Source organism: Corynebacterium halotolerans YIM 70093 = DSM 44683, from assembly GCF_000341345.1.
In the GTDB taxonomy this organism is placed as follows: Bacteria; Actinomycetota; Actinomycetes; order Mycobacteriales; family Mycobacteriaceae; genus Corynebacterium; species Corynebacterium halotolerans.
Genome location: NC_020302.1, coordinates 2,056,667 through 2,287,352, shown reverse-complemented (window position 1 = coordinate 2,287,352; position 230,686 = coordinate 2,056,667). Strand labels below are relative to the sequence as shown.

The window sequence follows — 230,686 nt, the reverse complement described above, 5'->3', positions numbered from 1 at the left end:
GGTGGTCTCGCGCCTGTCCCTGGAGGACCTGGGCAAGCACGTCCACGACCACCTGGACACCGACCTCGAGTTCACCGAGGAGATCCAGGACCAGGTGGACACCGTCGCCGGCCTCATCGCCTACGAGATGGGGCGCGTTCCCCTGCCCGGCACCGCCGTGGAGTCCTGCGGGCTGAAACTCGTGGCCGAGGGCGGCAACGACCGCCGCGGCCGCATCCGCGTGCGCTCCGTGCTGGTGGAGGTCCTCGACCCCGCGCTGGCCGAGGGCGAGGAACTGGTCGGGGAGTTCACGGACTAGGTTTCCGAGGATCCGGTGGGGTTTTGGGGCCTGCCGAGGGGAAGTGTATTTTCCCACAGTGGTTGACACTTCATCAACTTCTGACCTCGGGAAACGCAGACCGGCGCGCCGGAAAATGCACCTGCCGCCCAGCGCGGAGGACGCGCGCCGGCACCAGGAGCCGGAATGGGGGAGGAGATCCCGCATCCGCCCCGTTCCCAGCAACCACCTACCCCAGACGATCCCCCCCACCCCCGGATTGAATGAATTTCTGCCCGGAATTTTTTCCCGCGCCGGTGGAACAAGCACTATGGAGACCGTGAACATCCTCTCCATCCAGTCCTCCGTCGCCTACGGCCACGTCGGTAACTCCGCCGCGGTATTCCCCCTCCAGCGTCTGGGTCACGAGGTGTGGCCCGTCTACACCGTCAACTACTCCAACCACACCGGCTACGGCTCCTGGCGCGGCCCAATGATTCCGGCCGAGGACGTCGCGGACATCATCCGCGGCATCGAGGAGCGCGGCATGCTCGGCGAGGTCGACGCCGTGCTCTCCGGCTACCAGGGCGGATCCGATATCGCGGATGTGATCATCGACGCCGTCGCCCGCGTCAAGGCCGCCAACCCGAAGGCCGTGTACTCCTGCGACCCGGTGATGGGCAACGCGAAGTCCGGCTGCCACGTCGCCGACGCCATCCCGCCGCTGCTGCGCGACCGCGTCGTCCCGGTGGCCGACATCATCAGCCCGAACCAGTTCGAGCTGGGCTACCTCACCGGCATGGAGGCCACCGACCTGGACTCCACGCTCAAGGCCGTGGAGGCCGCCCGGCGGATGGGTCCGTCCACCGTGCTGGTCACCTCCGTGGAGCGCCCCGACCGCCCCGAGGGCACGATCGAGATGCTCGCCGTCAACGACTCCGGTGCCTGGCTCGTCCAGACCCCGCACCTGCCGTTCAAGCGCAACGGCTCCGGCGACGTCACCACCGCACTGTTCACCGGCCACTACGTCTCCACGGGTGATGCCGCCGACGCCCTGGCGCGCACCGCCTCGAGCGTGTTCGACCTGGTGGAGAACACCTACCGGGCCGATTCCCGTGAGCTGCGGCTGATCGAGTCCCAGGAGGCGTACGCGAACCCGCGGATGCAGTTCCAGGTCAACAAGCTCTGAGATGAACATCCTGTCCATCCAGTCCGCGGTGGCCTACGGGCACGTGGGCAACGCTGGCGCGGTGTTCCCCCTGCAGCGACTGGGGCATGAGGTGTGGCCGGTCCACACGGTCAACTTCTCCAACCACACCGCCTACGACACGGTCCGGGGCCGGGAATTCTCGGCCGCCCAGGTCGCCGACGTCATCCTCGGCATCGAGGAACTCGGCGTGTTCGGCGAGATCGACGTCGTGCTCTCCGGCTACCAGGGCGGCCACGAGATCGCCGAGGTCATCACGGACACCGTCGCCCGGGTCAGGCAGGTCAACCCGAACGCCGTGTACTCCTGTGATCCGGTGATGGGCAACGCCGTCTTCGGTCGCTTCGTCGCCGAGGAGATCCCGGAGCTCATGCGCTCCCTGGTGGTGCCGGCCGCGGACATCCTCACCCCCAACCAGTGGGAACTCGGGGTGCTCACCGGCCGGCAGGGCACCGATCTGGCGACCACCCTCGCGGCCGTGGAGTCGTTGCGGCAGGCCGGCCCGCGGGCCGTGCTGGTTACCTCGGTGCAGCGGCCCGATCGCCCGGCGGGCACCGTGGAGATGCTGGCCGTCGACGACCGCGGGGCCTGGATCGTGCGCACCCCGCACGTGCCGCGCAAGTTCGTGGGCACCGGGGACGTGGCCGCCGCCCTGTTCACCGGCCACTACGTGTCGAACGGCGACGCCGCCGACGCCCTGGCCCGCACCGCCTCCAGCATGTTCGACCTCATCACGGCCACCGACGAGGCGGGCTCCGAGGAGCTGAAGCTGGTGGAGAGCCAGGAATACTACGTGCGGCCCCGGATGCAGTTCGAGGTCGAGCGGGTGTAGGGGTGCGGGTTTCCTGTTCGTCGAGTTCACGTCGTCGAAAGGGGATCTCCTTTCGACCAACCAGGTCGAAACCACATCCCCTTTCGACGACGTGAACTCGGGGTTGTGCTCCAGCCGGGCCGCAACCGCACCGCAGGCGGCCAACCGCCGGTCCGGCCAGCCACCCAACAGCCCCACCCAACAGCCCCATCAAGCGCCCCACCAAGCCACGGTGCCGGCCCACGCACCCCACCGGGTAAACTCCAGGGCATACCGCCCTAGACCGTAAAGGAGTCAGGTGAGCTTCACCAACACCCCGGAGGGCTTCCGCTCCGGCTTCGTCAGCTTCGTCGGCCGCCCCAACACGGGCAAGTCGACCCTCACCAACGCGCTGGTGGGGGAGAAGATCGCCATCACGGCGAATCAGCCGGAGACCACCCGCCGCCCCATCCGCGGCATCGTCCACCGCCCGGACGCCCAGATCATCGTCGTCGACACCCCGGGCCTGCACCGCCCGCGCACCCTGCTGGGTGAACGCCTCAACGACGTCGTCCAGGAGACCTTCGCCGACGTCGACGTCATCGGCCTGACCATCCCGGCGGACGAGAAGATCGGCCCCGGCGACCGCTGGATCCTGGAGAACGTGCGCAAGGTCGCGCCGAAGACCCCGATCGTCGGCATCGTCACCAAGCTGGACAAGGCCAGCAAGGACCAGGTCGGTGCGCAGCTGCTGGCCCTGCACGAGATGCTCGGCGGCGAGTCCGAGGTCGTGCCGGTCTCCGCGACGGAGAACACGCAGATCGACGTCCTGCTGGACGTGCTCACGCAGCAGCTGCCGGAGGGCCCGAAGTTCTACCCGGACGACCACATCACCGACGAGGACACCGAGTCCCGCATCTCGGAGCTCATCCGCGAGGCCGCGCTGTCCGGCCTGAAGGACGAGCTGCCGCACTCGGTGGCCGTGGAGGTCGACGAGATCCTCGCCGACGAGAACTCCGACAAGCTGGTCATCCACGCCATCATCTACGTCGAGCGCCCGGGGCAGAAGTCCATCATCCAGGGCCGCGACGGCCGCCGCATGGGGCGCATCATCCACAACTCGCGGCAGGAGATCATCCGGCTGCTGGGCCGGAACGTCTACCTGGACCTGCGCATCAAGGTGCTCAAGAACTGGCAGACCGACCCGAAGTCCCTGGGACGTCTGGGGTTCTAGCGCCGTGCGCCGGGAGTCCTACCGCGACCGGGCCGTGGTGGTGCGCACCCACGATTTCGGGGAGGCCGACCGCATCATCGTCCTGCTCACGCGCGAACACGGCCTGGTGCGCGGCGTCGCCAAGGGGGTGCGGCGCTCGAAGTCCCGCTTCGGCTCCCGCCTGCAGCACTTCGTGGATCTCGACGTCCAGCTCTACCCGGGCCGCAACCTCGAGACCGTCACCGGCGCGGACACCGTCGCCTACTACGGCTCCGGCATCATCGACGACTACGAGCGCTACACCGCCGCCTGCGCCGCCCTGGAGACCGCCGAGCGGCTGGCCGTGGCCGACGCCGACCGGGAGCCCTGGCTCTACGACCACGTCACCGAGACCCTGGCCCGGATGCAGACCACCGAACACCCCACCCTGGTGCTGGACGCCTTCCTGCTGCAGGCCATGGCGCACGCCGGCTGGGCGCCCAGCCTCTTCGACTGCGCCCAGTGCGGGGCGTCCGGCCCGCACCACGCCTTCCACCCGGCCGTCGGCGGCGCCGCGTGCACGCAGTGCCGCCCCTCGGGCTCGGCGGAGGTGCCGGAGGAGGCCCTCCACCTGATGTGGCTGCTGAGCAAATCCCACTGGCCGGCCGCCCTGGAGATCGCCCGCGCCGGGGGCGGGCGCCACCTGGCGGACACCGCGCACCGGCTCACGCGCGCGCATCTGCAGTGGCATCTGGAGCAGAAGGTCACCAGCCTGACGGTCATGGATCAGAGTTGAGCCGCCGGGTGGCACAATGGTGCGCGTGAGCGTAGACCTGACACCCCCGGACATCCCCGCCAAGTTCCTTCCCCGCCACATCGCCCTGGTGATGGACGGGAACGGCCGCTGGGCCGAGCAGCGCGGTCTGAAGCGCACCGAGGGCCACAAGCGCGGCGAGGCCGTGCTCATGGAGGCCGTCGACGCCTGCCTGGCCATGGGGGTGGACTACCTGTCCGCCTACGCCTTCTCCACGGAGAACTGGCGGCGTTCCGCCGACGAGGTCCGTTTCCTCATGGGCTTCAACCGGGACGTGCTGCACCGCCAGCGCGATATCCTCCACGAGAAGGGCGTGCGGGTGCGCTGGGTGGGCCGCCGCCCGCGCCTGTGGCGCTCGGTCATCCGCGAGCTGGAGGTCGCGGAGGAGCTGACCAGGGACAACACGAGGATGACGCTGGCGATGTGCGTCAATTACGGGGGCCGCGCCGAGATCATCGACGCCGCCCGCGAGATTGCCGCGCAGGCCGCCCGCGGGGAGCTGCGCCCCGAGCAGATCAGCGAGAAGAACTTCTCCCGGTGGCTGGACGAGCCGGACATGCCGGATGTGGATCTGTTCCTGCGGCCCTCGGGGGAGAAGCGGACGTCGAATTTCCTGCTCTGGCAGTCGGCGTACGCGGAGATGGTCTACCAGGACAAGCTGTTCCCGGACTTCTCCGCGCAGGACCTCTTCGCGGCCGTCGAGGAGTACGCTCGTCGTGACCGCCGGTTCGGCGGAACCAAGAGCAAGTAAGAGGAGAAGAAAGCGTGGTCGAGCGCGACACGACGCCGTCCGCACACCCCGGTACCCACCGTGCCGACGCCGCCGGGCAGCCGGAGCAGGTCCCCGCACCGGAGGCGGGCCCCGAGCCGGCGCCCTCGCGCAGCCAGATCCGGCGCTGGCGCCGCTACCTGGCCAACGAACGGGCCGAGGCCGCCGTGTACCGCGAGCTCGCCCGCAACCGCCGGGGCGAGGAGCGTGATATCCTGCTCCACCTGGCCGATTCGGAGGCCCGCCACGAACGGTTCTGGCGCGAGAAGCTGGGTGAGTACGTGGGCATGCCGCGCCGTCCGGATCTGCGTACCCGCTTCATGGGCCTGCTGGCCAAGCGTTTCGGCTCGGTGTTCGCGCTCGCGCTGATGCAGACCGCCGAGGCACGTAACCCCTACGTCCACGACGATGACGCCCCGGAGCAGATCGCGGCCGACGAGCGAATCCACGCCGAGGTCGTGCGTGGTCTGGCCACCCGCGGCCGGGAGAAGATGTCGGGCAGTTTCCGCGCCGCCGTCTTCGGCGCCAACGACGGGCTGGTGTCCAACCTGGCCCTGGTCATCGGCGTCATGGGCTCCGGGGTGAGTTCCAGCTACATCCTGCTGGCGGGTGTGTCCGGCCTGCTGGCGGGCGCGTTGTCGATGGCGGCGGGGGAGTACGTCTCCGTGAAATCGCAGGGCGAGCTGCTGGAGGCGTCGACCCCGCACCCGAAGGCGCACACCCTGCTGCCGCAGCTCGACGTCGACGCCAACGAACTCGCCCTGGTCTACCGGGCGCGCGGCATGTCTCTCGAGGAGGCCGAGGCCAAGGCGGAGGAGGAGTTCACCCGCCTGGGGCTCGGACAGGCCAGCGGCTCCGACCACTGGGGCACCGGGGGGACCGAGCGGCGCCCGAACGAGGTCGTCGGCAGCGGGCTCGCGGCGGGCGCCTCGAGTTTCCTGTTCTTCGCCACCGGTGCGCTCATCCCGATCATCCCGTTCCTCTTCGGGGCCTCGCCCGCGGCGGGCGCGGTCGTCGCGCTGGTGCTGGTGTCCGTCGCGCTGATGTTCACCGGCGGCATTGTGGGCGTGCTCTCGGGCAAACCGCCCCTGAGCCGGGCGCTGCGCCAGCTGGCCATCGGCCTGGGCGCCGCCGGCATCACCTATCTGCTGGGGCTGGCCTTCGGGCAGGTGCTGGGCTAGTCCTCGCGTTCACCCCGGCACTCGGCGCACAGCCCGAAGACCTCGGCGTCGTGGCCGGTCAGGGAGAAGCCGTGGGCCTCGGCGACGGTGCGGGCCCACGCCTCGACGGGGCCGCCGTCGATCTCCTCGGTGCGGCCGCACTCGGTGCACACCAGGTGATGGTGGTGGTGTTCGGACAGGCAGTGGCGGTAGAGGGATTCGCCGGCGGTGGTGTGCAGCACGTCGACGGCCTTGATCTCCGCCAGCGACTGGAGGGTGCGGTAGACCGTGGTCAGGCCGACCTTGATCTCGCGTTCCTGCAGGGCCTGGTGGATGGTCTTCGCGGAGGCGAAGGTGTCGAGCTCCTGCAGCACGTTGACGATCGCCGTGCGCTGGCGGGTGTTGCGTGCCCCGAGCTTCGGCACGCCGGACTGGACGGTGGACATCGGGTTCCTTCTTGAAATGCCGCTGGTTCTTTTCCCCATTGTCTCACCCGGGGCGCGACACCCGAAAGACCCGGAGGGCCCGGGAAAGGATCAGCCCGGGTCGGAGGGGGACTGCGGTTTCGGCGGGGCGGGGGAGGGGTCCGGGATGGGCTCCTGCGGCTCCAGGTCCGGGGCTACCGCCGCGGCCGGGGTGTGGGCCACGGCCTGCCTCTGGATCTGCTCCTCGGGCGGAGCCGGGACGTCGATGCGGGTGACCGTCGTGAGCTGCCCGGGCCGGTCCACGCCCGTGTGCGCGGCGAGTTCGATGATTTCGGGGGCCACGGGCTGGATGAGCCGGTAGACCATCTCGCGGCCGCGGCGCCGGGAGTCGACGAGGCCGGACTTCTTGAGCACCCGCAGGTGCTGGCTGATCAGGGGCTGGGACTTGCCGAGCTCGACGACCAGCTCGTGGACGTAGTGCTCCCGGTCCGAGAGCCGGAGGACGATCTCCATCCGGAGCCGGGAATCGAGCGCGCCGATGACTTTGGTTGCGGTGTCGAGGTCCGGAAGGGGGTCCATGGCTGCTCAGTTCCTGGGTTTTTCGGGGCTCACTCCTTGCGGCGCAGCACCGGAGACCGCTCCGGTCCGGGCGTGCGGGGGTTCGGCGGGGCCAGCGAACCATGTGCTGTTTTCTCTCCCAACTATAACCCGGCGACCGATAAAAGCTAGACATTTCAAACACCGTGGCGGAGCCGTCACCGGCCACCCCCGGGTAACCGGCCGCCCGTGCCGTCACCGTTGCCCCACGGACGCTACACTGGTCACGTTGCGTGGCCCGGCAGGAAACACCGGCCGTCGTCACGGCCCCACCGCAGGCCCGCACCCGTCACACATGTCCGAGCAAGTCAGAGCCGACTGTCCCCTACCAGAGGAGTCTGAAGCCCCATGGCGCAAGCGTCCGTCATCGATACCGTCGTCAACCTGTGCAAGCGACGAGGTCTGGTCTTCCCGGCGGGTGAGATCTACGGCGGTACCCGCTCGGCCTGGGACTACGGTCCGCTGGGTGTGGAGCTCAAGGAGAACATCAAGCGCCAGTGGTGGCGCCACATGGTGCAGTCGCGGGACGACGTCGTCGGCGTCGACACCTCCATCATCCTGCCGCGCCAGGTGTGGGTGACCTCCGGCCACGTCGAGGTCTTCACCGACCCGCTGGTGGAGTCCCTGCACACCCACAAGCGCTACCGCGCCGACCACCTGCTCGAGGCCTACGAGGAGAAGCACGGCCACCCGCCGGTCAACGGCCTGGCCGACATCAACGATCCGGAGACCGGCCAGCCCGGCTCCTGGACCGAGCCGCGCGCCTTCTCCGGTCTGCTGAAGACCTTCCTGGGTCCGGTGGACGACGAGGAGGGCCTGCACTACCTGCGCCCGGAGACCGCCCAGGGCATCTTCGTCAACTTCAAGAACGTCATGACCTCCGCGCGGATGAAGCCGCCGTTCGGCATCGCCAACATCGGCAAGTCCTTCCGCAACGAGATCACCCCGGGCAACTTCATCTTCCGCACCCGCGAGTTCGAGCAGATGGAGATGGAGTTCTTCGTCAAGCCGGGCGAGGACGAGGACTGGCACCAGCGCTGGATCGACGACCGTTACAACTGGTACGTCAACCTGGGCATCAGGCCCGAGAACCTGCGTCTCTACGAGCACCCGGAGGAGAAGCTGTCGCACTACTCCAAGCGCACCGTCGACGTGGAGTACGCCTACAACTTCAAGGGCACCAAGTGGGGCGAGCTCGAGGGCATCGCCAACCGGACCGACTACGACCTGCGCGTGCACTCCGAGGGCTCCGGCGAGGATCTGTCCTACTTCGACCAGGAGTCGAACGAGCGCTGGATCCCGTACGTCATCGAGCCGGCCGCCGGCCTGGGCCGCGCCGTGATGGCCTTCCTCATCGACGCCTACCACGAGGACGAGGCACCGAACTCCAAGGGCGGGGTGGACAAGCGCGTCGTGCTCAAGCTGGACCGCCGCCTGGCCCCGGTCAAGGTGGCCGTGCTGCCGCTGTCCAAGAAGCCCGAGCTGTCCGAGCCGGCGCAGAAGCTGGCCAACGGCCTGCGCGAGTTCTGGAACGTCGACTACGACACCTCCGGTGCGATCGGGCGCCGCTACCGCCGCCAGGACGAGATCGGCACCCCGTTCTGCGTCACCGTCGACTTCGACACCCTTGAGGACAACGCCGTGACCGTGCGCGAGCGCGACACCATGGAACAGGTCCGCGTGCCGCTCAACGAGCTGCAGGGCTACCTGGCCCAGCGGCTGATCGGCTGCTAGGGGATTAACGCGCTGATGCACTACACCAGCTGGGGTGAGCGGAAGAAGACCGACGGGCACCGGGAGATCCCGCTGTTCGTCGAGGACGGCCCGGAGGAGCTCGGACGCTTCGTCGTCGACGGCGGCGAGTCCGCCGCCACCGCGGTCGTCGAGGGCGTGGAGTGGCGGACCGCGTTCGACAGGGACACCGGAGCCACGGCGACGCTGCCGGACGGCACCGTCTACCAGGCCAGCGGCGACTTCGCCCGGGGCAAGGAGATCGACGTCCGCTTGGGCGACCGCCGGCTGAAGCTGATCAACGAGAACCGCAACGACTGGATCGTCGATGACGAGAACTCCGTCAAGCTCGCGCAGTTCTCGGGTGCCGCCCACGGCGTGCGCCGCTCCATCCTCGAGTTCGAGGACGACGTCGCGGCCGCCGGGCTCTCCCGTTCCGAGGCGGCCGCACTGAGCTGGTTCGTCCGCCTGGTGCTCGAATCCCGCCTGGGGGTGTCCTCGGCGGTGCTCATCCTGACGCTGGTGCTGTTCACCATCGTCGGAATTCTGGCGTTCATCCTCTAGGGGGACTGTGTAGGCGATGGCGGAGAAGGCGGGCTTCTTCAGCGAGCAGGGCCGCGGCCGGTGGACCTGGGAGGGCAACGAGCTTGTCGACGCCCGCGGCGACGTCATCGCCGCCGTCCGCTCCGACGTGATCATCCTGGGCAGCGAACGCCTGCTCATCGAGTCCACGCCCGGGCCCCTCCAGTTCCGGGCCCGCGCCACCACCGGCGACGGGGCGATCTTCACTCTCAGCCAGGCCGGCATGACGGTCGGCACCCTGACCGCCAACTGCGACGGCCGCGACTACCTGCTCAAACGCACCAGCCTCTGGCGTAAGGAGCGGGCCATCATCGGCTCGGACGGCGTCACGGCGACGGTGCGCCCGCTGATCAGCGGCAAGGTCGAGGTCTACGACGGGCCGCACACCGCCTCCATGCCGGCCATCGACGCCGTGTTCCTCACCTGGGGCTGCGTGCTCGTCGACTCCCCGGTGCGGCGGCCGCGGGTATAGGCCCGGAGCGGCTGGATTGGTTGTGGTGGGCCGATCCTGCCGGGTTCTGCTGGGTCCTGTTGGAACCTGCTGGATCGACCCAATGAGTTCGGCCCAGTGAGAGCCACCAAACGACGGCCCCCTCGGTGCGCATCTGCATCGAGGGGGCTGCCTTATGCTCGCGGGCGGTGGCCGCTAGAACGACCCGCCCCGGAAGCCACCACCGCCGCCTCCACCGAACCCGCCGCCGCCTCCGAATCCTCCGCCGAAGCCGCCCCCGAAACCACCGCGGCCGCCGCCGGAGAGCAGCGAGTTGATGACCATGCCGGTGACGAATGCGCCGGTGGCGGATCCGCCGCCGCGGCCCCCGAAGTCGTGGCGGCGGCGGTAGTCGTCCACGTCCGACTGGGCCTGCCGGGAGGCCCGCTGGGCGGACTGGGTGGCCTGACGTGCCAGGTCGGTGGCCCCGCGGGTGTCGGCGGTGCGCTGGTTCAGGGCGTGGGCGTGCAGGCGCTGCGCGTCCGCCAGGTGGGTGCGGGCCCTGGCCCCGACCACGCGCCCGCGGGCAGAGATCAGGTCTTCGGCGGCCTGGATGGTGGCCTGCGCGGAGCGCAGCTGCTGGTCGAGGAGCTGCAGGCGGCGGGCCTGATCGGCGGTGGTCTCACGGACGCGGTCGAGTTGCTCGTCGAGCTCGGCGTCCACGTCAGTCAGGGCGGTGTAGGCGCCCAGGGGATCGGAGGAGGCGATGTCCTTTGAGCGGGTGACGGTGTTGATCGCCCGGCCGACCACCTCGTCCAGGGTCTCCCAGTCGGCCGACGCGCCCTGGGAGGTGCCCTGGCGCTTCAGCTCGCCGGCCTCCCGGATCTCGTCCTCGACCTCGGCGATGAGCTCGTCGAGGCCGGCTTTGGCGGCGCGGATGTTCTGGTCGGCGTGCTCGACGGCCACCAGCAGCCGGTCGGCCATCTCGACGGCGTGCTCGGAGTCGCGGATGGCGCCGACCAGGCCGCCCTGCTGGCCGGCGGGCTTCGCCTCGAGTTCGCGGGCGGTGTCGAGGGTCTTCTCCGCCTCGTCCAGGGACTTCTCGGCCATGGCCACGTTGTCCTCGATGGTGGTGAGCACCTCGGTGGAGTACTGGGACTCCAGGGACCTCAGCTGGTCGGCGGCCAGGGGCAGCCGGGCCCGCAGGTCGATGGTGCGCTGGGTCAGCTCGTCCAGCCTGGTGGAGGCGGTGAGCAGGAGGTTGCGCATCTCGGCGAAGTCGGCGGCTTCGGCGTCGAGGGCGTCGTCGGCCTGCCCGCAGGTGGAGATGATCTCCACGAGCATGGCGCGGCGCTCGGTGTCGGACTCCGGGATGGAGTCGTTGAGCCGCTGCTGGAGCTGGAAGGCCCTCTGCAGGGTGGTGGTGGAGTGGTTCATCGCGCGGGTGAAGCTGCGGGTGCGCTCGGGCCCGAACTCGGCGACGGCCAGGTCGAGCTCCTCCCGGCCGCGGCGGATGGATTCGTCGGTGGAGACGAGTTCCTCCTGGGCGAGCTGCTCGAGGGTCTCCATGGGCAGGCCCGTGAGCCGCCGGGTGTCGCCCGGGTCGATGCCGCGGGAGTCCTCGAGGATCTCCCGGCTGGTCTGCTTCCGCTTCCGCCGCGAGTAGGCCCAGATGCCGCCGCCGGCCACCGCGATCGCGGCCGCGCCACCACCGAGCCAGGCCACCGACGCGCCGGACATCTCGCCGGAGGAGGCGGCGGCGTCGATCGTCGCCTCGGCGGTGCCGGCCCAGTCGGTCTCGAGCAGCTCGGAGTAGGCGGCGTCGTACATGTCGTCGAGCTCGGCGTCGGACCACTGGTTGCCGCCGTAGATGCCGAACTGGCGGTCCTCGGTGGCCACGGCGAGCACGGCGGTGTTGCCGCCGCCGTTGGCCTGTACGGCCGCCTCGGTCCACGCCTCCGGCGTCATCCCGCCGAAGCTGGACAGGTAGACCACGAAGATGGACTTCTGGTTGTCCATCTTGAACTGCTGGATCTTGTCCTCGATGGCGGAGCGTTCATTCGCGTTGAGCACCCCGGAGTGGTCGGTGACCGGGTCGGTGAGCAGCCCGGGTGCGATGGTCCCGCCCACGGCCGTGCCCTGCGCCACCACCGCGTCCGGCTCCACGGCGAGCGCGGCGGGCGCGAGTCCGGCGGCCCCCGCGACGGCGAGGAAAGCCGGGGCGGCCAGGGTGGCGGGACGGGGAAAAAAGCGCAGCATGGCACCAGGTTACCGACTCAGCTGGCAGACTGTCGGGAATGAGGATCCCTTTTCCCTTGTCCGTACCCGCCGTACCGGTGGCGCTGGCGCTGGGCCCCGGGCGCGTGATCGCCCACGCGTGGCGACGCCGCCCCCTCCCGCCCGCGGGCGCGGCCGAGGCGATCGTCGTGCTCGGCACCGCACAGTACGACGGGCGTCCCTCGAAGCAGCTGACCGGACGGCTGGAGCACGCGCTGCGGCTGTGGCGGGGCGGGGTCGCGGGTCACATCTATACCCTCGGCGGCAATCTGCCCGGCGACCGCTTCACGGAGGCCGGGGTGGCGAAGTCCTGGCTGGTCGAGCGCGGGGTGCCCGCGGCGGCGGTCACGGCGGTGACCGAGGGCAATGACACCCGCGAGTCCTACCGGGCGCTGCTGGCGGCGCACGACCCGGGGCGGGCGGTGATCGTCACCGACCCCAACCACGCCCTGCGCGCAGAATTGCTGGCCCGGCGGGCGGGGATGGACGCCACCGCCTCGCCGACGCGGACGTCGCCGACGCGCTTTCCGTCGCGGGCCTGGTGGCTGTCGCTGATGCACGAGGTCGGCGGCCTGGTGGTCGTCGATGTGTCCCGGCTGGCCGGCCGGGGAGTGGGCGATAGGGTGGAGGAACTGCTGCGCCGGCTCCAGGGGTGGCTGCGGCCCTCGCGGCGCAACCGCCACCGCCAGCTGCGCGCGCAGAAGAACAGCCAGCAGAACCGTTGAGCGACGCCGAAAGAACCCTCCATGTACCCCTACACCTCCGCTGACGCCGCCCGGCTCCACGACGAGGCGCCCAAGGGCAGCGAGTTCGACCACTCCCGGCCCGACGACCGCGGGGCGTTCTCCCGCGACCGGGCCCGGGTGCTGCATTCGGCGGCGCTGCGGCGGCTGGCGGACAAGACCCAGGTGGTCGGCCCCCGCGACGGCGACACCCCACGCACCCGGCTGACGCACTCGCTCGAGGTCGCGCAGATCTCCCGCAGCATCGGCACCGGACTGGGGCTGGACCCGGACCTGTCGGAGCTGGCCGGCCTGACCCATGACATCGGGCACCCGCCCTACGGGCACAACGGGGAGCGCGCGCTCGACGAGGTGGCCGCCGACTGCGGCGGCTTCGAGGGCAACGCCCAGACCCTGCGGATCCTCACCCGTCTGGAACCGAAGATCATCGGCGAGGGCGACAGGAGCTTCGGACTCAACCTCACCCGCGCGGCCCTCGACGCCGCGTGCAAGTACCCGCGCACCAGGACCAACGCCGACGGCAGCGTCAACCACAAGTACGGCGCCTACGACGCCGACGCCCACCTGCTGGAGTGGATCCGGCGCGGGCACGACGACGCGGCACCCGCCATGGAGGCGCAGACCATGGACTGGTCGGACGACATCGCCTACTCCGTCCACGACGTCGAGGACGGCATCGTCTCCGGGCGCGTGACCCTCGACGTGCTGTGGGACCTGGTGGAACTGGCCGCGCTCGCGGAGAAGGGCGCACGCGCCTTCGGCGGCACCCCGGAGGAACTCATCGACGCCGCCGCCGGCCTGCGCCAGCTCGAGGTGGTCAGCCAGGCGGCGGACTTCGACGCCTCCCTGCGCGGCTACGCCGCCCTGAAGCGGATGACCTCGGAACTGGTGGGCCGCTACGTCGGGGTGACCGTGGACGCCACCGTCGGCGCCGCCGAGAGCGCCGGGACCCCGTTGGGCCGGGCGAACGGCCGGCTGGTCGTCCCCGCCCAGGCACAGGCGGAGGTCAAGCTGCTCAAGACCATTGCGGTGCTCTACGTGATGGACGATCCCGGGCACAAGGCCCGCCAGGACCGGCAGCGCGACCGGATCTTCCGCGTCTTCGAGTACCTGACCGCCGGTGCACCGGGCACCCTCGATCCGGTCTTCCGCCAGTGGTGGCACGAGGCGGAGGACGACGCCGCGCGCCAGCGGGTGGTCGTCGACCAGATCGCGTCGATGACCGAGTCCCGGCTGGAGCGGCTGGCGAAGCGCTCGGCGGACATCGCCGCCTTCATGGGTTAGTGCAGCCCCGCCGGCCCCGCCGGCCCCGGCTCCCCGGCCAGCGCCGGTGGGGGAGGTCCGGCAGTGCCGGGTCGAGAGCACGTGGTCGAAAGGGGATCTGGTTTCGACCTCACCAGTCGAAAGGACATGCCCTTTCGACCATGCCCTTTCGACCCACCAGAATGACGGCCTCCGCCGTGACGCCCGTGACGCCCGCGCCTCAGCGCTGCAGCGTCACCCCCAGATCGCGGAAGACATCCAGGATGGCCACCTCGTCGTCGTAGACCAGCTGCCAGTCGGCGCAGACCACCCGGTCCACCCCGTTGTCGCGCAGCAGATCCGCCATCTCGTCGAGACAGTTCGGGGCCGGGAAGCCCTTCGGGTTGAGGATGCACCCGAGCGCCTTGTACAGGTCGAAACGGCTGCGCATGGGGGAGGTGATCAGGATCGGGTTACGCGTCTTAATCTTCAGCATCGGGAATCTCGCAGAAACTTTCGTAGTGATCATCGCTGTAGTACCAGACCTCCGGGTCGGCCTCGGTGCCCCCGCCGGTGACGATGCGGCGCTCACCGCGGTGCGACAGCCCCGGGGTGTCCACCGTGTACTCGCGGTAGAAACCCAGCTGTTCATCGGGCAGCACACCCTCATAGTTGCCGAAGCGGGTGCCGTCCTTCTCCGGATAGGTGAACGGCCCGCCGGTGAGAATGTCATCCACGACGAGGTCGGTCTGATCGGGCAGGGAATCCAACTCGCAGGCGGGGTAGGCCCCGACCACGGGAGCAGGAGGCGTATCGACGCCGCCGGCCACCGGTGCGGTCTGGTGGGGGTCGCCGTCAGTGTCGAGCCCGAACCACGCGGCGACACCCGCGAGGAGGATGCCACCGAGGATCGCGGCGAGCGATCTCTTCCTCGGGGCCGACGACTGCGACATGCTGGTATCTTCACACGAACTATCACGAATCGAAAACCAGGGAGACGACAGGTACTACCGATGAACCGCTCCCGCGCAGGATACGGGCTGGTTTGGGCCCCGAAATTTAAATAACGGCGGAAGGAACCACCCCACTTCCGCCACCCCGCCCCGGTTTGACCGGCCCGGTACCCTGGATGCATGGCAAAGGGACGGATTCCGGAAAGCGACATCCAGGCGATCCGGGAACGTGCCCCGATCGAGGAGATCGTGGGCGAGTACGTTCAGCTCAAACCCGCCGGCGCGGACTCCATGAAGGGACTCTCACCCTTCAAAGACGAGAAGACGCCCTCCTTCCACGTGCGCCCCAACCGCGGCTACTACCACTGCTTCTCCACGGGCAAGGGCGGCGACGTCTACTCCTTCCTCATGGAGATGGAGCACATCTCCTTCCCCGAGGCCGTCGAGGCCGTCGCCGAGACCATCGGCTACACGATCAACTACCAGGGCGGATCCACCGGCGCGCGCCGGGAGGAGCCGGGCACCCGGGCACGGCTGATCGCCGCGAACAAGGCCGCGCACCAGTTCTACCGGGAGCAGCTGGAGACCCCGCAGGCCCAGACCGCCCGCGAGTTCCTGCTCGACCGGGGCTTCTCCCAGGAGCACATCTACACCTTCGAGTGCGGCTACGCCCCCGAGGGCTGGGACACGATGACCAAGGTGCTGCTGCGCAAGGGCTTCGACTTCAAGGAGCTGGAGGCCGCGGGCCTGTCGAAGATGGGCAAGCGCGGTCCCATCGACCGCTTCCACCGCCGTCTGTTGTGGCCCATCAAGGACCTGTCCGGCAACGTCATCGGCTTCGGCGCCCGCAAGCTCTTCGACGACGACAACCTGGGCAAGTACATGAACACCTCGGACACGATGCTCTACAACAAGTCCAAGGTGCTCTTCGGGCTCGACCAGGCGAAAAAGCACATCGCCGCGGGCCACCAGGCCGTGGTGGTCGAGGGCTACACCGACGTCATGGCCATGCACGCCGCCGGCGTGACGACGGCCGTGGCCGCCTGCGGCACCGCCTTCGGCGCCGAGCACATGCGGATCCTGCGCCGCCTGATGCTCGACGACAACTACTTCCGCGGCGAGCTGATCTACACCTTCGACGGCGATGAGGCCGGGCAGAAGGCCGCCATGCGCGCCTTCGAGGGCGAGCAGAAGTTCACCGGCCAGTCCTTCGTGGCCGTGGCGCCCGAGGGCATGGATCCCTGCGACATGCGTCTGGCGCGCGGCGACGCCGCCGTGCGCGACCTGGTGGCCGGTCGCATCCCGATGTTCGAGTTCGTCATCCAGTCCATGCTCTCCGACTACCGGCTCGACACCGTGGAGGGCCGTCTGCAGGCGCTGCGCCGCACCGTGCCCGTGGTGGCCGACATCCGCGACAAGGTCCTGCAGAACGAGTACGCCCGCCTGCTCGCCGGCTGGGTCGGCTGGCCCGACCCGGACGAGGTGCTCCAGCAGGTCCGCGAGGAGGCCCGCAAGCCGAAGAGGGCGGACAGGCAGCAGCGCCGCGCCCGCCGCTTCGACGACGCCGAGCAGGCCCCCGCGGAGCGGCCGGCGCTCGTGCCGCCGAACCCGCGGGACCCGCGCCTGTGGCCCGAGCGCGAGTCGCTGAAGCTGGCGCTGCAGTACCCGGAGCTGACGGGCAGCTACTTCGACGGACTGAGTCCGGACACGTTCACCAGCGACGCCTACCGGCAGGTCCGCGACGCCATCGCCGGCGCCGGCGGCTGCACCGCCGCGCCCGCGGGCGTGGACTGGATCGCCAATGTGGCTGGCGAGATGGCCGACCTGGCGGGCCGTTCGCTGGTCTCCGAGCTGGCGGTCGAGGACATCCGCGTGGAGTCCGGGGAGCTGTCCGGCTACACCGACTCGGTGCTCTCCCGGCTGCAGGAGGCGCGCGTGGGCAACCAGATCGCCCAGCTCAAGGGGCAGCTGCAGCGCATGCGCCCCTCCGATGACGAGCAGGCCTACAACTCACTGTTCGCCGACCTGGTGGCACTGGAGCAGGCCCGCCGTGAGCTCAACGACCGGGCGTTCCGCGGGGCGTAAGGAAAGGGCGGGTGGTAATCCAATCGACGTACGTGTTTGCAAGGTCTTCTTAGTTAATTTTCTGAAGTCTGAAAGGCTGAGTAAGTGAGCTTTTTCCGAAACCCAATCTATCTTGACCGTGACACCTTGGTGCCGCTTTCCAACTTTCATGGCATTGACGTCTCCACTGATATCGAACTCACTGTCCGTGATCAATCGTCCAAGAACGGAAGCATGGAGGGGAAAGCCCAAATCCCATGGGTAAGTGGGCGGGGCGAGCGGGGAACCGGAGAAGAGACCGAGGTGACGGAATCTCGCAGAATCGAAAGCCACCCAGTCAGCGCCTTCAACAAGCTGGTTGACGAGCTAGAGAAGAAGGATGAGGTTCTCAATCACTTTGATTTCGGGACAGGGATATCGAAACGACAGCTGGTCGAAGTAGAGCGCGAGTGGGAATTATCACCTTCGAACGAAGTCGGCGGTCTTCTAAGCCGACTCATTGAGCTGTTCATTGCAGATCCTTCATTGCTGAATGAAGAACGACCTAATAATGAGGTGATAGCGAGCATGTTGTCTCCGCAAACAGCGAAAAAGGGCCAAATAGTGCTTCAAGCTGTACTCGAAGATGAGGACGCCCCGCAGGTATTAGCTCTTTTGAACGCTGGTCATATGGTAGCGGGTAACGACATCGATAATCTAGAAAATGAACTTGCCATCTTTGGGCAAGTTGAACGAGTTGTTGGGGAAAACCGCTCCTTCTCGCTAGAGAAGTTCTACTTGTCGGGCCTCAACCGAACCATGAGAAGAGCGATTTCGAGTGACCAACTTTTGGCAGGGGTCGCTAAAATGACCGGGCGGAACGTTGATAGGTCTGATCTTGAGATGACGGGACCTTTGATTGTCGTGAAAGCGATGGCGGCGTATTAGTAGCCGACTAGCGGCTGCACATGCGGAGAAATCTGTGGTGTGCAGTTAGTCCTTGGCAGGTTAGTCCTCGTCCGGCTCCAGCACCGCGGAGCCGTCCTCGCGCCTGAGGTTCTTGACTTCCTTCATCCGCGGCTGCGGGTCCAGCCGGTCGGCCAGGGCCTTGCGGCCGGCGCGGACGGCGGACTTGGTGACGGGGGAGTTGACGGCCGTTTCGTAGCCCTTCTTGATCTGCTCAAACCGCTTGCGTCCGGCCTTGGTGCCGAAGACGTAGCCTGCGGCGGCGCCGATGACGAACTGGATCATGGTCGCTACGAACTCCCTCTCTGTGATCGGTACGTCGACCACTCTACCGCAGCGTTCGCCGCAGGCACGGGAGCGTGCCGGGCCTGTGCCGGGCCCTTGCCGGACCACCAAAACAAAGTGTTATCCAACGTTCATGCGGATTTCATGTTGCTGCGCTATGTTCACATCGCACGACAACCGGTGTGATTCTGACGAGGAAGTGGTCCTGTGGCTGGTCAGAAGAAGAAACTCTCGGCGACGGCCTCGGCGGCGCTCGCGTTCACCGCGCTGTTCACCGCCAGCCTGGGGCAGTCGGGTGCCCGCGGCCCCGACGGGGAGGCGGATATGGTCGCCGCCCCCACCTCCTCCGGCGAGGCGGGCGACCGGCACCGGCCCTGATCCGTCTCAGCCCTGCACCTTGTGCGGGTGGTTGATCGCGTAGGCCGCGCGGATGAGGCCCAGGTGGGAGAACGCCTGCGGATAGTTGCCGGCCAGCCGGCGGTGGCCGGTGGAGTACTCCTCGGCGAGCAGTCCCAGGTCGCTCTGCACGGCCAGGGCCCGTTCCATCATCTCCCGCGCGTCGTCGAGACGGCCGGAGTGGGCGTACTGCTCGATCAACCAGAAGGTGCACAGCAGGAAGGGGTACTCGTCGCCGGCGAGGCCGTCGGTGCCGGACTGGGTGCGGTAGCGGTGGACGAAACCCTCCCGGTCGAGCAGCTGCTGCTCGATGCGCTCGACGGTGCCGAGCATGCGCGGATCGTCGTAGTCCACGAAGCGGATCTGGGCCAGCTGCAGCAGGGAGGCGTCGACCTCGTTGTTGTCGTAGGTCTGGGTGAAGGAGTTCAGCTGCTCGTCGAAGCCGTGGGTGAGGATCTCCTCGCGCAGGGTCTCGCGCAGCTCCCGCCAGCGTTCGACGGGGCCGTCGTAGCCGTGGCGCTCCACGGCCTGGATGCCGCGGTCGAAGGCGGCCCACATCATCGCCCGGCCGTGGGTGAAGTGGTGGGCCTCGTCGCGCATCTCCCAGATGCCCTGGTCCTTGTCGTGGAAGCGAGACTCCTGGAAACCGAGGATGGCCTTCTGCAGCGTCCAGGAGATCTCGCCGTCTCCGACTCCCGCCTGGCGCAGCCGTTCCAGGGCCACCATGACCTCGCCGACGACGTCGGCCTGGTACTGATCCGCCGCGCCGTTGCCGATGCGTACCGGCGCGGAGTTCTCGTAGCCGGGCAGGTGCTCGAGCTCGAACTCCGGCAGGTGGCGCTCACCGCTCAGGCCGTACATGATGCGCAGCTGGTCCGGGTCGCCGGCGATGGCGCGCAGCAGCCAGTCCCGCCACGCCAGCGCCCGGCGCTCGAAGCCGTTTTCCACCAGCACCTCAATGACCATGGCGGAGTCCCGTAGCCAGGTGTAGCGGTAGTCCCAGTTGCGCACGCCCCCGAACTCCTCCGGCAGGGAGGTGGTCGGCGCGGCGACGATCCCGCCGGTGGAGGAGTGCGTCAGTGCGCGCAGCACCAGCAGGGAGCGGCGCACCGCGTCGGTGTACTCGCCCTGGCCGTCAAAGCGCCCGATCCACTCCTGCCAGAACTCCCGGGTGTTCGCCAGCGCGTTGGTGTGATCCGGTAACGGGGGATGCTCGAGGTAGGACGGCGTCCACGTGAGCACCCAGCGGGTGGTGTCGCCGGCCTGGAGGCGTTCCTGGCCGACGTGGCAGCCCTTCTCCGGATCGTGCTGGAGCAGCGGGCCGCGGACGTAGACGGCGTTCGGCCCGGCGATCGCCCGCAGCTCTTGGGTTCCCTCGACCCTCCGGCAGCTCACGTACGGGGTGGAGGCGCCGTAGTCGAAGCGCAGCCGCACCACGTTGCGGATCTCCACCTCACCCTCCAGGCACTCGACGATGCGCATCAGGTCGGTGACCACGTGCTGGCGCGCCTGGTCGCCGGTGACGTCCATCGGCATGAAGTCGGTGACCTTCGCCTTACCCGTCGGCGACTCCCAGATCGTCTCCGTGATGAAGGTGTCCTTGATATAGCGGCGCTCAATGACCTCCCCGTCGGGCACCTCCAGCAGCCAGTGGCCGTCGCGGTCGTCGCCGAGCAGCGCGGAGAAGGCCGCCTGGGAGTCGAACCGCGGCAGGCACAGCCAGTCGATGCTGCCGTACCGGGAGATCAGGGCCGCGGTGTGGGTGTCGGACAACAGTGCGTAATCTTCGAGTTGGACGGACATGGCTTCCTCCGCAGGTCGGGGAATATCTTCTCACCCCACCCTAGGGAAGAACGAGGCCTCCGGCGCGGGGCCGGTGACGTTGCTAGCGTGGGGCCATGAACGCCACGAATCCCGACCACCCGAAGTCCGTGACCTTTTACATTCTCGGCGGCGCCGGCGACCTCGTGCGCCGCCTGCTCCTCCCCGGCATGGCCGGCTACCTGAGTGAATACGACGACACGCGCATCGACCTGGTGGGTTCCGGCCGCTCCGAGCGCGACGACTACCCGCAGCTGGTGCGCGACTCGCTCGCCGAGGCCGACATGGACGTCGACGACGCCGTGGTCGAGCGGCTGGCCGAGCGCGCCACCTACGTGGTGGCCGATGCCACCGACCCCGGTGACCTGCGGAAGCTTTTCGACGCCCGCGAGCCCGGCGAACGCAGCGTGCTCTACTTCGCGCTCTCCCCGTCCGTGACGGCCGCCGCCGTCGACGCCCTGGCCGAGGTCGACCTGCCCGACGGCCTGATCCTGGCCATGGAGAAGCCCTTCGGCGAGGACGCGGCCACCGCCGAGGAACTCAACGGCAAACTGCTGAACGTCACCGATGAGGACCACATCTTCCGCGTCGACCACTTCAACTACGAGACCGCCCTGTCGAACCTGACCGGGCTGGTCGGCGCCAACGCGCTGTTCGCCGCCGGCTGGGACAACACGGACATCGAGACGGTCGAGATCATCTACGACGAGTCCCTCGGGCTGGAGGGCCGCGCCGAGTTCTACGACAGCAACGGCGCGATGCGCGACATGCTCCAGTCCCACCTGCTGCAGGTCATGGCGCACGCCCTGGCGGCCGGTTCCCCCGACACCGCCACCGACATCCTCGCCGCCACCACCATCGACCCGGACTCCGTGCGCCGCGCCCGCTACACGGCAGGCGAGATCGACGGTCGCCGCCTGCCCGCCTACGCCGAGGAGGAGGGGGTGGACCCCGAACGCGGCACCGAAACCCTCTTCCAGGTCACCGCCGACGTGGACACCGACCGCTGGCGCGGGGTGCCCGTGGTCCTGCGCTCCGGCAAGGCGATCGGGAACCCGCGCCAGGAGATCGCGGTGACCTACCGCCGCCGCGGGCACGAGGACGAGCTGGAGATCAACCCGGGAACCCGGCTGATCTTCCCCTTCACCGACGAGGTGGCCGTGGAGGTCAACGTCTCCGACCACGGCTACCGGCAGAACCTGCAGCGGGTGACCCTGCGCACCGAACTGGTGCCCTCGCGCCTGACCCCCTACGGCCGGGTGGTGCGCGCCATCCTCGCCGCCGACCGCACCACCGAGGTCCCGGCGGACGCCCCGCGGCGGTCCTGGGAGATCATCGAACCGGTGCTGGCGGCCTTCGCCGACGGCAGCGTCCCGTTGGAGGAGTACCCGGCTGGCTCCCAGGGCCCGGAGGGCTGGTAGGCGAGGTCAGCCGGTCGCGCTGAAATGGGGGATACCGGAGGTGTCGACGGTGGCCCGGGCCTCCGCGAGGTCGTAATTCTGCTGGAGGTTCAGCCAGAATTCAGCGCTGTCGCCGAAGTAGGCGGACAGCCGTAGCGCCAGACCGGCGGTGATGCGCGCGTGGCCGGTCATGAGTCGGGACACGAGTGACTGCGAGACCCCCAGATCCTGGGCGAGCCGGTACTGCGTGAGCCCGCTCGGCTCCACCATCTCGGCCCTGAGCCACGCTCCGGGGTGCGGGCGGCGGTGAGTGGTGGTCGGTGAAGTCGACACCTGTTGCTCCTCGGTGGTTGATTTTACGGCGGTTGCCGGGGCTTATCGACGCCTGCGTGCGACTCACCCTCGGGCGGCCAAAGGCGGACGCAGCGGCGCAGCGGCGGGCGAATGGTCCGAAAGTGGCCCCGGGAGCGCAGCAGGCGGCTTCGTCAGTGAACGGGCGTGACGAGGGGTGGTGGCGGTTGGAAGAGGGGAGCCTGGGAGCGCTGACAACCGAACTTTCTGACGAAAGCTGAAAAAGTGCTGATAGAAAAGCGATTTTCCGCAGGAAGGTTGGGAAAACAGTTATAAAACGGGGGTGAGGGGTACATGGTTTTGACAGTTAATTAGCGGGATTCTATTGACGCAGTTTTACTGGAACAAGAGTAAGCACGCCCGAAGTGCCGCTGAATTCTTGTCCGTCAACGCCTCAGTCAGGAGACTAATGTCCGTCCCGAAGATCATGACCATCTACGGCACCCGTCCGGAGGCCATCAAGGTGGTTCCGGTCATCGCCGCCCTGCAGCGCGACGAGCGCTTCATCTCCGTCCCGGTCTCCACCGGACAGCACCGCGAGATGCTGGACCAGGTCAACACGATGTTCGGCGTGACCCCCTCCTACGATCTGGGCCTGATGAAGGCCGGGCAGGGCCTCAACGAGATCGTCTCCCGCGCGATGGTGGGCCTGGACGGGATCATCGAGGAGGAGAAACCGGATGTCATCATCTCCCAGGGTGACACCTCCACCGCCATGACCGCTGCCCTCGCCGGCTTCCACCGCGGCGTCCAGATCGTCCACCTCGAGGCCGGCCTGCGCACCGGCAACATCCAGTCCCCGTTCCCGGAGGAGGCCAACCGCCGCATCATCGGCCAGGTCGCCTCGCTGCACCTCGCCCCGACCGCCGCCTCCCGGGAGAACCTGCTGCGCGAGAGCTTCGACTCCTCGCGCATCGTGGTCACCGGCAACACCGTCATCGACTCCCTGCTCAAGGCCGCCAGCTGGGACACCCCCTTCGCCGACCCGGCGCTGGCCGACGCGGCCGCCACCGACCGGGACATGGTGCTGGTGACCACCCACCGCCGGGAGAACCTGCACGCCATGGAGGAGATCGGCGGCGCCGTCCAGGAGCTGGCCCAGGCCTACCCGGACATGGTCTTCGTCCTCCCGCTCCACCTCAACCCCAAGGTGCGCCTGGCCATCCTGCCGAAGGTGGAGAACCTGGACAACGTGATCATCACCGATCCGCTGCCCTACGACCAGTTCACCAAGCTCATGGACCGCTCCAAGCTCGTGCTCACTGACTCGGGCGGAGTCCAGGAGGAGGCCCCCGCGCTGGGCAAGCCGGTGCTGGTCATGCGTGAGAACACCGAGCGTCCGGAGGCCGTGGCCGCCGGCACCGTCAAGCTGGTCGGCACCGACCGCAACCGCATCACCACCGAGGCCCGCCGACTGCTGGACGACGCGGACTCCTACGCGGAGATGGCCAACGCCGTCAATCCCTACGGCGACGGCCAGGGCGCGGCCCGTTCCATCGCGGCCATCTCCCAGCTGCTCGGCATCGGCACCCGCCTGCCGGAGTTCACCGCGGAGCTCGCGGCCTAAGAAAAGACGAGCCGGGCGCCGGGCGATCAGGGCGCCGGAATCCAGCTCCCGTACTGAGCCGGGGCAGTGGTCCGTCACTGCCCCGGCTTCTTCCGTTCCCGCGGTGGCCGGAAGCGCTTCCGGCCCGGATGAGTACCGCCCTCGCGGACACCACCGGACGCGCCGGATCCCTCAGCCTCCTGCGTCGCTGCGTCGGCGTCAAGCGGCGGGTGTCTGCGGCTGTGGAGAACCCACGGTTGTCCACAGATCCGCCCGAGGGGGTTGCGGTGGCGCTGGCCGCCCGCCAGTTCGCCGTGGGAGCCTGCCCACGGGGGCACCGTACTCAGGGATCGGTGCCGGATGCTCAGGAGAGAACAAGGGGGAAGTTCTGGCATGGGGCAGGCACGCCGCAGAATCGGGGAACTCGGTCCGATCAACGTGGACAAGGTGGGACCGAAGAAATGGGTCGCGCGCACCTCGGTGCGCAATCTCGCCGGCCGATGGCTCAAGGTTCAGGCCACCGCGGACACCCGGCTCAAGGCCGAGGAACTCGTCCGCGACCGGGCGCACGACCGGGCGTACTCGGGTTCCATCGGACACATCGACGCCGACACCACGCTGCTGGAGCTGGTGGACAAGACCCTGCAGGCGCTGCGCAGCGGGCAGGCCGGGCAGAACAGCCGGGTGCAGACGATCAACCTCTATGAGCGCCACGTCGGCTTTCTCACGGGGGAGAAGGGGGACCCGGACATCGGCAGGCTGCGGCTGGGGGAGTGCTCGGTCACGGTCATCCAGGCCTGGCTGGACTCGGTGTCGCGCCGCGTGCCGACGTCCGCCCGGATGCTGAAGATTCTGCTCACCCACGCCTTCGATCTGGCGCTGCGCCACGGCGTGGACCTCTGGTCGATGAACCCGGCCCGCACCGCCCGGCTGCGCCCTCCCAAACGCGAGGAGCCGGTTGTGCTCACCCAGGAGGAAATAGATGGACTCTGGGAGCACGTCGAAGCCTGGGAGGCCCAGGGAAAGCGGACGGACCTCACCGGCATCGTGGCCACTCTCCTGGCCACCGGTGTGCGCCCCGCCGAGGCACTGGCCATCCGGTGGGAGGACGTCAACCTGACGACCACGCCCGCGCAACTGACCGTCTCCGGGACGATCGTGCGCCAGGACGGGGTTCTGATCCGTCAGGAGATGGCGAAGAGCGAGGCCGGCTACCGGATGCTCGTCCTGCCCGCCTGGTACGCCGAGATGCTCCGGGAACGGCGCCGCGACGCCGACAACGAACTGGTCTTCCCGAACTGGAACGGCGGCATCCTCGATCCCCACAACGTGGGCAACCGCTTCCGGGACGCCCGCGGCGAGGAGTTCGCTCACATCCAGATGAAGCACTTCCGCTCGACAGTGGCCACCCTCATCGAGCGTGCCTACGGGGTGGAGGAGGCCGCCCGGCACCTGGGGCACGCCTCTCCCGCGGTGACGGGCCGCTACTACATTCGCCGACCCAAGCAGGCCGGCGACCACACGAGCGCGCTCGAGCGTCTGGAACCGGGGAGTGAGGGGAGCGGGGCGGGCGGCGACGACGAGGCGGCGTGAGAGGGTGGCAGGGGCGCCGTGGGACAGGCGACCAATGCAAGCGTGTCAGTCACCGTCAGCTGGGTCATTTGTGTGGCTGCCTTCGAGCCTCCCGGCGATCTCTTCGAGGAGCTGCTTGTCGGTCGCATTCTGAAGGGTGCCACCGAGGGCTGGGTCCCCGGTTTCGGTGGCGGTGAGGTAGCCGGTCTCCACCAGCCCAGAGACGGGGGGATGTCCGTATGCCCGGCAGATGGCGATGACGTTCTCGGCCGAGATGCCGTCCTTTTTGACCTGCCTGAACAGGGTCGCCGGAGAAATATCAGCGTTCACAGCTACCGCGTTGACCGCGTCGCCGTCTGTGACCCGGTTCAACCACCCTTGCGCATTCATGACGGAAATTGTGTCACCTCGCACTTGGTGTTGCTCCAACCGGAGAAGAAAATACTGAAAGCCATTGCACTATGAAGTGCCATATGTCAGAATGAGGAGTGTAAGGGATTGGAAAGGCAAAAGAAATGCGGACAGGCTGGGGCCGTTTGGCTGGGAGAGGGAAGATGGTTCGCCGAGTACTAGAATACGAAAAAACCGGCCCTTGCGGACCGGCTTTCGGATTTGCTCCCCCAACTGGGCTCGAACCAGTGACCCTTCGATTAACAGTCGAATGCTCTGCCAACTGAGCTATGGGGGATTAAGTTGTGCTCGCGGCTTTGCTCTCGCTCTGCCGTGCAACGAGACATAACTATATAAGCGGACATCCTCGAAGGGCAAATCTGCTGGTGTAGAGCCTTTTGGGCGGTTGCTGAGAGACTGTTGCGCTATGAAATGTTGGGCCGCACTGACTCGTCCATGGTCGAATGTGGGCACCTATTTCATCATTCGGGACGCTTCTGCAAGATTTTTCGTATCTCGGCTAGGTTCTTGTTGAGGTCATGAACGGTTCCGATGGATATTCGAGTAGCGCCTTCCAGGGATCCCATATCGAGGACAAACTCATCGGTAAAGCTTTTCCCGGTTACGGAACTATAGGAAATCCGGACAACGCCATAATTGACAAGCGTCTTGTCTTTTGCCCTGTCGATGGCAAAATCGGCCGTGGTTTTTAAATCTTGGCCGGGGCCCAGAACTGAGATGCCGTTTTTGGCGAATGAAGCTTCCCAGAACGGACGCTCAACTCCATATCCGGAGAGGTCAGGCTTCTCAATAAAATCGAGTTTGATGCCGTAGGCTGGCCCAAGTCCAACATTCCGGATATGGAAATTCATGAATTGGAAGACCTCAGGAACAGGCTCAATCGTAGCGATCACTACTGGTCGTAAGCTGTCCTCCTGTTGCTCAGCGGCCATTCGATTTTGCTTAGCTGCTTGATGCACTTGAAATGCAGCAACGGCTACTGCCGGTACAGCAAAAATTGCTGCTATCCAAGAGGGGACGTTTCCCCAATCGAGGTTGCTGAAATCCAATTTCTTCCCTTGCGCGCGGTTATTGCTGGTTAAGTCCCTGCAACCTGTCAGTCACAGGAAGCTTACTCGGGGGCCCTCCCCCAGCCCGCCACACCAACCCCACAGCCTCCCTCACCGCCGCCCCCTGCACTTCCACGTCATCCACCCGCAGCCAGTGCATCTGCACCTCGTCCCGCCGCACGCGCGCGATCGAGTAGCCGTGTGAGTCCAGGTCCACGTGGCGCACGTGCGGGTTGGCGTCGCGCACCAGCTGCTCCGCCAGGTGGGAGACAGCGTTGTCGGCCGGCAGTCCGAGCTGCTCGTCCACATTTGGTGCGGACACGGAACTGCATACCAGCTCCACACCGATCTCCCGGCCGCCGTGCCACAGCGAATTGGCCCATTCCGTGTGGATATCGCCGCTCAAGAACAGCACGTTTGAGCCGTGCGCCTCGAGCACGTCCAACAGTCGCACACGGTCAGCCGTGTACCCGTCCCACTGATCGGGGTTCAAGGGGACTCCCGATGCGTGCGAACCGAGGAAGTCCGCCACCGAACTCGTCTGCTCGTTCTGCTGCAGGGTGATCAGGTTCAGGGGCGCAACCATCACCGAGCTACCCATCACATTCCAATGAGCGGAAGAGGTCTCGATCTTGCGCCGCAGCCACTCGAACTGCTCGGAGCCCATCATCGTCCGCCCCTCGTCACCAATAGCGCCCACCGCCCACCTCGCCTGCTGATCACGGTAGGTGCGCAGATCCATCATGGTCAGCTCGACCAGGTCGCCGAAGCGCAGCGAACGGTAGATGTGCCCCTCCTCGGACGGGGAGGTCGCGCGGACGGGCAGCCACTCGAAGTAGGCCCGCAGGGCCGCATTACGGCGCGTCAGCCAGTCGCCCTCGGCGGGGGAGTGGTTCTGCGCGCCCCCGCGCCAGGAGTTGTCGGCGGTCTCGTGGTCGTCCCACACCACCACCCAGGGCAGGGCGGTGTGCGCGGCCTGCAGCTCGGGGTCGGTACGGTAGCGACCGTGGCGCATCCGGTAGTCCTGCAGGGTGACGGTCTCCCAGGCGGGCTCATGGATGCGGAAGGGGCCGTGTGGTCCCGCGGCCTCGCCGGTACCATACTCGTAGATGTAGTCGCCGAGGAAGACCAGCAGGTCCAGGTCGCCGGCCTGCGCCCGATTGGCGATGTCCGTGTACGCGGAAAAGAACCCCGACTCCCAGTTGGCACAGGAGGCGACCGCGAGGTTCAGCTGCTCGGGCGAGGCGTCGAAGTCCGGGGCCGTTCTCGTGCGGCCGGTGGGGGAGACATGGCCTGCGAACTCCCCGTCGACGACCGCGAAGCGGTAGAAGTACACGGTGTCCGCCGCCAGATCCCACGGGTCGACGTGAACAGTATGGTCACGGTCGGCGGAAGCGACGGCCTCACCCTGCTTGACGACGTCCCGGAAGCCCGCGTCCAGCGCCACCTCCCACTTGATGGTGGTCGCCGCACCCAGACCGGATCCCGGAACCGCGTCCGCCGAAGGGGTCACCCGGGTCCACAGCACCACCGAATTCGGTAGGGGATCCCCGGACGCGACGCCGTGGAGGAACGGCAGGGTGCCGGCCGGCGGCTCGACCGGGACGGCGGCGGGCGCACTGCTCGAGCTTTGCGCCTGAGCAACGTCGCCCCTCCCGAACGCGGAAGCAGCGGCGGCACCACCGACGAGGGAGGACTGCAAAAGACGACGGCGAGAGACGGCACTGCTTGAAAAGGAAGGGAACATATTCCTCCACTCAAACGGAAACAGACGGTTCTCGCCATCGCAACGGCCGGGAGATGAAGCTTCCCTCAGAAGTCTCCAGCCGGTGGCACAAGACTGAAACAGCTGCAACGGCAGGTGATTCAAAGGGCAGGGAGGAAGCCGGATATACTGAACAAGTTGTCGTGGCTGTGGTCATTGGCAACGCAGAAGGGGCTATAGCTCAGTCGGTTAGAGCCGCGGACTCATAATCCGCTGGTCGCGGGTTCGAGCCCCGCTGGCCCCACAGATAAGTTGCACCGTAGAAAAGGCTAAAATGCCACTGAGCAGGGGATATGCTCCCGCATTTGTGGATTCTCTCGTGCTACCGTTTTTCAGCGTTAAGGTTTGCGGTTCCTTCCTCCGTACGGTCCGCTGCGAAAATACTCTGAAGGTGGCGCTGACCCGGTGAAGATACTGATTCTCTCCCAGTACTGGCACCCCGAGAACGGGGTGCCGCAGCGTCGGTGGACATGGTTGTCCAGGATTCTCGTGGACGCGGGACACGAAGTGACTGTGATTGCGCCTCCTCCGCACTACCAGCGCAAGGTGGAGCTGCGGCAGTGGTGGAGCGAGCGCCAGTACTCATCGTCCTTCGAGTCCGATCCGGGACCCTCGGGCGAGCGGATCATCCGCAGTGGTTTCGTTCCCTCGGGGGCCTCTCTGACCCAGCGGATAATGAACCAGGCGACGGTTGCACTGGGAGCACTGTGGGTTGTTCTCAAGCGTCCCGGGGTACTGAAGGGCTACCGGCCAGATCTGGTTATCGGAACAGTGCCTGCCCTTCCCACCGCTGTGGTTGCGGGTCTTTCCGCCCGCATTCTGAAGTGCCCCTACGTGATTGATCTTCGTGACGCCTGGCCCGATCTGCTTGATCAGTCCGAGGAGTGGAACAAAAGCACCGGCAAACGTTCCCTCCGGGAGCGGATTCTGACGAAGGGACCATTCCAGGTGCTGAGCGCGGGGACCCGTCTGGCGCTGCACAAGGTGTTGAAGGGCGCCGCAGGCCTGTCGGTAACGTCCAGCCACCTCCAGTGCGACCTCTGTGAGCGCCCCGAAATTCAGACCCGCGGCAACGCGCCGAAGATCGTCACCGTCCGCAACGTTTTTCCGCCCGAGACGGACTACAGGGCCGAACAGGTGGATGAAGGGCCCTGCGGGGAGCTGAAGGTTCTTTACGCCGGGACTCTGGGGCGTGCGCAGAATCTGGCCAACGCCGTGGAAGCTGCCCGCCTGGCTGAGGAGGCCGGTGTGCGGATTCATCTGCGCCTGGTTGGCGCCGGTGCGGCCCGGGAAGCTCTCACAGAGACCGCCAGAGCCACAGACACTAACGTCTCCATCGAGGGGCGCCAGCCCGCCGACAAGCTCGACGACTACTACGAGTGGGCGGACACCGCGCTGGTTCACCTGACGGACTGGGAACCCCTGAAGCGCGCGGTTCCCTCCAAGACCTATGAGCTGATGGTGGCCCGGCTGCACATCTCGGGGGTCGTGAAGGGCGAGGCCGCGGACATCATCCGCTCCCGGCGGGCCGGCGATGTCGTCCCTCCGGACGATCCCCGGGCACTCGCGGACCTGTGGATTGCACTGGCCCGGGATCGGTCGCGGTTGACCATCACCGGTGACGGTCCCGAATGGGTCAAGCAAGAACGGGAAGAGATTGCGCCGCCCCGCCTGCTCGAACTGGTGGAGGAAGTGGGCGGGCGCTGATGAATCCGCTCTTTACACTCCGCATTCTGTCGCTTCTCGTCACGGCTTCCGCCCGACTCGTCACGGAAGACCTGTCAGGGTTTCTGGCCAAGCTCAGCGAGCGGATCCGCACCTCTGACAATCCGGTGCTGTCACGGATTCCGTCCGCACCGCTGTCCAGAATTGCTCCGGCTCAGACCCCTGCCCGCGAGATCACCAACCGGGGCGAGCTCAGTGAGGGCATTGCGCTTATCGACGCCCAGGGCGGCAAGGCATCCAGATCCGATCGGCACCTCGCCCAGCGCACCAGGGAGCGGCTGGAACAACTCCGCGTGCAACCGCCGGCACCGGTCGCGCAGAGTTCGACCGCCGCCCCACCCGAGCACCGCGTGCTCCACGTACTGACCAACAGCCTGCCGTACACCCACTCCGGCTACACCCTGCGCTCACATAACGTGCTGAAAGCAATTCAGCAGACGGGCATACCGGTGCACGCAGTAACCCGCCTCGCATACCCGGTCCTGGTCGGAAAGTTTCCGGACACGGAGACACAAACCATTGGGGGGATCTCCTATGAACGACTCCTGCCCTGGTCCTATCCCCTCAGCCTCCAGGACCGGGACGACCTGGCCGTGGAGATGATCGTCGAACGCGCACGGGCCTTTGGGGCAACTGTGCTGCACACGACGACAGACTTCAAGAACGCGATTGTCACCTCCCGGGCAGCCGAACACCTCGGAATTCCGTGGGTCTATGAAGTCCGTGGCGAGCTCGAGAGCACCTGGCTTTCGCGGCAGCCCGCGGAGCTGCAGGAGCGGGCCCAACAGTCGGAGTTCTATCAACTCGCCCGCAGTCAGGAGACCCGCTACGCGCAGGCGGCGAATGCCGTGGTCACGTTGAGCGAGATCTCCAAGCAACAGCTGATTGATAGGGGAATCGAAGCTGGAAAGATCCATGTTGTGCCCAATGCGGTCGATGAGCAGTTCATCGGCAGGAAGTTTGACCGCTCCGCCATCCGCCGCGAGCTTGGACTTCCTGATGTCCCGCTGGTGGGCTCGGTGACCGCGGTTGTCGACTACGAAGGCCTGGACACACTGATCCAGTCACTTCAGTACCTGCCCGCGGGATCGAAGGTGCTCATCGTGGGGGAGGGGACTGCTCGCCCCGCCCTGGAAGAGCTGACCGCGTCTCTGGGACTCGATGACCGGGTCATTTTTGCCGGCCGTAAGCCGCAGAACGAGATCTGGAAGTGGTACGCCGCGCTCGACCTCTTCGTCGTGCCGCGCAAAGATACCCAGGTGTGCAGGACCGTCACCCCGATCAAACCACTCATGGCTCAATCCCTCGGTATTCCCGTGGTCGCCTCTGAATTGCCTGCACTTCGGGAAGTAACCGGGGGATTCGCGGAGTATGTGGCACCAGAGAATGCGGAGACGCTGGCGAAGGGGATCAGTACCGCTCTGCACCGGAAGGACTTGTCCTCAGAGACGAACCAGTGGATCCGCTCCCGTACCTGGCGGATGAACGGCACCAGGTACAGGGAGCTCTACGGATCCTTCTGACCTGATATTTCACGCCACCGCCCGACGGCAGGCAGCGGGTTACTCAGTCGACGTTGACGTGACTGAGGTTGCAGCCGAAGGACTCCACGACCCCGTTGGCCAGGAATTCAGCGTCCGTGGCGGACCAGGTGTGGGTCCCATGGCCGCGTCCCTGTATGAAATTGAAGCGGTCTGAAGAATAGATGCGCATGCCGGACTCGAGCACATCAGACAGGAACTGACTGTCTTCCCCGCGCGTCACATCAGCGAAGGGCACGGTTTCGAAAACCCGGCGGTGGCCCATCAACGTCGGGCCGGCGACGAAGTGCGTCCACCGGTGCTCGCGCTCAGGCCGGCGCAGAAGTAGAACCTCGCTGCTCTCCAGATAGGCGTAGGCGGCTTCCTTACCTACGACGTCAGCACCCGAGTACCGCAGGGCGTTCAACTGATCCAGCAGGTAATGCGGACCATAAAGATCATCGTCATCGAATTTTGCGATCACCTCGCCACTGGATTCGGCGACGAGAGTGTTGAGACATCTGCCCAGACTCCACTCCGCGGCACCCGAGAAATGACGGACATTGTCCAGCCCCCGATTCGAACACTCCCGATCCAGCTCCTCGCTGTCGATCTCGAAGCCGTGGGAGAGAATCAGCAACTCCACCTGGACTTCCCCTTGCTGTGCCACCTGATCGAGAATGTGGGGAAGCTGCGCCGGTCGGTTGGTCGAGACGATCACGGAAACAGTCGGAGAGTACAGCGGGATGTGCTCGACTCCGGCGGCCTCCAGTACCTGCTCTGCGCGGTGACTGTAAGTGTGGTTCGCCCAGATTCGCCGCTGTGCCTTGTGGACCATACGGTCGCGGAGCTGGGGTGAATTCACCAGCGCCCGCAGCATCCACTCCGCCTCCTGCTGCGTGGAGGCGGCGGGTACCTCGTCAGCCGGGAAAAACTCGCGGACTGCGGCACTGGGGGTGCTGACAACGGGAGTGCCGCTGGCCGTGATCTCGAAGATCCTCCGGGCACACATGCTCGGACTATCGACGACCGAGTTGACGTTCAGGAAGACCTTGAAGTCGCGGTAGGCGGTCAGCATCTTCTGATAGGGCAGTGAGCCGACCACGTGACTGTCGAAGGGCTCGGGGAACTGGTACTTTTCGTCCCCGCCGACGAACCGGGAGAAGATCGTCAGCCCGTGTTCCATCCTCGGGGAAACGGCCGAGGCGGCTGAGAGCAGCAGGTCCATCTGTTCCCGGCGTTCCGGGAATTTGTGCGCGAAGTACATGCCCGCGAATGCGATGTCTCCCCGCTGATGGATTCCCGGCGTGCGGACAGGGTTATGAATCGCGGGCTGTGCCGCGAAACTCATGACGTGTACCCGGTCGTGGCCCAGTTCCTTCCGGTACTCGGCCACCTTGTTCACGTCGGTGGTGAAGACCACGTCGAATAACCGGGCCGTGTCGAGGAAATCCTCGAAGTGCGGTGGGTCCTCCTTGTTCCAGAAGACAGTGGGGATGCCCCTCGCGCGGCAATGCTCGACGAACTCCTGCAACGTATTACTCGGCGCTGAGGTACCGGTCAGCTGGTACTGCCAGGCTCCGCTGTTGCCATTCCAGGCTGACTCCACCAGCAGCAGGTCAACGTCGTCGCTTATCTGCTGAGGCCAGCTATCCGGCATGACAGCAATGGTGGTGAACTCGTAGCTCCACGCCTCCATAGAGAAGTCATCGAGAATGACCGCGACTTTCACATCCCCGTAGGATTTCGGCCGAGGCAAAGGCGAATAGTCCTCGACCTCGATCGGATCCCAGGCTCGGCCTTCACTGGAGTTGGGCATCTCCTGCTGGAAATGCCGTCGGGATAGCCACTTCCGGAACTGAGGAATTCCGCCCTGGCGAAGATGCCAGAAGCCTTTTCGGGCCTCCAGGGCCGATTTCCTGATGTTCACGGGTAGTCCGCGCCTTTCTGAATAGAGAATTCGAGATGGTTACTACGCTGCCAGGGATCACCCTGTGATCCCGGACCATGCGCCGAGCTGGCGGTAAATGCTGCGCTTGAGCCGATCTTTCAATGGAAGCGAAAGCATGGCGTGAATGAGACGGCGCGAGTTGAGGGGCAGCACAACGGTAGGGCCGAAGTCCGCCTCGGAGTAGCCATAGGCTGCCCAACTGGACATTCGGTGTTCCCAGTAGAAGAGATCGAAGAGATCGTATCCGGCGGAGTTTTCTTCGGTGAGTTGGGTGTAGTCCATGTACTCGGCCATTGTCTCGACGAGCCGTGGATCCTTCCGGAAATCCGATTGTGTGAATTTGCTGGCCAGCACCTCGGGTGTCACCTGATCGTATTCGCGGTCCCTGTAGAAGACGGTGCCGATTTCTCCACCAATTCCGATGATGAGCGATTCATCTGCTCCGAGTTCCTCGTAATAAGTCCGGGAAAGCGAGGGAAACCTGGCCCAGGTGGGAAAAGTCTTGTGGTACATCTTCGCGAATGATGACGTCGCATCCCAGCCCGACGCGTCAAGCACGCGGTGGGTGAGGTTGCTGAGATGAGCGAGCCGATTAGCGCCGAGCAGATCCTTCCGAGAATGATCCGCATTGCGGGCGAAAAAATGATAGGTCATCGCCGAGGTGCCGGCATCGTGTAACAGGTCGAGCGTGCCAGTGAGCATCGCCCGGGAGTCGGAGCCGGCTGTCAGCGCCAGGACTGATCGAGGCTGGGCATTCAAAGCCGCGTCCATCTGGAAGCGCAATTCCGCCAGGTAGCGTTCAGTGGCTTCGGTGACGCTCAGTTTCTCCGGCGGAGTGAAGAAGAACCTGTTGTGCCTGGCTTCAGTGTTGTCGATCGTCAATGCGCAATTGGCGATGACCAGTTTTGCCACATCGTGTGGGGTGACCATCCCGGGCAGGTACTTTCCGGCCGGATTGTCGTAGTCGGGATGGGAGAGCACCCATTTACAACCCGTCGCTGCGGCATCCCCGAGTGTGTCGGCGATCAGAGCCGAGTGCGAAGCCAGGACGACGTCACCGTCTTTCGAGCCCCAGTAGCAAGAACGTGAGGCCATTGCGTCCACGTGCACACGCATTGCGGAAGCTCGACGAGCGATGGCTACGAAACGTCCACCCAGCCAGGTGACGGCCTCGTCGAACTGTTCCCAACCTTGGGAGCCTGTAACCGATCTCAGTAACTCAGGGGCGGTTTTCTCAGAAGAGTGAAGTCTCTTATGGGAGTCGGCGGCGTGGCCGATCAGGAGTACTTCGCCGGGCTCCAGCGAGGAGGCGCAATGGTGTACTTCAAGATCCGGATCATGCCGGAACTCCCAGTCCCCGAATGCAAGGCATTGCCAATGCTCCGGGGATGGGAGAGTTCTAGCGCTATTCTTCCTAGTCAGAATCCATCCCTGCGCGAAAGGATTCCGGTAACGCCGGATGTCCACGGCAGAATGCATTTCTTTCTCGCGCTGTGAGAAGGTATCCCAGACACCAGTAAGGGAAGGATAATGACGTGACAACCCAGCTTGTGGAAGAACACTGCGTTTCTTAATACCCGGGGTATCTGCGAGACGGTTGTAGTTCCACCGTCTCAGCTGTTGCGGGCCGCCTTTTCTCAGATGCCATATCGCTTTTCGGAGATCGTCGAATTGTTCTTTCATTCTGCTCGACGTTCCCTGACGAATTCATCGATGCGGTTTCGGAACATTTCGTAAGCATCGGGAGTGTAGTGGAATGGAGCACGACCCCAGCGGTGATTCAGGTCTGAGACAAGTCCCCCAAAGCGAGCGACCGTCAGTCCGAGGGCCTCAAGATGATTGATGTAGGGGGCGAAAGCCTCTGTGGCATCCTGAGGGTGGAGCGTTCCGACTTTTCGCGTGGGTTCACCGTCTGTGTCCGTCAGCGCCCACTCCGGAGCCAGGACCAGGGTGTGCGCCTTGAGACCGAAAACATGGAGGGCATCCACGAATAGACTCGCCGCGCCCTGCCAGCGCAGGAGGTGTTCTTCGCTTCCGAAATCGATCTTGCGCGCGTTGCTTAATGCCTGCTTGAGCTCTGGTACCCGGCGGAGATCAGGACTGTTGGTGACGATCGTGCCGTCAGGAAACTGCCAGCAGCCCGACCGCTCAACGTTGAGGTCCCAGAGTAAGACATCTACCGCGCCGAGTTCGGAGACGTCTTTTATCAATGCACCCCTGATATCGAACTCAATTATCCGCTGCTGGAACTTGCTGGACACCTCGAACTCCGGGAAGTTCAGCGAAGCGTCTGTGCCAGCGGAAAGGAGCGAGTGACGAGCGATGTACCGGGAAAGCGGGTACTCTTTATCGCCGGCAAACGCCAAAGTGTCCCGACTGACGCATCCACCGAAAATAGCGGTGTTCGTCGGGGGTGTGGGATCGTCTGCGTCCACGGACACATCCTCTCTACTTCAGTTTAACGGTATTAAGGCAGTACAGTTAAGTCGGTAATCCTGTGAGCTTACTTTACCGAGGGGAGGTGGCTAATGAGTCAGGCCAGTCGTTATCGAGGTAACGCTGAGGCAGGAGACATATCATTGGTGGTGGATGATCCCAATCTGGAGCTGGTCAACGATGATCATCTCCTGAGGCTCAATGTGCGCCCCAAATTCTTCAAGTATCTTCGACAACTCTGGGGGCGGAGGTACTTCATTGCTGCGGAGGCTAATGGGAAATCCTTCGATTCCCAGCGAGATATGTTCCTCGGACGCGCGTGGGTTATCCTGTCACCGCTTCTCGATGCGGCCTTGTACGGAGTTCTCTTTGGCCTCTTGCTGAGAACTTCCCGCGGTATTGAGAATTTCATCGGCTACCTAATCATCGGCATCATCTTCTTCGGCTATATGCAGATGGGGCTTATTGGTGGGACTACTCTGATCAAAAGTTCCCAGAATATGATTGCCGCTTTCACGTTTCCGCGTGCGGCTCTGGTGTTTTCGCAGACAGTCCGAAACTTCATCGCGGGTTTGGCTCCCGCCCTAGTCGCCATCGTAGGGGCCTTAGCTTTCCAATGGGGAAATCCGCCTACCTGGCGTATATTTCTCATTATTCCGCTGTATATCCTGATTCATGTTTTTGCGACCGGTACCATGTTCATCGTGGCTCGCCTGTGCGCATTTGTGCCCGATCTACGAACACTGGTCCGAGTAGCCGGGCGCGCCTGGTTCTTTACCTCGGGAGTATTCTTCTCGATCGAGAGGTACGCCACCGTTCCGATCATCCAGGAGATTATGGTCGCCAACCCTGCGTACCAATTCCTTCAGGCGGTACGAGGAGTGGTTATGTATGCCGATGTTCCTGGTCTTCAAACCTGGGTGTATCTCACCGCCTGGGCTTTCGGTACTTTTGGGGTTGGGCTGATCTTTTTCTGGAGAGCTGAGGAGAGATATGGCACCCTCCACTGAGCATCCGACTGTGGTCGTCCGCGATTTATATAAGGATTACCGAATTACAGGAGAAAGGCGTAGGCAGAAGGTCCGCGCCTTGAACGGAATTTCATTCGTGACCTATTCGGGTGAATCCATCGGCGTGCTGGGTCGGAATGGCTCCGGAAAATCTACCCTTCTCAGGTTAATTGCCGGCGGAGAGGCTCCATCTTCTGGAGAGATACGGGTAGCCTCGCAGCCAACCCTGCTCGGCGTGTCCGCTGCGCTTCAACCGAGGTTAACGGGAACTCAAAACATCAGGTTGGGCTTGCTCGCAATGGGCCTCAGTCCCGAGGAAGTTGAAGAGAAGGTCGATGACGTGCGTGAATTCGCGGACATCGGTGACGCGATCAACCGGCCAATGAACACCTATTCTTCTGGAATGGGGGCGCGTCTGAAGTTCGCTATTTCAACCAGTGTTCATCCGGAAATTCTGCTCGTGGACGAAGCTCTCTCTACGGGCGACGCCTCATTCACGAATCGAGCGCGCGAACGTATGAGTCGTATGCTTGAATCCTCTGGTACGGTTTTCCTCGTTTCTCACGGAGCCGCCACTATCCAGGAGAACTGCACTCGAGCGATTTGGTTACACAATGGTCGGATCATCGCGGATGGGCAGGCGGAGAGCGTAACCAAGTCCTACCGCGTATGGGGAAACCGGAAAGCCACCGGTAAAGACGATGAAGCCGAGGAAATCATCAAGAAGATGGAGGGGTACTATACTCCGCCTATTATTACCTTGAAAAGCGAGCGGCCAGAATTGTTCAGCAGCGAGAAGCAAATGAGCGGAAGTACGAGCACTGCTTCTGCACGGAGGAGCTAAAGAATATGTCCTACTCCACACGTTGGCTGATGTGCGGGTTTCTCGTTGTTGGTGGCATTCTGGCAATAGTTGCGGGCTTTTTTACGCTACCATCCGATGCCCGCATCGGAGTGGGGGCAATCTTGGTCGGTATTGGATTACTAGCTCCCGCTGCCTGGTGGCTTCGCCACGCGAGTAGGGGCAAGCGTGTTCCGCGTACCCGATCTATCTCTTCTATTGGAGTGTTGGCTGTGGCAACAGGGCTGGTACTTTTCCCGTGGAGCAATTTGTCTCTGGCTGATAACGGTGAAACCGATCCGAAACTCCAGCAAGCTGGGGAGAGGACACGTACCTCCGTGCCACGTGAATCTCGAGGATTTCACTCTTCTACCTCAAGCAGTGCAACTTCCGAGGAATCGGCCACGCTAGTCCCTTCGACACCGCGTCACACCTCGCCGTTGACTGGGCAGGAACCCTTACCAATGGAGCCCGAGGTCCCGATAGTCCCTGAATCGGATGTTGCCCCTTCGCCAGCTAATTTTCCTACTCCTGTACCGCCTCAACCCCTCCCGCAATTAACTGCGCAGACTTCCGAGCAACGGTTGCCGCAGCTCGTTGTGCCTTCGCCATCCCAGCCTGCGACATCATCTCCATCCGAATCCGTCTCCCCTTCGCCATCCGAATCTCCGCAGACATTGATGGATGAGTCAAGCCCGAGCGAAAGCACAGAAGCAGATCAAAGCACCCCCGCTTCTACAGAGTCCGAACAACCGAATGACGTCAACGAGCAACGAGCGGAAGAGTCAGAGGAAAATGGGGGGCCTGTTGAAGGAGGCGACTGGCGGTTCGATCCGCCGCATTTGATTCCCTGGCTTCCGTAAAATCACTTGGGATTAGGAGCAGAGGGCTGTAGGAACAGGCACGAATGTAAAAAGTGTCAAACCCAAGGTTTGTGAGATTAGTTGGTCTGTATTGGTGATTTCGGTTTAGGTTACAGAGGCAGTGGTGGTTGTGAGATTGTCCGATACCACCCGACTTGGCTCAATTTAGTACGGTCTTGCGGCGGATAGTCGGGTGATCAGTTCGGTGACATCGTCGGGCAGGGGTGAAGCGGTATGGATGGTTTGGCCGGGGACCTCTAGCTCGAAGGTGCGGTACTTCTTCAAGGTGCGGACCAGTCGCTTCAGTGACAGGCCAGAGCGTTCCTCGAGGAGGTGGCCGACGGCCATCGCGGCCATCACCACGGTCAGGTGGGCATCGATGGACTCGCGTGTGCGGTGGTAGATCGGGCGGGCTTTGAGATCGGATTTCGACATTCGGAAGGCCTTCTCGATTTTCAACAATCGGCCGTAGGCGCCGATGACCTCCTCAGGTTCCAGGTCGGTGCGGGAGGTCTCAAAGCCTTTGATGCCGGCCAGGGATTTGTTCTTGTTCACCAACGCCCAGTTGACCTGCTTGTTCGGGGCCTTCAGGTCCACAAAGCGGTTGCGTTTGACCGCGATCTTGCCGGCGATGGCTTTCTCTGCCTTGGCGACCTGTTCGTCAATGCCCTTCAGGGTGCGCCTGGCCCGGTCCCAGGAGTACCGGTAGTAGGTCACCCGGTGTGGGGTGCCCTCGGGTCCGCGTCCGGTGCGATCAGCCTCGACCCAAATTTGTTTGTCCTCGTAGTCCTGGTCCGGGTGGTCGCGGCGCCACTGGGCGATGACGTAGGGAAGGTCCTTGAACTTCGTGCCGATGATGTAGTGCAGTCCGGCATCCACGATGGCCTTCTTGTTGCCTGAAGAAAACATGCCCGCGTCCGCGACGACGGTGATGTCATCGACATCGAACGATTCCTGGAATCTTCGGATCATCGGCAGCATCGTCCTCGTTTCGGCCATGTTGCCTTCGAACGCACCCACCGACAACGGGAAGCCGTGGGCGTCGGACAGCAGCCCGACGGTGATCTGCGGCTCCAGCCGGCGCTCCTTGGAAAAGCCGGGCTTATGGAAGTCGTCGGCTTCCTCCGTCTCGAAGTACAAGGTGGTCACGTCGTACAGGACCAGGACCCCGGGCCCGGTGCCGGCATGCCTCGCGCATGCCTGGGTGATCTGGTCTCGGAAGTCTGTGGTGGCGTAGGCCGGCAGGCGGCGTTTGATCGTGGCGTAGCTGGCGGACCGCACGCCGACCTCGGCCAACGTTTCGACCGAGTCTAGTTTCGATCCGGGCTGGACGATCCGGGCCATCACCAGGTGTTCAAATACCTGGTCGTGATCGGTGGCCTCCTTAAGCCCCAGCAACCGAAAAGCGCCGGTAATCGCGTCGATCAGGTGGCTGGCCCGCTCACCGGTCACCGGTACCGGGGCATCCACGCTCCCGGTGCCAGCCGGGGTGGTGTCCACGCCCAGATCCAGGCTCATCTGCTCGCCGTCGATCAGGCGTTGGGCCTTCGCCTTCAACACGGCGAGGTCTTCCGGGGTGTGGGCGGAACCGAGGTGCTGAAGATCGGGTTTTCCCTGCTTCCACCCCCAGATCACCTGTACAGCGGTGGCGCCGGAACCGGTCCGGACGGTGCGGATGCTGGGAGACACACATCAAAATCTACCCACCACCCCCGCCTGCCACCCTCTTAGTACGGTATTTCCGACCCTTGCTCACCATCGTCCCTAATCAGCACGTCAATATGAAATACACCACATACAAATGAGTCAAGTCGGGTTACAGAGGCAGCGGTGGTTGTGAGATTGTCCGATACCGACCCTCGGAATTCTTGGGTGTTCTTTCTGCTTAACTGTTTACTGTACTTAGACAGGGGGAGACTACGCATTAAGCGACCCGCCCGCCAAGGCGCATTACTGTAATCTATTGATACTTCCACGTAGCAGCTCTATCAGGAGACGTAGTTGAAAGCATACTGGTACCAGAATAAAAAATATCCCAACCTTGGAGATGAATTTACGGGTCTCCTTCTGAAGCGAAAGTACGGCATCAATGCAGAATGGTCAGAGTTCGCACAATCGGAACTTGCTGCTACAGGAAGCATTCTAGGTTCACCTTGGGCAGGTCTCGACAAAGGTAGGAAGCAAACCCTCCATGTGGTGGGGTCCGGTCTAATGACGCCCGCGACACGCATTATTCCCAAAGAGAACCTTCGGATTCATTCAGTGAGAGGTTTTCTTTCCAAGGAAAAGCTAGGTGTGTTAGATGATGAAGGTATAGACGTCGGAGATCCAGGTCTGCTGGTACCGGAAGTTGCTATTGCAAAAGAAGTGTCGCGACGCAGTGAGATCGGAGTGATTCTTCACCACACGAGCGTTGGCAACGATGCACTGAAGAAGAAGTTTGCCCATCTTCCAGTGACGTTCCTCGATATCCGAACGCTAGATATCGATTCATTTGTAGCTCAGATGCGAGAATGCGACGTGATTTTAAGTCAGTCGCTCCACGGCCTGATTTTCGCGGACGCTTTGGGGATTCCAAATGCATGGTTAGTCCTGAACAGGATTCATACCGGAGGTCATTTCAAGTTCTACGATTACTTCTCTTCAGTGGGCCGAAACTTTTACCAGCGTGTGACCGGTGTTCCGCGCACCAAGAAGGCTATTAATGAGGCTGTCGTTTTTCCTGATTCCGATAGGATTTCGGAGGTAGCCGAGGGGATTAATTCGTCTTTCTTGCAAGCATTCGATGAAATCGAAAAGGGAAGGAAACCGATTGAGGAACTTTCAATGGGCGATCCATCTACCCCATCCGAGATATCACTCAATGTAAACAGCGAGAGCAGAAATATACGTTTTGATTTCTCTGCTGAATTGGACGATAGAATCAAATTCCGTGACGTGTTAATTTCTTTGGATTTGGTAGACCGAGACGGAAATGAAGTGAAGGGTGCCCGCAAGATTGAGGGTTTGACTTGGTCAAATTCCGCTCGAGTGAATCACTACCGATATATCCGAGTGGTTCCCGGTTCGTGGACTTACTCGGAGGAATTTCATTTACCGAGCGACGTGAGGTGCACGAGAGCGAAAGTACTGATCTGGGCTAATCCGGACCGGTCGGCAGTGTTTAAGAATTTAGTGTTGAGAAACGTAAGTGTCTGATGGGCTATCGCTCTGGATAATTAATCAAACTGAAAACCGCAGTTTTGACGTAGCTACGTTAGTATGACAGGCGTCGAAGCAGCGAGTGCATTCTTGTTAGATCCATTTGCCCCTTCAATTTTTCTAATTCTCGGCAGGAGATCGCTATGCCAGAAACCGTAGCCCTAATCAGGTGCACAGAACCTACCCCGAGAGTTGAGGAGCTTTCTATGCAGCTTCTCGACCAAGGAATAACAGTGGTCGCCGTGCCAGATCTGATGAATGTTTCAGAGTCTGAACATGAAAGAGTGCTCGCTGGCTTTTCTATGGAGACCGAACCGCTCACTGAAAAGTTTGTCGAAGAAAGCGGGCTGACATTTTGGAATGATCGACGACGTACTGGTTGGGCATGTGGAGACTATGTTTTCTACCGAGCCCTTGGTCGTGCCTGGGATTATGCTTGGATTATTGAGCCCGACGTATATTTCCTCAATGGAACGCCTTCGCTCCTGCCTTCCCTTGCAGAACTTGACACTGATCTGATTACGACAAATTTCTGGCAAGCATCGGAGAACTGGTACTGGCGAAAGCCTCTAGCAGACATACTTCCGAGTACCGATGTGCATGCTATGGCTTTTCCACTGGCTCGGGTTTCTCGTCGTCTTGCGGAGAGCGCTTTCGAACTGCGGAAGCGTCTCGTTAGCGAAGCTAAGCCCGGCAGTCGGATTCCCAACGACGAATCGGTGCTTGCTACTGCAGCTCACATGAGCGATTTTACAGCTCTCGATTTGAAGAAAAAGTTTCCGTCGGAATTTAGATATTGGTCGACAGTACTCAAATATCCGATCAACGATCTTCGTGCGCATGAGAACCAACCTTTGGTGATCCACTCGGGCTTGGAAGACGAAGACTTCATGTCCTATGCAATGGCCTTGTGGGAGTCTCTTAAGGGAGGAAGCGTTCGGGAGCGTGATCGTCTGCTGAAAGTTCTGAATGTCACTTCCGTGGATAGTATGAGAAGAATATTCGCTCAGATAAGCGCTCAGCAGGTCCATAAAGATGCGAGTTCGGGAGAGTAATCTACTCATGGCGAATAGGGCTTGATGGTACTGGTGTTCCGGGTAGGTGGTACCGCGATTCTGGGGTGTGAAGTATCAGCACCGCGGATCACCATCGACCTGCACGCCGAGGACATCTTCGTGAACAAGAAGACGGTGGCCAAGGCGATGCGCCGGCTCGGGATCGAAGGCATCAGCCCACGGTCCTGGGTGCCTGTGACCACCATCCCCGGCAGACCCACGCATTCGATCCCTGACCGGGTCAAACGGCTCTTTGACACCGGCGAACTCAACCGCGTGTGGATGTCGGACATCACCTACCTGCGTACCGGGGAGGGCTGGTTATACCTGTGCGCGGTCTGCGACGGCTGCTCACGCCGTGTGCTCGGCTGGGCGATGGATTCCACTCAGACCACGGACCTGGTGGAGCGTGCCCTGCGGATGGCTCACATGCTGCGCGGTGAGGTGCCCGACGGCCTGGTGTTCCACGCTGATTATGCCGAGGTTTGTGTTAAGCCGAGGAATTGTGTTCTGGCCTGTGCTGGCACGGATCGGTGAGGGATTCCTCGGCTTAACGTTTCGGTCGTCGTAGTGTTCGCCGTATCCATCCGTCTATGGAAAGGAAACGGTCATGGATACGACCGTCACCCAGCTCGGCGTGGTCGTCACCGCAGCGTTGCGGGCAGCCGGGTACAAGGAATCAACGATCGGCCAGTACCTGAAGACCATCAGGCTCCTCGAAGACTTCATCGACGCCCGTGGCGGGATCTATACATCCGCGTTGGGTGCCGAGTTCGCGGCGCTGACGACAAGCCCGCGCACCGGCAGGTTCAGCGCCCAGAGGCGGTTCGCCTACAGCCGGGCTGTCAATGTGTGCGACTCTTACCTGCGCACCGGCGAAGTGGATTTATCCCCGCGTCAGCGCGGTGGGGGTGGCCGGCAGCCGGAAGCAGACGCCTTCACCATGCTCAACGCCATGTGGGAAGCCGACATGTCCGGTCGTGGGCTGGCGCCCGCGACCCGGGAAGCCTATGGACGAATCACCCGCAGCTATCTCGGGTATCTCGAAGACTGCGGGATTTCCTGTCTTGACGACGCGACCCCGGCTACCGTTCCCGGGTTCTTCGCATCCCTGCTCGATCACGGGTGGGCTCCGTCGTCCTTGTTCTGGCAGGTGGCGAACTTCCGCCCCTTCGTGAAGTTCACCGGCCGTGGGGACCTCGTCGACGCGATCGGTCTCGTCGGCGCCCGCCGCTCACACACGATTATTCCCGTCCTGTCCGATGACGATGCACAACGGCTTGTCACCGCATGCGCGTCTGCGGACACGGTCAGCCGCCGGGATGCGGCGATCACGCTGCTGGCGCTGATGACCGGGCTGCGGGCCTGCGACATCATCAACCTGCGCTTGACCGATATTGATTGGCGGGCCCAGACCATCTCGCTCGTTCAGCAGAAGACGAGCAACCCTGTGACTCTGCCGTTGCCGGGACTGCTGGTTAACCCGCTGGCCGACTACCTACTGACGCAGCGGCCCGACTCGAATGATGATCACGTGTTCCTGCGCAGTCTGGCCCCACACACCCAGCTCGCCGATCATGCATCCGTCTACAGAATCACCGCCGAAACGTTCCGGAAGGCCGGAATCACCGATGTGAAAGCCGGAACACGGTTTCTGCGGCACAACGCCGCCTCACGACTGCTGCGGGCGTCGGTCCCGCTGCCGACGATCGCCGCCGTGCTCGGCCACGCCAGCCAGGAATCGACGAACGTGTACATGAGTGTTGATCAGCAGCGTCTCCTCGACTGCGTGCTGCCAGTTCCGGCAGGAGCCCGGCCATGACCGCCGAACACGAGTTCACCAGCGCCTTCGCCGCCGATCTCGACGGGTACCTGGCATTCAAGGAGAAGATGGGATTCTACGGAGCCTCCCGGATCGTGTACCTGCGGCGGTTCGACGCCTACTGCACCCGGCTGGGCCGGACCGTTTTCGACCGTGCCACCGTCGAAGGATGGGTCATCGACGAGCTGCAACGCTCCAGCACGTACCGGTCGTGGATGTCCTATATCCGCGACTTCGGACGGTGGCTGCACACCCACACCCAACCGGGTGCCTACATCTTGTCCGATCAGTGGAAATCCTCGTTCACCCGTGCCCATCCCTACCTGCTCACGCAGGATGAGATCGACCGGTTCTTCATCGCCGCGGCCCGTCTCGAAGCCGCCTCGCCCTGGGCGTGGCAGGCAGCCGCGTTCTTCACGCTCATGCACTCGGCCGGACTCCGGACGATCGAAGCCCGCCACCTGCTGACCGACCAGGTCGACCTGGCCGGCGGTCACATCGACATCATCGGATCCAAGGGCCACCGCAGCCGCCGACTGCCCCTGACCGCCGACGTCATCGACGTCCTGACCGCCTGCGATACGACCTCGCGGGCCCACCTCGGCCCACGAACCCCGTTCTTCGTCTCGTCGACCGGTAAATCGGTCACCCCAGCAACCGTAGGGGTGATATTCAACCGGATCTGGGACCACGCCGGACTGGCCAGGCCCACCGACGGCAGACAGCCCCGGCCCTACGACTTTCGCCACCACTTCGCCTACGCCAACCTCGAACGCTGGATGACCAACGGCACCGACATCACCGCGATGCTGCCGTACCTGGCCCGCTACATGGGACACGCGACCTTCGATTCGACCTACTACTACGTCCACACCTCCCCGGACTTCATGAACGCTTACGCCGACATCACGGCCAGCCAGAGTCAGTCACTGCTGCCGGAGGTCGGTTTCGAATGAAACGCGACCCCGCCACCGATCAGGCGAACGTGTGGGTCTTCGCCCGGGACTTCCTTCACGCCTATCTGCCCAACGTCCGAGGGCTGTCGGTGAAGACGATCGAAGCCTACCGGATCAGCCTCGAGTGCTTCCTCGTCTTCCTGACCGACCACGAACATGTTGAACGCGCCCACGTCACCTTCGACCACTTCGATCGATCACACCTGAAAGCCTGGCTGACCTGGATGAACACCGATCGTGGCTACGCTCCACGCACGATCACGCTCCGCCTATCCGCGATCAAGGCGTTCTTGTCCTACGCCGCGGCCGAGGACCTCACCCTCATCGCCGTTCACCAGGCCGCGCAGACGCTGAAGACCCCACCCACCGCCAAGGCACCGATCGAGTACCTCACCGACGACGAAACACGAGCAGTTCTTGCCGCGCACACCGGGAAAACCAGCAAATCTCGCCGGAACCGGATGCTGCTCATCCTCCTCTACGACACCGCCGCCCGCGTCGGAGAAATCACCGCCCTGACCCTGCAGAATCTGTCCCTGACCACCCCCGGACACGTCACACTGACCGGCAAACGCAACAAGACCCGCGTGGTGCCCCTGAGCGAGAAAACGATCGAGCACCTGCACGTCTATCTCGCCGAGTTCCACCCGAACCCGGCACAGCTGCCAGCAACCAGACCCCTCTTCTACAGCCTGCACCACGGGCAGCCGACCCGCCTATCGACAGACACCGTATCCGCCGTCCTGAAGAAGGCCGCCGAATCCGCACGCGACCACTGCCCCTCCGTGCCAACGAACATCCACTGCCACATGCTGCGCAAGACCAAGGCCATGGACCTCTACCAACAGGGCATTCCCCTGCCGATCATCATGCGTCTGCTCGGACACGAGAACGCCTCGACCACCCAAGCGTTCTACGCATTCGCGACCCTGGACATGATGCGCGACGCCATCACCGCCGCCACACCCACCACCGATGCCCCGGCCCGCCTCACCGAGGACACGCTCACAGCCCTCTACAGCCTCCGATAACCCGGCAACGTTAAGCCGAGGAATCCCTCACCGATCCGTGCCAGCACAGGCCAGAACACAATTCCTCGGCTTAACACAAACCTCGGCATAATCCGCGTTAAGCCGAATTCGGCTTAACTCCGACCGGGGAACCCAGTTCACCAGTGACCAGCTCTACCAGGTGTGTCAGGAACTGGGGATCGATCAGTCGATGGGGCGCACGGGCGTGTGCTTCGACAATGCGATGGCCGAATCCTTCTGGTCGACGTTGAAGACCGAGTTCTACGACCGCAGGAAATGGAAGACCCGGGATGAAGCCCGCCAGGCCGTCGCCCGGTGGATCGAGGTCTTCTACAACCGCCGGCGCCGGCACTCCTCGATCGGCAACCAACCCCCAGTCGACTTCGAGAACGTCTACCACCAGGCAGCAACCGCTGCCGATGAGAATGCAGCTTAACTAACTGTCCACGATTTGCGGCAACCCCAACACCCAGTCCGAGGTACTGGGTGGTAGCGGGTCGGGCAGATGGCACAGTGTCAACCGGCCCGGAACCGATTCAGGCGGGCAATGTCGTGTCGGGGTGGCGCTGAAAGGTCCGGATGGTTGATAATCATGGTGCGGTCGCCGTTTCATCTGCTTTCTTGTGTAGTAACAAAAAGCAACGACGGCCGCTTTTCTATGCTTGACACGCCGGACCAGCGAAAATCGAGAACAAACCGTAACCCCAAAGGTTAAACGACAAGCTAAGCCTCTTCCTCAAACGGGGAGCGACAGGTCTGAGAAAAATTTGGGTTGACTCCCCCTTTACTCCAGGCGTGGCATGGGCTTCCGGTCGGCTTCGATCTCCTGTGCCGTGCCGAGAGCCGAATCAAAGGACTGCACGACTTCTTGCAAAGTATTCAAGATCGCCGCAGAATTCGCCACCGGTGATTTGAAGTCAAGCGGTTGCTTCGACAAAGGGGAGCCCTCATCAACCAGGCCCCAAATTTTCGCTCCCGAGCCCCGATAATCTGAGATCTTTGACGGGAGGAAGGGGTTGAGATCTTGTTCAACACCTTTCGCCACATCGTTGACGAGCAAAACATCAAACTTCGTAGAAGCGTTAAGAAACTCCATATAAGGCAAATAGGGGTTGATCTTGATCACGTCTTGGAGTCCCCATTGCAGAACTTGCTTGCGTGCTTCCTCAACGGTGTTGCAAAAAATGTGGAGCGTAATCCTTCTTCGATCCTCTAGCTTCATATTCATGATGCTTGTGAAAACATCGCCTAATCCTCGGTTGACGTAGAAGGACCCAAAGTAACCAATGTTAACCCGCTCAGGGTTAACGCAGTAGTTAGTAGGGACAGCAGTATAGGCGGCGGAGCTAGGAACAGGGTGGGGACGCACAATGGCCTTGTTTTCGACAAGAGTCCGGAAGTCGTTTCGATAGGCCGACAGCATATAAGTCATTTGGTTCTGGTTAGTGAAGATCACTTCATCGGCAAGAACCATTGTGGCAGCTTCAACTAGGTCGAACAAGGACTTGATCTCCAAGTCTTGAAATCCGCGGTTGGAAATGATGCGGCGTAATGTCTTAGCGACTTCGTTATCGACGAGATCGCCCTGCCGGGGCTCACCCTCTACGCCAAACCTAAGAGGATCGGAGAATTCCGCCGTCCAAAAAGTTTCCGGGTGTCGGTTCTTAAAGAGCGCGCCAGCGACATGAGAGCCGACCCACAGGGCTCGCGAGTACATAGTGTCATACCCGCCTTTTTGCTCTGCTTGAGCCTCGGCTGCACGCAGTGCTTCCTCCGCAAAGTCAGAAATAGGTTCCCAGCCAGCAAAAGAAGGAGGGGTGTCGATCAAAATTCGTTTATCAACCCACCTAGACGAAAGGAAAGACAGAGATTCGTCCGTATGGCGGACTTTCGACATATTGTTAGAGATTACGTCTACGGTTCTACGACGCTCAGCAATGGCTTTTTCCGCCACGACAGCAGAAGTGTCGGAAAAGGGAGAAAAGCAATAAGAAATAGCTAGATCTTTCGCTTTTCCCGCCGTCAATATATTCCACGGGAAGGATATAAAACCGGTTCTGCCAACGTAACTTTCCAGGTGGTCAATCTCCTCAGGGTGAGATTCGAGATACCTCCTGATGAAACCTAGTTGTGCATTCTCTAAAAAGGTGCGAGCGCCAAGTTGTTCTTCGCCTACGCTAATCTCGCGCAGCGCGAGGATGCAGTCGACTCGCTGCTTTACGTTAAAGTCGAAAGATTCCTTCTGACGAGAAACTGAATCGTCACGAAGATTCCGCAGGTATGCAGCATCAGTCTGATTATTAGGGAATACCACACGCAATCCCGAAATCCTCAGAAGATTTGAAAAGAACACGAGGTCTTCGCCGCTGCGGAGTTCTGAGTTGTACTCAACCTGTGTCAAATGCCGAGCCGCTACCATTTTACAGGCGTTGAAACCTAGCATCCATGGAACCTCTTCGAGAGGTACCGTGGTTCCTGCGGCGTTGATAATACGTTGGTTGAGTGTATTCTCTTCATCGCGAGAATTGTCGGCCGAACAATTGACAATAGGGCTAGCTACGATTTTGTCTTCCGCCGCATGAATAAAAGCGTTCTCCAGATACCGCGGCTCAATTTGATCATCCGCATCGACAAAAGAGACATATTCATTTCGTACAAGCGACAGCCCTAGATTGCGGGCAGCACCTGCATTTGCGACGTCTGAGTGAAAAGTGCGCAAATTGAGCTCCGGAAACTCATTTCGCACTTCATGTAGGACAGCCTCGGTCCCATCGTCTTCTCCATTACAAACCACTAGCACTTCAAAACTCGAGGTAGGCATTGTTTGTTTTGCGAGAGATTGAATCGTGTCCCGGATAGTGTCCACTGCTTTATGCGCGGGGATGATAACCGAAACTCCGGGGTCAAAATGACGGTTAATATTCGGTTCGATCCAGTCTCGGTTCTGTAATTTCTTTATCCATTCGCGCTCAGCATCGCGAGCACGTTGGTCGTGGAGAAGGTCGAAAGCTCGAACGTCGGTCTGCATATTTGCCATTGGAGCTACTTTCTGCGTCTTTCCCAATACTTGAGTGTTAAAGAACCGAGTTTGGAACTGGAGAGAGCGTCATATTGATTTTGCAGGGAGGACAGCGAACGCTTCAGATCTAGAACCTCTTGGAGTAGGTTCGCATTTTTCGTCTCCAGCTCCTTGCTCACTGCCTTTTCTGACTCGAATTTAGCTGTTGCAGTTTTAGCCGCGTCGTTTGCGGTCCGCGCTTGAGACAATTGCTGAGTAAGGCCGTCAATTTTATTAGAGAGGCTGCTGATTTGCTCTAGGAGGTAGGCGTGGCGCCACAGTAATTGCTTCAGAACTTCAGGCGGAACGGAAGCATTTTCATTTACAGTTTCTTCGAGCAGGGTGATTACGTCGGGAGTGAGGTCGGTTGGTGGGAGTGTCGAAGCAAGTTGAGTGTTGCTCGAAAGTACTAAATGTGCAGTTGAATTTATCTTTCGGAAGTTAGAATAGGGTGAGTCCTTGGCAAGCTTAAGTAATGCGTAAGCAAAGTCAGGATCTTTTCTATAATTCCAGAGGATTTCGACAGTTGTTTGTTGGTTCTGTAACCACGCAGTTGTCACCTCCGCTACGAGTTGAGAGTTGCCAGAAGCAATCACAAGTCGGCAAGGCATGGGAATGCTGTCAGGTTTTGGAACGTCAGTGACGAACCGTGTCCCAGAGGGGAGGAAGCTTAAATCGACTTGCCTCTTGATGAGCGGATCGATGTGGGCAAGTACTTGTGCTTTCTGAAGTGATCCGCCTGAGAGATCTCCGGAGGACATAGCTATCCCGTCCATTTCTGTATTTTGAACGGTCACTGCCAGAGCCCCTTGGTGTCGATTACTTCTTTACCCTTAAGGCTCGCCGCAGGCACATTCTTGAATTCGTCATGATCGACAAGAAGTATGATTACGCCTGCTTGTTCAATTGCCTCTCGTTCGCTGCATAGGGTTACATTCGAGAAACCCTGAAGGCTTTGAGGGAGGTTTTCCACATTCGGTTCAACTGTCAAAATCTCGAGGTTCGGGAACTTCTTGGCAATTTCCTCGGTAATTTCTAGCGCGGGTGATTCGCGTAGATCATCAATATTTGCTTTGAAAGACAGCCCCAAAGCGGCGATCGATGTTGCTTGTGCCCGCTTTACTGCCTCTTCTACTTGGTTGGCAACCCATTCCGGTTTGGCGTCATTGACTTCGCGGGCTGTCCGGAGCAGCCGTGAGTTCTCGGGATCAGCTGAGATGATGAACCACGGATCGACTGCGATGCAATGGCCACCCACGCCAGGTCCAGGCTGGAGAATGTTAACGCGAGGATGGTGGTTTGCCAGGTTGATTAGCTCCCAAACGTTAATGCCAAGCTTGCCACAGATCACAGAAAGTTCATTGGCGAAAGCGATATTGACGTCCCGGAACGAGTTCTCGGTCAGTTTCGCCATTTCAGCTGTCACGGCTTTCGTCGGCAGAAGTTCGCCCTGGCAGAAGGATCGGTAAATTTCGGTCGCTCGTCGAGTAGCTTCATCGGTCTCGCCACCAATGATTCGGTCATTGCTGACCAACTCTTCCAGTGCATTGCCCGGCAGAATTCGTTCGGGGCAGTGGGCGAAATAGACAACAGGCTTCTCATCTGGGTTTTCTTCGCCGTCAGCGATTAGATCGGGGCGGAGTTCAAGGATTCGCTCAGCCATTTTGTGGGTAGTCATAGGTGGCGACGTTGACTCGAGGACAACAAGTTCACCGCCTTCCAAAAGGGGTGCAATCGACTCCGCAACGGAGTAGATGTACTTCATATCGATGCTGTATTCGGCAGTAAAAGGGGTGGGCACGGCCACAATGTAGGCATTCGCATGCACCATGTCGGTTGTTGCTCGGAAATTTCCAGATTGAAGGGCGGATTTCAGGGCTTCTTCTAGCCCTGGTTCCACTATTGTGATCTCACCTTGGTTAATACGCTTAACGTTCTCTGTTTTGACGTCAATACCTACGACGTTCAGACCGCTGTTAGCCATGATCACGGCGGTAGGCAAGCCGATATAACCTAGTCCTACAAAAGCTACGGTCTGTTGCGTCATCTAAAGTCCTGACTTTCTTCGGGTCGTACGAATTGAAGCACAGCGCACTGCGGATCTTAGGGGGCTACGACTAAGGTCCTATGGAGGCCGGTCAATCTTATCATCGAGATCGGTGATTTGCTGTGAGAGCGATTGTGGAAGGTGGCAATCGAACTTTGCTGGCCGGAAAGTAGACGTTAAATCCTCGGAAGGGGCTTTTCCTCATCACGCCTCCCAAAGGGGCGTCTTTAGGGAAGTTTTTCTTTTGAGATCGAAAAAAGGAAGACGTTTATTTACAGGGGTGGCAGGTAGGGTACGTTGCATGAACATGTCGAGTGACGAGACGCCCTCCGGGGTGAAGACGGTTGTTGTTCCCGCTGCCGGTATGGGGACGAGGTTTCTGCCCGCGACCAAGACGGTGCCGAAGGAACTGCTGCCGGTGGTCGACACCCCGGGTATCGAGCTGATCGCGGAGGAGGCCTCCGTGCTGGGTGCCTCGCGGCTGGCGATCATCACCGCGCCGAACAAGCCGGAGCTGCTGCGTCATTTCGGACAGTTCCCCAATCTGGTGGACACCCTGACCGAGCGCGGCAAGGACGAGCAGGTCGCGAAGGTCCGCCGGGCCGGGGATCTGATCGAGCCGGTGGCCGTGGAGCAGGCCAAGCCGTTGGGGCTGGGGCATGCGGTGGGGTTGGCGGAGTCGGTGCTGGATGCCGATGAGGATGCCTTTGCGGTCATGCTGCCGGATGATCTGGTGCTGCCGATGGGGGTGATGGAGAAGATGGCGAAGGTGCGTGCCGAGCTGGGTGGTTCGGTGCTGTGTGCCTTCGAGGTCGATCCGGAGGAGGTCTACAACTACGGGGTCTTCGATGTCGTGGAGATCGAGGAGGGGGCGGATCTGCCGGCCGATCAGGTCAAGCGGGTCAAGGGCATGGTGGAGAAGCCGGATCCGGCGGATGCCCCGTCGAATTTCGTGGCTGCGGGCCGTTACCTGCTGGATCGGGCGGTGTTCGACGCGCTGGGCCGGATTGAGCCGGGCAAGGGCGGGGAGCTGCAGCTGACGGATGCGATTGAACTGATGATCAAGGAGGGGCATCCGGTCCACGTCGTGGTTCACGACGGTAAGCGTCATGATCTGGGTAATCCAGCCGGTTATATCCCGGCGTGCGTGGATTTCGGTCTGTCGCACCCGAAGTACGGCCCGGGTCTGAAGAAGGCGATCACCGCCATCCTCGCCGAGCACGAGGCCGCCGAGTCCGCCGAGGCCGTAACCGTTTTCGCCTGACGGTCATCATCAGCCTTTCACCCGCCTGCGTAATCCGGGTGCGTAATCCGGGTACGGTGATTCCACCCTCTTCAATGCTGCTGTCGGTCGATAGGATTGACTCCATGACGGACGGGCGGCAGGAGACTCTCGAGCGGTTGCACCGGCGCGTCGAGCAGCTCGGGCGGGAGCTGGCCGAGGTGCGCCGGGAACTGGCGGAGCTGCAGTCCGCGGGCGGTGGGGACGACGCGGGCGTCGCGAAGGGGGAGGCGTCGGCAAGCGAGGTCTCGGCGCTGTCGGATCCGCGGGCGAAGATCGAGCTGTTCCTCAAGCGGTTCGTCGGGCGGCGGGACGTCTACGCCCAGCGGTGGACGAGCAGGAAGACAGGCAAGAGCGGCTGGTCGCCTGGGGTGCGCGGAGGGTTTTACTCGAAGGACACGCCATCGCGTGATCACCTGCCGCTGACCCCCGAGGTGATCGACGCCCACTTGCGGATGGGCGGTCCTCATGCCGGTCTGTACGTGATGCTGCCAGGCGATATGTGCCAGGTGCTGGTCTGCGATTTCGACGACGGCTCTTGGCGCGAGGACGCCGCGGCGTATGCGGCCGCGTGCCGCGAGCACCGGGTGGATGCCCTCGCCGAGATCTCGCGGTCGGGCGAGGGTGCGCACGTGTGGATCTTCTTCGATACCCCGGTTCCGGCGGCCACGGCGCGGGCCATGGGCTTTCGCCTGCTTCGGGAGGCGATGAGCCGGCGTCCGGCGATGGGCCTGGAGTCCTACGACCGCTTCTTCCCTGCGCAGGACACGCTGTCCACCGGGGCGCGGGGCCAGGCGCGGTTGGGCAACCTCATCGCGCTGCCGCTGAACGGGGACTGTCGGAAGCAGGGGACCACCGTGTTCGCCGATGTGGACACGTGGGAGCCGTTGGACGACCAGTTCGCGGCGCTGGCGGGCGTCGAACTGGTGAGTAGGGAGAAGGTGGAGGCGCTGGCCGAGGCACCTGGGCGGGGGTTCGGGCCACGACCGGAACGCATCCGGCGTCCCACCCGGGCCGAGGTGAAGAGCCACCGGGCGGCTGCGAAGGGCAGGACAGTGACGCTGAGCGTGGACAATATGGTCCACCTGCCGGTGGCGGGGCTGCCGGGTGTGGTGATCTCCGAACTCAAGCACCGGGCCTCGCTGCCCAACCCGGAGTTCTACCGTCGGCAGGCCCAGCGGTTCTCCACCTTCGGGGTGCCCCGGGTGGTGATCCGCTTCGAACACGACGAGTCGGAATTGCGGCTCCCGCGTGGGCTGCTGGATGAGGCGCAGGACGTGCTCGAGGACGCCGGCTACACGGTGGAGGTGTCGTGGCTGCCCCGTGCGGCGTCGGATATTGCGGTGGCGTTCCGGGGTGAGCTGCGGGCCTCGCAGTCGTCCGTGGTGGAGGCGGCCGTCAGTCACCGCACCGGGGTGATCGTCGCCCCGCCGGGGACCGGCAAGACTGTGATGGCGTGCGCACTCATCGCGGAGCGGAAGACACCCACGGCCGTGATCGTCAACCGCGCCGAGCTGGCCATCCAGTGGCGGGAGCGGCTGACGACGTTCCTCGATGTGGGTGACGATGAGATCGGGCAGTTGGGATCGGGACGCCGGAAACTGACCGGGAAGATCGACGTGATCATGCTGCAGTCGATCAGCCGGAAGGACTCGGATCCGCTGATCCTGGAGGACTACGGGCAGATCATCGTCGACGAGTGCCACAATATCGCCGCCCCGGCGGCCGAGGGAGCGCTCAACCAGGTGGCCGCTCCATACTGGCTCGGGTTGACCGCCACGCCCTTCCGCTCGGACAAGATGGACGAGATCATCACCATGCAGTGCGGACCCATTCGTCACCGCATGGACGTGGACGTGGCGGCCGAGCAGCGGTACGTGAAGATTCACCACACGGAGTTCGTCAGTGAGGCGGATACCGGGGACCGCGGGGCGATCCAGGACGTCTACAACGAACTGGCGGAGGACTCGGCACGGAACCGGTTGATCGTGGAGCAGGTGCGCTGGCCGTGGGGGAGGGGCGGCGCTGTCTGGTGCTGGTCAACCGGCTGACGGCGATGGATGCGTTGGTGGAGTTGCTCCGGGAGGCCGTTGAGGTGCCGATCCTGAAGATGCACGGCGGACAGAAGCGCGGGGGAGCGGTCGTTGCTGCGGGGTGGACTGGAGGAACTGGAGCAGGAGGACAAGTCGTACGTGCTCGTGGCCATGGGACGCGTGGCCGGCGAGGGCTTCGACATGCCGGGCCTGAACACGTTGTTCCTCGCGGCGCCGATTTCCTTCAAGGGCGTGGTGATCCAGCAGACCGGGCGGATCACGCGTCATGCGGGTGGAGAGCTCGATGGGGAGGAAGCGGTGGTGCCGGCCATGGTCCACGACTTCGTGGACGACCGGGTGCCGGTGCTCGCGCGGATGCACGGGCGCCGGTTGAGGCAGATGAAGAAGGAGGGGTTTGAGGTGGTGGGGTAGGGGTGGCGCGTTGATAAACTGCGGTCTTCTTTTGCGTTCGCTGGCTTGGGTAATGGGGCAAGGAGGAACGTGAATACCAGGAGCGAGTTCACCGCTTCAGAGCCGATCAAGAAGACGATGGTTGTCCGGCTCGAGTCGACGGGGAGCAAACCGGTTCAGCTGTCGTGAGCGTGGGTATCACGAGGATGTGCCTGCAGGTTGAGTGTTCCATCAGTGCGGGGCAAAGGAGAGCGTGCCGCGGCGGACGATATCCGGCTCTTCTTGGGCGGGGTGGGGGTGGGATGGGGGCCCAAGGGGAGGGGAGAAAATTTCACGAGGTCGGCAATGAATAAAAGCTGCCATACCTCTCACGATTGTCTACGTGTTAGCCGTGAGGGCTGAGTTCGTCCTCTGTCTTGCGGGGCGACTGCAGAGCTTCCGCATACGCCTGTGGTTTATGTCATATGATTACCCCGGCAATATTCCAAGTCACCTATCCGCTGAAGGGCACAGGTAGTATGACCGTGAACGTAGAAGCGCAGAAAACTGCAGGCGGAGAGGACGCTGCCCCGCAGAGAGTCCGCTGGACGCTTGTGGGACCGGGACTGGTGGCTGCCGCAACCGCCGTGGGAGCCGGCGACATGGTGGCCACGATGATCGCGGGACAGCGATACGGATACGCACTGCTGTGGGCCTGTATCGCAGGCACAATCATGAAGATCGTCCTCGTGGAGGGGGCCGGCCGTTACACCCTCGCCACGGGCAACACGATCTTCCACGGGTGGAGCAAGCTGGGCCGCTGGACCTCCTGGTACTTTGCCCCCTACATCGTGATCTGGGGCGTCGTCTACGGTGCTGCCGGTATGTCCGGCGCCGGACTCGCCATGCAGGCTCTCTTCCCGGGCACCAGCCTGACCATGTGGGCGATCCTGACGGGTCTCCTCTGCTTCGGGCTCATGTGGCTCGGCAAATACCGGATGTTCGAGAAGATCATCGCAGTTCTCGTTGGTGTTATGTTCGTGACCGTCGTGGGCATCGCCACGCTGTCTCTGCGGAATTTGCCGGAGATCCTGACAGGTCTCGTCCCCACCGTCCCGGACGGATCTTTTGTCTATGTCCTCTCGCTCGCCGGTGGTGTCGGCGGCACGATCACCTTGGCCGCCTACGGGTACTGGCTGCGTGAGAAGGGCTGGTACACGCCGAAGTGGATGAAGGTCATGCGACTGGACAACGCCGTCGCCTACATCATCACCGGTGTCTTCGTCATGGCCATGCTGATCCTGGGCGCGGACATGCTCTACAGCGCGAATCTGACGGTCGCGGATAACGACCAAGGGCTTGTCGACCTGTCCAACGTGTTGGCGGACCGTTACGGCGAGACCATGTCCGTCATTTTCCTGATCGGCTTCCTGGCAGCGGCAGTTTCCTCCGTCCTCGGCGTGTGGAACGGTGTGTCCCTGATGTTCGCGGATTACGTCGGGCACCTGAAGAAGCTGCCGGCTGATCATCCCCACATCCAGGCTGGCGGTCGTTATTACCGTATTTACCTGGCATGGCTGACGTTCCCTCCGATGCTGCTCCTGCTCCTCGGGCAGCCGACCGCGCTGATCATCGCCTATGGCGTCCTGGGCGCGCTCTTCATGCCGTTCCTCGGACTGACCCTGCTGATCCTGCTCAACACGAAACTGACGCCGAAGAACTGGCGCAACGGCTGGCTCACCAACACGTTGATGGCCATTATCTCCGTCGCTTTCGTGTATCTGTGCGCCACGCAGCTCGTCGGGCTGTTCAACTAGCACGGCCGGCGGACCGGCACCACAAGACAGCGGACCTCGTTCGCATCGACCAGTATCGGGCCGATGGGGACGAGGTCGAACTTCCCCCACTCACTCAAGGAATTTAGGCCGAGCCCGTGCTGTATCTCGCCTTGTTGTTCTTAATCCTCATCATCGGCTCGTGCCTTCAACGGGTCTCCGGGATGGGGCTAGGCCTCGTCGCCGGACCGTTCCTGGCCGTGTTTTTCGGGCCGGTGGAGGGGATCCTCGTCATCAACGTGTTGGCGTTCATCAACGCCGCGATGACGACGTTAACGGTCCGGAAGTACGTGGACTGGTGCAAAGTGGCGCTGATTTCATCCGTCCTCATCTTCGGCTCGGTGCCTGCCGCTCTGCTTATCCGGGTAGTTTCTCCGGGCGTGCTGCAGGTGCTGGTCGGTGGCCTGCTCCTGGTCGCGTTGGCCGTGGTGACATTTGGCCAGTCCCGAATTCCCAGGGCTAGCGGCAGGATCCCGGCAGTAACCGCGGGGGTGGTCGGCGGCTTCATGAACACCCTCGCGGGTATCGCGGGCCCGGCGATTACCGTTTATGCGCAGATGGCACGGTGGGATCAGCGCACTTATGCGGCCACACTGCAACCGATTTTCATGGTGGCCGGCGCTATCTCGTTCATCATCAAGCTGCTGATGGCGGCAGCGACATTGCACGTGGACTGGCGAATTTGGCCTGTCGGTGTAGCGGCGATGCTCATCGGCATCGGATCCGGAATCATCGTGAGCAAATACGTGGCCAAGAAGCAGGCCCGCCGCATCGCACTGGCGCTGGCGGCAGGCGGCGGGCTTATCGCCGTGGTCCGTGGAGCGATGAGTCTGGTATAGCAGCATCTGGCGTGCCGCGGGGAGAGGAACTGCCTCGTTCGCGGCTCCCGCAGTCTGCGCCCGGCACTTCTCGAGGGGTTCCGAGCCCGTTGGAGGGATCAGCCTTCGTGAATATAACCGCGTCACTCATCGCGCGTCCCAAGGGAGACCGTGATGTGTTGGCACTCGCGAAGTTGCAGCAGGAAGACTCGCTGAGCGAACTGCATCGTGGACGCCGAGCAGTGGACCGACTGCAGGCGTTGACATCGCGGGTTCCGTCCATGCAGATGAGCGGTTCCCCGACAAGATCGGCTGCATGATCGTCGCCAATGCGTAACTGATCAGTGGGCCGGGCCGGGGGACGTCTCGTGAAGAAGAGTGACAGGATAGTGTCTCCCTGGCATACTGCGCCCATGTTGCTTCAGCGCTTGCGCCGATCACGGCTACGCGCCACGCCATTCCTGAGTGTTCCAGCTCTTGGGTTTTTCCGGCTGAATGCCCATCAACGCATCCTGTTGCGCGATCTGCTCACGGTGGCGTCGATCGGTGTCGGGCTCGTAGCCATCAATATCACCGCGCACTTCACCACCGCCGCCTCCTGGTTCCTCACCATGCCGGCCGGTGTGCTGGTTCTCGTCGGCATCGCGAAGGTGTTGGGCCTGTCGTGGCATGATCTCGGGCTCTCCCAGCGGACGCTGCGCAAGGGCCTAATCTACGGCGGTGCGGCGGCCGCGAGCGTCGCCACGCTGGTCGGCCTCGGCCTGGTGCTGCCGACCACCCGCGAGTTCTTCCTCAATGACGCCTACAGCTCCATGCGGACCGCGCTGCTCGCAGCGTTTATCCTCATTCCCTTGCAGACTGTGATTCCAGAGGAGTTGGCCTTCCGTGGAGCGCTGCATGGATCGCTGGCCCGTCTTGGTGGCGCTCGTGCTGTCTTCATCGGCGGTTCGGTGCTGTTCGGCCTGTGGCATGTGGCCAGCTCGCTGAACCTGACGGCCTCCAATTCCGGGCTGACCGCCTTGCTGGGGTCCGGGACGGTCGCACAGTGGGCGGGCGTGGGCCTGGCGGTGGTCGCGACGTCGGTAGCCGGTGCCGGCTTCACCTGGCTGCGGCACCACACGGGCAGCGTCATCGCACCCATAGCCCTGCACTGGGCGTTGAACGCGGTGGGCGCGCTCGCCGCCGCGGCCGCCTGGCAGTTCGCGTAGGCGTCGCGGCGTCGGTAAGCGACGGGGAGACTGCGGTGCCGGGCCATGCCGGGCACCACCGCTCCGGTCGTCGAGGGGTTGGAGTTGGCGGTCAGCAGCACGTTCAGCGCCGTCAGCAGCACCAAGCCGCCGCCGAAAATGCAGCTCAACCAACTGTCCACGGTCTGTGGGCAACCCCGCTCTCGTGGGGAGCTGGATCTCGGTACACTCCGTGCCCATGGACCTTCTGGATGTGGGACGGATCATTGGCGGACTGGTGCTGTTGATCCTGGGCGGGGAGTTCCTGGTGCGGGGTGCTTCAGCGCTGGCCCGTCGCGTGGGAATCTCCTCGCTGGTGGTCGGACTTACCGTGGTTTCAGCGGCCACGTCCGCACCGGAACTGGCGATCACCATCGGTGCCGTACTGAGTGACGAGCCCGGACTGGCCGTCGGAAACGTGGTCGGCAGTAACATCGTCAACATCCTGTTCATCCTCGGGATCTCCGCCCTGGTCCTCCCCTTGGCCGTCACGCGCGGACTGGTGCGGTTCGATGTGCCCCTGATGGTCGCCATGTCGGTGGGACTGCTCCTCATGTCTCTCGACGGAGTGGTCAGCGCGGTCGACGGGTTGATCCTGTTCTGCGTGGTGGTCGCGCACACGGTGCTGACGATCGTCATCAGCCGGCGCAGCGCACGATCATCCGTCGGCGTCGGGGGGTCCGCCGGTGATTCGTCTGACGCAGACGTCGCTGGGGAGGACGAAAAACCACCTGTCGCGTCGGCCGGCAAGTCCCTCCTGCTCGTGGTATTCGGGATCGCCCTCCTGGTGGGCGGGGCCAACCTGCTCGTCGAAGGGGCAGTCAACATCGCCACCACGCTGGGCATCAGTAGCCTCGTGGTCGGATTGACCGTCGTCGCCATCGGCACGTCCCTGCCCGAACTGGTGACCTCCATCACCGCGGTGCGCCGCGGCGAACGCGACATCGCCGTGGGCAACATCGTGGGCAGCAACATCTTCAACATCGGAGTGGTGCTCGGGCTGCCCGCCCTGATTTCCCTCGAGGGCATCCCGGTCTCCGGTGCCGCAGTGGCCCTCGACATTCCGGTGATGCTGGCCACCTCGATCGCCCTGCTGCCCATCGCCTTCACAGGCTTTGTGATAGCGCGCTGGGAGGGTGCCATCTTCCTCGGCCTCTACCTCGCGTATACCGGTTATCTCATCCTCGCTGCCACCGAGCATGACGCGCTGGAGGGGTTCACGGCCGTCATGGCATGGTTTGTCCTCCCACTGGTGGCCGTCACCCTGATCGCCTTCACCTCCTACGAAATCGGGTTGAGGAAGGGGCAAAGAAACCTCACCAGTACGAACTGACGGGTTCGATGTCTCCCGGGAGGGGGTCCACTACTCGGGGGACACCCCCGTCGACAGCGGCCCCTTCCCAAGCGCTTGTGGCAGCAGGAGAGCCTGCCGGCACGACGCCAATATGCACCCTCTCGAAGACGTGCAATTTCCGCGTATCGGGGGAAGGCCCTCGCCCTTGCCCGACAGGGGTGGGGTACACGACGTCCATGTTGTCGAGGGTGGGTCTGCAGGCGCAGCGAGAACGGATAAGGGGTGAGAACATGCTCATCAAGTGGTGGATGTCCGCGGGGGCTGCTCCCGCGCCGGGTGCGGTGGCGGTGCGGTAGTCGCGGCGTCGATAAGCGCCCACGCCTACACTCTCTTCCATGCCAGACGTCGATCCCGAGATCCTCGCGCTCTACCGGATATTCGACCTGATCGGGGTGGTCCTCAACGGGATCATCGGCGGCACGATCGCCCGCCAGCGCAACTACGACATCATCGGTTTCCTGTTCCTCGCGCTGTTCTCCGCGCTGGGCGGCGGCATGGTGCGCGACACCCTGATGCAGCAGGGAACCGTCGCCGCACTCGCCGAGCCGACGTACCTGCCGCTGGCCTTCGGCGGTGCGCTGGTGGCGCTGCTGGTCAACTTCCGGGGTAAGGGCTGGGAGCTGTTCAAGGTGCACGCCGATGCGGTGATCCTGGGCGTGTGGGCCGTGACCGGCTGCGTCAAGGCACTCAGCTACGACATGCCGCTGCTCTCTGCGGTGTTTCTGGGGGTGGTCACCGCGGTCGGTGGCGGCATGATCCGGGACGTGTTCAGCGGTGGGGTGCCCAGTGTCTTCGGCGGGGTGCCGCTCTACGCCATCCCGGCGGTGCTGTCGGCGGTGTCGATGGTGGTGTTCGACAGCCTCGGACACGATGCCCTCGGCATGATCATCTCGCCGCTGCTCGGCATCGGCCTGGCGGTGCTGAGCTACTGGCGGGGGTGGGTGCTGCCGCGCAACACCGAGTGGGCGCCGGTGAACATGACCGCAGCCCAGCTGGTCCAGGCGCTCAAACGGTCCGAGGCCAAGGTGAAGGAGCTGGAGGGTCGGGTGGGGCGGCGGCGCACCAGGAATGCGGAGCCGCGCCGGCGCGACGACATCGGGGATGAGGAGGGCAGTGCCGGAGACGCAGGGTGATGGGGGCGGACCCGGCTGCCGGCTCTCGTCCCGCTCAGCGCGGGGCGTCCTCGCGCTCGAGGACGAAGATGAAGGGGGAGTCCAGGCTGCGCAGATCCATGGCCCCGAGCACCGTGTCCCGATCGATCCGGCGGAAGTGGTCGTGGATGGGCAGGGCGTCGTAGACCATCGTCGCGGTGGGGACACCCCGGTACTCGATGGTCCGCAGCCGTGCCGCCGGCTTCTTCGTGGCGAATAGGGGCAGGAGGACGCGCGCCAACCGGCCGAGCGCGGGATTCTTGAGCAGTCGGTGGAGGCGCACGACGGTGTTGATGGGGACCATCGCCGGGTTGAGGGAGAACGTGCCCCGGCGCCCGTCCATCACCAGGGGGTGGGCGTCCTCGGGGTCGTCGAAGCTCTTGCCGTGCCAACCGTAGAGTCCGAGCAGGCCGTCCAGCGGGTTGCCGGTGGGTAGCTCGCGGCCCTTCCAGGTGCCGCGCAGCTCATGGGTGGCGGCCGGCGGGAGGGAGTCGAAGAACTCGAGGACCTCATTGAGGCGGGCGGGGCGCTGCGCCAGGAGGTCGCGGAGCCTGGAATTCGCGTCCTCGGCCGGGATAGGAGGGGTGGTCATCGGGGGCATCGTCCTCGAGGTGGAGACGTCGCAGTGGGAAGTGTGCGGCTGACGCTATCAGGGGTACAGGGGAGTCGGGTGGGGGGCTTCGTCGGCGGAAGTCGCCCTCGGGTGCTGTAGGGGGAGGCACCAGGGCCGCCGGCCCCTGTTTCGCACCAGGGACAATTTCTTCTCTGAATTTAATCCCCTGAAACCGGCACGTGGAACACATTTCATGGTTTATGGTGAACCACATCTCTAATATCCACAAACCTGTTAAGGGTCACGTTTCGCTGTTTGCAAACGCACTGACCCGGTCAAACCATGGAAAGGCGCATCAGGGTGAGGCACAAAGAAGGAGGCGGGGCGGTGACCGCCCCTCCGCAGAAACGCGGACGGCAGGCTGTCATCGCGGTGGTGGCCGTCGTAGTGACGGTGTTGGCGTCATTTTTCTCTGTGCAGGCGGCATCGGGCGGCGACGACATCCGCTCCAATCTGACGCTTGTCGCTCCTGCTGCGGCCGGCGGCGGTTGGGACACGTTCCAGCGCGAGCAGCAGCAGGCCATGCGGGCGAACAGCCTGGTCAATAACGTCCAGGTGGTCAACATTCCCGGTGCCGGCGGCACCATCGGGCTGGGAAAGCTCTCCACCATGACGGCACCCAACACGCTGATGGTGGGCGGCACCGGGCATATCGCCGCCCAGATCCAGTTCGACACTCCGGCGAAGATCTCTCATGTCACTCCCATCGCCCGCGTGGTGGAGGAGTACGACATCATCACCGTCCCCACGGATTCCCCCTATGAGACGCTCGACGATCTCGTGGAGGCATGGCGGGCCAATCCCCAGGGAATCGCCTGGACCGGCGGCGGTTCCTTCGACCAGCTGGTGATGACCGAACTGGCGCTGGCCGCAGACATCGCTCCCAGCGATACCACCTACATCCCTTCCGACGGTGGCGGTGAGGCAATCCAGGCCCTGCTGAATGGAACCGCCCAGGCCTCCAGCGGTGGATTCGCCGACATGTACCCCCAGGTCGAATCCGGTCGCCTACGGGTCCTGGGCATCGCCGCACCCGAACGACTCCCCGGCATCGAGGTCCCCACGCTGACGGAACAGGGCTACGACGTGACGCTCACGAATTGGCGGGCAATGTTCGCTCCTCCCGGCCTCTCCGAGGAGGAGGTGTCCACGCTGCGGGAACTCGTGGCGGAAACGGTGGAGACACCGGAATGGCAGGCCGCGGTCGAACGCAACTACTGGCAGAGCGTGCCTCTGGACGGCCCCGAACTGCAGCAGTTCGTGGACGACGAAACCGAACGAATCGATCAACTATTCAAGGAGATGGGTCAGTGACGATAGTAGAGCGCCCCACGACCGTCAGGGGTGAAGCGGATATCAGCCAGGAGATGATGCCTCCGCCACCTGGCCCACGGCTGGTCGGCCAGGGCACCTTCTGGGAGGGCCGCTCGGCTCTCGTGATGCCGGGAGTGATCGCCGCCTTCAGCCTCTACCTGCTGGTCGGGGTAGTGACCATGGACGCCGGCGACGCAGAATTCCCCGGCCCAGGTTTCTTCCCCCTCCTCCTGGCCATCGCTGGACTCACCCTCTCGGCGCTCCTGGCCCTGCAGGTACTTCGAACCCCGGAAAAGGTGGAGGACAATTCAGAGCGCAGCTGGCGGTTCCACTCGGATTTCTCCTCCCTCGGCTGGTGTTTCGGCGGCTTTCTCGCTTTCGCGGTCCTGCTGCCCTGGCTCGGCTGGATCCTGGCCGGAGCACTGCTGTTCTGGGCCATGACCCGAGCCTTCGGTTCTCCCCGACCGAAGTTCGACATCCTGGTCGCACTGCTCATGAGTTCCGTCGCCTACCTGGCCTTCGACGTTGGCCTCGGCCTTAATCTGCCGTCGGGCATCCTGGGAGGTGGCTTCTGATGGAAGCACTGTCCATGCTGGCAGAGGGCTTCGCGGGAGCCCTCACCCCCATGAACCTGCTGTGGGTGGTGCTCGGCTGTCTGCTGGGTACCGCCGTCGGCGTCCTGCCCGGCCTGGGTTCCTCCATGGCCGTCGCCCTGCTCCTGCCCATGACCTTTGCACTGGAGCCCACCGCTGCCTTCATCATGTTTGCCGGCGTCTACTTCGGCGGCTTGTTCGGCGACTCGACCATGGCAATCCTCATGAACACCCCGGGGCAGGCCTCCGCCATCGCCTCCACTTTCGAGGGGCACAAGATGGCGGTGAACGGCCGGGCGCCCCAGGCGCTCGCGACAGCCGCCATCGGCGCCTTCATCGGCGGTATCGTGGCCTCCACTTTCGTGGTCTTCCTGGCCCCCACACTCGCCGAGCTGTCCACGGTCTTCGGACCGGCCGAGTACTTCGCTCTGGCTCTGTTCGCCTTCATCGCCACCTCCTCGGTCGTCGCTGATTCCGTGCTCAAGGGCCTGGCCTCCCTGGTGCTGGGACTGGGTATCGCCGTCGTCGGCATCGACGCTGTGACGGGCACCGAGCGTTTCACCTTGGGTGCGCCCCAGCTGTTCGACGGCATCTCCCTGGTCACCGTGACCGTCGCTGTCCTGGCACTCGGCGAGGTCTTCTACGTCGCCTCCCGGGTGCGGCGGGATCCGACGAACCTGAAGACCCGGGCAGCGGGCCGTCCTTGGCTGAGCCGGAAGGAGCTCAAGGAGGCTGCGCCCGCCTGGGCCCGCGGTACCGCCATCGGGTTGCCGTTCGGCGTGATCCCGGCTGGCGGCTCCGAGGTCCCCACCTTCCTCGCCTACGACGTGGAGCGGCGCCTGGACCGCCGGCGGAAGAACCCTTTCTTCGGCAAGGGGGCCATCCGCGGCCTGGCCGCCCCGGAAGCCGCCGGCAACTCCACGACCGGTATGTCCATGGGGGCGCTACTGGCCCTCGGCCTTCCGATCTCGGCCACCGCGGCGATCATGTTGGCGGCGTTCCGCCAGTATGGTCTGCAGCCCGGACCACTGCTCTTCGACCGGAACCCCGACCTGGTGTGGGCGCTGCTGGCCAGCTTCTTCATCGCCATGGTCGTGCTTCTGGCGATCAACCTGCCCTTCGCCCAGCTGTGGGCCAAACTGCTGCTGATCCCCAAGCACTATCTGTACGCGGGCATCACCCTGTTCTGTGGACTGGGTATCTTCGCCACCTCCGGCGCCGTCTTCGACCTGCTGCTGCTCCTGGGCATCGGCGCCATTGCCTTCCTGATGCGCCGTTACGGCTATCCGGTGGCCCCGTTGATGATCGGAATGGTGCTCGGCCCCCTGGCCGAAACCTCCCTGCGGGACGCCCTGTTGTCCTCGGTGGGTGACTTCTCCATCCTGGTCTCGAGCCCGATCACCTGGGCCATCTACGGCCTGCTGTTCGTGGTCATCGCCTTCGCCATCCGAAAGGCGATCATCAGCCGCAAGATCAAGGATGTGCAGGAAGAGCCCACGCTGGAGCCTGCCACATAGTGGAAGAATACGGAGCGGGCCTTCACGGTCCCGCCCCCAACCCTCTCAGCCCTCTCAGCGACGGCAGGTCCCGTAAGTCACCTGCGGGGCCTGGGATATGAGCTCACCCCGAGGTCCGGGGTGGGTTCCCTGACTGAGGGGGTATTCCTCAATGCGCAGGCACTTACCGTGTATTCGGGGAGCTCCTCATCCCGAATCAGGCTACGACTTCTGTCCGGGTGCACGGCATCAGTGAGGGCATCCGGGTAGCCCTGACTGAGATCTTTCCGCTCAGGGGGAGCGGCGAGGCTCTCAGTCCCGCTTCCTCGGCCACCAGCGCCATCTCCGCCGCGGGCGGTTGGGGCGCGCCGGGCTGTCCGCACGATCGACCGGCACCAGGCCGGTGCGCTCGGCCCGGACCAGCTGCCCGGTGTAGTACGCGCGTTCCCAGCCCAGTGCCGGCAGCGGCCGGTATGCCTCGGCGTCCCTGGCCGGGTCAAGGTGGCGGTCCAGGCCCAGCCCGGCGAGGACCACTTCACCGGTCTCACCCCACCGCACCGGCTTCCCCTGCGGGTCGATCACGCAGAGCTGCGAGCCCGGAATCGGGCGGCCGGCGCTCAGCGGGGGCGGGGGCACGGACGCTCCGCCCGCGATGCGCAGGACGGTTCCGGTGGCGCGGTAACCGGTCCAGATCTCCAGATCCAGGTGGCGAAGTTGCTCGATCAGCCCCCGCGGGGTGTCCTCGCCCGCGAGGATCAGCAGCCGTACGTTGTGCAGGGTCTGTTGCGGCCAGGCCTCGACCAGGCTGGGGAGGGTCGCCAGCACGGTGATCCGGCGGTCGACGATCCATTCCCGTAAGGCCTCGCTCGAGTCCAGGACAGCGCAGGGCGTCGGCACCAGGGTCGCTGCCTGGCACCACGACAGCCACATCTCCTTGGTCGAGGGGATCGAGGCGATCGATTGGCGGGTCATGACCCGGTCTCCGGGGCGGAGCGGGGCGTCCGCCAGGTACGCCATCGCCTGAGCGTCCGCCACGCCAGCCGCAGAGCGGTGGGTGGTGACCACGCCCGCCAGCTTGTCCGCCGGCCCCGAGAAGAAGAGCCAGGCGTCATCCTCCGGGCCGGGTGCGGAGGCGTCCGGCGCCCCGGTCTTCTGGCGGAGGACCGTCAGCTCGAGATCCGCGCCGTAGACGACGTCGACCTCGCCGGCCTTCCAGATGGCCTCGGCCCGGTCCTCGGTGTCCCCCCAGTCCACGGGCACGTAGGCGGCACCGGCGAACAGCGTGGCCAGCACCGCCACATACGACTGCATGGTGCCCGGCGGAACGCGGATGCCCACGCGGTCGCCGCGGCCGATGCCGTGGTCGTGCAGGCGTTTGACCTGCTCCTCGAGGATGACGGAGAACTCCCCGTAGGTCAGTCGGTCCCCGTCACAGTCGATGGCCACCGCATCGGGGAAACGATCCATCGTCGTGCGGGCGATGTCGATCAACGTACGCGGGCGAGGCCCGCCGTCCAGTCCGAAGATGGCCAACTCCGGGTGGTCGGTCGAGGGCGGGACCAGCCGGTTTTCGGGATACATATTAAAAGCTGTCCTAGAAAGTGTGTGGTGGGGTCGGGTCAAGGGCAGCCGGGATCCCCGGGCTCGGGTAGGCCGGACAAGCTGGCAGATTCGACGTCCGTCGACAGCTGTCCTCCGGGGAAGTAAGCCGGCGGTTCCGCATTTCTGCCGGGGTCTTCGACATGTCTCTCTCCGTCAGTGCTATCCGAAGGTGGATGTGTGGGCGCAGCGGCGACGGTCGAATCCTGAACGGTGCAACTATATCCGCCGTGATCGAATTTTGCGCGCTATACGCAAAATTATTTTTCACAGCATCCGCTCACTGGCTCTTCACCGGCCGGCGGCAGGCAGACGACGGGTGGCTTGGGACAGAAGCGCTCTGCGCTTTACGCTCGTATGGCCTGATATCACGTGCTCAAATAAGGGGTGTTCCCGCCCGTGGTGGCAGGCTGGGCATGCGGCCAGCCAGTGCCTGCCGCCGATAATGTGCCCGGCGCCCCCCCGGCTGCGACCATGGGGATGACACCGCAGTCAGCGGCGTGACGATCAGAAACAGGAGCATGGACATGACAACCGCCGTACCCGGAACCGATTTCCTGCTACCTGCCCAGCGGTACCCGCGATGACCACCGGTGGAAACCACGGGGGCCGACGCAGCCCCCTACGATTGCTGGTGGGCCTTGTCCTGCTCGCGATGCTCGTGGGATCGCTGGTGATCTTCGGGCCCGGCCTGCTCCGCACCCTGCAGGAAGGGGGCAACCCGCTGCGCTGGGGCCCGGAGTGCACGGTCGAGACCGCGGACGGGGAGATCGGGCTCGACCGTGACGAGGCGAAGCTGGCCACCACGGCGGTGGCGCTGACGGCCCGCGGGGCGCCGGCACCGGACACCTCCGGCATCGACGACGCGGCGCTGCAGCGGCTGGCCGAGGGGCCACCCGGGGATGCCGGCCCGAGTCTGACCTGCCGGGGTTCGGCCGCCGGTGAGCTGCCGGAACAGCAGATGACCGACACCGGCCTGACACCACGCGCCGAGCAGCTCCGCGCGGCGATGACCGAGGTATTCGGCGACCGGCCCGTGGGCGGGTTCGCGCCGGGCGGCATCGACCAGGGGCACGGAGAGGATTCGACGCACTATGACGGCCGCGCCATCGACATCTTCTTCCGTCCGGTGACCGAGGAGAACCGGCGTGAGGGGTGGCTGCTGGCCCACTGGCTGATCGCCCACGCCGAGGACCTGCACATCCAGTACGTCATCTTCGATGACCGGATCTGGAGCGCACAGCTCACGAGGGCAGTGGCGGGACTATGACGCACCGGACCCCGCCAACGAGATCCTGCGCCACCTCGACCATGTGCACGTGGACGTGCTGCGCGGGGACCCGGCCTGAGGGCCCCGGTTACCGGAAGGGTGGGGCCGTCGTCAGATGATCGGATGCCTGCGCGCAGGTGCGGGCGCCACAGCCTGGCTACCATGGCGGGCATGAGTGCTCTGGAGAAGGTAACGAAGTGGCCGGTGGACAACGCGGCGGCGGCGCTGATCGCCGACGGTGAGGTGAGCACGGTCGGGGACGCGGACCGCGTGTACGAGCTGGCCAGCGTGACCAAGCTGCTGGCCGCCTACGGGGTGCTGCTCGCGGTCGAGGAGGGTGTGTTCGAGCTGGATTCTGCTCTGGGCCCGGAGGGATCGACGGTCCGGCACCTGCTCGCGCACGCCTCCGGGATGGCCTTCGACAGCCGCGAGTCGCAGAAGGACGTGGGGGAGCGGCGAATCTACTCCTCCGCGGGATTCGAGTGGCTGGCCGAGACCGTGGCGGAGGAGACCGGGATACCCTTCGCCGAGTACCTCGCCCAAGGTGTGTTCGCCCCACTGGGGATGGAGAGCACGGAGCTGTACGGATCCGCCGGGCACGAGGCCCGTTCGACCGTGGCCGACATGACGGCCTTCGCGAAGGAGCTGTTGGATCCCACGCTGCTGCACGAGACGACCGTGGCGGAGGCGTTCACGGTACAGTTCCCGGAGCTGGAGGGCGTGGTGCCCGGCTTCGGCCCGCAGAAACCCAACGAGTGGGGCCTGGGCTTCGAGATCCGGGGCACGAAGGATCCGCACTGGACCGGGCAGTCCATGCCCGCCGAGCTCGTCGGCCACTTCGGGGTGGCCGGCACCTACCTGTGGGCGGTGCCCGGGACTGGGCGGGCCATGGTTGCGCTGACCGACCGGGACTTCGGGAACTGGGCGAAGCCGCTGTGGGCGGAGACGAACGACGAGATCTGGCAGGAGCTGGAGGGGTAGCTCCCACGCCCGGCAGGGGCGGGCGTCGATAAGCAATGATTGCCTGCGGTCGCTGCGGGTAGCGGCCTGTACAGACACGACGGCGCCGCCGGGAAGTCTCCCGGCGGCGCCGTCGCTGTCAGTGAGGGTGAAGCACTGCGCTTTTTAGAGGGCGCCGTTCTGCCACGGGCCGGTGATGGCGTAGGTGATGCCCGGGGTCTGGACGTTGAAGAACAGGATCTTGCCGTCCGGGCTGAAGGTGGCACCGGCGAACTCGCTAGTGTTGTCGGAGTTCAGCTCCGCCAGGTCGAAGATCCGGCCGTCGGTGGTCACGCCGCGCAGCAGGTCCTTGCCGCTGCCGTCCTCGCACAGCACCAGGCCGCCGGTGTTCGGGGAGACGCAGAGGTTGTCCGGGCTCTCCAGGACCTCCGGGTCGGTGGACTCGTAGACCAGCTCGAGCTTGCCGCCGGCGTCCTGACGGGCGTTGGACGACCTGGACGAGGACATCGAGGACAGCGAGGACTTGCCGTTACCGTTGTTGCCGCCCGGGGTGTAGCGCCAGACCTGGCCCAGACCGGCGTCGCCACCGCTGGTGGAGTTGATGTAGACGGAGCCGTCGCCGTACCAGGCGCCCTCGAGGCGGTCGAAGAGGGCGCCGCCCTGCTCGTGGCCCTGCTTGAACACGGCCAGGGTGTCGGTGCTGTCCGGATCCGGATCGTTGATGTCGACCCACTCAACCGGCAGCGGCTGGCCGGCCTGCTGGCTGAAGCGGGTGTCGTACTTCGGCTGGCCCTTGATGGCCATCATCTGCAGGCGGCCGCCGGCGGTGAGGTTGTCGCGGTCGTTCGGGATGAAGCGGTAGAAGCCGGAGGTTCCGCGGTCCTCGGTCTGGTAGACGATGCCGGTGGCCGGGTCGACGGCGACGGCCTCGTGGGTGAACCGGCCCATCTCCTTGATCGGGACGGCGTCGACCGGGGAGGTGGCGTCGGCGGGGACCTCGAAGACGTAGCCGTGCGGGGTGTCGGTGTCCAGGCCGGAGAAGGTCTCCTCGCAGGTCAGCCAGGTGCCGTTGGGGGTCGGTCCGCCGGCGCAGTTGCGGATGGTGCCGGTCAGCGACGGGTAGGCGGCCACCAGCTCCATCTTGTTCGGATCGAAGACCAGGTTGGTGGTGCCACCGGCCGCGTTCGGGTCATAGGGGTTCTCGCCGAAGGCCGCACCCTGGGAGTTCTCGTGGTTGCGGACCAGGTTGATCATGCCGTTCGCACCGGCGAACGCGGCCATGCCGTCGTGCATGGCCGGGGTCGGGGTGCCGTCGCTCAGCGGGGTGCCGGTCTGGCCGAAGGCCACGTAGGAGAAGCCGGCGGGCAGGAGCAGCTCGCCGCCCGGGGCCGGCTGCAGCGGACCATAGCCACCGTTGTTCGGCGCCTGCATGGTGTCCACACCGTTGCGGCGGCCCTCGGCGGCCATGGCGGTCTGGCCCATGAGCGCGGAGAGTGCGGCGGCAGCACCGGCCACGCCGGTGGCCTTCAGGAAACCGCGGCGCCCGAAGGCGGTGTTCATCTTGGGCTGGGATGACGTCATCTCGTTTTTCCTCACTGGTTCGCGCCGGGAGTGGTCTGGACACCCGGCGTGTTTCTACTGGTTGCTCAATAGTTATCGGGCGATCGGATGTACAGGTCTTTCGACGAATCTCCCGACGTTTGCCCATGATTGCCACGCACCTCGGGCCCGTTAGGACGCTCCCATCCGGGCGGGCGGTGTGGGCGCAGAAGGGAACACTAATGCAGGTTCGCGAAGTTCGCAGTGCGAGCTAAATTTCTGCTCAGAGTTGCGGGATCGGTGCAGGGGGAGATGAGTGGCGTCAGGGAGGGCTGGTGCTCTTGGGTGGCCCGCTGGAGAGAGGGCGACTGGTTAGCATGGCGGGCATGAGTGCTCTGGACTGGTTGGCCGACGGGCAGGTGGATGGTGGCGGGTGACGTGAGCCGGAGGGGCGGGACCGTGCGCAGGGTGCCGCTGGCCGTGACCACGGGATGGAACGGGCCCTCGTTTCGCGCGGGGACGGTGCGGTACTTGACGGGTGGCTACGGTGCCTCGGTGCGGCGCTGGCGCTTGCACGTGGCGAACCGGCACCCGCGGTACGGCTATTCCGATGGACCGTTCGAGCTGGAGTCAGTGTCTGTGGGCCCTGGGGAAGATGGGGCCTGGCGCGCCGGGGAATTTTCCGGGGAACCGGTGCGGTTGGTGGATTCGTCGGTTTCGGTCGGGGACGGCGGCGAGTGGGTCTCCGAGTGGTTGATGCTCGATCTGCGTGCGCCGCTGCTGGTTCAGGTGGAGTTCGCGGCGGAGGAGACCTCCGCGATGCTGGCGCCGTGCTGGGTCTGGGACAGGGGCGGACGGTGGCGAGTTTCCGATTCCGGGCCGCTGTGGATCTGGCTCGAGGCGGAGGTTTCGGATTCGGTGCCGGTGGTCGCGGTGCTGGGGGACTCCACCGGTGCCGGCCAGGGTGCGGACCTGCCCTTATTCGAATCTTCGCTTGCGGTTGCAGGGCGGCGACTGGGATTCCTGCCGGTGTTCTACGCGCACAGCGGTGACACCCTGGGAGAGAACATGCGGGTGGACGCCTTCAACTACCGGCGGTGGGCGGACTTCTCGCGCGCGGATGCCGCGCTGGTCCAGGCGGGATCGAATGACCTGCACTCAGGGGCTTCGTTGGAGTCGCTGCAGAAGAGGTTCGCCGGCGTGGTGGAGGCGGTGCGTTCGCGGGTCTCGGGTCGGGTGCTGGCCTGCACGATCAAGCCGCGATTCCCGGACTCGGATGTGTTTGAGGGCGTCCGGGCGGCCTACAACGAGTGGCTTCTCGGCCTGCCCCACGGGATTGAGGGGGTGGTGGATACCGCGGCGCGGATCGGGGACTCGAAGACGCCGGTGGAGTTCGCGGCGGATGCGGGGCATCTGACTACGGCGGGGCATGCGGCGATGGCGGGGGCGTTTGTGGAGGCAGGGGAGCTGAGGAGCGTGCTCAGGAGAGATGAAAACCGCCGGCGCTGAGGTGCGCCGGCGGTTTCCGTGGATCGGGTACGGCTAACGGGGGTCGTTCTCGCAGCCCACGCCGTCGCTGTTGCCGTCAAGACGCCGCGGACCGTGGGTGTACCCCGGCTCACCTGCATAGATAGGACGGCCGAGCTTGTTCCACACGTCGGTGCAGTTCTTGTACGTCGGCTGCATCGTCCGTACCGGGGCCGGTGCCGGTGCCGGTGCCGGAGCGGGCGCGGGGGCAGGAGCCGGAGCGGGCGCGGGGGCAGGAGCCGGCGCAGGAGCAGGGGTAGGAGCGGGAGCAGGAGCCGGGCCGGGAATGATGCCGGGCAGCGGGTTCGGGATGAGGCGGGTCTGGATTGCCCAGTTCACCCCGGCGGCGATGGCGCCCCCGACAGCGAGAACCGCGATCAGGACGCCGACCTCACTGTCGGAGGAACCGGAGTTGGTGGCCTCTTCGCCCGCGCCCGGCTCCAGGGCGGCATTCGACTCCTCGGAGGACAGTTCACTGCTGGTGGAGGAGAGGGCGCTGCTGGCCGAGTCGGCATCCTCAGTGGAGTCCGGGTTTGCGGCCACTTCGCTGCTTGTTGCCGAGGACAGATCGACAGCGCTGCTCAGGAGGGCGGATTGGGCGGAGACGGGTTGCGCCACGCCGATGACCAGAGCAGCGGCGGTGGCGAGACTGACGATGGTTTTACGCATCTGCCGATTATGTATTCAGGCTGTGCATGAACTGAAATTACCCTGTCAGAGATTACCCCCGCCGGCATCCGGCACTCATCGCTCGCAGGCGACTCCGTCGCCGTCGCGATCCAGCTTCGTGCTGTAGCCGGGCTGGCCAGCGTAGATCGGTGCCGCACCGGCGGCGCGGACGGCCGAGCAGTTGGCGTATGAGGTGGCCACAGGTGCTGCAGGCGCTGCGGGCTCCGGAGCCCGTGCGGGAGAAACCGGCGGGGGAGCCACGGCGCCCATTCGCTGCCGGTTATCCACGTCCGCTCCGGCACCTGCGCCCGCCCCCGCCCCGACACCGGCTGCGTCAGTCTCGGTCTCCGTGGGCTCAGAGGGCTGAGGCTCCGCTTCGGCTTCCTCGGTGACGGTGGTGGTGACCGTCGTCGTGTCGCGCTCGGCTTCCTCGGTGACCGTCACGGTCGTGGTTGGGCCGGGAACCTCGACCTCGGTGGGCTCGGAGGTGCAGGAGCCGATCAGGCCGATCACGGCCAGGAAGGCGAAGATGATCGCGCCCCACTTCAGGCAACCACTGCCTGTGGAGCGCTGCGGCTCGCCAGGCGATGACGTGGAGGTGTCGAAAGGGGAGGTGTTGTAGTCGCCGGAATTTCCGCCGGTGTTGAAGGAGCCCATATTGAAGGGTCCGTTGGAAGAAGGCATGGCCAAGTCCAATCTATGAAATTCTCAAAGGCACTCGCGGCGAGCGCCGTCCTTGTGGGCATCGCGGCGTGTAGGTGGGACGTTTCGCAAGGCATGAATGGGGGTGGTCACCAACTACCCCCTGTCAGAGTGCTCACGCTGATCGCGACGCGACGTCGCCAATCAATTAGTTCCCTGCAAGTCATAACCTTTGTTTGATGCCACCTCCCTACGGGGAGGGGCCGGAAAAGCCGCGCGTCATATCCTTCTGTGGAATGTCGGCAAGCGGATCAAGAAAATCAGTTCAACGAGGGGACAGCTCCACTGGGGATATTGCCCTGCGGGGGCGGGGGTGTGGCGGATATGGTGCCGAGGATTGGTTTGGTGCCGCCGGTAGGGCTCGCTGCGGGCGCCAGGGGCCCGACCACCGGGGGCGTCCGGCGATGGTGGGGGGCGTTTGAGGAGGTGGAGGTGAGATATGGGGCAACGAGCGGAGAGGGCTGGGCAGGGGGGTGTAGGTCCGGGCGTAAGAATTGCGGCAGGTCAGAGACGTCTTCTGCTGTTGCGGATTTTTCGAATTAGGGGGATGGTGTGGGCATGAGCACGAAGGTAAGGGATTTCAAACATCGCACGACGGTGCTGCCGCCCGACAATCTTGACGACATGTTGGATCTCTCGCGGTTCCTCGATCAGCACGACGCTCCCGCCGCGCTGCTGGGACCCGACGGCGAGCAGATTCAGCTCCCACTCGAGGTGCATGAGCTCCTGACCCGGATTGTCGCTGCGATGGCCAGGAAACGGGCCATCACGATTTCTCCGGTGGACAGGAAGCTGACCACCCAGGAGGCGGCTGATCATCTCGGCATCAGCCGACCTACACTGATCAAGCTGATCGATAAGGGGGAGATCGCCTGTGAAAAGCCGACGGGCAGCCGTCACCGCCGCATTCTGTTGGCTGATGTGCTTGATTACCAGAAGTCGCTCAATGAGAAGCGGGACCAGGTCTTTGAGGAGATGGTGAATGACGCTGAGGATGACGGACTGTATGACGTCGACGAGTCCACCTTCTACTCCGCGGTGAAAGAGGCACGTTCGCAGCCGGAGGGGCGAGAATAGTGGCGGGGTTTCGGGCATTGCACCCTCGTTCCGATCGTCAAAGCGGATCTGCTGCTGGAGCTCGCGCGTCGTGATGCCTTCGTTCCTCTCTGGAGCGGGCGGATCCTCGACGAGGTGTCGCGGGCGATAGTCAAAGTCACGGACACTCCATTGGAACGGGCGAGGGTGCGGGGACAGCGGATGGATGAGGCTTTTCCTGATGCCCGCGTCGAGAACTGGGAGAGCCTCGTCGACTCGATCAGGGGAGTCCCCGACTCCGATGACAGACACGTCATCGCCGCAGCCATTGAGGGAAATGCCTCTGTCATCGTCACCGATAACCTCCGGGACTTTCCTGATTCGGCTCTCGAGCAGCATAGTCTGCATGCGGTGAGCTCGGATGAGTTCCTCTTGGATGTGCTCGATCTCAATCAGGTGCGGGTGGTGAAGGCCCTGGAGGCCATGGTGGAGAAGCGGCGGCGACCGCCGGTGACCATGGATGAACTGCTGTACCGGTTGGAGCGGTCGATGGCACCGCGGTTCGCCGACGAAATGCGCGGGATCGTGGACGAACTGTAGAGCTCTCGCTTCCGCCAGGCCTCCGCGCGGCGTCGATAAGCAATCGTTTCCCCGCAGGTCATAACCTTTGTTTGGCCCCACCTCGCACGGGGGAGGACAATGAGGGCACCTTTATTGCTTCGGCCGACGGGGCCTGCGACAACGTGGACAGGACTCGAGGCCCCGTCCCACTGAGGTGGTCCTGCATGTCCCATGTCGTAGAAGCCCGTCGCGCCCCCATGTCGGAGGTGATCCCTCTTGTCCTGGCGCTGCTGGTCGCGGTCTTCGCCTTCCAGCTCAACGCCTCCATGCTCTCCCCGGCCCTGGCCACGATGGAGCGGGAGCTGGGCGCCACCGCGGCCCAGATCGGCCTGACCCAGACCGCGTTCTTCACCGCGGCCGCGCTGTTCTCCCTGTTCCTGCCGCGCTGGGGTGATCTGGTGGGGCGTCGCAAGATTCTCGTCGGCATGATGGCGCTCACGGCGATCGGCTGCGTCGTCTCCGCGCTCGCGCCCAACGTCACCGTGCTGTTCATCGGCCGCGTCATCCAGGGTGTGGCCGGCCCGACCGTGCCGCTGTGCCTGATCATGCTGCGCCAGCAGGTCCCCAACGAGCGGCAGTACGCCCTGCTGCTGGGCATCCTCACCTCCGTCAACGGCGGTATCGCGGGCGTCGATGCACTGGCCGGTGGCTGGCTGGCCGGCACCTTCGGCTTCCGCTCCATCTTCTGGGTCATGGCCGTGGTATGTGTCCTCGCCGTTGTCGGTGTGCGCCTGTTCGCCCGCGAGTCCACCGCCGAGGTCACCCCGCCGATGGACTGGAAGGGCGTGGTGCCGCTGGCCATCGCCATCGGCGCGCTGCTGACCGCCTTCAATGAGGCGGGCAAGCTGGCCGGCGCGAATTGGCTGCTGTTCGCCGTGCTCGTGGTCGTCGGCGCCGCGGGGATCATCGCCTTCTGGAATATCGAGAAGCGCCAGGAGCACCCGCTGGTGACCGTCGAGTACCTGAAGCAGCGCCGCACCTGGGCCCTGCTGCTGACCACCCTGCTGACCATGACCGGCGTGTTCGCGGTGATGAACGGCCTGATCCCGAACCTCGGACAGGACGCCGAGAACGGCGCCGGCATGGCCGCCGAGACGGTCTCCTGGTGGACCCTGACCCCGTACGCGCTGGCTGGCCTGGTGATGGGTCCGATCGCCGGTGCCCTGGCCTCCCGCTTCGGCTACAAGCTCGTCATGCAGGTCGGCCTGATCGGCACCCTCGTGGGCCTGGTGGCCGCGATCTTCATCACCGCGGCCCCCGCCGGCTGGATGCTGCTGATCATCTCCCTGTTCATCGGCGTGACCTACGCGGGCATCGCCAACATCATGCTCAACGGCCTGGGCGTGGTGCTCAGCCCCGCCGACAACCAGGGCTACCTGCCGGGCATGAACGCCGGCGCCTTCAACCTCGGCGCGGGCGTCAGCTTCGCCATCCTCTTCGCCGTGTCCACGATGTTCGCTGACAACGGTGGCGGGTACGCGGCGGGCATCACGGCCGGTGCGGTTATCGTGGGGCTGGCGTTTGTGACCTCGTTCCTGATTCCCAACCCGGAGACCATCACCGACACCCTGGCGGCCAAGGAGAAGGCCGACGCCGCCGCCGCTGACGTCGCTTCCACCGCCTCTATCAAGGAGTAATCCCCACATGGCACGAAAGATCATCCTCGACTGCGATCCCGGCCACGACGACGCCGTCGCCATCCTGCTCGCCGCCGGCAACCCCGGGATCGAGCTGCTCGGCATCACGACCATCGGCGGCAACCAGACCCTGGAAAAGGTCACCTACAACGCCCGCCAGGTGTGCACCGTTGCCGGGCTGACCGACGTGCCAATGTACGCCGGCTGCACCCGCCCGCTGGTGCGGCCGGTGGAGGTCGCCGAGGACATCCACGGCGACACCGGCATGGAGATCCACGGCTATGAGCTGCCCGAGCCGACCGTGGAGCTGGCCGAGGGACACGCGGTGGACTTCATCATCGACACCGTGATGAACTCCGAGCCCGGCACCGTGACGCTGGTGCCGACCGGCCCGCTGACCAATATCGCCCTGGCCGCCCGCAAGGAGCCGCGCATCGTCGAGCGCGTGGCCGAGGTCGTGCTCATGGGCGGCGGCTACCACGTGGGCAACTGGTCCGCCGTGGCCGAGTTCAACATCAAGGTCGACCCCGAGGCCGCCCACATCGTGTTCAACGAGCCGTGGCCGCTGACCATGGTCGGCCTCGACCTGACCCACCAGGCCCTCGCCACCGACGAGGTCGAGGCCGAGATCAAGGCACTGGGCACCGACGTGGCCGACTTCGTCGTCGGGCTTTTCGACGCCTTCCGGAAGAACTACCAGGACGCCCAGGGCTTCGAGCACCCGCCGGTCCACGACCCGTGCGCCGTGGCCTACCTGATCGACCCCTCCGTGGTCTCCGTGGTGAAGGTGCCGCTGGACGTGGAGATCGACGGCAGGCTGACCACCGGCATGACCGTCGCCGACTTCCGTGCGCCGGCACCCGAGGACTGCACCACGCAGGCGGCCGTGGACCTCGACCACGAGAAGTTCTGGGGCCTCGTGGTGGACGCGATCAAGGCCGTGTCCAAGTAGTCCCAGTAATCCAAGTAGTAGTGCCGTGAGCCGGTGAGGGCCGGGCGGGCGTCGATGAGCGTCCGCCCGGCCTTTTGCGCTCATCCGAGGCCAGGATCGTGCCCCGACACATGTTGTGAGGCGCGCATATACTCGGCTCGGTTGTGTCCACAGCAACAGGATTCGAACCCGATGCAGAGTAAGGAACGAGGTGCCGCATGACTGTCACCGTCCGTCCCCGACAGGCGGATCCGCAGGAACTCGCGGATCTGTACACGACCACCCGGGCGCTGACCGATCGGCTGGTGTCGCGGCTGAGCCCGGAGGACCAGGTGCCCCAGTCGATGACCTCGGCCAGCCCGGTAGCCTGGCACCGGGCCCACACCACCTGGTTCTTCGAGGAGATGGTGCTCGGGCGGGTCGAGAATCCCGGGCACCGGTTTTTGTTCAACTCCTATTACGAGGCCATCGGCGACCGCCAGCCCCGCCCGCAGCGCGGGATGATCACCCGGCCGTCGGTGGCGGAGATCGCCGGGTACCGCGCGGACGTCGACAAGCGGGTGACGGCGGCGCTTGAGGGCGGCGACCTCGACGGGCGCGCCCTCGAGCTGCTCGAGATGGGCTGCCACCACGAGCAGCAGCACCAGGAACTGCTGCTGATGGACTTCAAGCACCTGCTCTCGCTCAACCCCACGGATCCCGTCTACCTGGAGCGGCCGGCGGATACGCTTGTCGACGTCCCGGAGTGCGGCTGGGTGCCCGTCGCCGAGGGTGTCGCCGAGCTCGGTGCCGAGGACTCGTGGGGCTTCTCCTACGACAACGAACGCCCGCGCCACAGGACCTATCTGCCGGAGGGGGCCATCGCCGACCGGCAGGTCACCGTGGGGGAGTGGAAGGAGTTCATGGCCGACGGCGGCTACCGGCGCCCTGAGCTGTGGCTGTCCGACGGTTGGGCGTCGGTCAAGCAGAACGGCTGGGAGGCACCCGGTTACTGGCGCCGGGAGGAGGACAGCACCTGGACCACGTTCACCCTGTCCGGTCGCCGACCGGTGGTGGACTCGGAGCCGGTCGTCCACATCTCCTTCTACGAGGCCCACGCCTTCGCCACCTGGGCCGGACACCGCCTGCCCACCGAGGCGGAGTGGGAGTCCGTCGCCGGGGACTGGGACTTCGGCGACGAGCTCGACCCGCAGCGCTGCCACCCCGGTAATGTGCGCCGCAACTCCATCGGCGGGGTGTGGGAGTGGACGCAGAGCGCCTACCTGCCCTACCCCGGCTTCCAGCCCGAGGAGGGGGTGGCCAGCGAGTACAACGGCAAGTTCATGTCCGACCAGTACGTGCTGCGCGGGGCCTCGGCGCTGACCCCGGCCGGGCACTCGCGGAAGACCTACCGCAATTTCTTCCCCGCCGAATCCCGCTGGGTGTGCGCGGGCCTGCGCCTGGCGACGGGGCCGATCCGGTGAGCGAGCAACACGTCCTCGAGGAGGACCTGCGCAAGGGGCTCTGGGAGGAACCGGCGACGCTCCCGCCGCGCTGGTTCTACGACGAGCGGGGAAGCCGGCTCTTCGACGAGATCACCCGGTTGCCCGAGTACTACCAGACCCGCGCCGAGGCGGCGATCCTCGGCGAGTGCGCCGCCGAGCTGATCGCGGCCTGCCGTCCCGTGACGGTACTGGAACTCGGGTCCGGGACCTCCACCAAGACACGGATCCTCCTCGACGCCTGGCTGGCCGGAGGTGCTGCCGGTGACGCGGGTGGCAGGGAGTTCATCCCGATCGACGTCAGCGCCGAGATCACGGAGGAGGCCGCCGGGCAGCTCACGCAGGCCTACCCGGGCCTGCGGGTCAACCCGGTCATCGCGGACTTCCACCACCTGCCCGACCCGCTACCCGGGGTGGCCGGCCGCCGCCTGCTGCTGTTCCTCGGCGGGACCATCGGCAACTTCACCGAGGAGGAGCGCGCCCGGTTCCTGTCGAAGGTCCGGGCCCGGCTGGCACCGGGCGACCACCTGATCATCGGCCACGACCTGGTGAAGGACCCGGCCCGGCTGGAGACCGCCTACGACGACGCCGCCGGCGTGACCGCGGAATTCAACCTCAATGTCCTCGACGTGATCGCCCGGACGGTGCCCACGGCAGGCCTCGACCGGGGCGACTTCCGGCACGAGGCGCGCTGGAACGACCGGCAGCGGCGGATCGAGATGCACCTGGTCGCCGAGAAACCGGTGGACATCGCATTCCCCAGCCTGGGGAGGCGGCGCCGGTTCACGGAAGGCGAGTCCATCCTGACGGAGATCTCCCGGAAATTCGCCCCCGGCGAGCTGGCCGGGGACGCCGCCCGGGCCGGGTTCACGCGGGAGCGGACCTGCACCGACAGCCGGGGCGACTTCGCGCTCGACCTGTACCGGGTCTGAGGACCGGGGCGCGGCCACCGGGAACGGCCGGTGCCACGGGGTTTCCGCGACGGTGACGGAAGCTTCCCTTATAGGCTGAACCGGTGACCAACACCAGTGCTCTCAGTGTCAGCGACGGCAACTTCCGCCTCGTCGTCGGAAATGATCTGGACGTCTCCGCGGAGGAGATCTCGGCGGCCGGACGCACCGTCCGGTTCGGCCCGCGCGAGCTCGTGGCACTGGCCCGGCTCGTCGGGGAGGCCGGGATCGGGAAGGCCTCGACGCACGGCCTGCTGGTGATCTCCGATGACCTGAACCCGGAGGCCGGCGGTGGCGTCCACGTGAGCGCCGGGGGAGGGGAGCTCGGGGGTCTGCTGCGGGCGGCGAGCGAGGAGAAGCTCGCGGTGGTGCTCACGGAGGCCGTGGCCCGGGGCTGGTTCCACACCCTGTCTCTGGCCGGTTCGGGCCCGCTGGCCTGGACGCGGGAGGACTCGGAGCACATCGGTCACCTGGGCATCCAGGGCCGCCCGCTGCTCAGCGAGTACCTGGCGGAGCGCCGCCGCGCGGTACGCGGCGGCGGCTACAGCGCCCAGGCGCCGGCGGCGATTCCGGCGGATGACGAGTCCGCCCGCGAGGTCCTGTGCAGCCTGCTGGAGGAGTCGGGCAGCCGGACGCAGTTCGGCGCCGCGGAACTGGCGGTGGCCGGCGACGGGGAGCTGCGGACGATCGTGCGGGCGGCGACCGCAGAAGGCGAGTGGCTGGACAACCTACGTCTGGCCTTGGCCGCGGAGGAGGCGCTGGCGGCGGATCTGCTCCTGGAGGTGCTGGCCGCCATGCGGCACAAGACCGGGCCCCTGGAACGGTGGACGCGGCTGCGGGCGGCGATCGCCGCCCGGGTGCTGGCCTGCCGGGGCCGGATCCCGATCTTCGAGGAGGTGCTCGACCGGCTGGAGCGCGCACCTGAGTCGGTGTGGGACCAGGTCTTCCGCCGCGGGAAGGTCAAGAGCACCCGCTACGTGGGCGAGGACGTCGCGGCCTACCTCAACACGTTCACCGAACCGGAGGGCGACGGGGCACCGGACGCGGCCGCCGCGAAGCGGCTGCTCGAGGAGCTGCGGGCCGCGGCGGGCGGCGACGGGCCCGGGGACGGCCAGGGGAAATCACTGGTCTGGGTGGACCCGGCGGACCTGGGAAGCGGGCAGACCGCCGGCTCCGACGACAGACCCACCCTGGAGGACCTGGCCAGGGCGCTGGGCGGACAGTTCGCCCGCCGCGTGCCGGCCGTCGAGGAGATGCTCCGCGGGCAGCGCGAGTTGTATCCGGACGAGGACGACGAGTCGCTGACCGCGCGCCTGCGCAGGGCGACGCTGGCGCAGTTGGATCTGGTCGATGTGACCGAGGAGGACAGCCGGGAGACGGTCAGCGAGATCGTCATGGACCATGTCCTGGCCCTGAGCATGCTGCGCGGGGTTCCGGTGGCGACGGAAACGGACCTGGAGAAGCTGGGCGCCCGGCTGCTGACGGCGGCGGGCTGGACGATCGCCATGCGCAGGAGCGCGGAGTCTGCCGGGGCGGCGGCGGGGGTGGTCGTGGAGTACGGGTTGCCCCTGGTCCAGGAGGTGGTGGTGGAGTTCCTCTTCCACCAGATGACGAAGGTCAAGCCGGCGAAACCCGGTACCTACCGCAACGCCTATAAATTCGCCCGCTCCAAACTCGGGCGGGCGCGCCGGGATCCCCGGGTCCGCGATGCCGCGGCGGGTGGTGCGATGGCGGGGATGCGGATGACGTTGGACCGGGTCCCGAACCGTCTGCTCCTGTGGAGCATCGACCGCGAGATCGGCAAGGCCGGGCGCTGAGGTGGGACCGCGGTGCGCGGCGGCGAATGCGTGCGATCCCCTGTGCGACTGGTGCGGGTGGATGTCGGGGCGTCGTCGTATCATCAGTCGACCCTGCGAAAGGACCTGATATGGCACACCACCCCTACGATCACGATCCCCGGTTTCCTCAGTCAGCTGCGGCGCGGGGCAACCCGTGGGAACTCGCCGAGGGCTGGATCGCCGACACCCGGCCCGCCGCCCAGCGGCGGGAGGCGGTCGACCGGATGGCGCGGTACCGGCCGAACGCCCTCAAGCGGATTCTGGCATGGGCCAGCGCCGGATTCGGTGGCCTGTGGATGGCGATGGGGCTTCTCCTGGGTGTCGTTGACGACCTGGGCGGCTGGGATGCCGTAGCGTTCGTGGGCATCGCCTCCCTGTTCGGGCTGCCCGGCCTGTACTGGCTGCTGCGCACCCGGGAGGACCGGCGGACCATCGCGCGGTGGACCGCCCGCGTACAGGAGCAGCAGCAGATGCGCCGGTTCCTCACCGGGCCGGACCTGGAGCTGCTCGGCGAGCCGGAGCCGGTGCCGCTGCTGCCGAAGCGGCGGTGGGCATGGGTGCTTGCGGGGCAGTTCGCGGCCTTCTGGGTGTTCGTGGTCGCGACGAACTTCGCCGTATAGCTCCTCTGTGCCGGGTGAAACGCCGACCCAGGAATAACTCTCAACCTCAGGTTTAACTTTAATAAACGGGGGTTGCAGTGGGGGTTCAGAGTTGCCCGGGGATGGTGAGCTGGCCGACAATCGCGGTTGTCACGTTGTGAAGCTGGTGCTTCATGAGGGACGCATGCGAGGCCGTTGGGGAAGACGACCCTCGTCTTGCACCATTGCTCTCGGGGGCGGTATTTCCATCTGCAGCCTTTGAGGGCATTGGTGTTCATGCTGCCGAAGGAACACCGACATGACGACCATTGCACCATCTCTCGCACGTTGGTTGAGCGCCGCCGATTCTTCGGCACGGCTCGATCCGTGGGAGAGCCCCGACGCGACCCCGCTCGACCTCGACCTCGACTTCGCTCTTGTTGCCGATGACCGCTCCGACGTCACCCGTACCGCCGTGCTGACGGTTTCCGGGATGCCGAAGACCCTGCGTCCGCGCATCGAGACCGCCATGGTGGTCTGCGTCCCCTCCGAGCCCGAGCTGTCGGCCCCCACGGAAGATCCGTTCACCGCGTCGTGGTTCACCTCCTGGTGGCGCGACCGGCCGGCCGAGCGTGCGCGGGAGGACGGCGTTCTCCTGGAATGCCGCCAGGTGCTGACCGGTTCCGCCGCGGAACTGGACCGTCTGCGGATCGTCGTCGAGGGGCTCGCGGACGAGTACTGCTTCTCGGGGGACCTGCGGATCGTGGACTGAGGCTCCCGTTCCGGCACGGGCTCTCGGGGAGGAGCCCGAGAAGATGAGGTGGAGGAGTCCTCCACCTCGGTTGAACGATGTCGGCCGGAAAGTGCCGCCGCCAGCCGGGGATACTAACGGGGGAGGGGGCTGAGTGCTCCGGGCAGGTCGCCTGGAAGCTCCGGGAGGAACGTGCGCGGTTCGGAGGGGAAACACTCTCGAACCGCGATGTTGTGCTGCCCGTTGTGAGGGCCAGGTGCTGTGTCCGAGGAGCCGTCTAATCTGCGATGTATGAAGACAGGTCCAGGGGAACACAGGGGAATTGCCCGCCTCCCGCGGTGGAGATACCGGGATCGGCAGGGAATTACGGGAGATCTCGCCGCCGAATCGATCAGCCTCTGGCACGAAGACGTTTATCAGCGGTGCGATCCCACTGCGTGCCGGGGGATTCTCAGGCAAGCGGACGCGAGGCATGCCGCGCGGGAGGGAACATGGAACTCGCCGATCTGATCATCCGGATCGTCACCCTCCTGGTGGCCATCGTCGGCGGTGGGGTCGGTATCGCGAGCCTGATCCAGAAGTGGAAGTCGGACCAGAGAAATGCCTGGTGGAATCGTTTTCAATGGTCGATGGACAAGATACTCAGCGCCTCGGAAGCTGATCAGGGTGTCGGATGGGCCACACTTCCCGCCATCGTTGATGCCGCACTCGAGTCCACCAATGATGAGCTGATGGCGCGGGCTGTCCTCGAGTTTCTCCAGGAGCAAAGCGAATATGGCGAGGTAGAGTTGAGGGAAGAAGGAGGCGATCGCGATGGCAAGCATCACTAGCGGGAAAGACGGTCGGACCATCAGCCCCAAAGTGCGCAGAATCGGACGAGTCAGCCGAGACCGCTCTCACTCGTCTCCGGACGAACAGTGGCACGCCCGGACCGAGGAGAACGCGCGTACCGGTCGGCGGGCCCCGGAATCCGAGTACCTCAGCCGGTTGCGCCGGGAGAGCATCCGCCGGACCAGGGAAGTGATCTACCGGCGGTACCCGGCGCTGAAGCCGACGCCCACCGCAGACCCACGCGGGCGTCGATAAGCGTCTACTCGCTCTCGAGGTAGTAGCCGTCGCCGAAGGGATCGAGGATGTTCTCCGCGACGTCGGCGATCGAATCGACGGTGCGGATGGGGCGGAAGGGGTACCTGGCGATCTCGGAGTCATCCGCGATGCCGGTGCGCACGAGAATGGTGCGCATGCCGGCCTCGAGGCCGGTCTTGATGTCGGTGTCCATGCGGTCGCCGATCATCACGGCGCGCTCGGAGTGGGCGCCGATGGTGTTCAGCGCCGAGCGCATCATCACCGGGTTGGGTTTGCCGATGAAATAGGGGGTCTTGCCCGTGGCCGCGGTGATCAGGGCGGCGACGGCGCCGGTGGCCGGCAGGATGCCCTGCGGGGCGGGGCCGGTGACGTCCGGGTTGGTGCAGATGAACCGTGCCCCGCGCGCGATGAGGTTGATCGCGGTGGTGATCGCCTCAAAGGAGTAGGTGCGGGTCTCGCCGAGCACCACGAACTCGGGATTCGTGTCGGTGAGGATCCAGCCGGCCGCGTGCAGCGCGGTGGTCAGGCCGGACTCGCCGACGACGTAGGCGGTGCCCTCCTTCTCCTGACGGGCCAGGAAGTGGGCGGTGGCGGTCGCCGAGGTCCAGATCCGGTCGGCCGGGATGTCGAGACCCGAGGAGGCCAGGCGGGCGGACAGGTCACGCGGGGTGTGGATCGAGTTGTTGGTCAGCACCATGAACTCGATGTCGTTCTCACGCAGTGCGTGGATGAAGCGGTCGGCCCCGGGGATCATCTCGCCCTCCTTGATGAGGACGCCGTCCATGTCGGTCAGGTACGAAATGCTCGCTGTCATGCCTGCCATTGTGCTCACTTATCCGCGGGCGCGCCCGCGGGCGGGGCGGGTTTCCGTTGTTTCCGGAACTTCGCGGGCCGTCCGGCGGTCAAACGGAGTATGACAGGTTTTCGGTTTGAGCTGAGTCGTGACAGCGCCGGTACCCAACAGCTATGTGGTGGCGACTTCAGTTCTTTGCGCAGATGCAAGTTCTCCCGTCTTCAGCTTCGAAAGGGTGAGACTTTAACGACATGCGGCCCCTCTGGGGCTTGGGGCATTGAAGGGACGGAAAGCGGATCTTCGGGCATGATCAAGCGCAATAATGGGGTAGAATTATTTGTCCATCGACATAGAGACTGCGTTAATCGGGAGGAAGGTGCATGAGCGATGAAGACGCCAGCTCGCGGAGCGAATCGCCGCGCCAGGATGAGGGGAGTCGATCTCATGGAGACCAATCCGCGTCCGCTCCGGACGAAACAGCGCATGCTCCAGAACAATCCGAGGGCAACCATTTACAAAGGTTGGACCGCGACTTTCAACGAGCTCGACAAGGCCATGAAGACGCTGAATCAGAAGTCCTAGACGCCGAGCCGGTGACCCGCGGCGAGCTGCGACATCTGTTCGCCGAGTTCTGGTCTGGCCCGACTCCGTCACCCCAGACCCTTGACGACTTCAAACAGGTGGATCCATCCTTTGCCGAACGAGCTTTCAGGATGTCTGAGGAGAGCGTCGCGGCATCCAACTATGAGAAGAGAAGGCTGGTTGACGGAGATGTCAGCGCGGTCCACCGCGGGCAGTGGATGAGCTTCGTGCTCACGGTTGTTTTCGTGGCAGCGGCATTAATTTCCTACCTGCTGAGCGAGAATGTGGCGCTGTCAGCGGCATTTCTCGCCCCACCCGCCTTCCAGTATCTCGGGAAGTTGATCCGCACCGTCCGCAACGAGGAGCGGGACCAGATCGAGTAGATGCCACGTCTGTCACCCTCTCAGCGGGCCGTCCCATGGGGCGAAGCGGATGTGTGCCTCGGCTGCCCGGCAATTGCTTCGATCGGCTCGGGAGCAGGTAGCCTCCGGGGATATCTACTACTGGAATGGCGTATCTACTTGTCCTCGTGGGTGACGATGTAGTCCAGCATCTCGCCGACGGTGGTGAAACCCAGCACGGTCGAGTCATCCAGGCGCACACCGAAGGTGTCCTCGGTGCGCACGGCGATCTCGATGAGCGAGAGCGAGTCGATGCCCAGTTCGCTGATCTTGGCCTCGGGCACAATCGCCTCGGACTCGATGCCGGAGGCCTCCTCGATGATCTGGGCCAGCTGGGGCAGGTGCTCGGCATGGGAGACGGGGGTACTCATGCCGGCCAGTTTAGCGGGGACGGGTGCCCGCGGCGGAGAGGAGCCCACGGGTACCGGGTGAACCGGGCTTCCCCGGTAATCTTGACCCATGCAGTTCGACGTCTCCTCTGTGCCGCGTGCCCTCCGCAGGTACTGGCTGGGGCTGGTCTCGCCCGCGCGGCGGAAACTCGCCCGCCAGCGCGGACAGTTCGGCCTCGATGGACGCGAACCAGGACTACGGAATCTGGATCGTGAGGGGATCGTCGAATCCGATGGGCTCCGTTTGAGGTACTACGAGGTCGGACCGCAGGACGCGGATCTGACGGTGGTGTTCGTCCACGGCTTCGGACTCGCCGCCAAATCCTTCTTCCAGCAGGTGGAGCACCTGCGGGAACGACATCCCGGGGTGCGCGGCGTGCTACTGGATTTCCGCGGCCACGGCCGCAGCGACACCGTCCCGCCGGAACGGTGCACGGTGACCGGGGTGGCGGACGATCTGCACGCGGTACTGGCCGAGCGGGTGCCGTCCGGCCGGCTCATCCTGGTGGGGCACTCCCTGGGCGGGCCGGTGATCTTCAACCTGCTGCGGCGGTGCCCGCCGAACCTGCACGAACGGATCGCGGGCCTGGTCATCGTGAGCTCGTCCTTCGATCCGTTCGCCGATCACGGCATCCCGCAGCTGCTCGGCACCTCCCTGGCCTCGCAGGCCCACGGGGTGGCCGAGGCAGCGCCGGACCTGGCCGAGCGGCTGCGCCGGGTAGTCACCCGGAACCTCGCGCCGGGCCTGGCCGTGGCCATCTACCGCCGGCCCACCGACTACGCGATCCTCGAGTTCCACGCGCAGATGTTCCACGAGACCCCGCTGGAGAGCTACCTGGGTTTCTTCGATGATCTGCGCGACCACGACGAGCTGGCGGCGGGGGAGAAGCTGGCGGGGATCCCTGGCTACGTGCTCCTCGGTGAGCTCGACGACGTGTCCCCGGAAAACCACTTCGAGCGGCTGAAGAAGGCGTGGCCTGAGGCCTGGCTGCAGGTCGGTGAGGCCGCCGGGCACATGCTGCCGCTGGAGGAACCGGAGATCGTCAACGCGGCGATCGACCGGTTGGTGGCCGCGGTTGGCGTCTGTAGAAGGTAGTCAGAACGCCAATTGCAGTAATAAGGGGTGAGGCGGGGGAAAGGCTACTTGGATCGCTTAGGTTCCCCGGCTTCGATGGGTGTTTACTAATACATTGCTGCGAAAATCCTGTATGCATTTTCGACGCTTTCTGTATTGGTTCGCCCCAGTTTCCGGGGCCTGTATTGAGGATCTGTATGTCTAAGTCGAAGTTTGTGGCCGGGCTGGCCTCGGCCGCGTTGTTGGGGACTGCCGTGGCGGTGGTTCCGACAGCCAGCGCAGTCGAACTTCACGTGGAGCAGCGCAATGGCCGGGATATTTGTGTTGCGACACTGAGTGATGCTGAAACGGAGTTTTCAAAGGAGTACTTTGCCACCCTGATTGAGAAGCACAAGGAGCTTGAGAACGAGCTCCGGGCTCAGTTTCCTGAGCTGAGCGATGAGTTCGCTGAGATCGACCAAATGTGGATTGAGAACCCGGATTGGGCTCGGGTTTATGGAACTCTGTCCATCCATGACGCTTTGGTTTCGAAGGGATTTTCACGGCTTGAGGCCGACTTCTTTGCCTTCACTAATTCCGATCTCGAGAACGAGTACCAGAGCTATGTCGACGACGGCTTCCCAGTGAACATCGAGATTCTCGCAGATTGGTCGAAGGCTGATATGGCCGACTACCCGTTCGGGACAGCACCGATCATCAACGTTGGTGCTGACTGGTCTTCGTCGGAGACTTCGTCCTCGATCCTCGACGCTTGGAGCGATGCGGAGTTTGTGAGCAGCAACCTCACGGGAGTTCCCTTCGGGTACAGCGATGCGCTGAAGCCGATTATCGCCCCGTACGGGTATCAGGTGCAGGAGGCGGAAGACCGCCTCACTGATTTCTACAGCCAAGCAGCGATTAGATCTGCAGTCGAAGACTGTGCGGCAGGGGTTTCGGAGGAGCTTACTCCGCCGGTCACTTCGCCGACCGTGACTGTTACAGCGTCTCCCGTCATCGTCACGGAGACACCGGAAGCGGTCACCACAACCGTGGCTCCCGAAACGATTGTGGTTGAGCCAACGCCGATCACTGAGACAGCCGAGCCGACCACGGTTACCGAGACTCCCGATCCGGTTACTGTTACCGCAGCTCCTACTACCGTGACCAAGCCTGGTGGAACCGTCACTGCGACTGCAGAGCCCATTACCGAGACTGCGACTCCCACAGTGACGGAGACTGCTGAGCCGTCGACGATCACGGAGACCCCGGAGCCGGTAACCGTCACCGCTGAGCCGTCGGTCATCACCGAGACTGCAGCCCCGACTACCGTGACCGAGCCCGGTGAAACGGTGACGGAAACGGCTGAGCCCACCATTGTCACGGTGACTCCGACGGTGACTGAGACAGCCGAGCCGACCAAGACGACCAAGCCTGCCGATGAAGAGAAGGAGGAGGGCTCCTCCGCTCTGCCGGTCTTCGGCATCTTCGCCGCGATTATCGCTGCCCTCGGCGGACTCCTGGCCTTCGCTGTCCCGCAGCTCGGTACGATCGCCTCGCTGCTGCCGTAGCAGGGGTTTAACCTCTCCGAACGTTGATAAGCCCGCTCCGTGAATCTGGAGCGGGCTTCGTGCATCCGCCCTACCGCACTCCACGCGGGCGTCGGTAAGCGCTACCAGCCCCCGCCCAAGAGTTTGCGCCAGACGGCGCCACGTTCGGTGAGCTGCTTCGTCTCCACCTTGATCTCCGAACCGCGGGCAGAGCCGGTGAGGATGACGCGCGGGGCACCGGGGGCGGGGGCGGTGACCTGGATGTCGGAGGACGACCAGGACTCCTTCATCCGGTTGTCCACGTGCACACCCGGCGGGACGATGACCTGGATGGTGGAGAAATTGGCGTTGATGTCGAAGGTGACCACCGGGGCGGCGGCGTGCGCCTGCCGCAGATCCAGGTGCAGGGAAGCGGCGTTGAGCTTGAACGTCGAGTGGGCGGGCACGGTCCACTCACCGCTGCGGCGGATGGCGCCCATATTCGAGGTCACCGGCTGATTGGGCGGTGCGACCGGCTGCGGGAAGTGCTGCGCTCCCGGCTGGGCCATCGGCTGGGGCTGGCCGTAGTGCGCCGGCGGCTGGGGCTGGCCGGGTTGCTGAGGATGACCCTGGTACGGCGGGTAACCCGGCTGCTGGTACTGGGCCGGCGGGTAACCCGGCTGCTGGGGCGGATACTGCGGGGCTTCCGGGCTCTGGTAGGTCAGGTAGCGGGCGCGGATGCGGTCGAGGACCGTCTTGTCATCGGTGGACCAGATGATGTCCATGAGCTCGTCGAACTCGGCGAACTGCAGCCGACCGGTGCCCACGAGGCGGGTCAGGTCGGCCTGGAGCTGCTCGCGGTCCTCGTCCCGGGGCTTGCCGGGGCGGTTGTCGTCGTTCACGGGGCGGGTCCTTACTCCTGCTTCTTCGCCGGGACGGTCATGGTCCACCCCTCGGACGCGTCCTCGCGGAGGCCGGATGGGTGGACCCTCGTTCTGTCATTGATGCCTCCGAGGGTACTCGCCGGCTGTGGCGCGGGGAACTGCGGCTCCGCGGGGTGGTGGGGCGGGGAGGAGGTGTATTTTCTCACGGGCGGGTTCGGAAAGATCCAGGCCAGAAATTAGTGACGTGTCAAGTATGGCAGGAAAATACACCTCTCCGGAAAACGCCCCTGCGCTCTCGGGCGCTGATCAGAGCCAGCGCCACCAGAAGGAGGGCTTGTCGTCCACTTCCTTGGTGGTGACCTTGACGTCACCCAGGATGCAGGTGCCGGTGAGCACCACCCGCGGCGCACCGGGCAGTGCTTCAGAGGTATCCACCTTGCTGTCCCCGAGGATGCTGTTGACCTGCACGTCCACGTACACCCCCGGCGGGACGACGATGCGGATGTCCCCGAGAAAGGTGTCCAGGTGGAGGGTGACCACCGGGCTGGCGGCGGTGGCCCGGCGCAGATCGAGGTAGGTGTCGCCGAGGATGGCGCGCACGCTCAGCCGCTCGGGCACGAGCCATTCGCCCTTGCGGGTCACATCGCCCAGGAAGGAGGACAGCTGCTGGCTGGCCTCGGGGACGACCGGATGCGGGGCGAAGGGGGTGGCGGCGGGCGTGCCGGCCAGGTGTTGCGTGGCCGGTGGCGGGGCCTGCGGGGTGGCCTCGGCGATGATGCGGTCGAGGGTGGTCTTGTCGTCGGTGGCCCAGACCACGCCCACCAGGTCGGTGAACTCACCGAGGTCGAGGCGGCCCTCGCCGACCGCCCTGGTCAAGGCCTCCTGGGCGCGCTCGCGGTCCTCGTTGAACTGCATCTGGCTCATGGCACCGAGGGTAGTGGGTCCGCGCCGGGCACGTGCGGTGTTGAGCCTGCCGCGGGCGTCGGCAAGCAACGTAAGAACCCCCTGCCGCGGGGCAGGGGGCTTCAGCGGGAACGGACAAACCTTAGGCCTTGGTCGGGTCGTCCAGGTTGTACTTCTCGGCGGCCTGCGCGGCGACCGACAGGTCGATCTTGTCCTCGCGGGCCAGGCCCATCAGCACGGCGACGACGATGGACTCGGCGTCGGTGTTGAAGTGGCGGCGGGCGGCCGGACGGGTGTCGGAGAAACCGAAGCCGTCGGTGCCCAGGACGAGGTACTGGCCCGGGACGTAGGCGCGGATCTGCTCCTGCAGGTCCGTGGCGAAGTCGGAGACCGCCACGTACGGGCCGGAGCCGGCCTGCTTGAGCTGCTTCGTGGCGAAGGGCTCCTCGGTTTCCTGATCCGGGTGGCGCAGCTGCTCCTGGTTCTTCGCCGCGCCGTCGCGGGCCAGCTCGACCCAGGAGGTCACGGAGAAGATGTTGGCGGCCACGCCGTAGTCCTCGCTCAGGATCTCCTGGGCGCGCAGGGCCTCCTGCATGCCGATGCCGGAGGCCAGGATGGAGGCCTCGTGGCCCGAGCCCTCGCCCTTGGAGTAGAGGTAGATGCCCTTGTGGAGGCCCTCGACGTCGAGATCCTCCGGCTCGGCCGGCTGGTGCGACGGCTCGTTGTACACGGTGAGGTAGTAGATGACGTTCTCGCCGCGGTCGGGGCCGTACATGCGGTCGATGCCCTCGCGGATGAGGTGCGCGACCTCGTAGGAGAAGGCCGGGTCATAGGTGACCACGCCCGGGTTCGTGGACGCCAGGATCGGGGAGTGGCCGTCCATGTGCTGGAGGCCCTCACCGGTCAGGGTGGTGCGGCCGGCGGTCGCGCCGATCAGGAAGCCACGCGCCATCTGGTCGGCGGCGGCCCAGATGCCGTCGCCGGTGCGCTGGAAGCCGAACATCGAGTAGAAGATGTACAGCGGGATCATCGGCTCGCCGTGGGTGGCGTACGAGGTGGCGGCGGCGGTGAAGGACGCCACGGAGCCGGCCTCGTTGATGCCCTCGTGCAGGATCTGGCCGTCGGTGGACTCGCGGTAGGACAGCATCAGGTCGTGGTCCACCGGCACGTAGTTCTGGCCGTGCGGGTTGTAGATCTTCAGCGTCGGGAACCAGGAGTCCATGCCGAAGGTGCGGGCCTCGTCCGGGATGATCGGGACGATACGCTTGCCCAGCTCCTTGTCGCGCATGAGCTCCTTGAAGGTGCGCACGAGCGCCATGGTGGTGGCGACCTCCTGCTTGCCCGAGCCCTTGCGCACGCTGCGCAGCTTGTCGATCGGCGGGACCTCCAGCGGGGTGTACTGCTCGCGGCGCTCCGGGAGGAAGCCACCGAGCTCCTTGCGGCGCTCGAGCATGTACCTGATCTCCTCGGAGTCCTCGCCGGGGTGGTAGTACGGCGGCAGGTAGGGGTCCTTCTCCAGCTCCTCGTCGGAGATCGGGATGCCCTGCTTGTCGCGGAAGAGCTTGAGGTCCTCGAGGGTCAGCTTCTTCATCTGGTGGGTGGCGTTGCGGCCCTCGAAGTTGTGGCCCAGGCCGTAGCCCTTGATGGTCAGCGCCAGGATCGCGGTCGGGCGGTCCTTGGTCTCCACGGCGCGCTTGTAGGCGGCGTGGACCTTGCGGTAGTCGTGGCCACCGCGGCGCAGGTTCCAGATCTCCTCGTCGGTCATGTCCTCGACGAGCTTGAGGGTGCGCTCGTCGCGGCCGAAGAAGTGCTCGCGGACGTAGGCGCCGTCATTGGCCTTGAAGGTCTGGTAGTCGCCGTCCGGGGTGGTGTTCATGATGTGGACGAGGGCGCCGTCCTTGTCCTTCTCCAGCAGCTCGTCCCACTCGCGGCCCCAGATGACCTTGATGACGTTCCAGCCGGCGCCGCGGAAGAAGGACTCCAGCTCCTGGACGATCTGCGAGTTGCCGCGGACCGGGCCGTCGAGACGCTGCAGGTTGCAGTTGACCACGAAGGTCAGGTTGTCCAGGTTGTACAGGGCGGCCTGCTGCAGCAGACCACGCGACTCCGGCTCGTCCATCTCGCCGTCGCCGAGGAAGGCCCACACGTGCTGCTCGGAGGTGTCCTTGATGCCGCGGTTGGTCAGGTACTTATTGAAGCGCGCCTGGTAGATCGCGTTCATCGGGCCCAGACCCATGGACACGGTCGGGAACTCCCAGAACTGCGGCATCCCGTGCGGGTGCGGGTAGGAGGGCAGCCCGCCCTGCGGGCGGGAGACCTCCTGGCGGAAGCCGTCGAGGTCGTCCTCGCTCAGCCGGCCCTCAAGGTAGGCACGGGCGTACATGCCCGGGGAGGCGTGGCCCTGGAAGAAGACGTGGTCACCGCCGCCCGGGTGGTCCTTGCCCCGGAAGAAGTGGTTGAAACCGACCTCATACAGCGGGGCGGCGCCCGCGTAGGTGGAGATGTGGCCGCCGACCGAGATCTCCGGGCGCTGGGCGCGGTGCACCATGATGGCGGCGTTCCAGCGCATCCAGCGGCGGTAACGCTTCTCCATCTCCTCATCACCCGGGAACTCCGGCTCCATGGTGGTGGGGATGGTGTTGACGAAGTCGGTGGAGGTAAGGGTCGGCAGCGGGACTCGCTTGGCCGTCGCACGCTCCAGCAGACGCAGCATCAGGTAACGGGCGCGCTCCGGCGACGTCTCGGAGAGAAGACCGTCGAGGGAGTCCATCCACTCGCGGGTCTCCTCCGGATCCGAGTCGTTGAGGTACGAGGCGACGCCGTCACGGATGAGCGGGAAGTTGGAGTCGTCCTTCTTATCCGTGGCGTCGAGGTTTTCAGCCATACCAATCCTCCTGTGATGGTGTTGTAGAGGCAATGCAGGCGCGCCAGTGGCGTGCTGCCCCACATGTGAGGTGGAACGGGACGGGACCGGGGGTGTGACCCTGCTACGCCTGCACTTCAGTAGACACAATACGTGGTTTGGGCCAGCGGAGACAGAGGGGACCGGCCAAAGCACGCCGGTGGGGGAAGGGGGCCGCACCGCCGGGGGCGGTGTGTTGACGCAGAAGACCGCTCCGGCTAACGCCGGGTGTTGATGTGGGGCGGGGTATGCGGCGGGGTGAAAATAATTCGGCGTCGGTGGCGGGCTGCCCCGGGGACCGTTGCGGGGGTGCTTCGCCGGTCGAAAGGACTTTTCGGCCCTTGCTGCCGGGCGGCGGTCGGTGGCGCGGGCCGGATCGTCGGTTCCGTCTGTGCCGGGTTGGCCGCCGTGGCCGGAATCACCCCCGCCGGGTAGCCGTCGGCGACGCCACGCGATCGGGGCGATCCACCTGAGTTGGGGGTGGCCCGGCCCCTGCCCGGGAGGGATGCGTCCGCGCGTGCGGGGCTTGAGGGGTGCGGGCGGGCGTCGTCACGCGTCCCGATCCCGGGAAGCGGGGGATGTTCTGACAGCGGAAAACAGGAAAAAGGGGCCGTCGCCTTGTATCCTGCGAAGAAGAAGATATTTCACTGCCCCGACTGTTACGGTCGGGGGTTATGACAAGGAGGAACAACACAGTGGTGGACGCTCCGGGCGTCGTCAATAAGACTGCCCAGGAATACGTACAACTTCTCGGTATTGAACCGGGAATGATCGTTCAGGAAGTCGGCTGGGACAGCGACTGTGACAGCGCCATCTCCGAGGCCGTCGAAGACGTCATCGGCGAAGAGCTCCTGGATGAAGACACTGACGAACTCTGTGACGTCGTCCTGCTGTGGTGGCGAGACGAGGACGGTGACCTCGTCGACGGACTGGTCGACAGCATCCGTCCGCTCGCCGAGAACGGCCGCATCTGGCTGCTGACCCCCGGCGCCGGCAGGTCCGGCACCGTGGCTCCGGGTGACATCAACGAGTCCGCGCAGCTGGCCGGCCTGGTGCAGACCTCGGCCGAGCGTCTCGGCCAGTGGCAGGGCTCCTGCCTGGTCCAGCGCGGCAACACCAAGAAGTAGGGCGTCCGCCGCCGGAGGTGAAAGCGCGGTTTCCGGCCGCGTCCCCGTCCGTGGTATCGTGGACGGGCTGATCACCCTCGACGGTGTGATGCTCTGCGCCTTTAGCTCAGCTGGAAGAGCAATTGGTTTACACCCAATAGGTCGGCGGTTCGAGCCCGTCAGGGCGCACAGGATAAGGGGCCCTGGTGGCCCCTTTTTTTCATGTCCGCAGCCCCGTGGGCGCTATGCCAGGGGCATGCGGACCTCGGCATAGTAGTAGTATTCCGCGTCCGAACCGACTGCCAGCCCGAGTCGCGTGTCTGCCTCATACGACGTCCCGAGGATGACCGCCTGCAGGTACGTGTCCTCGGCGTGGCGGATCATGGGCTCCATGTAGTCCCGTGGAATCCGGACCAGGGTGGTCTGCGTCCGCGATTCCGGGTCATATTCTTGCCTGGGGTAGCTCTCCAACGGGTCTTCCCCGTCAACGGCCGCCGCCACCACGGCCTCGGCCTGCTCCTCAGCTTCCTCATCGAGCGTGTATCCGCGGGCGGCGTACGCCCCCGTGGCGGTTTCGAGCAGCCTCTGCTCGGCTGTCTGCTGTTCCGGGCGCGCATCGCTGTCGACGAGTGCGCTCGAACCGGAGGACAGGGAGGACTGGGCGTGGGCGACGGTGGTGCCGGCGAAGGAAACTGCGAGTGCGAGGCCGGCCCCGGTGATCATGCGGGCAATTTTTCTCATCCATTCAAGATGACACAGCAAGTCTTTTCCTCCGATATCGACCGCTCCCGTCACCCTTAACAGGGGTGAGTTCAACGACGGTGGGGAGGTGCCACTCTCCGCTAACCGGTGGCCCGTCCCCAGTGCCGGTGCCGGTTCTCGGCGTGGATGTTCTCGACCAGGTGGTCGTCGGCATCCTGCGGCAGCCAGAGCGTCACGGGTTGCTGGCCCAGCCCCATCAGCAGGTCGACCACCCGGTGCCCGGCGGGGGCCACCGCCTCAATGATCGCGGCCTCCAGCTCCCGGTCACCGAAGTACGGGTCGATCCGGAAGGAGTGGCCGCGCACCTCCATTCTCAGGGTGTACTGCAGGATGCCGGTGTTGTCGCTGCCCGGGTCGGTCCTGAAGTGGATCTCACCCAGCTGGTCGGCGGTGCCCGCCCGGGCGGCGACCTCGCGGATGAAGTGCTTCATGTCCAGAACCGAGATGCGTCCCCACTCGTCGTCGACGAAGACGTGCGGGAACAACAGCTCGCCGGACCGCCCGCGCAGCATGAGCAGCGTGGTCAGCGGGCGGCGCCGGAACTCGACCACGCCGGTGACGGGCACGCTCAGCAGATCGTCGCGGGTGATCTCGCGGCGGGGGAGGAAATTGTAGGCGGCCAGCATCCGCAGGCATTCCTGCAGCAGCTCCCGGTCGGAGGACACGGGAACAGGCGCGGACCGCGTGGGTGCCGGGAAGCGCCCGGACCCGCGGGGTGAGGTGTCGTCGGAGCGGAAGACCTGCTTCCGGAGGCCCATGCGGGTCATCCCCTCCGCGGTGACGTGCCGGGGTGGCGGCGCCGCTGGTCGAGGGTGGCGGCCAGCCGGTTCCCCGCGGCGGTGTCCTCGGCCACGAAGACGCGCTCGACCGTGGCGGCGAGTTCCTCGGGCACCCACGCGTGGATGCTGAAGTCATTCGTGGCCACCCAGCGGTGCCCCGGGGGAGTGGCGTCCTTCAGCAGGGAGCGGATGACGTCCGGGTCCGCGAAATCGCCCTCGACGGCGATGCTGTGCTCGACCCTCTCCCCGTCACGCAGGTAGCTCAGCTCCCCGGTGGGGTGGTTCGCGAAGAAGGGGCCGAAGTGCAGGTCGCAGTACACCTCCTCGAAGCGTTCCCCGGTGCCGGCGGCCTCCGCCATCCACCGCAGCAGGTGGGCGTAGGCGTCATTGGAGTTGATGGACTCCGACTCGAAGGTGAACACCCGGGGGAACAGCGACCGGCCCTCCTCGTCCTCGAGACGGAGCAGGGCCGTGATCCGTTCGGCGGTGAACCCCTCGGCGCCGCCGTAGAAGGCGAAGTCGATGTCGTCGACGAGGATGTCGCGCACCGGTGTGAAACCCAGCTCCTCCGCGGCGGTCAGTGCCAGGTGCAGGGCCTGCGCGGCCTCCCGCGGGTCGCAGTTCAGCGCGGGATCGGCCCCGGAGCCCGAGTGGATCCGGCGGCCCGTGCGCGGCCCGGGTGTGCCCGCCGCGCGGGCGTCGATACGCCCGGCGTCGTCTGAGGTGCCGAGGAGGCGAGTCCAGAAGCCCATGATGAAACCTGCCAGGTAGAGGTGGGAATGAGTCTACCGCGTAGATTGGCGTCTGAACAGGGGTACGGGGCGAATCTGTGGGGCGAATCCGGGCAGCGGACGGGCGGTGGCCCAAGGTGCATCATCCCACGTTCGTTGTCTCGTCACCAATGGCACAAACAGGCATTATGCATCCCTCGCGCACGGAAAATACACCTCCTGACCAGCCCCGCCCCCGCAGTGACCCGGCCGACGGAACCCGATCAACCGAAACGGGGCCGGGCACTGACTCGACGGTCTCGACAGTGCCCGGCCCCGCGGCGGAAAACCCGGTTCAGAAGCGCTCCCGCTGCCGCTGGGCGAACTTCCGGTAGTGGTTGGGCTGGCTGTCGCCGTAGCGGTCGTGCAGCTTGCGGGAACGGGCGGTGGCCGCATTCTTCTGGGACCCGGCGTCGGCCAGGTCGTTCTCCGGGTGGGAGGCACGGTCGTCGGCACGCGGTTCGGTGTCGTCTTCTACGGTCTCAACCGCGCCCTCGGCGAGTTCCTCCTCCTCGCGGCGCACGCGGCGGCGCTCCTTGAGCTCGGCCCAGATGAAGTAGCCCAGGCCCAGCGGCGCCATGATGCCGAAGGCGATCCACTGGAAGCCGTAGGACAGGTGCGAGCCGCGGTCGAGCTTCGGCACCGGGATGGCGTTGAGCTCACCGGCCTCGCCCTCGGACAGCTGCACGTAGTCCTCGGCCAGGTCGGTGCCGGTGACCTCCGATATCTGGTCGGTGTTGATGCCGTGGACCTGGCGGTAGCCCTGGTCCTCGATCGGCTCGCTCGACGGCACGATCTCGTTGAGGCGGGCGTGTCCGACGATGGACTGCTCGCCGGACGGCGGGGCCTCGATGGGCGGCACCCCACCCTCCAGCGGCGGCTCGAAACCGCGGTTGACCAGGATGACCTCGCCCGAGTTCAACTGGAACGGAGTCAGCGAGTGGAACGCCGGGGAGGAGTCCACGGGGCGGTTGCGCAGCAGGACCTCATCCTGGGGCAGGTAACGGCCCTCGAGGATAACGCGCGTCCATTCCTCGCCCGCCTCGATGGAGCCGTGTGCGTCGAAGACCTCCCCGACGGCGACGGGAGCGAGGTCGAAGGCGGCGTCGATCTGCTCGTTGCGCTGGACGATGTCGTCGTCCTTGTTCAGCTGCCAGGGGGCGAGGAACGTGAAGGCGGCGTAGGAGAAGGCGATGATCGCGAGGACCGAGAACACCCAGCCGGGCCTGAGGAAGGTCCGCCAGCCCTTCTTCTGCGTGGTCCGGCCGTACCTGCGGTTGATCGTGCTGCTCACAGCAGTTGAGTCTACCGTCCCGTCGGGTGGGTAAGTCCAGCCCGCTCAGCGCCGCGCACCGGAGTACGCGGTCCCGGAGTATGCGACGCGGGAGTCCAGCCGCTCGCGCACCCAGGCGAGGATGCCGGGCACCGCCGCCTCGATCTGGTGGCGGGTCAGGGTGAAGCCCTCGGGGCCGCCGTAGTAGGGATCGGCCACGCTGGCCTCATCGGGGGCGTCCGGGTCGAAGCTGCGCAGCAGGCGGACCCTGTCCTCGTCCGCGCCGCGGGCGATGACCTCGGAGCGGTGGCCGGTGTCCAGGGCGATGAGCAGGTCGGCGGCCAGGTTGGCCGGGCCGAGCTGGGCGGCGGTGTGCTCGCTGCCGTCGTATCCGGCGGCGCGCAGCTCGGCGACGGCGCGCCGGTCCGCGCCCTGGCCGACGTGCCAGCCGCCGATGCCGGAGGAGCTCACGCGCACGTGCCCGCCCAGTCCCGCGTTCTCGAGGGCGTCGCGGACGATGATCTCCGCCATGGGGGAGCGGCAGATGTTTCCGGTGCAGATGAAGTCGAGGTGCAGACGGTCAGTCTCGGGCCGGGTTTCCGAGGACGCCGGCGTGCCAGTCATGGACGATCCCTTCCAGTTCTTCCGGGTCATGGGCGGTGAAACGGGCGGCGGCCCACTCCTCGGGAGTGCCGTACCCCCAGGTCACCGCCACGGTGTCGATGCCGAAGTGGGCGGCGCCCTCGATGTCGTGGGAGCGGTCGCCGACCATGAGGATATCGGAGGACCGCCCGGAAAGCCCAGTCTGTTCCAGCACGTGGTCGATCACGTCCTTTTTCGCACGTCGCGGCCCGTTTTCCTGGGCGGCGCCCAGGAAGTCGAGGTGGTCGATCATCCCCTCGCGCTCCAGGATGCGGCGGGCGAAGGCCTCGCCCTTCGACGTCGCCGTGCACAGGGTGTGGCCCTGCTCCTTCCACGTGCGCAGGAGATCGAGCATGCCCGGGAAGGCGGTGGCGTCCGCCCAGCCACCGCGGTGGGTGTGGTCGAGGTAGGCGGCGAAGGCGTCGTCCGCCTGCTCCTCGCTCATGCCCAGCGAGCGCAGCGTGACCTCCATCGGCGGGCCGGGGATACGCGCGATGGTCTCCTCGTCCGGGTGCGGCCAGCCGATGGAGTCCAGGGCGTGGAGGAAACCGGCGCGGATGCCGGGGAAGGAATCGATGAGGGTGCCGTCGACGTCGAGGAAGATGATGCTCACGCCCACCAGCATGGCAGAGCCCGTGTCCGGGTGCCCGTCTAGACTGGCGGGGACGCACAAGGGAGGAAAGCATTCAATGACGACCGTCGCCGATATCCGGGCCGTCCTCGAGACGGCCTATCCGCCGAAGCTCGCCGAAAGCTGGGACGCCGTGGGACTGATCTGCGGGGACCCGGACGAGGAGGTGGGCAAGGTCGCCTTCGCCCTCGACTGCACCCAGGCGGTGGCCGAGCGCGCCGTGGAATCCGGCGCCCAGATGCTGGTGGTCCACCACCCGCTGCTGCTGCGCGGGGTGACCTCCGTGGCCGCCGACACCCCGAAGGGCCAGGTCCTGCACACCCTCATCCGCGGCGGCGTGGCCCTGTTCGCCGCCCACACCAACGCCGACTCCGCCCGCCCCGGCGTCAACGACCGGCTGGCGGAGCTGGTCGGCATCACCCCGGGCCGGCCGATCCTGCCGAAGAGCCCGGCCGCCCGCGACCGCTGGGGCGTGCACGTCCCGCCCGCGGACGTCGAGAAGCTCAAGTCCGCGCTCTTCGACGCCGGCGCCGGACGCATCGGCGACTACGCCGAGTGCGCCTTCGACATCGAGGGCGTCGGCCAGTTCACCCCGCAGGAGGGCGCCGACCCCACCGACGGGAGGGTCGGCGAGAACTACCGCGACGTCGAACTGCGCGTGCAGTTCGTCGCCCCCGCGTCACGACGCCGCGCCATCATCGACGCCCTGCGCGCCCACCACCCCTACGAGGAACCGGCCTTCGACATCGTCGAGATGCAGCCCGACCAGGATCTCACCGAGGCCGTCGGGCTCGGCCGCGTCGGCGAACTGCCCGAGGCCATGCCGCTGCGCGAGTTCGTCCAGCAGGTCGCGGACCGCCTACCCGTGACCGAGTGGGGCGTGCGTGCCGCCGGTGATCCGGACAAACTGGTCAGGAAGGTCGCCGTGAGCTCCGGTTCCGGCGACGGCTTCCTCGACACCGTCCGCGGCCTGGGCGTGGACGTCTACGTCACCTCCGACCTGCGCCACCACCCCGTCGACGAGTACCTGCGCGCCGGAGGGCCGGCCGTGATCGACACCGCCCACTGGGCCAGCGAGTTCCCGTGGACCGGGCAGGCCGCCGGGATCATCGCCCGCGAGGCGGGCGTGGATACCGAGATCATCGACCTGCGCACCGATCCCTGGACCCTGGCCGCACGCTCCGCGCACGCGGGCGAGTAAGAAAGGACACTATGAAACTCGACCCCACCCAGCAGACCACCCTCCTCGAACTGGCGACCACCGAACGCGCCATCGCCGCCGCCGGCGACCGCGCCACCGAGACGCCGGAGCAGCAGGATCTCGACCGCCTGCTGGACGAGCAGCGCCGCATGCGCGACGCCGCCGCCTCCGCCCAGATGGCCGTTGACGACATGGAGGCCGAGATCCTGCGCATCCAGGAGGACGAGCGCAAGCTGCGCCGCCGCGAGCGCGACAACAAGGCCCAGCTCGGCGCCGAGACCGACCCCGAGCGCCGCCGCGACCTCGAGCACGACCGCTACTCCGCCAAGTCGCGCATCGCCGACCTCATGGCCGAGCTGCAGGAGGCGCACAACGAGATCCACGCCCTGCGCAACAACCGCGACGTCCACGGCGCGCAGCTCGACGACCTCGAGGTCAAGATCGGGACCGCCCGCCGTGCCGCCGACGCCGCCAACGAGGCCGCCGCCGCGCTCCAGGACCCGGCCGAGCACATCGCCGCCCTGCGCGCGCAGCTGCCCGAGGACGTCGTCGCCGAGTACGAGCGCCAGAAGATCGAGAACGAGGTCGGCGTCGCCGCCTTCAACGGCCGCGCCTGCGGCGGCTGCTTCATCGTCCTGCCGCCGGCCGATCGCTCCGCCATTGCCGGCGCGGCCGCCGATGAACTCCCGCAGTGCCCGAACTGCGGCTCCTACCTGGTGCGCCGGGGTCCGGAGGGCCAGTGAAACTGATCATCGAGGCCGACGGCGGCTCCCGCGGCAACCCCGGCGTCGCCGGCTCCGGCACCGTCGTCTACGACGCCGACCGCAACGTCCTCCGCGAGATCGCCTACGTGGTGGGCAAACGGGCGACCAACAACGTCGCCGAGTACCACGGCATGCTCCGCGGGCTGGAGGCCGCCCGCGAGTTGGGGGCGAGCGAGGTCGAGATCTACCTGGACTCCAAGCTCGTCGTCGAGCAGATGTCCGGGCGCTGGAAGATCAAGCACCCCGACATGCAGAAGCTCGCCATCGAGGCACGCAAGATCATGTCCACCTTCGACTCCGTGACCTTCACCTGGGTCCCGCGCGCGAAAAACAAGGCCGCCGACGCCCTGTCGAACGTCGCCATGGACGCCGCGGCCGCCGGCCACGCGCCGGGCGTGGTGGGGGATGAGTCCGTCGGTTCCGCCTCCGACCAGGACCCGACGGTCGTGCCGGCGGCCGCTGGTTCGGCGGCTTCGGCGGCTTCCGCGGCGCAGGACGACACGACCGGGATGGCCGCCGACCGCAGCCAGCCCGCCGCCAACAACCCCTCGCACTGGACCGGGGCGTCGCACCCACCGACGCGTTTCGTGCTGCTGCGCCACGGCCAGACCGCGATGTCGGTGGCCAAGCAGTACTCGGGCCGCTCCAACCCGCAGCTGACCGAACTCGGCCTGGCACAGGCCAAAGCGGCCGCGGAGGCGATCGGGGAGCGCGCCGGCATCGACGCCGTGATCACCTCCCCGCTGGACCGCTGCCGGCAGACCGCCGAGCTGGCCGCCGGGGTGCTCGGGCTGGAGGCGATCGTCCACGACGACCTCATCGAGCTCGACTTCGGTTCCTGGGAGGGCCGGACCTTCCAGCAGGCGCACGCGGCCGACCCCCTGATCCACGAGGCGTGGATCTCGGATCCGAGCGTCACCCCGCCGGGCGGGGAGTCGTTGAAGTCCCTGGACAAGCGCACCCGCCGCATCCGCCGTCGGCTCGAGGCCGACTACGCCGGCCGCACCGTGCTGGTGGTCAGCCACGTCACGCCCATCAAGTCCTTCATCCGCCAGGCCATGGGCGCGGGCCCGAAGATGTTCTCCCGGGTGTTCCTCGACCTGGCGAGCATCTCGGTCGTCGAGTTCTTCGCCGAGGACGCCCGCGTCGACGGCTGCGTGCGCGTGGTCAACGACACCGCGCACCTGCGTCGGCTCTGACCGGGGTGCCGGGGCTTTCCCCGGGGTCGGTGGGGGAGTAGGATCACCGGAAGCGAATGAGTCGGCCGGGTGATCGCGGCCCCCGAACCAGCCGTCCACGGCGAAGGCGGGTGTCGAGGAAAGTCCGGACTCCACAGAGCACGGTGGTTGCTAACGGCAACCCGGGGTGACCCGCGGGCACGTGCAACAGAAAGTAGACCGCCCGGTTTCGGCCGGGTAAGGGTGAAAGGGTGCGGTAAGAGCGCACCGGCGGGCCAGGTGACTGGTCCGGACAGGTAAACCCCACCGGGAGCAAGGCATTACGGCCTGTTCACAGAGCAGGCCGGTTCGGATGATTGAGGGCTGCTCGCCCGAGTCCGAAGGTAGCTGCTTGAGGCGGTCAGCGATGGCCGACCCAGATGGATGTTCACCGCCCCTCACGGGGTACAGAATCCGGCTTACAGGCCGGCTCATTCGCCCTTTTCTTTCTTCTCCTGCGTGTTTTCCGCTTCCGGGTTCCGCTCCCGTCCGGCCGATGTTGGTGAAGGGGCGGTTTGTGCCGGAAAACGAGGAAAACCGCGGGCGCGGGGAGCCAGACCGCCCTCCTGCAACGGCGCGCACAGTGCGCAGCTGCGCACTCACCGCTTGAATCCGCCGACACCGCCGACACCGCCGCACTACCGTCCCGCGAACCGCCCCGAAACTTCACACGTCCGCTTAAGATGTGCCCCAGAACACAACCCACGGTGATCGGAGCGGACATGTACCCGAACAACTTCTACTCCCCGGAAGTCCAGGGCCCCTACGAGATGATCGGCATCGGCCGGCTCGAGCTGGAACACGGCGGGGTCATCGAGAACTGCGAGCTGGCGGTGGCCACCCGCGGCGAGCTCAACCAGGCCAAGGACAACGCCATCCTGATCCCCACCTGGTTCTCGGGCACCCACCAGGCGTGGATCGACTCCTACATCGGTGCGGGCCACGCCCTGGATCCGGACAAGTACTTCATCGTCATCGTCAACCAGATCGGCAACGGGCTGTCGACCTCGCCGCACAACACCGACGACGAGTCCATCGCGATGTCGAAGTTCCCGTTCGTGACCATCGGTGACGACGTCGTGGCCCAGGAACGGCTCCTGCGCGAGCACTTCGGCATCACCGAGCTCTTCGCCGTCGTCGGCGGTTCCATGGGCGCCCAGCAGACCTACGAGTGGGCGGTGCGCTTCAACGAGAAGGTCAAGCGCGCCGCCCCGATCGCCGGTACCGCGCAGAACACCCCGCACGACTACCTGTTCACCCAGGTCCTGCTCGACGCGATCACCTCCGATCCCGGTTTCAACGGCGGTGAGTACGCCTCCCACGAGGACGTCGCCGAGGGCCTCAAGCGCCACGCCCGGGTGTGGGCGATCATGGGCCTGTCCACCGAATGGTGGAAGCAGGAATGCTGGCGCGGCCTCGACCTCGAGAGCCGTGACCAGGCGCTGACGCACTTCCTCGAGCCGACCTTCGGGGCGATGGATCCGAACGCGTTGCTGGTCATGGGGCGCAAGTGGCAGCACGGCGACGTCGCGCGCTTCGGCGGCGACGACCTGGCCACCGCGCTGGGACGCATCACCGCGAAGGTCTTCGTCATGCCCATCAGCGAGGACATGTTCTTCCCCGTCCGCGACTGCGCCGCCGAGGCCGACCTCATTCCGGGCGCCGAGCTGCGCGTCATCGACGACATCGCCGGGCACTTCGGACTGTTCAGCTTCGAGCCTTCCTACATGGAGCAGGTCGACCGTCACCTGGGCGAGCTGTTCGCCAGCTGAGAGCACGCACCTGGCGTCCCACCAGGCGCCACCTCCGGGGCGGAAGTGTGACCGAATGGTTTCATTCCTGAAACGAATGGTGGAAAACCTGTCTTACCTGCGGATTCGCTCCTAGCATGGGGCTCAGACCATCCGTACGTGATTGGAGCACCATGTACACGAACGACTTCTATTCCCCGGAGGTCCAGGGGCCCTACGAGAAGATCGGCATCGGCCGCCTCGAGCTGGAGAACGGCGGGGTGATCGAGAACTGTGAGCTGGCGGTGGCCACCCGCGGCACCCTGAACAAGAAGAAGGACAACGCCGTCCTCCTGCCGACGTGGTTCACCGGGACCCACAAGACCTGGATCGAGCACTACATCGGCTCCGGCCACACCCTGGATCCGGAGAAGTACTTCATCGTCATCGTCAACCAGATCGGCAACGGGTTGTCCACCTCCCCGCACAACACCGGTGATCCCTCGATCACCGGGCCGAAGTTCCCGTTCGTGTCCACCGGGGACGACGTCACCGCCCAGGAGCGCCTCCTGCGCGAGCACTTCGGCATCACCGAGCTCTTCGCGATCGTCGGCATCGCGATGGGCGGGCTGCAGGGCTACGAGTGGGCGGTGCGCTACCCTCAGCGGGTCCACCGGTTGGCCTCCATCGCCGCCGGCCCGCACAACACCCCGCACGACCACCTGTTCACCGAGGTCCTCATCGAGCAGATCACCTCCGACCCGGGTTTCAGCGGCGGCGAGTACGCCTCCCATGAGGACGTCGCCGAGGGGCTCAAGCGCCACGCCCACATCTGGGCGGTGCTCGGCCTGTCCACCGAGTGGTGGCGGTGGGAGGACTGGCGTGACCTCGGCGTCAATTCGCGGGAGGAGGCGGTCACCGAGTTCCTGGAACCGGCCTTCACCGCCCTCGATCCGAATTCGGTGGTGACCATGGCGCGCAAATGGCAGCTCAGCGACGTCACCCGGCACACCGGCGGGGATCTGGCCGCGGCCCTGGGCGGCATCACCGCGCGGGTGTTCGTCCTGCCGATCAACTTCGACATGTTCGTCACCCCGATGGACTGCGCCGAGGAGACCAAGCTCATCCCGCGCGGGCAGCTGCACGTGATCCGGGATGAGGCCGGCCACTTCGCCCTCTACAACATCAGCCGGACCTACATGGAGCAGATCGACCGCAACCTCCGCGAGCTGTTCGCCTCCCGGTGACCCCGGCTTCGGGCAGCGACACGGGCCCTCGCCTGTGCGAGAATATGGCTTCATGAAGCTTTATGCGGCACCCCTGAACTTCCGCGGCATCGCCGAGGAGTTCAGCGTGCCCACCGGCTTCACCCCGCGGCTGCACGCCGAGGCCGCCGCGGTGTGCGACCGGTACGCGGACGGGCGTCGCGACGCGCGCGGCATCCCCCTGGTCACCGTCGACCCGCCCGGCTCGAAGGACCTCGACCAGGCGGTGTTCATTGAGCGCACGGCAACCGGCTACCGCGTGTTCTACGCGATCGCCGACGCCGCCGCCTTCATCGAACCCGGTGGCGCGCTCGAGGCCGAGTCCCTCCGCCGCGGCCAGACCATCTACCTGCCCGACGAGCCCGCCCGCCTGCACCCGGAGGAACTCTCCGAGAACAACGGCTCCCTGCTGCCCGGGGTGGACCGGCCCGCCGTGCTGTGGACCATCGAACTCGACGGGCGCGGCGAGGTCGAGCGCTTCCACCTCGAGCGGGTCCTCGTGCGCTCCAACGCGCGCCTGAACTACGAGAAGGTCCACGCCGACCACCTCGCCGGCACCATGCACCCCTCGATCGAGCTGCTGCCCGAGGTCGGCCGCCTGCGCGAGGCGTCCGCCCTGCGACGCCACGCCATCAACCTGCGCCTGCCGGCCCAGCGCGTGGCGGTGCTCGCCGACGGCCGCTTCGAGCTGGTCATCGAGCCCCGGCACGGGGTCATGGACTGGAACTCCGAGATCTCCCTGCTCACCGGGATGTGCGCCGGTCAGCTGATGAAGGAGCACGGCACCGGGATCCTGCGCACCCTGCGCCCGGCCACGCCCGAGGCAGAGGTCGAGTTCCGCGCCGAGGCCCGGGCCCTGGGCCACCACCTTGACGACGACCGCGACATCGGCGAGTTCCTGCTCTCCGTCGACGCCACCGGGACCCGCGGCATGGCTGTGATGCGCGAGGCCCAGAAGCTGCTGCGCGGGGCCGGCTACGCCCGCGCCGACCCGGACAGGGCCGAGGTGCACGCCGGGATCGGCGGTTATTACGCGCACGTGACCGCCCCGCTGCGCCGGCTGGTCGACCGCTTCGCCACCGAGTACTGCCTCGCGCTGGTCGAGGGCAGGGAGGTGCCGGAGTGGGTGGTCGAGCGCACCGACGCGGTCATCCAGGCGATGAACCGGGCCTCGAACCTGGCCAACACCGTCGACCGGGCCTGCCTCAACCTCACCGAGGCAACCGTGCTGGCCCCCTGGGTGGGACACAATTTCGACGCCGTGGTGCTCACCTCCGACGCCGAGCGCGACCAGGCGCGAATCCTCGTCGCCGATCCGCCCGTGCTGGCCGAGTGCCTGGGCCACCCCGGACAGGGCACGCAGGCCAAGGTCTCGCTCATCCGGGCCGACGTGGCGGGCCGCGAGGTGGCCTTCGCCTGGCCGGCGGATTAGGCGGGGCGTCGCCGGGGCAGGGACTGGACTTCGCCATCCACCACCACCGTGACACCGGTCCGCGAACCCTGCGCGACGTCGACGGGGAGGGGGAGGTCTCCGAGACCGACGGGTGGGCACGCCTCATGCTGGTTCTTCCCTAATCGGAGGACGCATTCTAGGCTGCATTGTGTTCGGTATCACAGCTGGGTTGAAAAGGGGTCCGTCATGTCAGTCCCACCGCCGATTCGTCTGGAGCACCGCCAGATCTACGTCAACCTGCCGGCCGCCGACCTGCCGAAGCTGCGCGAGTTCTACCGCGCGCTCGGTTGGAGGCTCAACGAGACCTTCAGCGGTGAGCAGACGGCTTCCTTCGAGGTCAGCGACCACATTGTGGTGATGCTGCTGGAGCGCGGGTACTTCGACAGTTTTCATCAGCGCGAGTCGATCGAGCCGCGCGGACCACGGGAGATGTTGAACGCACTGAGCGCGTCCAGCGCCCGCGACGTCGATGAGTTGATTCGTCGCGCCCGTGAGGCCGGAGGCACCGTCTTCCGCGAGCCTGAGGGGCAGGGGCCGATGTACAGCGCCGCCTTCGACGATCCGGAAGGTCATGGCTGGGAGGTCGTCTACATGGACCCGGCGGTCCTGAGCTGACCCGTTCCGGATCGATGCCCCGGCGCGCCTGCTCCCGCAGGGCCCGGCCCAGCCGCCGGCGCGGATTCTCTTCGCCGATTCGCCCGTGGGCGGGCTCGTCGGTGGCGCGCAAGGGGACGCGATGTCCCGGGTGGGTCAGGGACCCCTCAAAGAAAGCGGGGGCGGCTCACCGCCGCGCTGCGGCCACCTCGCCGCCCCTCAGCGGCACGACGACCAGGCCGTCCTCGGCCAGGTCGGCGGAGAAATTCGCGGCGTGACCCGCGTCCACGTAGGCGATGACCGCGCCGGAGACCCCGGCCGCGGCGGCCCGGGCGGCCTTCGCCCCCCGCACCCGGCACAGCTCCACGAGCTCAGCCGCGCCGCTGAGCCCGTAGGGTCCGGTGAGCGCGGCCTGGGAGTCGGCCAGCAGCGGCCAGACGGCCTCGGCGCGCCGGGAGCGCAGCGCCCGGCTGAGCTGCTGGGCGCGGACGGTCTCGTTCTGGTTGAAGGCCAGCCACGCGGCGGCGTCCTTGACCGCCGGGGTGCCGTCGGTGCCGTGGACCTTGTGCACCGCCTCCAGCCACTCGACGACGCGCTGCGGGGCGTCGGGGAGCAGGCGCAGCGACTCCGCACCGAAGGCGTGGCAGGCGGAGTCGAGGAAGCGGCGGCGGGTGCGGATGGCCCCGGACTCGTCGGGGGCCGGCCCCGGGGCGAACACGGCGAAGGCCGCGGTGTCCCGGGTGACGGGGTGGGGGACCTGGGTGACGGAGCCGTCGGCGTAGTCGATGGCCGAGACCGTATCCCCGACCCCGCGCAGGGCGGCGGTGTGGCGGGCGCGCAGCGGGGGAGTGGCCGAGAACATCTCCGCCGACTGGGTGCACACCTCGGCCAGGCGGGCGCGCATGGGGGCGTCGTCGAGGTCGTCGGCGTCGGCCTGCAACGCCAGGGCGAACGCGGCCTCCAGTGCGGCACGGGCACCCAGGCCCGCCTCCGCGGGGATGTCGGTGACGACGGTGACGTCCGCGCCGGCGGTGTCGCGGGAGAGCAGCTGGCGGTGGATCAGCGTCCAGATGACCCCGCCCAGGCGCGCGGCGAGCCCGCCCTCCGGCGCCGGCGGGGTGAGGGTGCGGCCGCGGTCGTCGACGCCCGGCTGCTGGGCGGCCGCCCGCCGGGCAACGACGCCCGTGCTGATCTCATCGGTGGTGGTGACCACGCCGTCGGGTGTGGTCTGGAGGTGGGTCACGCGCACGAGATCGTCGCGGCGGGGGGTGTAGGCCACCGCGGCGCGCAGATCGGTCAGGGCCATGAGCACCACGCCCCCGGCGTGATCGACGTGTTCGCCGATCAGTGACCAAGTGGCCGGCGCCTCGGCGGCGTGCGCGGCGGGCGAGCCGGTCGCCTCCTCGTGGGCGGCGATGACCCGTTCGATCGCTGGGCGGTCGGCACCTGGCCACAGGGGCATGACGCGGGACTCCTTCACTCTCGTGGGGTGGGGCAGACCCCCTAGTCTACCGCCCGCCCCCGCCGGGCGGACACGAGTAGCCTGGGGCGCACCTGATCCACACCCGAAGGAGGAGCACATGTCCGTCGCAGATGATAAGTGGTACTTCAACCCGGGCACCGGCGACGTCGCCCAGGGGAAGACCGGCAGCTGGGACACCCGCATGGGGCCCTACGACACCCGGGAGGAGGCCGCCCGCGCGCTGGAGATCGCCCAGGCGCGCACCGCCGCGGCCGACGCCGCCGAGGCGAGCGAGGACGACTGGGGCGAGCCCGCCTCCTGGGAGAAGTGACCCGTCACTTCCGCTTGCGGGTCAGCCGCTCGTAGGCGGCGGTGATCTTCTCGACGGCGTCCGAGTAGTCGTCGAGCGCGTCGAGCCCGATATAGCGTTCGCGCTGGTAGAGCAGGCCGTAGCCGAAGGTGTCCTCACCGCGGCGGCGGGCCTGCTCCGCCATCTTGACCAGCCGGTCGCGGGAGGTCACCGAATCCTGGAAATCCCCCAGGATGGACTGCATCTGCTTGCACGCCTTGTACAGGCGCTTGGTCTTGAGGTCCGTGGCCGCCCCGACCGCCTCGGCCGCGTAGCGCAGCTTCTTGGCGGACTTGCGCATGTCGTGGAAGTACTCCTCGCGCTGGTGCAGCGTCAGCTCCCGGTTGTCCCGGTGGCGCACCGCCCTGCGGTGGCGCTTCATCAGCTTCGCGTAGGCCTCGTCGAGGTGGCGGGAGAGGATCTCCTCCACGTCCTCCACGGGGGCCGGCTCCTCCTCCGGTTCGGCCTCGGGCTCATCAGCGTCCTCGTCCCCGACGAGCGGCTCCCCGGCGGCGACCTCCGGGGCCTCCGTGGGGGTGGCCGACACCTCGTCCCCGCCGGTCTCCCCGGCGGCGACCTCCGGGGCCTCCGTGGGGGTGGCCGACACCTCGTCCCCGCTCACCCCGGCTCCCACGCCGGTCTCCTCTCCCGGGGCGTCCTCAATGACCTCCCCGCCCGCGCCGAGGACCGGCGGGTGGGCCAGCAGGCGGTCGATGGCGTCGAGCAGCTCCAGGTAGCGCCCGGAGTTCAGGGTGGCCACCACGCGGCGGTGGGCCTTGCGGTACTCCGTGCCCATGTCCTCGCGCAGGTGCTCCCGCGTCGTCTCGTCCAGGACGTCGGAATCCTCGGAGTCGAGCAGGGACAGGAAGCGTTCCTCGACGACCTCCGCGTCGCGGGCGGCGCCGAGCACCTGGGCGAGCAGTTTGAGCTCGGATTCGATGTGCTTGAGCTCGGCGCCGCCGAGGACGCCGTCGAAGGTCTCCAGGTGGCTGCGCAGCTCCCGGGTGGCCACACGCATCTGGTGCACCGAGTCCCACTCGTCGCGGCGGACCTTCGGGTCGTACTCGAGGAGCTTGTCGCGGTTGAGCTTCAACGCCTCGATCACCGCCGCGGCCGGGGAATCCTCCTCGAGGTCGGCCTCGACCTGGAAGAGCGGCAGCGGGGCGGCCGCCAGCGACTCGCCCAGGGCGGCGACCAGCTTGGAGGGCGAGGAGGACACCCGGGCACCGGCGCCGATGAGCAGCGGGGTGGCCGACTGCATCAGGGCGCCACCGGCCTCGGTGCCCGGCAGCTCCCCGGCCAGCTCGATCTCCCACTCGCGCCAGGAGGTCTGGTCCCCGCCGGGCAGCAGGGACCAGGCGGTGACGTGGTCGTCGCAGAACTCGGCGACGGGCGAGCCGTCCTCGGCGGCCAGGACCGACTCGGAACGCTCATTGTCCACCTGGGCGATCGGCACCAGCGGCGCCGTGCGGACCAGTGAGCGCACCTGCTCCTGCAGATCCTCCGGCACCTGGAACTGGCCGTCGACCGGCTCCCCGAGCGGGGCCTGGACCTCCAGCCGGGCGCTGGTGCCCGGTAACTTCAGGTGCCAGCCGTCGTCCTTGCCGCCGCTGCGGCGGCGCAGGGTGATCCTGGAACGGGTCAGGCGCAGATCCTCGGTGTCGTAGTAGATCGCCGAGAGATGGTGCGTCCTGGTCACCGCGATGGCGGAGACCCCGGTGACGTGGGTCAGATCGGGAACGGTGGCCTGCTCGGCCACGGCGAACTTGGCCTCGATCTCAAGGAAGGTGCGGGTGGACATGGCTTCTGCTACCAGCTTTCGTGTCGAAACATTGACCTGCTGAACTAGCCCTCAGCCTACCGGCGGCCCAGCCCACCCGGCCCCGGTGACGGGGGGAGTGGCCTGGGTGCGCGGAGGCACGGAATCAGGCGCTGCGGCGGTCCAGCCCCGCCCGGTCCCCACGCAGGTGCGACCGGCCGGCGGCCACGCGCCCGTCCCGGTGCCCGCGGGCGTGCCGGGAGGAAAACGAGATGCCGCGCAGCGCCGGGAACAGCTGCCGGGTGCGTTCCTCGGCGGCCGCGGACCGCTCGGCCAGCACCGGCAGGGCCCGGTCCGAGTCCTCCCGGTCCTCCGCGGCGTCGGCCCCGGCCTCCCGCAGCAGCGCGCCGATGCGGGAGGCGTAGGCCAGCAGGAAGGCGCGCCGGTACGCGGTGGTCTGCCCGGTGCGGGAGGCCTCATGGGCGCCCGCGGAAATCCGCATGAAGTGGGCGCACTGGCGGTTGAGACTGGCGAACAGGTCCACGGTGTGGCGCACGTCGCCGGCCTCGCCGATGACGGTGGCGATCCCGTGCGCGGACAGCAGCACCGCCGTGCAGGAGTTGGCTCCGGCGATCTGGGCCAGCAGCAGGAACTGGTGCCGGATCCAGGGCGCGGACATCCGCACCCGCAGGGCCAGCAGCTCCACGGAGGTGGCGGGGGAACCGGGTGGGGTCAAGGCGGTGTCGATCCGGTGGCGCTGGCGCAGCTGCTGGGCCTTGGCCACCAGCGTCTCGGCCTCGGCGTCGAAGGTGGTCGACTCCGCCTTGCGCAGCAGCCCCGCGATGCGGTGGGCGGCACGGCGCTGCTGCCCGTCCAGCCCGTCCGGCCCGTCCGGGTCCTCCTCGCGCTCGTGCAGCTGGTGCAGGTCGGTCAGGATCTCCTCGTCGGCCAGCAGCGGCAGCTCCCGCAGGGTGGTCAGCCAGTTCTCGAGCTCGGTCACGGCCCAGGGCAGGGGGTCGACGGCGTGGCACTGGCGCCGCCAGGCCCGGCGCACGGACTCGGTGGTGGCCGCGGCGGCGGTGACGCGGTGGTGGGCAAGGAAGAGCAGGTGGGCCACCCCGTTGCCGAGGACGTGCCGCAGGTCGTCGGGGGTCCAGCCGCGGCAGGCGGCGGTGGCGGTGGCGGCGAGGATCTGGTCGACCAGGGCCTGTTCGTGGTCGCGGCGCACGCGGTGCAGGTGCAGGTCGGCCGGGGCGGGGGAGAGGTGGTGCGTGGTCATGGCGGTGCTCCTTGGAATACGTGTTCGATTGACGGGGACGGCTACAGCTCAGCATCCGCCCCGGACACGCCACCCCCGACCGCACCACGCGAACCGCTTCCACCTGCACCGAACCGCCCCAGACGCCACCCCCGCCCGACAGCGGCGTCGGCAAGCGGCGCACCGCAGCCCGGGGCCCGGATCTCAGGCACCCGCTCTCGCCCCCGGCCGCCCGCTGGATAGAGTGGCAGGCATGAACAGCCAACAGGAATTCGTCCTGCGCGCCGTCGAGGAGCACGACATCCGGTTCATCCGGCTGTGGTTCACCGACATCCTCGGCTACCTGAAGTCCGTGATGATGAGCCCCTCGGAACTCGAGGGGGCCTTCGAGGAGGGCGTGGGCTTCGACGGCTCCTCCATCGAGGGCTTCTCCCGGATCTCGGAGTCGGACACCATCGCCCTACCGGATCCCTCGACCTTCCAGGTGCTGCCCTTCGACGCCGAGGAACCCTCGATCCGGGCGGCCCGGATGTTCTGCGACATCACGATGCCCGACGGGCAGCCCTCCTGGTCCGACCCGCGCCAGGTTCTGCGCCGGCAGGTCCAGGTCGCCGCGGAGGAGGGCTTCACCTGCATGATCTCCCCGGAAATCGAGTTCTACCTGCTCAAGCAGGGAGGTTCCCCGCAGGGGCTGGAGCCCACCGACAGCGGCGGCTACTTCGACCAGGCCTCCCACAACGTCGTGCCCCGGTTCCGCCGCGAGGCCATGAACGCGCTCGAGACGATGGGGATCGCCACGGAGTTCTCCCACCACGAGACCGCGCCGGGCCAGCAGGAGATCGACCTGCGGCATGCGGACGCGCTGAGCATGGCCGACAACATCATGACCTTCCGCTACCTGATCAAACAGGTGGCCTTCAGTTCCGGGGTGCAGGCGACCTTCATGCCCAAGCCCTTCACCGACTACGCCGGTTCAGCCATGCACTCGCACATGTCCCTGTTCGAGGGCGACACCAACGCCTTCCACGACCCGGACGACGAGTTCTCGCTGTCGGCCACCGCCAAGCAGTTCGTCGCCGGCATCCTCCGCCACGCCCGGGAGATCTCCGCGGTGACCAACCAGTGGCCGAACTCCTACAAGCGCATCGTCTTCGGCAACGAGGCGCCCACCTCGGCGACCTGGGGCGTGTCCAACCGTTCCGCGCTGGTGCGCGTGCCCACCTACCGCCTGGCCAAGGAGGAGTCCCGGCGCGTGGAGGTCCGCTCCCTGGACTCGGCGTGCAACCCCTACCTGGCCTACTCCGTACTGCTGGGCGCGGGGCTGAAGGGCATCCGGGAGGGCTATGAGCTGTCCGAACCGGCCGAGGACGACATCTCCAAGCTGACCCGCCGGGAGCGCCGCGCACTCGACTACGAGGACCTGCCGCGCTCACTCGACCAGGCGCTGCGCGACCTCGAGCGCTCCGAGCTCATGCCCGACATCCTCGGCGAGCACGTCTTCGAGTTCCTCCTGCGCAACAAGTGGGAGGAGTGGCACAACTACCAGCGCCAGGTCACCCCCTGGGAGCTGAAGACCACCCTGAACTACTGAGACACCGAGCACCACCTTCAGGAGATCCGCCCATGCCCCCCAGCCCCCGTTCCACCGTGCCCTCCCCGGCGGTCCTCGGACTCACCGGACCGCACGCCGCCGACGACCTCGCCGAGCTCGGCTGGAACAACGAGGACTCCCTCGACCTGCTGTGGACCCTGGCCGGCACCGGCAGTCCCAACCTCGCGCTGAACACGCTCACGCGCCTGATGCGCGCCCTCGGCGACCGGGGCGGGGAGCTCGACCGCGCCCTGCGCGCCGACGCCTCCCTACGCATCCGGCTGCTGGCCCTGCTCGGCGGTTCCACCGCCCTCGGCGACCTGCTGGTGGCCAACCCCTCCCTGTGGCGCGAGCTGACCGGCCCGCTGCCCACCGGGGCGGAGATGATGCGCGCCCTGCTCGGTGTAGTCGACGCCCGCCCCGCCACCGTCACCGTCAGCGACGACACGGTCGCCGACCGCGGCCCCGACACCGCCCGTGAGGACCTGTCCACGCCGGGCACCTACCGCGCCGGGATCCACGGTCCGGCGGCGGAGAAGGCGCTCAAGCTGACCTACCGCACCCTGCTCATGCGGATCGCCGCCCATGACCTGGCCGGCACCTTCGCGGGCACGCGCAACCCCGATGAGCCGCACATCCCCTTCACCACGGTCACCGGCCTGCTCACGGATCTGGCCGACGCCGCGCTGACCGCCGCGCTCGCCGTCGCCGTCGCGGGGGTCTACGGCGAGGCGGACGTCGACACGCGGCTGGCGGTGATGGCGATGGGCAAGTGCGGGGCGGGCGAGCTCAACTACATCTCCGACGTCGACGTCATCCACGTCGCCGAGCCACCGACGCAGAAGGCCACGCGCCTGGCGGGGGAGTGCATGCGCATCGGCACCCGCGCCTTCTTCGAGGTCGACGCCAACCTGCGCCCGGAGGGCAAGTCCGGCGCGGTGGTGCGCACCCTCGACAGCCACGTGGCCTACTACGAGCGCTGGGCCGCGACCTGGGAGTTCCAGGCCCTGCTCAAGGCGCGTGCGCAGACCGGCTACCTGCCGCTGGGGCAGGCCTACCTGGAGAAGATCTCGCCGATGGTGTGGACGGCGTCGCAACGCGACTCCTTCGTCGACGACGTGCAGGCGATGCGCCGCCGCGTGCTGGAAAACGTGCCCGAGGCCCTGCGCACCCGCGAGCTGAAACTCGGCGTCGGCGGCCTGCGCGACGTCGAGTTCGCCGTCCAGCTGCTCCAGCTCGTCCACGGCCGCTCCGACGAGAGCCTGCGGGTGCTGTCCACCGTCGATGCCCTGCAGGCGCTCGTGGCCGGCGGCTACATCGGCCGCGACGACGGCCACCAGCTCATCGACGCCTACGAGTTCCTCCGCCTGCTGGAGCACCGCCTCCAGCTCCACCGGCTGCGGCGCACCCACACCATGCCGCCCGACGAGGACGACGAACACCTCGCCTGCCTGGCGGCCACCAGCGGTTTCCACGCCGCCGGCAAGAAGTCCGGCGCGCAGGTGATGCAGGACCGGCTGCGCAGGATCCGCCTGCTGATCTCCGAGCTGCACTCCCGGCTGTTCTACCGGCCGCTGCTGCACTCCGTGGTGGCCATGTCCGTCGACGAGCTCAAGCTCTCGCCGGCGGCCGCGAAGCTGCAGCTGGCCGCGCTCGGCTACCGCCACCCCGGGCGCGCCTTCGAGCACCTCACGGCCCTGGCGGCGGGCGCGACGCGCAAGGCGAAGATCCAGGCGATGCTCATGCCCACCCTCATGGACTGGCTGTCGACGACCGCGGATCCCGACGCCGGGCTGCTCAACTACCGCAAGCTCTCCGACGCAGCCCACGACCGCGCCTGGTTCCTGCGGATGCTGCGCGACGAGGGCATCGTCGGCCAGCGCCTGATGAGGATCCTGGGCACCTCGCCGTTCACCGCCGACCTGATCATCGCCGCCCCCGACTTCGTCCGCCAGCTCGGCGACACCGCCACCGGCCCGCGCCTGAAGGAGGTCGCCCCCGACCAGCTCAACAAGGCGCTGGTGGCGGCCTCCAAGCGACACTCGGATCCGGACAGGGCCGTGGCCGTGGCCCGCTCGCTGCGCCGGGTGGAACTGGCCCGCATCGCCTCGGCGGACCTGCTCGACCTCATGGGCACCGCCCAGGTGTGCACCGAGCTGTCCTACGTGTGGGACGCGGTGCTCCAGGCCAGCCTGCTCGCCGAGGTGCGCTGGAGCCTGTGGCGCCACGGCCTGGAGGAGCCCCCGGCGCGGATCGCCATCATCGGCATGGGGCGGCTCGGCGGCGCCGAACTCGGCTTCGGCTCCGACGCGGACGTGCTGTTCGTCTGCGAACCCGCCCCCGGCGTCGACGACGGTGAGGCGGTGAAGTGGGCGACGGCCATCTGTGACGGCATGCGTGCCCGCCTGGCCCGACCCTCGGACGACCCGCCGCTCGAAGTCGATCTGGGCCTGCGCCCCGAGGGGCGTTCCGGGGCCACCGTGCGCACCCTCGGATCCTATGAGCGCTACTACCGGCAGTGGGGCGAGGTCTGGGAGATCCAGGCCCTGCTGCGCGCCACCCACGTCGCCGGCGACCCGGAGCTCGGCGAGCGCTTCCTGCGGATGATCGACGAGTTCCGTTACCCGGACCAGGGGGCCTCGGCCGCCGACATCCGCGAGATCCGCCGCATCAAGGCCCGCATCGACAACGAGCGCCTGCCGCGGGGGGCCGACCGCAACACCCACACCAAGCTCGGCCGCGGTGCGTTGACCGACATCGAGTGGACCGTGCAGCTGCTGACGATGATGCACGCCCACGAGTACCCGGGCCTGCACAACACCTCGACCCTCGAGACCCTCGAGGTGCTCGAGGCCGAGGGAATCCTCGACGCGTGGAAGGTCGCCGTCCTGCGCGACGCCTGGCTGATGGCCACCGACGCCCGCAACGCCCTGGTGCTGGTGCGCGGCAAGCGCATGGACCAGCTGCCCCAGCCCGGTCCGGCGCTCGCGCAGGTCGCCGGCGCGGCCGGGTGGGACCCCGAGGACTACCAGGGTTTCCTGGAGACCTACCTCAAGCTCACCCGCCGGGCCCGCAAGGTCGTCGACGAGGTCTTCTGGGGGGAGGGCACCCGCGAGCCCTGAGACCGGGCGACCGGGCAGGGGCAGGTGGGGTCAGTGGCCTCCCTTAGGGGTGGTGACTCAGCGTGCACCACCCGCCTAGGCTGGGCGGCGAGAAGCCCGCAGACCATCCTGCCCCAGAAAGGACCCACCCCATGTCCGTTCAGCTGTCCATCGACCTGTCCGACGCCACCTTCGCCGATCTGCGCGCGCTGGTCGACGCCGCCCGCACCGCCGGAGTCGACTCCCGTGCCCGCCTCGAGCTCGAGGACACCACCCTGATCGTCACCGCCGACGGCACCACCCGCCCCGAGCCCGAGCCCGAGATCCTCGACCGCGACCGGGACCGGGGCCGGGGGACGTCGACCGGCCGCAACCAGCGTCCCGCCTGGGATCCCACGATGGGGCACCAGCTCGGCGACGCCGCCATCCGCAGCGTCATCGACATCCTCACCGGGCGGCAGGAGCCGCCGCGCGGCAGCAACTGACGGGAACCCCGAATCTGAGGAAAACCTGTCAGAAAAATGAGGGGTTGCTAGGCTCCTCTGAACATGTTCCCACACATCATAGAGGTCACGGCGTTAGTATAAGCGGGAACTAACGGGCTGGAAATTCTCAGCCAGTCGTCCCGACTCGCCAGGAGGGCCTTGATGACCGTCGACCGTCCCCGACCCCGCGGCAACCGCGGCCGACTCGCCCTGGGCGCCGGCCTGGCCGTGGCCGCACTCGGCTGCGGCGGAGCCTTCGTCCACGCGCAGTCCACCGACGCCTCCGCCCCGCGGGCGCAGGCCGGGGAAGGGGCGCAGGCCCAGCGGCCCGAACGGTCGGAGATGGACGAGGAACTCGCCCACGAGCTGGCGGCGGCGCTCGATGTGACCCCCTCCGAGCTGCTCAGCGCCGTGGACTCCGTGCGCGCCGGGCAGATCCACTACGGCGGGGGCTGGGCCGAGACGGTCAACGTCCAGCACCGGGAACTCGCCCACGCGCTCGGCCTCGAGCCCGGGCAGCTGAGGCAGGCCTTCGGGGGCGTGCACGCCGATGACGACGATGACAGCGCACAACGCGCCCGCCTGGTGGAGTGCCTCGACGAGGCCGTGGCCGAGGGCGAGCTGTCCGCCGACGACCGCGGGCACGTGCTCAAGGCCCACGACCTGGGACTGCTCGGCACCGACTGACAGGCCCCCACCAGCCCGGTGGGAGACAACACCCAAGACGGGTACCTAGCCTGACGGCCATGACCTCGACCGGTGACCGAATGACAGAGCACGTGACCGACCGGGTAACCACGGGACGACCGCGCAGGTCGGTCTCCCACCTCGGCCGGGCCCTGGCCGCCGCCGGGCTGGCGGCCGTGCCGCTGGTGTTCGGGGTGGTGGCGGCCTACACCGCCGACGAGGCGTTCGGCCCCCACACCGCGTCCCGCACGGAGGCCGCGGCGCCGCCGGCCGAGGACGACTACTCCGGGGACGGGGGCGACCTCACGAAGCTGCAGACCCCGCCCGGGATGGGGCTGGGCTTCGAACTCGGTTCCCGACTGGCGCAGTGACGCCCCGCCGATAACCCGGGGCATGTTCCTCACCCCGGTGCGGCGCGACAGGTTCAACGACAGCTGCCGTTCCCGCCGCCTGTAGCGGGCCGGTGAACTGCCGTATCGGGGTCACTGCCGGGGCCGGGGGCCGAACCCCGCGATCAGAACCACGCATCCACCCACCGAATGCGGGATCCGCGCTCCCCGGAGGGGGTCCTTGCGTGGTTCTGATCGCGGAGAACGCGGGCCTGCCGCTGAATCGACTCCACCACGGCGATCCTGCGGGATCGAGCTAGCTCTCGGACTCGTCGACGACGCGGACGGTGCCGCTGGTCGGGCCCTCCACGTCGCGGGCGGCGCGTCGGCGGCGCTCGACCAGCGTGCGGAAGATGAACAGGAAGAGCAGGCCGATGGCCCAGGCGATGATCACGGAGATCCAGGCGAATCGGAAATCATCCCACGTGTAGGCCCGGCCGGCGGAGCTGAAGTCCAGCAGGAAGCCGACGGCCTGCGCGGTGATCATGCCGCCGAAGAACCCGCCCATGTTCGCCATGCCCGTGGCCGTGGCGACGATGCGGCGGTCCAGGCCCTCCCGGATGTCGTCGAAACCGAAGTTCGAGCTCGGGGTGAACAGCGCCATGATGACGTTGACCACGATGATCGCGGCGATCCCGCGGGGCTCCTCCGGGAGGAAGAAGATGATCCAGGCCAGACCGATGGCCCCGGACATCACGAACGTGGCGAGGATGCGGTTGGTGCCCAGCCGTGCGGAGATCGGGCCCAGGAGCGGACCCGCGCACACGGAGGCGATCACGTTCAGCGTGAGCACCATGCCGACGGTCGCGGCGGACAGGCCCATCCCGAGCGTCATCATCGGCACGCCCCACAACAGGGTGAACACGATCTGGAAGAGCATGCCCGAGTAGTGGTTGAAGAAGCCCTGCCAGCACAGCGGTTCCCGCAGGATGGTGGCCAGCAGCACGCCCACCGGGATGCGTTCGTTCTCCGTCCGGGACGCCTGCCCGTGGGCGTCGTCGGATTCTCCGCCGTCCCTGCCGGCCTGGTCCGCCGCCCAGGACTCGGGGGTGTCGGCCACGGCCACCCCGGCGGCGATGGCGATGAGCACCCCGACGGCACCCAGGCTCACGAACGCGGGCGTCCAGCCGGGGCCCTGCAGGACGGCCAGGAAGGGCACCGCGGAGAGGAACTGACCCAGCTGGCCCAGGGCCGAGGTCATCTGGGTGAACAGCGGCGTCTTCTTCAGCGGGAACCAGTAGGGCAGGATGCGCATCACCGACAGGAACGCGGTGGCGTCACCGGCGCCGATGAGCACACGGGCGCCGATGGCCACCCAGTAGGAACTGGTGAAACCCAGCAGAATCTGGCCGGCGGCCATGATGACCGCGCCGTAGACCAGCAGCTTGCGGGGGCCGAACCGGTCGATGAGCATGCCCATCGGGATCTGGGCGAGGGCGTACACGCCCACCTGCACGGCGGTGAACACGGCGATGCGCGAGGCGTCGACACCGAAGCGGTCGATGGCGTCGACGGAGGCCACGCCGAAGGAGGTGCGTCCGGTGATCGCCACGATGTACACGAGGACGGCGGCCACCCAGACGATCAGGGCCTTGCGGGTGATGACCTCACGGGGATGGGGGGAAAGTACGGTGGCGCTCACAGATGTTCACCTTAGACCTTGTGATCGAGGGGCGGGCGTCAGTCACCCAAAGCCGTGTCCGCCGGGACGCCCACCCCGGGGTGGGACCGGGCCCGCCGGCCGACGGGAACGAGGGGTCATGGCGGGGCGGAGGACGCGCGGCTACAGTGGCGCCCATCACAGCCTGTGTCCGACAGGGGCATCGCGCGTGACGCCACAACGGACCTGACCGCCAGCCCCCGGGAGGGACTATGGAGCACACCATCAACGTACGGATTGACGGGATCGACCACGAGGTGACGGTGGACACCCGCACCACCGTGCTCGACGCCCTGCGCGAACGGGTCGGCAACACCTCACCCAAGAAGGGGTGCGATCACGGTCAGTGCGGATCGTGCACCGTGCTTCTCGACGGACGCCGCCAACTGAGTTGTCTCGCGCTGGCCGTGGCCCAGGACGGTTCCGAGATCGTGACGGCCGCCGGACTCGCCGGCGACGGCGGGGACGGGGACCTCCACCCGGTCCAGCAGGCGTTCATCACCCACGACGGTTTCCAGTGCGGTTACTGCACACCGGGTCAGGTGTGCTCGGTGGTCGGGATGCTCGACGAGGCGGAAGACGGCCACCCCAGCCACGTGACCGAGGATCTCGGGGCCGACGTGGAACCCGGCGACCTGACCGACGAGGAAATCCGCGAACGAATGAGCGGCAACCTGTGCCGCTGCGGGGCCTACGTCGGCATTCTCGACGCGGTGAAGGAGGTGGCCCGGCGATGAGGCAGATGACCTACGAAGCCCCGACGAGCGCCGAGGAGGCGGTGGCCGCCGTCAGCGGTGACCCCTCGGCCCGCTTCCTGGGCGGCGGCACCAACCTGATCGACCACCTCAAACTCGGCGTCAGTACGCCGGAACGGCTGGTGGATGTCAGGAAGCTGCCCTTCGACGCGGTCGAACAGACCGATCAGGGACTACGGATCGGGACGAACGTCCGCAACAGTGACCTGGCCGCTCACCCGCTGCTGCGGAGTGGCTGGCCCGGGGTGAGCCGCGCCCTGCTGTCAGGGGCCAGCGGCCAGCTCCGGAACATGGCCACCACCGGCGGCAACCTGCTGCAGCGCACCCGGTGCGTGTACTTCCAGGACATCACCACCCCGTGCAACAAGCGGGAACCGGGCACCGGCTGCTCGGCGATCGAGGGGTACGGCCACTACAACGCGGTGCTCGGCGCCAGCGACGCCTGCGTCGCCACCCACCCCTCCGACCTGGCCGTCGCACTCACCGCGCTGGACGCGACCGTCGTCGTGCTCGGCCCGGACGGCGAGCGACGGGTCCCGATCGGGGAGCTGCACACCCTGCCCGGTCAGCACCCCGAGGTGGAGACCACGCTGGCCCACGGTGAGCTGATCACCGCCGTCGAGCTGCCGGCCACCCCGCTGGCCCGGCACTCGACCTACCTCAAGACCCGCGACCGCGCGTCGTACGCCTTCGCACTGGTCTCGGTCGCCGCCGCGCTCACCCTCGACGACGGGGTGGTCACCGACGTCGCCCTCGCCTGGGGTGGTGTCGCCCACAAGCCCTGGCGCGCCACCCGGGCCGAGGATGTCCTGCGCGGACAACGGCTCGACGAACAGACGATCGCCAAAGCCGTGGACGAGGAACTGCAGGAGGCCAGCTTCAGCGCCGACACCGCCTACAAGCGCCCGCTGCTGCGCGGGGCCACCACCGCCGCCCTGGACCGACTCGCCGGCGGGCTCGACCGGAAGGAGTCACGATGACCGCCACACCTGTCACCGCCGCGTCGATGGGCACGGCGCTCGAGCGTGTCGACGGCCGCGAGAAGGTCACCGGCCGCGCGACCTATGCCGTGGAGAAGGACCGGGAACTGGACCAGCCGCCGCTGCACGGCTGGCTGGTGACCTCCACGACAGCGAAAGGCCGGGTGCGGCAGGTCGACGCGACCGTCGCGCTCGGGCATCCGGGGGTGGTGAGCGTGCTCGACCACACCAACGCACCGAGACTGGCGAACACCGAGAACCGCGAACTGGCGGTGCTGCAGGACGACCGGATCGGCTTCCGCGGCCAGATCGTGGCCCTGGTCCTGGCCGAGACGCCAGAGGCCGCCCGCGAGGGTGCCCGTCTCGTGCGGGTCCACCAGCAGGAGGAGCCGGCCTCGGTGACCATGGAGGGCGCGCCGACCTACCGGCCGTCGGAAAAGGCCGTCGGCTCCCCGCCCGACACCGACCAGGGCGAGGTCGACGCAGCGCTGGCCCGCGCGCCGATCACCACGGACCACATCTACTCCACGCCCCACGAACAGAACAACGCCATGGAGCCGCACGCCGCCACCGCGGTCTGGCAGGACGGCGCGTTGACGATGTGGGACTCCACGCAGGGTGTCCACAAAGTCGCCGCGGCCCTGGCCCCGATGCTGGGAGTGGACCAGGACCGGGTGCGCGTGCAGGCGCCGTACGTCGGCGGCGGCTTCGGCAGCAAGGGCGTGCCCCACGGCCCGGAGATGGCGGTCGCGCTGGCCGCCCGGTGGGCCGACGGGCGGCCGGTGAAGCTGGCCGTGACCCGCCAGCAGCTGTTCTCCCTGACCGGGTACCGGACCCGGACCAGCTCGCGGATCCGGCTCGGCGCCGGAACCGACGGCCGCATCACCGCACTCGCCCACGAGGTCACGGTGCAGACCTCCACGGTCAAGGAGTTCGTCGAACATGCCGCGGTCCCGGCCCGGATGATGTACGCCGGTGACAACCGGCGGACCAGTCACCGGGTGGCGGAGCTCGACGTCGCCGTCCCGTCCTGGATGCGGGCGCCCGGAGAAATGCCCGGCGGGTACGCACTCGAGGTGGCCATGGACGACCTGGCCGTGGCCACCGGGATGGATCCCGTCGAACTGCGGGTCCGCAATGAGCCGGAGATCGACGCCGACACCGGCAAACCGTTCAGCAACCGCCGGCTGGTGGAGTGCCTGCACCGCGGTGCGGAGCTCTTCGGGTGGGCCGACCGGCCCGCCGAACCCCGGTCCACCCTCGAGGGCGACTGGTGGGTGGGCACCGGCGTGGCGTCGGCGACCTACCCCGCCAACTTCTTTCCGGGCAACACCGCCCGCGTCGTCGCCCTCGGCGGCGGCCGCTACACCGTCTCCATCGGGGCGGTCGACATCGGGACCGGCGCCCGGACCGCACTGCTGCAGATCGCCGCCGATGCGCTGGGGGTCCGGGTGACCGACGTGGATCTGGAGATCGGCGACACGGACCTGCCGACGGCGACCGTGGCCGGCGGATCGTCCGGCACCGGTTCCTGGGGCACGGCCATCGTCCAGACCGCGCAACAGTTCCGGGCCGACCACGGCGACCGGCCGGAGCCCGGGGCGGAGACCACGACGACCTCGAAGGCCTATCCCGACATGGAGAACCTGTCGATGCACTCCTTCGGCGCCGTGTTCGCCGAGACGCGGGTGCACCGGCTGACCGGGGAGGTGCGGGTGCCGCGGATGCTCGGCGTCTTCTCGGTCGGCCGGGTGATCAACCCGGTCACCGCACGCTCGCAGTTCCTCGGCGGACTCACGATGGGCCTGTCGGCCGCGCTGTTCGAGGAGGCGGTCCGCGATCCCAGGTACGGCCACTTCGTCACCCAGGATCTGGCCACCTACCACGTGGCCTCGCACGCGGATATCGGCGATCTCCGGGTGGAGTGGCTCGACGACGTCGACGAGCGGGCGACCCCCATGGGTTCGCGTGGAATCGGGGAGATCGGCATCGTCGGCAGCCCGGCCGCCGTCGTCAATGCCGCCTACCACGCGACCGGCATCCGCATCCGTGATCTGCCCGCCACGCCCGAGAAGTTCCTCTGACCTTGCCTGCCGAATACGTGGTCGGGGTGCTGCTCGCCGCCGGGGCGGGCCGTCGCCTGGGGCTCGGCCCGAAGGCGCTGTTGACGTTGGCTGGCGCCCCCGACGACGGGCCGCAGGTGGTCCGGATGGTCAACGCGCTGTGGCGCGGTGGCTGCGACGAAGTGGTCGTGGTCGTCGGTGCCGACGGCGCTCACGTCCGGCGGGTGCTGGGCCCCGGCCGGCACCGCGTCGTCGTCAACGAGGCCTGGGAGACGGGGATGGGATCATCCTTCCGGGCCGGCGTCGACGCCGCTGACGACCTCCTCACGGGGCGCCCCGACGGCTCGGTCATGGTGGCGCTGGCGGATCAGCCGGATGTTGACGCGGGCGTCGTGTCGTACCTCAGGGCGGTGGCCTCGCAGCGGCGGGTCACGGCGGCGGGGTTCCCGGATCCGCACGGGCGGCTCATCCGCGGGCATCCCATTGTCTTCCCGGTCGCCATGGCCCGGGAGGCGGCGGCCACCGCCGAGGGGGACGCCGGCGGCAGGGCGTGGCTGCGGGCGCACCCGACACTGGTCGAGGTGGTTGATACCGGGCACCTGGCGACCGGTCGGGACGTCGACACCCCGGCCGACCTCCACCGCTGGTTGAACGAGACAGGAGTTGCGGATGACACAGCATGATGACCTCTGGGGGCCACTGGCGCCGGTGCTGAATCGGACCTGGCGCCCCGGACAGGGTTTCGTCCTGGCCACGGTGGTGGCGACCTCGTCCAGCGCCCCACGGCCGGCGGGAACGCAGATGGCCGTCCTCGATGACGGGACGGTCATCGGCAGCCTGTCCGGCGGATGCATCGAGGCGGACGTCGTGGCTCGTGCGGAAGATGTCGCCGCCACGGGCGAACCCGTGCTCCAGGACTACGGTTACAGCGCTGACACGGCCTTCGGCGTCGGATTGACCTGCGGCGGTTCCATCCGCGTGCACCTCGAGCGGGTGAGCGGGCACGACCTCGACTTCTTCCGTTCCCTCGCAGCGCATGTGCAGGAAGGAAAGCCGGTGGCCACCGTCACGGCCCTGAACGGGCCGGACACGGGGTGGCGCACCATGGTCGTCCCCGGCGATTCCGTGGGGTGCCGCACGGTGCCGGTGGCCGGGCGGGGACTGGAACAGCGGGTCGAGGAGATGCTGCGGCAGCGCGAATCGGGGCTCGTGACCGCGCCGGACATCCCCGGGGCAGAGGTGGGGGAGGGCACCGAGTACTTCGTCCGCAGCTTCGGCGGACCGGACCACCTGGTGATCTTCGGATCCAACGCATTCGCGGCCGCCCTGGCACGGCTGGCCAAGACGGTCGGCTACCGCGTGACCGTCTGCGACGCCCGGCCGACGTTCACCACCCGCGAGCGGTTCCCCGCGGCCGACGAAATCGTGGTGCGCCAGCCGCACACGTATCTGTCGGAGCTGGACGTGGACCACCGGACGGTGCTGTGCGCCATGACGCATGACCCGAAGTTCGACGATCCGCTGCTGGCGGAGGCCCTCCGGTCGCCGGCGCAGTTCATCGGCGCCATGGGGTCGCGGCAAACGAGCGGGGAGCGGTACGAGCGCCTGCGCCGGCTCGGCTTCAGTGAGCGGGAACTGGCCCGCCTGCGCGCGCCCCTCGGCCTGGATCTGGGGGCCGGCAGCCCGGAGGAGACGGCGGTGTCCATGCTGGCCGAGATCATCTCCGCCCGTCAGGGAGGCTCGAACCTGCCCCTGACCCAGACCCGGGGAAGTATTCACGGTTCCGCCCGACCGGAGGCAGTGACGTCGGCGGCAGAAGCGGCAGGGTGAGCACAGCTCCGTCCAGGTGCGGAGGCATCCCGGCGGCGGAGACGCGGAAGGCCGGGACGACACGTCTCCGCGTCGTCCCGGCCTTCCCCGGGGGAGGTGAGGCTGCCGGTGCCTACTTCCTCCGGTTGCGTCCGCGTCGGCGACGCCCCGGCTCCGCGGACGGAGCGGACGGAGTGGACGAAGCGGGGGTGCTGGTGAGCTTCGCCCCGAGCTTCTTGGAGATCCGGTTCACCGGGGACTCCAGCGGGCCCCGGCCGACGGTCTGGTGCCAGACGGTGGCGAACAGCGCGGCGGCACCGATCTGGAGGATGAACCACAGGCCCAGCTGCGTCTGCTCCTCAGGGACGAGCACCGCGATGAAGATCTGGTGGGCGGTGTAGAGGGTCAGCGTCATCGACCCGGCGGCGATCAGCGGGGTGAGCATCTCCCGCCAGACCTGGCACAGCAGCAGGAACGCGCCGAGCGTGGCCAGGGCGATACCGAGGCTGACACCGATGGAGAACAGCGTGTTGTTGTGCGGACCCGTGATGGCCAGCCACCACCAGCTGCCGGTCTCCCGCGGCTGGAAGTCCACCGGGCCGTAGGTCAGGATCTTATCGACCAGCGAGGCGCCGCCATCCATCTCCGCGGCGTCGACGATCGCGTACCAGCCCCCCACGGTGTGGAGCAGGAAGTGGGAGGCGACGGTGGAGACGACCGCGAGGCCGGCGCCGGACGCCAGCAGCTGGATCTGGACCGGGATCCGGGCCAGGTCGATGCGGCCCAGCGCCATGCCGACGCAGACGAAGGCCAGCCAGGTCACCGCCGGGAAGGTACCGCCGACCAGCAGGCTGAGGACGGTCTCGACCGGGGAGAAATAGAGGGTCGTGAAGGTCGGGAAGTAGACGACCTCGTAGGTGAAGTTCGCGGCCACCAGGAAGGAGACCACCGGGCCGATGACGGCGAACAGGGCGCCGGTCAGCAGCAGGCGCAGCGGGCCCATCCGGAGGAAGGGGATGGCCAGCAGGAAGAACAGACCGTAGTAGGGGAGGATGTTGAACAGCTGCAGCGGCAGGTAGTTCAGCAGCAGTCCGAAGGAGAGGATCAGCAGCGCACGGACCACCAGCGAGTTGCGGCTGAGCTTCAGCCGACCGCGGCGGTGGGGGTTGCGCCCGCCCGTCAACAGGGCGAGGCTGATGCCGGCCAGCAGCGCGAACAGTGCGGACGCGTGCCCGGCGAACAGGGTCCACGACAGGGTGGGGGTGAACGTGTTCTCGAAGTAGGGCGGGATGGTGTGGACGGCGATCATGCCCAGGAGCGCGAAACCACGGGCGGCGTCGAGGCCGACGATGCGGGCGCGCTGGCCGACGGTGAGATCCTCCGAGGGTGTTTCGTCAGGGATACCGGTCCAGACGCTGCGCTCGGGGCGACGGCCGGGAACGGGGCGCACGCCCGGCGGGAGGTCACCCTCTGGCACCAGGTGGTGGGGGTTCTGGTCGAGGGTCATCGGACGCTCACCGCTTTCTCAGAGTCGTTGGGGTTGTGCGGGGGCACGGGGGTGTTCTGCCGGGGCCGGTTTTCCTTGACGCGGCGCACCGGGTTGCCCGCCCACACGGAGTCGGCGGGGATCTCGTCCTGGCGCAGCACCAGGGAGCCCGGTGCGACGGTGGAGCGGTCCCCGAGTGCGGAGCCCGGCAGGAGGAAGCTGTTGGTGCCGAGGGTGGCGCCGCGGCCGAGGGTGACGCGCTCCAGGGACATCACCCGGTCGTGGAAGAGGTGGGTCTGGACGACGGTGCCGCGGTTGACGGTGCACCGGTCCTGGAGGGTGATCAGGTCGAACTCGGGCAGCCACCAGGTCTCGCACCAGACGTCGCGGCCGATCCTGGTGCCCATCAGCCGGGCCCACATGTTGAACATGGGCGAGCCCAGGCTCATCCGGATGAGGCTCGGGACGGCCAGCGGCTCGACGAAGTTGTCGGCCAGCTCGCTGCGCCACACGAAGGTGCTGAACAGGGTGCGCTCGCCGGCGGTGAAGCGGCCGACGACCAGCCACTTGACGATGATCGGGATGACGCTGGCGATGATGCCGGCGGCCAGCACGATCGGGCCGGACAGGAGGGTGACGTAGAGCAGGCCGCGCCACGGATCCCCGGCGAGGAAGCCCTGCATGTAGATCATCGTCCCGACGTAGATGATCGCCAGGTCCAGCCAGGCGGCGAGCACGGCGGGGGTCAGGCGCAGGAACTCGACGAGCGCGCGGGCGACCTTGAGCTTCGCCCCCGGGTTGTAGGTGGCGTCTGCGTCGGCGTTGACCTTCTTGCGCGGGATCGCCACGGGCTTGCGGCCCAGCCAGGAGGAACCGCGCTCGGCGCGGTACGGGGTGGAGGAGAGCACGGCCACCAGCGACTCCGGTGGGAGATCGCGGTCGGGGCCGACGATGGCGGAATTGCCGACGAAGCTGCCCTCACCGATGACGGTGGTGCCGACGTGGACCCAGCCGGCACGGTAGCGCGCGCTGGAGGCCAGGGCGTGGTCGGCGAGGAAGGTGCGGTCCTCGATCCACGTGAGGTGGGGGATGGTGACCACGGTGGAGATCTCGGTGTCCCTGCCGACCTTGGCGCCCAGCAGGCGCATGAACACCGGGGTCAACCAGGAGGCGTAGATGAAGTAGGTCGAGGTCAGGGTGCGCTCCATCAGCGCGTGGGTCAGCCACACCGCCCAGCCGGTGCCGCTGCGGTCCGGATAGTAGCCGGGCTTGATCATCGTGGACAGCAGGCGGACCGTGAGGATGACCAGGCAGAGCCAGGTGACCACGGTCAGGAGCACGAACACCGGGATCCAGACCGCCAGGATCGGGAAGACGTACTCGTACATCTGGATGATGCGGACCTTCTCGAAGACGAGGACCGCGCCGGGCAGGATCGCGAGGATCGGCAGCAGGGTGATCCAGCCGAGTCCGAGCATGTGGAGGACGTGGTGGGTGAAGCCGTCGAGGCGGTGCACCGTCGGGGTGGTGCGGGGGTCCTCGGTGGGCCAGTTCTGGCCGGCGTCACCCCAGTGCTGCAGCGGGGACCCGCCCCAGAGCTGGTGGCCGCGCACGGAGCCTTCGACGTGGGAGCCGGGGAGGATCTCCGCGCCGGTGTTGATCGTGGCGTTCGGGGAGATGACCGAGCGGGTTCCCACCCGGACCCCGTCCTCGATGTCGATGGTGCCCACGCGGAACTGGTCGCCCTCGATCCAGTAGCCGTGGAGGTCGACCTCGCCCTCGATGGCGACGTTGTCACCGATGGTGACCAGGCCGGTCACGGAGGGGAAGCTGTGGAGGTGGGCGTGCGAGCCGACCTTGTTGCCCAGCATGCGGTAGAACGTCGGCATCAGCGGCGAGCCGAGCATGGCGTCGAAACGCTGGAAGGTGACCAGGCGTTCGGCCGCCCAGACCCGCAGGTGGGTGGTGCCGCCACGCAGATAGGTGCCGGGGCGCAGGCCCGCGGTGAGCACGCGCACGCCGACGGCGGTCATGAGCATCTTGCCCGCCGTGGAGAACAGCAGGATCCAGGCGATGAGCACCGGTACCAGCGGCGGTTGGGGCACCCACCCGGCGTCGAAGACCTCCTTGAGGATCCACAGGACGAGCAGCGCGCCGCTGACGTAGCGCAGGCCGTTGATGACGTAGAGCCCGGCCACCGTGGCGGCCTGGAACAGGCCGGTGTACCAGGGCAGGGGAGCCGGCATGCGGCGGGTGGACACCTCGGTGTCGAGGGTGTCCAGGTAGGCGGCCATGCGCTCCAGGGTGCGGTTGTTGTAGAGCTCCGCGATGTCCGCGCCGGCGTACTTCTTGCGCAGCTCGACGACCAGCTTGGCGATGGCCACCGAGCTGCCGCCGAGGTCGAAGAAATCGCTGTCGGCGGCCAGGGGCACCGGGCCGAGCTGGTCGGTCCAGCGCTCGGCGAGCCACTCCAGCTCAGCGGGGAGGTCGACCTCCGAGCCCGGGGTGCTGTCGGCCGGCAGCGGCCAGGGCAGGGCCTTGCGGTCGACCTTGCCCGAGGTCTTCATCGGCATCTCGGGCAGGACGCACAGGGTCGGCACGATGCCGCCCGGCAGGGACCTGCCCAGCAGCTCCCGGGCCATGGAGAAATCGATCCGGGCGTCCGGCTCGGCGACGAGGTAGCCGACGAGCACGTCGGAGCCGGCCGGGGTCTTGTGCATCGCGGCGGCGCCGACGCGGACGTCGGGAAGCCTGGTCAGGTGGTCGTCGATCTCCCCGAGCTCGAGGCGACGGCCGCCGAACTTGATCTGGTCGTCGGCGCGACCCTGGAAGATCAGGCCCTCCTGCTCGGCGCGGACGAGGTCACCGGTGCGGTAGGCGCGCTCCCAGCCCATCGACGGCAGCGGGGCGTAGACCTCCGCGTCCTTCTGCGGGTCGAGGTAGCGGCCCAGGCCCACACCGCCGACGATCAGCTCGCCGGACTCGCCCCACTTGACGGGCTGGCCCTCGGAGTCGACGACGACGGCCTCCCACCCGGGGATCGGGCGGCCGATGCGCACCGGTGGATCCGGGGTCATCAGCTGGCCGGTGACGATCACCGTGGTCTCGGTGGGGCCGTAGGTGTTCCAGATCTCCCGGCCCGGAGCCTGGAGGCGGAGCACCAGATCCAGGGGGCAGGCCTCCCCGCCGAAGATCAGCAGGCGGACGTTGTTGAGCGCCTCCTCCGGCCAGAAGGAGGCCAGGGTGGGCACCGTGGAGACGACGCTGATGCGGTGGTGGATAATCCACTCACCGAGGGAATCCCCGGACTTGACGACGTTGCGGTCCGCGGCGACGAGGGTGGCGCCGTAGCGCCAGGCCAGCCACATCTCCTCGCACGAGGCGTCGAAGGCCACCGAGAGGCCGGCCATGACGCGGTCGGCCGGACCGAGCGGGGCGTCGAGCAGGAACATCCGGGACTCGGCGTCGACCCAGGCGGCGGCCGAGCGGTGCTGGATGGCCACGCCCTTCGGCTTGCCCGTGGAGCCCGAGGTGAAGATGATCCAGGCGTCGTCGGTCAGGGTGGGGGTCTGCTCCGAGGGATCGACGGCCGGGCCTTCCTTCATCCTGGTCAGCGACAGATCCCTGCCGTAGACGACATCGACGCCGGCCTCCTCCCACACCGTGGTGGCGCGGGTGTCCGGATCGTCCCAGTCGACGGGTACGTAGGCGGCGCCGGCCCAGATGGTGGACAGGATGGCCACGTAGAGATACGTGGTTCCGGAGGGGACGCGGATGCCGACGCGGGACCCGCGCCCGACGCCGAGCTCGGCGAGACGCCGGGCCTGCTCGTCGAGGACGTGCTCGAGCTCGCCGTAGGTGATGGCGGACCGGCCGTTCTCGATCGCGACGGCGTCGGGGTGGGCCGCGATGGTGGTCTTGAGGATGTCAATCAGGGTTCTCGGAGGGGAGGGGCGCTCTACCCCGAAAATCGCCCGTTCACCGTGATCTTTTACGGGTGAATCAGCAGCGGGGTCAGCATCCGAGGTCTTGTCCCAGTGGTTCATGGCGATGGTGGCTCCTAAATCGGCACAGGGAGGCGGCAATGCCGGGCGGTTGAGACGCAGAGGTCCTCTCCGCGCGGGGCTCAATGTTCTTAGTTACGGCTCAGGTTTGAGGCAGGCTGGTTACGAAACATGCCCGAGCAAGTTGAAAGTATAAAAGTTTCCTGAGGAATGCAATGAGAAAAATATAAGAAAAAGGCTGGGGCAGGGTAGGCTCGCCTGACTCCGTGCGGAGCTTGCGGAGTGCAAAAAATGTAAAGATAATCACTTTTCGCCCCCGATTCACCCTGGAAAATGGGGAATGCATTGATTTCCGGCGGAAAGCCGTCCGAAAAGCGGGAAAAGGTCACCCCCTGAGTGGCGGCCCCGATTTCCTCAGCAAGTTCTTATTAATGAGAAAAATATATGTGAGGTTAGTCACGTTTCTTGGTGGGGATGGGATTGCGCGCCTGTCCACCCTGATTCGGGGGAGGGGTCGAGGGCCGTCGGCGGTCCCGGGGGGATCGCCTCACGGCCTCAGGAGGTCTGGGGTTCCGGGGAAACGGCGTCCACGGGGTGGGCCTCCGCCAGCACGTCGTGGAGCACGTCGACCTCGTCGAGGGTGAAGTGGTCGTCGTCGCGGGTGAAGTCCGTGGTCACATTCGCGAAGCCCTGATCGCGGTAGAACGCCGCGCCCTCGCGGGCGGCGCTGAGGGCGTCGAACTCGGCGGCGGGGTCGGCCCCGGTGTCGCGGGTGCCGGTGGTCCAGTACAGCGGCAGACGTTCCTTCTTCTCCTCGGGCACGGCGCTGAGCACTGCCGCGGGTGCGCCACCGCCGCCGGTCATGATCGCGCCGGCGGTGATCGTGTGCCCGGCGTACGGCAGCAGGCCGTAGCTGATCATCTCCGCGCCCCCGGAGTAGCCCATCCACCACGCGAGTTCGGGGTCGACATCGTCGAGGGTGGAAATCCGCTCCCGGTACAGGGCGTTCAGCCAGCGGGTGTTCTCCCCGAGGTTCGTCCACCAGGTCCGGTCGTCGGAGGGGGACAGCGGCTGCACCAGCACCATGTTGTAGGAGGTGGCCACGGCGGCCAGGCAGCTGGCCAGCTGATCCGAGCCCTCGTACTCGTAGGCGCCGTCACCGTGGAGGCGGACCACCACGCCCACCGGGCGACTGGTGTCGATGCCGTTGGTGAACACGCGGTAGGTGCTGGAGACACCGTCGTGGGTGAACTCCTCCTCGCGGTACCCGCGCTGTTCCGCGGTGAGCTCCCGGTCGCCGGTGTCGGTGACGCCGGACCGTGCGGCGGCGTCGCTGACGCACCCGCAGTCCTGCGCGGTCGTCGGCAAGCAGTAGTCCTCCGGCGGGCCCTGGGCGCCGAGGGGCTCGGTGACCAGGCGGGCGAGGGCGATGGTGGTGGCGAGGAAAATGATGGCGAGCACAAGTATCACCGGCGCGACGGAGGCGGACCGGTACTTCCGGCCACCCTGCCTGTCAGGGGAGGTCATGCTTTCCGGCCCCCCCCCGCCTGAACGGGCCCGCCCGCGTAGTAGTTCATCAAGTTGTCAGGTCTCACGTCCGGTTGGTCCGCAGTGCTCCGCCGCCGGAAAACGGTGGGCGCGTGCGGGAATGGCAGGAACGAAGCGGCGGGGATCCGCGCTTGAGGTGTGGTTTCCGTGCGTGCTCCGGGCATGCCCGGAACAGTCGGAGATTCTACTACACGACAGGGGGGCGGTTGTGTCCGGTCCGGGGCCTCGACCGCCCACGGTAGGGGGTGAGTGGGGGCGCGGGGGTCTGGGGCCCAACGTAGGGTGTGGGACGTGGATTACATTTCAACTCGAGACGCTTCCAGTACGCCCGCCAAGTTCGCCGACATCCTGCTCGGTGGTCTCGCCCCGGATGGTGGGCTCTATCTGCCTGCGGAGTATCCGCAGCTGGATGACGCCACGTTGACGCAGTGGCGGACCCTGCTGGCGGAGAAGGGCTATGCCGCGCTGGCCGCCGAGGTGCTCAAGCTTTTCATCGACGACATTCCGGCCGAGGACATCGAGGCGATGACGGCCCGCGCCTACACCTCGTCGAAGTTCGCGAGCGAGGAGATTGTCCCCGTGACCCGCCTGGAGGGGCAGCTGTACCTCGGCCACCTCTCGGAGGGGCCGACGGCCGCGTTCAAGGACATGGCCATGCAGCTGCTCGGTGAGCTGTTCGAGTACGAGCTCGGCCGCCGCGGTGAGACCATGAACATCCTCGGTGCGACGTCGGGGGACACGGGTTCCTCGGCGGAGTACGCCATGCGCGGGCGCACCGGTATCCGGGTGTTCATGCTGACCCCGGCGGGGCGGATGACGCCGTTCCAGCAGGCGCAGATGTTCGGGCTGGATGATCCGAATATCTTCAATATCGCCGTCGACGGTGTCTTCGACGACTGCCAGGACATCGTCAAGGCCGTGTCGGGCGATGCCGAGTTCAAGCGTGAGTACCGCATCGGGGCGGTGAACTCCATCAACTGGGCGCGGCTGGTTGCCCAGGTGGTCTACTACGTCTCCACCTGGTTGAAGATCACCGAGACCAATGACCAGCAGATTTCTTTCTCGGTGCCCACGGGCAATTTCGGCAATATCTGCGCCGGCCATGTCGCCCGCCAGATGGGCCTGCCCATCGACCGGTTGATCGTGGCCACCAACGAAAACGACGTGCTCGAGGAGTTCTTCCGCACCGGCTACTACCGCCCCCGCACCGCGGAGAAGACCGTGGCCACCTCCTCGCCTTCGATGGACATCTCCCGCGCGTCGAACTTCGAGCGTTTCCTCTATGACCTGCTTGAGGGCGACGCCGCCCGCGTGCGGTTCCTCCTGGACACCGCGCACACGCAGGGGGGCTTCTCCCTGGCCGAGGACAGGATCATGATGGACGTCATCGACGAGTTCGGGTTTGGTGCCGGCAAGTCCACCCACGCCGACCGGGTGGCCACGATCAAGGACACCTGGGAGCGGCTCGGCGTCATGATTGACCCGCACACCGCCGACGGTGTGTTCGTCGCCCGCGACTGGCGCAAGGACGTCGACACCCCGATCGTCTGCCTGGAGACCGCCCTGCCGGTGAAGTTCGCCGAAACCATCGTCGAGGCCACGGGCCAGGAGCCCGAGATCCCGGAGCGTTTCGCGGGCATCCTCGACGCCGAGCGTCACGTCACCGACCTGCCGAACGACGTCGAGAAGGTCAAGCAGTTCATCATCGACTCGATCGAGGGCACCGAGGTCCGCTAGCAACACCCTGCTCCCCGGGGCCGATGCGGTGCCCGGGGGAGCGCCGCGGGAAGGATGCGGGGGTGTCCACGTAAGGTGGTCGGCGTGCACTATATTTCGACCCGCGACGCCTCCCGCACCCCGGTCGGGTTCGCCGACATCCTGCTCGGTGGTCTCGCCCCGGATGGTGGGCTCTATCTGCCTGCGGAGTATCCGCAGCTGGATGACGCCACGTTGACGCAGTGGCGGACCCTGCTGGCGGAGAAGGGCTATGCCGCGCTGGCCGCCGAGGTGCTCAAGCTTTTCATCGACGACATTCCGGCCGAGGACATCGAGGCGATGACGGCCCGCGCCTACACCTCGTCGAAGTTCGCGAGCGAGGAGATTGTCCCCGTGACCCGCCTGGAGGGGCAGCTGTACCTCGGCCACCTCTCGGAGGGGCCGACGGCCGCGTTCAAGGACATGGCGATGCAGCTGCTCGGTGAGCTGTTCGAGTACGAGCTCGGCCGCCGCGGTGAGACCATGAACATCCTGGGTGCGACGTCGGGGGACACGGGTTCCTCGGCGGAGTACGCCATGCGCGGGCGCACCGGTATCCGGGTGTTCATGCTGACCCCGGCGGGGCGGATGACGCCGTTCCAGCAGGCGCAGATGTTCGGGCTGGATGATCCGAATATCTTCAATATCGCCGTCGACGGTGTCTTCGACGACTGCCAGGACATCGTCAAGGCCGTGTCGGGCGATGCCGAGTTCAAGCGTGAGTACCGCATCGGGGCGGTGAACTCCATCAACTGGGCGCGGCTGGTTGCCCAGGTGGTCTACTACGTCTCCACCTGGTTGAAGATCACCGAGACCAATGACCAGCAGATTTCTTTCTCGGTGCCCACGGGCAATTTCGGCAATATCTGCGCCGGCCATGTCGCCCGCCAGATGGGCCTGCCCATCGACCGGTTGATCGTGGCCACCAACGAAAACGACGTGCTCGACGACTTCTTCCGCACCGGCGCCTACCGGGTGCGCTCCGCCGCCGACACGCACAAGACGTCCTCGCCGTCGATGGACATCTCGCGTGCGTCGAACTTCGAACGCTTCATCTTCGACCTCCTCGGACGCGACGCCGGGCGCACCGCCGAGCTCTTCGGCACCCGGGTGCGCCAGGGCGGGTTCTCACTTGCCGACGACCCCGCCTTCGCCGCCGCGGTCGGCAGGTTCGGCTTCCTGTCCTCCCGGTCCACGCACTCCGACCGGCTCGAGACCATCCGCGACTGTCATGAGCGTCTCGGTGTGCTCATCGACCCGCACACCGCCGACGGCATCAAGGCCGCCCGCTCGTGGGCTGTCGACGTCGACACCCCGATCGTCTGCCTGGAGACCGCCCTGCCGGTGAAGTTCGCCGAGACCATCGACGCCGCGATCGGCCGCGAGCCGGCGGTTCCCGAACGTTTCGCGGGCATTCTGGAGGCGGATCGGCACGTCGCGGAGCTGCCGAACGACGTCGAGAAGGTCAAGCAGTTCATCATGGAATCGATCAACAACACCGAGGTGAGGTAGGACAACATGGGCCAGATGCACCACATGCCGCAGGAGTACTTCCAGGAGTTCGATCCGGAGAAGTTCGCCGAGCAGATCAAGGCGCAGGCGGCGGCCGAAGCCGCCGAGGCCGCTGAAAACGAGGCGGGGGAGAGCGCCACGGGCGAGGCACAGGACGGGCAGAACACCGACGACTAGGCCGCACCAGACGTGAAAACCTCAACCTGGGCGGGTGCCGGTGCGGTCCTGCTGGCCCTCGTCGCAGTCGTCATCCTGATCGGCGTCGACCAGAACGGCCGGCTGGCGCAGTCGGTGACCGCGGTATCCGGGGCCGTGCCGGACACCCCCACGCTCGTCGCCGAGCCAGGACAGGAGCCGCAGCCGGCGACCACGCTGCGCGTCCCCGAGGCCAGCCCCTGGGCACCGGGCACCTCCATCACCATCACCGACCACGCACCGGTGCCCGGTGAAGTGGTGCAGGTCGGGCACTGCACCGTCGCCTACAGCTTCACCACACCCGAGACCAGCTGGGCCGTCACGGCCGCGCACTGCGGCAGCCCCGGCGACCTGGTGTGGGCCACCAATGACGGGGCTGAGGTGGACTTCAGCGCCCCCGTCGGACACTTCACCTACTCCGGTCTCTACGGGGCGGAGTCCTCCGAACTCGACGTCGGCATCATCGAGATCACCGATCCCGCCCGTTGGATGAGCGCCCCGGATCCGGCCGCGCCCACCCTGCTCGCCGACCGCGTGGACGACCTGCCCGCGCAGGTCTGCAAGTACGGCACCACCACCGGACACACGTGCGGGGAGCCATTGCTGAGCCACACCCGGGAACTGCTGGTCAACGACGACGGCGTCGAGGTCACCGCGGTAGCCGGCACCGCCCGGGTGTGCGCCCGCGCCGGCGACTCCGGGGGACCGGTCTACGCGAACGTCGGTGAGCAGCGTGTGATCGTCGGCCTGGTGTCCGGCACCCGCGACGCCATCACCGGCACCGGATGCGAGGGACCCGACGCGGGAGAGATGACGATGTCGTACACGCCGATGCCCCGCATCCAGGACCTCGTGGACCGGGTCGTGCCCGGCGCACAGTTCGAGACGCGGATGCTCTGAGCCCGCCCCACGGCAGCAGGGTCATCCGGGGAATACTCCTCTGTCCCACTCCGGAAGGCACACGTCAACACCTCAGGGACGGGGGAGGGCGATCCTGCATTGTCGCTCTCGCTGTCACCGGGCCGGAGGTCGTGGAGGAAGAATTCCCTCCGGATAGACTGTGGCCGACCCGTGGAAGAAAGGACCCTACCCCCGCATGCCCATCCCAGACTTCATCCTCAAGCTGCGCTCCAAGATCGGCCACGACCCGCTGTGGCTGCCGGCGGTCACCGCGGTGGTCATCCGCGACGTCCCGGCCGACGCCCCACTGTGGGCCGTGCCGGAGGTGCTGATGGTCAGGCGGGTCGACAACGGGGAGTGGACCCCGGTGTGCGGCATCACCGAGCCCGGGGAGGAGCCGCACGTCACCGCCGTCCGCGAGGTCAAGGAGGAGACCGGCCTGGACGCGAAGGTGGAGGCGCTGCTCGGCGTCGGTGCGGTCGGCCCCGTCACCTACGGCAACGGGGACGTGTCCAGCTACATGGACACCGCCATGCGTCTGTCCGTGGTCGGGGACGACGTCCCGGTCGTCGGGGACGATGAGAACTCCGACGTCGGCTGGTTCTCGGTCGCCCGGCTGCCGGCGACGAACCCCCGGTTCCGCATGGTCATCGCCGACGCCGTCGCCCAGATGAAGCATCCGGGTGGTTTCCGCCCGCGGATGGGCTACACAAAACGCTCGCGCTGACGGGGGCGGGGGCCCACACAGCCGGATCGGTACGCTGCCGCGTCTCCGGTTTGGCAGTATCGTCGAGGCCATGAGCCCTCATTTCCCCCTCGGCAATCCGGCCAATCCCGACTGGTTCACCGGTGAGGTCCACATGGCCTCCATGGAGGAGCCCACGGAGCTGCAGGCCGCCAACGTCACCTTCGCCGCCGGTGCCCGCACCAACTGGCACACCCATCAGGTCGGCCAGCTCATCGTCGTGGTCGACGGCGTGGGAATCTTCCAGGAGGAGGGCCACCCCGCCCGCCTCATCGCCGCCGGTGATACCGCCTGGGCCGGCCCGGGCGTCAACCACTGGCACGGCGCGGTCGAGTCCGAGCCGATGACGCATGTGGTGGCCAATCTGAAGGACGACGAGGGGGGTTTCGTCGACTGGGGCCGTGCGGTCACCGACGAGGAGTACTCGCAGGCCAACGAGGACGTCCGCGTCTACTAGACGGCTACCGGGGCCCGTCCCAACCTCAGCCGAACGGGCCGTTGGCCCAGGACAGGAGTGAGACGGTGTCGAGGATGACCGCGAGGTCCCCGACGTCGACGACCACCGTCTCGATGAGTGAGGAACCCTGGTGGTTGAACTCGCCCGACGCACCTTGGTCATGGGCTACGGTGTTCACGTTGACCGAGTCATCTACGGGAACGGGTGCCGCCGAGGCGGCGGGTGCGACCGCGAGCGTCCCCGCCACCGTCGAAAAGGCGAGGACTCCCGCGGAAAAGCGTTTTGTCCGGACATGGTTCTCCTCCAGGGGGAGCGGTGGACATTTCCACCAGGATAGAGCGCGGTCGGAGGTTTCGGGGATGCCCGTTCGCCCCGTCGGTCACCAGCCCTCGTCCGTCGGCCACTCCGCCCGCGGCCCCCAGATCGTGCCCCGATCGAGGTGGGTGCTGCAAAACGGCTCCCACCTGCCGTGGAGCGCGCGGTGCAGCTCGTCCGCGGAGTCGACGAAGCAGACGACCTCCAGCCAGGGTGGGGCCGACTCGTCGTGGACCTCGTCCGGCTCGTGCGTACGTCCGCACACCACCAGGTGCGGCGGGCCGCCGTCCGGGGCGAGCACCAGGTTGCCCGCCACGGCCAGCTCGTAGATCAGCGCGCACTGCTGCTCGTTCAACGCCGCGTTGTAGATTTGCCCGTAGAACGAGCGCGCGCCTTCACCCAGCCAGGACGACTCAAACGCCAGCTCCTGCCCACCCATGCGCGGTGGGTTGCCCGCGGCGTCGACAAGCAGGGGAGTGCGGGTGCCGGAGGATAATCCGTGGGTGGCGAAGATGCGGCGGATCTCGTCGAGGTCCGGATCCTCCTCGACCGGCACGAGCGTCAGTGAACGTCCCATGGGGCCGAACCTAGCAGCGGGGGCTGCGGGAGACGCCTACATCCGCACGTACCGTGCGCGGGCGATGGAATATAGACCGTAGAGCCCCAGGCCGATGCCGACGGCGATGAGCGCCAGGGCACCGGCCGGTTGCGCACCGAGAGTGCGGAGGGCGACGTCGAGGCCGCCGGCCTTCTCCGGGTCGTTGGTCCACGCGCCCCACACGATCAGCCCACCCAGAATGGCGAACGCGATGCCGCGGGCGATGTAGCCGGCCATGCCCGCGCCGATGATCGCCGAACCGACGTGGCCCGCCCCGGCGCCGGCCTCAAGGTCCTTTTTGAATCCCTTGGTCGCGCCGCGGTAGATGTTGTGGAGGCCGACCCCGAGGACCACGAGACCGGCGATGATGACGAGGACCATCCCCGCCGGCTGCGCCAGCACCGTGGCGGTGATGTCGGAGGCGGTTTCGCCGTCGGAGGAGGAGCCGCCACGGGCGAAGGTCGAGGTGGTGAACGCCAGGGAGAGGTAGACCACGGCCATGATCGCGCCCTTGGCCTTGTCCTTCGCCTCCTCGCCGATGACCAGCTGGGTCAGCCGCCACAGGCCGAGGGCCACCAGCGCCACGACCGCGATCCACAGCAGCATCCGGCCACCGGGTGCTTCGGCGATGGTCTGCAGGGCACCGGAATTGGAGGCCTCCCCGCCGCCGCTGCCGGTGGCGATCCGGACCGCGATCCAGCCGATGATGAGGTGGAGGACTCCCAGGACGATGAAGCCGGCGCGGGCGAAGAACACCAGGGCGGGCTGGTCGGCCGCCCGCTGCGCCGTCCGGTCGGCCGATCGTCCGGCCTTGTTCTTCGCCTGGTGTAGGTCCATGCCTTCATTAAACCCCAGCGGAGTGCCCGCGACCGTAGGAATGATCGGAGTGCTCGTCGTCAGCCGCGGCGGGTTGTGCATCTGTCGCCCAGTCGGCATGGACGATCTGGACGGAGAAGACGAAGAGGCACGTCAGCACAGTTCCGGCCGGTCTACAGCGATCTGGTGGTCCCGCGACAGGGGAGGTGAGGAGGTCGTCCCCGTACGACGGGGAGCCCGGGGCAGCTGCCTCCGATCACGCCCAGGCGGCCCCCGGGGATCCTGCGTCAGCGCGCGGGCATTCCTGTCCAGCCAGGGCGGGGAGTCATCGGGTCCAGGAGCTCCGTCGTACCGGAGGACGAGGAGCGGGTGCCGGATTACTGGACGCTGTTCACGCCGTGCTGGGCCTGCTCCGGGGTGAATCCCTCGTAGATGAGCTGGTCGTAGAGGCCGGAAGCGGAGAACGCTGAGTATTCCACGTAGCTCTGGGCTGATTCCGCTGCCTCTGCGTACCAGTCGGCATTCACGTTGTCGAGGGCGTACTGTGCCTGCGCCGGGGTGAACTCCTCGTAGAGGAGCTGGTCATAGAGGCCGGTCGCTGAGAAACCGGAATAGTCCAGATAGTCTCCAGCCGAACCAAGTGCCTGTTCATTCCAGTCGGCAGCCACATTATCGACCCCGTACTGGGCATCTTCCGGGCTGAAGCCCTCATAGAGGAGTTGATCGTAGAGGCCGGTCGCCGAGAAGTTCGAGAAGTCGAGGTAACTCTGTGCCTGTCGCAGGGCATTCCGGCTACCGAACGGGACACCGTCCGTTGCAGGCTGTTCCGTTGCGGGCTGTTCCGTTGTCGGCTGTTTCGTGGTGGGCTGTGCTGCCGGGGCATCGGTCCGGCTGTTTGCCGTCGGCGGGGCTGGGGCCGTTGTCGCCTCGGAAGTCGGTGAGGGGCGGTCAGTCACCTCCTGCCTGCTGGTTGTGCTGCTCTCGGTGGCCGTCACCGTGACTGTTGCCCGTGCGGAAGTGCCGGATGTGGTCGTGGTTTCTGAGGCGCCTGGGTTGCAGCTGCCGATCAGGCCGATGAACAGGATCACCGCGATGATGGCGGCGATGGTCTTGCCCTGTTTGTACCAGGGCTTCTGCGGCGGCTGCGGTTCCCCGGGCCACTGGTGGAACTGATTGGAGTTCATCCCGTCAGGCAGGGGTGACCCGTAGCCGGGATTCGGGGTGTTTCCATACGGTGCCTGCCCGTGGTCGTGCGGGGGCGGTCCACCGGCAGGCTGCTGCCGATCTGTGTTTCTGCTCATTAGCTGCGCTTCCTCTTAAAACGATATAAATATTTCCTGGAGATTAACAGAAAGAGATAAAAGAAACCGCATTCATCCGGCGGGTTCATCAGGTGACGGCCCAGCGGCTGGGGAGGTGCCGGTACAGGTTATTCACTGGGACGCGGGGACAGCCGGTGCGCGGTCGCCGTTCGCCTGTTGTGGGACTGGGCGGTACGGACCCGGGGTAGGTGACGTGTCCCTGCCCGGACCGGCCGGCCTGAGCTCATCGGATGCGTGAAAAATCCCCACTCTTGGACCAGAGCGGGGATTCGTCTTGCCGGTGATGCCCGGCCTGAGGGCTCAGCAGTCGTAGTAGAGCTCGAACTCCTGCGTGGTCGGGCGCAGACGGGCCGGGATGATCTCCTCGTCGAATTTGTACTGGATGTGGGTCTCACTGAGGTCCTCGGTGAAGACATTGCCCTCGGTGAGGAAATCGTGGTCGTCGGCGAGTGCGTTGAGCGCCGCCTCAAGCGAGGTCGGCACGCTGGCGACGTCCGCGATCTCATCCGGCGGGAGCTCGTAGAGGTCCTTGTCCACAAGAGCGGGCGGTTCGATGCGGTTGCGCACGCCGTCGAGACCGGCCATCATCATCGCCGCGAAGGCGAAGTAGGGGTTGCCGGACGGATCCGGGGCGCGGAACTCGATGCGCTTGGCCTTGGGGTTGTTGCCCGTGATCGGGAGGCGGATGGCCGCGGAGCGGTTCTGCTGGGAGTAGACCAGGTTGACCGGCGCCTCGAAGCCGGGCGCCCGGCGGTGGTAGGAGTTCAGCGTCGGGTTGGTGAAGGCGAGCACCGCGCCCGCGTGCCGGAGGATGCCGCCGATGTAGTGCCGGGCCATGTCCGACAGTCCCGCGTAGCCGGACTCGTCGTGGAACAGCGGTTGGCCGTCCTTCCACAGCGACTGGTGGACGTGCATGCCGGAGCCGCCGTCATTGACCATCGGCTTGGGCATGAAGGTGGCCGACTTGCCGTTGCGCGTGGCGGTGTTCTTGACGATGTACTTGAAGGTCTGCAGGTCATCGGCCGCGTGCAGCATCGTGTTGAAGCGGTAGTTGATCTCCTGCTGCCCACCCGAGCCCATCTCGTGGTGGGCGCGCTCGACCACGAAGCCGACGTCGCTGAGGATCCCGCCCATCTCGTCGCGGAGATCCTGCAGGTGGTCGTAGGGGGCGACGGGGAAATAGCCGCCGGGTCCGCGGGACCCGGCGGTGGAACCGGCCGCGGCTGGGCATGGTGTCCAGTGTATGGATTTATGGATCTGGAACCTGCCGGGGTGCTGGCCCACCCGCGGCGGGAGGTGGGGCGGACCATAATGAACGGCATGAGCGCTGAGAAGAGCACCAGGAACGAAGCCGCGGAACTGCTGGAGTCGGTGGCCGAACTCGGCCTCCCGCAGCCGGAGGTGGTGCGGGTGCCGACACACGCGCGGCGTCGGCAGGCGTTCGAGCGCTTCGCCCGGGCCACCGCTGCGGGTGAGGTGACCGTCCCGCCGCAGCTGCTGCGCGGCCGTCAACGACGGCGGCACATCCGCGACACCGTCACCGAGGATCACGTGGTGCGCATGCATCTCGCGCCGTGGGCCGTGCGGGAGAAGTTCCGCGAGCTCGCCGCCGACCGGTTCACCTTCTTCCGGGGCACGGCCCTGCTGTACTACCGCGACCTCGCAGGCTCTGACGCGGGACTGCCCGTCGTGCCGACGGTCGGGGACGTGCATCCGGAGAACTACGGTGTGCTGCCCGGGGCGGACGGGCGGCCGGTGTTCTCCATCAACGACATGGACGAGGCGTGGATGGCGCCGTTCACCTGGGATCTGCACCGCGGGGCCGTGGGTTTCGCGCTCGCCGGGGAGCAGCTGGGCATGAAGCGGAAGAAGGCGATGAAGGTCGCGGGCCGGTTCATCGGCGGCTACTTCGACGGCATCGCCGACTGCCTGAACGAGCCGGAGGCCGTCACCCGTCGCATCACCACCGAAAACGCCCCGGGGGTGATCGAGCCCTTCCTGGCGAAGGCCTCCCGCTCACGGAAGAAGTTCCTGGCCAAACGCATCGACTTCGACACCTTGACCTTCCGGGAGGACGACCGGGTGCAGCGACGTCCCGAGCTGATCGACCGGCTGCGGGTGGCGGTCCAGGACTACGCGCGCACCGTGGACCACGGGGAAGACCGCGAACGGCCGAGGGACTTCTTCCGCATCCACGACGCCGCGATCCGCACCCGTTCCGGCACCGCCAGCCGCGGCCTGGCGAGGTTCTGGGTGCTCGTCCAGGGGTGGGGGAGTGCGCCGGAGGAGAAGGTCATCCTGGAGCTGAAGATGGCCCGGCACTCCTCTCTCGACGGGCTCTCGCCGGTGGACGGTGACGGGGACGTGGGGGCGGATGTCATCCTGGGGGAGAGCACGGCGGGGCGCATCGCCACCGCCTTCGAGGCCTTCGTCGCCGACGGCGATCCGCTCTACGGCTTCATCGAGATCGCCGGCATCAGCTTCGTCGTCCGCGAGCGCAGCCCCCAGAAGGTCAACGTCGACGTCGCCGATTTCGATCCCAAGGGGCTGAAGAAGTACGCGCGGCTGTGCGGGCGGATCCTCGCGCGTCAGCACGTGCGGGCGGAGCAGCGGCTGAGCGGATCCGAATCGGGTGTACCGGGGCAGATCCTCCGCGCCGGACACGTACATGTCTTCCACGCCGACGCCGAGGAGTTCGTCGCCGAGCTACTGGACCGGATCGACGCCGATTTCCGCCTGTTCAGTGAGGACGTCGAGCGCGGGGCCTACGAGGTGCTCTCCCTGTCCGAGTTATCCGATAAGGGGTAGACCCGCCAGAACCTGGATGAAGAAACTTTCATTCAGGCTTTCCCACGGTCACGATGTGCTCCGCCGAAGCGCCGGGCTGCTGCGGGAGCTGAACTCAGGCGGCCGCGGTATGTCGGGACCTGCGGGCCTCCTTCGCTGACCGGGTCGCGATCTCGCGTGCCACCCGCCGGGCGATCTTGCCGACGTAGCCGGTCAGGCCCGGACGGTAGACGTAACCCACGAACCGTAGGCCGGGAGCCACCTCACCGCCGGTGCAGTCGAGCGGCAGACCGCGCTCATCGAGCACGTCGAGCCCGGCGACAAGGTCGGGGAGGCCTGTGTCATAGCCGGTGGCGAGGATGACGGCGTCGGCGGTGACGTGCCGGCCGTCAGCGAGGACGACCGTGTCACCGTCCAGGGCGGTGACCGCGGGAACGCATTCGATGGCTCCGCCGCGAATGGCGTCGATCACCTCCCGGTCCACGACGGCGGGTCCGGCCCCGTTTTCCTTCTGCCGCGACATCATGCCCCGGGTGGGACGAGGTAGCCCGTACCCGCTCAGATCCCCCACGATGCGGCGCTGTACCGCGAAGACCAACCGGTCGGCGAGCGCGGTCGGCAGGTGGAAGAGCAGCGGGGCAGGCAGGTCACCCGGTAGGCCGTTGAGCTCCCGCAGCAGGATGTTCGGCGGGGTACGTACCGCGAGCCGGACCGCACGGGCACCGCCGGTGGCCAGCTGGTGGGCGATCTCCATGCCCGAGGAACCGGCGCCGACGACCACGACGGAGCGGCCCGCGAAGTCCGCGGCGTCCCGGTAGGCGGATGAGTGCAGGACTTCGCCGTCGAACCCCGGTTCTCTCGCCCACCCAGGGATGCGCGGCCGGTTGAACAGACCGGTGGCGATGACCACGTGGCGGGCCCGGCGCTCGCCGGCGGACGTGGTCAGCGCCCAGCCCTCGCGGATGCGGCGCACACCGGTGACCTCGACCCCGGTCTCCACCGGAATGCGGTGGTCGGCGGCATAGCGTTGCAGATAGGTGAGATACTGCTCGCGGGTGGGGAACTGACCGTACTCCCGTGGGAAGGGTGCGCCCGGCAACGCCGAGCTGCGTCGGGACGTGTTGAAGCGCAGGCCCTTGTACCGTGCGGCCCACGTGGCGGCCAGCTCGGATCCGCGTTCGAGGACGGTCGTCGGTACGTCGCGGGCCAGCAGTTCGGCGGCGGTCGACAACCCGGCCGGGCCGGCCCCGATGACAATGACGGTGTCGGTGGTGTCGGTGGTGTCCATTGTCTTCTCCCTACTCGATGCCGGGCCCGGAGATCAGGGCCGGGCCTGGAGGACCATGTTGAACGGGCTGTCCGCGATCCGGTGGACCGTGTCGAAGCCGGCCTCGGCGAGCACGTCGCGCAACCTGCGCTCTCCCGCTTGGCCGCCGAGCGCGAGACCCACCGGCTGGGACAGGGAGTTCGGGGTGCACATGAAGGTCGACGCAGCGTAACCGATGGGGGCCGCCGGATTGCTGAGATTCTCCGCGAGGTCGTCGGCCGCCTGCGGCTCGACGATGAGCAGGGAGCCGTCCGGGGCCAGGGCGTTGCGCGCGAAGGCGGCCGCACCCACGGGATCCCCCAGATCGTGGAGGGTGTCGAAGAAGGCGATCAGGTCGTAGTCCTGTCCCGGGTACCGGTGGCAGGGTGCGATCTCGAAGGTCACCCGGTCGTCCACGCCGGCGGCGGCCGCACGTTCCCGGGCAGTGAGGATCGACGGCCCGTGGGAGTCGAAGCCGAAGAAACGGGAGCTCGGGAAGGCCTGCGCGAGCATGATGAGTGCGGCGCCGTGCCCGGTGCCGATGTCGGCGACGGTGGCGCCGTCGGTGAGTTTCCCGGACAGCCCGTCGAGCGCCGGGATCCACTCGGAGAGGAGATGGTCGCGGTACTGGCCGGCCCAGAACCTCTCCGTGGTCTCGAACACCAGGGGATCGTGGTCGCCCCAGGGGATTCCCTCCCCGCTGCGGAAGGCCCGGAGCAAGGGGTCGAGGTCACGGAACATGCCGGCGGGGTTGAGGCACGCGCCCACCAACGCAGGATCGGTGAGGACGGCGGCCCAGGCCGGTGGCAGGGTGAAGCTTTCGTCCGCGGGGTCGAAGCGCAGGAACCCGGCAGCGGCCTGCTGGGCCAGCCATTCGCGGACGTAACGTTCCCGGGTGCCGGTGGACTCGGCGAGCCGCTGTGATGTCACCAGACCGCCGTCGGCCAGGGCCTGATAGAGGCCGAGGCGGTCACCGACGACGATCATCGCCGTGGTCGCAGCCCCGGTGATCAGGCCGAGCAGCTCCTGGGCGTGCTGTTGCACCTCAGCCTGGAGATCGTGGTTTGTGTGCATGTCTTGGGTGGTCATGACGGATTCCTCTGGCGTGTCCGGGTGGTGGATGGTGGGGGTGGGTGTCCGGTTCAGTTCCTACCCTGCGCGCACCCGCTTTCAGGGGGCTTTCATCGCTGCCTCAGAAAGCGGACAATGGAGTCATGGCAGGAGCGCCCGTCCAGATCGACGTCCTGGGGTCGCTTGAGATCCGGCGCGCCGGGGCGCGGGTGGAGCTGCGCGGTTCCCGGCCCCGGGCGGCGCTCGCCGCACTGCTCGTCCACGCCCCGTACCCCGTCTCCCCGGACGGGCTCGCCGCGGCGATCTGGGAGAAGGAGCTGCCGGCCCGACCGCGCGGCGCCGTGCAGACCGTCGTGTCCCGGCTGCGCTCGGTGCTCGGCGACGAGGTGGTCCGGCATGATCCGGTCGGCTACCACCTGGAGCTTCCCGCCGGGACGGTCGACGCCGACCGGTTCGAGGCGCTGTGCCGGCAGGCGGGGGAGCTGCCGACGTCCCGCGCCGCGGAGATGCTCGACTCTGCCCTGGGATTGTGGCGCGGTCCGGCCTACGCCGAGTTCGCAGACCGGGAGTTCGCCGTCACTGAGGCCGTCCGTCTCGGGGAGCTGCGGATGAAGGCGATGGAGGATCGCGCCGTGCTGGCACTGGAGCTCGACGACGCCGATGCTTCGGTGTCCGTCCTGCAGGGAGTGGTCGCCGAACAGCCGCTGCGGGAGCGCGCCCACGGCCTGCTCATGACGGCGCTCTACCGGGCGGGCAGGACGACCGAGGCACTCGAGCAGTACCAGGCGTTACGCCGCAGTCTTGTCGAGGAGCTGGGACTCGACCCGTCGCCCGCGCTGCGGGAGCTGCAGGTGCAGATTCTCGACCATGCGGTGCCGGAGAGCTCCGTGGCCCGCCCACCCCCGCGGCGGGTGCCGCCGTCCTGGGAACCCGCCACCGGTATCTTCATCGGCCGGGAGGACGACACCGGGGAACTGCTGCGCGCCGCAGCCGCCCACCGCCTCGTCAGCGTCACGGGGCCTGGCGGCGTCGGCAAGTCGCGGCTCGTCGCCGAGGTGCTGCCCGAGCTGACCCGCCGGCTCGACCGGCCCGCCGCCGTCGTCGAACTCGAGGATGCCCAACCGGAGCAGGTCGATGAGAAAGTCGCCGCCTCGCTGGGGCTGGGGTTCGCCGCCGAACCGCGGGCGGCGGTGCTCGAGTACCTCGCCGCCTCTTCCCTCATCCTCGTGCTCGACGCGTGCGAGCGGGTTCTCGACCGGACACGGTCTCTCGTCCGGGAGATCCTGTGGGTGGCGCCCCGGGTGAACCTCGTGGTGACGAGCCGACACCGGTTGGATATGGGTGCCGAGCAGGTTCTCCCGCTGTCACCGCTGACGCCCCCGGATCCCACGGACGGGCCGGACCGCGCGGTCCTCGCGCCGGCGATGCGGCTGTTCATCGAGCGGCTGCGCCGCGCCCGGCCCGCCACCGATCTCAGTGTCCCGTTGGTCCGTGACGCGGGCGAGGTGTGCCGCCGCCTCGACGGCCTGCCGCTGGCGCTGGAACTGGCCGCCACGCAGGCGGCCACCCTCGGCGTCCGCACGGTCCTGACCGGCTTCGGCACGGGGCTGCACCTTGCAGGGTCGGCCGGAACAACCGCTGCGCTCCGTCGTGGCCCGTTCCCATGACCTGCTGGGGGAGGCGGACCGTGCGCTGCTCGGACGGCTGTCGGCCTTCACCGGATCATTCGAGCTGGACGACGCCGGGACCCGACCGGCGTACTGGCGGTGGGCGGCGGAGAGCGCCGGACGCCGGGCCGACGAGGCGGCCGGGCCGGACGCGGCGAGGGCACTGCGCCGACTGGATCTCGCCTCGGCGGATCTGACCGCGGCGGCGGAACAGTCGCTCACCGCAGGCCGACTCGACCTGGCCGCGCGCACCGTCGGACACGTCGGACGGTGCATCCTCTGGATTCCGGGGATGGCCCTGGCCGAGGTGACCCTCGCGGTCGGTGATCATCCCCGGCTCCCCGGGGTCGCGGGGGAGTCGCTGGCCCGCGGGGCAGCGGCGATCGCGGCGGTGGAGCGCGGTGAGCTCGAACGGGCCGAACGACTCGGTCGGCTCGCCCGGGAGACGGCCACCGCCCCGGCCGAACGGTTCCTTGCCTCCGTGGCGCTGGGGGTCACCGCGGTGTACGCCGGAGACTGGGAGCTTGCAGTCCGGCGGTGGCGCCGGGTACTCACGATCGACGGTCTTCCCGCCGCCTACACGGCCGACGCGCACGCCGTCCTGGCCTTGCTCCTCGCGGCCACCGGCAGCCCCGGGGAGCCGGGGAAGCACGCCGCGGAACACGCGGCCGACGCGCGTAGGGCGGCCGAGCGCAGCGGGGCCCCGTCACGGACGGCGTTCGCGCTCTACGCCAGCGGGGAGGTGCTGCTCGCGACCGACCACGTTGCCGCCGTCGACGTCCTCCGCGAGGCCGCCCGCATGGCCGACACCGCGAACGCCGTGCAGGTGGCGGCGGTCGCACGGGTGGCGCTGCTCGCTGCGCTGACCCGCACGGGCCGGACGGCGGAGGCCGTCGACCTGTCGCTGACGCTGCTGGAGCTGCAGCAGCGCCGCAGTTACTGGGCCCAGCTGTGGAACATCATGCGGATCCTCGCTGAACTGTTCACCGCGGCGGGCCGGCTCGAGACGGCCGAACTGATTCTGGCCGCCGCCGAGGCCTCGGAGTCCGCGCCGGTACCGGCGGGCGTCGACATTGAGCGCCACCGGCTCCTGCGCCGGCGGGTGCACGAGGGGCTCGGCACCGAACGGGCCGACCGGATCGCGGCGATCGCGCGGCTGCTGCCGCGCACGGAGATCCTCAACCGTGCCCGTGACACCGCCCGGGCGCTGAGCCGCGGGGAACCGGAGCACCCGACGGATACCCGGTGAGTCTGCCCGCCGGCGGAAGCGGTCAGAGGACGAAGACCACGAGCACCGAGAGCATCATCACGATCACCGGCAGGATGAATACGCCGGCGACCACGAACGGGCTCCACTTCGCCATGGGATCCGGCGGGACCGGGGTATTCTGCAGCTCAATGGTCGCGCGGGAGTGTGCGATCTCCGCCTCGACGAGACGCCGGATGTACTCGTCTTGTTCGAGAGGGGACATGACGTGCTCCTTTCCACCCACACGATACTGCTGGATGATTATCGTAGCCCTCCCGGCGGACACGTCCGGCCTTTGCGTCGTCGCACGAACCCACGCGGTCTTCCCGCCGGCCCCGGCGCCTCAACGCCGGTCCCCGGCACCGCGCCCCGTTGACCGCTCGGCGGGTTCCGCCGCGGTGTGCTCCGGCGCCTGGACGGTCACCGGCCGCCGTTCCGGGAACAGCAGGTGGCTGCCGATGAGCACCAGCCACATCGCGAGCAGGAACGGCCAGGTGAACACGATCACCGGGGTCAGCTCCAGCACCGGCTGGAGGAGCAGGGTCAACCCTCCGACGACCGTGCCGAGCACCCGGGTCACCGCGCCGCGGTCGGCCCACAGCACGGCCCCGAGCCCGATGGCGACGAGCACCGCGGAATAGGCGTGCAGGCCCGAGGAGGCCTCGCCGATACCGTGGATCACCGCGGCGCCGCCGAGCGCCAGCGCGGCGCCGGCCAGTCCGAATCCGGCGGCCGTCGGGGAGTCGATGAGCAGTGCCGCGACGATCAGCGCCCCACACAGCAGACCGTCGGCCAGTAGGACCTCGGAGAAGCTGTTGAACAGGCCCAGCGCCACACCGGTGGGAAAGTCCGCGGCGGTGGTGGGCTCCCCGGGCCCGACGAGTTGTCCGACGGCCCCGAAGATCAGGCCCGCGACGATGCAGAACGGGGCCGTGGCCACGGGCAGGGAGAACCGCGCGAGCGCCGGGGTGGCGAACAACCACCGCACCAACTCGTGGACGGCCACGCAAGCGAAGGCACCGGTGACGGTCAACAGCACGGAGGCGTGGGTGTACCCGGCGTGCAGTCCCGCGGCGGCACCCACCAGAGCGCCGTTGTAGCCCAGCAGGCCGTGGCGGACGTCGTCCCGCAGGCCGACGGCCCACCCCACGAGGCTCTGGGCGGCCGAGCCGAGCAGGACCAGGGCCGCGAACCGCGGATCCATGACCGACAGGCCACACAGGATGAGCAGCCCGGACACGGCGTTCTCGAGGAAGATGATCTGTGATACCCCGCGCAGCACGTACCGGGCGGGGGACAGCACGGTGGACAGAGGCAGACGATGTCTGGGGCGCACGGCCGACCACCTCCTTTCCCTGCCGTCGCGCGGATCGACTCTGAGGATACGGTGGTGACGTCGCGACGGCTCCCGCTTCCGGGCGCCCTCGCTGCGCTGACTCGGTTATCGTGGGGCCGTGATCACACGCAGCCTGCAAGCCGGTTCCGTCGTCGTCCTCACCTGCCTGGCCCTGACGGCCTGCGGTACCGAATCCGGGATGTCCGACACCGCGGGGCAGACCACCACGGAGCAGACCACCGCGCCGGATCTGCCCCACGACTACGTCGCGCTCGGGGACTCCTACGCGGCCCTCGGCAGCCGGGACGCTGCCCTCAGCGGGCCTGCGTTCTGCCGGCGTTCCGCCGACAACTATCCCTCCCAGGTGCTTGCCGACGCCCGCGTTACCGGACAGGACGTCAGTTGCCAGGGCGCGGTCACCGACAACCTGCTCCGCCCCAGGAACACCGGCTCGGAGGAGATCCCCGCCCAGCTCGACTCGTTGACGGAGGGCACGGACCTGGTGACGCTGTCCATCGGCGGCAACGACATCGAGTTCGGGGGCATGGCCGGATGCTTCGGCCAGGCGATGCGCGCCGGCCTGCCCTCCGACTGCGCGGCCACGTGGGACGGGCCCGCCCGGGCCCAGCTGGCGGAACTGCCGGACGCCCTCGATCAGGTCCACCAGGCGATCACCGACCGTTCGCCCGACGCCCGGGTCATCGTCACCGGTTATATGCCGTTGATCGCCCCGGGGGATGACTGCACCGAGCTCGCGGCAATCAGCGAGGCGGACCGGGCATGGGCGGTTGCGCTGACCGACGAGCTCAACCAGGTGGTCGCGGACGCTGCGGAACGTCACGGGGCGGACATGGTCCTGCCGGCGGGTACCGGGGAGCACACCGGGTGCGCGGCCCCGGAGCAGCGCTGGGTGGCCTTCCACGGCAATGAGACCGGGGCGTATCCCATGCACCCGACCCCCGCGGGACAGGCGGCCATGGCGGAGACGGTCCTGGCCGAGCTGTAGCGGTCGAAGACAGGGCCGGCCCCCTGCCACGCGCGGCGGAAGGGAGCCGGTGGGACCTGTGTCAGGGCGTGCTACGAAAGTCGTTTCATCCATCGGTCGATGTTGGCGAACTGGACGGTGGCCTCGAACCGGACCGTGAGTTTGTCGTAGCCGGTGGCCACGCCCCAGTTGTGCTTGAGTGCGTTAAAGCACCGCTCCACGGTATTGTGTCCCTTGTACGCCTCAGCGTTGAACTTCGGGGACCGGTCACCACGGCGGCCACAGGCCTTACGATGTCTGAGCTGGTCGGGGCTTGTAGTCCCTGGTGTCCCGAGAGCGCGGGTGCTCCCGATTCGCCCGCGAGGAGTAGGTCTTGTCCGCCAGCACCCGATCAGGTCTCGTGCGTGGACTGTCCCGGCCCGGACACGCCACCCGGATCGGGTCGAGCATCGGGATAAGCTGTGGGCTATCATCGGCCTGACCAGTGGTGAGCACAAACGACACCGATTGTAGACGCCGGTCACAGACCAGGTTGGATCTTTGTCGAGAAGCCTCCCCGGGGCCAGCTCAGCCTGTGGCCAGCCGGATCACCGTCGATCCGTGAAGGCAAATCACGCCGGGCACCGGCGGCGTGAATGCGGGCACGGGTAGTGGGGGAATCCACTGAGACGTCCCACCTGAGTTCTCCTTGTTCATTGGCTTGGGACTGGAGTTCGGTACTGCTCAAGGTCATGGTCCAGGGTATCCGCTGTGTGGCCGCGGACGTCACCGGGCCGGTGAGGTCGTCGTCAACGGCGAGACCGGCTGGCTGGCGCTCACGGCGACGTCAATAAGCTCGTCGAAGTCATCGCACACGTCCTCGCGCCGGGCGACGAGCACCTGGTCCACGACGCCCGTGCACTGGTCAAGCGTAACTTCGACTTGCACCTGCAGGCGGCGGAACTGCGGGCGCTGCAGGGGTGGGAGAGATAGTAGGGAACACCTACTTCCTACGCCCCAGCTTCCCTCAAACACAGACGGTGCGAGCTTGACCGCTTATCTACCATGGCGGAGGCGGTGCACCGGGCTGGAGATTCTGGCATAAGAATCCGCGCAGCGGACGGGCAAAGGAGTCATGGAAGATAGGGCAGGCTGAAGTGAAGATTCAATCCGCTTCGAGTGTCCACCCGCTCGGTTCCGACCTGGTACACCGTCGAAACCGTTTCTTCTCTCAGCACGTCATCGGGCCAACCCTGCGCGACCACGTGCCCCCTCTCCAACAGGGCCAACCGGTCACAGTATCGGGCTGCCAAATTGAGGTCGTGGAGGACCACGACCACCGTCTTGTCCAACTCGTGGACGAGCTGCAGGACTTCATGCTGGTAGCGGATATCTAGGTGGTTGGTCGGCTCATCGAGGAAGATGTAGGGGGTTTCCTGGGCGAGAGCCCGGGCGATCAACACCCGTTTCCGCTCGCCTCCGGACAATTCGTTCAATGGCTGGCGTGCGAGGTCGAGGGCTCGCACCCGCTCCAGGGCCCAGACCGCGATGTCGCGGTCGATCTTGCGGTAGGACTGGAACCCACTGAGGTGGGGCGTTCGACCGAGCAGCACGAGCTCGGCGGCAGTGAGCCCGAGTGGGATCTCCGCGTCCTGGTCCACAACGGCGATCAACTGAGCGGTCGAGAGGTCGGAAATGTCGCGGCCGTCGATGCGCACGGATCCTCGGCGAGGGGACAGTGCGCCGCTGAGGAGGCGGAGCAGGGTGGTCTTCCCACTACCGTTCGGCCCGATCAAGCCGAGCACCTGGTCCGGTACACTGCTCAGGTTCACATCATGGACTGCGTCCGCCTCACAGTAGGCGAAACTGACATCTGTCGCGGTGATCATGAGTAGAACTTCTCCACTATATTCTCGAGGCCGGTCACCGTCAAGGGCGTGGCTGGCTCCGTGAAGTTCATCAGCTGTACCATCACGTCGTCGTTACGCAAGGCATCGAGATGGCCAGCACCGGGCAGCTGTTCCACCGCATTCTTCACCATCTCTGGGTCGCCGTCGGAGTGCAGCAGGATCAGCACATCAGGATTCCTGCCTATGAGCTCCTCATCGGTGATCTCGAAGACGCGGTTGTCGACGTCACCGAAGACGTTGGTAAACCCCGCGGCCTCCAGTTGAGGATGGGCCATGCTCTGAGTGCCGTAGGCGTAGGTTGTACCACCACCGACGGTGGGATAGAGCACGGCGGCGGTCCGCCCCGCTGCACCGGAAGCCGACACTTTCGCCTCCATGGATCTGACCCGATCCTGCAGGTTGGTGATCACTTCCTCCACCCGGTCGCCACGGTTGAAAACTTCACCGTAGACCCTCAGTTGTTCGTAGATACTGTCGAACGAGGGGTTGTCGAGCCCACCCGGACACATCGCGGGTTCCTCGATCGTCGGGATACCCGTCGGCGCGAGCGTTTGGCGGTTGAGGTTGTCCAGCTCTCCGAGCACGAGGTCCGGTTCCTGAGCAATCGCGACATCGGTGGACAGGAGGGTATGGCCTGTCTGATCGGTGTCCTTGGTGAGGTGTTCAATCTGCTCAAGCTCGGAGAGGGTCTCCTGGTCGTAGTAGTCCTCCGGGTAGGCACCGGCGCGGGCGACAGCTCGTTCGAGGACCTCAAGTTCGTGAAGAGCCGGCACTGCGGCGCTCTTGAGCAGCAGCAGTCGTTCCGGCTCCTGTTCGAAAGTCACCTGCGTGTCGCAGTTTTCGACCGTGACGGGGTAATGGGAATCACCAGCGACGGAACTGGTCTGGGACTCAGCGTCCGCACAGCCCGAGAGCAGGAGCGCGCCGGCTGCCATGATTGTGACAGCCGCGAACCTGATGGAGCCGGAATGGTGGAGATGGGCGCTGTGGAGCATGAACTTCCTTCTGAGATTCAGGCCGTTCGGGTACGGCGAATGAGGAGGATGAGAAAGGGGGTGCCGAGCAGAGCCGTGATGATGCCGATCGGTAGCTCCTGAGGTTGAAGTACAGTGCGGGCGGCAAGGTCGGCGAGGACGAGCAGCACGGCCCCCAATAGCGCGGCGACCGGGAGGTTGTGGCGATGCCCCGCACCCACGAGGGCACGTGCCAGATGGGGAACGACGAGACCGACGAATCCAATGCTTCCTGCTGCGGAAACCAGTACACCGATGCAGGCGGCAACAATGACGAGGAGGAGTGTGCGCTGACGTTCCGGGTTGACCCCAAGTGAGCGGGCGGCCCCGTCACCGATGCTCAGGGCGTCGATACGCCGCGCCTGAGCCCACAGCACAGTGAGGGCGCAGGCGGTGACCGTGACGACCGCGAGTAGGGGAGATCCCCAGGACGCTGACGACAGTGAACCCAGAAGCCAGAACATCACCGAGCGTGTCCCTTCGGCATCGCCGCTGAGGAACACCAGGAAACTGGTGAGGGCGTTAAGGGCGTACCCCACAGCGACCCCGGCGAGCAGCAATTTCAATGAGCTCATCGGACCTCCGGTCCGTGCGAGCCCGTAGACGGCCAGCGCGGCCACGAGCGCGCCGAGGAACGCCGTCAACTGCAGCGCATGGGCGGAAAGGCCCATCCCGAGGCCGAACAGGATTGCTGCGGCGGCACCACACGACGCCCCCGAATTGATTCCCAGCAGATGCGGGTCCGCCAACGGGTTGCGGACCATCGCCTGCAGCACGAGCCCGCAGACGGCCAGGCCTGCGCCGACAACGGCACCCAGGATCACCCGGGGCAGCCGCACCTCCCAGACGATGGCGTCTTCAGCCGTGGTCCACACCGGAGTAGTGAACAATTGCCCCATGCTCGCGTGGTGGGCGATAACCTGCACGATGACCCGGGGATCGATGCTGACGGCCCCGATCGCCACTCCGGCGATACAGGCGGTCAGGAGGGCGAAGATCAATCCGAGCACCCACAATGACACCCGGCGACGTTGGTGCTCCAGCCCCAGGGGATCATCAAGGCCATCACTGTCGCCTCCTGTTAAAGGCGCCGTCTGGACGTGGGTATTCACCGCGGTCACTGAGCATTCTCCGAGGTTGAGGCGGAGGACTGATCAGAGTCTCGCTCGATCGATCGGTCGGCAGGTTCCACGGAGGTTTGGTCAGGCGCCTCCGAAGTCACTGGCCGCCTCGCGGAGACCAGCAGGTGATCGCCGACGAGGACCAGCCACATCGCCAACAGGAATGGCCAGGTGAACACCGGCACCGGGGTCAGGGCCAGCAACGGCTGGATGAGCAGGGTCAGCACCACTCCGATGAAGGAACCGAGAACACGGACCGCCCAACTCCGGTCGGTCCACAGGAGGGCGCCGAGCGCGATGGTGACGAGAACCGCAGAATAGCCGTACAGACCTGAGGAGGTTTCATCGACACCGCCACGGACGACAGTGGCAACGGCAAGCGCCACCGCGGCCCCTCCCACGCCGAATCCGGCAGCCGCCGGAGAGCAGAGGAGCAGGGCGGCGACGATCAACAGCCCGCACACCAGACCGTCGGCCAGCAGTACCTCGGAGAAACTGTTGAACAGGCCCAGGGATACGCCGGCAGCGAGATCCGTGGAGGTGCTGAGTTCCCCTGGCTCGGCCAGTTGCCCGACAGCTCCAAAGGTCAGCCCCGCGACGATGCAGAACGGGGCCGTGGAGACAGGAAGCGAGAAGCGACTGAGAACTGACGAGGCGAACAACGCACGCGTCAGCTCATGGACGGCGACGCAGGCGAAAGACCCGACGATGGTCAGCAGCACGGAAACATGGGTGTATCCAGCATAGAGACCCGCGGCCGCACCCACCAGGGCGCCGTTGTAGCCCATCAGACCGTGACGGACCTCTTCGCGCAGGCCGAGGAACCAGCCACCGATGCTCTGGACCATCGAGCCGAGCATGACCAGGACCGCGAACCGCGGATCCATGAACGACAGCCCGACCAGGATGAGCAGTCCGGACACGGAGTTCTCGACGAAGAAGATCTGTGAGACTCCCCGCAGCACATATTGGACGGGGGACAGCGTTGTCGGCATGGTCGTCTACTTCCTGTTTCTAGTGTTTACGCAGATTCACGGCTGCGCGGCCACCGGTTACCCGGCGCAGCAGGGTGACCACGTCGTGGTGGAGGGCAGTGATCGAACCGGTGGTTTCGGCCAGGGAGCGGATGAACACGCATCTGGGGGCGTCACCGTCAGAGCGGGGAAGGCCGGCACAGGTAATACCGGAGTAGGTGTCCGAGGCGTCGACCAACTCCGAGAGTACGGAGATGACGCTGTCGTCGATGCGGGGATCCATCAGAATCAGCTGCCCGGTGTGGCTGTGACCCTCCATGAAGCCGACTCCGGAGATCACGGAGTCGGGGATGATCCGCAGCTGGTCCACGGCATGGATCCGGGATGATCCGGTGCTCTCATCGAGCAACCGCAGTTCCGTGCGCATCCGCAACTCATCGAAAGTGAAGTTCGCCCCTTCCGGGGACCACCCGGGTGTGATGACCTCGGCTAGGACGACAGTGGCGCTCGGGTGCGCCTCGATGACCGTCCTTTGCCGGTAGGAGCCGTCGCGGTAAACGATCAGCTGGTCGGGGAGGTACTCGAAGGTCGCGCCGGCGCCGACGACAACCCGCATGTCTTGGGTGGCGGGTCCTTTCGGCGCGCGGTAGACCTTCGTCGCCGACTGGGTCGTCAACAGCAACGAGGACTCCGGCGAGATCTCGATGTCGATCAGATACCGGTCCCCACTGAAGTACGCACCGCCCGGATTGATCAGGGTGTAGGTGACCTGCCCCGATCCATCCAAGTAGTGGGGCCGGAGGATGCGCAGGGCCCCACGGTGGAACTGCCTGCGCGCCCGGGAGACACCGTCGCGGTGGTCCACCATGAGCCGCAGTTCACCGGCCGGTTCGACGGTCGCTGTGGTCATACGAGGTCCATCATCAGCGCATCGTGTCGGATCCAGTCGAGAACGTCAGTGAGCCCCTCATCCGTGATGAGGTTCGTCATGGCGAAGGGCTTGTCCTTGCGGAAGACGCGGGAGTCCGCCTCCATCACCGACAGGTCAGCATGGACATGGGGCGCGAGATCGGTCTTGTTGATGATGAACAGGTCAGACTTGATCATTCCCTGGCCGGCCTTGCGCGGGATCTTCTCACCCTGTGCGACATCGATGATGTAGATCGAGAAATCGACCAGCTCGGGGCTGAAGGTCGCCGAGAGATTGTCACCGCCGGACTCGACGAAGATCAGCTGCACGTCGGGGATCCGCTTCTTGACCTCCTGGATAGCCGCCTCATTCATGGAGGTGTCCTCGCGAATCGCGGTGTGTGGGCAACCTCCGGTCTCGATGCCGATTATGCGCTCCTCCGGGAGCACCGAGTTGCGGGCGAGGATCTTGGCGTCCTCAATGGTGTAGATGTCGTTCGTGATGGCGGCCATCGAGATCTCGTTGCTCATCGCTCGGGTGACACGCTCAATGAGCTGGGTCTTGCCGGATCCGACGGGGCCGCCGATGCCGATGATCACTGGTTCCATGTTGTCCTCCTGGGGGATGGGTGGGGTTGGGGTGTGGTGGGGCTGAACGGTCAGCTCATGAACATGCGGGAGCGTTGCCGCTCATGACGCATCTGGGCGATCTCGAGTCCGGGAGCGATGGCCCCCAGGTCGTCGAGGGAGAGCGACCTCGAGTGCTCGACCGCCTGCAGGACGGTGTCGTGTGCGTGGCGGATGACGCGTTGCCCGGCGTTCTGGCCCAGGGGAACCGCGCGGACTGCGTTCTGGGTCAGGGAAATGGCGGTTGCGAGCAGGTGCTGGGCGACGGCGGTGTCCTCGTCCAGCCCGGTGGAACGGGCCAGCACCGCCCATACGCACGCTTGGTGGGCGTGCATCTCGCCCTCGTCCACGGCAGTCCGGTACCGCTTCTGCCACGGCCCCGGGAAGGACTCGGTACCGATGGTCAGCAACCGCTTGCCCATGGTTATCCCGGCCTGCCGGACCTGGCGGGGAAGTGCCTGGGCGGTCGTGAGGTTGTCGACGGCCACGATCTCATCGAAGTCCTCGGCGTGGTAGATCAGGCGGATCGCCAGAGCATCGGTGAAAGTCAGCTGCTGGTTGATGAACATGCCGATCCATTCCCTGAACGATTCCTCGTCATGGATGCGGCCGTCGTCCAGGTAAGTCTCGAAGCCGAGAGAATGGCTGAAGGCTCCGGTCGGTATAGCCGAATCGGTCAGCTGCATGGCTGCGAGAACAGACGTGAGGTGGAACGTCTTCTCCGCGGCGGTGGTGGTCATCTGTGCCTCTCAGTGCGAGTGGTCGGCGTGCCGGAATGGAACCGGCATGATTCGCCGCTGCCGCGCGTAGGGGATCTCCTGCTGTTCGAGGAAGTCCTCGACAGTGTGGTCGTACTGGACCACCATGACCTCCGCGCCGTAGTCGCTGTCCACGTCGAAGAACTGAGCCTGCAGGTGACGGTTACCCAGGCTGTGGGCGACGAACCCCATCCGGGTGATGGTTTCCGGGGCGATGACGAGCACGTCCGTGGGTAGGACGCTGACGATGATGGCGTTGACTACCTGCGAGTCCCTCCCAGGTAAGGCGAGGATGTCACCGTCGCGCAGATCCGGTGAGCGTGGAGGAAGACGCACGCCGATCTCGGTGTGATGGTTCGTGGTGACCCGTTGGATGCGCTTGACGAGCGCGTCGCCAGCAAGCACCACCTTCTCGATGTGGTGGTTTCCGAGCATCGCCCGACCGGCCGGGTCATTGATGTTCCCGAGGATCTCGGTGATGATCATGGGTGGTCCTTACATATGTTCGACACGGCCCCGGCAGCTCGACGGAGTGACTGGTGCCAGCGGCAGTGTTGGGCGGGGGTTAGAAGAGGAAGTACCTCTGGGCCATCGGCAGCACCTTGCTCGGTTCCGAGGTGATGATCTCGCCATTGACCCGGACTTCGTAGGTTTCGGGGTCGACCGACAGATTCGGGGTCTCCCCATTCAGTTTGAGGTCCGACTTCGTAAGAGAGCGGATGCCGTGGCACGGCCTGATGAGTTTCTGAAGGCCCAGCTGACGGGGGACCCCGGAGTTGAGGGCGGCTGCCGACAGGAACGTGATCGAGCTGGTGGACACGGCCGAGCCGTAGGCCCCGAACGAGTAACGGTAGACGCTGGGCTGCGGGGTGGGGATGGACGCGTTCGGATCTCCCATGGCGACGTTGACGACCTGTCCACCCTTGATCATCAGATCAGGCTTCACCCCGAAGAACTTCGGGTTCCAGAGCACGAGATCGGCGAACTTGCCCTCCTCGACGGAACCGATGCTGTCGGAGATGCCCTGGGCGATGGCCGGGTTGATGGTGTACTTCGCGATGTAGCGGCGGATCCGGAAGTTGTCGCCGACGATCCCTTCATCCTCCGGTAGCTTTCCCCGCTGCCGCTTCATGGCGTCCGCGACCTGCCAGGTGCGCAGGATTACTTCACCGACCCTGCCCATGGCCTGGGAATCGGAGGAGGTGATGGAGAATACGCCGAGATCATGGAGAACGTCCTCGGCGGCGATCGTCTCTGCACGGATACGTGAATCGGCGAATGCGACATCCTCCGGAATATCCGCATTGAGGTGGTGGCACACCATGAGCATGTCGAGGTGTTCCTCAATGGTGTTGCGCGTATAAGGCAGCGTGGGGTTCGTTGACGCCGGGAGGATGTTCGGCTCCGCGGCCAACTCGATGATGTCCGGTGCGTGGCCTCCGCCGGCGCCTTCGGTGTGGAAGGTATGGATCACCCGGCCGGCGATGGCGGCCTTGGTGTCCTCGACGAAGCCGGCTTCGTTGAGGGTGTCGGTGTGAATGGCCACCTGGACGTCGAACTCGTCGGCTACTTGGAGAGAGGTGTTGATCGACGACGGTGTGGAACCCCAGTCCTCGTGGACCTTCAGTCCGATCGCCCCGGCGCGGATCTGCTCGGCCAGAGGTGAGACGGAGGAACCGTGGCCTTTCCCCAGCAGGCCGAAGTTCATGGGGAAGCTCTCGAAGGAGCGGAGCATGTTGTGGATGTTCCACTCGCCGGGGGTGATAGTCGTGGCCTTGGTGGACTCCGACGGCCCGGTGCCACCACCGATCATGGTCGTGATGCCCGAGACCAGGGCGGTCTCGATCTGATCCGGACTGATGAAGTGGATGTGGGTGTCGATCCCACCGGCGGTGAGGATCTTGCCCTCGCCGGAGATGATGTCGGTTGCCACCCCGATAATGATGTCGACGCCCTCCATGGTGTGGGGGTTCCCGGCCTTGCCGATCTTGACGATGTGTCCGTCGCGGATTGCGACGTCGGCCTTGTAGACACCGGTCCAATCGATGACGATCACGTTCGTGATCACCAGGTCCGGGACCCCGACGTCGCGTACGAGCTGGCCATTCTGACCCATGCCGTCCCGCACGACCTTGCCACCTCCGAACACCGCCTCCTCACCGGGAGTGGTCAGGTCGCGCTCGATGGTGGCGAACAGCTCAGTGTCGGCGAGCCGGACCGAGTCCCCGACCGTGGGCCCGTAAAGGCTCGCGTATTGTTCTCTGCTGAGTTCAAAGCTCATTACTGTGCGTCCTCTCCACGGTTCTCGTGACTTTCATTGCCGTATCCGCGGCGGGTCTTCAGCGGCTTCGGCGCATCTCCGGCCGCGGACAAGTGACGGTCCGATGGCGCCTCGTCAAGATTGACGTCAACGGCGGAGCGGTCATCGAGCGAGCCGTCGACGAGATCGCGGAAGCCATGGACCTTGCGGTCACCACCGAGCGGGATGAGTCGGACCGTGGTGTGGTCACCGGGTTCCAGTCGAACGGCTGTGCCGGCAGGAATGTCGAGGCGATGCCCCAGGGCAGTCCGGCGGTCGAACTCGAGAGCCCGGTTCGACTCGGCGAAGTGGAAGTGGGAACCGACCTGGACAGGGCGGTCACCGCGGTTGAGAACGTCAAGCTCGATGGCTGTGCGGCCTTCATTGCAGACAACCGGGGGCTCGGCGAGGATGTACTCTCCTGGTTTCATGGTAGGCCTCTCAGCGGATCGGATTGTGGACGGTGACCAACTTGGTTCCGTCAGGGAATGTTGCCTCCACCTGGACGTCGTGGATCATCTCGGCGATGCCCTCCTGGACGTCGTCCCTCGACAGAATCGTGGTACCCCAACTCATGAGGTCGGCGACTGTTCTGCCGTCACGTGCGCCCTCCAGCAGTTCGTAGGTGATGACGGCGATCGCCTCGGGGTAGTTGAGCCTCAGGCCCCGGGCCTGTCGCCGACGGGCAAGGTCGGCTGCGACGACGACGAGCAGCTTCTCCGTCTCTCGTGGCTGTAGTTGCATGATTGGCTTCCTTCGCGCGGTTTCAAGAGAAATGGATGGGTCGGTGCGGGGCAGAGCGGGTGTACCGGAAAGTGTCTTGCATACTGGGTTTACTAACGGTCAATCGACAGTTAATTCAGGGCAGGCCAATGCTCCCGTTTTCCACGGAAGCAGGTGCTGTAACTCGGGGACCGGGAAAAGGAAGGGTGGCCCGCGTCATGCTCCACTGGCGATGGGAAGTGCGGACCACCCTCAAATCGCTGGGATGCAGGGGCAATCCCGGCGGCTCAGTGTCCGACTAGCAGTCGAAGTACATCTCGAACTCCTGCGGGGTCGGGCGCAGGCGGTTCGGGGTGATCTCGTTGTCGTACTTGAGCTTGATGTAGGTGTCGATGAGATCGTCGGTGAAGACATCGCCCTCGGTGAGGAACTCGTTGTCCTCCTGCAGCGCGGCCAGGGAGGCCTCCAGGGAGGTCGGGGCCTGCGGGATGGAGGCGGCCTCCTCCGGCGGGAGCTCGTAGAGGTCCTTGTCCACCGGGGCGTGCGGCTCGATGCGGTTCTTGATGCCGTCCAGACCGGCGAGCATCATCGCGGCGAAGCCGAAGTAGGGGTTGCCGGACGGATCCGGGGCGCGGAACTCGATGCGCTTGGCCTTCGGGTTGTTGCCGGTGATCGGGATGCGGATCGCGGCGGACCGGTTGCGCTGGGAGTACACCAGGTTGATCGGGGCCTCGAAGCCCGGGACCAGGCGGTGGTAGGAGTTCAGCGTCGGGTTGGTGAAGGCCAGGACCGCGCCGGCGTGGTGGAGGATGCCGCCGATGTAGTAGCGGGCGATGTCGGACAGGCCGCCGTAGCCGGACTCGTCGTGGAACAGCGGCTTGCCGTCCTTCCACAGGGACTGGTGGGCGTGCATGCCGGAGCCGTTGTCGCCGGCGATCGGCTTCGGCATGAAGGTCGCGGCCTTGCCGTGGGCGGCGGCGGTGTTCTTGACGATGTACTTGAAGGACTGCAGATCATCGGCGGCGTGCAGCAGGGTGTTGAAGCGGTAGTTGATCTCCTGCTGGCCACCGGTGCCCACCTCGTGGTGGAAGCGCTCGATGTGGAAGTCGGCGTCGGCCAGGTGGCGGACCATCTCGTCGCGGAGGTCCACGGTCTGGTCGTAGGGGGCGACGGGGAAGTAGCCGCCCTTGAGCCGGGTCTTGTAGCCGCTGTTCGGGGAGCCGTCGGTGTTGGTCTCCTTGTCGCGGTTCCACCAGCCCTCGTTGGAGTCGACCTCGTAGAAACCGGCGTTGACCCCGGCGGAGTAGCGCACGGAGTCGAAGAGGTAGAACTCCGCCTCGGCGCCGAAGTTGCAGGTGTCGGCAATCCCCGTGGAGGCGAGGTACTCCTCGGCCTTGCGGGCGATGTTGCGCGGGTCGCGGGTGAAGGGCTCGCGGGTGAACGGGTCGTGGACGAAGAACTTCATGTTCAGCGTCTTGGCCCGGCGGAACGGGTCGATCTTCGCGGTGGCCGGGTCCGGCAGCAGCATCATGTCGGACTCGTCGATGGTGGTGAATCCGCGGATGGAGGAACCGTCGAAGGCCATGCCCTCCTCCGCGGCGTCCTCGTCGAACTCCGAGGCGGGGATGGAGAAGTGGTGCTCGATGCCGGGAACATCGGTGAAACGGATGTCGACGAACTCGACGCCTTCATCCTTGATGTACTTGATGACGTCTTCGGTGGTGTTGAAGGCCACGATGGCTCCTAGTAGGTGTTTTGGCGCTCTGCTGGTGGGTCGCGGTTCGCTTGCTGCGGGCATTCTCCCATGTGGGAGTGCCTGCTGGAAATGCCCGGGGCCGAGTTTAATGGATTTTCTGTCGAACGATCAAAATAGGGGAGGGATATCACGGTTTTCCCTCACCCACACACCCCCGGCTAGATTGTTCAGTATGGCTGATCCTAAGCGTAGCTGGCTCGACGGACCTCAGATCCCCGCGGAGTATGACGACCCCGACGCCCCCGGCCGCTGGCCCGGCGAAAAACTCGGCCTCCCGCAGTCGGGGCCCGGCTCCCTGGCCTCGGTCGCCCGCCGCACCGGGGGAGTGGCCATCGACTGGGTGATCGCCTGGATCATCGCCTCCTTCGTCGGCACCTTCACCGACGTCCTCGGCGGCGTGTCCACCATGACGCTGATGTTCTGGGCCGTCCTCGGCATCATCTGCGGTTGGCTGTTCGCCCGCACCCCCGGTCAGGCGGTGCTCGGCATGGGCATCGCGCGTGTCGACGTCGGCGGGGCCAAGGTCGGCCTGTGGCGTGCGGTGGTGCGCACTCTGCTGACCGCGTTCATCCTCCCGGCCGCGTTGGTGGACTCCGACGGCCGCGGCATGCACGACCGCGCCACCGGCACCAGCGTCATCCAGGGCTAGTTCCCACCACCCCCGCAACGGCAGGACGCCCCGCTACCGAGGGGAGGTAACGGGGCGTCGACACGCGCGGACCCGGGGGTGGGTCAGCCCTTCTTCTTGCGCTCGCCGGCGCGGCGCATGCGGCGGTTCATACCACCCATGTTCGCGGACTTGGGCAGCGGACCCTTCGGCAGGCCGGCGCCGGGGCCGCCCTGGCCGACGTTGTCCATCGCCTCGATCTTCGCGGAGAGGGCGTAGACCTCGTTCTTCTTGTAGTTGCGCGGCAGCTTCGTCATCTCGCGCTGCAGCTTCTTCAGCGGCACCTGGCCCTCGCCCTCGCCCACGATGATCTCGTGGACGGGCACGCCGCCGACCAGGCGGTTGAGACGCTTCTTCTGCTGCTCGAACAGCGGCTTGAGGCGGTGCGGGGCACCCTCGCCGACGAGGACGATGCCCGGATTGCCGATGACGCGGTGGACGGAGTCCAGCTGGGTGTTGGCGGCCACGGCCGTCTTGGTCTGCCAGACGATGCCCACGGTGTTGCGCATGTTCTCCAGCGTCCAGCCGGCCGCGCCCGGGGTGTCACCGACCCGGTCGTACATCGAGTTCTGCAGGCGGCGGGAGAAGATGAACATCGCCAGCACGAAGCCGACGCCGATGCCGAGGATGAGCATCCACCACTGCCCACCCCACAGCAGGCCGATGAGGAAGAAGACCAGCGCCGCACCCAGGATGGCCAGCAGCATGAGCGGGATGAGCTTCTTGTCCTGCTTGCGCTGCAGGTTGAACGCCTGCCAGAACTGGGACCACGTCTGCTTGCGCTGGGCGCGCTTCGCCGCCCGCGCTTCCTTCTTCGCGGCCTTGTCCGCCGCCTTCTTCGCGTCTGCCATGGCCTCTACTCTAGGCGAAGGACCAGTGGAATCGGGAAACGGGGCCGGGGCCGCACCACCCAGGTGCGGCCCCGGCCCCGCCGGGTGGGAAACAGCCGTGGGAACTAGCGGGAGGAGCCGACCGGGACGTCCTGGGAGGGGCCGTACTTGTCCAGCAGGGTGGAGGCCTCCTGGGTGGTCGCGCCCTGGGAGGTCTGCTCCAGGTGCTTCAGGTTCTCCGGGACCTCGAGACCGCGGGCGTGCATGGCCTCGGTGTAGAGGCGGCCGGCGCGGTAGGAGGAGCGGACCAGCGGGCCGGACATGACCGCACCGAAGCCGAGCTCCTTGGCGTACTCGGCGTGTTCGACGAACTCCTCCGGCTTCACCCAGCGGTCGATGGGGTGGTACATCGGGCCGGGGCGCAGGTACTGGGTGATGGTGATGATGTCGGTGCCGGCGCTGTGCAGGTCGGCCAGCGCCTCGCGGATCTCCTCGGGGGTCTCACCCATGCCGAGGATGAGGTTCGACTTGGTGATCAGCCCGAAGTCCCGCGCCTGGCGGATGACGTCGAGGGAACGCTCGTAGCGGAAGGCCGGGCGGATGCGGCGGAAGATGCGCGGGACGGTCTCCACGTTGTGGGCGAAGACCTCCGGGCGGGACTCGAAGACCTCGGCGAGGAGATCCGGCTTGCCGGAGAAGTCCGGGACCAGGTTCTCCACGCCGGTGTGCGGGTTGAGCGCGTGGATCTGGCGCACGACCTCGGCGTAGAGCCAGGCGCCCTCGTCCTCGAGGTCATCACGGGTGACCCCGGTGATGGTGGAGTAGTTCAGGCCCATCTCGCGGACGTTCTCGGCCACGCGGCGCGGCTCGTCGCGGTCCAGGGGCTCCGGCTTCGCGGAGTTGATCTGGCAGAAGTCGCAGCGGCGCGAGCAGTTCGCGCCACCGATCAGGAAGGTGGCCTCGCGCGACTCCCAGCACTCGTGGATGTTCGGGCAGCCCGCCTCCTGGCACACGGTGTGCAGCGAGGCGCCGGAGACACGTTCCTTCATGTCCCGGTACTCCGGACCGGTCTTCACCGAGGTGCGGATCCAGCGGGGCTTGCTCTCGATCGGGGTCTGGGCGTTGCGGGCCTCGACCCGGAGCATCTTGCGTCCTTCAGGTGCGATAGTCACAAAATTCACCGTACTCTTTCGTCTGATAAGCGTCGAACAAGTGAAAACGGGGGTGGGGTCAGCTCCGGACCCGGTTGCGCGGCAGCCCCTTCGTGGGGTCCGGGGCCGAGCCGAAGGTGTGGTCGGCGACGGTCAGCCGGCCCGCCAGGGCATCGTCGAGCGCCGTGATCAGCGGGTCCGTCATCTCCTCGAGGGTGACCTGCCGGCCCAGCTCGAGGCTGAGGGTGGTCACGTCCGCGTCGTCGATGCCGCAGGCGACGATGTGGTCGTAGAACTCCAGGGTGTTGGAGCAGTTCAGGGCCAGACCGTGCATGGTCACGCCGCGGCTGATGCGGATGCCCAGCGCGGCGACCTTGCGGTCCCGGCGGGTGCCGTCGGCGGGCACCCACACCCCGGAGCGGCCGTCGATGCGCCCGGCGTCCGGGATCCCGGCCCGGCGCACGACCTGGATGACCGCCTCCTCGAGGCGGCGGACGTAGTCGACGACGTCGACGGGCTCGGCGAGCCGGATGATGGGGTAGGCCACCAGCTGGCCCTCGCCGTGCCAGGTGATGCGCCCGCCCCGGTCGACGTCGATGACGGGCTGGCCGTTGGTGGGGCGGTCCTCGGGCTGGGTGCGTTTGCCCGCGGTGTAGACCGAGGGGTGTTCCAGCAGCAGCAGCTGGTCGGGGATCCCGTCGGCGGCGCGCTGTCTCGCCAGGGAGGCCTGCAGCTCCCAGGCCTCCTGGTAGTCGACGGTGCCGAGGCGGCGGATCTCGACCGGTTCGGAGCTGGCGCGGATGGAACGGTCGGCGGGGAAGAAGGGATCGCGCGGTGCAGTCATGATGTATCCAGGGTACTAGGCAGGGGCGCCGTGGTGCCCCGAACGGGGCCGGTGAGCGCGGCGTCGGCAAGCGTTGCAGCCCAGGCGCCGCAACGACAAAACCCCCGGGCCGCACCGACGCCGGGGACGTCGGCACCACCCGGGGGAGAACCGCGCGTTCCGCGACTACACGCCGTTGGCCTCCGCGTACTCCGTGGCGGTCATCAGCGGACCGGCCTCGGTGACCTCGACCTCGAAGAGCCAGCCTTCGACGAAGGGGTCCTCGTTGATGATGCCGTAGTTGTCGTGCACGGCGTCGTTGACCTTGGTGACGGTGCCCGTGACCGGGGAGTACAGGTCGGAGACCGACTTGGTGGACTCCACCTCGCCGCAGGTCTCGCCGGCGGTCAGCGAGTCGCCCACCTCGGGCAGCTCGGCGAAGACGACCTCGCCGAGGCGCTCGGCGGCCACGGAGGTGATGCCGACCTTGACGGTGGAGCCGACGACGGCGTCGGCGGCGACGTCGATCCACTCGTGGTCCGCGGAGTAGGAGTAGTTCTCGGGCAGGGTGGCCATGGCGCGTGCCTTTCTGTCTTCAGATGATGTCGGTGAAATTCTAGCCTGCCCCGCCGGGGGCGGGGCTGCGTTGCGCGCTACTTTTCGCGCTGGTAAAAGGGGGTCTTCGCCACGGTGAAGGGGTGGCGCTTACCCCGGATGTCGACCTCGAGCTCCGTGCCCTCGCCCGTGGCGGTCGGGTCCAGCAGAGCCAGGGCGACCGGGTACCCGAGAGTGGGGGAGGGCTGGCCGGAGGTGACCACGCCGACCAGCCGGTCACCGAGGAACACCTCGGAACCGCCCCGCGCGGCGCGCCGGCCCTCGCCCACCAGCCCGGCGATCAGCCGCTCGGGCTGGCGGCCGCCGAGTGCCTCGCGGCCGACGAAATCGCCCTCCTTCTTCGCGAAGGCGCGGGCCATACCGGCCTCGACGGGGGTGATGTCGGTGCTCAGCTCGTTGCCGTAGAGCGGCATGCCGGCCTCCAGGCGCAGGGAGTCGCGCGCGGCCAGCCCGGCCGGCCGCACCCCGGCCTCACGCCCGGCCTCGAGCAGGGAGCGCCACAGTTCCACGGCGGAGTCGTTCGGCACGTAGAGCTCGAAGCCGTCCTCCCCGGTGTAGCCGGTGCGGGCCACCAGCGTCTCGACGCCCGCGACGGTCAGCGGGGCCGCGGCGTAGTATTTCATCTCCCGGATGACGTCGCGGTCGGACTCGGCGACGAGCCCGAGCAGGACGGCCTCCGACTCCGGGCCCTGGACGGCCACGAGCGCGGTGTCCAGCGACTCGTCGGCCAGCCGCACGTCGAAGCCGTCCGTGCGGGCCTGGAAGGCCTCCCGGACGACGTCGGTGTTGCCGGCGTTGGGGATGACCAGGTACTCGTCCTCGGCCAGCCGGTAGGAGATGAGGTCGTCGAGGATGCCACCCGCGGCGTCGACGAGCATGGAGTACTTCGCCTTGCCGACCTTGAGGGTCGACAGGGTGGAGATCAGGGCGTAGTCGAGGAACTCCCCGGCCCCGGGGCCGCTCACCCGGATTTCACCCATGTGGGACAGGTCGAACAGACCCGCGGACTCGCGGACGGCGCGGTGCTCGTCGAGCTCGTTGCCGTACTTCAGTGGCATGTTCCACGGTCCGAAGGGGGTGAAGCTGGCACCGAGCGCCTCGTGCTCGGCGTGCAGGGGGCTGTGACGCAGGTCGGTCATCTAGTTCTCCTCGTGGTCAGCGGTCTCGTCGGTCTCGTCGATGTCGAAGGCCTCCGGCGGCGGGCAGGCGCACACCAGGTTACGGTCGCCGTAGGCCTCGTCGAGGCGGCGCACCGGCGGGAAGTACTTCACCTTCCGCAGGCCCGGCACCGGCCAGGCGGCCTGCTCACGACTGAAGGCGTGGTCCCACTCCGAGTTGGACACCGACCAGGCGGTGAACGGCGCGTGCCGCAGCACGGAGTCCTCGTAGCCGACGCGGCCGTCGATGATCTCCTGGATCTCGGCGCGGATGGTCCGCATCGCCTCGATGAAGCGGTCCAGCTCGGCCAGGTCCTCGGACTCGGTCGGCTCGACCATCAGCGTGCCGGCGACCGGGAAGGCCAGGGTGGGGGCGTGGAAGCCGAAGTCGACCAGCCGCTTGGCGACGTCCGCGGCCGTCACCCCCGACTGGCTGGTCAGCTCGCGCAGGTCGAGGATGCACTCGTGGGCCACCAGGCCCTCGTTGCCGGTGTAGAGGATGGGGAAGGAGTCGGACAGCTCACGCGCCAGGTAGTTCGCGCCCAGGATGGCGTGCGCGGTAGCCTGCGCCAGCCCCTCCGCTCCCATCATCGCGATGTAGGCCCAGGAGATCTGCAGCACGCCGGCGGAACCGAAACGCGTCGAGGCGATCGGCACGCCCGCCTCCCCGCTGACCGGGGCCGACGCGTCGGCCGTCGCCGGGTCGGAGGGCAGGAACGGCACCAGGTGCTCGGCCACGGCCACCGGGCCGACGCCCGGGCCACCACCGCCGTGCGGGATGGTGAACGTCTTGTGCAGGTTCAGGTGGGAGACGTCGCCGCCGAACTCACCCGGCTTCGCCAGGCCCGTGAGGGCGTTCATGTTCGCCCCGTCGATGTAGACCTGCCCGCCCGCGGCGTGCACCTTCTCGCACACCGTGCGCACGGTGTTCTCGAAGACGCCGTGGGTCGACGGGTAGGTGATCATGATCGCCGCGACGTTCTTGCCGTGCTTCTCCAGCTTGGCGTCCAGATCCGCCAGGTCGATGGAGCCGTCGTCGGCGGTGGCCACGACCACCACGCGCAGGTTCGCCAGCGTCGCCGACGCCGCGTTGGTGCCGTGCGCCGAGGCCGGCACCAGGCAGATGTCGCGCTGGTCGTCACCCCGGGACAGGTGGTAGCGGCGGATGGCCAGCAGGCCGGCCAGCTCGCCCTGGGAACCGGCGTTCGGCTGCACGGAGACCCTGGCGTAACCGGTCAGCGCCGCCAGCCAGCCCTCCAGCTGCTCGATCAGCGCACGCCAGCCGACGGTCTGGGTGTCGGGGGCGTAGGGGTGGACGTTCGCGAACTCCGGCCAGGTGATCGCCTCCAGGCCGGCGGCCGGGTTGAGCTTCATCGTGCACGAACCCAGCGGAATCATGGTGCGGTCGAGCGCGAGATCCTTGTCGGACAGGGTGCGCAGGTAGCGCATCATCTGCGACTCGGAGTGGATGGAGCTGAAGATCGGGTGGGTCAGCGGCGTCCCGGCGCGGACCAGCCCCTCCGGCAGCGCGGACGCGCCCTCAACGGCCGCGGAGGCGCCGAAGGCCTTCGCCAGCTCCGCGACGTCGGCCGCCGTGGCGGACTCGCCGAAGGAGACGCCCACGGTGTCGGCGTCGATGGGCCGGACCAGGTAGCCGGCCTCGGCCAGCTGGTCGACGACCGCCTGCGCCCGGCCCGGGGTGCGCACCGCGACGGTGTCGAAGAAGTGCCCGTGGACGACCTCGGCGCCGGCCTCCCGCACGGTGGCGGCGAAGCTGGTGGCCAGGGAGTGGACGTGCTCGGCGATGTTCTTCAGGCCGGCGGGGCCGTGGTAGACGGCGTACATCGACGCCGTGACGGCCAGCAGCGCCTGGGCGGTGCAGATATTGGAGGTGGCGCGCTCACGCCGGATGTGCTGCTCACGGGTCTGCAGCGCCAGACGGTACGCGGGACGGCCGTCGGCGTCGACGGACACGCCCACCAGGCGGCCGGGCAGCTGGCGCTTCAGCTTGTCGCTGACGGCCATGTAGGCGGCGTGCGGACCGCCGAAGAACAGCGGCACGCCGAAACGCTGCGAGTTGCCCACCGCGATGTCCGCACCGAGCTCCCCGGGCGACTCCAGCAGCATCAGCGACAGCGGATCGGTGACCACGGTCGCCAGCCCGTCGCGGGAGTGGATCGCCTCGATCACCGCGCGCGGATCGGCGATATCGCCCTCCGTGCCCGGGTAGGCGATGACCACGCCGACGAGATCCTCGCCGACGAGCCCGGAGCTCAGATCGGTGATCTCCACCTCGAGGTCGATGGCGCGCGCCCGCTCGGCCGCCACCCCCAGGACCTGCGGGTGCAGGCGGGAATCCAGGATGACACGGCGGCCCTTCTTCTTCGCCCGCGACATCAGGCCCACGGCCTCGGCGACGGCGGAGGCCTCGTCCAACAGGGAGGCGTTCGCGACCGGCAGACCGGTCAGCTCGGAGACCATGGTCTGGAAGTTCAGCAGGGCTTCCAGGCGACCCTGGGAGATCTCCGGCTGGTAGGGGGTGTAGGCGGTGTACCAGCCCGGATCCTCCACCACGTTGCGGCGGATGACCGGTGGGGTGATCGTGTCCGAGAAACCCTGACCGTAGAAGGCCTTGAGCACGACGTTCCGGCCCGCGTAGTCACGCAGGACCGCCTGGGCGTCGTACTCGCTCAGCGCCTCGTCGAGCTGCGGGGCCGCACCGGCCCGGATGTCGGCGGGCAGGGCGGCGTCGAGAAGCGCATCCAGCGACGAATAACCGACACGCTCGAGCATCACCGCCCTCTCCTCGTCGTCAGGGCCGAGATGGCGCGCCGGGAAGGACGCGGGGTCGGTGACCGGGGTCAGAGTCATACGGAACAAGCTCCTTGAGACGGTGTGCTGTGTCGCCCTGATTATATGGTGCGCCGAACTGTTAACCGGACGACAGTCCGGCTGAAGGGCGACGAAAGGTATTCACTTATCGACACCCGCGGGGCGTGGTGGGCGATCAGCGCCGGTGAGAGTGCGCAGCCGCGCACTTTCCGCTGTCCGTGGGAGGGGCTGGACGGGGGAGGCGCGGACCGTGATCTCCTCACCGGGATCGGGGGGATCGGAAGCGCCACGCGGGTGGGCGGTGGCGGGCTTCCGCCCACCCCCGGAAGACACAGAAGACACGGAAGACACGGAAAACCGCCCGCTCCCGGGTGGGGAGCGGGCGGTTCCTACCGGCGCCGTGGGTTACAGCTGCAGGTCGGACTCGAAGTCGGCGGTCTCGAGACGGTCCTTGATGGTGGTGATGAACCGGCCTGCGTCGGCACCGTCGACCACCTGGTGGTCGTAGGTGAACGGCAGGTAGGCCATCTGGCGGATGGCGATGGAGTCCACGCCCTCGTCGGTGACGACGACCGGGCGCTTCTCGATCGCGGCGGTGCCCAGGATGCCGGCCTGCGGCGGGGTCAGCACCGGGGTGTCCAGCAGGGCGCCCTCGGAGCCGATGTTGGTCACCGTGAAGGTGCCGCCGGACAGGTCGTCGGGGCGCAGCTTCTTGTTGCGCGCACGCTCGGCCAGGTCGACGATCTCCTTGGCGATCTCCGGCAGGGACAGGTCCTGGGCCTTCTTGATGACCGGGACCAGCAGACCCTGCGGGGTGTCCACGGCGATGCCGATGTTGACATCAGCGTGGTAGGTCATCTCCTTGGTCTCGGCGTTGTAGGACGCGTTGACGTTCGGGTGGGAGACCAGAGCCTCGGCGACGGCCTTGACGATGAAGACCAGGTAGGTCGGGTTCGCGCCGTGCTTGTCCACGAAAGCCTGCTTGTTGGCCTTGCGCAGCTCCGCGACCCGGGTCATGTCGACCTCCTGGACGTGGGTCAGCTGCGCGGAGGTCTGCAGGGACTCGACCATCTTGGCGGCGGTGATCTCGCGGATGCGGTTGACCTTCTGGGTCGTACCGATCAGCTCGGCCTTGGCCGGGTCCACGGACTTGGTGGACCAGTTGGCGCGCTCGCCCTTCGGGGCGGCCTTCTCGTCCTTGCCCTCGGCGCCACCCTCGGCGGCGGCCAGGACGTCCTGCTTACGGATGCGGCCACCGACGCCCGTGCCCTCAACGGTGTTCAGGTCGACGCCGTGCTTGTCGGCCAGCTTGCGCACCAGCGGGGTGACGTACGGGACGTTGTCGTTGTTGACCTTCTTCCCGGACTCCTGCTTCGGGGCGCCCTTGCCCTCACTCTCGGAGGAGTCGCCGGGGCTCCGCCCGATGGGCTCAGCCTTCGGAGCCTCCTTCTTGGGCTCCTCCTTCTTCTCAGGCTTAGCTTCCTTCTTCGGCTCGGCCTTGGGCTCTTCCTTCTTCGGAGCCTCCTTCTTCTTCGGGGCTTCGCCGGAGCCGATGCGGGCGATGATGGCGCCGACGTCGACGGTGTCGTCCTCCTCGGCCAGGATCTCCTGGAGGGTACCGGCGACGGGGGAGGGGATCTCGGTGTCGACCTTGTCGGTGGAGACCTCGAGCAGCGGCTCGTCGACCTCGACGGTGTCGCCGACGGACTTCAGCCACTGGGTGATGGTGCCCTCGGTGACGGACTCGCCCAGCTCCGGCATCTCGACATCGGTGGCGTCGGCGGAGTCAGCGGAACCGGAGTCGTCGGACTCGGGCTCCTGGGCCTCCTCGACGGTGTCCTTCTCATCCTTGGATTCGGACTCCTGGATGGCTTCCTCGGACGGGACCTCGCGGTCCTCCTCCTTCTCCTCGGCCTGCGGGGCCTCGCCGGAGCCGATGCGCGCGATGATGGCACCGACGTCGACGGTGTCGTCCTCCTCGGCCAGGATCTCCTGGAGGGTACCGGCGACGGGGGAGGGGATCTCGGTGTCGACCTTGTCGGTGGAGACCTCGAGCAGCGGCTCGTCGACCTCGACGGTGTCGCCGACGGACTTCAGCCACTGGGTGATGGTGCCCTCGGTGACGGACTCGCCCAGCTCCGGCATCTCGACATCGGTGGAGGAGCCCTTGGCTTCGGTGGCCTTCTCGGAGGAGTCCTGTGCGGGGTCGACCTGCGCGACATCCTGGCCGCCGGAGGGATCGACCTGCTCGGCGTTCTCGTTGACCTCATCGTCGGAAGAATCGGAGTCACCGGCGGACTCACCCTCCTCGCCGATGGTCGCGATCACGGCGCCGACGTCGACGGTGTCGTCCTCCTCGGCCTTGATCTCCAGCAGCACGCCGGCGGCCGGGGAGGGGATCTCCGTGTCGACCTTGTCGGTGGAGACCTCGAGCAACGGCTCGTCGACCTCGACGGTGTCGCCGACGGACTTCAGCCACTGGGTGATAGTGCCTTCGGTGACGGATTCGCCCAGTTCGGGCATCTCTACGGAGAACGCCATGTTGTTCTGACTCCTCGGAAAGTCGTGTGTAAATCGGAAGCTAATAGTCCTCAGCGTACCGGTTCACTCCCGCTCCCGTGTCCACAGCCGGGGGTATGTGTCGACCGGTGGCCGTGGGATCGACGGAGGTGACCGCACTGGAGAAAACTTTGCCCCTACAATTGTAGGACGTGTTCAACATATTCGGTCGCAAGAAGCCCCGGGGAGGTCTGCGCCCGCCCCGCGGGCCCGGTGAGACCATCCGTCCCGAGGACCGCGACCACCTGAAGAACTGGGCGGCCGGGCGCGCCTTCATCGAGGCCTACATTGAGCCGGAAACGGTGGTCAACGAGATGTCCGTGGTGCTCGTCGACGAGAACGGCGAGTTCACCCGCCGCCGTATCGGCGGGCCGAAGGGCATTGACGCGGTGGCGAAGCTGCTCAACTGCCCGATCTACGACGTCGAAGACACCGGGTACCCCCAACGCATGCGCCGCCGCATCGAACGCGACCGGCTGCTGCGCAAGCGTGCGGAGCAGCGGGCCCGCCGCGCGCGATTCGAACGTGGCGAACTGCCCGACGCCTGAGCCGGCTCCGCCGAGGGGAGTGGCCGGCCGGAAAATACACTTCAGCCCAGTCCACGCGGAGTTGTGAACTGGGCTGATGCACTTCCGCGGATCCACGGAAGTGTATTTTCCCGCGCTGCGCTGTCCGTCGAGCGCCGGCTACTTCTGCTCGGCGAGCTCGCGCAGCAGGGTCACGAAGGTGCGCACCGGCACGCCGGTGGCGCGCTTGACGGTGTAGCCGCTGACCCCGCCGGTGTTGAAGGACGGGCCGGCGATGTCCACGTGGGCCCACTCGATGTCCTCGTGGATGAACTTCGACAGGTACAGGCCGGCGAACAGCATGCCCGCGTTGCGGGAGTTGTGGGAGTTGCGGATGTCGGCGACCGGGGACTTCAGCTCCTCGGCCTGCTCCTCGAGCAGCGGCATCGCCCACGCCGGCTCGCCGACGGAACGCCCCGTCCCGGCCACGCGGTCGCGGAACTCGTCGGTGCCCATGACACCGGCGGTCCTGGCTCCGAGGGCGACCATCTGCGCACCGGTCAGGGTGGCGGTCTCGACCAGGTAGTCGGGGTCGTCCTCGCTGGCGCGGGCCAGGGCGTCGGCGAGCACGAGGCGGCCCTCGGCGTCGGTGTTGATGATCTCGGAGGTCAGCCCCCCGTAATGGGTGATCACATCCCCCGGGCGGGTGGCGGTGCCGGACGGCATGTTCTCCGCCAGCGGCAGGGTGGCGGTGACCTTCACCGGCAGGTTCAGGCGTGCGGCGGCGATGATCGTGGCGGCCACGGCGGCGGAGCCACCCATGTCCGAGATCATGTCCTCCATCTTGGCGGCGGGCTTCAGGGAGATACCGCCGGTGTCGAAGGTGATGCCCTTGCCCACCAGTGCCACCGAGGTCTTCGCCTTGCGCGGCGACCAGCTCAGGCGCACCAGGCGCGGCGGACGGGCAGAGCCCCGGCCGACGGCCAGGATGCCGCCGAAGCCCTCCTTCTCCAGCGCGTCCTCGTCGAGCACCTCGACGTCGAGGCCCGCGTCCCTGCCCGCCGCGGCCAGGATGCCCGCGTAGGCCTCGGGGTAGAGGTGGGAGGCCGGGGTGTTGACCAGGTCGCGGGCCAGCAGCACCGACTCGGCGGTGATCTGGGCGGTGACGAACTCATCCTTGGCGGCCTTCGTGTCACCGAGGAAGATGACCTTCTCCACCGGCAGGGCGTCGGCGGTCGGCTCCTCGCTGCGGATGCCGCGGAACTGGTAGGCACCCAGTGCCACGCCCTCGACGGCCGGGCCGAGCCCGAAGTCGCCCACCGTCGTCACGGCGGTGCCCACGCCCGTCAGGGAGCGGGCGGCCGCACCGGCGGCGCGGCGCACGGTCTCGTGGGTCACGTCCTCGGAGTCGCCGAGGCCCACGGCCACGATGGAGTCGGCGGCGACCTTCTCCGGGGCGGGCACGCGGGTGATCTCGTCGGCCTTGCCGGTGGCGCCGACGGCGGTGAGGGTCTCCAGCACGGTGCGCAGGGCGGCGTCGTCAAGCAGTGCGGAGGCCGGCAGCTCGAGGCCCTCCTCACCCTTGAACACGGGGACGAGATAGACGTCCGCGTTCTTCGGGGCCTTCTTCGCCAGTTCCAGGTCAGGGGAGGCGCCGCGCGCCGGAAGCTGGAAGGTGGGTTTCGCCATGAGGGTTCCTCTCGGTCGGTCACTGAGTTGAATTGCGTATCGGCCCCAGCTTAACGACGACCGCGCCACGGCAGCCGGGAGTGCCCCGCCTCACGTCCGACCGGGGCAAACCCCCGGTGTAACGTTTCTGCCATGACGTCTCTCAACTTCACCGTGAACCGCACCGAGGCTCCGACGTCCCCGGAGGAGCGCGCGGACATCCTCGCGAATCCCAGGTTCGGCAAGAATTTCACCGACCACATGGTCACCATCGACTGGACCGAGGAGGACGGCTGGCACAACGCCCAGGTGGGCCCCTACCAGGCCATCCCGATGGACCCGGCGACCACCGTGTTCCACTACGGACAGGCCATCTTCGAGGGCATCAAGGCCTACCGCCAGCCGGACGGCGCCATCGCCACCTTCCGCCCGGAGGAGAACGCGCAGCGCATGCAGCGCTCCGCCGAGCGCATGGCCATGCCGCCGCTGCCGGTCGAGGACTTCATCGAGGCCATCCGCCTGCTCGTCGACATCGACTCCGAGTGGGTGCCCGCCGCCGGCGGCGAGGCCAGCCTCTACATCCGCCCGTTCATGATCTCCACCGAGGTCTCGCTGGGTGTCTCCCCGGCGAACGCCTACCGCTTCATCGTCATCGCCTCCCCGTCGGGCGCCTACTTCACCGGTGGCGTCAAGCCGGTCTCGGTGTGGCTGAGCGAGGACTACGTCCGCGCCGCCCCCGGTGGCACCGGCGCCGCGAAGTTCGCCGGCAACTACGCCGCCTCTCTGCTGGCCCAGGCCCAGGCGGAGGAGAAGGGCTGCGACCAGGTCGTGTGGCTGGACGCCATCGAGCACCGGTACATCGAGGAGATGGGCGGCATGAACCTCATGTTCGTCTACGGCTCCGGTGCGGACGCGAAGGTGGTCACCCCGGCGTTGTCCGGTTCCCTCCTGCCCGGCGTGACCCGCGACTCCCTGCTGCAGGTCGCCCGCGACCTCGGCCACGACGTCGAGGAACGCCGCATCTCCACCGACGAGTGGCGCGACGACGCCGCCTCCGGAGCGATGACCGAGGCCATGGCCTGCGGCACCGCCGCCGTGATCACCCCGGTCGGCCGCGTGCTGTCCAACGACGGCGAGTACCTGGTCAACAACAACGAGGCCGGCGCGGTGACCATGGCCATGCGCGAGCGCCTGACCGCCATCCAGCGCGGCGAGGCCGAGGACATCCACGGCTGGCTCCACACCCTGGTTCCGGCGAAGTAGGACACCCGACCGCACCGGCGCAGGTTTCCCACCCAGAGAGACACCCACGGCCCCGGCCCGCACCTGAGAACCAGGTGGCGGGCCGGGGCCGTTGCCGTTGAGGGGAGTCGTGGCCGCGGTCAGCCCTCGTAGCGGTGCGAGCCCGATTGGGCCCGTTCCTCCGCCCGCGCGGCGAATTCGTCGGCCACCAGCTCGACGGCCACCGAGAGCAGCGGAAGCGCGGCCAGCGCCCCGGTGCCCTGGCCGACCCGCATGTCGAGCGCGAGCAGCGGGGTCAGCTCGAGGGCCTGCAGGGCGATCAGGTGCGCCGGCTCCGGGGTCAGCTGGCCGGCGGCGAACCAGGCCCGCGCCCCGGGGGCGAGCTTCTCGGCGACGTAGGCCGCGGCGGTGACGGGCGCGCCGTCGAGAAGCACCGGGGTGCGGCGCACGGCCGCCTGCGCGATGAAGGCCACCAGCGCGGCGAAGTCGGGTGACGAGATCGTCTGCAGCACCTCCAGCGGGCGGCCGGTCATCGAACGCGCGCGGAACATCGCGTCGCGCAGGGCGGAGACCTTCACCTTCCAGACCTCGTCGGTGATGCCGGAACCGGGGCCGATGACCGCGACCGGCTCGGTGCGGGTGAAGGACCCGATGACGGCGGCGGCGACGGTGGTGTTGCCCACCCCCAGATCGCCCGGGACGAGCAGATCCGCCCCGGCGTCGATCTCCTGGTCGGCCACGGCCTTCCCGATCGCCAGGGCACGGTCCAGCTCCCCGCGGGTCATGGCGTCCTCGACGTCGATGGCACCGCAGGAACGGGAGACCCGCTCCTCGCCTGCGACGTCGTGGTCCAGGGAGACGTCGACCAACCGGACGGAGGCCCCCGCCGCGCGGGCGAAGACGTTGACCGCACCACCCCCGGCGGCGATGTCGGCGGCCTGGTGGACGGAGGAGGACGGGTCCAGCGCGGAGATGCCGCGCTTCGCGACGCCGTGGTCACCGGCGAAAACGACCACCCGCGGGCGTCGCAACGGGGCCGGCGGGGTCGCACCCTGGCAGGCGGCGACCCACGCGGCGACCTCCCCGAGCCGGCCCAGCGACGCCCCCGGGGTGGCGGCCCCGGCGAGTGTCTCCCGCACCGCCTGGCCCGCCTGCTCGTCGGGGACGGTGATGGGGGCGAACAGCGGCGGGGTCGTTTCCATGGATTCTCCTGGTCGGTGGGCGGGGGAGGGGATACTCACGTACCCCCCGAATCTAGCGAGTCCGGGGAGTCGGTTATCCGTCGGCTACACCTGGTCGCCGATCTTCACCCGCGGCTTCGGGGTACGCCACTTACGCGGCTGGGTGGCGCGGGAGTAGGCGTAGAAGCCCAGGGCGAAACCGGTTTCCGTGGTGCCCGGGAACTTCGCGCGCACGGACTTGTTGACGGAACGGCCCAGCCAGATGCCCTCGACGAGGAAGACGAGGATCAGGACCATGCCGGCCAACGAGGTGACGTTGGCCAGCGTGGGCAGCGCGGAACCGAGCAGCAGGACCAGGAGCAGGACCAGGGCGACCGGCATGACGGCGTTGCTGACGAAGCGGCGGGAGTCCACCCAGTCGCGGACGTAGCGGCGGACCTCACCCTTGTCGCGCGGCAGCAGGAACTTCTCCTCGCCGCGATCCATGGCCGCCTGGGCCTCACGCTGGCGGCGGCGGGTCTCCTCGCGCTCCTTGCGCTTGTAGTCCTTCCACTCCTCCTTGGACATGGACTTCTTCAGTTCCTTGCGCCTGGCGGCCGCCTCCGCCTGATTGCGCGGCACGCCGCTGGGATCGCGGATGACGCCGCGCTCGATCTCGACCTCGCGACGCTTCGGGGTGGGCCGGCCCTTCGGCGGGGTGTAGCCCTTGGGGCGCTTCTCCTGCGGAACGGCCTCGTCGGATGCCACAGCGCCCGTGTCATCGGCGCCGAGCGCGGAGGCGGCGGTCGAGGAGGCCTTGTTCGGGGAGGAATCGTCGGGTTTCTGCCAGGGGAGTTTCACGCTCATAAGGCTACAAGGCAAATGTGGCCGAGAGGGAATACGGGTCGGCCTCCAGGCGTTTATACCGAGTGAGCCCGTGAATTAAGATGGTGTTGTTCCGCCCCCGCGCCGGGGAGCGCACCATCGTCACCGGTCATCCCGTACTAACCCGTGGGGTACCGTTACCTTCTCATCCGGAGTAGGGTGGGCGACAACAAAGGCTTCCCCGCTGGCCGGGGAGTTCCTGGCGCACCACGAAGTAACACAGGCAAGGAGAACAATATGACTGCCCCGACCTCCAGCACCGGTGTGATCCTCACCGAATCCGCGGCTGCCAAGGCCAAGGCCCTGCTCGACCAGGAGGGTCGCGACGATCTGTCCCTGCGTATCGCTGTTCAGCCGGGCGGCTGCGCCGGTCTGCGCTACCAGCTCTACTTCGACGACCGTTCCCTCGACGGCGACAAGGTCGACGAGGTCGGCGGTGTGCGCCTGACCGTGGACAAGATGTCCGTGCCGTACCTGACCGGTGCACGCATCGACTTCTCCGACACCATCGAGGCACAGGGTTTCACCATCGACAACCCGAACGCCGGCGGCTCCTGCGCCTGCGGCGACTCTTTCAACTAGGCCTTCAGTTCGGATCTTCAGTTCGCAGAAATTGCGGCGCCCCTTCCCCGAGGTGGGGAGAGGGCGCCGTTTGCGTTCGCGGGGGAGCGTGGGACGGCCGACGTGCCCTGCGCGGGACGGCACCGCGGACCCGGGCGTCACAGTGACGGTACGGGAAACGGACCCCCGCCCAAGACGAGACCCCCGCCCACCCTCCGAGAGGAGGGTGAGCGGGGGCCGTCAAAACCCGACGGTCAGCTGTCGGCGGTCAGCCAGGATCAGAGGTCGACCGGGTAATCCTTCCGCTCGATCTTCGGATCGATGCGCTTCTCCATGAAGATGCCGTGCCAGACCATGAACGCCAGCACGGTCCACAGGCGGCGCGAGTGGTCGGTGACGCCGTCGCGGTGCTCCTTGAGCATCTCCAGGACCTGCCCGCGGTCGAAGATCTCATCAGTCTGGGACTCGGTGATGGTGTCCTGGGCCCAGCCGTACAGCTCGTCGCCGGCCAGCCAGTGGCGCATCGGCACCGGGAAACCCAGCTTCCTGCGGTGCAGCACGTGCGGCGGGACGATCTGCTCGAGCGCCTTGCGCAGCGCGTACTTGGTGGTGCCGTCAGCGATCTTCAGGTCGTGCGGGATGGTCTGGGCGACGTTGAAGACCTCCTTGTCCAGGAACGGCACGCGCAGCTCCAGGGAGTTGGCCATGTTGATCTTGTCGGCCTTGACCAGGATGTCGCCACGCATCCAGGTGAACAGATCCAGGTGCTGCATCCGGGCGACCGGGTCCATGTGTCTGTTGACCTCGTAGACCGGGGCAGTGACCTCGCGGTGGTCCCACTCGGGCTTCGCCCAGGGCAGCACGCGCTGCAGCTGCTCGAAATTGAAGGAGCGGGCGTTGCCGTAGTAGCGCTCCTCCATGGTCATGGTGCCGCGATCGAGCAGAGACTTGCCCTTCATGCCGTCGGGGAGCACCTGCCCGAGCTTCCGCAACCCCTTGCGCAGCGGGGAGGGGATTTTCTCGAAGGGCGCGAGCGACAGCGGCTCCTTGTAGATGGTGTAGCCGCCGAAGAGCTCGTCGGCGCCCTCGCCGGAGAGCACGACCTTGACATGCTTGCGGGCCTCGGCCGCGACGAAGTACAGCGGCACCAGCGACGGGTCGGCGACCGGGTCGTCGAGGTACCACATGATCTTCGGGATGGCATCGGCGTATTCCTCGGGGGAGACGACCTTGACGATGTGCTCGACGCCGATGGCCGCGGCGGATTCGGCGGCGACGTCGACCTCGGAGTAGCCCTCGCGCTCGAAGCCGGTGGTGAAGGTCAGCAGATCCGGGTTGTGGCGCTTGGCCAGGGCGGCGATGGCGGTGGAGTCGATGCCGCCGGAGAGGAAGGAGCCCACCGTGACGTCGGCGCGCATGTGCTTGGCGACGGAGTCCTCCAACGCGTGGGCGATCCGGTCGAACAGGTCCTGTTCACGGCCCTTGGGGACCGGGGTGACGTCGAAGTTCGGCTTGAAGTAGCGCCTGGCGACGACCTCCCCTCCCGGACGCAGGGTGGCGGTGCAGCCGGACTCGAGGCGGCGGATGCCGGTGTGCAGGCTCTCCGGCTCGGGGACGTACTGCAGGTCCACGTAATGCTCGATCGCGCGGCGGTCAAGGTCCAGATCTAGACCCAGCTCCGGGGCCATCTCCAGGAGGGACTTCTTCTCCGAGCTGAAGGCCGTGCCGGCGGCGGTCGTGGCGTAGTAGAGCGGCTTGATGCCGAACTGGTCGCGCGCCAGGAACAGCACCTTCTCCCGGGTGTCCCAGATGGCGATGCCGAACATGCCGCGCAGGTGCTCGACGACCTTCTCTCCCCAGTGGTGGTATCCGACGACGATCGTCTCGGAGTCGCCGGAGGTGTGGAAGGTGTACCCGAGGTCCTGGAGCTCCTCGCGCAGTTCCAGGTAGTTGTAGATCTCGCCGTTGAACGTCAGCGCGTAGCGCTCCGGCGACTCGGCCGGCCCCCACCGCAGCGGCTGGTGGGAGTGCTCCAGATCAATGATGGACAGACGGTTGAACCCGTAGACGACGTCCTCGTCGTGCCAGCTACCGGCCTCGTCGGGGCCGCGGTGGCGCATGCACGGCAGTGCCCTTTCCACGGCGTCGGTGAACTGTGCCGCATTCGCGTTGCTCGTCAGCATGCCAAGAAGCCCGCACATGGTGGTTGATGTTCTCCTCTATATATGGGACAGGCGAGAAGTGATGGTCCCACCTTACGGCCCGTCCGGTACAAGGTGTGAACGCGCCACGGACAGGGCGGCGTCTCAGGTGCTGACGGTGTGGCGGAGACAACCGGTAGAGGATACTCCCACTTCCCGTCGGTGGCCCCGGGGAGGACCGGAAAAGGGGGAGGGGGAGAAAAGAACCCCCCATGGGTGGGAACTTTCGGATGATGCCACCCATTTCCGCCTGTGAATTGTCTAACAGCCGGGTAGTGAGGGGGAAGGGGACATTCGCCGGTTCCTGCACATGGGCTGTAACATCCTGGGTGCTTCATAGGGACACCTCTGTGGGCGAATCCGGCTCGGCGGGAGACAACCGCGTGGATGAAGTCTGTCCATGAACTATCCTGCTTAGTTAGGAATACTTCACAAGTGTTCAAAGAATTTGTGTGGACAGGAAGGCAGACACACGTGGAACAGCGAAATAAGCGTGGCTTCGCCCGCAAGGCGGGTCTCGCCGGCGTTGTGGCCCTCGGCGGTTTGGCTCTGGCCGGCTGCGATATCGCCGCGCCGGAATCCGTGAGCCGGATTCTGGACATGGGCTGGCCGGACCCCATCACCCCTGAGGGTGAGGCGATGTACAACTTCTGGGTCTGGGTCTGGGTCGCCGCCTGGATTATCGGCGTGATCATGTGGGCCCTGTTCCTGTGGGCGATCTTCAAGTGGAGCGCCAGCAAGGCCGAGAAGCAGGGCAAGGGCGAGTTCCCGAAGCAGCTCCAGTACAACGTTCCACTTGAGCTGGCACTGACGATCATTCCGATCGTCATCGTCATGGTGATCTTCTTCTTCACCGTCCAGACGCAGCAGAAGGTCGTCGCCCTGGACAAGGATCCGGACGTGACAGTCGACGTCACGGCCTTCCAGTGGAACTGGAAGTTCGGTTACCAGAACATCGGCGCCGATCTGAGCCCGACGGGCTCCGAATACGATGGCATCGACGAAGAGCGTCAGGCCATCGCCGAGGAGACCAAGCATGACTCCGAGGAACTGCGCAACGCCAACCCGATCCACGGCACCTCCAAGGGTGACCTGTCCTACCTGAGGTACAACGAGGTCGAGACCCTCGGCACCACCGAGGAGGTCCCGGTTCTGGTTCTCCCGTCCAACACCACAATCCAGTTCGATCTGGCCTCCGGCGACGTGGTCCACTCCTTCTGGGTCCCGGAGTTCCTGTTCAAGCGTGACGTCATGGCCCACCCGGAGCAGAACCAGCAGCAGGGCTCCTTCCAGATCGAGGCCATCGAGGAAGAGGGTGCCTTCGTCGGCCGCTGCGCCGAGATGTGCGGCACCTACCATGCGATGATGAACTTCGAGCTCCGTGTTGTCTCCCCCGAGCAGTTCACCGACTACATGGCGTTCCGTCTCGACAACCCGGAGGCCCCGAACTCCGAGGCACTGGCGTCGATCGGTGAGGAGCCCTTCGCGGTGACCACCAGGCCGTTCAACTCTTCCCGTCAGACCAACGACGGCGAGAACTTCGACGTCCCCAACCAGAACGTTTAAGGCGAGGAGAACAACATGCGAGCTGGTTCAAAAGTCATTTACGCCATTGCGGCATTCCTGGGTGTTCTCGCCCTGATCTACATTCTCGCTACCACTTTCGTCGAGGACGACGCTAACTACGGAGGTTCAGAGTGGGCCGGCATCACCGCCCTGGTCCTCTCTTTCGGGCTGGCGATGATGCTCGCCGTCTACCTCAACATCACCGAGCGCCGCGCCGACGTGCTCCCGGAGGACTGGGAGGAGGCCGAGGTGGAGGACAAGGCCGGCATCCTCGGCTTCTTCTCCCCGGGCTCCATCTGGCCGGTGGTCATGTCCGCGAGCATCCTGGTTCTCGCCTACGGCATCGCCTTCTGGCACTACTGGATGATCGCTCTCGGCGCCGCGCTCCTCATCTGGGCCTGCACCATGCTCAATCTGCAGTACGGCATGCCGAGGGAGAAGCACTAGTCTTCGCCGCCTGAGAAGCACACGCCACACGAGCTCACGGCGTCCGCGTTCACCGCGGGCGCCGTTTTGTGGATCCCGCACCCGCGTGGTGGGGGAGAAGGGCACGGCGCCCGGGAGCCACGACCGGCCCATGCGGGGAGTGGGGCGCGGCCCGGCTGCACCGGGGCTTTCGCCCCTTCCCGCAACCCGAACGGGAAAGTGCTGGAAGCAGGGGTCATTCGAAAGTATGAAGTCGAGGCAAAACGGCCCGACCCGGTGTGATTTGTATCTCCGGGGCGCGGTGAGTCGATTCGATGCTGTCCGGCGTGTCGTGGGGTAGGATATCGACAATCAGTCGCCGCCCGGGGTGTGGTGGCCGAATCGGGAGAGGTGACCTGCGGGAACGCTGCGTCGGATGCCGGGGTCGAAAAGTTCCCGGGGGTGGCGAAATTTTTCAGAAACCGCGGAGCGGGGCCAAAACCGCAGGTTGACTCTCTCTTTTGCTCCCGAGAGCGGGGGGAGATGAAGTGACTTCTCGCCCCGGAACAGCCATACTGTTCTACGTGACGAGCGCAGTTTCAAACCAAGCAACGACAGCAACACCGCGTGTCGACGCACTGAACCGCCCCAACATGGTCAGTGTCGGCACGATCGTGTTCCTGTCTCAGGAATTGATGTTCTTCGCCGGACTGTTCGCGATGTACTTCACGTCGCGTGCCAACGGTCAGGCAGGTGACTGGTCGGAGCAGACGGCCCATCTCAACGTGGTGTACGGGGCAATCATCACCGCGATTCTGATCACCTCCTCCGTTACCTCGCAGTTCGGCGTTTTCGCGGCTGAAAGGGGTGATGTTTTCAAGCTGAGGCGCTGGCTCGGGGTCACCGTCGCCCTCGGTGTGATCTTCCTCGGTCTCGTGGCCTTCGAGTACTACGAGATGATCTCCCACGGTGTGACCATCCAGTCGAGTGTGTTCGGCTCCGTGTTCTACATCATCACGGGCTTCCACATGGCGCACGTGACCGCCGGCATCATCGCGTTCATCGTGGTGCTGCTCCGCATCACCAAGGCGAAGTTCACGCCGGCGCAGGCCACCGCCGCCATGGTGACCTCCTACTACTGGCACTTCGTCGACGTCATCTGGATCGGCGTCTTCATCGTCATCTACCTCATTCAGTAGGCCGTAGTCCGCCGAGATCCCTCGGCCTACAGCCCTTCACTTTCCGTTCACGAGTTTTCTAAAAGGAAAATGATGGAAACCAATTCGAACAACGCCGAGCAGTCCGAGAAGTCGACAGCTTCGGCCAAGAAGGCCCGGAACCGGCGCAAGCTGCGTCGGACCGGCGCCGGCGCCCTGGCATTGACTCTGGGCCTCACCGGCGCCGGTGTCCTGGCCACCGCCCTGACCCCGGACGCCCAGGTCGCCACCGCGCAGCGGGACGACCAGGCCGTGATCCAGGAGGGCAAGGACCTCTACGACGTCGCCTGCATCACCTGCCACGGCGCCAACCTGCAGGGCGTGCCCGACCGTGGCCCGTCCCTGATCGGCGTGGGCGAGGGCAGCGTCTACTTCCAGGTTCACTCCGGCCGCATGCCGATGATGTCGAACGACGCCCAGGCCGAGCGCAAGACCCCGCGCTACACCGAGGCGCAGGCCCTGGCCCTCGCGGCCTACGTCGCCGCCAACGGCGGTGGCCCCGAGCTCGTCTACAACGAGGACGGCACCATCGCCATGGAGTCGCTCCGCGGCTCCAACTACAACGGCCAGATCCAGCCCGAGGACGTCGCCCGCGGCTCCGAGCTGTTCCGCATGAACTGCGCCTCCTGCCACAACTTCACCGGCCAGGGCGGCTCACTGTCCTCCGGTAAGTACGCCCCGCCGCTGGATCCCGCCAATGAGCAGGAGATCTACCAGGCGATGCTCACCGGCCCGCAGAACATGCCGAAGTTCGCCGACCGCCAGCTCTCCGCTGAAGAGAAGAAGGACATCATCGCCTTCATCAAGAGCGCCGGTGAGACCCCGAGCCCGGGCGGCTGGTCCCTCGGCGGACTGGGCCCGGTCGCTGAAGGCATGTTCATCTGGATCGTCGGCATCACCGTGCTCGCCGGTGCAGCTATGTGGATTGGATCGCGCTCATGAGTAACGAAGTGAAGAAGAACTACACCGCTCAAGAACTCAACTCGATGAGCAACGACGACCTCGCGCGTCTGGGCACCGAGCTCGACGAAGTGACGGTCGCCTACCGCAAGGAGCGCTTCCCGGTCCCGAATGACCCGGCCGAGAAGCGTGCCGCCCGCGGCATCAGCATCTGGCTGGTCATCGGAATTGTCGCCGCCATCGCCTTCCTCGGCGTCTACCTGTTCTGGCCCTGGCAGTACCAGGGCCACGGCGACGAGAACCTGGGGATGTTCACCCTCTACACCCCGCTGCTGGGTCTGACCTCGGGTATCTCCATCCTCGCCCTCGGTTTCGCCTGCGTGCTCTACGTGCAGCGGATCATCCCGGAGGAGATCTCGGTGCAGCGCCGTCACGACGGCCCGTCCGACGAGGTCGACCGCCGCACCGTCACCGCACTGCTGAACGACGCGTGGACCACCTCCACCCTCGGCCGCCGCAAGGCCATGAAGGGCCTGCTCGGTGCGGCCGGTGTCCTCGCCGGTCTGGTCGTCATCGCCCCGCTGGGCGGCATGGTCAAGAACCCGTGGAAGCGCGGCGAGATGACTTACCACGGCGACGGCACCCTGTGGACCTCCGGCTGGACCCTGCATGAGAACGGCGTCAAGCTGTATCTGGCCCGGGACACCGGCGCCATCGCCGAGGAGCACAGCGGCCCGACCGGCACCCACTTCACCACCGCCGGCGTCTCCCGTCTCGTGCGCGTGCGCCCGGAGGATCTGGACGCCGGCGGCATGGACACCGTCTTCCCGCTCGCGGCGGAGGACGTCAACGACGGTGATCTCTACGATCCGCAGCGTGACGTCTACGAGAACCACATGCACTCCATCCACGGCCCGCGCAACGCCGTCATGCTGATCCGTCTGCGCACCGCCGACGCCGAGCGTGTCATCGAGCGCGAGGGCCAGGAGGACTTCCACTACGGCGACTACTACGCCTACTCGAAGATCTGCACGCACGTCGGCTGCCCCACGTCGCTGTACGAGCAGCAGACCAACCGCATCCTGTGCCCGTGCCACCAGTCGCAGTTCGACGCGCTGCAGTACGGCAAGCCGGTCTTCGGTCCGGCCGCCCGTGCTCTGCCGCAGCTGCCGATCACCGTTGATGAAGAGGGTTACCTCGTCGCCGGGGGCAACTTCATTGAGCCCCTCGGCCCGGCATTCTGGGAGCGTAGGTCCTAATGAGCAACAAACTCGCCCAAATGGGCAACAACATTGATTCCCGTTACACCGTTTCCGGTCTGCTGCGCCCGCAGCTGAACAAGGTCTTCCCGACGCACTGGTCCTTCCTGCTCGGTGAGATCGCGCTGTACAGCTTCATCATCCTGCTGCTGACCGGTGTCTACCTGGCACTGTTCTTCGACCCGTCGATCACCAAGGTGATCTACGACGGCGCCTACCTTCCGCTCAACGGCGTGGAGATGTCGCGCGCCTACGCCACCGCCCTGGACCTCTCTTTCGAGGTCCGTGGTGGACTGTTCATGCGTCAGATGCACCACTGGGCCGCCCTGATGTTCATGGCCTCCATGGTCGTGCACATGCTGCGCATCTTCTTCACCGGCGCCTTCCGGCGCCCGCGTGAGGCCAACTGGATCATCGGTGTCACCCTGATCCTGCTGGGCATGGTCGAGGGCTTCATGGGCTACTCCCTGCCGGACGACCTGCTCTCCGGCGTCGGCCTGCGCATCATGTCCGCCATCATCGTCGGCCTGCCGATCATCGGCACCTGGCTGCACTGGCTGATCTTCGGCGGCGACTTCCCGTCCGACCTGATGCTGGACCGCTTCTACATCGCCCACGTGCTGATCATCCCGGGCATCATCCTCGCCCTGATCGCCGCGCACCTGGCACTGGTCTGGTACCAGAAGCACACCCAGTTCCCGGGCGCCGGCCGCACCGAGAACAACGTCGTCGGCATCCGCATCATGCCGGTCTTCGCGGTCAAGTCCATCGGCTTCGGCCTGCTGACCGCCGGCGCCCTGGCGCTGATGTCCGGTGTGACCACCATCAACGCGATCTGGAACCTGGGCCCCTACAACCCGTCGGCGGTCTCCGCCGGTTCCCAGCCGGACTGGTACATGCTCTGGACGGACGGCGCCGCCCGTGTCATGCCGGCATGGGAGCTCTACCTGGGCAACTACACCATCCCGTCGGCTTTCTGGGTCGCCCTGCTGTGTGGCCTGCTGGTCGTGCTCCTGTTCGCCTACCCCTGGATCGAGAAGAAGCTCACCGGCGACGACGCCCACCACAACCTGCTGCAGCGCCCGCGTGACGTTCCGGTCCGTTCCGGCATCGGTGCCATGGGCATCGTGTTCTTCGTCCTGCTCACCGTCTCCGGCGGTAACGACCACGTCGCGCACTTCTTCCAGATCTCGCTGAACGCCATGACCTGGGTCGGCCGTATCGGCCTGCTGCTCCTGCCGCCGATCGCGTACTTCATCACCTACCGCATCTGCGTCGGTCTGCAGCGCTCCGACCGTGAGGTTCTCGAGCACGGTATCGAGACCGGCGTCATCAAGCAGATGCCGAACGGTGCCTTCGTGGAGATCCACCAGCCGCTGGGCCCGGTGGACGCACAGGGCAACGCGATCCCGCTGGAGTACGCCGGCGCCCACGTCCCGAAGCAGATGAACGAGCTCGGCTTCGCCGGCTCCCCGGGCCGCGGCGGCTTCTTCTCCCCGGACGACGCCACCATCGCCGAGCGTGCCGAGCAGATCGAGCACGACAACGAACGCGAGGAGAAGGCCATGCTGGAGAGCCTGCAGGCCGCCAACCGCGAGAACGACCGTGAACAGGGCCGGCTGGACTAACAAGGTCCGCCCCCTTTCCCGCACTGCGCTCACAGGCGCGACCCTCGCCACCCGGTACCACTCCGGGGCAGGCGGGGGTTTCGCCTTTCCTGGGACGCGGCGGTTTCAGGGACGTCGACAAGCGCTCCTTACTGTAAGGAACGGTTTCGCGGCGTTGCAGCCGCCCTGTCGACCGTGCTGCCGCCTCAGGCGGGGCTCCGGGCAGGAGAGCAGGGGAGGCGACGCCCAGTGCCCGGAGGAGGGGACCGCGGGGCCGAAAGGAGACCGTCCGAACTTTCGTCTCCCGCCGCTCTCCGGGTGCCGGTTTCTGTGTCCCCGCTCGCGCTCCTGCATTGCCTCCTGACGCTCTGGAACCGTCGCCCGGGGCCACTACCCGGCGCCGCCACCACAACTGTCCAGTGGGCGCCGGAGGCGCCACCTTCCCCGGGCCAATCCGGTGCCTGCCCACCCGTAGGGACTCACCTGGGAGTACTCAACCGCGGCATCACCGCGTTACTGAGTAACCGCACCCCGTCGCATCGCGGGGAACGGCGCTCCGGATCTGGTCGTCGTGATGAAACGAGAGTGAATAACGGGGCGGAAGGGGTGAAACGGTTTCCGTTGCGAGCAAGGTCACATATATCTGATCCAGTGAAAAACATCTCTTATCGGCGGTTTTTCTGCGGTGTACGGATGCGTGACGTGACCCCACTATTGGTGCAGGTCACCGTGGCGAAATGCTGGGGGCGCTCCTGTTCGGAGATCGCTTTTCTTTTGGCGGGGAAAGTTGATGAACGTCGCGCATCAGGTAAGTAACGGGTTGATAACAGCGACACGTTGAACGTCCCGTTGGACAATTTTCGTTGCGTTTTCGTAACCTGATCGAGACATTGCGAACAGCCCCCTGCGGGCCCGCATGATCCGAACTGAAAACTAAGCCGAATCTCCGCCCACGCCGTACCCACTCCGGGACGGCCGGGCGGGGAGCCGGGGAACCACCACAGACCATCTGGGGTGAATCCTCCGCGAGAGCGCCGCACGATCCTCACCGGTCCGTGCGGCGTGGGCCGGGGGAGGGAAGCTTCCGTACTCCCAACCCGCCAGCTAACCCGGTAGGCACACAGGAAGATTTGGAGAAACATTCGTGGCTAAGCACCGCCGTCAGGGCCTGACCACCCGCCGCATCGCGGCCGCCTCCGCCGTCGCCGTCGGAGCCACCGTCCTGACCCCGGGAGTCGCCGGCGCCGTCGAGGTCGCCATCCCGAACACCGACATCCGCGTCGAGGTCCCGGGCCTGGAGAACGTCCCGGGCTACCAGGAGGTCGCCCCGGCTCTGCAGGGCCTGTCCTCCCAGGCCACCACCTACACCGCCGACGTCCAGGTCCCGAACGCCGCCGCGGCCCCCGCTCCGGCACCTGCCGTCGCCCCGGCCAGCTCCTCCACCGGCCAGGCCATCGTCGACGCCGCCCGTTCGAAGATCGGTTCCCCCTACGGCTGGGGCGCCACCGGCCCGAACGCCTTCGACTGCTCCGGCCTGACCTCCTGGGCCTACCAGCAGGTCGGCAAGTCCATCCCGCGCACGTCCCAGGCGCAGGCCGCCCAGGGCACCCCGGTCTCCCTCGGCAACATGCAGCCGGGCGACATCATCTCCTACTACGGCGGTGCCTCCCACGTGGCCATCTACGCCGGCAACGGCATGATGATCGACGCGCTGAACTCCGGCTCCACCGTCCAGGAGCGTCCGATCAACTACATGCCGATCAACTCCGTGGTCCGCTTCTAGCCGATCACGCGCATCCGCGCAGTCTCCGTCCCACCGCCCGCCGGCCCCCGCCGGTCCGGGCGGTGCGTCGTTTCCGCGCCCGGGGACGGCGTAGGGCACCGCCGGTTCCCGGCCGGTGGCCCTATAGTTGATGTGTTCCATTCCTCCCGCCCGTGAGAAAGAAGAGAACGTGCGTTTCCCCCTCGGTTCGCCGGGTCGCCTGACCCGGGCGGGCGTCGCCGCCGCCCTCGGCGTCGCCCTGCTGACCACCTCCACGACGCTGACCCCCGCCCCGGTGGTCCACGCCCAGGAGATCGACACCCTCATCGCCACGATGGAGGAGGTCTCCCGTGAGGCCTCCGCCAAGAATGAGGAGGTCAAGCAACTCGAGCTCGACATCGAGGCCGGTCTGGCGGATCTCGCCGTCCTGCGTGACGACGCCGAGGCCGCCCGCGTCCGCGCGGAGGAGGTCCGTGCCGCCGAGCACGTCCACCAGGCCGAGGTCGACGACGTCGCCGGGGCGAAGTACCGCGGGCTGCTCGTCGATCCGGTGGTCAACGCGCTCGCCGCCGAGAACCCCCAGAACGCCATCGACCGGATCTCCTACCTGGAGACGCTGACGCGCAACACCGAACGGGCCGTGGTACAGCTGGCGGAGGCCACCGCCCTGGCCGGAAAGGCGCACACCGACGCCTCCCGCGCCGTCGCCGAGGCCGCCTTCCAGCAGTCCGAGCTGGAGCGCAAGCGCGCCGAACTCGACGCGGAGCGTGACGATCTGGAGGAGCGCATCCGGCAGATCGAGGAGCGGGTCAACGGTCTCAGCGAGGCGGACCAGCTGCGCTGGCTCGAGAAGAACGGCCCCCTGCCGGCCGACCTCGACGGGGTGACCGGCCCGGAATCCGGCATGGCCGCGGTCCGGGCGGCGCTGGGCAAGCTCGGCTCGCCGTACGGCTGGGGCGCGACCGGCCCACACACCTTCGACTGCTCGGGTCTGATGGTCTGGGCCTACCAGCAGCAGGGCAAGGCCATCCCGCGCACCTCCCAAGCGCAGCTGGCCGGCGGCACCCCGGTCTCGCGCGCCGAGCTCCAGCCCGGCGACATCGTCGGTTACTACCCGGGTGTGACGCACGTGGGCATGTACATCGGCAACGGCCAGCTCGTCCACGCCTCCGACTACGGCATCCCCGTCCAGGTGGTCTCCGTGGACTCGATGCCCTGGGCCGGAGCGGTCCGCTACTGACCCGCCCGGATACAGTGGTGACCATGCCCCGGACCCTGCTGGTGACCAACGACTTCCCGCCGACCCTCGGCGGGATTCAGTCGTATCTGCGTGATTTCCTGGGCACCCTCGACCCGTCCGAGGTGATCGTCTTCGCCTCCACCCAGGACGCCGACGCCGCGCGCGGCCACGATGCAGGCCTGCCCTACCGGGTCATCCGCTGGCCGCGGCGGGTCATGCTGCCCACCCCGGCGACCGCCCGGGCGGTCGCCGGCGTCGTCGCCGAGCACGGCGTCGACACCGTCTGGTTCGGCGCCGCCGCCCCGCTGGCGCTGCTCGCGCCCGCCGCACGGGGGGCCGGGGCCCGGAGGATCATCGCCACCACCCACGGCCACGAGGTCGGCTGGTCCATGCTGCCCGGCGCGCGTCAGCTGCTGCGGCGCATCGGCGACACCGCCGACACCGTCACCTACATCTCCGACTACACCCTGCGCCGGCTGCGGCCCGCCTTCGGCGACCACCCGGACTACGTCCATCTGCCCTCGGCGGTGGACACGCAGACCTTCCGTCCCGCGGGAGCGGGCGAGCGGGCGGCCACGCGTGCACGCTTCGGGCTGGGGGAGGAGCCGGTGATCGTCTGCATCTCCCGGCTGGTCCCGCGCAAGGGTCAGGACCAGCTCATCCGTGTCCTGCCGCACCTGCGCGAGAGGCACCCGGGCACCCGGCTCGTCCTCGTCGGGCGGGGCGGTCACGAACGCCGCCTGCGCGAGCTGGCGGCCGGGACCGGGGGGGTGGTCTTCACCGGTCCGCTCCCGCACGCGGACATGGTCGCCCTGCTCGCCGCGGCGGACATCTTCGCCATGCCGGCCCGCACCCGTGGCAAGGGGCTCGACGTCGAGGGCCTCGGCATCGTCTACCTGGAGGCCCAGGCGTGCGCAGTACCCGTCGTGGCCGGCGACTCGGGTGGTGCCCCCGAGACCGTCACCGCGGACACGGGCACCGTCGTCGACGGCCGCGACCGCGGGGAGCTCACCGCGGCGCTGGACCGGTTGCTCGCTGATCCGGACCTGCGGGCCCGGATGGGGGCGGCGGGTCGCGCGCACGTCGAGCAGCACTGGACGTGGGACATCATGGGCGCGCGGCTGCGCTCCCTGACCTCCGCCGTGTGAGCGTCCCGCAGCGGGCCGCTATACTCTCAAAGTTCATATCTTTCCCCCGTCCCCTCCCACGAAGGCAGCATCCATGTCAGCCATGTCCCGGACATCGCCCCCCGCGACGGTCGGTTTCGACATCGGCGGCACGAACCTGCGCGCGGGCGTCGTCACCCCTGAGGGCACGATCATCGACGCCCGGTCGGTGCCCACCCCTGACACGGCGGAGGAGCTGGAGGCGCGCATCGCCACGCTCGTCGACGAGCTGCGCCGCGAGCACGACGTCGCCGCCGTGGGTCTGGCCGTGGCCGGTTTCCTCGATCCGGAGTGCGAGCGCGTGCGCTTCGCCCCGCACCTGCCGTGGCGCGAGGCCCCCGTCCGCGCCCGGCTCGCCGGGCGTCTCGGCCTGCCGGTGCGTCTCGAGCACGACGCCAACTCGGCCGCCTGGGGTGAGTACCGCTTCGGCGCGGCACAGGACGCCGACACGTGGGTCTTCTTCGCCGTCGGCACCGGTATCGGCGCGACCCTGATGGTCGACGGGCAGATCTACCGCGGGGCGTACGGCACCGCGCCCGAGTTCGGGCATCTGACCGTCGTACCGGGCGGACGCGCCTGCCCCTGCGGTAAGCGGGGCTGCCTTGAGCGCTACGCCTCGGGCACCGCGCTCGTCGACACCGCCCGCGAGCTGGTCGACGCCCGCGGATTCGCCGACGCCGCGCTGACCCGCGCGCTGACCACGGCCCCCGGGTCGGTTACCGGCCGGGACGTCATGGCCGCCGCCCACGCCGGTGACGCCCTCGCGCTCGCGGTGATCGATGAGTTCGCCGGCTGGCTGGGGGAGGGGCTGGCGGTCGTCGCCGACGTGCTCGACCCCGAGCTGATCCTGCTGGGTGGGGGAGTCTCCCGCGATGCGGGCCTCTACCTGGGCACCACCCGGGCGCAGATGACCTCGCGGATGGTCGGTGCGGGGCACCGGCCCGTCCCGCGCGTCGGCACCGCGGAGCTGGGGGCCGACGCGGGTATGATTGGCGTGGCTGATCTGGCCCGCCGGAGCCCGCACCGCTGATCTTCCACTGCGCCGGGCGCGACCATCGACATCTACGAGACCGAGGACGAGACATGCAGAACAAGTGGTACTGGGCCTTCAAGCACATTCTGATCGGCCCGTTCCTGCATGTCTACAACCGCCCCGAGATCGAGGGCGTCGAGCACATCCCGGCCGAGGGGGCGGCGATGGTGGCCTCCTCCCACCAGTCCGTCATGGACTCCTTCTTCTTCCCGCTGATGTGCCCGCGCCAGATCACCTTCCCGGCGAAGAAGGAGTACTTCACCGCCCCGGGTGTCACGGGCGCGGTGAAGAAGTGGTTCTTCGGGGTCCTCGGACAGGTGCCCGTCGACCGTGGCGCGAAGGGGGCCGGGGACGCCACCCTCCACGCGGCGAAGGAGGTCTTCGCCCGGGGCGAGGTGTTCGGCATCTACCCGGAGGGCACCCGCTCGCCCGACGGCCGCGTGTACAAGGGGCGCACCGGCATGGCGCGCATCGCCCTGGCCACCGGGGAGAAGATCATCCCCGTGGCCATGATCGGTTCGCGCAACGCCAATCCGATCGGCACCGTCATTCCCCGTCCGGCGAAGGTGCGCATGAAGGTCGGTGAGCCCATTGACGGCCGCGCCTACGTCACCTCGCTGGGTATCGACCCCGACAGCCGGGAGGCGGCGCGCCCGCTGACCGACCACGTCATGCACGTCCTCGCCGATCTGGCCGGCCAGCCCTACATCGACGTCTACGCCTCCGAGGTCAAGGAATCCCTGGCCGCCGGGAACGGCTACCCGCCCGGGGCCGGGCCGCGCGCCTGATCCGCCCCGCGGTGGCCGGGCCGGTGGGCAACTTCCCGGCGGCGGGTGTACCCTCGACCGGATCCGGGGGTATTGGATCGGATCCGTCCGGGACGCTATAGTTACCGCCGTACAACTTCAGGCGGCGGAAGGCGGGGGCATGGCGACGACACGGGGATCTTCCGCGCGCACGCGTCTGGCCTGGCCGGACGTCGCCAAGGGGGTTTCCATCCTCGGCGTCGTCCTCCTCCATGTCAGCCTCGCGGTCCCGCAGGGCATGGAGACCGTCGCCGCGGGCGTCAACCACATCCTCGACCCGCTGCGGATGCCGCTGTTCTTCCTCGTCAGCGGATTCTTCTCCGTCAAGGTCCTCCGCTTCACGCTGGGTGAGCTGTTCGTCAAGCGCCTGTGGTTCTTCCTGGTTCCCTACGTGATCTGGGTGCCCATCGAACTGTGGTTCAAGTTCCGTGAGTACCGGATGTTCGACGGCACCCCCATGCCGGGCATCGGGACCTATCTCGAGCATCTGCTCGAGGCACGCAACATGTACTGGTTCCTCTTCGCCCTGACGGTGTTCAACCTGTTCCTGTGGGCCATCCGCCGCCTGCCCACCTGGGCCGGCATGCTCGCCAGTTTCGCCCCGGTGCTCCTCCTGCCGCTGCACAGCGACTACCACATGGTGGGCAAGGCGGTGCTCTACCTGCCGGTCTTCATCGCCGGGGCGTACCTGCGCGCGCAGATCGCCGAGCACGCCGAAAACGCCCTGTCGCCGCGGAAGTTCCTCCCGGCCGCAGCGGCCTACCTCGCCGGCTTCGCCCTGCTGACGGTCTGGACGGTCTTCGCGGACCGCTCCACCCCGGAGTTGCCGTGGCTGCTGCCGGGCGCCGAGACCGTGGGTTACGCCGAGCTGCGGCTGGTGGTCAACACGGCCGTCCAGCTGCTGATGATCCCCATCGCGATCGCCGGGGCGGTGGCGCTGGCGAGGATCCCGTATGTCTCGGGGGCCCTGCGTTTCCTCGGCCGCCACACCCTCGTCATCTACCTCGGCCACCCCATCGCGCTGACGGTGCTCTACCACTACAACATCCGCGCCACCGACCTGGAGATCTCCCGGAACGCGGACACCCTCCTGGGTGGCACCGCCTTCTGGATGGTCGTCGCCCTGGTCATCTCCGCGGTCGGTTCGCTCGTCCTCTGGGGCATCACGAAGATCCCGGGGCTGCGCTGGACGCTGATGCCCCCGCGCCTGCCGCTCGCCGTCGGCGCCGACCGTCGCGCACCTGCCGACGCCGCCGCCACCGGCCCGCAGCTGGACGCCGGCGCCCGCGACTACGTCGACCATCTGCGGTTGGGCTCCCACCCCGCCGTGAACCGCGGTCTCGAGCCGGGCACCGGGGACGTGACCCCGGAGGCGTAGGATTCTCCGTCAGCCCCACCCGACTGGAAGGACCCACCGCACCATGGACCGGATTGCCGTCACCAGGCTCGCCCTCGTCGCGCTGCTCATCGTCGCCTATGTCGTCGTCGCCGCCCTCGAGCTCAACCGCAGCGTGCTGGCCCCGATCATCGTGGCCGCGATCGCCCTGGTCCTGTTCCTGCCCGTGCGGCGGCGGAAGGACGAGAACGCCGAGACCACCGAGACCACCGGGACCGCGCCCGGCTCCGACGTCTGAGAAGTCCCCGTCCGTTCGCTCCTCCCACGGCGCGCGGGGAGGTCCGCACCTACAGTGGGGCACGAGACACCCGCCGACAACCGGTGCGGGGCGGCCACACCGAATCTCCGCACCGAGATGAGGAGGAACCATGGGCTCGAAGGACGACAATCTCGGACGTCCACGAGGGAACGCGCCAAGGCGATGATGACCGCCAAGAAGAGCGCGGAGTCGATCAAGAAGTCCGGCAAGACGGCCGAGGAACGCGACACGTCCACCGGCATCACTGAAGAGCAGGCGCTCGCCCAGCTGGAGAACTGGCCGGAGGCCCCGAAGAGCCTGGGTAGGACCATCATCGGGCACTACGGGCCGCCCCACGAGATGACGCCCACGAAGATGTTCTGGTACCGCGTGGAGCAGTGGGCGCAGATGGAACTGACCGCCGACGAGGTGGTCCACAACTTCCCGACCCCGCACACCGATTTCTTCGCCCAGTTCGTCGAGTATCCGGTGGACCCCGCCAAGGTGGCCGAGGTCGCCGCTTTCGACGGCAGCGTGATCATCAACCGCACGGCCGGGCAGATCGGTTCGCGCTGCGACACCGAGGGCGCGAACACGCTCACCCTCAACGTCCTGGTCGACCTCCTGGGGGGCAGGAAGTCCCTCGCCGAGGCACGCACGTTCCTGGCGGAGAACCTCGCCGCCTTCGGAATGGGCCGGGACGCCCCCTACGCCGAGAAGCTGCAGTTCACCCCGGTGCCGAGTTCCCCGGACCCGGACGAGGGTATCATGGGCCAGGCCGCTATGGACCAGATCGTGGAGAAGGTCAAGGACGTCGTCGGAGAGGGCAATCCCCCGAGCTGACGGGCAGGGGCGTTTTCGCTCAGGAGACCCCCGGACGTGGGGTAGCCGAACCAGAGAATCAGTGAGCCCGCGGCGAGCAGGACCGTGAGCACCAGCTGCACCACGGCCCAGCCGTGGGCCACCCGCGCCGTTGACGCCGTGCCCCCGCCCTGGACGGTGGGCACCAGGAGGCGCGGGACGAGCAGCACACTGAGCACCGCGAAGACGGCGATGATGAGATAGGTGTTGCCCAGCGGCTGCATCCACAGCGCCCAGTCCAGTTCCCGGTCATGCGTGTTCGGCAGGTTCCAGTGGGGCTGCAGCCATGCGGCAGCCACCGTCAGGGCGAACACCCCGCCGGCCAGCCGGGCCACGAGCCGATCCCCGCGGGATGTGGCGCCCCAGGCGGCGGCCCCCGTGACGGCCGCCAGGGGAACGAGCCACACCCAGTGGTGCGACCAGGAGACCGGCGAGCAGACCAGGGCCACCAGGGAGTTGAGCACCACGAGCCCGACCGCGGAGTCGACCGGTGTGGGCGCGGCCCGGTGCACCCGCACCATCGCGGCGATGATACCGGCGAGGGCCACCAGCACCAGCCCGAACCACACGGGATCCACCGCGTCCTCGGGCAGGATGCGGAAGAGCATGCCCTGGATGGACTGGTTGGCGGTGTAGGCCAGCCCGCCGATGCGGCCGGTGTTGCTGAGCGTGTCCAGCCAGTAGGTCCACGAGTTCGTCGGGCTGACCACGAAGGCGGCGAGCGTGAAGGCGACGGCCGAGCCCACCGTGGTGGCCGCGCCCTTCCAGTCGCGGCGGACCAGGAAGTAGAGGATGAACACCGCCGGGGTCAGCTTGATCGCGGCGGCCAGGCCGATGAACACGCCCCGCGGCAGCCAGGGGCGCCGGGTCAGCGTGTCCACCAGCACCAGCGTCATCAGCAGAACGTTGACCTGCCCGAACCCGAGGGTCTCGCGCACGGGCTCGAAGAGCAGCGCCACCGGCAGCACCCAGGTGGCCAGCACGCGGTGGTCGGCGGCGGCGAGGCCGGGCAGGCAGCGGCGCAGGACGATGACCAGGCACCACCACAACAGCACCGCGGTGATCACCGTCCACAGCGCGGCCGCGGCCGCCAGCGGCACCCACGCCAGCGGGGTGAACAGGATGGCGGCCAGCGGGGGATAGGTGAACGGCAGGTTCATGCCGCGGACCTGGTAGTCCCGGGTGTAGAGATTGTCGCCGGCCAGGAACGCGAGCCCGCCCTCGCGGTAGACGTCGAAGTCGATGTGGTAGCGCAGGATCCCGTCGTTCCCGGCGCTGAACAGTGCCGGGAGGTCGAACACCCACGGCACCAGGGCCGCGAGGGCGGCCACCACCGCGACGGCCGTGCCCACCCGGTGGCGGGGGCCGGCCAGGCGGGGCGGGGCGTCAGCGTGGGCGGTGTCAGGGGTGGGGGAGGTTGCGGGCACACGCCGACTATACCGGGGACCGGCTGGCCTTCCACCCTGCAGGGCGGGGGCGGGCGTCGGCAAGCATGGCGCCACGGGTTAGGCTGGACTGCGACCCTGCATCCCGCGGGGAGCGCCGGATTCGGGAAGGACGTGAGGCGCGTGCGCTATTTCTATGACACGGAGTTCATTGAGGACGGGCGCACCATCGAGCTGGTCTCCATCGGGATCGTGGCCGAGGACGGCCGGGAGTATTACGCGGTGTCCACCGACTTCGACTCCTCGAAGGCGAACGCCTGGGTCCGGGACAACGTCCTCGCCAAGCTGCCGAACCCGAATGACGCGGTCTGGAAGTCCCGGGACACGATCCGCTCGGAGGTGTACGAATTCCTCACCGCCGGCCGCCGCGCCCCGGAACTGTGGGCGTGGGTCGGGGCTTATGACCACGTGGTGCTGGCCCAGCTGTGGGGCGACATGGCGGGACTGCCCCGTGAGATGCCCCGCTACACCCGCGAACTCAAGCAGTACTGGGAGATGGCCGGGCGGCCGGGGCTGCCGAAGGCCCCGGAGGACAACCACGACGCGCTGGTCGACGCCCGCCACAACCTCACGAAGTTCCGCGCGTGCCACGAGGCGCTCCCCCTGGGGCGGTCCAACAAGGTCAACCGCTAGTTCAGCTGATGACCCCGCACCCCCCACGTGCTATGAATAGGGTGTGAGTTGGACCATTGACATCCCCCAAGAAGTACTTCCGGACCTTCCGCCGCTGCCACAGGGCCTGAACGAGCAGTTCCAGGACGCCGTCGCCCGCGACGCCAAGCAGCAGCCCTCCTGGGACCCCGCCCAGGCGGAGTACGTGCGCAAGCTCCTCGAGTCGGTGCCGCCGATCGTCGTCGCGCCCGAGATCATCGAGCTCAAGGCCAGGCTCGCCGATGTCGCCAACGGCCGGGCCTTCCTGCTGCAGGGCGGTGACTGCGCCGAGACCTTCGAGTCCAACACCGAGCCGCACATCCGCGCCAACATCAAGACCCTGCTCCAGATGGCCGTCGTGCTGACCTACGGCGCGTCGACCCCGGTGGTCAAGCTGGCGCGTATCGCCGGCCAGTACGCCAAGCCGCGCTCGGCCGATCTGGACGCCAACGGTCTGCCGAACTACCGCGGCGACATCGTCAACGGCGTGGCGGCCACCCCCGAGTCCCGCCGCCACGACCCGGCCCGCATGATCCGCGCCTACGCCAACTCCTCGGCCGCCATGAACCTCGTGCGCGCCCTGACCGCCTCGGGTACGGCCGACCTCAACCGGGTGCACGAGTGGAACCGCGAGTTCGTCGCCAACTCCCCGGCGGGCGCCCGCTACGAGGCGCTCGCGGGCGAGATCGAGCGCGGCCTGCGCTTCATGGACGCCTGCGGGGTCCACGACGATACCCTGCGCACCTCCGACATCTTCTCCTCCCACGAGGCGCTGCTGGTCGACTACGAGCGCGCCATGCTGCGTCTGGGGGAGGACGAGAACGGCGAGCTCAAGCTCTACGACCAGTCCGCCCACCAACTGTGGATCGGTGAGCGCACCCGCGGCATGGACGACTTCCACGTCAACTTCGCCGCCCTGATCGCCAACCCGGTCGGCATCAAGATCGGCCCGACGATCACCCCGGAGGAGGCCGTGGCCTACGCCGGGAAGCTCGACCCGAACCGTGAGCCGGGCCGCCTGACCATGGTCGCGCGCATGGGCCACGACAAGGTCCGCACCGTCCTGCCGGCGGTCGTCCAGGCCGTCGAGGAGGCCGGCCACAAGGTGATCTGGCAGTCCGACCCGATGCACGGCAACACCTTCACCGCCTCCAACGGCTACAAGACCCGCCACTTCGACAAGGTCATCGACGAGGTGCAGGGCTTCTTCGAGGTCCACCGCGCCCTGGGCACCCACCCGGGCGGTATCCACATCGAGCTGACGGGTGAGAACGTCACCGAGTGCCTGGGTGGCGCCGAGGACATCGCCGACGTGGATCTGCCGGGCCGCTACGAGTCCGCCTGCGACCCGCGCCTGAACACCCAGCAGTCGCTCGAGCTGGCGTTCCTCGTCGCGGAGATGCTGCGCAACTAGCCGCGCCGGTACACAGACCCCCCCTGCCCGGGACCGTGTCCTCCCCGTCACCGGGGAGGGCGCGGTCCCCCGCCTTTGCCGGGGCGCCCACCGGTCAGAATGGTGGGTGGCCGTCCTCCTCCCACCCGGTCCCCTCACCCCGGGCCTCCTCGCGCTGCCGCTTGCGCAGCTGCGCCTCCCGGCGGGCCCGGTTGCGCCTGGCCGTCAGTCGCTGACCCACGGTGGTCTGCCAGCGGCGTGATTGTCCGGCCAGCGGACCCTGCGGCTCGTCACATGCCCAGGACTGGTCGTCGAACAGCCAGTACACCACGTCCGTCTCGGGGTCGAGGAGGTAGAACGCCCGACGGGCGGTCTTCTCGTTGTGGTGGTGCTGGCACAGCGAGACCAGATTTCCCGCGGCGGTCGGCCCGCCGTCGGCGTAGTCGATGCGGTGGTCCTTCTGGCAGCGGGGGGCCGGGCGATCGCAGCCCGGCCACCGGCACACACCGTCGCGACCCTCGACGTAGGCCGCGATCGTCTCCGGGGTCTGGTAGCCCTCGGCCTCGACGTCGGCGTAGGCGTCGATGTCGCGGGTGTGGGTCACCCGGGCCATCATCCGTTCCTCCTCACACTCACTGAGGTGGCCCGCGCCGGGCACGTAGGCCGGGGAGTCGGGCCGGTCGCCGGCCTTGTACATGTTGAGCACCACCTTCGTGCCCTCCGCGCCGAGGAGCAGATCGACGAGTGCCTCCAGCAGGGTCATGCCGACGGCCTGGGCGTGGGCACGCACGCGCGTGTCGACGGCCGTGCCCGTCGCCGCGTCGAGGGAGGCGTGCAGGTGCGCGGTGCCGTCCGGGTCGACGGCCATGTCGTAGCGCTGCGCGTCCGTGCCCTCGTCGCCGTCCGCCGGCTTGTCGTCGGTGGCGATGGTGGTGTCCAGGGACTTGAGGATCTGGTTGATCTTGCGCCGCAGCGCCTGTTTGTTCGGCAGCACCTGGTTGGCGCGTTTCGGGGTCAGGTAGTCGGTCAGCGCCTCGTCGATCGTCGCCATCATCGCGGAATCGTCGTGGTCGGCCTTGAGGAGGGTGTCGCTGATGATGCGCAGCCGGTAGAGATCCAGGTGGCACAGTTCGTCCTGGAGGGCGCGCAGGCGGGGAAGTTCGGCGAGGGTGGCGTAGGCGTGGATCGCGTCGACGAGGTAGGTCTCGGAGTAGCCGGTGGAGCGGTACAGGCGGGCGGTCAGCGTGGCGACGCTCTCGGTGTCGAGGACGTCGATCTCACCGGGCAGCACCTCGGCCCACAACTCGTGTTCGGCGCGCAGCAGCCGGTGCCGACGTACGGCGACCGGATCCGTCACGGAACACACCGCGTAGTAGGCGGAAGGGTTCCGCGGGGGTGGGGTGGATATCGGGGAGGGCGTCGGGGCGGGCAAGGGGCACATCACCTCCGGGGTGAAGGGCTCGCAGGGAACAGTCATTAGATCAGGTGTTCGACATGAACCCTAGAACAGCGCCCGGACACGGGCCTTCTCAGCCACCCGGTTTATAGTGAGTCCCCGCGCCCACCTGCGGGAACAGGGCAGCCGCGCTAGTCCCCCTCGGCGCGCACGCGCACCCGCGACCGGTCGTTGACCACCTCGCCGGCCGCCGGCTCCTGGCTTGTCACCTGGCCGTCGCCGTCCCCGCGCTTGCTGAAGCGCAACCCCGCCCCCTCGATCGTCTGCTCCGCCTCGTCCAGCGACATGCCGGTCACCGAGGGCACCGTGATCCTGCCCGGCACGGTGAGCACCACCTCCGTGTCGCCGACCTCGGCCGGGTCGATGTGGGTGCCCGGAGCGGGGGAGACCTTCACCACGGTGTCGGCCGCGGAGCCGGTCTCGTCGTTGTCGCGGGTGACGTCGACGTCGAAGCCGGCATCCTCGACCGCCTGCTCGGCCTCGTCGCTGTTCATGCCGGTCACATCCGGGACCGTCGCCGCGTTCGAGACGACCAGGTCCACCTCCGAGCCACGCTCGAGCGACGTGCCGGCCGTCGGGTTGACGTCGGTGACCTGGTCCGCCGGGGCGTCGTCACTGAACTCCTCCGTCACCGAGCCGACCACCAGCCCGGCGTCCTCGAGGACGGAACGCGCCTCGCTGCGGTCCATGCCCACCACGTCCGGCACGTCGATGGGCTGCGGCCCACGGGAGACGTGCACCGTCACCGTGGAGCCGATCGGGACGGGCTCACCCGGCGACGGCTCCGTCTCGGCGATCACGCCAGGCGGAACGCTGTCCGAGTAGACCTGCTCCCCGGTGGCGGTCTCCAGGGTGCGTTCGGCCGCCAGCGAGCGGTACGTCTCGACGTCCGCGCCGGTGGGCACGTCGGGCACGGTCGGCTGCCCCTGGGAGACCAGCACCGTGACCTCCTCGCCGCGCACCAGGCGGTCGCCGATGGGCGGCTCGGTGCCGGCGATCTGGTCCGAGGGCACTTCATTGCTGTAGACGATGCGGGTGGCGGTGGTGAACCCGGCCTCCTCGACGGTGGCGACGGCCTCCACGCGGTCCATTCCCAGCACCTGCGGGATCTCCCCGTAACGCCCCGAACCGAACCACCACGCGCCGACGGCCACCGCCGCGGTGAGCGCCACGATGACCACCAGCCACACGACCAGCCCCACCCGCGAGCGGTTGGTCACCGGCTTCGGCTCCACCGGCAGGTCCGGGTCATTGAGGGCCGCGACCGACAGGGCGGTGGCGTCGGCGTCCCCGGCGTCGTCCCCGTCGATGTCACCGGTGTCCTCGCGCCGGGCAGGCACCGCCGGGGGAGCCTGCGGGGCCGCCGGATCCGGGTAGGGGGCCGGCGGTCCGGAGGGCAGGATGGAGGTCTCGGAGGGAGAGGGGGTGTCCGCGGGCCCGACGGGACCGAACACAGCGGTCTCGTCGGTGGGGTCCGGGGCCGCGGCGGTCGGGCCGATGATGCCGGTGGCCTCGAGTGGCCCGACGATGTCGGTGGTGTCGGTGGGCACCGCCGCGGCACGGTGGGCGGCGGAGTTGCGCGGCACCGGCACAGTGAAGGCCGGCAGCGCCAGCTCCCCGGCGACGTCGTCCAGGGCGGCGAGGAACTCCGCGGCGTCGGAGAAGCGCTCCCGGGGATCGCGCGTGGTGGCACTGGCCACCAGGGCGTCGAAAAGCGGCGGAATACCGGCGATGCACGTGCTCGGCGCGGGCACGTCGTCGTTGAGGCGGGCGAAGGCGTGGCCGAGCTGGGTGTCGCCGGAGAAGGGCGTGGTGCCGGTGAGCAGTTCGAACAGGACCACACCGGCGGAGTAGACGTCGGAGGCCGGGGTGATCTCGGTGCCGTCGACCTGCTCGGGGGAGAGGTAGGCGACGGTGCCGACGATCTGGTCGGAGCTGTGGGTGGCCGCGCTCGCGGCCCGCACCAGTCCGAAATCGGCGAGCTTGACCCGGCTGTCGCCGTTGATGAGGATGTTGTCCGGCTTGAGGTCGCGGTGGACCATGCCCGCCTGATGAGCCACCGACAGGCCGGTGAGCACCGCCCGCATCACCGCGGCCGCGGCGTGCGGGGGCATCGGGCCACGCTCGGCGAGCAGCTCGCGCAGCGTGCCGCCGGTGATCAGCTCCATGACGAGGAACAGGTGGTCGCCGTCGGAACCGAAGTCGTAGACGTTGACCAGGTTCGGGTGCGTCAGCTGCGCCATCGCCCGCGCCTCGCGGCGGAAGCGGGTGCGGAAAACGTGGTCGTCGATGTAGCGCTCGTCCATGACCTTCGCGGCCACGGCCCGACCCAGCCGCAGATCCACGCAGCGGTAGACGGTGGACATGCCACCCCGCGCGATCGGGTGATCGATGCGGTAGCGGTCCTCGAGGACGTCTCCCACTGTCAGCTGAGCCATGCGCACTAGTATGGTCGATCGCTCGTCCCGCATGCCAGCCGCCCTGCCGGACCCGTGGTGCAGGTCCGGCACGTAGAATGTTCACCGTGAGTTCCACTGACAAGACCCTCGATGAGCTGCTCGCCGATGAGCGGCTGCTGACCCTGCCGGAGACCGCCGACCGCCTGGGGGTGGTGGTCACCCGCGTCCACGACCTGCTCAGCGACAAGAAGCTGCTGGCCTACCGGCGCGACGGGCAGCGCCTCATCCCCGCCTCCTTCCTCGGCGAGAAGGACACCGTCAACAAGTTCGTGCCCGGTGTGATCACGCTGCTGTCCGACGGCGGCTACAGCGATGAGGAGATCCTGCACTACCTGTTCACCGAGGACGCCTCCCTGCCCGGCCGCCCCGTCGACGCCCTCCACGGCCACCTCGCCCGCGAGGTCCTGCGCCGCGCGCAGGCGATGGCGCTCTAGCGCTCCCCGGCGTCCGCCGGGGCCTCCGGGGTTGCCGGGGCCGCTGGGGTCTCCGCCTGCACGGACAGTTCCGCGCGGTCGTCGAAGATGAACTCGGTGAGCAGCCAGGCGGCGATGCCGGCCGCGCCCATCCACCAGAGGTTGTAGAGCTGGTGGTTGCCGCTGCCGGTGAACGACAGTGCCACCACGAGGGAGGCTCCTGTGGCCACCCGCAGCACCCACGCCGGCGGGCGGAACGTGCCCACCAGTGACAGCACCGAGGCGTAGTACCACGGCAGCGTCACCGAGTTGAAGACGAAGGCCACCTGGTAGGCGGCGGTGATGCCCATGATCGCGCGGCGGTCGTTCTGCCGGAACAGCCACCACGTCACGACCAGCCCGACGAGCATGGCCACCATGCCGATGCTCCGGAAGACCGCCAGGGCGACGTTGTAGTCAAAGTCCTCGTAGAACACCTGGATGAGCGGGGTGGATACGTCGGTCAGCAGCGTCGGCAGCGCCAGCGGGTTGATCACCTTGGAGTTGCCGGTGATCTCCGACAGCCAGCCCCACGACGAGCCGGACGCCCAGGTGACCACCGCGACGACGCCGAGTGTCTCCACGACACCGATGAAGCCGGTGACGAGGAAAGCGGTGACCCGGCGACCCGTCCCGGCGGCCTCACCCGCGTAGTGGTTGGTGGCCATCCACACCACGAACGGCAGGGCGATCGCGGCGGTGGCCTTCAGGGAGACGGCCACGGCGATCAGGGCCACGCCGATGAGGAAGCGCTTGCGCAGGCCGGCCAGCAGTCCGAGACTGACCAGGCCGACCATCACCGACTCGTTGTGCATGCCGCCGACCATGTGCAGCACCATCACGGGGTTGGCCACGCCCAGCCACAGCGCCAGGCCGGGATCCCCGCCGAGACGCTGCGCGATGCGCGGCACCGCCCACGCGATCGCCGCGAAACCCGCCACGGAGATGAGCTTGTACAGCAGCACTCCGGCGGTGACGTTGTCGCCCACCAGCCGGGTCACACCCTCGCCGATCCACAGGTGCAGCGGGCCGTAGGGGGTGGTGGTGTTGCGCCAGTCGTGCGAGACCTCCAGCAGGTAGGGTCCCGGGTTGATCGCCGCGCCCTGGGAGTAGGGGTCGAAGCCGTCGCGCAGCATCGCCCCCTGCATCAGATAGGAGTAGACGTCCCGCGAGAGCATCGGGGCGGCCAGCAGCAGCGGGACGACCCACGCCCACAGTGCCGTGCGCACCCCCCGCAGGCGCGCACCGTCGTCGGTCGAACGACGCAGCCCCCTGATGACGTCGCGGCCCAGCAGCACCCACGCGCCCAGCAGGCAGAGCAGACCGGCCCAGAAGACGGCGTTCGAGATGCCGCCGCCGTGGCCGTAGGCGAGGAAGTCCAGACCGGCGGCCTCGAGAAGCCCGCCACGATTGCGGGTGGCGCCGCCACCGAAGGAGCCGAGCGTGAGCAGGACGGCGCCCACGACGCCGAGCGGCAGGGCGCGGGGGAGCATCGCGGCGGTCAGGTGCACGGCGGAAAACCTCGGGGTCTCGGGCTGGGGAGGGGGCGGCGGGGGAGAGTCACATGCGGCGTTCGGTGACGCGCACGGCCAGCGCGCGCAGCGTCTCGGTGACCTCCGGGGCGGTGCCGGCGGCGTCCAGGTGGGCAAGGCCGGAGGTCGTTAGCGCGCTGATGCGCTCCTCGACCTCCTCGACCGCGCCCGTGGAACGGATGATCTCCGCCAGTCGGGCGAGCGTGGCCGGGTCACCGGTGGCACCCACCCCACGGCGCAGTTCCGCGGCGGCGGCCGGGTCGCGCTCGTCGGCACGCCGCAGTGCCAGGGCGAGCAGGACGGTGCGCTTTCCCTCGCGCAGGTCATCGCCGGCGGGTTTGCCGGTCACCGCCGGGTCGCCGTAGACACCGAGCTGGTCGTCGCGCAGCTGGAAGGCCATGCCGATGTCACGGCCGTAGCCGCGGAAGGCTTCGATCAGGGCGTCGTCGGCACCCGCGAGCGCCGCGCCCAGGTGGAGCGGGCGTTCGATGGTGTAGGCGGCGGTCTTGAAGCGGTTGACCGATTCGGCCAGCTCGACCCGTTCATCCGCGGCGGCCTCCAGGGAGATGTCGAGCAGCTGCCCGCCGATGACCTCGGTGCGCATCGCGCGCCACGGCTCGCGGGCGCGCCGCAGCGCGTCCACGGACAGACCCGAGTCCTGCAGCATGTCCTCGGCCCACACCAGGGCGAGGTCGCCGACGAGGATGGCCACGGACTCGCCGAAGTGCGCGGCGTCGCCGAGCCAGCCGTTGTCCGCGTGCCGCTTCTCGACGGCGCGGTGGACCGTCGGGTTGCCGCGGCGGGTGTCGGAGGAGTCGATGATGTCGTCGTGGACCAGCGCGCAGGCCTGGATGAACTCCAGTGAGGCGGCGGCCTTCAGCACGGCCGCCGGCTCCTCCCCGGTGCGGTCGAAGCCGCCGGCGCCGACGAAGCCGGCCCAGGCGTAGAGCGGGCGGATACGCTTGCCGCCGCCCAGCACGAAGGACTCCAGGTGCGCCACGGCGTCGGTGACCGGGGCACCGATGCCGGCGATCTGGCCGCGCCGTGCGTCGAAGAACTCGGAGAGTGCGTCCCGGGCGGCGCCGGGAACCCGCTCGAGAGTGAGGGTCCTGGGGTCTGTGCTCGTCACTGTTTCAATTCTCCGCTGCGTTCGTCGGTGGGGCGCCCCGGCCCCGGTTCCGCTCCCACGATACCCAGCTGCAGCGCAGGCCCGCGCTCCAGGGCGGGTGGAGGTCAGGAACCGGGGGAGGACAGTTTCTCCGTCGCTTCCGGCAGGGGGAGGGGGACCTCGAGGATGGCGAAGGAGCGGCGGTCGCCGTTGAAGTGGAAGTGGCGCATCACGTCCCGGAATCCCATGGAGCGGTACAGGCCGAAGGCGTTGTTGGCCTCGTCCGGCACCTCCGGGGTCGACAGCATGGCGTGGGAGGCGGGGGCGTGCCGCAGCAGTTCCACGAGCAGGTGGCGCCCGATGCCGTGGCCCTGGAGCCCGGGGCGGACGTGGATCTCGGCGATCTCGAAGTAGTCGCGCAGCAGCTCCAGGTGCTCCACGTCCGGGCCGCCGGTGTCGCGGAAGCCACGGCGGATCTGCTGGTCCCACCAATGGTCCGGGGAGCCGAGGTAGCCGTAGGCCAGGCCGACGACCTCCTCGTGGTGGAGCGCGCACAGCGCGGTGAAGCCGGGCTGGGAGATCTCCCGCCGCCACACGTTGATACGGCTCTCCCGGATCGAGGGGTCGTAGTCCATCGCCTCGATGTATATGTCCACGAGCTGAGGGGCGAGCACAGCGAACTCAGGTCCCGACAGCCGACGAATCTCCACAGTCACACCACCATCGAATCATGAACCGGCCCCGGAGTGTGAGGGTTGGTCCGAGTTTCCGGCGGACGGATCCCGGGCGGGCGGGGAGCCGTGGCTATCTTCCGTCGAACAACCGAGGGAAAAGACCTGGAGAAAGTTGCGGGAGACCATTGATCAGTTCGAATGGACGTTCTATGATTGGGGTGTGATGTCCTCCTGGGGTTCTACGGTGGGCACCAGCACGGCGGAAGAGGTTCCGCTGGCAGACGCAGGACACGGGAAGCAGGGCATGGAAAGGAGAAAGTCCGATGGCAAAGATCATCTCGGCGACGACGAGGTTCGTGGGAGCCGGCACGGCGGTCGACCGCGGCACCAGACGTGCGGACTTCATCCTCAAGGCCCGGGCCCTGCTCGGCCAGTCCCGCAGGCACCGCGAGGCGGGGGAGTGGGAGCTCGCCCTGGAGACCGCCTACCAGGCGGCGCTGCGCTCGGCGGGCGCGCGCATCTCGGGCTCGGCGGTGTCCAGGCGGCGGCGTCGCCCCTCCGGCGCCTGGGAGCAGCTGCGCCTGGTCGATGAGAGCGGTGAGCGCCGGGCCGCGGAGTTTGAGCAGTACTCCCGGCTGCGCTCCCGGGTCGCCTCCGGGTTGGAGCCCGATGTGGACCACGTGATCGTCAACCGCATCATGGCCATGGCCGAGGAGTTTCTGGCGGAGGTGGAGCTGGAGGCGGGCTGGACCACGGCCGCCGCCTAAGGTGGGAAAAGGGGGTTCCCGGGGCGGCTGGCATTCGCGGGAACATTCCCGATAGTCTGGGCGTTAACTCTATGTACAGAGAAAAGCGCCCATCCAGATCCGGGAGGAACAGTGTCGCTTTCAGAGCAGGAGCAGCGAGCGCTCCGGGAGATCGAGCAGTCTCTCCTCGCTGACGACCCTAAGTTCGGGGCTTCCGTGGCGGGCGACAACGGTTTCGGGGGTTCCGGCACCGCCGGTTTCACCCTCCGGGGAATCGCCCTGGCTGTCATCGGTCTCGTCATGCTCATCGGCGGCGTCGCGCTGGCCCAGCAGAGCCTCTGGTTCGTGGCGCTGAGCATCGCGGGCTTCCTCGTCATGTTCGGCGCCGGCGTGTGGATGCTCCGGGGTGGCGGTTCGTCCCCGTCCCGCGGTTCCTCCTCTGGTGGCCGTCAGCCCAAGGGTGGAGGCGGAAACTCGTCCTCCATCGGCAACAAGATGGAGGAGAACTTCCGTCGCCGTTTCGAGGGGCGTTAGCTCCCCGCCGCATCAACTGATCTGCGGCACCCGGCCCCGGCATGCGCCCCGCATGCCGGGGCTTCGTCGTGGGTGCGCCGAGCCGCCCACTTCCACCCACCGTCGTTCCCCACTTCTCCCCACGCGGGAGGGGGTCTCGGCCGCCCGAGTTGCCCCGCGCGGCGATTCTCAGTGTTTTCCCAGCGTATTGGCTGAAACCGACAAGGAAACGGTACGAAGAGAAGTCCGTGACAATTGGGGCTGATGTTACTGGAGTGGTTTGAGAGGCGATTTTTCGGGTATTTTCCACGCCGCCACGGGCGGACGCCCCACCGATCTGCACCGCAGTGACCTGCAACGACACGGGAATCGCCGCGCATACGGGCCATGCTCGGTAGTGATGGTGGGGCAAAGTGGGGTAATGTGGGCCGCAGCGGTGGAGAGGGCCGGACCTGCGGGACCGATCTGAACCATGGCGAGGAAAAAAATTGAGCCGGAGACATTGAGTTGAGGAAGGTGGTTCCGGGATGTTTCTCGGTACCTACACTCCGAAGCTCGATGACAAAGGACGGTTGACACTGCCGGCGAAGTTCCGTGAGGAGCTCGCCGGCGGGTTGATGGTCACGAAGGGGCAGGACCACAGTCTCGCGGTCTATCCCCGGGAGGAGTTCGCGGCCCGTGCGCGTAAAGCGGCGGCCGTGTCCCGCACCAACCCGGAGGCTCGTGCCTTCATCCGAAATCTGGCAGCCAGTGCGGATGAACAGCGACCCGACGGGCACGGGCGCATCACCCTGTCGGCCGCCCACCGTCAGTACGCGGGCCTGACCAAGGAGTGCGTGGTCATCGGTTCGGTGGACTTCCTCGAGATCTGGGATGCAGAAGCCTGGGCCGCTTATCAAAAGGAAACGGAGGCCGCCTACTCGGCAGCCGACGCAGACGACGTCCTCAGCGGACTGCTCTGACCTTCCCGGGCCGCAGGGTCCGGGGAACGACGGGTCAGGCGGAGCGCGTGTACGGACTCTGCCCGAGGTGATGCTCTGGTGTACTTCCCCGACATCAGATGAACACATCGGGCAGGGCCCTATACGCACCCCGCTCATCCGGGTCGGACGGGCAGCTGGGACCCAGGCAGGAGAGGGGGACGGGCAGCCGTGACCGACAGGACCGGAACCGACACCGGCATGAGCTACGACATCGGGGCCAACCACGGCCACGTGCCCGTCCTGCGTGACCGGATGGCAGAGCTGCTCGCCCCGGGCGTCGACCGGCTGGGGGACAAGGCCGTCATCGTGGACGCGACGCTGGGGGCCGGCGGACACACCGAGCACTTCCTGGCGACCTTCCCGCACGCCCGCGTCATCGGCGTCGACCGCGATCCCGCCGCCCTGGCCGATGCCACGCAGCGGCTGGCCCGCTTCGGTGGCCGGTTCACCGGCGTGCAGACCCGCTTCGACGGTATCGGTGAGGCCATCGCAGACGGCGAGGGGGAGATCTTCGAGCTCGCCCGCACCCACGGGGTGGCCGGCGCCCTGTTCGACCTCGGGGTGTCCTCCATGCAGCTCGACCAGGTGGACCGCGGCTTCGCCTACCGCACCGACGCCCCGCTCGACATGCGGATGGATCCGACCCGTGGCATCACGGCCGCCGATGTGCTCAACACCTACGGTCACGGCGAGCTGGCGCGCATCCTCAAGACCTACGGCGACGAGCGCTTCGCCGGCAAGATCGCCTCGGCCGTGCTCCGCGAGCGGGAGAAGGAACCCTTCACCACCTCCGCGCGGCTGGTCGAACTGCTCTACGCCACCATCCCCGCCGCCACCCGCCGCACCGGCGGCCACCCCGCCAAGCGCACCTTCCAGGCCCTGCGCATCGAGGTCAACGGCGAGCTCGACGCCCTCGAGCGCGTCCTCCCCGTCATCGCGGACGCGCTGGCGGTCGGCGGTCGGGCCGTGTTCATGAGCTACCAGTCCCTCGAGGACCGGATCGTCAAACAGGCCTTCGCCGGGATGACCGCGTCGAAGACCCCGCCCGGCCTGCCGGTCGACCTGCCCGGCACCGCCCCCCGCTTCGCCACCGTCACCCGCGGCGCGGAGAAGGCCACCGAGGCCGAGATCGCCGACAACCCCCGTGCCGCCCCGGTGCGGGTCCGCGCGATCGAGAAGCTGCCTGATCCCGAGGAGGCACCACTGTGACCACCCCGACCACCCGCACCACCGCCAGACCGAACCCCGACCGGAAGGGACAGCGCACCATGGGTGTCAGCCGCGACTTCACCACTGGCGCCGGCCCCGGCTCCACCGCCGTGCTCGAGCCGGGGGCCCCGGACCGTGCCGGCGCGCGCACCCGGGCCCGGGAGGAGCTGTCGACCCGCGAGCAGGGCGGGACCCGCACCCGCACGCGGATTCTCCACCAGCCGCAGACCCCGAAGAAGCGTCCCTACCAGCGTCGCCTGGGTTCCAGGCAGGTCGTCTCCGTCCGCGGCCGGCGGGTGGCCACCACCCGGCGGACCACCCTGCTGGCCAAGCTCGGCACGGCCGCCATCGGCCTGCTGGTCTCCGGCGTGGCCATCGCGATGTGGCTCTCGGGTGTCTCCACCCAGCAGACCTTCCAGATCCAGCAGCTCGTCTCCCAGGACCAGCAGCTGTCGAACCAGCTCGAGACGCTCAACCGCGACCTGGAGAACATCCGCTCCTCCGCGGAGATCGCCCGCCGCGCCACCGAGATGGGCATGGCCCTGCCGGCCCAGCCCGGCATCCTCGAGGTGCGCGAGGGCGGCGAGATCGTCGAGGAGCGGCCGGCCGACCCGGCCACCCGCCCCCTGGTCGACCTCAACGGTCAGCCGATCCGCCCGGGCCAGGCCTCCAGTGATCCGGACGCGACCAGTGAGCTGACGGACAATCTCGAGGCCGTCCCGGAGGGCCACCGCCTCCCGGCACCGGAGGGTGCCGCGCCCCCGGCCCAGGCGCCCGCACCGGCGCTGGCCCCGTACGCCCCCAACGTCCCGGCCGCCCCGCCGGAGGCTCAGCAGCAGTCCGAGCAGCAGGCCGACCCGCAGTCCGAGCAGCAGGCAGGTGAGACCGGGCAGTGACACCACCGGATGCCCGGGGCGGAGGACGTGGAGCGGGACGGGGAAACCCGTCCCGCCGTTCGTCGTCCGGCGATCCCCGCCTGAGAACCGAGCGCACCTCCAGCCGACGGCAGCAGCGCGCCGACGCCCGCACCGGCCGGCCGCGCCCGCAACCCCAGCCACAGCCGCAGGGGGCCAGTTACCGGCCCACCCGGCAGCGGCCTCCGCAGCGCGCGGTCATGACGCGCCGCCTGCGGCTGATCATCACCTTCTTCGTGGTGATCGCCCTCGTGCTGGCCGGTCGGCTGGCCTGGGTGCAGATCGTGTGGGGCCCGGAGCTGGCAGCCCAGGCCCAGGAGCAGCGCGCCCGCATCTACGTCGAGCCCGCCCGCCGCGGCGAGATCACTGACCGGGAGGGCAACCAGCTGGCCTACACCATGCAGGCCCGCAGCCTGACCGTCTCGCCGGTCGTGCTGCGCGAGGAGCTGCGCGAGCAGCAGGACCTGCAGATGCGCATCGACGGTGAGCAGGAGGGCATGAGCGAGACGGAGATCAACACCGCCCTCGACGAGCGCGTCGAGGAGGTGCTCGAGACCATGGCGGACGAGATTCCGCGCATGATCGAGGACTCCGGCGCGACCACCGACGAGGTCGACTCCGAGGAGATCCTCGACAAGCTGCACGCCGACACCCACTACGAGGTGCTGGTGCGCAACGTGGATCCGGACGTCGCCGCCGAGATCGCCGCTGAGTTCCACGGCGTGGCCGCCGACCACCAGGACATCCGCCAGTACCCCAACGGCGCGATCGCCGAGAACGTCATCGGCAAGGTGTCCATGGACGGGCAGGGCCAGTTCGGCCTCGAGGCCGCCGGCGACTCCGTGCTCTCGGGCATCAACGGCCGCTCCACGGAGGACGTGTCCACCACCGGCCAGGTCATCCCGGGCACCCTGCGCGACGTCGTCCCCGCGGTCGACGGCGCGGACGTCCAGCTGACCCTGGATCTCGACCTGCAGACCTTCGTCCAGCAGCTGCTGGAGCAGGCCAAGGCCAACTCGGGCGCCAAGTCCGCCGAGGCCGTCGTCCTCGACACCCAGACCGCTGAGGTGCTCGCCATGGCCAACACCGACACGATCGATCCCAACGGGGACATCACCGCCCAGCTCGAGCGCGGCAAGGACTTCGAGAACCGGCCCATCTCGCACCCCTACGAACCGGGTTCGGTGGCCAAGATCATCACCGCCGCCGCCGCACTCAACGAAGGGGTGACCAGCCCCGACGAGGTGCTCCAGGTCCCCGGTTCGATCGACATGGCCGGGGTGACCGTCCGCGACGCCTGGGAACACGGCGTCGTCCCGTACACCACCACCGGCGTGTTCGGTAAGTCCTCGAACGTCGGCACACTCATGCTCGCCGAGCGACTCGGCGAGGAGAAGTTCGCCGAGTACCTGGAGCGCTTCGGCATCGGGCAGACCACCGGCATCGAGCTGCCCAACGAGTCCTCCGGTCTCCTGCCGCCGTTGGAGCAGTGGTCGGGCGGCACCTTCGCCAACCTGCCGATCGGACAGGGCATGAGCTGGACCACCCTGCAGATGGCCAGCGTCTACCAGGCCCTGGCGAACGAGGGCGAGCGCATCGAACCACGCATCATCGAGGAGGTCACCGGCCCGGACGGCAGCGTGCGGGAGGAGGCCGAGCCGGAGCACACCCAGGTGGTCAGCCCGGAGGCCGCCCGCGCGACCGTCGACATGTTCCGCGCCACCATGCAGGTCGACCCGAACGGCGTGCAGTCCGGAACCGCCCCCAACGGCGGCGTCGAGGGTTACCAGACCTCCGGCAAGACCGGCACCGCGCAGAAGGTCGATCCGGAGACCGGCGCCTACTCGAACAGCCAGTACTGGATCACCTTCGCCGGCATCGCCCCCGCCGACGATCCCCGCTTCGTCGTCGCCGTCATGGTCGACGAGCCGGAGCGCGGCGTCATGGACGGCGGTGCGGGAGGCCAGTCCGCGGGACCGATCTTCCGCGAGATAGCCTCCTGGCTGCTCAACCGAGACAATATCCCGCCGTCCCCGCCCATGGAGGGTCAGCTGATCCTCCAGGCACAGTAAACCGACTACCGGAGGAGGAAGACCGTGGCCCCCACGCTCACCCACCTGGCCGACCTGGCGGGAGCCCGCCTCGTCCACACCGACCCCGACGCCACCGATCCGACCGTCGCCTCGATCGGGCTGGACTCCAGCACGTGCGAGCCCGGCGCACTCTTCGCCGCCGTGCCCGGCACCCGCACCCACGGCGCCGTCTTCGCGGCCGGCACCCCGGCCGCCGCGGTCCTCACCGACGAGGCGGGCCTGGAGATCCTCGAGGCGGCGGGGGAGGCCCGCCCCGTCCTCGTGGTCGATGACGTCCGCGCGGTCCTCGGTGCGGTCGCCGCGGAGATCCACGGCCACCCCTCCCGCGGGATGACCGTCATCGGGGTCACGGGCACCTCCGGCAAGACCACCACCAGCTATCTGCTGGAGGTCGGGCTCCTGGCCGCAGGCCACCGGGTCGGGCTGATCGGCACCACCGGCACCCGCATCAACGGTGAGCCGGTGCCCACCAGGCTCACCACCCCGGAGGCGCCGACCCTGCAGGCCCTGTTCGCCCGCATGCGCGCCGTGGGTGTCACGCACGTGGTCATGGAGGTCTCCTCCCACGCCCTGGAGCTCGGCCGGGTCACCGGCACCGACTTCGACGTCGCCGGCTTCACCAACCTCTCCCAGGACCACCTGGACTTCCACCCGACGATGGAGGACTACTTCGCCGCCAAGGCGCTGTTCTTCCGCCCCGACTCACCGGTGGCCGCCCGCCACCGGGTCGTCTGCGTCGACGACGAGTGGGGCACCCGCATGGCCGAGGTCGCCGGGGAGGCGGTCACCGTCTCCACCCGTGGGGGCCGGACCGCGACCGTGCGCGCCCGCCAGACCGGTCAGGACGCCACCGGCGCCCAGCGCCTGAGCGTCGAGCTGCCGGAGCAGACCCTCGAGGTGGATCTGCCGCTGCCGGGCGACTTCAACATCGCCAACGCCGCACTGGCGACCGCCATGGCGTGGGCCGCCGGGGCGGACGTGGACGCCTTCGCGAAGGGAATCGCCGAGGTCGCCGTGCCCGGGCGCATGGAGCGCATCGACGCCGGCCAGGATTTCCTCGCCGTGGTCGACTACGCCCACAAGCCCGCGGCCGTCGCCGCCGTGCTGGAGACCCTGCGCGGCCAGATCAGCGGGCGCCTGGGCGTCGTCGTCGGCGCCGGCGGTGACCGCGACCCATCCAAGCGCCCCGTCATGGGCTCCGAGGCCGCCCAGCGGGCGGATCTGGTCATCATCACCGACGACAACCCCCGCAGCGAGGACCCGGCCACCATCCGCGCCGCGGTGCTCGAGGGCGCACGTGCCACCGCGGAGACCACCGGCGCGGAGGTCCGCGAGATCGGCGACCGCGCGCGGGCGATCGACGCGCTCATCGGGTGGGCACGGGCCGGCGACGGTGTCGTCGTCGCCGGTAAGGGCCACGAGGTCGGCCAGCTCATCGCCGGGGTCGACCACCACTTCGACGACCGCGAGGAGGTCCGCCGGGCCCTGGCGGAGCACGCTCGCCAGGGGAAGGAGCAGGCATGATCCCCTTGACCCTCGCCGAGATCGCCGAGATCACCGGCGGCACCCTCGACCACGTGGACGACCCGCAGGTGCAGGTGACCGGCTTCGCGGAGTTCGACTCCCGCAAGGTCGCCCCGGGCGGGCTGTTCGTCGCCCTGCCGGGCGCGCGCGTCGACGGGCACGACTACGCGGAGACCGCCGTGGCGCAGGGCGCGGTGGCGGTGCTCGCCGCGCGGCCCGTCGGGGTGCCCGCGATCGTCGTCACGCCCGATCGCGGCCGCCACACGGGCGACAACGCCGACATCTGGGCCCACGACGCGGACGGCTCCGCCGCCGCGGTCGTCGGCGCGCTCTCGGCGCTCGCCCGCGCCGTCACCATCCGCCTGGTCCGGGACAACGGCCTGACCGTGGTGGGGGTGACCGGCTCGGCGGGCAAGACCTCGACCAAGGATCTCATCGCCTCGGTGCTGCGCACGGCCGGCGAGACCGTCGCCCCGCCCGGTTCCTTCAACAACGAGCTCGGCCACCCCTACACCGCGCTGCGCTGCGACGGCGACACCCGCCACCTCGTCTCCGAGCTGTCCGCACGCGGCATCGGGCACATCGCCCACCTGGCGACGATCGCCCCGCCGCGCATCGGCGTCGTCCTCAACGTGGGCACCGCCCATCTCGGTGAGTTCGGCTCGCGGGAGAACATCGCGCAGGCCAAGGGGGAGCTCGTCGAGGCGCTGCCGGCCGCCAGTGACAGCGGAGACGGGGGAGTGGCCGTGCTCAACGCCGACGACCCCTTCGTCGCCGCCATGGCCGCCCGCACCACCGCGAAGGTCGTCACCTATTCCGCGGCCACCCCGCCGGCCCCGGGGGCGGACTACTACGCCACCGACGTACGCCTCGACGACGTCGCCCGCGCCTCGTTCACCCTGCACGCCCCGGGGCGGCGGCCGGTGCCGGTGCGCCTGCAGGTCTTCGGCGCCCACCAGGTCTCCAACGCGCTGGCCGCCGCCGCCGTCGGCGTCGAGTCGGGGCTGAGCCTCGGGCAGGTCGCCGCCGGACTCGGCGGACACGAGAACACCTCGGCCCACCGCATGGACGTGCGCACCCGCGCCGACGGGCTGACCGTGATCAACGACGCCTACAACGCCAACCCGGACTCCATGCGAGCCGGCATCGCCGCCCTGGCCTACACCGCCTCCGCCCGGACCGAGGCGCGCTCGATCGCCGTCCTCGGCGAGATGAGCGAGCTCGGCGACGACGCGCTCGAGTCCCACCGCGTGGTCGGCGAGGACCTCGACCGCCACCACATCGACCACCTCGTGGTCGTCGGTGAGGGGGACAACTGCCGCGCCATGGCCACCGAGGCCGCGAAGCGGGGTATAACTACGGAGATCGCCACCGACGTGGACGCCGCCGTGCGCCTCGTCGACGCAATCCTGTCCACCGGCCACGCCGGGACCACCGCACCGCCCGGGGACGTCGTCCTCGTCAAGGCCTCCAACGCGCAGGGGCTGTGGCGGGTGGCGGAGGCCCTCCTCGACACCGACCCCGACCGGGGCCGGCGGTGACGGAAGGGTGGGGACATCATGACAGCGCACGCACGAGACAGCTCAGGAAGCACGGAGAGCAGGACGTAAAGAAGTGACCCAGATCATCATCGCAGGAATCGTCAGCTTCCTCGTCGCCATCTTCACCACCCCGCTGCTCATCCGGTGGTTCTCCTCCGAGGGCATCGGCCAGGAGATCCGGGAGGACGGCCCGAAGTCCCACCTGCGCAAACGCGGCACCCCGACGATGGGCGGCATCGCCATCATCGTCGGCATCACCGTCGCCTACGTCGTCTGCGGCGTCTACGGCATGGCCGCCGGGGTCGGTGGCTTCACCGTCTCCGGCCTGCTGGTCCTCGGCCTGACCCTCGGCCTGGGTGCCCTCGGCTTCGCCGACGACTTCATCAAGTTGTTCAAGGCCCGCAACCTGGGGCTGAACAAGACCGCCAAGCTCGTCGGGCAGCTCGTCCTGGCCGTCGCCTTCGGCATCCTGATCCTGCAGTTCCCCGACGAGCAGGGCCTGACCCCGGGTTCGACGAACCTGTCGTTCATCCGCGACATAGACACCATGGACCTCGCCCTCGGCGGCGGCATCCTCGGCATCATCATCTTCCTGGTGTTCATCTACATCCTGGTCTCCGCCTGGTCGAACGCCGTCAACCTCACCGACGGGCTCGACGGCCTGGCCGCCGGTGCCACCGCCCTGGTCATGGGCGCCTACACCATCATCACCTTCTGGCAGTTCCGCAACTCCTGCACCGTGAACGTGGAGCCGGGCTGCTACTCGGTGCGCGACCCGCTCGACCTGGCGGTGCTCGCCGTGGCGGGCCTCGGCGCCAGCCTCGGCTTCCTGTGGTGGAACGCCGCCCCGGCCAAGATCTTCATGGGCGACACCGGCTCCCTGGCCCTCGGTGGCCTGGTCGCCGGCCTGTCCGTCGCCTCGCGCACCGAGCTGCTGATGATCATCATCGGCGCCCTGTTCGTCATCGAGGCCGCCTCCGTGGTCATCCAGGTGGCCTTCTTCAAGACCACCGGCAAGCGCGTGTTCCGCATGGCGCCCTTCCACCACCACTTCGAGAACGGCGGCTGGGCCGAGACCACCGTGGTCATCCGCTTCTGGCTGATCGCCGCCATGGCCGTGATGCTGGGTGTGTCCATCTTCTACGGCGAGTGGCTCACCGCGACGGGGGTGAGCCTGTGATGCGCGCCGGGGTCTCCACCGTCATCACCGGCCGCGTGCTGGTCGCCGGGGCAGGGGTCTCCGGAACCGGCTGCGCGCGTCTGCTCACCGACCTCGGCGTCGACACCACCATCGCCGACGACAACGCTGAGGCACTGACGAAGGCGGTCGCCGCCACCGGCGGGAGGGCCACCGGCATGACCGTGGCCGAGGCCCGTGACCACCTCATGCTCTTCGACAAGGTGGTCACCTCACCCGGCTGGCGGCCCGACTCCCCGCTGCTCGTCGACGCCGCCTTCGCCCATCGCGAGGTCCTCGGCGACGTCGAGCTGGCCTACCGCCTCGACCGCGCCGGGGTCTTCGGCGAGCCGCGCACCTGGCTGGTGGTCACCGGCACCAACGGCAAGACCACCACCACCGCCATGCTCGCCGCCATGATGGCCGAGTCGGGGAGGGAGACCGGCCTGCGGGCCGAGCCGGTGGGCAATATCGGCGTGGCCGTGGCCGACGCCCTCGTCGACCCCGTGCGCGTCGACGTCCTCGTCGCCGAACTGTCCAGCTTCCAGCTGCACTGGTCGAACCAGCTGACCCCGGACGTCGGCGTGCTGCTCAACCTCGCCGACGACCACATCGACTGGCACGGCAGCTTCGCCGGCTACGCCGCCGCCAAGGCCAAGGTGCTCACCGGCCCGGTCGCCGTCGCCGGCGTCGACGACGAGCGCGTGCTCATCGAGGCCCGCCGCATCAATCCCCGCCACCTCATCGGCTTCACCCTGAACGAACCGCGCCCCGGACAGTTCGGCGTCGTCGACGGCCGGCTGATCGACCACGCCGGGGACGAGCCGGTGGATCTCGGCCCGGTCGAGGGCATCCAGCCGCCCGGCCCGGCCGGCATTCTCGACGCCCTGGCCGCCGCGGCCGTCGCCCGCGCCCGGGGCGTGCGTCCCGCGGCGATCGAGACGGCCCTGCGCGGCTTCCAGGTCGCCGGCCACCGCGGTGCGACCGTCCTCCGGGCGGACGGGGTGGACTGGATCGACAACTCCAAGGCGACCAACCCGCACGCCGCCGACGCCGCGCTGACCGGCCTGGACTCCGTCATCTGGATCGCCGGCGGCCAGCTCAAGGGCGCCGACATCCGCTCGCTGATCGCCGCGCACGCCCACCGCCTCAAGGCCGTCGAACTCCTCGGCGTCGACCGTCAGATCATCGCCGACGCCGTGGCCGACCTGGCCCCCGGGGTGCCCGTGCACCTCACCGACTCCACCGACCCGGCCGCCGCCATGGCCGATCTGGTGACCCACGCGGCGTCGACCGCGGTACCCGGCGACACCGTCCTGCTCGCCCCCGCCGCGGCGTCGCTGGACATGTACACCGGCATGGCGCAGCGCGGCGACCTGTTCACCGAGGCAGCCCACCGCATCTCCCAGGAGGCCTGAGCCACCATGTCCACCCAGGAACGACCGGCCCGTCCACCCCAGCCCGCCCCACAGCGTCCCTCCGGCCTGTGGGGCCGCGTCGCCTCCGCCCACGCCTCCCTCCACCGCCGGATGGACGCCCACCCCGGCTTCGACTACCTGATGATCCGCTCGGTGGTCTTCCTGCTCACCGGCATCGGCATCGTCATGGTCATGTCCTCGTCGATGACCTGGTCGGTCATCGAGGGCAACACCGTGTGGAGCCAGGCCCTCCACCAGGGAGTGATGGTCGGCATCGGCCTCGTGGCCTTCTGGTTCGCCCTGAAGATCAGACCCGGCGTGGTCCGCAGAATCGCGCCCTGGCTGCTCGTGATCACCCTGATCCTCCTGGTCGCGGTGCTCATCCCGGGCATCGGCACGGGCCGTGAGTCGGTCGGCTCCCAGTCCTGGATCGTCCTCGGCCCGCTGCGCCTGCAGCCCTCCGAGATCGCCAAGGTCACCATCGCCATCTGGGGCGCGAGCTTCCTGGCGGACAAACGCCACACCAGCAACAACATCCGCAGTCCCTTCATCGTCTACATGATCATCGCGGTGGCGATGATCCTGCTCATCGCCGCCGAGGGCGACCTGGGCATGGCCGTGTCCTTCGCGATCGTCGTCGTGTTCACCCTCCTCTTCGCCGGCGTGGACATCCGGTGGCTCATCGGCGCCGGGATCTTCGCGGCGCTGGGGCTGGCCTACGTCTTCTTCTCCGGGGGCTTCCGCTCCAACCGTTTCCACGTCTACTTCGACGCGCTGTTCGGCCGCTTCGAGGACACCCAGGGCACGGCGTTCCAGTCCTACCAGGGCTTCCTCTCCCTGGCGGACGGCTCCGCCGCCGGCGTCGGGCTCGGCCAGTCGCGGGCCAAGTGGTTCTACCTGCCGGAGGCCAAGAACGACTTCATCTTCGCCGTCATCGGCGAGGAGCTCGGCCTGTGGGGCGGGGCACTGGTCATCGGCCTGTTCGGCGCACTCGGCTACTTCGGCCTGCGCACCGCGCTGCGCGCCCGGGACCAGTTCCAGTCCCTGATGGCCGCCACCCTGACCGCCGGCGTGGTCTCCCAGGCATTCATCAACATCGGCTACGTCGTCGGCGTGCTGCCCGTCACCGGCATCCAGCTGCCGATGATCTCCGCCGGCGGTACCTCCGCCATCATCACCCTCGGCTCGATGGGCCTGCTGGCCTCCGCCGCCCGCCACGAACCGGAGGCCGTCTCCGCGGTCCAGTCCTACGGCCGGCCCCTGTTCGACCGGCTCTTCTTCATCGGCGAACCCCGCCCGGGGGACGGCGATCCCGACGCCCCGCGCCGCCGCAGCCGGAACCAGGTCCCGCGCCGGGCCACCGAGCGCTTCGGCGATCCGGTGACCGGGCGTCGCCGTCGTCCCACGCAGGGGGCCGCTGGTAGCGTCAGGGAGGATCAACGCGGCGCCCCTGCGCCGTCCCCGCGCGGCAGAACGCGCCAGCACCCGCGCCGTGACCAGGAGAGGAGACGATAGACCGTGGACGCAACCGGACCGGGTAACAACCCAGACTCCGGCCCCAGCATCGTGATCGCCGGAGGTGGCACCGCCGGCCACATCGAGCCTGCTCTGGCGGTCGGCGAGGCCCTCAGGCGCCGGCACAACGCCACCGTGACCGCACTCGGCACCTCCCGGGGCCTCGAGAGCGACCTCGTCCCCGGCCGCGGGTTCGACCTGCGGATGATCGATCCGGTCCCGGTTCCGCGCAAGGTCAGCGCCGATCTGTTCAAGCTCCCCTTCCGGGTGGTCAAGGCCGTCCTCCAGGCCCGCCGCGTCCTGAAGGACGTCGGCGCGCAGGTGCTGTTCGGTACCGGCGGCTACGTCGCCGCCCCCGCCTACATCGCCGCCCGCACCCTGAACATCCCGTTCTTCGTGCTGGAGACCAACGCCCTGGCCGGCATGGCCAACAAGCTCGGCGTCAGACTGGGCGGCACCGGCCTCAACGCCGTCGCCGGATCCGGCATGCCCGGGGAGGTCGTCGGGATCCCGGTGCGGCCGGGCCTGGGCGAGGACCGGGACGGCAACGCCGTCGCGTACGCCCGCGAGGAGTTCGGGCTGGCCGACGACCGGCGCACCCTGCTGGTCACCGGCGGATCCCAGGGCGCGGCGAGCATCAACCGCGCGGTGGAGGAGGCCGTCCCGCAGCTCATCGAGGCCGGCTACCAGATCCTCCACGCCTACGGGGCGAAGAACGATCCGCCGGCCACGGTGGACGACTTCTACGTCACCATGCCCTACATCCACGACATGTCCGGGGCCCTGACCGTGGCCGACATGATCGTCTGCCGCTCCGGCGCGATGACCGTCGCGGAGGTCACCGCCGCCGGGGTACCGGCGGTCTACGTGCCGCTGCCGCACGGCAACGGCGAGCAGGGCCGCAACGCCCGCCAGGTCGTCGAGGAGGGCGCCGCCCGCCTGGTCGACGATTCCGCCCTGACCCCGCAGCTGCTCGTCGAGCAGGTCAACGAGATCCTCGGTGACGAGGAGCAGCTGCGGAAGATGCGTTCGGCCGCCACCCGCAGCAGCACCGGCGATGTCTCCGAGCAGCTGGCCGACCGCGTCGTCGCGGCCATGTTCTGATTCCCCTTTCCCCACCCCGACCATCCAGGAGCACCTCCGTGACCGAATCCGTCGACCTCTCCCGCGTCCATCTCATCGGCATCGGCGGTGCCGGCATGTCGGGGGTGGCCCGCATCCTGCTCTCCCGCGGAGCGGTCGTCTCCGGTTCCGACGTCAAGGATTCCCGCCCCGTGCTGGCCCTGCGCGCGATGGGTGCGGAGATCGCCGTCGGCCACGCCGCCGGGAACCTGTCGATCTCCGGCGGGCTGCCGACGGTCGTCGTCACCTCCTTCGCCGCGATCCCGCAGGACAACCCGGAGCTGCTCGCCGCGCGCGAGCACGGCATCCCCGTCATCCGGCGTTCCGACCTGCTCGCCGAGCTGATGGTCGGGCACCGCCAGGTGCTCATCGCCGGCACCCACGGCAAGACCTCCACCACCTCCATGGCCGTGGCCGCCCTGCAGTCCGCGGGCCTGGATCCCAGCTTCGCCATCGGCGGCCAGCTCAACCGGGCGGGCACCAACGCCCACCACGGCACGGGCGACGCCTTCGTCGCCGAGGCCGACGAGTCGGACGCCTCGCTGCTGCGCTACCGCCCCGACATCGCGGTGGTCACCAACATCGAGCCCGATCATCTCGACCACTTCGGCACCGCCGAGGCCTACTTCGCCGTCTTCGACGACTTCGCCGACCGTCTCAGCGATGACGGCCACCTGATCGTCTGTCTCGACGACGGGCACGCCGCCGCCCTGGGCGAGCGCGTCGCGCAGCGCGGTGTCAACGTCCTCGGCTACGGCACCACCGCCGCGGCCGCCGCGCACCCGGACATCCCCGTCGCCGCCGAGATCCTCGACATCACCGTCTCCGAGGCCGGTTCGCGGGCGAGGATGCGTATCGACGACCGCGAGGTCACCGCCACGCTCCAGACCCCGGGCGCGCACATGGTGCTCAACGGCGCCGCCGCCCTGGTCGCCGGCCGGCTGGCCGGGGGAGAGCTGGACAAGCTCGTCGAGGGACTCAGCGATTTCTCGGGCGTGCGCCGCCGCTTCGAGTACCGCGGCACGGTCGAGGCCGGTGAGTTCGCCGGGGTGCGCGTCTTCGACGACTACGCCCACCACCCGACCGAGGTCACCGCGGTCCTGCGCGCCGCCCGCGAGATGGTCGAGGCCGAGGGGCAGGGCCGGGTGCTCGTCGTCTTCCAGCCGCACCTGTACTCGCGCACCATCGAGTTCGCCGGGGAGTTCGCCGCCGCGCTCTCGCTCGCCGACGCCGCCGTGGTCCTGGAGATCTACGGCGCCCGCGAACAACCGGTGGAGGGGGTGACCTCCCGCATCATCACCGACGCCATGACCTGCGAGGTCGCCTACGAGCCGGACTTCTCCGCCGCCCCGACCGCCGTGGCGCGGCTCGCGCGCCCGGGTGACGTCGTGCTCACCATGGGCGCGGGCAGCGTGACCCTGCTGGCGGCCGAGATCCTCACCGAACTGGGCAGCTAGGACACCACCGAGATGTCGAAGAAGCTCATCGCGGCGGTGCTGGCCGGACTGGTGGCGCTCGCGGTCGTCGTCACCGGTGTGCTCTGGGCCTTCCCGGTCCTCAAGGTCACCGGGTACGACATCACCGGCGCCGAGCGGCTGCCCGTCGAGACGGTCCAGGAGGCCACGGGGGTGGCCCCCGGGGACAACCTCGTGCGCGTCGACGCCCAGCAGGCCGCCGCCGGGGTGGCCCAGCTGCCGTGGGTGCGCACCGCCACCGTCACCCGCCAGTGGCCCTCGACCCTGGGCGTGGAGATCACCGAGCGCCGCGCGGTGCTGTTCTCCAACGAGGAGGACGGCACCCACCTGATCGACGAGACCGGCACGCCCTTCCTCATCGACACGCCCCCGGAGAGCGCGGTCGAGGTGACGGGGGAGGGCCGGGACGACCCGGAGGTGCTCGCCTCCGTCACCGAGGTAGTCGAGTCCCTGCCCGAGCACGTGCGCGGCCAGGTGGCCCGCGTCGACGCCCCGAGCGACCGGGACATCGAGTTCCACCTCCACGACGGACGCACCGTCTACTGGGGCTCCGCCCAGAACAACCACGACAAGGCCCTGGCCATGGAGACCGTGCTGACCCGGCAGGGCCAGCACTGGAACGTCTCCTCGCCGACCATGGTGACGGTGCGCTAGACCGGCGGTGACCGGGAGGGCCGTGACCTGGGAACTCCGTCTTTCCGGGGGCGTTTCGGGCGGCTCCCCCGAAAGCGGGCGGGTGGGGTGCGCCGACCCTCCGGTCAACCCCCGCCAACCCCGCCGCAGACGCCGTCGCGCGGGACCACTACACTGGGAGCGACGCGGAAAAGTGCACGTCACAACCCTAAAGTAAAGGTTGAGACTGCCGACACGCCAAAGAAAATGTGCTCCCTCCCGGACACGTTTTCGCCCATGATGGTTTACAACCCGCCCGGTGTCTGTGCCGGGCGATAATATATAGACCTCGTTTACGCTTCCCCAGACTTGAAAGGCGAGACCTATACCCATGACCTCACCGAACAACTACCTCGCCGTCATCAAGGTCGTCGGTGTCGGCGGCGGCGGTGTCAACGCCGTCAATCGCATGATTGAGGAGGGGCTGAAGGGTGTCGAGTTCGTCGCAGTGAACACCGACTCCCAGGCCCTGCTGTTCTCCGACGCGGACACCAAGCTCGACATCGGCCGCGAGGCGACCCGCGGCCTCGGCGCCGGCGCCAACCCCGACGTCGGCCGCACCTCCGCCGAGGACCACAAGTCCGAGATCGAGGAGACCCTCAAGGGCGCCGACATGGTCTTCGTCACCGCCGGTGAGGGTGGCGGAACGGGCACCGGTGCCGCACCGGTCGTCGCCGGCATCGCCAAGAAGCTCGGCGCCCTGACCGTCGGCGTGGTCACCCGCCCCTTCAAGTTCGAGGGACAGCGCCGCACCCGCCAGGCGATGGAGGGCATCGAGGTCCTCAAGGGTGTCTGCGACACCCTCATCGTCATCCCGAACGACCGCCTCCTCCAGCTGGGCGACGCCTCCCTGTCCATGATGGAGGCCTTCCGCGCCGCTGATGAGGTCCTGCACAACGGTGTCCAGGGCATCACGAACCTGATCACCACCCCCGGCGTGATCAACGTGGACTTCGCCGACGTCCGTTCGGTCATGGCGGACGCCGGCTCCGCGCTCATGGGCGTCGGCTCCGCACGTGGCGACGACCGCGTCATGGTCGCCGCCAAGCAGGCGATCAACTCCCCGCTGCTCGAGTCCACCATGGAGGGCGCCAAGGGCGTGCTGCTGTCGGTGGCCGGCGGCTCCGACCTGGGTCTGCAGGAGGTCAACGAGGCCGCCACGCTGGTCGAGGACCAGGCCGATCCGGACGCCAACATCATCTTCGGCACCATCATCGACGACAACCTCGGCGACGAGGTGCGCGTCACCGTCATCGCCACCGGTTTCGACGCCGCGAAGAACCCCGCCCCCGCATCGAACTCGCCCGAGCGCGAGGCCGCCCCCAGCCCGACCCCGGCCCCGGCCTCCGAGCGCGGTTCCCTGTTCGCCGAGCGCGACCGCGAGCCGGTCCAGGAGCGCCGGGATCCGACCCCGGCCCCGTCCGCCCCGCGCCACCGCGCCGAGGAGCCCCGCCACCGTTCCGGCGGGCTGTTCACCTCCGGTGAGGACCGCTACCGCGACGACCGCCGTGGCCGCGACAACCGCGACGACGGCGACGATCTCGATGTGCCCAGCTTCATGCGCTAGCCTCGGGTCATGCGATTGACCCAGGACAACCGCCCCGTCCGCATGGTGTTCACCACCCGTGCGGGCGGGGCTTCCGCATCCCCCTACGACTCCTTCAACCTCGCCGACCACGTCGGTGACGACCCGGCGCACGTCGCCGCCAACCGGGAACGGCTGGCCGGGGCCGTCGGCCTGGACCCGACCGACATCGTGTGGATGGAGCAGATCCACTCCAACACGGTCACCGTGGTCGACGGACCGCAGGCCGGACCGGTCGAGACGACCGACGCCCTGGTGACCACGCGCCCGGGCCTGGCCCTGGCCGTGCTGGTCGCCGACTGCGTGCCGGTCCTGCTCGCCGACCACACCGCCGGCGTCGCGGCCGCCGTCCACGCCGGACGCATGGGCGCGCGCAACGGCATCGTGGCCCGCACCGTGGAGAAGATGGTCGAACTCGGAGCCACGCCCACCGGCATCCAGGCACTGCTGGGCCCCGCCGCCTCCGGACGCCACTACGAGGTGCCGCAGGAGATGGCCGACGACGTAGAGTCCCGCCTGCCCGGCTCACGCACCCGCACCCGGCAGGGCACCTGGGGCATCGACGTCCGCGCCGGCCTGGTGCGCCAGCTGATGAGCCTCGGCGTCACCGGCATCGAGGCCGACCCGCGCTGCACCATTGAGGACACCGACTTCTTCTCCTACCGTCGGGAGGGGACCACCGGCCGCCAGGCCGGCCTGGTGTGGCTGACGGGCAGGGGGTAGGGCAGTGCACGGGACAGACTCCGAACGCACCACCGAACTGCGGGAGAACCTGGCGCGCGTGCGCGAACGCATCGCCGACGCCGCCCGGGCCGCCGGCCGTGACCCGGGGGAGATCCGGCTGCTGCCGGTGACCAAGTTCCACCCGGCCACGGACCTCGCCCGGCTGGTGGAACTCGGCGTCACCGACGTCGCCGAGAACCGCGAGCAGGAGGCCCGCGCCAAGGCCGGCGAGGTGCCGGCGGCCCGCATCCACATGATCGGCCAGATCCAGACCAAGAAGGCCAACGCCGTGGCCCGCTGGGCCACGGCCGTCCACTCGCTGGACTCCGTGCG

201 protein-coding genes, 3 tRNA genes, 1 other RNA gene, 3 pseudogenes and 1 riboswitch (2 of these 209 cut by a window edge) are annotated in these 230,686 nt (G+C 67.2%); of the genes and pseudogenes, 125 read left to right on the top strand and 83 right to left on the bottom strand.

Annotated elements, in window-relative coordinates; genetic code table 11:
* The 7 genes from A605_RS10535 to A605_RS10505 all read left to right on the top strand — a co-directional run.
* Positions 1 to 298: the end of a hemolysin family protein gene (locus A605_RS10535; RefSeq protein ID WP_015401497.1), read on the top strand. Its footprint begins 1,049 nt before the window's first position; the window shows 298 of its 1,347 coding nt (coding positions 1,050-1,347); its start codon lies off the left edge, out of view; it ends in the stop codon at positions 296 to 298.
* Between the two features lie 298 nt (positions 299 to 596).
* On the top strand, positions 597 to 1,445 hold the full coding sequence (gene pdxY / locus A605_RS10530) for a pyridoxal kinase PdxY (protein ID WP_015401496.1): 849 nt from the start codon (positions 597 to 599) through the stop codon (positions 1,443 to 1,445).
* 1 nt (position 1,446) lies between these two features.
* Positions 1,447 to 2,295, top strand: coding sequence for a pyridoxal kinase PdxY (gene pdxY, locus A605_RS10525; RefSeq protein ID WP_015401495.1), 849 nt, complete (start codon positions 1,447 to 1,449; stop codon positions 2,293 to 2,295).
* A gap of 277 nt (positions 2,296 to 2,572) precedes the next feature.
* Positions 2,573 to 3,487, top strand: coding sequence for a GTPase Era (gene era / locus A605_RS10520; RefSeq protein WP_015401494.1), 915 nt, complete (start codon positions 2,573 to 2,575; stop codon positions 3,485 to 3,487).
* A gap of 4 nt (positions 3,488 to 3,491) precedes the next feature.
* A complete protein-coding gene (gene recO / locus A605_RS10515; protein WP_015401493.1) occupies positions 3,492 to 4,241 on the top strand; it encodes a DNA repair protein RecO in 750 nt (249 codons plus the stop codon).
* A gap of 16 nt (positions 4,242 to 4,257) precedes the next feature.
* Positions 4,258 to 5,010, top strand: coding sequence for an isoprenyl transferase (locus A605_RS10510; RefSeq protein ID WP_015401492.1), 753 nt, complete (start codon positions 4,258 to 4,260; stop codon positions 5,008 to 5,010).
* A gap of 14 nt (positions 5,011 to 5,024) precedes the next feature.
* Positions 5,025 to 6,209: a VIT1/CCC1 transporter family protein gene (locus A605_RS10505; protein WP_015401491.1), complete on the top strand. Its 1,185-nt coding sequence runs from the start codon at positions 5,025 to 5,027 to the stop codon at positions 6,207 to 6,209.
* Here A605_RS10505 and A605_RS10500 read toward each other — a convergent pair.
* Together A605_RS10500 and A605_RS15730 are read right to left on the bottom strand one after the other, a co-directional pair.
* A complete protein-coding gene (locus A605_RS10500; protein ID WP_015401490.1) occupies positions 6,206 to 6,634 on the bottom strand; it encodes a Fur family transcriptional regulator in 429 nt (142 codons plus the stop codon). The genes A605_RS10505 and A605_RS10500 overlap by 4 nt on opposite strands.
* A gap of 90 nt (positions 6,635 to 6,724) precedes the next feature.
* On the bottom strand, positions 6,725 to 7,192 hold the full coding sequence (locus A605_RS15730; protein WP_015401489.1) for an ArsR/SmtB family transcription factor: 468 nt from the start codon (positions 7,190 to 7,192) through the stop codon (positions 6,725 to 6,727).
* 366 nt (positions 7,193 to 7,558) lie between these two features.
* Here A605_RS15730 and A605_RS10490 point away from each other — a divergent pair, with 366 nt between their 5' ends.
* Genes A605_RS10490 through A605_RS10480 form a run of 3 tightly spaced genes read left to right on the top strand, consistent with a single transcriptional unit; the run spans position 7,559 to position 9,995 of the window.
* On the top strand, positions 7,559 to 8,944 hold the full coding sequence (locus A605_RS10490) for a glycine--tRNA ligase (protein WP_015401488.1): 1,386 nt from the start codon (positions 7,559 to 7,561) through the stop codon (positions 8,942 to 8,944).
* Between the two features lie 15 nt (positions 8,945 to 8,959).
* Complete coding sequence (locus A605_RS10485) at positions 8,960 to 9,505, top strand: hypothetical protein (RefSeq protein WP_015401487.1); 546 nt, start codon at positions 8,960 to 8,962, stop codon at positions 9,503 to 9,505.
* 16 nt (positions 9,506 to 9,521) lie between these two features.
* The gene (locus A605_RS10480) at positions 9,522 to 9,995 is read left to right on the top strand and encodes a hypothetical protein (RefSeq protein ID WP_015401486.1); all 474 of its coding nucleotides are present in this window, start codon (positions 9,522 to 9,524) and stop codon (positions 9,993 to 9,995) included.
* Positions 9,996 to 10,169: 174 nt separating this feature from the next.
* Here the strand turns inward: A605_RS10480 and A605_RS15725 are convergent, their stop codons facing one another.
* A complete protein-coding gene (locus A605_RS15725; RefSeq protein WP_015401485.1) occupies positions 10,170 to 12,212 on the bottom strand; it encodes a TPM domain-containing protein in 2,043 nt (680 codons plus the stop codon).
* A gap of 38 nt (positions 12,213 to 12,250) precedes the next feature.
* On the opposite strand from A605_RS15725, the gene A605_RS10470 reads away from it, so the two are divergent.
* Both A605_RS10470 and A605_RS10465 read left to right on the top strand, forming a co-directional pair.
* The gene (locus tag A605_RS10470; RefSeq protein ID WP_027004298.1) at positions 12,251 to 12,955 is read left to right on the top strand and encodes a YdcF family protein; all 705 of its coding nucleotides are present in this window, start codon (positions 12,251 to 12,253) and stop codon (positions 12,953 to 12,955) included.
* A gap of 21 nt (positions 12,956 to 12,976) precedes the next feature.
* A complete protein-coding gene (locus A605_RS10465; RefSeq protein WP_015401483.1) occupies positions 12,977 to 14,257 on the top strand; it encodes a deoxyguanosinetriphosphate triphosphohydrolase in 1,281 nt (426 codons plus the stop codon).
* Between the two features lie 199 nt (positions 14,258 to 14,456).
* Here A605_RS10465 and A605_RS10460 read toward each other — a convergent pair whose 3' ends face one another.
* Positions 14,457 to 14,711: a hypothetical protein gene (locus tag A605_RS10460; protein ID WP_015401482.1), complete on the bottom strand. Its 255-nt coding sequence runs from the start codon at positions 14,709 to 14,711 to the stop codon at positions 14,457 to 14,459.
* Positions 14,698 to 15,168: a guanyl-specific ribonuclease gene (locus A605_RS10455; RefSeq protein ID WP_015401481.1), complete on the bottom strand. Its 471-nt coding sequence runs from the start codon at positions 15,166 to 15,168 to the stop codon at positions 14,698 to 14,700. Before A605_RS10455 ends, A605_RS10460 begins: the two co-directional genes overlap by 14 nt.
* Before the next feature lie 180 nt (positions 15,169 to 15,348).
* On the opposite strand from A605_RS10455, the gene dnaG reads away from it, so the two are divergent.
* Both dnaG and A605_RS15360 read left to right on the top strand, forming a co-directional pair.
* Positions 15,349 to 17,253, top strand: a complete 1,905-nt coding sequence (dnaG, locus tag A605_RS10450; RefSeq protein WP_015401480.1) for a DNA primase — start codon at positions 15,349 to 15,351, stop codon at positions 17,251 to 17,253.
* Between the two features lie 84 nt (positions 17,254 to 17,337).
* Complete coding sequence (locus tag A605_RS15360; RefSeq protein ID WP_149029425.1) at positions 17,338 to 18,159, top strand: DUF6414 family protein; 822 nt, start codon at positions 17,338 to 17,340, stop codon at positions 18,157 to 18,159.
* A gap of 60 nt (positions 18,160 to 18,219) precedes the next feature.
* On the opposite strand, the gene A605_RS10445 is transcribed toward A605_RS15360, so the two are convergent.
* The gene (locus A605_RS10445; protein WP_015401479.1) at positions 18,220 to 18,462 is read right to left on the bottom strand and encodes a hypothetical protein; all 243 of its coding nucleotides are present in this window, start codon (positions 18,460 to 18,462) and stop codon (positions 18,220 to 18,222) included.
* A gap of 207 nt (positions 18,463 to 18,669) precedes the next feature.
* Here A605_RS10445 and A605_RS15525 point away from each other — a divergent pair, with 207 nt between their 5' ends.
* Positions 18,670 to 18,840, top strand: a complete 171-nt coding sequence (locus A605_RS15525) for a hypothetical protein (protein ID WP_154653289.1) — start codon at positions 18,670 to 18,672, stop codon at positions 18,838 to 18,840.
* A gap of 6 nt (positions 18,841 to 18,846) precedes the next feature.
* Here the strand turns inward: A605_RS15525 and A605_RS10440 are convergent, their stop codons facing one another.
* Positions 18,847 to 20,661 carry a glycoside hydrolase family 15 protein gene (locus tag A605_RS10440; RefSeq protein ID WP_015401478.1) on the bottom strand — a complete coding sequence of 605 codons (1,815 nt, stop codon included), beginning with the start codon at positions 20,659 to 20,661 and terminating at the stop codon, positions 18,847 to 18,849.
* Between the two features lie 95 nt (positions 20,662 to 20,756).
* Between A605_RS10440 and A605_RS10435 the strand changes: the two genes are divergently transcribed.
* A complete protein-coding gene (locus A605_RS10435; protein WP_015401477.1) occupies positions 20,757 to 22,100 on the top strand; it encodes a glucose-6-phosphate dehydrogenase in 1,344 nt (447 codons plus the stop codon).
* 6 nt (positions 22,101 to 22,106) lie between these two features.
* On the opposite strand, the gene A605_RS10430 is transcribed toward A605_RS10435, so the two are convergent.
* Positions 22,107 to 22,412, bottom strand: coding sequence for a HigA family addiction module antitoxin (locus A605_RS10430; RefSeq protein ID WP_027004299.1), 306 nt, complete (start codon positions 22,410 to 22,412; stop codon positions 22,107 to 22,109).
* A gap of 427 nt (positions 22,413 to 22,839) precedes the next feature.
* On the opposite strand from A605_RS10430, the gene wecB reads away from it, so the two are divergent.
* Positions 22,840 to 23,997, top strand: a complete 1,158-nt coding sequence (gene wecB, locus A605_RS10425; protein WP_015401475.1) for a non-hydrolyzing UDP-N-acetylglucosamine 2-epimerase — start codon at positions 22,840 to 22,842, stop codon at positions 23,995 to 23,997.
* A 372-nt stretch (positions 23,998 to 24,369) separates the two neighbouring features.
* Positions 24,370 to 25,569 carry a tyrosine-type recombinase/integrase gene (locus A605_RS10420; protein WP_015401474.1) on the top strand — a complete coding sequence of 400 codons (1,200 nt, stop codon included), beginning with the start codon at positions 24,370 to 24,372 and terminating at the stop codon, positions 25,567 to 25,569.
* A gap of 45 nt (positions 25,570 to 25,614) precedes the next feature.
* Here the strand turns inward: A605_RS10420 and A605_RS10415 are convergent, their stop codons facing one another.
* The 4 genes from A605_RS10415 to A605_RS10405 all read right to left on the bottom strand — a co-directional run bounded on the left by A605_RS10415 (position 25,615) and on the right by A605_RS10405 (position 28,755).
* Positions 25,615 to 25,938 (bottom strand): hypothetical protein, encoded by a 324-nt coding sequence (locus A605_RS10415; RefSeq protein ID WP_015401473.1) that lies wholly within the window; start codon positions 25,936 to 25,938, stop codon positions 25,615 to 25,617.
* Positions 25,939 to 26,163: 225 nt separating this feature from the next.
* A tRNA-Asn gene (locus A605_RS10410) sits at positions 26,164 to 26,236 on the bottom strand.
* A 184-nt stretch (positions 26,237 to 26,420) separates the two neighbouring features.
* Positions 26,421 to 27,008, bottom strand: coding sequence for a hypothetical protein (locus tag A605_RS15355; RefSeq protein WP_149029424.1), 588 nt, complete (start codon positions 27,006 to 27,008; stop codon positions 26,421 to 26,423).
* Positions 27,009 to 27,027: 19 nt separating this feature from the next.
* On the bottom strand, positions 27,028 to 28,755 hold the full coding sequence (locus A605_RS10405; protein WP_042440137.1) for an alkaline phosphatase D family protein: 1,728 nt from the start codon (positions 28,753 to 28,755) through the stop codon (positions 27,028 to 27,030).
* 188 nt (positions 28,756 to 28,943) lie between these two features.
* Here A605_RS10405 and A605_RS10400 point away from each other — a divergent pair.
* The 3 genes from A605_RS10400 (at position 28,944) to A605_RS10390 (ending at position 32,021) form a co-directional block, all read left to right on the top strand.
* Positions 28,944 to 29,017: transfer RNA gene (locus A605_RS10400), tRNA-Ile, on the top strand.
* Positions 29,018 to 29,178: 161 nt separating this feature from the next.
* A complete protein-coding gene (locus A605_RS10395) occupies positions 29,179 to 30,480 on the top strand; it encodes a glycosyltransferase family 4 protein (protein ID WP_015401471.1) in 1,302 nt (433 codons plus the stop codon).
* Complete coding sequence (locus A605_RS10390; RefSeq protein ID WP_015401470.1) at positions 30,480 to 32,021, top strand: glycosyltransferase family 4 protein; 1,542 nt, start codon at positions 30,480 to 30,482, stop codon at positions 32,019 to 32,021. Before A605_RS10395 ends, A605_RS10390 begins: the two co-directional genes overlap by 1 nt.
* A gap of 43 nt (positions 32,022 to 32,064) precedes the next feature.
* On the opposite strand, the gene A605_RS10385 is transcribed toward A605_RS10390, so the two are convergent.
* Genes A605_RS10385 through A605_RS10375 form a run of 3 tightly spaced genes read right to left on the bottom strand, consistent with a single transcriptional unit; the run spans position 32,065 to position 36,404 of the window.
* On the bottom strand, positions 32,065 to 33,948 hold the full coding sequence (locus A605_RS10385) for a glycosyltransferase family protein (RefSeq protein ID WP_015401469.1): 1,884 nt from the start codon (positions 33,946 to 33,948) through the stop codon (positions 32,065 to 32,067).
* A gap of 57 nt (positions 33,949 to 34,005) precedes the next feature.
* Positions 34,006 to 35,652, bottom strand: coding sequence for a hypothetical protein (locus tag A605_RS15350; RefSeq protein ID WP_149029423.1), 1,647 nt, complete (start codon positions 35,650 to 35,652; stop codon positions 34,006 to 34,008).
* Positions 35,649 to 36,404 carry a DUF6270 domain-containing protein gene (locus A605_RS10375; protein ID WP_027004301.1) on the bottom strand — a complete coding sequence of 252 codons (756 nt, stop codon included), beginning with the start codon at positions 36,402 to 36,404 and terminating at the stop codon, positions 35,649 to 35,651. Before A605_RS10375 ends, A605_RS15350 begins: the two co-directional genes overlap by 4 nt.
* Positions 36,405 to 36,497: 93 nt before the next feature.
* Between A605_RS10375 and A605_RS10370 the strand changes: the two genes are divergently transcribed.
* Both A605_RS10370 and A605_RS15075 read left to right on the top strand, forming a co-directional pair.
* Positions 36,498 to 37,415: an ABC transporter permease gene (locus A605_RS10370; protein WP_027004302.1), complete on the top strand. Its 918-nt coding sequence runs from the start codon at positions 36,498 to 36,500 to the stop codon at positions 37,413 to 37,415.
* On the top strand, positions 37,399 to 38,259 hold the full coding sequence (locus tag A605_RS15075) for an ABC transporter ATP-binding protein (protein ID WP_081602125.1): 861 nt from the start codon (positions 37,399 to 37,401) through the stop codon (positions 38,257 to 38,259). The genes A605_RS10370 and A605_RS15075 overlap by 17 nt, the downstream gene beginning before the upstream one ends.
* A gap of 1,025 nt (positions 38,260 to 39,284) precedes the next feature.
* Here A605_RS15075 and A605_RS10360 read toward each other — a convergent pair.
* Complete coding sequence (locus tag A605_RS10360) at positions 39,285 to 40,808, bottom strand: IS1634 family transposase (RefSeq protein WP_015401464.1); 1,524 nt, start codon at positions 40,806 to 40,808, stop codon at positions 39,285 to 39,287.
* A gap of 312 nt (positions 40,809 to 41,120) precedes the next feature.
* On the opposite strand from A605_RS10360, the gene A605_RS15070 reads away from it, so the two are divergent.
* The 7 genes and pseudogenes from A605_RS15070 to A605_RS10335 form a co-directional block, all read left to right on the top strand.
* Positions 41,121 to 42,317: a polysaccharide pyruvyl transferase family protein gene (locus A605_RS15070; RefSeq protein ID WP_149029422.1), complete on the top strand. Its 1,197-nt coding sequence runs from the start codon at positions 41,121 to 41,123 to the stop codon at positions 42,315 to 42,317.
* A 209-nt stretch (positions 42,318 to 42,526) separates the two neighbouring features.
* A complete protein-coding gene (locus A605_RS15345) occupies positions 42,527 to 43,375 on the top strand; it encodes a hypothetical protein (protein WP_149029421.1) in 849 nt (282 codons plus the stop codon).
* Positions 43,376 to 43,453: 78 nt separating this feature from the next.
* Positions 43,454 to 43,849 (top strand): annotated as a pseudogene (locus A605_RS10355) (DDE-type integrase/transposase/recombinase); the annotation flags it as partial.
* A gap of 136 nt (positions 43,850 to 43,985) precedes the next feature.
* Positions 43,986 to 45,197 carry a site-specific integrase gene (locus A605_RS10350; protein WP_015399556.1) on the top strand — a complete coding sequence of 404 codons (1,212 nt, stop codon included), beginning with the start codon at positions 43,986 to 43,988 and terminating at the stop codon, positions 45,195 to 45,197.
* Entirely contained in the window at positions 45,194 to 46,153 is a 960-nt protein-coding gene (locus A605_RS10345; protein ID WP_015399557.1) for a tyrosine-type recombinase/integrase, read from the top strand. Before A605_RS10350 ends, A605_RS10345 begins: the two co-directional genes overlap by 4 nt.
* Entirely contained in the window at positions 46,150 to 47,184 is a 1,035-nt protein-coding gene (locus A605_RS10340) for a tyrosine-type recombinase/integrase (protein ID WP_015399558.1), read from the top strand. Before A605_RS10345 ends, A605_RS10340 begins: the two co-directional genes overlap by 4 nt.
* A gap of 118 nt (positions 47,185 to 47,302) precedes the next feature.
* A pseudogene (locus A605_RS10335) lies at positions 47,303 to 47,572 on the top strand (integrase core domain-containing protein); the annotation flags it as partial.
* Between the two features lie 396 nt (positions 47,573 to 47,968).
* Here A605_RS10335 and A605_RS15065 read toward each other — a convergent pair.
* From A605_RS15065 to wecC, 3 genes are read right to left on the bottom strand one after another with little or no spacing between them, the layout of a single operon-like run.
* A complete protein-coding gene (locus A605_RS15065) occupies positions 47,969 to 50,221 on the bottom strand; it encodes a glycosyltransferase (RefSeq protein ID WP_081602123.1) in 2,253 nt (750 codons plus the stop codon).
* 5 nt (positions 50,222 to 50,226) lie between these two features.
* Positions 50,227 to 51,039, bottom strand: coding sequence for a hypothetical protein (locus tag A605_RS15340; RefSeq protein WP_149029420.1), 813 nt, complete (start codon positions 51,037 to 51,039; stop codon positions 50,227 to 50,229).
* A complete protein-coding gene (gene wecC / locus A605_RS15060) occupies positions 51,036 to 52,289 on the bottom strand; it encodes a UDP-N-acetyl-D-mannosamine dehydrogenase (protein ID WP_015401460.1) in 1,254 nt (417 codons plus the stop codon). The genes A605_RS15340 and wecC overlap by 4 nt, the downstream gene beginning before the upstream one ends.
* A 301-nt stretch (positions 52,290 to 52,590) precedes the next feature.
* On the opposite strand from wecC, the gene A605_RS10325 reads away from it, so the two are divergent.
* The 8 genes from A605_RS10325 (at position 52,591) to A605_RS10295 (ending at position 62,360) form a co-directional block, all read left to right on the top strand.
* A complete protein-coding gene (locus A605_RS10325; RefSeq protein WP_042440131.1) occupies positions 52,591 to 53,553 on the top strand; it encodes a UTP--glucose-1-phosphate uridylyltransferase in 963 nt (320 codons plus the stop codon).
* Positions 53,554 to 53,657: 104 nt separating this feature from the next.
* The gene (locus A605_RS10320; RefSeq protein WP_244428976.1) at positions 53,658 to 55,622 is read left to right on the top strand and encodes a TOTE conflict system archaeo-eukaryotic primase domain-containing protein; all 1,965 of its coding nucleotides are present in this window, start codon (positions 53,658 to 53,660) and stop codon (positions 55,620 to 55,622) included.
* A 93-nt stretch (positions 55,623 to 55,715) separates the two neighbouring features.
* Positions 55,716 to 56,036: a hypothetical protein gene (locus A605_RS15865; protein ID WP_244428975.1), complete on the top strand. Its 321-nt coding sequence runs from the start codon at positions 55,716 to 55,718 to the stop codon at positions 56,034 to 56,036.
* Between the two features lie 587 nt (positions 56,037 to 56,623).
* Positions 56,624 to 57,811, top strand: coding sequence for an Nramp family divalent metal transporter (locus A605_RS10315; protein ID WP_244428974.1), 1,188 nt, complete (start codon positions 56,624 to 56,626; stop codon positions 57,809 to 57,811).
* 119 nt (positions 57,812 to 57,930) lie between these two features.
* The gene (locus A605_RS10310; protein ID WP_027004502.1) at positions 57,931 to 58,668 is read left to right on the top strand and encodes a sulfite exporter TauE/SafE family protein; all 738 of its coding nucleotides are present in this window, start codon (positions 57,931 to 57,933) and stop codon (positions 58,666 to 58,668) included.
* A 392-nt stretch (positions 58,669 to 59,060) separates the two neighbouring features.
* Positions 59,061 to 59,855: a CPBP family intramembrane glutamic endopeptidase gene (locus tag A605_RS10305; RefSeq protein ID WP_211208974.1), complete on the top strand. Its 795-nt coding sequence runs from the start codon at positions 59,061 to 59,063 to the stop codon at positions 59,853 to 59,855.
* 217 nt (positions 59,856 to 60,072) lie between these two features.
* On the top strand, positions 60,073 to 61,206 hold the full coding sequence (locus A605_RS10300) for a calcium/sodium antiporter (protein WP_015401455.1): 1,134 nt from the start codon (positions 60,073 to 60,075) through the stop codon (positions 61,204 to 61,206).
* A 356-nt stretch (positions 61,207 to 61,562) separates the two neighbouring features.
* Entirely contained in the window at positions 61,563 to 62,360 is a 798-nt protein-coding gene (locus A605_RS10295) for a trimeric intracellular cation channel family protein (protein WP_015401454.1), read from the top strand.
* Positions 62,361 to 62,394: 34 nt separating this feature from the next.
* On the opposite strand, the gene A605_RS10290 is transcribed toward A605_RS10295, so the two are convergent.
* Positions 62,395 to 62,970, bottom strand: a complete 576-nt coding sequence (locus A605_RS10290; protein ID WP_015401453.1) for a DUF4334 domain-containing protein — start codon at positions 62,968 to 62,970, stop codon at positions 62,395 to 62,397.
* Positions 62,971 to 63,318: 348 nt separating this feature from the next.
* On the opposite strand from A605_RS10290, the gene A605_RS10285 reads away from it, so the two are divergent.
* Genes A605_RS10285 through tctA form a run of 3 tightly spaced genes read left to right on the top strand, consistent with a single transcriptional unit; the run spans position 63,319 to position 66,415 of the window.
* Complete coding sequence (locus tag A605_RS10285; protein WP_015401452.1) at positions 63,319 to 64,305, top strand: tripartite tricarboxylate transporter substrate binding protein; 987 nt, start codon at positions 63,319 to 63,321, stop codon at positions 64,303 to 64,305.
* Positions 64,306 to 64,361: 56 nt separating this feature from the next.
* Positions 64,362 to 64,880 (top strand): tripartite tricarboxylate transporter TctB family protein, encoded by a 519-nt coding sequence (locus A605_RS10280; RefSeq protein WP_244428973.1) that lies wholly within the window; start codon positions 64,362 to 64,364, stop codon positions 64,878 to 64,880.
* Positions 64,880 to 66,415, top strand: a complete 1,536-nt coding sequence (tctA, locus tag A605_RS10275) for a tripartite tricarboxylate transporter permease TctA (protein ID WP_015401450.1) — start codon at positions 64,880 to 64,882, stop codon at positions 66,413 to 66,415. Before A605_RS10280 ends, tctA begins: the two co-directional genes overlap by 1 nt.
* 291 nt (positions 66,416 to 66,706) lie before the next feature.
* Here the strand turns inward: tctA and A605_RS10270 are convergent, their stop codons facing one another.
* Positions 66,707 to 67,975, bottom strand: a complete 1,269-nt coding sequence (locus A605_RS10270) for an AMP-binding protein (RefSeq protein WP_015401449.1) — start codon at positions 67,973 to 67,975, stop codon at positions 66,707 to 66,709.
* Positions 67,976 to 68,576: 601 nt separating this feature from the next.
* Here A605_RS10270 and A605_RS10265 point away from each other — a divergent pair.
* A complete protein-coding gene (locus tag A605_RS10265; RefSeq protein ID WP_211208973.1) occupies positions 68,577 to 69,263 on the top strand; it encodes a VldE C-terminal domain-containing protein in 687 nt (228 codons plus the stop codon).
* Positions 69,264 to 69,434: 171 nt separating this feature from the next.
* Positions 69,435 to 70,244 carry a serine hydrolase domain-containing protein gene (locus tag A605_RS10260; protein ID WP_027004505.1) on the top strand — a complete coding sequence of 270 codons (810 nt, stop codon included), beginning with the start codon at positions 69,435 to 69,437 and terminating at the stop codon, positions 70,242 to 70,244.
* Positions 70,245 to 70,388: 144 nt separating this feature from the next.
* Here the strand turns inward: A605_RS10260 and A605_RS10255 are convergent, their stop codons facing one another.
* Positions 70,389 to 71,804 (bottom strand): alkaline phosphatase PhoX, encoded by a 1,416-nt coding sequence (locus A605_RS10255; protein ID WP_015401446.1) that lies wholly within the window; start codon positions 71,802 to 71,804, stop codon positions 70,389 to 70,391.
* Positions 71,805 to 72,242: 438 nt separating this feature from the next.
* On the opposite strand from A605_RS10255, the gene A605_RS10250 reads away from it, so the two are divergent.
* Positions 72,243 to 73,271 carry an SGNH/GDSL hydrolase family protein gene (locus A605_RS10250; RefSeq protein ID WP_211208972.1) on the top strand — a complete coding sequence of 343 codons (1,029 nt, stop codon included), beginning with the start codon at positions 72,243 to 72,245 and terminating at the stop codon, positions 73,269 to 73,271.
* A gap of 33 nt (positions 73,272 to 73,304) precedes the next feature.
* On the opposite strand, the gene A605_RS10245 is transcribed toward A605_RS10250, so the two are convergent.
* Together A605_RS10245 and A605_RS10240 are read right to left on the bottom strand one after the other, a co-directional pair.
* Complete coding sequence (locus A605_RS10245; protein WP_027004506.1) at positions 73,305 to 73,958, bottom strand: excalibur calcium-binding domain-containing protein; 654 nt, start codon at positions 73,956 to 73,958, stop codon at positions 73,305 to 73,307.
* A 75-nt stretch (positions 73,959 to 74,033) separates the two neighbouring features.
* On the bottom strand, positions 74,034 to 74,642 hold the full coding sequence (locus A605_RS10240) for an excalibur calcium-binding domain-containing protein (protein ID WP_081602122.1): 609 nt from the start codon (positions 74,640 to 74,642) through the stop codon (positions 74,034 to 74,036).
* A gap of 576 nt (positions 74,643 to 75,218) precedes the next feature.
* Here A605_RS10240 and A605_RS10235 point away from each other — a divergent pair.
* The 10 genes from A605_RS10235 to A605_RS10190 all read left to right on the top strand — a co-directional run bounded on the left by A605_RS10235 (position 75,219) and on the right by A605_RS10190 (position 85,312).
* Positions 75,219 to 75,737 (top strand): helix-turn-helix domain-containing protein, encoded by a 519-nt coding sequence (locus tag A605_RS10235; protein WP_015401442.1) that lies wholly within the window; start codon positions 75,219 to 75,221, stop codon positions 75,735 to 75,737.
* Positions 75,738 to 75,770: 33 nt separating this feature from the next.
* Positions 75,771 to 76,295, top strand: coding sequence for a VapC50 family PIN domain-containing toxin (locus A605_RS10230; RefSeq protein WP_027004508.1), 525 nt, complete (start codon positions 75,771 to 75,773; stop codon positions 76,293 to 76,295).
* A 185-nt stretch (positions 76,296 to 76,480) separates the two neighbouring features.
* Positions 76,481 to 77,953 carry a uridine transporter UriT gene (gene uriT / locus A605_RS10225; protein WP_027004509.1) on the top strand — a complete coding sequence of 491 codons (1,473 nt, stop codon included), beginning with the start codon at positions 76,481 to 76,483 and terminating at the stop codon, positions 77,951 to 77,953.
* A gap of 7 nt (positions 77,954 to 77,960) precedes the next feature.
* Positions 77,961 to 78,905 (top strand): uridine-preferring nucleoside hydrolase UriH, encoded by a 945-nt coding sequence (gene uriH / locus A605_RS10220; protein ID WP_015401439.1) that lies wholly within the window; start codon positions 77,961 to 77,963, stop codon positions 78,903 to 78,905.
* 197 nt (positions 78,906 to 79,102) lie between these two features.
* The gene (gene egtB, locus A605_RS10215) at positions 79,103 to 80,347 is read left to right on the top strand and encodes an ergothioneine biosynthesis protein EgtB (RefSeq protein ID WP_015401438.1); all 1,245 of its coding nucleotides are present in this window, start codon (positions 79,103 to 79,105) and stop codon (positions 80,345 to 80,347) included.
* Positions 80,344 to 81,297 carry an L-histidine N(alpha)-methyltransferase gene (egtD, locus tag A605_RS10210; RefSeq protein WP_015401437.1) on the top strand — a complete coding sequence of 318 codons (954 nt, stop codon included), beginning with the start codon at positions 80,344 to 80,346 and terminating at the stop codon, positions 81,295 to 81,297. The genes egtB and egtD overlap by 4 nt, the downstream gene beginning before the upstream one ends.
* A gap of 83 nt (positions 81,298 to 81,380) precedes the next feature.
* A complete protein-coding gene (locus A605_RS15520; RefSeq protein WP_015401436.1) occupies positions 81,381 to 83,132 on the top strand; it encodes a hypothetical protein in 1,752 nt (583 codons plus the stop codon).
* Between the two features lie 110 nt (positions 83,133 to 83,242).
* Complete coding sequence (locus tag A605_RS10200) at positions 83,243 to 83,773, top strand: hypothetical protein (RefSeq protein WP_015401435.1); 531 nt, start codon at positions 83,243 to 83,245, stop codon at positions 83,771 to 83,773.
* 277 nt (positions 83,774 to 84,050) lie between these two features.
* Positions 84,051 to 84,503, top strand: a complete 453-nt coding sequence (locus A605_RS10195) for a hypothetical protein (RefSeq protein WP_015401434.1) — start codon at positions 84,051 to 84,053, stop codon at positions 84,501 to 84,503.
* A 470-nt stretch (positions 84,504 to 84,973) separates the two neighbouring features.
* Positions 84,974 to 85,312, top strand: coding sequence for a hypothetical protein (locus A605_RS10190; RefSeq protein WP_015401433.1), 339 nt, complete (start codon positions 84,974 to 84,976; stop codon positions 85,310 to 85,312).
* A 260-nt stretch (positions 85,313 to 85,572) separates the two neighbouring features.
* Here A605_RS10190 and A605_RS10185 read toward each other — a convergent pair whose 3' ends face one another.
* Positions 85,573 to 86,382: an HAD-IIA family hydrolase gene (locus A605_RS10185; protein ID WP_015401432.1), complete on the bottom strand. Its 810-nt coding sequence runs from the start codon at positions 86,380 to 86,382 to the stop codon at positions 85,573 to 85,575.
* A gap of 359 nt (positions 86,383 to 86,741) precedes the next feature.
* Between A605_RS10185 and A605_RS15330 the strand changes: the two genes are divergently transcribed.
* Entirely contained in the window at positions 86,742 to 87,326 is a 585-nt protein-coding gene (locus tag A605_RS15330; RefSeq protein ID WP_149029419.1) for a hypothetical protein, read from the top strand.
* A 134-nt stretch (positions 87,327 to 87,460) separates the two neighbouring features.
* Here A605_RS15330 and A605_RS10175 read toward each other — a convergent pair whose 3' ends face one another.
* A complete protein-coding gene (locus tag A605_RS10175) occupies positions 87,461 to 87,715 on the bottom strand; it encodes an acyl carrier protein (RefSeq protein WP_015401430.1) in 255 nt (84 codons plus the stop codon).
* An 88-nt stretch (positions 87,716 to 87,803) separates the two neighbouring features.
* On the opposite strand from A605_RS10175, the gene A605_RS10170 reads away from it, so the two are divergent.
* Both A605_RS10170 and A605_RS10165 read left to right on the top strand, forming a co-directional pair.
* A complete protein-coding gene (locus tag A605_RS10170; RefSeq protein WP_015401429.1) occupies positions 87,804 to 88,829 on the top strand; it encodes an alpha/beta fold hydrolase in 1,026 nt (341 codons plus the stop codon).
* A 176-nt stretch (positions 88,830 to 89,005) separates the two neighbouring features.
* Positions 89,006 to 90,355, top strand: coding sequence for a hypothetical protein (locus tag A605_RS10165; RefSeq protein WP_015401428.1), 1,350 nt, complete (start codon positions 89,006 to 89,008; stop codon positions 90,353 to 90,355).
* A 101-nt stretch (positions 90,356 to 90,456) separates the two neighbouring features.
* On the opposite strand, the gene A605_RS15860 is transcribed toward A605_RS10165, so the two are convergent.
* The 3 genes from A605_RS15860 to aceE form a co-directional block, all read right to left on the bottom strand.
* On the bottom strand, positions 90,457 to 91,215 hold the full coding sequence (locus A605_RS15860; RefSeq protein WP_015401427.1) for a DUF1707 domain-containing protein: 759 nt from the start codon (positions 91,213 to 91,215) through the stop codon (positions 90,457 to 90,459).
* A 288-nt stretch (positions 91,216 to 91,503) separates the two neighbouring features.
* The gene (locus A605_RS14825) at positions 91,504 to 92,121 is read right to left on the bottom strand and encodes a DUF1707 SHOCT-like domain-containing protein (protein ID WP_081602120.1); all 618 of its coding nucleotides are present in this window, start codon (positions 92,119 to 92,121) and stop codon (positions 91,504 to 91,506) included.
* Between the two features lie 121 nt (positions 92,122 to 92,242).
* Positions 92,243 to 94,984: a pyruvate dehydrogenase (acetyl-transferring), homodimeric type gene (aceE, locus tag A605_RS10150; RefSeq protein WP_015401425.1), complete on the bottom strand. Its 2,742-nt coding sequence runs from the start codon at positions 94,982 to 94,984 to the stop codon at positions 92,243 to 92,245.
* A 713-nt stretch (positions 94,985 to 95,697) separates the two neighbouring features.
* Between aceE and A605_RS10145 the strand changes: the two genes are divergently transcribed.
* Together A605_RS10145 and A605_RS10140 are read left to right on the top strand one after the other, a co-directional pair.
* Positions 95,698 to 96,129: a DUF3052 domain-containing protein gene (locus A605_RS10145; protein WP_027004514.1), complete on the top strand. Its 432-nt coding sequence runs from the start codon at positions 95,698 to 95,700 to the stop codon at positions 96,127 to 96,129.
* Positions 96,130 to 96,224: 95 nt separating this feature from the next.
* Positions 96,225 to 96,297, top strand: a tRNA-Val gene (locus A605_RS10140).
* A 54-nt stretch (positions 96,298 to 96,351) separates the two neighbouring features.
* On the opposite strand, the gene A605_RS10135 is transcribed toward A605_RS10140, so the two are convergent.
* The 6 genes from A605_RS10135 to A605_RS10110 all read right to left on the bottom strand — a co-directional run bounded on the left by A605_RS10135 (position 96,352) and on the right by A605_RS10110 (position 100,959).
* Entirely contained in the window at positions 96,352 to 96,849 is a 498-nt protein-coding gene (locus tag A605_RS10135; RefSeq protein ID WP_027004515.1) for a hypothetical protein, read from the bottom strand.
* A gap of 101 nt (positions 96,850 to 96,950) precedes the next feature.
* Positions 96,951 to 97,628 (bottom strand): hypothetical protein, encoded by a 678-nt coding sequence (locus A605_RS10130; protein WP_149029418.1) that lies wholly within the window; start codon positions 97,626 to 97,628, stop codon positions 96,951 to 96,953.
* Between the two features lie 5 nt (positions 97,629 to 97,633).
* Complete coding sequence (locus A605_RS10125; protein ID WP_015401421.1) at positions 97,634 to 98,401, bottom strand: hypothetical protein; 768 nt, start codon at positions 98,399 to 98,401, stop codon at positions 97,634 to 97,636.
* A gap of 313 nt (positions 98,402 to 98,714) precedes the next feature.
* The gene (locus tag A605_RS10120) at positions 98,715 to 99,713 is read right to left on the bottom strand and encodes an SURF1 family cytochrome oxidase biogenesis protein (protein WP_015401420.1); all 999 of its coding nucleotides are present in this window, start codon (positions 99,711 to 99,713) and stop codon (positions 98,715 to 98,717) included.
* A 45-nt stretch (positions 99,714 to 99,758) separates the two neighbouring features.
* On the bottom strand, positions 99,759 to 100,316 hold the full coding sequence (locus tag A605_RS10115) for a low molecular weight protein-tyrosine-phosphatase (RefSeq protein ID WP_015401419.1): 558 nt from the start codon (positions 100,314 to 100,316) through the stop codon (positions 99,759 to 99,761).
* On the bottom strand, positions 100,273 to 100,959 hold the full coding sequence (locus A605_RS10110; protein ID WP_015401418.1) for an HAD-IA family hydrolase: 687 nt from the start codon (positions 100,957 to 100,959) through the stop codon (positions 100,273 to 100,275). The genes A605_RS10115 and A605_RS10110 overlap by 44 nt, the downstream gene beginning before the upstream one ends.
* 64 nt (positions 100,960 to 101,023) lie before the next feature.
* On the opposite strand from A605_RS10110, the gene A605_RS10105 reads away from it, so the two are divergent.
* The 8 genes from A605_RS10105 (at position 101,024) to A605_RS10075 (ending at position 109,210) form a co-directional block, all read left to right on the top strand.
* The gene (locus A605_RS10105; protein WP_015401417.1) at positions 101,024 to 102,166 is read left to right on the top strand and encodes a Nif3-like dinuclear metal center hexameric protein; all 1,143 of its coding nucleotides are present in this window, start codon (positions 101,024 to 101,026) and stop codon (positions 102,164 to 102,166) included.
* Positions 102,167 to 102,177: 11 nt separating this feature from the next.
* Entirely contained in the window at positions 102,178 to 102,909 is a 732-nt protein-coding gene (locus tag A605_RS10100; protein WP_015401416.1) for a zinc ribbon domain-containing protein, read from the top strand.
* Complete coding sequence (locus A605_RS10095; RefSeq protein ID WP_015401415.1) at positions 102,906 to 104,129, top strand: bifunctional RNase H/acid phosphatase; 1,224 nt, start codon at positions 102,906 to 102,908, stop codon at positions 104,127 to 104,129. Before A605_RS10100 ends, A605_RS10095 begins: the two co-directional genes overlap by 4 nt.
* A 57-nt stretch (positions 104,130 to 104,186) precedes the next feature.
* Positions 104,187 to 104,585, top strand: an RNA gene (gene rnpB, locus A605_RS14900) — RNase P RNA component class A.
* 284 nt (positions 104,586 to 104,869) lie between these two features.
* Positions 104,870 to 105,919 (top strand): alpha/beta fold hydrolase, encoded by a 1,050-nt coding sequence (locus tag A605_RS10090; RefSeq protein WP_015401414.1) that lies wholly within the window; start codon positions 104,870 to 104,872, stop codon positions 105,917 to 105,919.
* Positions 105,920 to 106,071: 152 nt separating this feature from the next.
* Positions 106,072 to 107,124, top strand: a complete 1,053-nt coding sequence (locus A605_RS10085) for an alpha/beta fold hydrolase (RefSeq protein WP_015401413.1) — start codon at positions 106,072 to 106,074, stop codon at positions 107,122 to 107,124.
* Between the two features lie 52 nt (positions 107,125 to 107,176).
* A complete protein-coding gene (locus tag A605_RS10080; protein WP_015401412.1) occupies positions 107,177 to 108,574 on the top strand; it encodes an RNB domain-containing ribonuclease in 1,398 nt (465 codons plus the stop codon).
* Between the two features lie 207 nt (positions 108,575 to 108,781).
* A complete protein-coding gene (locus A605_RS10075) occupies positions 108,782 to 109,210 on the top strand; it encodes a VOC family protein (protein WP_015401411.1) in 429 nt (142 codons plus the stop codon).
* 166 nt (positions 109,211 to 109,376) lie between these two features.
* On the opposite strand, the gene A605_RS10070 is transcribed toward A605_RS10075, so the two are convergent.
* A complete protein-coding gene (locus A605_RS10070) occupies positions 109,377 to 110,651 on the bottom strand; it encodes a galactokinase family protein (RefSeq protein ID WP_015401410.1) in 1,275 nt (424 codons plus the stop codon).
* A gap of 118 nt (positions 110,652 to 110,769) precedes the next feature.
* Between A605_RS10070 and A605_RS10065 the strand changes: the two genes are divergently transcribed.
* Positions 110,770 to 110,982: a hypothetical protein gene (locus A605_RS10065; RefSeq protein WP_015401409.1), complete on the top strand. Its 213-nt coding sequence runs from the start codon at positions 110,770 to 110,772 to the stop codon at positions 110,980 to 110,982.
* A gap of 4 nt (positions 110,983 to 110,986) precedes the next feature.
* On the opposite strand, the gene A605_RS10060 is transcribed toward A605_RS10065, so the two are convergent.
* On the bottom strand, positions 110,987 to 112,801 hold the full coding sequence (locus A605_RS10060; protein WP_015401408.1) for a CYTH and CHAD domain-containing protein: 1,815 nt from the start codon (positions 112,799 to 112,801) through the stop codon (positions 110,987 to 110,989).
* Positions 112,802 to 112,925: 124 nt separating this feature from the next.
* Positions 112,926 to 114,038 (bottom strand): DUF2786 domain-containing protein, encoded by a 1,113-nt coding sequence (locus A605_RS10055; RefSeq protein ID WP_015401407.1) that lies wholly within the window; start codon positions 114,036 to 114,038, stop codon positions 112,926 to 112,928.
* 232 nt (positions 114,039 to 114,270) lie between these two features.
* Here A605_RS10055 and A605_RS10050 point away from each other — a divergent pair, with 232 nt between their 5' ends.
* The 5 genes from A605_RS10050 (at position 114,271) to A605_RS10030 (ending at position 120,252) form a co-directional block, all read left to right on the top strand.
* A complete protein-coding gene (locus A605_RS10050) occupies positions 114,271 to 115,608 on the top strand; it encodes a glutamine synthetase family protein (protein WP_015401406.1) in 1,338 nt (445 codons plus the stop codon).
* 32 nt (positions 115,609 to 115,640) lie between these two features.
* The gene (locus tag A605_RS10045) at positions 115,641 to 118,730 is read left to right on the top strand and encodes a bifunctional [glutamine synthetase] adenylyltransferase/[glutamine synthetase]-adenylyl-L-tyrosine phosphorylase (protein ID WP_015401405.1); all 3,090 of its coding nucleotides are present in this window, start codon (positions 115,641 to 115,643) and stop codon (positions 118,728 to 118,730) included.
* A 131-nt stretch (positions 118,731 to 118,861) separates the two neighbouring features.
* Complete coding sequence (locus A605_RS10040) at positions 118,862 to 119,194, top strand: hypothetical protein (RefSeq protein ID WP_015401404.1); 333 nt, start codon at positions 118,862 to 118,864, stop codon at positions 119,192 to 119,194.
* A 162-nt stretch (positions 119,195 to 119,356) separates the two neighbouring features.
* Positions 119,357 to 119,881: a hypothetical protein gene (locus tag A605_RS10035; RefSeq protein WP_015401403.1), complete on the top strand. Its 525-nt coding sequence runs from the start codon at positions 119,357 to 119,359 to the stop codon at positions 119,879 to 119,881.
* 59 nt (positions 119,882 to 119,940) lie between these two features.
* Complete coding sequence (locus A605_RS10030; protein WP_149029417.1) at positions 119,941 to 120,252, top strand: hypothetical protein; 312 nt, start codon at positions 119,941 to 119,943, stop codon at positions 120,250 to 120,252.
* A gap of 274 nt (positions 120,253 to 120,526) precedes the next feature.
* Here the strand turns inward: A605_RS10030 and A605_RS10025 are convergent, their stop codons facing one another.
* The gene (locus A605_RS10025) at positions 120,527 to 121,912 is read right to left on the bottom strand and encodes an MFS transporter (protein ID WP_015401401.1); all 1,386 of its coding nucleotides are present in this window, start codon (positions 121,910 to 121,912) and stop codon (positions 120,527 to 120,529) included.
* Positions 121,913 to 122,142: 230 nt separating this feature from the next.
* Between A605_RS10025 and A605_RS10020 the strand changes: the two genes are divergently transcribed.
* From A605_RS10020 to A605_RS10000, 5 genes are read left to right on the top strand one after another with little or no spacing between them, the layout of a single operon-like run.
* Entirely contained in the window at positions 122,143 to 122,667 is a 525-nt protein-coding gene (locus A605_RS10020) for a 2Fe-2S iron-sulfur cluster-binding protein (RefSeq protein ID WP_015401400.1), read from the top strand.
* On the top strand, positions 122,664 to 123,665 hold the full coding sequence (locus A605_RS10015; RefSeq protein ID WP_027004518.1) for an FAD binding domain-containing protein: 1,002 nt from the start codon (positions 122,664 to 122,666) through the stop codon (positions 123,663 to 123,665). The genes A605_RS10020 and A605_RS10015 overlap by 4 nt, the downstream gene beginning before the upstream one ends.
* Complete coding sequence (locus tag A605_RS10010; protein ID WP_015401398.1) at positions 123,662 to 125,749, top strand: xanthine dehydrogenase family protein molybdopterin-binding subunit; 2,088 nt, start codon at positions 123,662 to 123,664, stop codon at positions 125,747 to 125,749. The genes A605_RS10015 and A605_RS10010 overlap by 4 nt, the downstream gene beginning before the upstream one ends.
* Positions 125,750 to 125,751: 2 nt before the next feature.
* Positions 125,752 to 126,411 carry a nucleotidyltransferase family protein gene (locus tag A605_RS10005; protein WP_015401397.1) on the top strand — a complete coding sequence of 220 codons (660 nt, stop codon included), beginning with the start codon at positions 125,752 to 125,754 and terminating at the stop codon, positions 126,409 to 126,411.
* Positions 126,398 to 127,558 carry an XdhC family protein gene (locus A605_RS10000; protein ID WP_015401396.1) on the top strand — a complete coding sequence of 387 codons (1,161 nt, stop codon included), beginning with the start codon at positions 126,398 to 126,400 and terminating at the stop codon, positions 127,556 to 127,558. Before A605_RS10005 ends, A605_RS10000 begins: the two co-directional genes overlap by 14 nt.
* 112 nt (positions 127,559 to 127,670) lie before the next feature.
* On the opposite strand, the gene A605_RS09995 is transcribed toward A605_RS10000, so the two are convergent.
* The 3 genes from A605_RS09995 to A605_RS09985 form a co-directional block, all read right to left on the bottom strand.
* Positions 127,671 to 129,044 carry a heparan-alpha-glucosaminide N-acetyltransferase domain-containing protein gene (locus A605_RS09995; RefSeq protein WP_015401395.1) on the bottom strand — a complete coding sequence of 458 codons (1,374 nt, stop codon included), beginning with the start codon at positions 129,042 to 129,044 and terminating at the stop codon, positions 127,671 to 127,673.
* Positions 129,041 to 133,069, bottom strand: a complete 4,029-nt coding sequence (locus tag A605_RS09990) for a Pls/PosA family non-ribosomal peptide synthetase (protein WP_015401394.1) — start codon at positions 133,067 to 133,069, stop codon at positions 129,041 to 129,043. Before A605_RS09990 ends, A605_RS09995 begins: the two co-directional genes overlap by 4 nt.
* A gap of 513 nt (positions 133,070 to 133,582) precedes the next feature.
* Positions 133,583 to 134,554: an alpha/beta hydrolase family protein gene (locus A605_RS09985; RefSeq protein ID WP_015401393.1), complete on the bottom strand. Its 972-nt coding sequence runs from the start codon at positions 134,552 to 134,554 to the stop codon at positions 133,583 to 133,585.
* Between the two features lie 312 nt (positions 134,555 to 134,866).
* On the opposite strand from A605_RS09985, the gene thrC (A605_RS09980) reads away from it, so the two are divergent.
* The 6 genes from thrC (A605_RS09980) (at position 134,867) to A605_RS09960 (ending at position 140,139) form a co-directional block, all read left to right on the top strand.
* Positions 134,867 to 136,312, top strand: a complete 1,446-nt coding sequence (gene thrC, locus A605_RS09980) for a threonine synthase (RefSeq protein WP_015401392.1) — start codon at positions 134,867 to 134,869, stop codon at positions 136,310 to 136,312.
* Between the two features lie 84 nt (positions 136,313 to 136,396).
* Positions 136,397 to 137,842 carry a threonine synthase gene (gene thrC, locus A605_RS09975; protein ID WP_015401391.1) on the top strand — a complete coding sequence of 482 codons (1,446 nt, stop codon included), beginning with the start codon at positions 136,397 to 136,399 and terminating at the stop codon, positions 137,840 to 137,842.
* A gap of 6 nt (positions 137,843 to 137,848) precedes the next feature.
* The gene (locus tag A605_RS15645) at positions 137,849 to 138,019 is read left to right on the top strand and encodes a hypothetical protein (RefSeq protein WP_169331442.1); all 171 of its coding nucleotides are present in this window, start codon (positions 137,849 to 137,851) and stop codon (positions 138,017 to 138,019) included.
* A 12-nt stretch (positions 138,020 to 138,031) separates the two neighbouring features.
* On the top strand, positions 138,032 to 138,937 hold the full coding sequence (locus A605_RS09970; RefSeq protein WP_015401390.1) for a trypsin-like serine protease: 906 nt from the start codon (positions 138,032 to 138,034) through the stop codon (positions 138,935 to 138,937).
* Positions 138,938 to 139,133: 196 nt separating this feature from the next.
* A complete protein-coding gene (locus tag A605_RS09965; protein WP_015401389.1) occupies positions 139,134 to 139,664 on the top strand; it encodes an NUDIX hydrolase in 531 nt (176 codons plus the stop codon).
* Between the two features lie 70 nt (positions 139,665 to 139,734).
* On the top strand, positions 139,735 to 140,139 hold the full coding sequence (locus A605_RS09960; RefSeq protein ID WP_015401388.1) for a cupin domain-containing protein: 405 nt from the start codon (positions 139,735 to 139,737) through the stop codon (positions 140,137 to 140,139).
* Positions 140,140 to 140,164: 25 nt separating this feature from the next.
* Here A605_RS09960 and A605_RS15515 read toward each other — a convergent pair whose 3' ends face one another.
* The 5 genes and pseudogenes from A605_RS15515 to A605_RS09940 all read right to left on the bottom strand — a co-directional run.
* Entirely contained in the window at positions 140,165 to 140,317 is a 153-nt protein-coding gene (locus A605_RS15515) for a hypothetical protein (RefSeq protein WP_154653288.1), read from the bottom strand.
* Between the two features lie 201 nt (positions 140,318 to 140,518).
* Entirely contained in the window at positions 140,519 to 141,031 is a 513-nt protein-coding gene (locus A605_RS14820) for a hypothetical protein (protein ID WP_015401387.1), read from the bottom strand.
* A gap of 36 nt (positions 141,032 to 141,067) precedes the next feature.
* On the bottom strand, positions 141,068 to 141,889 hold the full coding sequence (locus A605_RS09950; RefSeq protein WP_015401386.1) for a DUF1206 domain-containing protein: 822 nt from the start codon (positions 141,887 to 141,889) through the stop codon (positions 141,068 to 141,070).
* Positions 141,890 to 142,245: 356 nt separating this feature from the next.
* On the bottom strand, positions 142,246 to 143,052 hold the full coding sequence (locus A605_RS14815; RefSeq protein WP_015401385.1) for an Ltp family lipoprotein: 807 nt from the start codon (positions 143,050 to 143,052) through the stop codon (positions 142,246 to 142,248).
* Between the two features lie 438 nt (positions 143,053 to 143,490).
* Positions 143,491 to 144,390, bottom strand: a pseudogene (locus A605_RS09940) (glutamine synthetase family protein); the annotation flags it as partial.
* 120 nt (positions 144,391 to 144,510) lie between these two features.
* Between A605_RS09940 and A605_RS09935 the strand changes: the two are divergent.
* Entirely contained in the window at positions 144,511 to 145,998 is a 1,488-nt protein-coding gene (locus A605_RS09935; RefSeq protein WP_149029416.1) for a DUF2252 family protein, read from the top strand.
* Between the two features lie 94 nt (positions 145,999 to 146,092).
* Here A605_RS09935 and A605_RS09930 read toward each other — a convergent pair whose 3' ends face one another.
* Both A605_RS09930 and A605_RS09925 read right to left on the bottom strand, forming a co-directional pair.
* Entirely contained in the window at positions 146,093 to 147,265 is a 1,173-nt protein-coding gene (locus A605_RS09930) for a flavin-containing monooxygenase (protein ID WP_015401382.1), read from the bottom strand.
* 33 nt (positions 147,266 to 147,298) lie between these two features.
* Positions 147,299 to 148,372 (bottom strand): class I SAM-dependent methyltransferase, encoded by a 1,074-nt coding sequence (locus A605_RS09925; protein ID WP_015401381.1) that lies wholly within the window; start codon positions 148,370 to 148,372, stop codon positions 147,299 to 147,301.
* A gap of 125 nt (positions 148,373 to 148,497) precedes the next feature.
* On the opposite strand from A605_RS09925, the gene A605_RS09920 reads away from it, so the two are divergent.
* Both A605_RS09920 and A605_RS09915 read left to right on the top strand, forming a co-directional pair.
* Positions 148,498 to 150,021 carry an AfsR/SARP family transcriptional regulator gene (locus tag A605_RS09920; RefSeq protein ID WP_015401380.1) on the top strand — a complete coding sequence of 508 codons (1,524 nt, stop codon included), beginning with the start codon at positions 148,498 to 148,500 and terminating at the stop codon, positions 150,019 to 150,021.
* Entirely contained in the window at positions 150,005 to 151,270 is a 1,266-nt protein-coding gene (locus tag A605_RS09915) for a hypothetical protein (RefSeq protein ID WP_015401379.1), read from the top strand. Before A605_RS09920 ends, A605_RS09915 begins: the two co-directional genes overlap by 17 nt.
* Before the next feature lie 22 nt (positions 151,271 to 151,292).
* Here the strand turns inward: A605_RS09915 and A605_RS09910 are convergent, their stop codons facing one another.
* Positions 151,293 to 151,493, bottom strand: a complete 201-nt coding sequence (locus A605_RS09910; RefSeq protein ID WP_015401378.1) for a hypothetical protein — start codon at positions 151,491 to 151,493, stop codon at positions 151,293 to 151,295.
* A 120-nt stretch (positions 151,494 to 151,613) separates the two neighbouring features.
* A complete protein-coding gene (locus A605_RS09905) occupies positions 151,614 to 152,606 on the bottom strand; it encodes an urea transporter (protein WP_015401377.1) in 993 nt (330 codons plus the stop codon).
* Positions 152,607 to 152,724: 118 nt separating this feature from the next.
* Here A605_RS09905 and A605_RS09900 point away from each other — a divergent pair, with 118 nt between their 5' ends.
* On the top strand, positions 152,725 to 153,612 hold the full coding sequence (locus A605_RS09900; RefSeq protein WP_015401376.1) for an SGNH/GDSL hydrolase family protein: 888 nt from the start codon (positions 152,725 to 152,727) through the stop codon (positions 153,610 to 153,612).
* A gap of 71 nt (positions 153,613 to 153,683) precedes the next feature.
* Here A605_RS09900 and A605_RS15960 read toward each other — a convergent pair whose 3' ends face one another.
* The 15 genes from A605_RS15960 to glnA all read right to left on the bottom strand — a co-directional run bounded on the left by A605_RS15960 (position 153,684) and on the right by glnA (position 165,639).
* Positions 153,684 to 153,812, bottom strand: coding sequence for a hypothetical protein (locus A605_RS15960; protein ID WP_015401375.1), 129 nt, complete (start codon positions 153,810 to 153,812; stop codon positions 153,684 to 153,686).
* 67 nt (positions 153,813 to 153,879) lie between these two features.
* Positions 153,880 to 154,086, bottom strand: a complete 207-nt coding sequence (locus tag A605_RS16055) for a hypothetical protein (RefSeq protein WP_425277925.1) — start codon at positions 154,084 to 154,086, stop codon at positions 153,880 to 153,882.
* Between the two features lie 270 nt (positions 154,087 to 154,356).
* Positions 154,357 to 154,518, bottom strand: a complete 162-nt coding sequence (locus tag A605_RS15565; RefSeq protein ID WP_161607630.1) for a hypothetical protein — start codon at positions 154,516 to 154,518, stop codon at positions 154,357 to 154,359.
* Positions 154,519 to 154,703: 185 nt separating this feature from the next.
* Positions 154,704 to 155,459 (bottom strand): ABC transporter ATP-binding protein, encoded by a 756-nt coding sequence (locus A605_RS09885; RefSeq protein WP_015401374.1) that lies wholly within the window; start codon positions 155,457 to 155,459, stop codon positions 154,704 to 154,706.
* Complete coding sequence (locus A605_RS09880; protein ID WP_015401373.1) at positions 155,456 to 156,475, bottom strand: ABC transporter substrate-binding protein; 1,020 nt, start codon at positions 156,473 to 156,475, stop codon at positions 155,456 to 155,458. Before A605_RS09880 ends, A605_RS09885 begins: the two co-directional genes overlap by 4 nt.
* Positions 156,476 to 156,492: 17 nt before the next feature.
* The gene (locus A605_RS09875) at positions 156,493 to 157,614 is read right to left on the bottom strand and encodes a FecCD family ABC transporter permease (RefSeq protein WP_015401372.1); all 1,122 of its coding nucleotides are present in this window, start codon (positions 157,612 to 157,614) and stop codon (positions 156,493 to 156,495) included.
* Positions 157,611 to 158,609 carry an urea transporter gene (locus A605_RS09870; protein ID WP_015401371.1) on the bottom strand — a complete coding sequence of 333 codons (999 nt, stop codon included), beginning with the start codon at positions 158,607 to 158,609 and terminating at the stop codon, positions 157,611 to 157,613. Before A605_RS09870 ends, A605_RS09875 begins: the two co-directional genes overlap by 4 nt.
* Before the next feature lie 19 nt (positions 158,610 to 158,628).
* Positions 158,629 to 159,498, bottom strand: coding sequence for an urease accessory protein UreD (locus A605_RS09865; protein ID WP_015401370.1), 870 nt, complete (start codon positions 159,496 to 159,498; stop codon positions 158,629 to 158,631).
* Complete coding sequence (gene ureG / locus A605_RS09860; RefSeq protein ID WP_015401369.1) at positions 159,495 to 160,106, bottom strand: urease accessory protein UreG; 612 nt, start codon at positions 160,104 to 160,106, stop codon at positions 159,495 to 159,497. The genes A605_RS09865 and ureG overlap by 4 nt, the downstream gene beginning before the upstream one ends.
* Positions 160,107 to 160,156: 50 nt before the next feature.
* Complete coding sequence (locus tag A605_RS09855) at positions 160,157 to 160,864, bottom strand: urease accessory protein UreF (protein ID WP_015401368.1); 708 nt, start codon at positions 160,862 to 160,864, stop codon at positions 160,157 to 160,159.
* A gap of 9 nt (positions 160,865 to 160,873) precedes the next feature.
* Complete coding sequence (ureE, locus tag A605_RS09850) at positions 160,874 to 161,368, bottom strand: urease accessory protein UreE (RefSeq protein WP_015401367.1); 495 nt, start codon at positions 161,366 to 161,368, stop codon at positions 160,874 to 160,876.
* Positions 161,369 to 161,447: 79 nt separating this feature from the next.
* The gene (gene ureC, locus A605_RS09845) at positions 161,448 to 163,163 is read right to left on the bottom strand and encodes an urease subunit alpha (protein WP_015401366.1); all 1,716 of its coding nucleotides are present in this window, start codon (positions 163,161 to 163,163) and stop codon (positions 161,448 to 161,450) included.
* Positions 163,163 to 163,612 (bottom strand): urease subunit beta, encoded by a 450-nt coding sequence (locus tag A605_RS09840; RefSeq protein WP_015401365.1) that lies wholly within the window; start codon positions 163,610 to 163,612, stop codon positions 163,163 to 163,165. Before A605_RS09840 ends, ureC begins: the two co-directional genes overlap by 1 nt.
* 10 nt (positions 163,613 to 163,622) lie before the next feature.
* On the bottom strand, positions 163,623 to 163,925 hold the full coding sequence (locus A605_RS09835; protein ID WP_015401364.1) for an urease subunit gamma: 303 nt from the start codon (positions 163,923 to 163,925) through the stop codon (positions 163,623 to 163,625).
* Between the two features lie 277 nt (positions 163,926 to 164,202).
* A complete protein-coding gene (gene glnA / locus A605_RS09830; RefSeq protein WP_015401363.1) occupies positions 164,203 to 165,639 on the bottom strand; it encodes a type I glutamate--ammonia ligase in 1,437 nt (478 codons plus the stop codon).
* A gap of 193 nt (positions 165,640 to 165,832) precedes the next feature.
* Between glnA and A605_RS09825 the strand changes: the two genes are divergently transcribed.
* On the top strand, positions 165,833 to 166,309 hold the full coding sequence (locus A605_RS09825) for an RDD family protein (RefSeq protein ID WP_015401362.1): 477 nt from the start codon (positions 165,833 to 165,835) through the stop codon (positions 166,307 to 166,309).
* An 83-nt stretch (positions 166,310 to 166,392) separates the two neighbouring features.
* Here the strand turns inward: A605_RS09825 and A605_RS09820 are convergent, their stop codons facing one another.
* From A605_RS09820 to sucB, 7 genes are all read right to left on the bottom strand, one after another.
* Complete coding sequence (locus A605_RS09820) at positions 166,393 to 167,178, bottom strand: DUF4191 domain-containing protein (protein ID WP_015401361.1); 786 nt, start codon at positions 167,176 to 167,178, stop codon at positions 166,393 to 166,395.
* Between the two features lie 104 nt (positions 167,179 to 167,282).
* Positions 167,283 to 168,329 (bottom strand): lipoyl synthase, encoded by a 1,047-nt coding sequence (locus A605_RS09815; RefSeq protein ID WP_015401360.1) that lies wholly within the window; start codon positions 168,327 to 168,329, stop codon positions 167,283 to 167,285.
* Positions 168,330 to 168,387: 58 nt separating this feature from the next.
* Positions 168,388 to 169,152, bottom strand: a complete 765-nt coding sequence (lipB, locus tag A605_RS09810) for a lipoyl(octanoyl) transferase LipB (protein WP_015401359.1) — start codon at positions 169,150 to 169,152, stop codon at positions 168,388 to 168,390.
* Between the two features lie 165 nt (positions 169,153 to 169,317).
* Positions 169,318 to 169,707 carry a glycine cleavage system protein GcvH gene (gcvH, locus tag A605_RS09805; RefSeq protein ID WP_015401358.1) on the bottom strand — a complete coding sequence of 130 codons (390 nt, stop codon included), beginning with the start codon at positions 169,705 to 169,707 and terminating at the stop codon, positions 169,318 to 169,320.
* Positions 169,708 to 169,784: 77 nt separating this feature from the next.
* Entirely contained in the window at positions 169,785 to 170,885 is a 1,101-nt protein-coding gene (gene gcvT, locus A605_RS09800; RefSeq protein WP_015401357.1) for a glycine cleavage system aminomethyltransferase GcvT, read from the bottom strand.
* Positions 170,886 to 173,774, bottom strand: coding sequence for an aminomethyl-transferring glycine dehydrogenase (gene gcvP / locus A605_RS09795; protein ID WP_015401356.1), 2,889 nt, complete (start codon positions 173,772 to 173,774; stop codon positions 170,886 to 170,888).
* A 366-nt stretch (positions 173,775 to 174,140) separates the two neighbouring features.
* Positions 174,141 to 176,276, bottom strand: coding sequence for a 2-oxoglutarate dehydrogenase, E2 component, dihydrolipoamide succinyltransferase (gene sucB, locus A605_RS09790; RefSeq protein ID WP_015401355.1), 2,136 nt, complete (start codon positions 176,274 to 176,276; stop codon positions 174,141 to 174,143).
* 170 nt (positions 176,277 to 176,446) lie between these two features.
* Between sucB and A605_RS09785 the strand changes: the two genes are divergently transcribed.
* Entirely contained in the window at positions 176,447 to 176,842 is a 396-nt protein-coding gene (locus A605_RS09785) for a hypothetical protein (RefSeq protein ID WP_015401354.1), read from the top strand.
* 138 nt (positions 176,843 to 176,980) lie between these two features.
* Here the strand turns inward: A605_RS09785 and A605_RS09780 are convergent, their stop codons facing one another.
* Positions 176,981 to 178,489, bottom strand: coding sequence for a leucyl aminopeptidase (locus A605_RS09780; protein WP_015401353.1), 1,509 nt, complete (start codon positions 178,487 to 178,489; stop codon positions 176,981 to 176,983).
* 132 nt (positions 178,490 to 178,621) lie between these two features.
* Between A605_RS09780 and A605_RS09775 the strand changes: the two genes are divergently transcribed.
* Positions 178,622 to 179,731, top strand: a complete 1,110-nt coding sequence (locus A605_RS09775; protein WP_015401352.1) for a branched-chain amino acid aminotransferase — start codon at positions 178,622 to 178,624, stop codon at positions 179,729 to 179,731.
* Between the two features lie 119 nt (positions 179,732 to 179,850).
* Here A605_RS09775 and A605_RS09770 read toward each other — a convergent pair whose 3' ends face one another.
* Together A605_RS09770 and A605_RS09765 are read right to left on the bottom strand one after the other, a co-directional pair.
* Positions 179,851 to 180,912, bottom strand: a complete 1,062-nt coding sequence (locus A605_RS09770; RefSeq protein ID WP_015401351.1) for a nicotinate-nucleotide--dimethylbenzimidazole phosphoribosyltransferase — start codon at positions 180,910 to 180,912, stop codon at positions 179,851 to 179,853.
* Positions 180,913 to 180,996: 84 nt separating this feature from the next.
* Complete coding sequence (locus A605_RS09765; protein WP_015401350.1) at positions 180,997 to 181,731, bottom strand: DUF3043 domain-containing protein; 735 nt, start codon at positions 181,729 to 181,731, stop codon at positions 180,997 to 180,999.
* A gap of 261 nt (positions 181,732 to 181,992) precedes the next feature.
* Here A605_RS09765 and A605_RS09760 point away from each other — a divergent pair, with 261 nt between their 5' ends.
* The gene (locus A605_RS09760; protein ID WP_015401349.1) at positions 181,993 to 182,337 is read left to right on the top strand and encodes a HesB/IscA family protein; all 345 of its coding nucleotides are present in this window, start codon (positions 181,993 to 181,995) and stop codon (positions 182,335 to 182,337) included.
* 257 nt (positions 182,338 to 182,594) lie between these two features.
* Here the strand turns inward: A605_RS09760 and asnB are convergent, their stop codons facing one another.
* Positions 182,595 to 184,517, bottom strand: coding sequence for an asparagine synthase (glutamine-hydrolyzing) (asnB, locus tag A605_RS09755; protein WP_015401348.1), 1,923 nt, complete (start codon positions 184,515 to 184,517; stop codon positions 182,595 to 182,597).
* A 474-nt stretch (positions 184,518 to 184,991) separates the two neighbouring features.
* Between asnB and ctaC the strand changes: the two genes are divergently transcribed.
* The 13 genes from ctaC (at position 184,992) to A605_RS09690 (ending at position 199,112) form a co-directional block, all read left to right on the top strand.
* Entirely contained in the window at positions 184,992 to 186,083 is a 1,092-nt protein-coding gene (gene ctaC, locus A605_RS09750; protein WP_015401347.1) for an aa3-type cytochrome oxidase subunit II, read from the top strand.
* A gap of 15 nt (positions 186,084 to 186,098) precedes the next feature.
* Positions 186,099 to 186,530, top strand: coding sequence for an aa3-type cytochrome oxidase subunit IV (gene ctaF, locus A605_RS09745; protein ID WP_015401346.1), 432 nt, complete (start codon positions 186,099 to 186,101; stop codon positions 186,528 to 186,530).
* 542 nt (positions 186,531 to 187,072) lie between these two features.
* A complete protein-coding gene (ctaE, locus tag A605_RS09740) occupies positions 187,073 to 187,687 on the top strand; it encodes an aa3-type cytochrome oxidase subunit III (RefSeq protein ID WP_081602116.1) in 615 nt (204 codons plus the stop codon).
* A 69-nt stretch (positions 187,688 to 187,756) separates the two neighbouring features.
* Entirely contained in the window at positions 187,757 to 188,647 is an 891-nt protein-coding gene (qcrC, locus tag A605_RS09735; RefSeq protein ID WP_149029413.1) for a cytochrome bc1 complex diheme cytochrome c subunit, read from the top strand.
* A complete protein-coding gene (qcrA, locus tag A605_RS09730) occupies positions 188,644 to 189,864 on the top strand; it encodes a cytochrome bc1 complex Rieske iron-sulfur subunit (RefSeq protein ID WP_027004077.1) in 1,221 nt (406 codons plus the stop codon). Before qcrC ends, qcrA begins: the two co-directional genes overlap by 4 nt.
* Positions 189,864 to 191,492, top strand: coding sequence for a cytochrome bc1 complex cytochrome b subunit (gene qcrB / locus A605_RS09725; protein ID WP_027004078.1), 1,629 nt, complete (start codon positions 189,864 to 189,866; stop codon positions 191,490 to 191,492). The genes qcrA and qcrB overlap by 1 nt, the downstream gene beginning before the upstream one ends.
* Before the next feature lie 906 nt (positions 191,493 to 192,398).
* A riboswitch (cyclic di-AMP (ydaO/yuaA leader) is annotated at positions 192,399 to 192,604 on the top strand.
* A gap of 11 nt (positions 192,605 to 192,615) precedes the next feature.
* Positions 192,616 to 193,254 carry a C40 family peptidase gene (locus A605_RS09720; protein WP_015401341.1) on the top strand — a complete coding sequence of 213 codons (639 nt, stop codon included), beginning with the start codon at positions 192,616 to 192,618 and terminating at the stop codon, positions 193,252 to 193,254.
* Positions 193,255 to 193,423: 169 nt separating this feature from the next.
* Positions 193,424 to 194,473, top strand: coding sequence for a C40 family peptidase (locus A605_RS09715; RefSeq protein WP_015401340.1), 1,050 nt, complete (start codon positions 193,424 to 193,426; stop codon positions 194,471 to 194,473).
* A 23-nt stretch (positions 194,474 to 194,496) separates the two neighbouring features.
* On the top strand, positions 194,497 to 195,621 hold the full coding sequence (locus A605_RS09710) for a glycosyltransferase family 4 protein (RefSeq protein WP_027004080.1): 1,125 nt from the start codon (positions 194,497 to 194,499) through the stop codon (positions 195,619 to 195,621).
* Positions 195,622 to 195,703: 82 nt separating this feature from the next.
* Entirely contained in the window at positions 195,704 to 196,669 is a 966-nt protein-coding gene (locus tag A605_RS09705; protein WP_015401338.1) for an ROK family protein, read from the top strand.
* A 53-nt stretch (positions 196,670 to 196,722) separates the two neighbouring features.
* Complete coding sequence (locus A605_RS09700) at positions 196,723 to 197,460, top strand: lysophospholipid acyltransferase family protein (protein WP_015401337.1); 738 nt, start codon at positions 196,723 to 196,725, stop codon at positions 197,458 to 197,460.
* 139 nt (positions 197,461 to 197,599) lie between these two features.
* On the top strand, positions 197,600 to 198,856 hold the full coding sequence (locus tag A605_RS09695) for an acyltransferase family protein (RefSeq protein ID WP_015401336.1): 1,257 nt from the start codon (positions 197,600 to 197,602) through the stop codon (positions 198,854 to 198,856).
* 43 nt (positions 198,857 to 198,899) lie between these two features.
* Positions 198,900 to 199,112 carry a hypothetical protein gene (locus A605_RS09690; protein WP_015401335.1) on the top strand — a complete coding sequence of 71 codons (213 nt, stop codon included), beginning with the start codon at positions 198,900 to 198,902 and terminating at the stop codon, positions 199,110 to 199,112.
* Between the two features lie 707 nt (positions 199,113 to 199,819).
* Here the strand turns inward: A605_RS09690 and A605_RS09680 are convergent.
* Positions 199,820 to 201,400: a glycosyltransferase 87 family protein gene (locus A605_RS09680; protein WP_015401333.1), complete on the bottom strand. Its 1,581-nt coding sequence runs from the start codon at positions 201,398 to 201,400 to the stop codon at positions 199,820 to 199,822.
* 141 nt (positions 201,401 to 201,541) lie between these two features.
* On the opposite strand from A605_RS09680, the gene A605_RS09675 reads away from it, so the two are divergent.
* Both A605_RS09675 and A605_RS09670 read left to right on the top strand, forming a co-directional pair.
* Positions 201,542 to 202,051 carry a polyadenylate-specific 3'-exoribonuclease AS gene (locus A605_RS09675; protein WP_015401332.1) on the top strand — a complete coding sequence of 170 codons (510 nt, stop codon included), beginning with the start codon at positions 201,542 to 201,544 and terminating at the stop codon, positions 202,049 to 202,051.
* A gap of 43 nt (positions 202,052 to 202,094) precedes the next feature.
* Complete coding sequence (locus A605_RS09670) at positions 202,095 to 203,483, top strand: class II 3-deoxy-7-phosphoheptulonate synthase (protein WP_015401331.1); 1,389 nt, start codon at positions 202,095 to 202,097, stop codon at positions 203,481 to 203,483.
* Positions 203,484 to 203,577: 94 nt separating this feature from the next.
* Here A605_RS09670 and A605_RS09665 read toward each other — a convergent pair whose 3' ends face one another.
* Entirely contained in the window at positions 203,578 to 204,819 is a 1,242-nt protein-coding gene (locus A605_RS09665) for an HNH endonuclease signature motif containing protein (RefSeq protein ID WP_027004082.1), read from the bottom strand.
* A gap of 230 nt (positions 204,820 to 205,049) precedes the next feature.
* Positions 205,050 to 207,356, bottom strand: a complete 2,307-nt coding sequence (gene pknB, locus A605_RS09660) for a Stk1 family PASTA domain-containing Ser/Thr kinase (RefSeq protein ID WP_015401329.1) — start codon at positions 207,354 to 207,356, stop codon at positions 205,050 to 205,052.
* 77 nt (positions 207,357 to 207,433) lie between these two features.
* Between pknB and A605_RS09655 the strand changes: the two genes are divergently transcribed.
* Positions 207,434 to 207,811 (top strand): Rv2175c family DNA-binding protein, encoded by a 378-nt coding sequence (locus A605_RS09655; RefSeq protein ID WP_015401328.1) that lies wholly within the window; start codon positions 207,434 to 207,436, stop codon positions 207,809 to 207,811.
* Here A605_RS09655 and A605_RS09650 read toward each other — a convergent pair.
* From A605_RS09650 to A605_RS09640, 3 genes are all read right to left on the bottom strand, one after another.
* Positions 207,808 to 209,322, bottom strand: a complete 1,515-nt coding sequence (locus A605_RS09650) for an alpha-(1->6)-mannopyranosyltransferase A (RefSeq protein ID WP_034990219.1) — start codon at positions 209,320 to 209,322, stop codon at positions 207,808 to 207,810. The two genes, A605_RS09655 and A605_RS09650, sit on opposite strands and share 4 nt — an antisense overlap.
* Positions 209,323 to 209,389: 67 nt before the next feature.
* Entirely contained in the window at positions 209,390 to 210,490 is a 1,101-nt protein-coding gene (locus A605_RS09645; RefSeq protein WP_015401326.1) for a polyprenyl synthetase family protein, read from the bottom strand.
* Between the two features lie 104 nt (positions 210,491 to 210,594).
* Positions 210,595 to 211,185 (bottom strand): GNAT family N-acetyltransferase, encoded by a 591-nt coding sequence (locus A605_RS09640; protein WP_027004084.1) that lies wholly within the window; start codon positions 211,183 to 211,185, stop codon positions 210,595 to 210,597.
* A gap of 281 nt (positions 211,186 to 211,466) precedes the next feature.
* Here A605_RS09640 and A605_RS09635 point away from each other — a divergent pair, with 281 nt between their 5' ends.
* The 17 genes from A605_RS09635 to A605_RS09555 form a co-directional block, all read left to right on the top strand.
* Positions 211,467 to 211,910 (top strand): SAV_6107 family HEPN domain-containing protein, encoded by a 444-nt coding sequence (locus tag A605_RS09635; RefSeq protein ID WP_015401324.1) that lies wholly within the window; start codon positions 211,467 to 211,469, stop codon positions 211,908 to 211,910.
* A 111-nt stretch (positions 211,911 to 212,021) separates the two neighbouring features.
* Positions 212,022 to 212,423, top strand: coding sequence for a DUF3040 domain-containing protein (locus A605_RS09630; protein WP_015401323.1), 402 nt, complete (start codon positions 212,022 to 212,024; stop codon positions 212,421 to 212,423).
* Positions 212,424 to 212,929: 506 nt separating this feature from the next.
* Positions 212,930 to 213,364 (top strand): division/cell wall cluster transcriptional repressor MraZ, encoded by a 435-nt coding sequence (gene mraZ / locus A605_RS09625; protein ID WP_015401322.1) that lies wholly within the window; start codon positions 212,930 to 212,932, stop codon positions 213,362 to 213,364.
* A gap of 219 nt (positions 213,365 to 213,583) precedes the next feature.
* Entirely contained in the window at positions 213,584 to 214,594 is a 1,011-nt protein-coding gene (rsmH, locus tag A605_RS09620) for a 16S rRNA (cytosine(1402)-N(4))-methyltransferase RsmH (RefSeq protein ID WP_027004085.1), read from the top strand.
* A complete protein-coding gene (gene ftsL / locus A605_RS15050) occupies positions 214,591 to 215,490 on the top strand; it encodes a cell division protein FtsL (RefSeq protein ID WP_015401320.1) in 900 nt (299 codons plus the stop codon). The genes rsmH and ftsL overlap by 4 nt, the downstream gene beginning before the upstream one ends.
* A gap of 218 nt (positions 215,491 to 215,708) precedes the next feature.
* Positions 215,709 to 217,580, top strand: a complete 1,872-nt coding sequence (locus tag A605_RS09610) for a peptidoglycan D,D-transpeptidase FtsI family protein (RefSeq protein WP_015401319.1) — start codon at positions 215,709 to 215,711, stop codon at positions 217,578 to 217,580.
* 45 nt (positions 217,581 to 217,625) lie between these two features.
* Positions 217,626 to 219,125 (top strand): UDP-N-acetylmuramoyl-L-alanyl-D-glutamate--2,6-diaminopimelate ligase, encoded by a 1,500-nt coding sequence (locus A605_RS09605; RefSeq protein WP_042440440.1) that lies wholly within the window; start codon positions 217,626 to 217,628, stop codon positions 219,123 to 219,125.
* On the top strand, positions 219,122 to 220,666 hold the full coding sequence (locus A605_RS09600) for a UDP-N-acetylmuramoyl-tripeptide--D-alanyl-D-alanine ligase (protein WP_015401317.1): 1,545 nt from the start codon (positions 219,122 to 219,124) through the stop codon (positions 220,664 to 220,666). The genes A605_RS09605 and A605_RS09600 overlap by 4 nt, the downstream gene beginning before the upstream one ends.
* A gap of 73 nt (positions 220,667 to 220,739) precedes the next feature.
* A complete protein-coding gene (gene mraY / locus A605_RS09595) occupies positions 220,740 to 221,846 on the top strand; it encodes a phospho-N-acetylmuramoyl-pentapeptide-transferase (RefSeq protein ID WP_015401316.1) in 1,107 nt (368 codons plus the stop codon).
* On the top strand, positions 221,846 to 223,261 hold the full coding sequence (murD, locus tag A605_RS09590; protein ID WP_015401315.1) for a UDP-N-acetylmuramoyl-L-alanine--D-glutamate ligase: 1,416 nt from the start codon (positions 221,846 to 221,848) through the stop codon (positions 223,259 to 223,261). Before mraY ends, murD begins: the two co-directional genes overlap by 1 nt.
* Before the next feature lie 6 nt (positions 223,262 to 223,267).
* Positions 223,268 to 224,776, top strand: coding sequence for an FtsW/RodA/SpoVE family cell cycle protein (locus A605_RS09585; RefSeq protein WP_015401314.1), 1,509 nt, complete (start codon positions 223,268 to 223,270; stop codon positions 224,774 to 224,776).
* Positions 224,777 to 224,779: 3 nt separating this feature from the next.
* Entirely contained in the window at positions 224,780 to 225,880 is a 1,101-nt protein-coding gene (gene murG, locus A605_RS09580; protein WP_015401313.1) for an undecaprenyldiphospho-muramoylpentapeptide beta-N-acetylglucosaminyltransferase, read from the top strand.
* A 95-nt stretch (positions 225,881 to 225,975) separates the two neighbouring features.
* On the top strand, positions 225,976 to 227,355 hold the full coding sequence (murC, locus tag A605_RS09575; protein WP_244429039.1) for a UDP-N-acetylmuramate--L-alanine ligase: 1,380 nt from the start codon (positions 225,976 to 225,978) through the stop codon (positions 227,353 to 227,355).
* 12 nt (positions 227,356 to 227,367) lie between these two features.
* Entirely contained in the window at positions 227,368 to 228,027 is a 660-nt protein-coding gene (locus tag A605_RS09570; protein WP_015401311.1) for a cell division protein FtsQ/DivIB, read from the top strand.
* A gap of 349 nt (positions 228,028 to 228,376) precedes the next feature.
* A complete protein-coding gene (ftsZ, locus tag A605_RS09565; protein WP_015401310.1) occupies positions 228,377 to 229,612 on the top strand; it encodes a cell division protein FtsZ in 1,236 nt (411 codons plus the stop codon).
* A gap of 9 nt (positions 229,613 to 229,621) precedes the next feature.
* Complete coding sequence (pgeF, locus tag A605_RS09560) at positions 229,622 to 230,353, top strand: peptidoglycan editing factor PgeF (protein WP_027004088.1); 732 nt, start codon at positions 229,622 to 229,624, stop codon at positions 230,351 to 230,353.
* A gap of 4 nt (positions 230,354 to 230,357) precedes the next feature.
* On the top strand, positions 230,358 to 230,686 hold the 5' portion of the coding sequence (locus tag A605_RS09555) for a YggS family pyridoxal phosphate-dependent enzyme (RefSeq protein WP_015401308.1). 391 nt of this gene lie beyond the right edge of the window; only the first 329 of its 720 coding nucleotides appear in the window; it begins with the start codon at positions 230,358 to 230,360; the stop codon falls past the right edge of the window.

Bases quoted from the DNA above. Each gene is read 5' to 3' on its own strand.
- pknB (WP_015401329.1), bottom strand. From the start codon at position 207,356: ATGGCTCAGCTGACAGTGGGAGACGTCCTCGAGGACCGCTACCGCATC.
- A605_RS09585 (WP_015401314.1), top strand. From the start codon at position 223,268: ATGTCCACCCAGGAACGACCGGCCCGTCCACCCCAGCCCGCCCCACAG.
- A605_RS10055 (WP_015401407.1), bottom strand. From the start codon at position 114,038: ATGACCACGCACCACCTCTCCCCCGCCCCGGCCGACCTGCACCTGCAC.
- dnaG (WP_015401480.1), top strand. From the start codon at position 15,349: ATGGCAAAGGGACGGATTCCGGAAAGCGACATCCAGGCGATCCGGGAA.
- A605_RS10350 (WP_015399556.1), top strand. From the start codon at position 43,986: ATGGATACGACCGTCACCCAGCTCGGCGTGGTCGTCACCGCAGCGTTG.
- A605_RS10090 (WP_015401414.1), top strand. From the start codon at position 104,870: ATGTACCCGAACAACTTCTACTCCCCGGAAGTCCAGGGCCCCTACGAG.
- A605_RS10010 (WP_015401398.1), top strand. From the start codon at position 123,662: ATGACCGCCACACCTGTCACCGCCGCGTCGATGGGCACGGCGCTCGAG.
- A605_RS09985 (WP_015401393.1), bottom strand. From the start codon at position 134,554: ATGACCTCCCCTGACAGGCAGGGTGGCCGGAAGTACCGGTCCGCCTCC.
- A605_RS10270 (WP_015401449.1), bottom strand. From the start codon at position 67,975: ATGTATCCCGAAAACCGGCTGGTCCCGCCCTCGACCGACCACCCGGAG.
- A605_RS10455 (WP_015401481.1), bottom strand. From the start codon at position 15,168: ATGTCGCAGTCGTCGGCCCCGAGGAAGAGATCGCTCGCCGCGATCCTC.
- A605_RS10290 (WP_015401453.1), bottom strand. From the start codon at position 62,970: ATGACCACCCCTCCTATCCCGGCCGAGGACGCGAATTCCAGGCTCCGC.
- A605_RS09865 (WP_015401370.1), bottom strand. From the start codon at position 159,498: ATGACCACAGCGACCGTCGAACCGGCCGGTGAACTGCGGCTCATGGTG.
- A605_RS09695 (WP_015401336.1), top strand. From the start codon at position 197,600: ATGGCGACGACACGGGGATCTTCCGCGCGCACGCGTCTGGCCTGGCCG.
- A605_RS09870 (WP_015401371.1), bottom strand. From the start codon at position 158,609: ATGCCGACAACGCTGTCCCCCGTCCAATATGTGCTGCGGGGAGTCTCA.
- A605_RS09690 (WP_015401335.1), top strand. From the start codon at position 198,900: ATGGACCGGATTGCCGTCACCAGGCTCGCCCTCGTCGCGCTGCTCATC.
- A605_RS10390 (WP_015401470.1), top strand. From the start codon at position 30,480: ATGAATCCGCTCTTTACACTCCGCATTCTGTCGCTTCTCGTCACGGCT.
- A605_RS09650 (WP_034990219.1), bottom strand. From the start codon at position 209,322: ATGCTCCCCCGCGCCCTGCCGCTCGGCGTCGTGGGCGCCGTCCTGCTC.
- A605_RS10445 (WP_015401479.1), bottom strand. From the start codon at position 18,462: ATGATCCAGTTCGTCATCGGCGCCGCCGCAGGCTACGTCTTCGGCACC.
- A605_RS09920 (WP_015401380.1), top strand. From the start codon at position 148,498: ATGGCAGGAGCGCCCGTCCAGATCGACGTCCTGGGGTCGCTTGAGATC.
- A605_RS10470 (WP_027004298.1), top strand. From the start codon at position 12,251: ATGAGGATCCCTTTTCCCTTGTCCGTACCCGCCGTACCGGTGGCGCTG.
- A605_RS10345 (WP_015399557.1), top strand. From the start codon at position 45,194: ATGACCGCCGAACACGAGTTCACCAGCGCCTTCGCCGCCGATCTCGAC.
- A605_RS10500 (WP_015401490.1), bottom strand. From the start codon at position 6,634: ATGTCCACCGTCCAGTCCGGCGTGCCGAAGCTCGGGGCACGCAACACC.
- A605_RS10065 (WP_015401409.1), top strand. From the start codon at position 110,770: ATGTCCGTCGCAGATGATAAGTGGTACTTCAACCCGGGCACCGGCGAC.
- A605_RS09700 (WP_015401337.1), top strand. From the start codon at position 196,723: ATGCAGAACAAGTGGTACTGGGCCTTCAAGCACATTCTGATCGGCCCG.
- A605_RS15730 (WP_015401489.1), bottom strand. From the start codon at position 7,192: ATGGACCCCCTTCCGGACCTCGACACCGCAACCAAAGTCATCGGCGCG.
- murD (WP_015401315.1), top strand. From the start codon at position 221,846: ATGCGCGCCGGGGTCTCCACCGTCATCACCGGCCGCGTGCTGGTCGCC.
- A605_RS10405 (WP_042440137.1), bottom strand. From the start codon at position 28,755: ATGTTCCCTTCCTTTTCAAGCAGTGCCGTCTCTCGCCGTCGTCTTTTG.
- A605_RS10300 (WP_015401455.1), top strand. From the start codon at position 60,073: ATGGACCTTCTGGATGTGGGACGGATCATTGGCGGACTGGTGCTGTTG.
- aceE (WP_015401425.1), bottom strand. From the start codon at position 94,984: ATGGCTGAAAACCTCGACGCCACGGATAAGAAGGACGACTCCAACTTC.
- A605_RS10190 (WP_015401433.1), top strand. From the start codon at position 84,974: ATGGAACTCGCCGATCTGATCATCCGGATCGTCACCCTCCTGGTGGCC.
- A605_RS10000 (WP_015401396.1), top strand. From the start codon at position 126,398: ATGACACAGCATGATGACCTCTGGGGGCCACTGGCGCCGGTGCTGAAT.
- A605_RS10030 (WP_149029417.1), top strand. From the start codon at position 119,941: ATGACCTCGACCGGTGACCGAATGACAGAGCACGTGACCGACCGGGTA.
- A605_RS15345 (WP_149029421.1), top strand. From the start codon at position 42,527: ATGCAGCTTCTCGACCAAGGAATAACAGTGGTCGCCGTGCCAGATCTG.
- A605_RS09820 (WP_015401361.1), bottom strand. From the start codon at position 167,178: ATGGCAGACGCGAAGAAGGCGGCGGACAAGGCCGCGAAGAAGGAAGCG.
- A605_RS09655 (WP_015401328.1), top strand. From the start codon at position 207,434: ATGTTCACCGTGAGTTCCACTGACAAGACCCTCGATGAGCTGCTCGCC.
- A605_RS10415 (WP_015401473.1), bottom strand. From the start codon at position 25,938: ATGAATGCGCAAGGGTGGTTGAACCGGGTCACAGACGGCGACGCGGTC.
- A605_RS14815 (WP_015401385.1), bottom strand. From the start codon at position 143,052: ATGAACTCCAATCAGTTCCACCAGTGGCCCGGGGAACCGCAGCCGCCG.
- A605_RS10465 (WP_015401483.1), top strand. From the start codon at position 12,977: ATGTACCCCTACACCTCCGCTGACGCCGCCCGGCTCCACGACGAGGCG.
- A605_RS09825 (WP_015401362.1), top strand. From the start codon at position 165,833: ATGGCTGATCCTAAGCGTAGCTGGCTCGACGGACCTCAGATCCCCGCG.
- uriT (WP_027004509.1), top strand. From the start codon at position 76,481: ATGTCCCATGTCGTAGAAGCCCGTCGCGCCCCCATGTCGGAGGTGATC.
- A605_RS10510 (WP_015401492.1), top strand. From the start codon at position 4,258: ATGGTGCGCGTGAGCGTAGACCTGACACCCCCGGACATCCCCGCCAAG.
- A605_RS10260 (WP_027004505.1), top strand. From the start codon at position 69,435: ATGAGTGCTCTGGAGAAGGTAACGAAGTGGCCGGTGGACAACGCGGCG.
- A605_RS10305 (WP_211208974.1), top strand. From the start codon at position 59,061: ATGTTGCTTCAGCGCTTGCGCCGATCACGGCTACGCGCCACGCCATTC.
- pdxY (WP_015401495.1), top strand. From the start codon at position 1,447: ATGAACATCCTGTCCATCCAGTCCGCGGTGGCCTACGGGCACGTGGGC.
- A605_RS10480 (WP_015401486.1), top strand. From the start codon at position 9,522: ATGGCGGAGAAGGCGGGCTTCTTCAGCGAGCAGGGCCGCGGCCGGTGG.
- ureC (WP_015401366.1), bottom strand. From the start codon at position 163,163: ATGAGCTTTGAACTCAGCAGAGAACAATACGCGAGCCTTTACGGGCCC.
- A605_RS10040 (WP_015401404.1), top strand. From the start codon at position 118,862: ATGTCCGTTCAGCTGTCCATCGACCTGTCCGACGCCACCTTCGCCGAT.
- A605_RS15075 (WP_081602125.1), top strand. From the start codon at position 37,399: ATGGCACCCTCCACTGAGCATCCGACTGTGGTCGTCCGCGATTTATAT.
- A605_RS15065 (WP_081602123.1), bottom strand. From the start codon at position 50,221: ATGGCAAATATGCAGACCGACGTTCGAGCTTTCGACCTTCTCCACGAC.
- A605_RS09705 (WP_015401338.1), top strand. From the start codon at position 195,704: ATGTCCCGGACATCGCCCCCCGCGACGGTCGGTTTCGACATCGGCGGC.
- A605_RS10460 (WP_015401482.1), bottom strand. From the start codon at position 14,711: ATGCTGAAGATTAAGACGCGTAACCCGATCCTGATCACCTCCCCCATG.
- A605_RS09610 (WP_015401319.1), top strand. From the start codon at position 215,709: ATGACGCGCCGCCTGCGGCTGATCATCACCTTCTTCGTGGTGATCGCC.
- A605_RS09995 (WP_015401395.1), bottom strand. From the start codon at position 129,044: ATGACCCTCGACCAGAACCCCCACCACCTGGTGCCAGAGGGTGACCTC.
- sucB (WP_015401355.1), bottom strand. From the start codon at position 176,276: ATGGCGTTCTCCGTAGAGATGCCCGAACTGGGCGAATCCGTCACCGAA.
- A605_RS10265 (WP_211208973.1), top strand. From the start codon at position 68,577: ATGACCACCGGTGGAAACCACGGGGGCCGACGCAGCCCCCTACGATTG.
- A605_RS09885 (WP_015401374.1), bottom strand. From the start codon at position 155,459: ATGATCACCGCGACAGATGTCAGTTTCGCCTACTGTGAGGCGGACGCA.
- A605_RS10165 (WP_015401428.1), top strand. From the start codon at position 89,006: ATGTCTAAGTCGAAGTTTGTGGCCGGGCTGGCCTCGGCCGCGTTGTTG.
- A605_RS09950 (WP_015401386.1), bottom strand. From the start codon at position 141,889: ATGGACCTACACCAGGCGAAGAACAAGGCCGGACGATCGGCCGACCGG.
- A605_RS09760 (WP_015401349.1), top strand. From the start codon at position 181,993: ATGACTGCCCCGACCTCCAGCACCGGTGTGATCCTCACCGAATCCGCG.
- uriH (WP_015401439.1), top strand. From the start codon at position 77,961: ATGGCACGAAAGATCATCCTCGACTGCGATCCCGGCCACGACGACGCC.
- A605_RS09930 (WP_015401382.1), bottom strand. From the start codon at position 147,265: ATGGACACCACCGACACCACCGACACCGTCATTGTCATCGGGGCCGGC.
- A605_RS10050 (WP_015401406.1), top strand. From the start codon at position 114,271: ATGAACAGCCAACAGGAATTCGTCCTGCGCGCCGTCGAGGAGCACGAC.
- A605_RS10035 (WP_015401403.1), top strand. From the start codon at position 119,357: ATGACCGTCGACCGTCCCCGACCCCGCGGCAACCGCGGCCGACTCGCC.
- gcvH (WP_015401358.1), bottom strand. From the start codon at position 169,707: ATGGCCACCCTGCCCGAGAACTACTCCTACTCCGCGGACCACGAGTGG.
- A605_RS09635 (WP_015401324.1), top strand. From the start codon at position 211,467: ATGGCAAAGATCATCTCGGCGACGACGAGGTTCGTGGGAGCCGGCACG.
- A605_RS10175 (WP_015401430.1), bottom strand. From the start codon at position 87,715: ATGAGTACCCCCGTCTCCCATGCCGAGCACCTGCCCCAGCTGGCCCAG.
- A605_RS15330 (WP_149029419.1), top strand. From the start codon at position 86,742: ATGAGCGATGAAGACGCCAGCTCGCGGAGCGAATCGCCGCGCCAGGAT.
- A605_RS09710 (WP_027004080.1), top strand. From the start codon at position 194,497: ATGCCCCGGACCCTGCTGGTGACCAACGACTTCCCGCCGACCCTCGGC.
- A605_RS10420 (WP_015401474.1), top strand. From the start codon at position 24,370: ATGGGGCAGGCACGCCGCAGAATCGGGGAACTCGGTCCGATCAACGTG.
- gcvT (WP_015401357.1), bottom strand. From the start codon at position 170,885: ATGACCGACCTGCGTCACAGCCCCCTGCACGCCGAGCACGAGGCGCTC.
- A605_RS10075 (WP_015401411.1), top strand. From the start codon at position 108,782: ATGTCAGTCCCACCGCCGATTCGTCTGGAGCACCGCCAGATCTACGTC.
- ureG (WP_015401369.1), bottom strand. From the start codon at position 160,106: ATGGAACCAGTGATCATCGGCATCGGCGGCCCCGTCGGATCCGGCAAG.
- A605_RS10080 (WP_015401412.1), top strand. From the start codon at position 107,177: ATGAAGCTTTATGCGGCACCCCTGAACTTCCGCGGCATCGCCGAGGAG.
- murC (WP_244429039.1), top strand. From the start codon at position 225,976: ATGTCGGGGGTGGCCCGCATCCTGCTCTCCCGCGGAGCGGTCGTCTCC.
- A605_RS09990 (WP_015401394.1), bottom strand. From the start codon at position 133,069: ATGAACCACTGGGACAAGACCTCGGATGCTGACCCCGCTGCTGATTCA.
- A605_RS10020 (WP_015401400.1), top strand. From the start codon at position 122,143: ATGGAGCACACCATCAACGTACGGATTGACGGGATCGACCACGAGGTG.
- A605_RS10185 (WP_015401432.1), bottom strand. From the start codon at position 86,382: ATGACAGCGAGCATTTCGTACCTGACCGACATGGACGGCGTCCTCATC.
- A605_RS10200 (WP_015401435.1), top strand. From the start codon at position 83,243: ATGGCACACCACCCCTACGATCACGATCCCCGGTTTCCTCAGTCAGCT.
- lipB (WP_015401359.1), bottom strand. From the start codon at position 169,152: ATGACTGCACCGCGCGATCCCTTCTTCCCCGCCGACCGTTCCATCCGC.
- A605_RS10340 (WP_015399558.1), top strand. From the start codon at position 46,150: ATGAAACGCGACCCCGCCACCGATCAGGCGAACGTGTGGGTCTTCGCC.
- asnB (WP_015401348.1), bottom strand. From the start codon at position 184,517: ATGTGCGGGCTTCTTGGCATGCTGACGAGCAACGCGAATGCGGCACAG.
- ftsZ (WP_015401310.1), top strand. From the start codon at position 228,377: ATGACCTCACCGAACAACTACCTCGCCGTCATCAAGGTCGTCGGTGTC.
- wecB (WP_015401475.1), top strand. From the start codon at position 22,840: ATGTCCGTCCCGAAGATCATGACCATCTACGGCACCCGTCCGGAGGCC.
- A605_RS09780 (WP_015401353.1), bottom strand. From the start codon at position 178,489: ATGGCGAAACCCACCTTCCAGCTTCCGGCGCGCGGCGCCTCCCCTGAC.
- A605_RS09770 (WP_015401351.1), bottom strand. From the start codon at position 180,912: ATGGAAACGACCCCGCCGCTGTTCGCCCCCATCACCGTCCCCGACGAG.
- A605_RS09935 (WP_149029416.1), top strand. From the start codon at position 144,511: ATGAGCGCTGAGAAGAGCACCAGGAACGAAGCCGCGGAACTGCTGGAG.
- A605_RS10015 (WP_027004518.1), top strand. From the start codon at position 122,664: ATGAGGCAGATGACCTACGAAGCCCCGACGAGCGCCGAGGAGGCGGTG.
- tctA (WP_015401450.1), top strand. From the start codon at position 64,880: ATGGAAGCACTGTCCATGCTGGCAGAGGGCTTCGCGGGAGCCCTCACC.
- qcrA (WP_027004077.1), top strand. From the start codon at position 188,644: ATGAGTAACGAAGTGAAGAAGAACTACACCGCTCAAGAACTCAACTCG.
- A605_RS09855 (WP_015401368.1), bottom strand. From the start codon at position 160,864: ATGACCACCACCGCCGCGGAGAAGACGTTCCACCTCACGTCTGTTCTC.
- A605_RS10060 (WP_015401408.1), bottom strand. From the start codon at position 112,801: ATGTCCACCCGCACCTTCCTTGAGATCGAGGCCAAGTTCGCCGTGGCC.
- A605_RS09570 (WP_015401311.1), top strand. From the start codon at position 227,368: ATGTCGAAGAAGCTCATCGCGGCGGTGCTGGCCGGACTGGTGGCGCTC.
- A605_RS14820 (WP_015401387.1), bottom strand. From the start codon at position 141,031: ATGGGACGTTCACTGACGCTCGTGCCGGTCGAGGAGGATCCGGACCTC.
- A605_RS10135 (WP_027004515.1), bottom strand. From the start codon at position 96,849: ATGAGAAAAATTGCCCGCATGATCACCGGGGCCGGCCTCGCACTCGCA.
- ctaF (WP_015401346.1), top strand. From the start codon at position 186,099: ATGCGAGCTGGTTCAAAAGTCATTTACGCCATTGCGGCATTCCTGGGT.
- A605_RS10045 (WP_015401405.1), top strand. From the start codon at position 115,641: ATGCCCCCCAGCCCCCGTTCCACCGTGCCCTCCCCGGCGGTCCTCGGA.
- mraZ (WP_015401322.1), top strand. From the start codon at position 212,930: ATGTTTCTCGGTACCTACACTCCGAAGCTCGATGACAAAGGACGGTTG.
- A605_RS10485 (WP_015401487.1), top strand. From the start codon at position 8,960: ATGCACTACACCAGCTGGGGTGAGCGGAAGAAGACCGACGGGCACCGG.
- A605_RS09840 (WP_015401365.1), bottom strand. From the start codon at position 163,612: ATGAAACCAGGAGAGTACATCCTCGCCGAGCCCCCGGTTGTCTGCAAT.
- A605_RS10170 (WP_015401429.1), top strand. From the start codon at position 87,804: ATGCAGTTCGACGTCTCCTCTGTGCCGCGTGCCCTCCGCAGGTACTGG.
- A605_RS10195 (WP_015401434.1), top strand. From the start codon at position 84,051: ATGACGACCATTGCACCATCTCTCGCACGTTGGTTGAGCGCCGCCGAT.
- A605_RS10105 (WP_015401417.1), top strand. From the start codon at position 101,024: ATGACGACCGTCGCCGATATCCGGGCCGTCCTCGAGACGGCCTATCCG.
- qcrB (WP_027004078.1), top strand. From the start codon at position 189,864: ATGAGCAACAAACTCGCCCAAATGGGCAACAACATTGATTCCCGTTAC.
- wecC (WP_015401460.1), bottom strand. From the start codon at position 52,289: ATGACGCAACAGACCGTAGCTTTTGTAGGACTAGGTTATATCGGCTTG.
- pgeF (WP_027004088.1), top strand. From the start codon at position 229,622: ATGCGATTGACCCAGGACAACCGCCCCGTCCGCATGGTGTTCACCACC.
- A605_RS15725 (WP_015401485.1), bottom strand. From the start codon at position 12,212: ATGCTGCGCTTTTTTCCCCGTCCCGCCACCCTGGCCGCCCCGGCTTTC.
- A605_RS10085 (WP_015401413.1), top strand. From the start codon at position 106,072: ATGTACACGAACGACTTCTATTCCCCGGAGGTCCAGGGGCCCTACGAG.
- A605_RS10130 (WP_149029418.1), bottom strand. From the start codon at position 97,628: ATGGGCCTCCGGAAGCAGGTCTTCCGCTCCGACGACACCTCACCCCGC.
- A605_RS10240 (WP_081602122.1), bottom strand. From the start codon at position 74,642: ATGCCTTCTTCCAACGGACCCTTCAATATGGGCTCCTTCAACACCGGC.
- A605_RS15645 (WP_169331442.1), top strand. From the start codon at position 137,849: ATGGGCCAGATGCACCACATGCCGCAGGAGTACTTCCAGGAGTTCGAT.
- A605_RS10245 (WP_027004506.1), bottom strand. From the start codon at position 73,958: ATGCGTAAAACCATCGTCAGTCTCGCCACCGCCGCTGCTCTGGTCATC.
- A605_RS10110 (WP_015401418.1), bottom strand. From the start codon at position 100,959: ATGCTGGTGGGCGTGAGCATCATCTTCCTCGACGTCGACGGCACCCTC.
- A605_RS10320 (WP_244428976.1), top strand. From the start codon at position 53,658: ATGACGGACGGGCGGCAGGAGACTCTCGAGCGGTTGCACCGGCGCGTC.
- A605_RS10100 (WP_015401416.1), top strand. From the start codon at position 102,178: ATGAAACTCGACCCCACCCAGCAGACCACCCTCCTCGAACTGGCGACC.
- gcvP (WP_015401356.1), bottom strand. From the start codon at position 173,774: ATGACTCTGACCCCGGTCACCGACCCCGCGTCCTTCCCGGCGCGCCAT.
- A605_RS10280 (WP_244428973.1), top strand. From the start codon at position 64,362: ATGCCTCCGCCACCTGGCCCACGGCTGGTCGGCCAGGGCACCTTCTGG.
- A605_RS15350 (WP_149029423.1), bottom strand. From the start codon at position 35,652: ATGAAAGAACAATTCGACGATCTCCGAAAAGCGATATGGCATCTGAGA.
- A605_RS14825 (WP_081602120.1), bottom strand. From the start codon at position 92,121: ATGAGCCAGATGCAGTTCAACGAGGACCGCGAGCGCGCCCAGGAGGCC.
- A605_RS10295 (WP_015401454.1), top strand. From the start codon at position 61,563: ATGCCAGACGTCGATCCCGAGATCCTCGCGCTCTACCGGATATTCGAC.
- A605_RS10070 (WP_015401410.1), bottom strand. From the start codon at position 110,651: ATGCCCCTGTGGCCAGGTGCCGACCGCCCAGCGATCGAACGGGTCATC.
- A605_RS10440 (WP_015401478.1), bottom strand. From the start codon at position 20,661: ATGTCCGTCCAACTCGAAGATTACGCACTGTTGTCCGACACCCACACC.
- egtB (WP_015401438.1), top strand. From the start codon at position 79,103: ATGACTGTCACCGTCCGTCCCCGACAGGCGGATCCGCAGGAACTCGCG.
- A605_RS09960 (WP_015401388.1), top strand. From the start codon at position 139,735: ATGAGCCCTCATTTCCCCCTCGGCAATCCGGCCAATCCCGACTGGTTC.
- A605_RS10235 (WP_015401442.1), top strand. From the start codon at position 75,219: ATGAGCACGAAGGTAAGGGATTTCAAACATCGCACGACGGTGCTGCCG.
- A605_RS10115 (WP_015401419.1), bottom strand. From the start codon at position 100,316: ATGACTGGCACGCCGGCGTCCTCGGAAACCCGGCCCGAGACTGACCGT.
- rsmH (WP_027004085.1), top strand. From the start codon at position 213,584: ATGAGCTACGACATCGGGGCCAACCACGGCCACGTGCCCGTCCTGCGT.
- A605_RS09775 (WP_015401352.1), top strand. From the start codon at position 178,622: ATGACGTCTCTCAACTTCACCGTGAACCGCACCGAGGCTCCGACGTCC.
- ureE (WP_015401367.1), bottom strand. From the start codon at position 161,368: ATGATCATCACCGAGATCCTCGGGAACATCAATGACCCGGCCGGTCGG.
- A605_RS10370 (WP_027004302.1), top strand. From the start codon at position 36,498: ATGAGTCAGGCCAGTCGTTATCGAGGTAACGCTGAGGCAGGAGACATA.
- A605_RS09880 (WP_015401373.1), bottom strand. From the start codon at position 156,475: ATGCTCCACAGCGCCCATCTCCACCATTCCGGCTCCATCAGGTTCGCG.
- A605_RS09910 (WP_015401378.1), bottom strand. From the start codon at position 151,493: ATGTCCCCTCTCGAACAAGACGAGTACATCCGGCGTCTCGTCGAGGCG.
- A605_RS09965 (WP_015401389.1), top strand. From the start codon at position 139,134: ATGCCCATCCCAGACTTCATCCTCAAGCTGCGCTCCAAGATCGGCCAC.
- A605_RS09600 (WP_015401317.1), top strand. From the start codon at position 219,122: ATGATCCCCTTGACCCTCGCCGAGATCGCCGAGATCACCGGCGGCACC.
- A605_RS10490 (WP_015401488.1), top strand. From the start codon at position 7,559: ATGGCGCAAGCGTCCGTCATCGATACCGTCGTCAACCTGTGCAAGCGA.
- A605_RS09835 (WP_015401364.1), bottom strand. From the start codon at position 163,925: ATGCAACTACAGCCACGAGAGACGGAGAAGCTGCTCGTCGTCGTCGCA.
- qcrC (WP_149029413.1), top strand. From the start codon at position 187,757: ATGATGGAAACCAATTCGAACAACGCCGAGCAGTCCGAGAAGTCGACA.
- A605_RS09925 (WP_015401381.1), bottom strand. From the start codon at position 148,372: ATGACCACCCAAGACATGCACACAAACCACGATCTCCAGGCTGAGGTG.
- A605_RS10325 (WP_042440131.1), top strand. From the start codon at position 52,591: ATGAACATGTCGAGTGACGAGACGCCCTCCGGGGTGAAGACGGTTGTT.
- A605_RS10255 (WP_015401446.1), bottom strand. From the start codon at position 71,804: ATGACGTCATCCCAGCCCAAGATGAACACCGCCTTCGGGCGCCGCGGT.
- A605_RS10125 (WP_015401421.1), bottom strand. From the start codon at position 98,401: ATGGGCTTCTGGACTCGCCTCCTCGGCACCTCAGACGACGCCGGGCGT.
- A605_RS10435 (WP_015401477.1), top strand. From the start codon at position 20,757: ATGAACGCCACGAATCCCGACCACCCGAAGTCCGTGACCTTTTACATT.